The organism is Streptomyces avidinii (assembly GCF_045161815.1).
GTDB classification, from domain to species: Bacteria; Actinomycetota; Actinomycetes; order Streptomycetales; family Streptomycetaceae; genus Streptomyces; species Streptomyces avidinii.
Genome location: NZ_CP108863.1, coordinates 4,009,029 through 4,237,357, shown reverse-complemented (window position 1 = coordinate 4,237,357; position 228,329 = coordinate 4,009,029). Strand labels below are relative to the sequence as shown.

Below are 228,329 nucleotides of genomic sequence, written 5' to 3'. Positions count from 1 at the left end.
CTGCGGGCCCAGTTGGCGGGAGCGCGATCGACGGTGCTGGTGCTGGCCCTGCTGCCGCTGGTGGGTCTGCTGATCGGCACGGGGCTGGGCGCGGACCCGCTGCGGGTGCTGCTGCACACGCCGATGGGGTGGGGGTGCCTGCTGGCGGGCGGCGTGCTGGAGGCGCTGGGACTGCTGTGGTGCCGGCGGATCGTCCGGGCGGGGGAGCGGTGATGGCCGGGTACCTCGTCCACAGGCTGGGGATCGCCGTCTGTCTGGCGGTGGCGGCGCTGTGGACGGTGAGAGCGGCGATGGCGTGGGTCCGGTCGCGGGCGGCCAGGCGCAGGACCGTGGCCTTGCTGGGGGTGGAACCGGGACGGCGGGGGCCGGTGTTCGGCTCCGCGGTGCGCGGCGCGGTGGCGGGGTGGGCCGGGCAGGCCGGGGCGTTGCTGGCGGGCTGGGTGCTCGTCGGCGGGGTGACGGGTGTGGCCGTCGGTGGCCTGGCCGCGCTCGGCGTGCGGCGGTGGCGGTCCAGGGCCCGGCCGCCGGCCGGAGTGGATCCGAAGGAGGCGGAGCGTCAGCTGCCGTTCGCCGCCGATCTGTTGGCCGCGTGCCTGGCGGCCGGGGCGGGCCCGGTGGAGGCCGCCGAGGTGGTCGGGGAGTCGCTGGGCGGCCCGGTGGGGGAGCGGCTGGCGAGGGCCGGGGCGGAGCTGCGGCTCGGCGGCGAACCGGGTTCCGGGTGGGGGAGGTTGGCGGAGATACCCGGCGCCCGCGCTCTCGCGGAATGCCTGGAGCGGGCGGCCCGGACGGGGGCGCCCGCGGCGGAACCGGTCTCACGGCTCGCGTCCGGGCTGCGGGAGGACCGCGCCCGCAGTGCGGGAGCGCGGGCGCAGCGGGCGGCGGTCCTCGTCACGGCGCCGGTGGGGCTGTGTTTTCTCCCCGCTTTTCTCGCGATCGGGGTCGCGCCGGTGGTGATCGGTATGGCCTCGGGACTTCTCTCGAACACCTGAAGTCGCATTGACCACAGACATCAACAGCGGAAATCCACAGGAGGTTGTCATGAGGATCATCTGGTTTCGTGTGCGGCACGTGCTGAGGGGCCGCGGGAGCGATGCGGGGATGTCCACCTCGGAATACGCCATGGGCACGATCGCGGCCTGCGCATTCGCGGCCGTCCTCTACAAGGTGGTGACGAGTGAAGTCGTCGCCACGGCCCTGCAGTCGACCATCGGAAAGGCGCTCGATGTGCCGTTCTGAGGGTGGGTCAGGGGGCGTCCGCGGAAAGTCGGACCGGGGATATGTGACGGCGGAGGCCGCCCTCGTGATCCCGGCGCTGGTGCTGTTCGCGGCGCTGCTGGTGTGGGCGCTGATGGCGGCGGCCGCGCAGATCCGGTGCGTGGACGCGGCCCGGGCCGGTGCCCGGGCGGCGGCCAGGTCGGAACCGGTGGAGGTGGCGGAGGCGGCGGCTCGGGCGGCCGCTCCGGAGGGGGCGCGGGTGGAGCTGGCCCGGGTGGGCGACCTCTGGCGGGTCCGGGTGGTGGCGCCGGCGCCGGGGCCGGGCGGGCTGCCGGTACGGCTCGGCGCGCAGGCGGTGGCCCTGGCGGAGGACAGCGTGGGGCCGCCGCCATGAGCCGGGACCGGGGTTCGGCCACGGTCTGGGCGGCACTGGTGGCGACGGTACTGGGTGCGGTGTTCGGCGGCGTGCTGCTGCTCGGCCAGGCCGTCGTGGCCCGCCACCGTGCGGCGGCGGCCGCCGACCTGGCGGCGCTCGCGGCGGCGGCCACCTGGGCGCACGGGCCGGAGCGGGCGTGCGCGGCGGCCCTGCGGGTGGCCCGGGCGCAGGGCGCGGCGCTCGGCGGGTGCCTGCTCGGGGGCGAGGTCGCCGAGGTCACCGCGCGGGTCGCGGCGGGCCCCTTCACCCCCGCGATCCGGGCCCGGGCGGGCCCGCCCGGGCCGCGGCCGGGCTGAGGCGGCAGGCCGCAGGCCCGCGGCAGCGGACCCCCGGCGGGGGCTACGCCGGGCCCCGGCAGGCCCCGGCGGATCCCGTCAGGCCTCGGGGGCCCCGGCGGGCGGGGATTCGGAGAGGAGGCGGGTCAGGAGGCGGATGGCGCCGCGCTTGTGGAGGGGCTCGTTGCCGTTGCCGCACTTGGGGGACTGGATGCAGGAAGGGCAGCCGGACTCGCACTCGCAGGCGGCGATCGCGTCGCGGGTGGCCGTCAGCCAGGCGCGGGCCGTGCGGAAGGCGCGCTCCGCGAAGCCGGCGCCGCCGGGGTGGCCGTCGTAGACGAAGACCGTGGGGAGGAGGGTGTCGGGATGCAGCGGCACCGAGACGCCGCCGATGTCCCAGCGGTCGCAGGTGGCGAAGAGCGGGAGCATGCCGATGGAGGCGTGTTCGGCGGCGTGCAGGGCGCCGCCGAGGATCTCCGGGTTGATCCGGGCCTCGTCGAGCTGGTCCTCGGTCACGGTCCACCACACGGCCCGGGTGCGCAGGGTGCGGGGCGGCAGGTCGAGCTTGGCCTCGCCCAGCACCTCGCCGGTGATCAGCTTGCGGCGCAGGTAGGAGACGACCTGGTTGGTGACCTCGACGGAGCCGAAGCAGAGCCGGGCCGAGCCCCACGGGATCTCGGTCTCGGTCTCCAGGACGGAGATGGAGGTGGTGTCACGGGCCGTGGTGGAGAAGGGCGGGTCCGCCTGCTCCACGAGGGCCACCGAGTCCTCCAGGTCCAGGTGCTTCACGAGATACGTGCGGCCCTGGTGGAGGTGGACGGCCCCCTCGTGGACGGCGGTGTGGGCCGCCGACTCGTCGACGGTGCCCAGCAGCCGGCCGGTCGTGGCCTCGACGATCTGCACCGGGCGGCCGCCGCCGCCCCGGATGTCGGTCAGGTCCGAGGCCCGTTCCCGGCGGGTCCAGTGCCAGGCGGTCGCCCGGCGGCGCAGCAGCTTCGCCGCTTCGAGCTGGGGAAGGAGCTCCTTGGTCGCCGGGCCGAAGAGTTCCAGGTCCGCGTCGGTCAGCGGTAGCTCGGCCGCCGCCGCGCACAGGTGGGGGGCGAGGACGTACGGGTTGTCGGGGTCCAGGACGGTGGCTTCCACCGGTTGGCGGAACAGCGCCTCCGGGTGGTGGACCAGGTAGGTGTCCAGCGGGTCGTCCCGGGCGATCAGCACGGCCAGGGCGCCCTGGCCCGAGCGTCCGGCGCGGCCGGCCTGCTGCCACAGGGAGGCCCTGGTGCCCGGGTAGCCGGTGATCAGGACGGCGTCCAGGCCCGAGACGTCCACGCCCAGCTCCAGGGCCGTCGTGGCGGCCAGCCCGAGCAGCTCCCCGGAGTGCAGGGCCCGCTCCAGGGCCCGGCGCTCCTCGGGGAGGTAGCCGCCCCGGTAGGCGGCGACCCGGCGGGGCAGCGACCGGTCGATCGACGCGAGCCGTTCCTGGGTGATGACGGAGATCAGCTCGGCGCCGCGCCGGGAGCGGACGAAGGCGACCGTGCGGACCCCCTGGACGACCAGGTCGGTCAGCAGGTCGGCCGTCTCCGCGGTGGCCGTACGGCGTACGGGGGCGCCCTTCTCGCCCCGCAGCTCGGTGAGCAGCGGCGGCTCCCACAGGGCGAAGACCACCTCGCCGCGCGGTGAGGCGTCGTCGGTGATCTCGATCACCCGTACGCCGGTCAGCCGGGACGCGGCCGCCGCCGGGTCGCTCGCGGTGGCGGAGGCCAGCAGGAAGACCGGGTCCGCGCCGTAGCGGGCGCACAGCCGCCGCAGCCGGCGCAGGACCTGTGCCACGTGGGAGCCGAAGACCCCGCGGTAGGTGTGGCACTCGTCGATCACGACGTAGCGCAGGGCCCGCAGGAAGGAGGACCAGCGCGGGTGGGCCGGGAGGATCCCGCGGTGCAGCATGTCGGGGTTGGTCAGGACGTAATTCGCGTACTGGCGCACCCATTCGCGTTCCTCGACGGGCGTGTCCCCGTCGTAGACCGCGGGGCGTACGGCGTTGCCCAGCGGAGCGGCCAGTTCCCGTACGGCGCGCCGCTGGTCGGCCGCCAGGGCCTTGGTGGGGGCCAGGTACAGGGCGGTCGCGCCCCGGCCGTTCGGGGCCTCGGCGCCGTCCGCCAGGGCGGAGAGCACGGGAGCGAGGTAGGCCAGGGACTTGCCCGAGGCGGTTCCGGTGGCCACGACCACGGACGTTCCGTCGAGGGCGAGCTCGGCCGCCGCGGCCTGGTGTTCCCACGGATGGTCGATTCCGGCCGATCGGATCGCGGCTACGACGTCAGTTCGGATGCGGTCGGGCCAGACTGCATGACGACCCGCCCGAGGGGGCAAGTGCTCCGTATGGGTGATGCGCGCAGCACGGGAAGGCCCCCGTGACAGACGGTCCAGGACCGTGTCGGGGGTGGGTCGAGGGTCCGCGGGCGCCGTGGGCCGTCCGGGACCGTGAGTGTCGGCCATCGGAACCGAGTGTGTCACCGGCGTGCGGGACAATGGTCCGAAGGCGTCGTGCGCGCCTGCCGGTAAGTGATTGAATGCCATCGCGGCAGCCATTCCCTCGCCTACCTTCGGGTGAGGGGGCGTCGCTCGATAGCAAGGTGCTGGAGGATCCGTGGACCTGTCCCTGTCGACTCGCACTGTCGGCGACCGTACGGTCGTGGAGGTCGGTGGCGAGATTGATGTGTATACCGCGCCCAAGCTGCGCGAGCAGTTGGTCGAGTTGGTGAACGACGGCAGCTACCACCTGGTTGTCGACATGGAGCGAGTGGACTTCCTCGACTCCACCGGCCTTGGTGTGCTTGTGGGAGGCCTCAAGCGCGTCCGTGCGCACGAGGGCTCGCTCCGTCTGGTGTGCAACCAGGAGCGCATCCTGAAGATCTTCCGCATCACCGGTCTGACCAAGGTGTTTCCGATCCACACCACTGTGGAAGACGCCGTCAACGCCACTGACTGACGGCTCCGGGCGGCTCCCTGCGGCCTTCGGGCGGCAGGGGGCCGACAAGGAGAGCGGGGGTACCGGGCCATGGTTGGCCCGGGCCCCTGTCAAGGCACGCCCGTAGTCCGAGGGGGACGCGCATGGCCACCGTTGAACTGCGCTTCAGCGCCCAGCCCGAACACGTCCGAACGGCCCGCCTCGTCGCGGCCGCCGTGGCGCGCCGGGTCGGCGTGGAGGAAGCCGTCCTCGACGAGGTCCGCCTCGCCGTGGGTGAGGCCTGTTCGCGTGCCGTCGGACTCCATCGGCTCAACGGGCTGACCGGACCTGTCCGGGTCGTGCTGACCGAGGACGAGAAGGTGTTCTCCATCGAGGTCGGCGACGAGGTCCCCGGCCCGTCCGGAGGTGGGTCCGACGCCGTGTCAGGCATGACCGCCGTCCTGGAGTCCGACGGTGAGGCGGAGGACGAGATGGGGCTCGCGGTGATCACCGGGCTCGTCGACGACGTCGAGGTGAGCAGTGGGGAATCGGGCGGAACCATCCGGATGAGCTGGCCCGTCGCCGGCGTCTCCGAGCTGCCCTGAGGTCCACCGCGTTCCACGCGATCCACCGCGCGCGCAATCCCTCGTATCTTCCGATCTTTATCAAGGCCCTGCTGAGCAGGGCCTTTTTCATTTCCCTAGATCAATGATCAGGCGTCAATGCCTTTGCCCCATTACCACTTTCGAGGGTAATGGAGTGACGCGATCTATTGCTGAGGAGCAGGAGCACGCCAATTACGTTTCCTGCGCACTGTTTTGATCGGGGCGAGCTCTCTACAATCCGTCCACATCTTGAGCTCATCACGTCAAGGAGGACGAATGACGGGGCTCTTCACCCCTCTCGCGCCGGATCGCACCACAGATCTGGCATCCGCAGTACTCACCGATGACAATCGGCTCATCGTGATCGTCATTGCGGCCGTGGCACTCGCCGCACTCGTCGTCGCGCAGATCCTGGTCCGCCAGGTCCTCGCCGCCGACGAGGGAACCGACAGCATGAAGAAGATCGCAGCAGCCGTCCAGGAGGGCGCCAACGCCTATCTCGGCCGGCAGTTGCGCACCCTCGGCGTCTTCGCCGTCGTGGTCTTCTTCCTGCTCTTCCTGCTCCCCGCCGACGACTGGTCGCAGCGGAGCGGGCGGTCCGCCTTCTTCCTCGTGGGCGCCATCTTCTCGGCCGCCACCGGCTACATCGGCATGCGTCTGGCGGTCCGCGCCAACGTGCGCGTCGCCGCCGCCGCACGCGAGGCCACCCCGGCCGAGGGAGAGCCCGCCAAGGACCTGACCGAGGTCTCCCACAAGGCGATGAAGATCGCCTTCCGCACCGGCGGCGTCGTCGGCATGTTCACCGTCGGACTCGGCCTGTTCGGCGCCTCCTGCGTCGTGCTGGTCTACGCCGCCGACGCCCCCAAGGTCCTGGAGGGCTTCGGCCTCGGGGCCGCCCTGATCGCGATGTTCATGCGCGTGGGCGGCGGAATCTTCACCAAGGCCGCCGACGTCGGCGCCGACCTGGTCGGCAAGGTCGAGCAGGGCATTCCGGAGGACGACCCGCGCAATGCCGCGACCATCGCCGACAACGTGGGCGACAACGTCGGAGACTGCGCCGGAATGGCGGCCGACCTCTTCGAGTCCTACGCCGTCACCCTGGTGGCCGCACTCATCCTCGGCAAGGCCGCCTTCGGTGACCTGGGCCTCGCCTTCCCGCTGATCGTCCCCGCGATCGGTGTCATCACCGCGATGATCGGCATCTTCGCGGTCTCCCCGCGGCGCTCCGACCGCAGCGGTATGACCGCCATCAACCGCGGCTTCTTCATCTCGGCCGTGATCTCCCTGGTGCTGGTCGCGATCGCCGTCTACGCCTACCTGCCGGCCACCTACAAGGAGCTGGTCGGCGTCGAGAACCCGGCGATCACCAACCACTCCGGTGACCCGCGCGTCCTGGCCGTCGTCGCCGTCGCCATCGGCATCGTGCTCGCGGCCCTGATCCAGCAGCTGACCGGCTACTTCACGGAGACCAACCGGCGCCCCGTCCGGGACATCGGCAAGTCCTCCCTGACCGGCGCGGCCACCGTCATCCTCGCCGGCATCTCCGTCGGTCTGGAGTCCGCCGTCTACACGGCGCTGCTCATCGGCCTCGGCGTCTACGGGGCCTTCCTGCTCGGTGGTACGTCGATCCTGCTCGCGCTCTTCGCGGTGGCCCTGGCCGGCACCGGCCTGCTCACCACCGTCGGCGTCATCGTCGCCATGGACACCTTCGGGCCCGTCTCCGACAACGCCCAGGGCATCGCCGAGATGTCCGGCGACGTCGAGGGCGCCGGTGCGCAGGTCCTGACCGACCTCGATGCCGTGGGCAACACCACCAAGGCCATCACCAAGGGCATCGCCATCGCCACGGCCGTGCTCGCCGCGGCGGCGCTCTTCGGCTCGTACAACGACGCGATCGCCACCGCGGTCAGGGAAGTCGGCGCCAAGGCCGGGGAGATGAACCTCAGCCTCGACATCGCACAGCCCAACAATCTCGTCGGGCTGATCCTGGGCGCGGCCGTCGTGTTCCTGTTCTCCGGCCTCGCCATCAACGCGGTCTCCCGCTCCGCGGGCGCCGTCGTCTACGAGGTGCGCCGCCAGTTCCGCGAGCACCCCGGGATCATGGACTACACCGAGAAGCCCGAGTACGGGCGCGTCGTTGACATCTGCACCAAGGACGCGCTGCGCGAGCTCGCCACGCCGGGCCTGCTCGCCGTGCTCACCCCCATCGCCGTGGGCTTCTCCCTCGGCGTGGGCGCCCTCGGCTCCTTCCTCGCCGGAGCCATCGGCACGGGCACCCTGATGGCGGTCTTCCTCGCCAACTCCGGCGGCGCGTGGGACAACGCGAAGAAGCTCGTCGAGGACGGTCACCACGGCGGCAAGGGCAGTGAGGCCCACGCCGCGGTCGTCATCGGCGACACGGTCGGCGACCCGTTCAAGGACACCGCCGGTCCCGCGATCAACCCGCTGCTCAAGGTCATGAACCTGGTGGCACTGCTGATCGCTCCCGCCGTCGTGCAGTTCAGCTACGGCACGGACAGCAGCCCGACGGTGCGGGCGATCGTCGCGGTCCTCGCGATCGGGGTCATCATCGCCGCGGTGTACATCTCCAAGCGCCGCGGCATCGCCGTCGGCGACGAGACCGAGGGCGGAGCCGCCGAGCGGGTGGCCAAGTCGGCCGACCCCGCGACGGTCTCCTGACCCGAGGTTCGGCCAGCGGGACGGGCAGAGCCGGGCAGGGCCGGCCGGTACGCCCGAACGGCGGACGGGCGGCGCGGACTCACGCGCCGTCTGTCCGCCTTTGTGCGTCCCCGGACGGCAGGCGTGTATCTTCCGGGCCGAGAGCCTTCGAAGGGACCAATCCGGTGAACAAGAAGCTTGCGGCCGCAATGTCGGGCGGTGCGGTGCTGATGCTCGTCCTGTCCGGCTGCGGCGGGGACGAGACCGACGAGAAGGCCAGCGCCTGGGCCAAAAAGGTCTGTGACCAGTGGCAGCCCGAACTCAAGAAGATCGAGACCGCCAACGCCGACATCAAGCGGGTGGCCTCGGAGAGCAGTAAGCCCGAGGACGTCCAGAAGACCGACTCGGCGGCCTTCGGGGCCATGTCCGAGTCCTACAGGACGATGGGGGCCGCCCTGCAGTCGGCGGGCGTTCCGCCCGTCAAGAACGGCGCCGCGACCCAGGCGGCGGCGGCCAAGGGCTTCGAGTCGACGTCCAAGGGCTACGCCGACCTGAAGGCGAAGATGGACGCCCTCGACCCGAAGGACCAGCCGAAGTTCGCCGACGGCCTCAAGGAGGTCGCGGGCGGCCTCCAGGAAGCGACGAAGGGCGGCCAGGACGCGCTCGCCCAGCTCAACGCGGGCGGCCTGGACAAGGCGATCAACAGCCAGAAGGGCTGCCAGGTCGCGACGTCCTCCGCGGCTCCGCAGTAGCGCGGCCCGCCCTCGGGGGCGGCGTTCGGCGCGGTACGTCGATCAGGGCGGCCGGGGTCCCGCAAGGGAGCCGCGGCCGCCCTTTCGTGCCCCCGGGCCCGGTGTGATCGGCAGGACGGGTCCCAGCGGACACAATGGACGCGTGAGTACCACCAGCCTTCCCACGCCCGACCGCGCCGCCGAGCTCCGCGAAGCCCTGCTGGCCGCCGGTTTCACCGCCGACGGGCTGCTCGACCTGCTCGGCGCCCCCGCCTACGCCGCGCTGGCCCGCAGCGAGACCGTCCCGGCCCTGCGCGCCACCCGCGGCCCCGGCGACGGGGCGCTCGCGAGCCTGGTCCGGCTGTTCCTGCTCCAGCAGCCGGAGCCGTACGTGCATGCCGCCGGGGCGCTGCCCGTCGAGGCGGCCCTGGCCGACGGCTGGCTGCGGCTGGAGGGCGACGAGGTGCACGCCACCGTCGACGTACGCCCGTACGGCGGCCCGGACGGCGAGGACTGGTTCATCGTCTCCGACCTCGGCTGCTCCGTCGGCGGGGCCGGCGGGATCGGCAGCCGCGAGGAGGGAGTGGTCCTCGGCGTGGGCGGTGCCTCCACCACCCTGGCCGGGATCACCGTCCGCACCCCGGTCGGCTCGGCCCTCGACGTCGGCACCGGATCCGGGATCCAGGCGCTGCACGCCTCCCGGCACGCGACCCGGGTCACCGCCACGGACGTCAACCCCAGGGCCCTGGAATTCACCCGCCTGACGCTGGCCCTGTCCGGGGCCCCGGAGGCCGAGCTGCTCACCGGGTCGCTCTTCGAGCCGGTCGGCGAGGCGACGTACGACCTGATCGTGTCGAACCCGCCGTTCGTGATCTCCCCCGGCGCCCGGCTGACGTACCGGGACGGCGGCATGGGCGGCGACGACCTGTGCCGGACCCTGGTCCAGGAGGCCGGTGCGCGGCTCAACCAGGGCGGATACGCGCAGTTCCTCGGCAACTGGCAGCACGTGGAGGGCGAGGACTGGCACGACCGGCTCCGCTCCTGGGTACCGCGCGGCTGCGACGCCTGGATCGTGCAGCGTGACGTGCAGGACGTGACGCAGTACGCCGAGCTGTGGCTGCGCGACGCGGGCGACCACCGGAGCGACCCGGCCGAGTACGCGCGCCGGTACGAGGACTGGCTGGAGGAGTTCGAGGCCCGCGGGACCAAGTCCGTCGGCTTCGGATGGATCACCTTGCGCCGGAGGGACGCGGCCGAGCCCTCGATCGTGGTCGAGGAGTGGCCGCACACGGTTGAGCAGCCGCTCGGCGACGCCGTGATGGCCCATTTCGCCCGCCAGGACTACCTGCGCGAGCACGACGACGCGGCCCTGCTGGAGGCCCATTTCGCGCTTGCCGAGGAAGTGGTCCAGGAGCAGGTCGGCGCGCCCGGCGCGGAGGATCCGGAACACGTCGTGCTGCGGCAGAACCGCGGAATGCGCCGCGCGACCAAGGTCGACACGGTCGGCGCCGGGTTCGCCGGAGTGTGTGACGGCTCACTGAGCGCGGGCCGGATCCTGGACGCGATCGCGCAGCTGATGCAGGAGGACCCGATCGTGCTGCGGGACCGCACCCCGGAGGCCATCCGGCTGCTGGTCGAGCAGGGTTTCCTGGACCCCGTGGCGGGCCGCACGCAGTAGGCGCCCCTGGATGTAACCAGGGGTTCGCCCGGCGTATCCCCAGGGCTGTCAGTCTGTCGGTCAGAGGGATCCGGGGGGATCCCCAGGGCGGCCCGGGGGTTACAGGGGAGCGGCGCGGAAAGCGGTCCGGCGATCTTCGCGCGGCCGTGTTCCCGCTGCTCGGGGCGGCTCTGCATGCCTGGGCGGGGCGCGCACTCTTCCACCGTGCACCGTTGGCGGACGGCGCGCGCCCCGTCGCGGTCGTACCGCCGGTCCGGCACTCCGGCGCGGCGCCCGAGGCCCTCGGAGCGGGGCGCCTCGCGCGGCGGTCACAGCGAGATCGAGGGGCCGTGCCGGACCGGGATCACGGCGGGTCGCCGGCACGAAAACACGACGTCGGAGCAGGCGCGGGACCGGGTGCGAAGGCGCGGCCAGACGGCCCCTCGGCCACTCGGCCCGGTGATCGGGAACGCCCCGGCGCGGCATCCGGGCGGCAGAAACGGCACTTGTCGGGTTACCGTTCGAGTGGCCGTTGCGGGCTTCTGTCGTTTGACACGGGGGCGGGTTGTACCGTCACACTCCGCAGCGTCGCCGTACTGCGACCGAGTGCCGACCGGAGAGAAGAGCCAAGTTGTCCCCGACTAGCGAGACCGCAAAGGGCGGCCGCCGACTCGTCATCGTCGAGTCCCCAGCCAAGGCGAAGACGATCAAGGGCTACCTCGGCCCCGGATACGTCGTCGAGGCGAGCGTCGGGCACATCCGCGACCTCCCGAACGGCGCGGCCGAGGTTCCCGACAAGTACACCGGTGAGGTCCGCCGCCTCGGAGTGGACGTCGAGCACGACTTCCAGCCGATCTACGTCGTCAACGCGGACAAGAAGGCGCAGGTCCGCAAGCTCAAGGACCTGCTGGCCGAGTCCGACGAACTCTTCCTCGCCACCGATGAGGACCGCGAGGGCGAAGCCATCGCGTGGCACCTGCAGGAAGTCCTCAAGCCCAAGGTCCCCGTCCACCGGATGGTCTTCCACGAGATCACCAAGGACGCGATCCGCGACGCCGTCGCCAACCCGCGCGAGCTGAACCAGCGCATGGTCGACGCCCAGGAGACCCGCCGCATCCTCGACCGTCTCTACGGCTACGAGGTCTCGCCGGTCCTGTGGAAGAAGGTCATGCCGAAGCTGTCGGCGGGCCGCGTCCAGTCGGTGGCCACCCGCATGGTCGTCGAGCGGGAGCGCGAGCGCATCGCCTTCCGCTCCGCCGAGTACTGGGACCTGACCGGAACCTTCTCCACCGGCCGGGCCGGTGACGCCTCCGACCCCTCGACGCTGGTCGCCCGCCTGAACACGGTGGACGGCAAGCGCGTCGCGCAGGGCCGCGACTTCGGCTCGAACGGGCAGCTCAAGAGCGAGGTGCTGCACCTCGACGAGGGCGGCGCCCGGGCGCTCGCCGCCGCGCTGGCGGACACCTCGTTCGCCGTCCGGTCGGTCGAGTCCAAGCCGTACCGCCGTTCCCCGTACGCCCCCTTCCGCACGACGACGCTCCAGCAGGAGGCCTCGCGCAAGCTGGGCTTCGGTGCGAAGGCGACGATGCAGGTGGCGCAGAAGCTGTACGAGAACGGCTTCATCACCTATATGCGTACCGACTCCACCACGCTGTCCGACACGGCGGTGTCGGCGGCGCGGGCGCAGGTCACCCAGCTCTACGGGGCCGACTACCTGCCGGAGAAGCCGCGCGTCTACGCCGGCAAGGTCAAGAACGCGCAGGAGGCGCACGAGGCGATCCGCCCTTCGGGTGATCGTTTCCGCACCCCCGCCGAGACGGGTCTGACCGGCGACCAGTTCCGCCTGTACGAGCTGATCTGGAAGCGGACCGTCGCCTCCCAGATGAAGGACGCGGTCGGCAACAGCGTCACCGTGAAGATCGGCGGCCGTGCCTCGGACGGGCGCGACGCCGAGTTCACCGCCTCCGGCAAGACGATCACCTTCCACGGCTTCATGAAGGCGTACGTCGAGGGCGCGGACGACCCGAACGCCGAGCTCGACGACCGCGAGAAGCGGCTGCCGCAGGTCGCGGAGGGCGACGCGCTGGCCGCCGAGGAGATCACGGCGGACGGGCACTCGACCAAGCCGCCGGCCCGCTACACCGAGGCCTCGCTGGTCAAGGAGCTCGAGGAGCGTGAGATCGGCCGTCCGTCGACGTACGCGTCGATCATCGGCACGATCCTCGACCGCGGCTACGTCTTCAAGAAGGGCACGGCGCTCGTGCCGTCCTTCCTGTCGTTCGCCGTGGTGAACCTGCTCGAGACGCACTTCGGGCGGCTCGTCGACTACGACTTCACCGCGAAGATGGAGGACGACCTCGACCGCATCGCGCGGGGCGAGGCCCAGTCCGTGCCGTGGCTGAAGCGGTTCTACTTCGGCTCGGAGGACGCGACCGAGGTCGTGCCGGCCGACGGGGACCACCTCGGTGGTCTCAAGGAGCTGGTCACGGACCTCGGCGCGATCGACGCCCGGGAGATCTCCTCCTTCCCGGTCGGCGAGGGCATCGTGCTGCGGGTCGGCCGCTACGGGCCGTACATCGAGCGAGGCGAGAAGAACGCGGAGGGCCACCAGCGGGCCGACGTACCGGACGACATGGCTCCGGACGAGCTGACGATCGAGTACGCGGAGGAGCTGCTCGCCGCGCCGAGCGGCGAGTTCGAGCTCGGCAAGGACCCGGTCAGCGGCAACGAGATCGTCGCGAAACTCGGCCGCTACGGACCGTACGTGACGGAGATCCTCCCCGAGGGCACCCCGAAGACGGGCAAGAACGCGGTCAAGCCTCGGACGGCCTCGCTCTTCAAGTCCATGAGCCTGGACACGGTCACCCTCGACGAGGCGCTGAAGCTGATGTCGCTGCCGCGCGTCGTCGGCGCGGACGCCGAGGGCGTGGAGATCACGGCCCAGAACGGCCGCTACGGCCCGTACCTGAAGAAGGGCACGGACTCGCGGTCGCTGGAGACCGAGGACCAGCTCTTCTCGATCACGCTGGACGAGGCCCTCGCGATCTACGCGCAGCCCAAGCAGCGGGGTCGGGCCGCGGCCAAGCCGCCGCTGAAGGAGCTGGGCACGGACCCGGTCAGCGAGAAGCCGGTAGTGGTCAAGGACGGCCGCTTCGGGCCGTACGTGACGGACGGCGAGACGAACGCGACGCTGCGGCGGGACGACGACGTCGAGACGATCACGCCGGAGCGGGGCTACGAGCTGCTCGCGGAGAAGCGGGCGAAGGGCCCGGCCAAGAAGGTGGCGAAGAAGGCTCCCGCCAAGAAGGCCCCGGCGAAGAAGGCGACGGCGACGAAGACCGCTGCCGCGAAGAAGACGACGGCGGCCAAGAAGACCACCGCCAAGAAGGCGACGGCGAAGAAGACGGCCGCCGCCCCGGCCGCGGACGAGTAGGACTCGTCCGGCCGGGCCGGGTGCTTCGTGCCCCGGCCCGGCCGTTTCGAGCCCCGCCGGCGTTTGAGTCGCGGGGTCCGGGGCAGAGCCCCACAACGGCGCCGGTCCGCTTGCGGAAAAGGTGGGTCCGGGGTCACACCCGGCCTCGTCCACAGGCTTCCGCACCCGCATGGTGCAGCGGATAGGCTGGGCGGATGACGCGAGCCGAGCAGCCGGCGGTCGTTACCGCCCCGGCGAACCCCACCTACGACGAAGCCCTAGCCGCGGATTCCCGCGAGCGTGCGGTGCGCGCACTGCTGCGCACTCCCAGGCTGCGCCGGCTGTGGAGCGCCCAGTTGGTGAGCGGCATCGGTGATGCCCTGGCCCTCCTGGTGCTGGTGCTGCTGGCCCTCCAGGCCGCCGCCTCGGAAGGGGCCTTCGGCGGCGGGTACCGCGGCGCGGCCCTCGCCGTCGCCGCCGTCTTCGGGGTCCGCATCCTCGCCACCCTGCTCTTCGGCGCGGTCCTTCTCGGCCCGCTGGCCGGGCTGCTGGGCGCGGGCGGCAAGCTGGACCGCCGCTGGACCATGATCGGAGCCGACGGGGTCCGCCTCGCGCTCTTCGTCGTCGCCCCGCTGTGGCTCGACTGGATCCCCGCCCATGCGCTCACCGCGCTGCTGGCCACCGTGTTCGTCGCCGGCGCCGCCGAGCGGCTGTGGACCCTGGCCAAGGAGAGCGCGGCGCCCGCCCTGTTGCCCGCGCCGCCGCCGGAGGGGGCCACCGTACGTCCGCTTCCGGACCACCTGGACGCGCTGCGCCGGCTGACCCTGCGTACCGCCTTCGCGGCGCTGCCCGTCGCCGCGGCCGCGCTGCTCGCCGCGACCCTGGTCGGCAAGGCACTCGGCCTCGGCGTCGACTGGTTCGCCGCGAACCAGGCCGCGCTCGGCTCGTACGTGGCCTCCGGCCTCTTCGCCGCCTCCGTCTCGCTGCTGCTGCCGCTGGTGCTGCCCGGCGGGGCGACCCCGCGCCCGCGTTCCCCGCTGGAGGGCCTGCGCGCCCCCAAGGCGGGCGACCGGCCCGACAGGGGCCGTACGGGCGCCATCCCCCTGCTGGTCCTGAGCTGCGCCGCGGTCGCCGGAGCGGTGTCCAGCGCCGTCGCCGTCGCCGTACTGCACGCCTTCGACCTGGGCGGAGGCCCGGCCGCGTTCGCGCTGTTCGTCCTCGCGCTCGTCGGCGGTACCGCCGCCGGTATCCGGGCCACCCAGGCCGGCAAGGTGCTGCCCGCCCTGTCCCGGCGCCGGCTGCTGGCCCTTGCCATAGCGGTGACCGGGCTCGCGCTGCTGCTGACCGGGCTCGTCCCCGACATGGCGACCGTGCTGTTCCTGTCGCTGCTCGCCGGCCTCGCCGCGGGCGTCGCGGCCAACACCGGACACACCCTGCTGGACCAGGAGACCGAGGAGTTCCGCCGGGCCCGGGTCACCGAGCACCTCCAGGCGGCCGTACGGGTGGCCGTGGCGCTCGGCGCCGTCCTCGCCCCCGTCCTGGCCGCGGGGATCGGCCCGCACCGGCTGACCGGTGCCGAGGTCGTCTTCGCGCACGGCGGCGCCGCGTTCACCCTGATGCTGGTCGGCGCCCTGCTGCTGCCCGTCGCCGTGGTGGTGCTCACCAAGGCCGACGACCGCCGGGGCGTGCCCCTGCGGCGGGACCTGCGCGAGGCGCTGCGCGGCGGGGAGCCCGTCCAGGCGGCGTCCGCCGCCGGCTTCTTCATCGCCCTGGAGGGCGGCGACGGGGCCGGCAAGTCCACCCAGGTCGAGGCGCTGGCCACCTGGATACGGGGCAAGGGCCACGAGGTCGTGGTGACCCGCGAGCCCGGGGCGACCCCCGTCGGCAAGCGGCTCCGTTCGATCCTGCTCGACATCTCCTCGGCCGGTCTGTCGAACCGCGCCGAGGCCCTGCTGTACGCCGCCGACCGAGCGGAGCACGTGGACACCGTGGTGCGCCCGGCCCTGGAGCGCGGCGCCGTCGTCATCTCGGACCGCTACATCGACTCCTCGGTCGCCTACCAGGGCGCCGGCCGTGACCTGTCCCCGACGGAGATCGCCCGGATCTCGCGCTGGGCCACCGACGGACTCGTCCCGAACCTGACCGTGCTGCTCGACGTATCGCCGGAGGCGGCGCGCGAGCGGTTCACGGAGGCTCCGGACCGGCTGGAGTCGGAGCCGGCGGAGTTCCACCAGCGGGTGCGGTCCGGGTTCCTGACCCTCGCCGCGTCCGACCCCGGCCGCTACCTCGTGGTCGACGCGGGCCAGGACCCGGATTCGGTGACCACGGTCGTACGACACCGGCTGGACCGGATGCTCCCGCTCTCGGAGGCCGAAGTGGCCGCCCAGGCGGAGGCGCGGCGCCTCGCCGAGGAGGAGGCCCGGCGCAGGGCCGAGGAAGAGGCCGCGCGGAAGGCTGAGGAAGAGCGGCTGCGCGTTGAGGAAGAGGCCCGCAGGGCACGCGAGGCCGAGGAAGCACGGATCAAGGCCGAGGCGGAGGCCGCCCGCCGGGCGCAGGAGGAGCGACTGCGCGCCGAGGAGGAGGCCCGGGCCCGGGCCGAGGCCGAGCGGCTGCGCGCGGAGGCCGAGGAGAAGGCGCGCGCGGCGGAGGCCGAGCGGCTGCGCAGGCAGGCCGAGGAGGAGGCCCGGCTGCGGGCCGAGGCCGAGGAGCGGCGGCTGGAGAAGCAGCGCAGGGCCGAGGAGGCCCTGCTGAAGGCCGAGGAGGCACGCCGGCTGGTGGAGGCCGAGGCGGCGGCCAAGGCGGCGGCTGTTGCGGCGGCCGCGGCTGCGGAGGCCGCTGCGCTCGCGGCGGCGACTCCCGCGCCCGCGCCTGCTCCGGCCCCTGCCCCGTCGTCTGCTCCTGCTTCCGCGCCCAAGGTCGGCATGACCAAGAAGCCGGAGCCGGAGCCGGATTCCCACCCGGACGACGCGGTGACGGTGGAGACCCCGATGGCCGCCCCGCCGGTCAAGCGGGTCGTCCAGCCGGACGATGTCACCCAGACCGTCCCGGTGCCGAAGATCGACCCGGCGTCCGCCGAGGAGACCACGGTGCTGCCGCCGGTCCGCGCGGCGGACGAGACGGCGGTCCTGCCCCCCGTACGCCCGGACGCGCCGCAGGCTCGGCAGGCCCCGCGGGACAGCGGCAGCGGTCACCGCTCCGCCACCCGGCCGACGGCCCGGCGTCCCGAGGAGAACCCGGCCGACCGGGTGCCGTCGGCCATCTTCCGGGACTCCGGCAACGACCGGACCCGGGAGCTCCCCGTCGTCGACGACGAGGGCCGGCCGCGCCGGGCGCGCCCGGACTGGGCCGAGGAGACCCCGCTGGACGATCTGCCGACGCTGGCGGACGAACTGCTGGGCCGCCACCGGGACGACGAGGACGGCGACGAGGGCGAACGCGCGCCGCGCGGCCGCCGCTGAGCCGAGCGGGACGGGGCGGGACGGGATTGTCGGTGGCGCCCGCCACAATGGGTGCACGGAGAGTGAAAGGTGGTGGGCGGGATGCCCGTATGGGACGACCTGGTGGGACAGGAGCGGGTCCAGAAGCAGCTGGCCGCCGCCGCCCGCGACGCCGACGCACTGGTCACGGCCATCACTGACGGGACCGCGCCGCCCCCGGCGTCCAGGATGACCCACGCCTGGCTGTTCACCGGACCGCCCGGATCCGGGCGGTCCACCGCCGCCCGGGCCTTCGCGGCCGCGCTGCAGTGCACCAGCCCCGACCGCGCCCTCGGCGGTGAGCCGGGCTGCGGGTTCTGCGACGGCTGCCACACCACCGTCATCGGTACGCACGCCGACGTGCAGATCGTCCGCACCGACCTGCTGTCGATCGGTGTGAAGGAGACCCGCGACCTGGTCCGCCGGGCCCAGCTCTCCCCGGCGGTCGGCCGCTGGCAGGTCATCGTCCTGGAGGACGCCGACCGGCTCACCGAGGGCGCCGGCAACGTGATCCTCAAGGCCGTGGAGGAGCCCGCTCCGCGGACGGTGTGGCTGCTGTGCGCGCCCTCGCTGGAGGACGTGCTGCCCACCATCCGCTCCCGCTGCCGGCACCTGACACTGCGCACTCCGAGCGTCGACGCCGTCGCCGACGTGCTGGTCCGGCGCGACGGCATCGAGCCCGCCGTCGCCGCGGCCGTCGCCCGGGCGACCCAGGGGCACATCGACCGGGCGCGCCGGCTCGCCACCGACGAGTCCGCCCGGGCCCGCCGCTCCGCCGTGCTGAAGCTCCCGCTGCGCGTCGACGACGTGGGCGGCTGCCTCAAGGCGGCGCAGGAGCTGGTCGACGCCGCCGCCGAGGACGCCAAGCAGGTCGCGGAAGAGGTCGACACCAAGGAGACCGAGGAGCTGCGCGCCGCGCTCGGCGCCGGAGCGGGCGCCGGCAGCCGGATGCCGCGCGGTACGGCGGGCGTGATGAAGGAGCTGGAGGACCGGCAGAAGCGCCGCCGCACCCGAACCCAGCGCGACACCCTCGACCTGGCCCTGACCGATCTCACCGGCTTCTACCGGGACGTGCTGGCCCTGCAGCTCGGCTCCTCCGTGGCCATCGCCAATGAGGAGATACGGCCCGACCTGGACCGCGTCGCCCGCGCCTCGGGCCCCGAACGGACCCTGCGCCGAATCGAGGCGATCATCGCCTGCCGGGACGCCCTCGACCGCAATGTCGCCCCGCTCCTCGCCGTCGAGGCGATGACGATGTCGCTGCGCGCGGGCTGACGGCAGGCTGACTGCGGGCTGATCGCGGGGCCGCGCGGGGCCGGACACGGCCAGCCCGGCCCGGGCCCGGCGGCCGCCGGGCGGTCCACACCCGGTTGACGGGTTCACCCGTACGGGCGGACCGGTCGCCGGGCCGGGCAGCGCCCGGTCCGTGCCCTGCCCGGCGCGGGCCACGGAAGGCGCGGGGCCGTCCGGTCCCGGCGGGCCTGCTGACCTCCTCCGGCAGGACGTAGGCTCCGTGGATGGACACCAGTCGCCTGCTGCGTACCACCGGGACCGTGATCGCAGCCGCCGGGCTGCTGCTCTCCGGGTGCACCTCGGGCGGGTCGGGGGAACCCCGGGCCGCCGCGTCCTCCACACCGGAGTCCGCCCCGCCGTCGGGCCGGTCGTCCCCGGACGAGGCCGCGCTGCGCCCGTACTACGAGCAGAAGCTGACCTGGCGCGAATGCGGTGTCCCCGGATTCGAGTGCTCCACCATGAAGGCCCCGCTGGACTACGCGAACCCCGGCTCGGGCCAGGACGTCGACATCGCCGTGGCGCGGCGCAAGGCCACCGGTCCCGGCAAGCGCCTCGGCTCGCTGCTGGTCAACCCGGGCGGCCCGGGCGGCTCCGGCATCGGCTACCTCCAGGCGTACGCGGGCATCGGCTATCCCGCGGCCGTCCGGGCCCAGTACGACATGGTGTCCTTCGACCCCCGCGGGGTGGAACGCAGCGACCCCGTCGAGTGTCTGGACGGCCCTGCCATGGACAAGTACACGCAGGTGGACCAGACGCCGGACGACGCGGCCGAGCGGGCCGAGCTGGTGGCCGCGTTCAAGGAGTTCGCCGCCGGCTGCCAGAAGAACTCGCAGCGGGTCCTGCCGCACGTCTCCACCGTCGAAGCCGCCCGGGACATGGACCTGCTGCGCGGGGTGCTCGGCGACCCGAAGCTCAACTACGTCGGGGCCTCGTACGGCACCCTGCTCGGGGCGACGTACGCGGACCTCTTCCCGGACCGGGTCGGCCGGCTGGTCCTGGACGGGGCCATGGACCCCGCCCGGCCCGCGCTCGAGCTGAACCGGGACCAGACCGAGGGCTTCGAGACGGCCTTCACCTCCTTCGCCAAGGACTGCGCGAAGCAGCCCGACTGCCCGCTCGGCAAGGGCGACCCGGACGCGGTGGCGGCTCGCCTGAAGGAGTTCTTCCGCAAGGTCGACGCGCAGCCGGTTCCGTCCGGCGATCCGAGCCGCCCGCTGGGCGAGTCGCTGGCGACGACCGGGGTGATCGCGGCGCTGTACGACGAGAGCGCCTGGCCGCAGCTGCGCGAGGCGCTCTCCTCGGCGATGAACGGCGATGGATCGGGCCTGCTGAGCCTGGCCGACAGCTACTACGAGCGCGAGGCGGACGGCAAGTACGCCAACCTGATGTTCGCGAACGCCGCCGTCAACTGCCTCGACCAGCCCCCGGCCTTCAGCGGCCCGGAGGCGGTCGACTCGGCGCTGCCCTCCTTCCAGAAGGCTTCCCCGGTCTTCGGCGCGGGCCTGGCCTGGGCCTCGCTGAACTGCGCCTACTGGCCCGTGAAGGCCACGGGTAAGGCGAAGGAGCTGACCGCGAAGGGCGCCCCGCCGATCGTGGTGGTGGGCACCACCCGCGACCCGGCCACCCCGTACAAGTGGGCCCAGGCCCTGGCCGGCCAGCTCGACTCGGGCACCCTCCTCACCTACGACGGCGACGGCCACACGGCGTACGGCCGCGGCAGCGACTGCATCGACACCGCGATCAACCGCTACCTCCTGGAGGGCAAAGCCCCGGCGGCCGGCAAGAAGTGCTGATCCCGCCGCCCCGCGACCGGCTCGGCAGCGACGCGTGCCGAAAACAACGTAAACGCCCGGTTATGTGACGTGCGTCTCGCCCCGGCGAAACCTGGTTCGGGGCACCCGTCCACACCCTGTAGACTTGGCGCCGCTGCTGATGAGCGCACCTCTTCGAGGGAATACTTGTCTGACCAGCGGTGCCGCCTTAGCTCAGTTGGCCAGAGCAACGCACTCGTAATGCGTAGGTCTCGGGTTCGAATCCCGAAGGCGGCTCGGATTAGCCCCAGGACTCACTCGCCGTGACCTGGGGCTTTTTCATGCCCCGACCGGCGGGCGGCGGAGCTTGTGGGTCCAGCAGACAATGGCCCCTCGCCAGGGTGAGCGTCGTGGTCAGTGCGTCCCCCAGCCTGGTGACGCGTTCCTCCAACCCCTCGATCAGCTCATCTGCATCCTCCTGAAGCACGGCGATGCCCTCTTCCGCGCGCCCCGTGGGGAAAGAGTGACGGGTGATGATCGAGACCAACGCACTCCTCCTTGCTGCAGATCGCTCGAACCTTCCGGACAGGCGAGCCGTGCCTCGGGCGGGGCCGCCACCCGAGACCGCTCAACCGCGGCTGCGTAAACGCCTCTTCCCAACCTGTCAGGTGGGGAATTCGCCGAGCCAGGCCCGGTTCAGGAGCTGGCTAAGCACTGTCCCGTAATTGATCTTTGAGGGGTCGGGACAGGGCCGGCCGACCTCTGGCCGTCCCGCTACGCGGCCTGATTCAGGTTGTGGAGTCGGGCGATGCCGAGCATGGCGTGGTGGACGCCGTCGCCCTTCAGACGGCAGTCGCGAAGGATCTTCCAGGTCTTCATGCGGGCGAAGACGTGCTCGACACGGGCGCGGACCTGTTTGTGCTCGCGGTTGTGCTCGGCCTGCCACTCGGTCAGTTCTCCGCCGCGCGGTCTGCGGTGCGGGATGACCAAGCCGGTGCCCGGGTAGCCGCCGTCGGCGATGGTGGTCGTTCTGCCGACGGCGGCCTTGGCGCCGGACTCCTCCCAAGCCCTGCAGTCGTTGCGGTTGCCCGGGAGAGGTCTGCCGATCACGACGACCAGGCGGGTGTGGGCGTCGATGACGACCTGGTGGTTGGTGGAGTACCTGTAGTTCTTGGACTGCTCGGCAATGGTGTGGTCTCGGGTAGGGACCAGGGTGCCGTCGACGATCAGCACGGCGTCCTTGCGGAACCGCCGCCTCGGCTTGAGCGCAAGGAGCGGGCCGACGTGGTCGATGATCCGGTCGGCCGCCGACTTGGACACCCCGAACAGCGGCGCAAGCTGCCGCAACGTCAGGTTGGTGCGCCAGTAGGCCGCGACCAGCAGTACCCGGTCCTCCAGGGACAGGCCCCACGGCCGCCCGGGCCGCACGGTGTCGGCGCCCTCGCGGCGCAGCGCGGTCAGCAGCTTGCGGAAGTCGCGCGCGCTCAGCCCGGTGAACGGGGCTATCCAGGACGGTTCCGACGCCGTGATCACGCGAGGCATCGCAGGATCATCGCACCTACGGTCGGCAGCCTTGGAGGTCAGCCTGGCCTCAGAGCTCAAACCACAGATCGATGTTCGGGTGGACTTGTTCGCGCAGACAGTCTGAGTGTGAATAGGCCTGCTGCCGCACGGCACCGCCTCGCACCGGGTCAACCGCACCGAGCCTGAGCTCGGTCGCTGCCCCGTCCTGGTCGAGATCGATGACCTGATAGCAGAAGCAGCAGATGGGGTTCGGGTTCAACGATGCCCTCTCATGTCGCCGAGACAACAGCGCCGGCCGCACCGTCTCGCAGACCCTACGTCGAACAGGACGCCGATAACGGGACAGCCCTTAGGGAGGTATTCCGACACCACGTTGATGGGAAATTCGCCGTCGTGGGCGAAGCACGCTATGGCCAGCGGCCCGATCGCCCACAAGCCGGAGACGTCGAAGTCGCGCTCCTCCTGGCTCCAGTACGTCTTGTGCAATTCGAGTGCTTCGACCAGAGCAGCATTGAAGCCGTCATGGTCCCGCTTGACGAAGCAGTAGAAGAGGTTGATCGGCGGGTATGAGATCTGCTGCAACCAGTCCCGCGGGGCGATCCGTGCCACGTCAGGGTGGGACTTCTTGAATGCCAGCGTCAGCTCATCCACCATGTCCGCCTGCCGGTGTGTCCAATACGCCTGCAGGGTGGCGACCCAGTGGTACAGATACTCGTCGTGCATCGCCCCCGACGCTCGTAGCGTCTCCATCGGGACTTCACACAATGCGGTCATTCGCTTCTGGTCGCGGCAGATGACCGCAAACCAGAAGGCGTCCAGCCAGTTCGGACAATTCGCGATCTGCTTGGGTCCGATGGCGGGAAGTCGCCGGATCTCGTGGTGGATACGGCATTCCACGGTTCCCTCGGTGGCCCCCGTAACCTGGAACAGGGCGGAGCCGACCTGGGCGGCGTTGATCACAGCCTCCCAGGTGTTGATGCCCGCACCGTCCGGATCCACGGCGGACCGCGAGGCAACGCTGAGGCGGACAGAATTCCACAGTGCGTCGAGCATTCCAGGGGAATCTTCCAGGGACTTGATCCCCTCGATCGCCGTGGTCGTCATCCGCGCCGCGTAGGCCTCGTCGTCAGGGCCTGCGGCGCCATGCCGGTCAACAGCGGCGGTCACTCGATCTCCCTGATCTGCTTGGTGTAGCCAGTGTACGTGCCGGCGTTGTCCTGTCCCTTGACAACGACGTAGTCAAGGCGCCCCTCCTTGAGGGCGGTGCGGAGTTCGGCAGCCAGATCGCCGTCGCTCTTGAACGTGGGGTTACGGCCTCGTTTTTCCATCTGCTCGATGATGTCGAGGAAATATGTGCGCGAGCCTTGGGAGTAGCGTGCGCCGTTGACCACTCGTTCGCCCAGAGTGGTGTCAACATGGCTCTTCGCCTCAATGACGATATAGGTATCGCCCTGCTTCCAGACCTGGTCGAACTGATCCCGTCCGCTCTTCGGCCCATGCAGCTTGAACTCGGTGGCGCCCGGATACGACTCGAGAATCACGTGTTTGCGTGCAATGCCTTCGCCGTACAGTTCGCTCGCCTTGGTCGCCTTGGTCGCCTTGGTCGCCTTGGCGTGAGGCTCCCGGTGCTGTGCCGCTGCATCGTCGAGTGCGGCCTCCAGATCCATATTGGTGGGATCCTTCTTCAGCGCGCTTCGGGCGTCGCCGTGGGCATCGTGGAACGGCTTGTCGGCGGCAATGGGGTCGTGACGTTTCTTGGCGAGGTCGTTGAGCTCGGCGACGGCCTGTGGCGTGGCCTTCTTGTGGCTGCTCTCGATGGGGTCGTCGAGGTAGTCGGGCTTCAGTGGTGGTGCGAGAGCGGACTTGGCCTGGAGTGTCCCGTCGGCCAACTCGACGAGCTGTGGCGGCACCAGCTCGGACTCGTCCGCAATCTCGGTGTTAAGCCGGTAACCGTTCTTGCGGTAGTAGTCGGTGAGATACCCCGGCTCGTTGTTGGCCCGCCAGACCTGGTGCTCCAGGAGAACGGAGTCCCCGTGGGGATGAAGCACTACCCCGCCGAGTTCAAGGCGGACGCGGTCGCGTTGTACCGGTCGAGGCCGGGAGCGACGATCAAGTCAGTCGCCGGTGATCTCGGGGTGAACACCGAGACGCGGCGGAACTGGATCCGGGCCGCCGACGGGCGCCGCCCCGGCGCCCACTCCGCGCCGCCGGCAGCTGCCCAGACCGGTGTCGACGACGTTCAGGCGGAGCTGGCCGCCGCCCGGAAGCGGATCCGTGAGCTGGAGGCAGAGCGCGACATCCTCCGCAAGGCAGCCCGGTATTTCGCGACGGAGACGCGCTGGTGAACCGCTTCCAGTTCGTCGCTGACCACCAGCGTCGTCACGGCGTGAAGCGGCTCTGCGACATTCTCGGCCTCTCCCGGTCGAGCTTCTACTACTGGCGCCGCACTGCGGCCGCGCGCACGACCCGGCAGACCGTCGAGGCCGGGCTCGCAGCCCGGATACGCAAGGTCCACCAGGAATCCGACGGCACCTACGGAGCCCCCAGGATCACCGCCGAACTCCGCGATCAGGGCAAACAGATCAATCACAAGCGCGTCGCAAGGATCATGCGGCCATCGGGCTCGAGGGACTTTGTCTGCGCCGCCGGCACCGCACCACCGTCACAAATCCGGCAACGGCGAAGGCACCAGATCTGATCGGCCGTGACTTCACGGCGGCCGCGGTGAACACGAAGTACGTCGGCGACATCACGTATCTGCCGGTCAGCGGCTCGAAGCCGCTCTACCTCGCGACCGTCATCGATCTCGCCTCACGCCGGCTGGCCGGGTGGGCGATCGCCGATCACATGCGAACCGAGCTCGTCATCGACGCCCTCGCGACAACCGAGCGGACCTGCGGGAGCCTGGCCGGAGCGGTGATGCACACCGATCGACGGCTCGCAATATACGAGTAGGGCCTTCGCTGAAATCTGCAGGTCAGCAGGGGTCCGGCAGAGCATGGGCGCGGTCGGGTCCAGCGCGGACAATGCCGCAGCGGAGAGCTTCAACGCCGCCTTCAAGAGGGAGACGCTCAAAGGCCGCAAAGGCTGGTCGAGCGAGCGTGAAGCGCGACTCGACGCCTTCCGCTGGCTGACCCGATACAACACCCGACGCCGGCACTCCCGCCTCGGTCAACGGTCTCCGATCGCCTACGAGAACGACCTCCAAACAACAGCAACTACCCTGGCCCGAGCCGCATACACGTGTTCAAAATGCGGGGTCAAGGCCCTGTCGGCTGACACCGTCATGCTGCGGCCCAGAACCTCTGAGGGGGACCTCCGCTCAGGAGCGGACCTCCTCGTCCAGGACGCCGCCGAGGCCCGCTCCCGCACGTCGAGGCGGGCCGTCTTCCGGTGGATCGGCGCCCGTAGAAGTACCGCGGACCACGCTCCGCTGTCCGTCCGTCCGAGCTTCCTGGCTCTGGTTAGGTCGGGAACTCGCCCACCCAGTCGCGGGTGAGGAGATGGTGGGGAAGGTATCCCGATTCCACGTTGATGGGTATTCCGCCATCGTGTGCGTGGCAGGCGAGGGCCAGAGGGGCCAGAGCGAGGTGTCCGTCGGGCTTCTCTGCTCGCTTTTCGTCGACGGTCCAGTAGGCCTTGTGGAGTTCGAGTGACTGTACGAGGAACTCGTTGAAGCCATCGGGGTTGTTGGTAATCAGCAGGTAGAAGAGGTTGATGGGCGGTGTCAGCACGGTCTGGAGCAGGCCGTGCGGGGTGAGGGTGGCGGCGTCGGGCTGTGACATCTCGACGGCGAGGGTGAGTTTCTCCACCAAGTCGGGGCCCTGAAGCCAGTAGGTCTGGAGAGCGTCCACCCAATGCCAGACGAAGATGTCGTAGCCGCTGGATGCGATGCGGTTGAGGGGAACCTCCGCAAGTGCGTTCAGCCGTTCCCGATCGCGGCAGACCATGGCGATCCAGAAGGTGGTCAGCCAGGTGCCCAGGTCGGCGAAGCTTGCCGGGCCTTCGGCCGGCAGTGTGCGCATCTCACGGTTGATCCGACACTCCACGGTGGCTTCATCCGCGCACACGGTGGCGAATACGGCAGACCCGAGCTGCAGCGTGTTGACCCGGGCCTCCCATGTCTCCAGCCGCTCCGCGCTGGGATCCACGGTGCAGCGCGCCCCGAGGTGCAGGAGCGCGTCGTTGAACACCATGGGGAGTGAATTCGGGTACTCCTCCAGCTCGTCGATGTCCCGAGCCAGACTCGCCCAGAGACGCTCGACCCATTCCTCTTCCGTGGCACCTGGGGTGAAATGCCGACTCACGGTGACGGTCACGGAAGACTCCCCTTGCTGATGCCGAATCGCCGGCCCGGGCGGGCCGCTACGCGTCGAACTCGCCGCGCCAGCCGAAGTCGAGGAGGGCCTGCGGTAGGTAGTCCGTCTCGACCTCGACCGGGATGCCGTTGGCCTTGGCCAGGCAGGCGATCGCCAGTGGGGCGAGGGCCACGATGCCCAGGATGTTCTGGGCGCGGTCCTCGTCGGCGGTCCAGTACTCCTTGTGCCAGCGAACGGCGTCGGCCAGGGCCTCGGTGAAGCCGGCGGGATCCTTGCGCAGAAAGCGGTAGAGCATCATGATCGGCGGGTACCGGAGCTTGCTCATCTCCTCCGCGTCGACAACGCGGGCCTGCTCGGGAGCGCTCAGGTCCACGGCGCGCACCAGGTGCGTGCGCAGGTCGTCACGGCGGAGCCAGAAGCTCTGGAGGGTTTCCACCCAGGCGTAGGTGTACTCGTCGAGGGTTCCGCCGAAGTCGCGCAGCAGGGACACCGGGATCCGGGCCAGCATGTCGAGGCGGGCTGCCTCACGGCAGATGACCGCGAGGTAGAAGGCGTCGAGCCAGGTGTCCGCGGTGAGGTAGGTCTGCGGGCCGGTGGTGGCGAGGTGGCGCTCCTCCTGGCGGATCTTGCAGGTGACCGTTTCCCGGTCGGGATCGGCGGCTGCGAAGACGGCCGAGTGCACCTGCATGGCCAGCAGCCAGGACTCCCAGGTCTCCAGCATGACGGAGCGGGGGTCCCCGACCGTGCGGACGAGGGCGACGTTCAGCGACTCCATGAGGGCATCCGCCCTGGAGCGGTGCGAGGTCTCGATCTCCTCCAGCGATTCGGAGAGTGACTCCTCGATGACGGGAACCACCCCTGCCATCTTGTCCTTCTGGGTCATGTGTGCCTTACGTGGGGAACTCGCCGCACCAGTTGCGCGTCACCAGGACGGCGGGCAGGTACTCGGATTCCACTTCGATCGTGATGCCGGCGTCGTGGGCGATGCAGGCCATGGCGAGCGGGGCGAGGGCGACGAGGCCAGCGGCGTCGATGGCACGGAACTCCTCGCTGCTCCAGTAGTCCTTGTGCCACTGCAGGGCCGTGGCAAGGGCCTGGTTGAAGCCGGCCTGGTCGTTGCGCAGGATCCGGTGGAACATCTCCATCGGCGGGTACGCAAGCCGTCCGGCCGTCTCGGGGTCGCGGGCGACCTCCGGTGCGGTGCCGTCCACAGCCGCCACAAGCCTATGGCTGAGTTCCGGACCGCCGGTCCAATAGGTCTGCAGGGTGTCGATCCAGGCGAAGACGTGGTCGTCGGCGCGACCGTTCTCCCGCAGCAGGGACAGGGGCACCTCGCACAGGGCGGTGATCCTGTCCCGCTCGCGGCACACCAACGCCAGGTAGAAGGCATCGAGCCAGGTACCCGGAGCCGTGTACCACTGCGGGCCTGTGGTCTGGAGCGTGCGGTCCTTGTGTGCGATGCGGCACTGGACGGTTTCCCCGGGGGGAGCCGCTGTGGCGAACACCGCGGAGCCGACCTGCATCGCTTTGACCCATGCATCCCATGTGGGGAAGATCGCGGCTCGTGGGTCCAGCAGACAATGGCCCCTCGCCAGGGTGAGCGTAGTGGTCAGTGCGTCACCCAGCCTGGTGACGCGTTCCTCCAACCCCTCGATCAGCTCATCTGCATCCTCCTGAAGCACGGCGATGCCCTCTTCCGCGTGCCCCGTGGGAAAGGGGTGGCGGGTGATGACCGATATCAACTTGCTTCTCCTCAGAGGGATTTCGTGCGGCATCCGTTGACGGGGCGCTCCCGTCCGCATTCGCATCACGTATCGAACGGGCGCGTACGAGCCAGTGGCCTTGCGCTCGCGGGAGCTGCAGGACCACGACCACCCCGCAGCACGTGTCGGCTGACACCGTCATGCTGCGGCCCAGAACCTCTGAGGGGGACCTCCGCTCAGGAGCGGACCTCCTCGTCCAGGACGCCGCCGAGGCCCGCTCCCGCACGTCGAGGCGGGCCGTCTTCCGGTGGATCGGCGCCCGTAGAAGTACCGCGGACCACGCTCCGCTGTCCGTCCGTCCGAGCTTCCTGGCTCTGGTTATGTCGGGAACTCGCCCACCCAGTCGCGGGTGAGGAGATGGTGGGGAAGGTATCCCGATTCCACGTTGATGGGTATTCCGCCATCGTGTGCGTGGCAGGCGAGGGCCAGAGGGGCCAGAGCGAGGTGTCCGTCGGGCTTCTCTGCTCGCTTTTCGTCGACGGTCCAGTAGGCCTTGTGGAGTTCGAGTGACTGTACGAGGAACTCGTTGAAGCCATCGGGGTTGTTGGTAATCAGCAGGTAGAAGAGGTTGATGGGCGGTGTCAGCACGGTCTGGAGCAGGCCGTGCGGGGTGAGGGTGGCGGCGTCGGGCTGTGACATCTCGACGGCGAGGGTGAGTTTCTCCACCAAGTCGGGGCCCTGAAGCCAGTAGGTCTGGAGAGCGTCCACCCAATGCCAGACGAAGATGTCGTAGCCGCTGGATGCGATGCGGTTGAGGGGAACCTCCGCAAGTGCGTTCAGCCGTTCCCGATCGCGGCAGACCATGGCGATCCAGAAGGTGGTCAGCCAGGTGCCCAGGTCGGCGAAGCTTGCCGGGCCTTCGGCCGGCAGTGTGCGCATCTCACGGTTGATCCGACACTCCACGGTGGCTTCATCCGCGCACACGGTGGCGAATACGGCAGACCCGAGCTGCAGCGTGTTGACCCGGGCCTCCCATGTCTCCAGCCGCTCCGCGCTCGGTTCCACGGTGCAGCGCGCCCCGAGGTGCAGGAGCGCGTCGTTGAACACCATGGGGAGTGAATTCGGGTACTCCTCCAGCTCGTCGATGTCCCGAGCCAGACTCGCCCAGAGACGCTCGGCCCATTCCTCTTCCGTGGCACCTGGGGTGAAATGCCGACTCACGGTGACGGTCACGGAAGAGTCCCTTGCTGATGTCGAATCGCCGGTACGGGCAGCGGCCTGGCTCCGGAGCATCCGGGATCTCGTGGCAGGGCGAGTGCACGGGTGGAGCAAGGCCGGCCGGGCGGGCCGCTACGCGTCGAACTCGCCGCGCCAGCCGAAGTCGAGGAGGGCCTGCGGTAGGTAGTCGGTCTCGACCTCGACCGGGATGCCGTTGGCCTTCGCCAGGCAGGCCACCGCCAGCGGGGCGATGGCAACGACGCCGTGGATGTTCTGCATCCGGTCCTCGTCGGCCGTCCAGTACTCCTTGTGCCAACGGACGGCGTCGGCCAGGGCCTCGTTGAAGCCGGCGGGATCCTTGCGCAGAAAGCGGTAGAGCATCATGATCGGCGGATACTGGAGCTTGCTCATCTCCTCCCCGTCGAGGACGCGGGCGTGCTCGGGAGTACTCAGGTCCACGGCGCGCACCAGGTGGGTGCGCAGGTCGTCACGGCGGAGCCAGAAGCTCTGGAGGGTTTCCACCCAGGCATACGCGTAGTCATCGGCCACGCCACCGCAGTCGCGCAGCAAAGACACCGGCACCCGCGCCAGCATGTCGAGTCGGTCCGTTTCCCGGCAGATCACAGCGAGACAGAACGCGTCGACCCACGTGCCGGGGTTCAGATAGAACTGCGGCCCGGTGGAATCCAGTTGCCGCTCTTCCTGGCGGATCTTGCACGTGACGGATCCCTGGTCGGTGGATGCCGCTGCGAAGACCGCCGAATGCACCTGCATGGCCAGCAGCCAGGATTCCCAGGTTTCGAGGAGCACGGCCTCCGGGTCGCCGACACAGCGAATGCGCGCAACGTTGAGGGAGGTCATCAGCGCGGATGCTCTGGCGCGGTGGGACGTCTCGATCGTCTCCAGCGATCCGGACAGTGACCGCTCCATCACGGGAACCACCGCCGCCATCGCATCCTTCGGGTATTCCTGGCGCGCTACCAACACGGACAACGAACTCCCTTGTCAGATCTTGAAAAATTCGAGTACAGCCCCAGCGTACGAAGTCTTGCCGTCGGCGGCTCTCACCAGGGCGTACTCCACCTGCCCCTTGTCCAGGGCAGTGGTCAGCTCGGTAGCCAGATCGGCGTTGGTCCACACCTTGCCTGCCTGGTCGGTCACGGAGAGTGCCGGACGGGCCTCCATCTCGGCGATGATGGTGCGCAGGTACGGCTCGGTGCCCTGCTTCACCATGAAATCCTTGGCCGAGCCTTGCCCTCTGCGCCACAGCAGGCTGGAAGAGGGCGCCTTCGCCTCGATGATCACCAGCTTGCCGTCGGGGCGACGGTACAGCTGGTCGAACATGTTGGCGCCGTTGGGCGTCTTGGGCAGTGGCTGTTCCACAGCGCCCTCGAACTTTTCGGGAACCACGTGGCTCCGCGCGGCTTCCTCGCCCAAGAGTTCCGAGAAGGAGGTGTTGTTCTTCATCTTCTCGCCGAATCGCTCGATCATCCGGTCGTCGAAGACCTTCTGCTTCAGCTCGAGGTCCGCCAGGGTTTTGTCCGTGGGGTTGGCCTTGTGCGCGCGCTCGGCGTTGGCGAGGTCCACTGAGGCCCGTCGGTCCTTTGCGACATCGTCGAGGTGGTCGATCTTGTCGACTGGGGCATCGCCGCGGGCGAGTTCCACACGACCGAACTTGACCTCGGAAGGAGCGGACGGCAGGGAGTTCTTTGAAATCCAGGAACCGTCGCTGTCCTTGGCCAGGATCGGCAGCTCGACGTCGTCGATCGTGGTCTTGATGCTGTGGCGGTGCCCGTCCGATCGGTAGTACTGGTCGAACCAGGACGGGTCGCTGTTCGCCAGCCGGATGAACTCATCCTGCCGCGCCTTGACGTACTCGGCTGTGTGCGGCTGTCCTCCGGCCGGGTGTGCAGGCTGACCGTCGTGACCTCCCGGCATCGCCGGATCATCTCCGGTTCGCGCCAGATCATCGCCGTGACCGGCCAGGTCGTCGAGATCCCCGAAGCTGCCGGCGAGCGGGTCGTGGGCGGCCCCGGCGCCCGTGCCGCCGGGGCCGTCGGCGTGGCTACCCGTGCCGCCGGGGCCGTCCGGGCGGGTGGCTCCGGAGCCCGGGGTGTCCGGGTGGGTGCCGCCGCCGCCCGGGCCGTCTGCGTGGGTGCCCGCTGTGGACGGGGTGTCCGGGTGGCCCGTCGGGGACGGGGTGTCGCCGGTGCGCGGGTTGTTCAGGTCGGCTCGGGGGCCGTTGTCCGGGGCGTGGCCGCCCGGGGTGTGGTCGGGGCCGTGCGGGCCGTGGGCGCCGTTGTCGATGGCGTGGACGGGGCTGGAGATGTCGGAGCCGAGGTGGATGGCGTTGTCGCCGCCGCGGGCGGCGACGCCGGCGAGTTCGGGGACCTTGACCGTGGCGGGGGAGTCGACCTTCGGGGCCTCGGTCCGCGGTACGTCCGCGCCCGCCTCCGGTGAGGGTTCCTGCCTGGCGGCCGCTCCGCTCTGGTCGAGGGACCCGTCGGCCTTGTAGATGTTGCCCTCGATGTCCATGAACCGCGAGGTGCCGTCCGGCAGTTTGACCGTGCCGGGTGGGAACGTCGTCGTGCCCTCGGGGAGCTTGACGGTGCCGTCGGAGAGCTTGATCGCCCCGTCCGGGACAGCGGTGCCGGAGGGGAGGTGGATGACACCGTCGGGAAGCATGACCGCGCCGTCGGGGAGGGCGATCGCTCCGTCCAGGTTGATGCTCGGGGCCTCGAACTTGCCCATGCCCCTGAGACCGGCCATCACATCGCCGATCTTGGAGAAGCCGGCGCCCGCACCCTTGAAGATGTACGTCATCGGGTCGATCGCCCGGCCGGCCCTGCCCGCGAACGACAGGGTCTTGGCGACCGCACCGGCCTTGCCCGCACCCGAGGCCGCGCCACCCGCACCACCGGTGAACACCGTGGTCACGACGTTGAAGGTGACGGCGCCCGCCGCACGACCCGGGTTCGAACCCCACTGGTCCCACGCGAGGAGCGCCTTGCCCGTCTCCTTCATCGCGGTACGGGAGTCACGCAGCCACGAGGGCAGCTTGTCGTCCGGGGCCGCCATGAACAGGGGACCCACACCCGGGATCATCGCGATGCCCAGGCCGGTGCCCAGCTTGGCAAGTCCCGTCCAGGACTGCTTGAACACGTCCCAGCCCTGCAGGCCGACCAGACCGCCCAGGCCCTTGAGGGTTCCCCAGATGCCGTCGACGACGATGCCCTTGCCGAACTCCCAGGCATGCTCCCAGATCTGCCACCCGGGTATGGATTCCTCCACCGCGTCACCCCACGGCAGGGACTTCGCCTGCTTCAACGCCTCCGCGTCGTACCCGTACATGTCCGGGGCGTTCGAGCCGTCGTTCACCCGCAACGGCTTGCCGTTGACGAGTGCGACGATCTTCGCGTGAGCGGCCCGTTCCACCTCGTGGAACTCCTCCCACACCTCGGCGACCTTGTTGCGGCGCTCGAGGTTCTCGTCGATCAGATCGCCGTCCTCAGCCCACTTGTCCTCCTTCTCGGTCTTCTCACGGAAGGCCTGCGCCTCCGCCCGCAGACTCTCCAGCTTCTTGATGATCGGGGCCGCGTCACGCGAGTAGGTGCCCAGAGCGCCCGCGATCGTGCACATGTCGGAACTGAGCTTCAGCCCCAGGTCCTGGACCGGCTTCGTCGTCGCGAACAGTTGGTCCGCCTCCGGCGCCTGATAGAACGCCTGCAGCCCACCGAAACTCGTGTGGACGTCGGAAGCCTTCGTCGAGACGGTGGCACCGCCCGACGAGATCAGCTTCACCTTCTCGTCCAGCACGGCCAGATCACCTGTGAAGACCGGTATCTCAGCCGGATCGACCGGCGCGCCCCCGCTCACTTCTTCTCCCCCGTCCTCTCACGCAGCAGATCCAGGTTCACCGACCGCGCAGCGTCCTGCGCCTCCTTGGCCTGGTCGAGATCACCCTGCAGGTACTCGTTCGTCGCCAGCACCGCACCACGGATACACGCCTCGATCCGCTCCGCCATCGACTTGAACTCGGGCTTCCGCGCAGTCAGATACTCACCCAGCGCAGCAGCCACCGGCCCCATCGCCTTCTGCGGCGCCAAAAAAGCCGAACCCGGAGCCGGCCCCGCACCCGGAGCCAGCGGACCCTGCGGAGTCATCCCCGACTGCGAACCCGGAACAGCCGTCCCCGCCGCCTGAGCCGCCTCCGACATGGCCGTCAGCAGCGCGTTCAGGGCCGTCTCGAGCTCGCCGGCGTTCCCGCCGACGGTCTTCAAGTGGCCCTGCACGCCTTGCGGCTTGATGTCCCATGACGTCATGGACGACCCACCCCCGTGTAACCGACTGTCCTACTGCCCCGCTGAAACGATCCTGCTCAGCCGATGTTGTTGACCGCGGTCCGCGCCCGCTGCAACGTCTGCTGCGCCGTCGCGTCGTTCTTCTCCAGCGTCGTGTTCAGCAGCTGGATGATGTTCTTGACCTCCTGCGAGGCGTTCTTCCACCGCTGCTCCTTGGCGTGGTAGTCGTCCGCCACGCCCTCCGCCGTGAAGTCCGACATCGCCGCCGCCACCTGCGCCTCACGCGCGGCGATGACCATGTCCAGCTGACCGATCACACCCTTGATCCCGCCCTGTACCTCCGTCGAGGCAGCCACGTCGTACGCACGACGGTCCGTCCCACCCGACATCACAACCACACTCCCCGTGAAGAAGAAGACTCAGAAGTAATACCTGCGGACTCAGCGGCCGCGGAAACGGGCCGCGTCGAAGTTCGCCGCGCCCTGCTGCTGCCGCGCGTTCTCGCCCTGCTCCTGGTCACCCGAACCGAACGCCTGCTCCATGCCCGACTGACCGCCCAGGATCGCCGCCAGCGAGGCGTTCAGCTCCTTCGCGATGTCGTCCGCACGCAGCTTGAACGAGTCGAACGCGACCTTGCCCTGACCCTGGAACTTGCCCTCCAGCGGCTGGGCCGCGGCCACGAGCTGCTTGATCAGCGATCCCAGATCCGTATTGGAGTTCCGCGACCCCGACATCAGGTTCGTCAGAACCGTGGTCCCCATGTCGAACTTCATCCCACTCCCCCGCACGCTCGAACGGCAGTAAATATGTTCATCTTCATCAACTTACATCGCTCTTGCAATCAGCAACGACCCGGTTGTGACGCGCTTATGACAAACCGCCGGACAACCTTCACACACCCTTCAAGTGGCTCATGAGCCGCTCGAAGTCCGCCCAGCCCGACAGGTCCGACGGATCCCCCGGCAGCGGGTAGTAGTAGGCGGGCCGCGCCTTCGGCCCCAGCCGCACCGGCTGTTGGGCGAGCGGTGTCCGCCGGGCCCGGTCGTCCGGCATCGCCCGGACCTCTTCCGAGCCCAGGGCGAAGGCCAGCGGCACGCCCGGACCCTCGAAGCGCGGCGGGACCAGCAGATCGCGGCGCGCTTTGCGGAGTTGTACGAGCATCGATTGCAGGTGGTGGCGGGTGGCGAGGGCTTCCGCCGTACGCGGCAGGGCGTCCAGCGGCGGTTCCTCGCCGGCGCCGTAGCCGAGCGCCAGCGTCACGGTTTCCTCGACGCCCGCTTTCGTACGGCTGATCCGCACCGTGGCGAGGCCGGGCCGCTCCGGGCTTCCCACCACCACGAACCAGGTCGGCTCGGGGGCCCGCGAGAACGCCACGTCCGTCAGCCTGCCCGGTGACCAGGGCAGGTTGGCCGGTTCGGCCGTGCCCCAGCCCGCCGGGGGCCGGCCGGTCAGCTCGCGCCACACCGTCTCCAGGGCTCCGCCCAGGACGAGCCGGTCGTCCGCGGGGTGGACGGTGCGGAAGGTGATGGCCAGCTGGCGCTCGGGGGTCTCGGTGACCTCCTTGTACGTGGCGGCCACCGGGGTCCGCGGATCGTCCTCGGTGGCGTCCTCGGACACCACGGTGGCGAACATGCCCTCCTGCCAGCGCAGCACCGCACCCGAGAGCCCGTCGTAGTAGCCCTCCCGTGCGTCCTGGACGACCCAACGCGAGGGCCATTCCGGCATGTTCGCCAGAACTGCCGGGGACAGCAGGGTTCCGGGCGGGGTGACGATCTGCAGGCCCCGCTCGGCCGCCGCGGCGGCCCGGAAGGCGTCGGAGAGCCAGGCCGTCATGGCGACGACCGGGCGGTCCATGATGACCACGGCGACGTTGGGGGTCAGCACGTCGACGGCCGGCTGCGCCGCGGCGGGCGTGGGAGCGACGCTGACCCCGTCGGTGCGCACGACCTCCAGCGACCGTGCAGCGTCCGGGGGCCAGGCCGTTCCCCCGGCCAGGGAGGCGAGGCGGGCGGCGAAGGTCCCGGCCAGGCGCTCGGCGTCCGGGACACCGGTGGTGGCGCGGGCCTCCGTCCACCAGTAGGGAACGCGCGGCGGGGTGGCCCCGAGCAGCCGCTCGGCCTCGCCCTCGATCTGTACCAGCAGCGGCGCCTCGACCGATACCAACGGCCGGCCCTGCTCGTCGCAGAGCTGTATGACCGCTCCCTCGCCCGCCGCGTTCACCAGCTTGTCCGGACCCCCGGCGAGGAGCCCGGCGAGCACCGCCCACGGTTCGGGCATCCGTGGGGTGAGGGCTATGACGTCCTTGGTCATGTGGTCGTGCGGTCCTTCGCAGGTCGTCGGTTCGGCGGGCGCTATTCGGGCGTGTACACGGTCTGGATCAGGCGGTTGGACTGGCCCCGGCGGACGAGCACACCGCGCCCGGCCGGCTGCTGGGAGGCGTACACCCCCGGGAAGAGCTGTCCCTCGCTCCGGTCGCCCGCCATGACGATCGCCGAGGCCCCGGACTCGCGCAGGCCCTGCACCAGCGGCTCGTACATGCCGCGCGAGGCGCCCGCGACGCGGCGCGTCAGGACGAAGTGCAGGCCGATGTCCATCGCGGACGGGATGTACGGAACGAACGGGGCGAGGGGTGACTGTCCCGCGGTGGTGAGCACGTCGTAGTCGTCGACAAGGACCACGATCCGTGGTCCGCCGCCCCAACTGCCGGGCTCCAGGTCCTCCAGGGGGGCGCTGTCGTCGGGCAGGCGCCGTTCCAGCTCCGTGGCGATGCCCGCGGCCAGCCCGGCGCACATCTTGGTGTTGTAGGCGTAGCCGCCGTTGAACTCCTCCGGGACCACACCGCGCAGGCTGCGCCTGGGGTCCATGACGGCGAAGACCAGCTCGTCCTCGCCGTAGCGCTCGATGAGACCGCCGGCGATCGTCTTCAGCAGGCTGGTCTTGCCGCACTCGCTGTCGCCCATGATCAGCAGGTGCTGGTCGTGCTGGAACAGGTCGAGGAGCACGGGCGCCAGCGCGCCCTGGTCGAGGCCGATCGGCACCCGCTCGGGTTCGGCGACCGGGCCCGGCAGCAGGTGCGGCTCCAGCAGGTGCGGCAGCACCCGTACCGGCTGGGCCGCCTCACCGCTCCAGGTGGCGCGGATCGTACGGACGGTGCGCTCCAGCACCGATCCCAGTTCGGAGGTGTCGCGCAGGCCGTCGGTACGGGGCAGCGCCACCTGCGCGAAGAGCTTGCCGTCGGTGAGGACGCGGCCGGGCTCGTCGGGCGACAGGGTCTCGGCGAGCTTGCGCTGGATGCTGGACTCGCTGGGGTCGTTGAGGCGCAGCTCGACGCGCGTGCCGAAGTTCGACTGGGTGGCGATGCGGACGTCGTTCCAGCGGAGCATGCCCGCGACGACGTGGATGCCGTAGCCGCCACCGCGCTTGAGGATGTCGACGACGGCGTCGTCGAGCTCCTCGAAGTCGTCGCGCAGCGCGCCGAAGCCGTCGATGACGAGGACGATCTCGGCCGAGGCCAGCATGGGAAGCCGGCCGGCCGCGTGCAGGGTGCGCAGCTGCTCGACGGAGTCGATGCCGTACTCGCGGAAGACGTCCTCGCGGAGGGCGAGCATGGTGCGTACTTCCTCGACGGTACGGGCCGCACGCTCGCGGTCGGCCCGTCCCGCGATACCGCCCACGTGCGGCAGGCCCGACAGTGCCTGGAGGCCGCCGCCGACCAGGTCGAGCCCGTAGACGCCGACCTCCTGCGGGGTGTGGGTCAGTGCGAGCGAGAGGACCAGGGTGCGCAGCAGGGTGGTCTTGCCCGACTGCGGGCCGCCGATGACGGCGGCGTGGCCGCCCGCGACGGTGAGGTCGAGGAACCACTCGCCCTGCCACTGCTTCGTCGGATCGTCGAGCAGGCCGAGCGGCACCATGAGCCGTCCGCGCCGCTTGGAGAGCTGCATTCCGCGGGCGCCCACGTCGAGGGGGCCGGCGACCGTGTCCAGGGCGATCGCGTCGGGCAGCGGGGGCAGCCAGATCCGGCGTACCGGACCTGCGGCGTTCTGCAGCTGCTCGACGATGACGCCCATCTCGGTCGGGCCGGTCTCGCGGCGTCGCGCGGAGGGCCCCTGGTCGCCCTGTCGCTCCGGCTTGGAGAGGGTGTTGAAGGCCTCGTACTCCAGGGCGAGGGGGCCGCTGTCCTCGTCCTCGGCCCGCTGTACGGGTCCCCGGTAGGCGCCGGAGACGTAGCTCGCCTTGAACCGCTCGTAGTGGCTGGTGTCGACCTTGAGGTAGCCGAAGCCGGGCAGCGGCGGCAGGTGGAAGGCGTCGGTGGTGTCCAGGACCGTACGGGATTCGTCGGCGGAGAAGGTCCGCAGGCCCAGGCGGTACGAGAGGTAGGTGTCCAGGCCCTTGAGCTTGCCGCCCTCGATGCGCTGGCTGGACAGCAGCAGGTGCACGCCGATGGAGCGGCCGATGCGGCCGATGGACAGGAACAGGTCGATGAAGTCGGGCTTCGCGGTGAGCAGTTCGCCGAACTCGTCGATGACGACGAACAGGTGGGGGAGCGGGTCCAGGTCGGGCCGCCGTTCGGCGCGCAGCGCGGCGTAGTCGCCGATGTCCGCGATGTTGCCCGCGTCCTTGAGGACCTGCTGGCGGCGCTTGACCTCGCCGGCGAGCGAGGCGTGGACGCGCTCGACGAGACCGGCCTGGTTCTCCAGGTTGGTGATGACGCCGGCGACGTGCGGCAGGTCGGCGAACGGCGCGAAGGTGGCGCCGCCCTTGTAGTCGACCAGGACCAGGGACAGGTCCTCCGGCGGGTGTGTCGCGACCAGGGCGAGGACGAGGGTGCGGAGCAGTTCGGACTTGCCGGAACCGGTGGCGCCGACGCACAGGCCGTGCGGGCCCATGCCCAGTTCGGAGGACTCCTTCAGGTCCAGCAGTACGGGCTCGTGGGAGTCGCTGATGCCGATGGGCACGCGCAGGAAGGCGCGTTCGCCGCGGGGGGCCCACAGGCTCGGCAGGTCGAGGCGGGCCACGTCGTCGATGCCGAGCAGGTCGGCGAAGTCGACGGGGCCGGACAGCGGGGCGTCGACGAGGGATTCGGCGGACAGCCGCAGCGGGGCGAGCATCCGGGCCAGGCCCTCGGCGAAGGGGAGCCCGATCTCGTCCACGGTGCCGTGGGCCTGGATGGGCTCGTCCTGGCGGAGATCCTCGATGAGTATCCGGTCGCCGTCGACGGTGATCCGCACGCCGACGTGACCGGGCTCCTGGACCCGCTGTTCGAGCAGGTGGAGGACGGTGATGCCCATCTCGCGCAGGCCGACCGCGTCATCGGGGCGCGGCAGTTCGACGGCGTCCTCACCGTGGCCGTCGGTCACGACGAGCAGCCGGGACGTCATGCCGAGGGCGTCCTTGCCGGAGAGCCCGCGGCGCACCTCGGCGGCGTAGGAGGCGCGGCGGCGCAGCTCCGGGCCGACCTGGCGGGCGAGCTGGGCGGTGGAGGGGGCGATGCGGCGGGCGGCGACGGGGCCGTCGAGCTGCTCGGTGTCGAGCAGGTGCGGCATCCACTTGGCCCACTCCCAGTCGGGGAGCCGGTCGCCGGGGACGGCGAGCGCGACCGCGACGTCGTCGGGGGCGTGCAGGGCGGCGGTCTGGACCAGCAGGGCGCGCGCGACGCGCAGGCAGTCCTCGCGGGGGCCGATGACGCTGATGTTGCCGACCCGGTCGAGCGGGACGGTGAGCGGGAGCTCGGTGCCGTTGCCGAAACGGGCCGTCAGCGCCGATGCCTCGTTGAGCATGAAGAGGTCGGGCGGGGTCAGGACGGAGGAGCCCTGCTGGCCGATCTGCAGGTCGCGCACGGGCATCTCACCGGTGCCGACGCGCACGCGCAGGAAGTCGCCGTCGACGCGGCGGCGCTCCCACAGCCGGGCCGGGTCGCGGACGATGTCGTACAGGGCGTGCGGCGGCGGATTGAGCACGGAGGCGTGCTCGCCGCGGTCGCGTTCCTCGTCGGCCAGCTCCTCGCGCAGTTCCTCCAGGTAGGCGAGGTAGGCCTCGCGCTGGGTACGGCGGGTGCGCTGGGCCTTGCCGCGCTGCGAGAAGACGAGCGCGAGGGAGCCGATGATGGTGACCACGAGGATCAGTGCGCCGAGAGCGGCGAACTGGCTGTTGCGGACGACCGTCATCATCACGACGGAGGACATGACTCCGGCCACGGGCAGCAGCGACATCGCGATGTTGCCCGCCTTGCCCTCGGGGAGGTTGGGCGGAGCCTCGATCGTGCGTGCCGCGGGGGCGGCCGGGGGCCTGACGGTCCTGGCCGGGCGGTGGATCAGTCGGGTACTCACGTCAGTGGCGCTTCTGGGAGAGCTGGAAGACGTCCGCGGCGAGTGCGGCGGCGGTCTGTCTGGTCGAGTGGGCGAGCAGTTCGGTACGGATGTGGCCGCCGTCCGCCAGGTGGCCGTCGTACGGCAGGACGTGGACGCTCGGCCCTGCGGCCTCGAGGGTGCGGATCGCCGCGGCGAGGTCGATTCCCGAGCGCGGTGCCTGCTCGGTGAGCACGACGACCGTGCTCGCCATCACGCGCGGGGGCAGGCCCTGCATCCACTGGAGGACGGCGTGGGTGCTGGTGATGCCGTCCAGGGTGGCCGGGGTGGCCAGGACGAGGGCCTGGGAGGCGGAGAGCGCGACGCGGGCGACCTCGGCGGGCAGCGTCTCGCAGTCGACGACGGTCACGCCGAAGTAGCGGCGGAGCGCGACCATGGCCCGCTCGTACGACCGGGCGTCGAGCATCGCGCCGATCTGGCCCTGGCTGCCGGGCAGCAGCCAGGCATTGTCGCGGAGCTGGACCAGGTAGCCCGTGATGTCGAGCAGCGACATCTGGGGCTCGACGATGTCCGCGACGTCACCGGTGGTCCAGCGCAGGCTCTCGGCGCCGAGCCGGATCGGCAGCGAACCGAGGGCCGGGTCGGCCTCGACGAGGAGGACGGGGTCCTGCCGGTAGTGCGCGTAGGTGGTACCGAGCAGCGCGGCGATCGTGGACTTGCCGGCGCCGCCGCGGATGGAGGTGACGGCTATCTGGCGGCCGGTGGTGACGGGCTGCTGGAGCAGCTCGGCAGCGCGGGTGGCCGCGGCGACCTCGCGGGCGGCGGACGAGGAAACGGTTCTGCGTATCGCGCGCACGGCGCGGGCGGTGAAGGGCTCACCGCGCCGGGCCGTCCGGCCGACCGCGGTGAGGCTCCCGTCCACCGCAGGCCGGGACTCGGGGGTACGGGGCGCCTGCCCGCTGCCTCCGGAGGCGTACGGGGCCTGCTGCCGCGGCTGCGGCGGCGGGCGGTGGCCCTGGGGTGCGGCGGGAGCCGGGTCCGCCGCCGCGGCCGGGTCCTGGTGCGGGTACCCGTACGCGGGACCCGCGGCGGCCGGGGCGGGTACCTGCCCGCCGGCAGCCGGGGGCGGTGCACCCGCGCCGGAACCCGCCATCGGCTGTTGCGGCCCCCCGGGACCCGGGGTCGCGGGCTGCGCTCCGCCCCTGAGGTCGCGCAGGACGTCGCCCTGCCAGTTCTCTCCGTTCGGCATTGTCTGCCCCTGCCCCTTTTCTCAGAACTTGTTGAGCAGCTGCCCGTATACGCCGAACACGCCGACGGCGAGCGGGAATAGCCCCACCATGCCCACCGATTCGATGAGGTCGGCCGTGCGCCGTAGCCGGACCTGCACGTGCTCCGCGGGCTGCACCGCGAGGGCGAGCAGCGGCAGCAGGGCCGTCGCGCCCAGGACGGCGAGCGGTCCGGCGCCCCCGCCGTGCTCGCCCCACAGCATCACCAGCCGTACGAGGAGCAGCGCCGCCGCGGCGATCAGTGCCACGACCTCGGCGACCAGCGGGAAGGCCCGGGCCCTCGACAGCAGCACGACGGCGACGAGGGCGGGCAGCGTCACCGTCCATACGGACGGGTCCTCGGCCAGCGTCATCAGCCAGCCGGCGCCGGCCGTCGAGACCGCGGTGACGACCGTCGCGAGGGCGAGCCCGCGATGGGTGGCGGCGAGTGCGTTGCCCACCTCGTGGCGGCTGACGGAGGTGCCGCCCGAGCGCCGGTCGTCCAGGGCCGTGAGCCCCGAAGCCATCAGGGCGAGGCGCGGCAGCAGCCCGAGCACCACCACGGAGAACAGCGCCATGACCGCGCCGAGCCGGGACGGGTCGCCCTGGACGGCGGCGACGGCCTCCCACACGGCGGTGAGCACCGCGGTGGCCACGGCGCCGATCAGCCCACCGCGGCCGAGCGGCGAGAAGTACCCGAGCAGAACCAGCGTCAGGACGAGCGCGACCGCGACGGCTGCGAGCCGCGCGGCGCCCGACCAGTGGTAGGCGTCCGCGGCGGTCCATGCGGTGAGCGCGCCCAGCCCGCCGGAGGCGAACAGGAGGGCCGTCGCCAGTCCCCGATTGCCCTGCCCGATCCGGGAGGCGACGGCGCCGGCGGCCATCAGGAGGAGCGTGAGCGCGGTCAGGGCGCCGGCCAGTGATTCGAGGGCGAACTCGCGGCGGGCGAGCAGCGCGGCGGTCACCGTGAGGGCGACGGTCGCGACGCCCGCGCTGCCCCGCCGGGCGGTGGGACGCCAGCGCCAGGCCCGCAGGTCGAGGTCGTCGGCCACCAGATCGGTGACGTCGTGGACCACGGGGGCGGGAGGTGCGGAGTGGCTCCTGACGAGGCGCAGGACGGCTCCGTCGGCCACACCGGCCGTCGCGAGCGTGCTGTCGTGCGGCAGCGCCGAACCGTCCGATGTGATCAGTTGACGGGTCAACGGACGGGACGCGGTCCGGTCGTCGAGCAACTGCAATATGTCCGGCAGCAATTGCCCGATGGGGGTGTCGGAGGGCAGGACCATGTCGGCCCGGCGCCGCTCGCCGACCAGGGTCACCCGACTCAGTTGCGACCGGGAAGTCGTTGCTGTGCTCACCACTTACGGGAACCTATCATCGCGGGAGTGCGACCTTTCGGGCCAAGGGGGACATGCGGTTGCTGCGGAGCCGTGAACTCTCCCGGATCCACACGTCTCTGTTTCTTCCTCTACGACTTCGTCGGCGTGGGCGACTTGGCCGGGTGCGAGGGCGTGGGGGACGACGCCTTCGGTGATTTCGGCGCCTTCGACGGGGACGGCCCGCCCGTGCTGCCCGCCGGTGCGCCCGCCGGGCCGGACGGCTGCTGCGACGCGGCGGGCTGCCCGAGCGGCTGAGGCTTCCCCTGTTGCAGCTGTTGTTGCTGTTGCTGCTTCTGCTGTTGCTCGGCCTTCTGCTTCGAGAGGGTGTGCTGGACGAAGGACCACCCGACGCAACCCGCGCACAGGACGGCCGCGATGGCGATGCCCGCGAACAGCTTCCCGAGCCGCTCGTCCGCCGTGCGCCGAGCCCGCTGCGCGCCGAAGAGCAGCGCGTCCCTCATCCTGCGGCGGCGTACCGCCACCGACTCCAGAAGCTGGCTGTCGTAGTCCCGTGCCATCCGTCGTCCGTTGCCCCAGTCTCGGATCGTCCCCTGCCAACCACCGCTCCGGGGCGCGGTTTCTGCCACTGCGCCGTACGGAGCCCCGGTGTTTTGCCTCTGCAACATAGAGCATCCATCGGCGCCGGGCACGTCCGGACCGGTGGGTGAGCGGCCCCGCGGCCCCTCACGGCCCGGGAGCGGGTCAGGGCTCCTTCGGGTCGCCCGCCAGGCGGACCGTGCTCAGGACGCGCATGATCAGGGCGTCGTCGACGGCGCCGGGGACGCCCGTGCGGCCGTAGAAGTCCCAGGAGACGAGGTCGCCGCGGGAGTTCTTGAAGCCGAAGACGACCGCCTGGCCGTCGCCCGCGCAGTGGTTGGTGCGGGGGACGCCCGTGGAACGGGCTCTGACGTAGCTCCCCCTGACCCCCGACCGCGTCGTGTACGCCACCGGCTTGTCCGTCTTGACCACGCTCTTGTCCGGCTGGGTGTAGGCGGCGTAGACCCAGGTCGGCGCCTCCTTCTCGGCGATCTCGGCGGGGTTCTTGGCGCCGGCGGCACCCTTGGTGCCGACGTTGGCGAGCCGGACGTCCGAGACCTGGCCGTCGCCGTCCCCGTCGATGCTGCACCACTTGGACTTGTAGAAGGCCGGGGCCGTGTGTCCGATGAGGACCTTGTCCCGGTCCTTGTTGTCCGTGTGGCCGCTGAAGACCGTGGGTTCGAGGACCTCCCACTGCGGCGGCACGTCGAACGCGGTGCCGTGCTTGGGGTTGACCACGGCCTTCCAGCCCGCGACCTGCGGCTTCGTCGGGTCCGCCGCGGATGCCGGAGGGACGGCGCGGTCGCGCGCGCGGTTCTCGCGGACGCCGAGAACGACCCCGGTCGCGGCAGCGGTGACCGCCAGGGCGGTCAGGGCGCCGATCGCGGCCACGACCTTCTTCCGGCTCCTCCTTCCCCCTTCGCCGCCGGGTTCCTGCGGCGGGCGGAACGGCGGCGGCCGGTACAGGTCGCCGGGCCGGTCCGGCTGTTGGTACGGGTTCTGCATGGTGCCCCCCTACTTGCCGAACGACATGATCGAGCGGCTCGCCTTCCGCGGCTCCGGGCTGTAGACCCTGCCGTTGAGCAGGAACAGCCGTCCGCCCGCCCACGCGGTGCGCAGGCCGTGGGTGTAGAAGACGCCCTGGGCGCCGGCGGCCGCGGCCGGGCTCTGCAGGAGGGGCTGCGCCGCCCCGTCGGCCGGGGCGAGGGAGACGACCGCCCCCGCCTCGCCGCTGCCGCCGGAGGACACGTACACGACGACCCGGCCGCCCTCCACCGCGAGCGGCCACATGGTGCGCCCCTTGGGCTGCTCGGCGGTGCGCCACCGCTCCTTGCCGGTGTTCAGGTCCACGGCGACGACCTGGTTGGTGTCGTCGATGCCGAGGCTGCTGCCGGGCTTGCCCGCACCGAGGTAGAGGGTGTCGGCGTCGGCCGCGGCGGCGTAACACTCCTGGAAACCGCTGGCGTTGCCGAAGCCGTTGCACCGGCCGCTCACCCCGAAGCCCGGATCGGTCCGTGAGCGGACCGTGCCGTCGGCGGCGAAGGCCGTGATGTTCCAGGTCTTCTTGTCCTTGTGGTGCGCGGCGATCACCAGGGGGTCGATGGACAGCACCCGGCCGACGGTCCAGTCCCGGTCGTACTTGTGGCTCCAGCGCGCGCCGCCGGTGGCCGGATCCAGTTCCTCGACCATCGCCTGGCCGGAGGCGAGGGCGCCGTTCGGGTCGGGGCAGTGGCGGATGCCGATCAGCCGCGAGCCCCCGGCGAAGGCGGACGGGTAGCAGCCGTTGGTCTTCGAGGTGCCGAAGAGCTTGCGGCCGTCGGTGACCGAGAAGCCGCTCATGACGGCGGGCCGGGCGACGGCCACGGTGTCACCGCTGATCGCCAATTCGAACTGCACCGTGCTGTCGTGCTCGTTCTCGGGCGGTACCGGAACCTTCCAGCCCGCCTTGCCCGTGGCGAGGTCGATCTGCTGGAGGTGGGTGCACCGCGAGGTGTCGGAGGCGCTCTCCTTCACCGCCACGACGAGTACGCCGGTCGCGGACGGGGCCGGTGGGACCCCGCACAGCGGCGTCTGGAGCGGAAGCTTCCACTTTTCCTGGCCGTCGGCCACCGCGTACGCGGTGAGCCCGCTGGAGATCGCGCGGACCACCGCGTCGCCCACCCGCCACGGGCCGTACTGGGAGGTCCCCGACCCGGCCACCTCGGCCTGGTTGTCGCGCAGCCAGACCCGGGCCTCACCCGGCCGGATGCCCGCGTTGGGGTCGTAGGCGCCGGGGGTCCCACCGGGACCCTTGCCGTCGCCCTGGTCGACCGAGGGGGAACCGGAGGGTCCGGCCGCGGGCGGGTCGGGGACGCCGGCGCCGGTGCGGACCGTCAGGTGGTACGAGCCGCCGCCGATCAGGAGCAGGGCGGCGGCCACCGCCGCGACGGCGACGGCGGGTCGCGGCCGCGACCGCGAAGGGGGGCGAGGGGCGGGGGGAGGCGGGCCGAACGGTGCGGGCGGCGGCCCGAAGCCGGCGGGCTCCTGCGCGTCGGGTTCCGGCCGTGCGCCGGGAGTGCGACCGGTCATGGGGGAAGTCTGGCCGCTGCGGCGGCATTTCTAGAATAGATTTTTAGACTTCTTCGCCGCCTACCGCACCGCCCGCCGCCCCCTCCCGTCTCCCGGTCGCCCGCCCGGGTGCACAGGTCTAGCGTGGAGTGAAGGTCCGTGGCTTGGCGGGCGAGGAGGCCGGGCATGACGACACGTTGGCGCAGTGCGGCCGTGGCCGCGGCGGCGGTCGGACTCGTGGTGGCGCCCGTGGGTACGGGGGCGGGGGCGGTGTACGCGTGGGACGCGGCGGCGGCGCACACGCAGACCACGACGGCCCCGGCCGCAGCCCCGACACCCGCGACCGAGCCGACGCCGACGCCGGCTCCCACGTCCGCCTCCGACGAGTTCGCGCAGCTGACCCCCGCCGTGGCCCGGCAGTTGGACGACTCCATCCGGAAGGTCCTGGCCGAGGCGAAGATCCCGGGCGTGATCGTGGCCGTGTCGGCGCCCGGCAAGGGTGAGTACGTACGGTCCTTCGGCGTCGCGGACAAGGCCACGGGCGCGCCGATGACCCCGAACCTGAACATGCGGATCGGCAGCGTGACGAAGACCTTCACCGTCACCGCCCTCCTGGAACTGGTCGACGACGGCAAGGTCGGGCTGGACGACCCCATAGCCAAGTACGTCGACGGGGTGCCGAACGGCGACCGGATCACCCTGCGCGAGCTGGCCGGGATGCGCAGCGGGCTCTTCAACTACTCGGCGGACGAGGACTTCTACAAGGCGTTCACCAGCAATCCCGACCGGCCCTTCACCCCGCAGGAACTGCTCGACTACTCGTTCAAGCACCCGGTGCTGTTCGAGCCGAACGCGAAGTTCTACTACTGCAACACCAACCTGATCCTCCTCGGGCTGGTGGTGGAGAAGGTCAGCGGCACGCCGCTGGACCGGTTCATCGACCGGGAGGTCGTCGAACCGGCCGGGCTGAAGGACACGCTCTTCCCCACGGGCCCGGAGTTCCCCGAGCCGCACGCCCAGGGCTACACGAACCAGACGGCCTCCGGGAAGGTGGAGAACTCCACCGACTGGAATCCCTCCTGGGGCTGGGCGGCCGGCGCGATGATCTCCGACCTTTCCGACCTGCGCAGCTGGGCGAAGACCCTGGCGACCGGGACCCTGCTGACCCCCGCCACCCAGGCCCAGCGGCTGGACGTGGTCGACGCGATCCCGGGCGCGGGATACGGACTGGGCATCTTCAACGTCCAGGGCTGGATCGGGCACAACGGCTCACTGCCGGGCTACGGCTCGCTCGTCCTCTACCTGCCGGAGGCAAAGGCCACGCTGGTCGTGCTGCTCAACACGGACATCTCGTACGAGAACCAGGAGCCCAGCACCCTCTTCGGAGAGGCGATCACCGAGATCGTGACTCCCGACCGGGTCTACTCGCTCCCCGCCCAGCCCCCGTCGTGAGCGGGCGGGACGGCCGAGTGCCCCATGTGTGCGGCGGGCCCCGGGACTTCGGTCCCGGGGTCGGCGGCGTCGTGTGCGCGGCCGGTCCTTCGCGGCGGCCGACTCCGGCCGTAGCGTAGGGAGTCGAGAGTCCGGGCGACCGGTCGCCCGCGCACAATGGTCCGCGGCGCGCGCGAAACACCCCTGAGGGAGACGTACATGAACGGTCAGGCACAGGCGGCGGCACAGCAGGACGTCCCGTCCCCGACGGAGGACTCGGCGCCGGCATCCGCACCCGCCGCGCCCGCCCCCGCCCCCGCCCCCGCCCCCGAGGTCTCGGTCCGCGCCGCCGGCGAGGCGGACGTCGAGGCGGCGGCCGTGCTGTTCCGCGGCTACCTCGACTTCTACGAGGTGGACATCGAGGACCCGGACGCCCCGCGGGCCTTCCTGGCGGAGCGGATCGCCAAGGACGAGTCCCTGGTCCTGCTCGCCGACGTCCCGGACGCGGGCACGGTCGGCTTCGCGCAGGTCTACCGCGGGTTCTCCTCGCTCTCCCTGCGGACCGCATGGGTCCTCAACGACCTGTACGTGGCCCCGGAGGGCCGCCGCACCGGGGCCGGCCGGGCGCTGCTGCGCGAGGTGCTGCGCCGGGCCCGCGAGGCCGGGGTGTCCGGGGTGCAGCTGGAGACCGCGTACGACAACACCGTCGCGCAGGGGCTGTACGAGGCGGAGGGCTTCGTCCGCGAGGAGTTCCACGTGTACTTCCACGACCTGGGCTGACCGGCTTCCGGGGCAGGGCACGGTCTTCCCGGCGGACCCCGGGGGAATGCTCCCGGGAAGACTCCCGGCGGGCGATGAAACATTTCCGCACCGCCGACGCGTCAGTGTGGTGTGACGGACGCGAGGGGGAGCAGATGCGGCACGGTCGCGGGAGCGGATTCCGTGAGTTCGCGGCGGGCCGGTCGGGGCACCTGTACCGGTCGGCGTGCCTGCTGGCGAGCGGGGACACCCACCTCGCGGAGGACCTGGTGCAGGAGACCCTGGGGCGGATGTACCTGCGCTGGGGGCGGATCTCCCGTATCGACAATCCGGCGGCGTACGCGCAGACGGTGCTGGTACGGGCCTTCCTCACGCACCAGCGCCGCCGCTCGGCGGGGGAACGGCCGGTCGGTGAGCTGCCCGACCCGGGCGCGCCCGCGACCGGCGGCGAGGATCCGGCGCTGCGGCTGACGCTGCTGGAGGCGCTGGGGCGGCTCGCGCCCAAGGACCGGGCGGTACTGGTGCTCCGCTACTGGGAGGACCGCAGCGTCGAGGAGACCGCCGACGCGATGAACACCAGCTCGGCGGCGGTCCGTACGCGGACCTCGCGGGCGCTCGCCCGGCTGCGCGAGCAGCTGGGCGGCAGCCTCTCCGCCTTCGTGGATCTCTGAGACCGGCGCGAACCGCTCGGCTCCGGTCCCCCCGGGTTCGCTCGGTCCCCTCCGGTCACTCCCTCGCCCCACCCCACCCTGCAAACGGAAGGTCTGGTTCCACATGCCCTTTGAAGACGAACTCGGCGAAGCCCTGCGGCGTGCGGGGGAGGGCTTCACGACCGACCGGCACGCCCTCGCGGAAGCGGGAGAGCAGCGCGGCCGACGGCTGGTGGCGCGCCGCCGGGCCGCCGTGGTCGGGGGCTCCGCGCTGGCCCTGACCGTGATCGCGACGGCGGGCGCCTACACCGGCGGCCTGTTCGACGGCCCGGGCGCCGTGGACCGGGTCGACGTCGCGGCGCCGCCGACCGGTCCCGGCGGCAGCGGGAAGCAGCCGCGGAGCGGCACCGGCGTGGTGACAGCCGAGCAGCTGATCGCGAACCTGACGGCCCTCCTGCCGGGCGGAGCGCTCACCAAGGCCGAGGCGCGGGGCACCAGCGACGAGCTGGGCCCGTGGGTCTCCGGCGTGTACGACGACGGGAAGGGGAAGTCCGCCGTCTCCGTCCGCCTCCAGCGGGTCGATCCGAAGGGCAGCCTGGCTCGCGAGCAGACCGAGTGCGGGGACAAGAGCCTGCAGGGCTACGACGACTGCCGGACCGAGTATCTGGCCGACGGTTCCAGGCTGATGCTCCACAAGGGCTACGAGTACCCCGACCGCCGGGTGGACACCAAGGTCTGGTCGGCGACGCTCGTCACCCCGCAGGGCTTCCTGGTCGGCGCGTCCGAGTGGAACGCGGCGGCCGAGAAGGGCGCCCCCGTCTCCCGGACCGATCCGCCGCTGGCCACGGAGGAATTGAAGACCCTGGTCACCTCACCGGCATGGCAGCCGGCGCTGAACGACCTGCCGACGGTCGAGCCCGAGGTCCCCCAGGTGCAGGAGCCGACCGCACTGCGGGACCGGAACGCCGGGGCGGCTCTGGAGCACCTGATCAACGGACTCGGAGTCGCGGCGCCTGTCGTCGCCAGGGGCGGCGAGGGCGAGTACGGGTATGTCGTCCTCGACGACGGCAGTGGAAGGTCCCTGGTCCAGATCAACGTCCAGAAGGGCGAGGGCAACATCGGTTTCACGGACGCCGATGCCACCGTGCGGCCCGACGGGACAAGGGTGAAGCCCATGGTGGGGCGCGCCACGCAGGGCAAGGACGTGATGCAGTGGAGCGTGGACACCCTGCGCAAGGACGGTCTGCGCGTGCTGGTCTCCTCCTTCAACGCGGCCGATCCGAACGGCACGCCCACGCGCGACTCGCCCATGCTGACGATGGAGCAGCTGCACGAGATCGCGCTCGCCCCGGGGTGGAACCGGACCCGCAACTAGTGCTGTGACCGGAAAGGTCCACCGGGTCGCGACGCCCGGCACGGCACCTCGCCGCGTTGTCGGACCACGGAAGTACGTCCAGTACGGCCCGTGGCCCTCCGCCTTGCGATGCACCGCACCGGACGCCGCGACCCGGCAAACCTTTCCGGTCACAGCACTAGAAACCGGCGTGAGCGGGTTCATTTGGCGTCCGCGTAGCACTCCACGACCGCCGTCGTGAACGGGAACCGGACCGGGGTGTCGCCGAAGGCGATCCGGCCGGCCCGGTCGCCGGCGGCGCGGATCGCCGCCACCACGGCCTCGGCCTCCTCGGCCGGGCAGTGCACGATCACCTCGTCGTGCTGGAAGAACACCAGCTCGGCCCGCATGCCGGCGGTCGCCTGCCGCAGGGCCGCGAGCAGCAGCAGCGCCCAGTCGGCCGCGCTGCCCTGGACCACGAAGTTACGGGTGAACCGGCCGCGGGCCCGGGTATTGGTGGAGGCGTAGCTCGGGGTCCAGCCGTCCTCCCGGTCCTGCGGGGTGCCCGACTCGCCCTCGCCGTACCCCTCGCCGGGGTCGATGCCGCCGTCGCCGGCCTCGTCGCCGTCGCCGGAGCCGGCGGGGGGCGGGCAGGTACGGCCCAGCCAGGTCCGTACGAGCCGGCCCTCCTCCCCGGCCTTCGCGGCGTCGTCCACGTACGCGACCGCCAGGGGGAAGCGGCGGCGGAGCGCGGCCAGGTTCTTCAGGCCGTCCCCGGAGGTCTGCCCGTAGACGGCGCCGAGCACGGCGAGCTTGGCCTTGTCCCGGTCGCCGGAGAAGCCCCGGCGGGAGACGGCGGTGTAGAGGTCCGAGGCCTCCCCGGCGACCTCCATGAAGGCCGGGTCCCGGGAGATGGCGGCGAGTACGCGCGGTTCCATCTGGTCGGCGTCGGCGACGACGAGCCGCCAGCCCGGGTCGGCGACGACCGCCCGGCGGATCACCTTGGGGATCTGCAGGGCGCCGCCGCCGTTGGTGACCCAGCGGCCGGTCAGGGTGCCGCCGGGGATGAACTCCGGGCGGAAGCGGCCGTCGCGGACCCAGTCCGCGAGCCAGGACCAGCCGTGGGCGGTGTAGATCCGGTACAGCTTCTTGTACTCGATCAACGGCTCGACGGCGGGATGGTCCAGCTCCTGGATCTCCCAGCGGCGGGTGGACCTGAGCTTGATCCCGGCTCCGGCGAAGGCCTTGATGACGTCGGCGGGCAGATCGGGGCGCACACGCCTGCCGAATGCGGCGGACACGCGGTCCGCCAGCTCGGCGAGGCGCCGGGGCTCCCCGCCGCCCGCGTACCGCTCGCCGAGCAGCTCGGTCAGCAGGGCGCGGTGCACGTCGGCCCGCCAGGGCAGACCGGCACGGTTCATCTCGGCGGCGACGAGGAAGGCCGCCGACTCGGCGGCGACGAGCAGCCGCATCCGGTCGGGGCGGTCGGTGGCGTCGAGCCGTTTCGCCTGGTCGGCGTGGATGGCGAGCAGGGCGTCCAGGGGGACGGGGACGGGCTGCGGGTCGAAGAGGGAGTCCTGGGCGCGGGGCTCGGCGGCGCGCGGGCGTGGATCCGGCGGTACGGGGGTGTGGGTGAGCCGGGCCCAGGCGGCCGCCGCGGAGCGGGGCTCGCCGGAGCGGCCCTCGTGGCCGAGGAGCAGCAGCTCGGCGGCCTCGATGTCGTGGCACCGCTCGACGCGGGTGCCTGCGGCGAGCAGGCGGGGGTAGACGGCGGCGGTGGACCGCCAGACCCAGCGGGTGCCGGGCGGGGCGGAGCGGATCGCTTCCGCGGGGTCGCGGACGCGGAGCCGGACTCCGTCCGTGGGGGGTACGGGCGCGGCGTGCCACCACCCGTCGCCGTCCTCGGCGAGGGCCCAGCGGGCGGTGCGGTCGCTCATGGGTGCGAGTGTCCCACCGGGGTCTGACAGGGGGGCTTCGGCGTGCCGGTGCGCTGGGCCGCTGGGCCGTGCCGGGTGCTGTGCCGGGTGCGGCGCCGTTCCCGGGGCTCCGCCCCGGACCCCGCGCCTCAAACGCCGGCGGGGCTGGAACGGCCGGGGCCGGAAGGGACGGCGGAGCTGGAGCTGCGGGCGGGCTGGAAGACTGGAGGGGTGAGAGACCTTGCCGAGACCGTCGATCGAGCCTTCGCTGCCGCCCTCTACGCCCAGGACGATGCCGGGCTGGACACCGGGGCCTCGTTGCTCGTCGCCGATCAGGGCGGCTGGGCCGCGGTCGGGCGGGAGCTGCTCGCGCGCGGGGAGGCGTACGTGCGCCAGGGCTGGGAGCGGGGCTGGCAGCCGGCGGACGTGCTGCGGCTGGTCCGGCGGGACCTCGACGAGCGGCACCTGCGCATCACCGGGGACCTGATCGCCGCCGAGGCGCGCCGCTACGCGCGACTGCCGGCGCGCTGGGGTGCCGGTGAGGTGTGGTGGGCGCGCGACGAGGAGTACGCCGACCGGCTCGCACAGCGGGAAAGGGCCGACCGGTTCACGCTGGCCACGGCCTTCCTGGAGGTGCTGCGGCTGCTGATACGGCTGCCCTCGATCGAGCCCGTGGGGCCGCTGCCCGGTGACCCGGCCGACGCCCTCGCCGAGCACGCCCACATAGAGCCGCGCATGCTGGGCCGGATCCGGGCGCTGCTCGCCAAGGCCGAGGCGACCACCTTCCCGGAGGAGGCGGAGGCGCTCAGCGCCAAGGCCCAGGAGCTGATGGCCCGGCACACCGTGGACGAGGCGCTGCTGGCCGCCCGCGGCGGCGGCCCGGCGCAGGTCCCGGGGGCCTGCCGGATCGGAGTCGAGCCGCCGTACGAGGAGGCGAAGGCGGTGCTGCTCGACGCGGTGGCCACCGCCAACCGCTGCCGGGCGGTGTGGAACAGCGGCTTCGGGTTCTCCACGGTGGTCGGCTTCGAGAGCGACCTGGAGGCGGTGGAGCTGCTCCACACCTCGCTGCTCGTCCAGGGCACGGCGGCGATGACCCGCGCGGAGGCCGCGCAGCGCTCCGGCGGGCGCAAGCGGACGAAGACCTTCAGGCAGTCCTTCCTGCTCGCCTACGCCAGCCGGCTCGGCCACCGGCTGGCCGAGACCGCCGAGCACGCGGCGACGGAGGCCCCCGACAACCTGCCGGCCCTGGTGGCCCGGGACGTGGCGGTCACCTCGCGCGCGGACGAGATGTTCCCGCGGACCACCACGACCCGGCTGCGCGGCGCGACCGACCACGCGGGCTGGGAGGACGGCACGGCGGCCGCCGACCGCGCCCACATGGGCGGCCGGCGCAGGCCGCTGCCCCGCTAGACAACACACCAGTACGCCGATCCGGCCGGAGCCCGGCGGGCCGATGTGCGCGAGGCCCTGCTGGCGGCGCGCGACGCCCGCATCGCCTGGCAGGAGTCCGTGGACCGGGCCGCCGGGGAGCCGGTGCGCCACCGCGGGCCGTCCCACGCGGCCGCCGACGGCGCGGGGGACGCCCTGGCCGCGCTGGGCCGGTGCACCATGCTGCTGGAGGCCCGTCTCCCGGACCGCGGGCAGGCCCCGGTGCCCGGCGCCGCCGACCTGGCCGGGGCGCTGCGCAGCGCCGGCGAGGCGGGCGCCGAGGCGGTGCGGGAGCGCCGGGTGCCGCAGTGGGGCGAGGTCAGGGCGGTGCCGGCGGACCGGCGCGGGCCCGAGCAGGGGGTCCTGCGGGGGGCCGCGGCGCAGCTCCTGGACTCGCTGGACGAGGTGTCCGAGTCCCTTCGCCCCTGAGCACCAACCTCTGAGTGATCAACGGACCACCCCGCGTGCACGTGCATCTGCCCATGCAGCAGCTCATGAACACAGCTATGATCCGGAGGAGTTGACATCTGCACTATCGGGGGCTTCCTGTGGACCACGCGTACAACGGGATGGCAGCTGCAGAACTCGCTTCCTTGTTTGAGCTGACGTGGCAGAAGAGCAGACACAGCAACTCGCAGGGTTCCTGCGTGGAGTTCGCGCGGCTGCCGGGAGGCGACGTCGCCATGCGCAACTCGCGCTTCCCGGACGGACCGGCACTGGTCTACACGCCGGCGGAGATCGAGGCCCTGCTCCTGGGCGTCAAGGACGGCGAGTTCGATCATCTGATCGCCTGACGGAACAGCGCACCCAATCAAGCCATGCACGTGCACTGGCCGGGACTGATCGCAATGATCAATCCCGGCCAGTTGTCCTGTGTGTGCCCCTGCTCGGCGGCTGTCGGCCGTTCAGTCCTGGAGCAGGAAGAGCGCCCAGACGACCTTGCCGGTCAGCCGTCCCGCGAGCGGGTGCCAGCCCCAGCTGTCGCTGTACGCGTCCACCAGGAACAGCCCGCGCCCGGACTCCAGGTCGCAGTTCTCCGAGGTCCGCTCCGGTGAGAACGCCCCGCCGGGCCGGTCCTCGCTGGGGTCCCGCACCGCACACACCAGCCGTGTGCTCCACCGCATCAGGTGCAGCCGTACCGGCGGCTCCGGCTCGGCGTCCGGACCGCGCCTGTCCTCGGGCAGGGCATGGCGCAGCGCGTTCGTGACGAGTTCGGAGACGACCAGGGCCACGTCGTCGAAACGGTCGTCGAGCCCCCACTGGGACAGGGTCGACCGGGTGAAGGTGCGGGCGCCGCGCACCGCGTCGAAGCGTGCGGGAAGGGCGCATGAGGCGGACCCGGAGACAGCCGTGGGGTCGACCGGGGGCAGCCCCTGCCGTAACGGCTCGAGCATGGTCGATCCATTCGTCCCCATGCGAGGCACTCCCGGGATTCGCGGGCGGAGCGGTCAACTCCGTCCAGAAAGAACTGCGGGGTGGGTCCGGCGCCGGCGCGAACAGCACGCAGGTGCGCGGGGACCATCGTTCCGAATGCCGGAGCCGGATGCAAGGGCAGATGCACGTGCACGCGCCGGACCTGTCCACTCCCGTGACGGTTCTGACTCATTTCTTCCTACGCATACTTACGGACTTCTTTTCCCGGAGACGGGATTCCGTTACAGAACGAGTACGGGCCGATGCGTTTTGGTGGCAGACTGCGGCCCCTGGGGTACGGGGGCCCCGAGACGCTCGCGCACACCACGCGCACGCCAATGCGATGGGGAGGGCAGTACTAGTGACCGCAGAAGCAAGCGGTTCTGTGGTGCGCCGCATCCTCCTGGGCTCCCAGCTCAGGCGACTCCGAGAATCCCGCGGCATCACCCGTGAGGCGGCCGGCTACTCGATCCGCGCATCCGAATCGAAGATCAGCCGCTTGGAGTTGGGAAGGGTGAGCTTCAAGGCCAGAGACGTCGAGGACCTCCTCACGCTCTACGGAGTCACGGACAGCACCGAGCGCGAGTCGCTGCTCGGACTGGTCCGCGAGGCCAACGCGACCGGCTGGTGGCACAGTTACGGCGACGTGCTGCCCGGGTGGTTCCAGACGTACATCGGTCTGGAGGGCGCCGCCTCCCTCATCCGCATCTACGAAGTGCAGTTCGTCCACGGGCTGTTGCAGACCGAGGCCTACGCCCACGCCGTCGTCAGCCGCGGCATGCCCGGCGCCACCGGCGCCGAGATCGACCGCCGCGTCGCCCTGCGCCTGGAGCGGCAGAAGGTCCTCGTCTCCGAGAACGCCCCGGTCTTCCACGCCGTCCTCGACGAGGCCGCGCTGCGCCGCCCGTACGGCGACCGCGAGGTCATGCGCGGACAGCTGGAGCACCTCATCGAGGTCTCCCAGCGCCCCAACGTGCAGCTCCAGGTGATGCCCTTCTCGTTCGGCGGCCACGCGGGCGAGAGCGGAGCCTTCACCCTGCTGCGCTTCCCCGAGTCCGACCTCCAGGACATCGTCTATCTGGAACAGCTCACCAGTGCCCTCTACCTGGACAAGGACGAGGAAGTGGGGCAGTACGGGCGCGCGATGGAACGGCTCCAGGCCGACTGCCCCGACCCCGACCGGACCAGGGATCTTCTTCGCGGCCTGCTCCAACTGTCTTGATTCGCACGTAGTATGACGTCTGATCAGTGCATGATGACCGATCGGTCTCCGGTGCAGCGCACGGGTGCGCGCTCGCAGTAAGGGATGGCATGTCCATATTCAGCGACCTGGCTCACCAGTACATCGACGGCGAATGGCTGGCCGGTACCGGTTCGTGGGACATCATCGACGTCAACCCGTACAACGGGGAGAAGCTCGCGGCCATCACCGTGGCCACCGTCGAGCAGGTGGACCAGGCCTACCGCGGCGCCGAGCGCGCCCAGCGGGAGTGGGCCGCCACCAGCCCGTACATCAGACGCGCGGTCCTGGAGCGCGCCCTGCGGATCACCGAGGAGCGCGAGAAGGAAATCGTCGAGGCGATGATCGACGAGCTCGGCGGGACCCGTCCCAAGGCCGAGTACGAGGTCCACCTCGCGATGGAGTTCATCCGCGAGTCGCTCCAGCTGGCCGTCCGCCCCGAGGGCCGGATCCTGCCCTCGCCGGTGGAGGGCAAGGAGAACCGGATCCAGCGGCTGCCCGTGGGCGTCATCACCGTGATCAGCCCCTTCAACTTCCCGTTCCTGGTGACCCTGAAGTCGGTCGCCCCGGCCCTGGCGCTGGGCAACGCGGTCGTCATCAAGCCCAACCAGAACGCCCCGGTCGTCGGCGGCGGCGTGATCGCCAAGATCTTCGAGGACGCCGGGCTGCCGGCCGGCCTGCTGAACGTCCTCGTCACCGACATCGCGGAGATAGGCGACGCGCTCCTGACCCACCCCGTGCCCAAGGTCATCTCGTTCGCGGGATCGGACCGGGTCGGCCGGCACGTCGGGGCGATCGCCGCCCGCCACTTCAAGCGCACGGTCCTGGAGCTCAGCGGCAACAGCGCGCTCGTCGTCCTCGACGACGCCGACCTCGACTACGCGGTGGACGCGGCCGTCTTCAGCCGCTTCGTCTACCAGGGCCAGGTCTGCATGGCCGCCAACCGCATCCTCGTCGACGCCTCGGTCGCCGAGGAGTTCACGGAGAAGTTCATCGCCCGCGTGCGCGGCCTGAAGACGGGCGACCCGCACGAGGCCGACACCCACATCGGCCCGCTGATCAACTCCTTCCAGGCCGACGCGCTGACCGCGCTCGTGGACCAGGCCGTGGAATCGGGCGCGCAGGCGCTCGTACGGGGTTCTACGCGCGGCAACCTGGTCGAACCCACGGTGCTCGCCGGGATCCCCGAGGACTCCCCGCTGCTGGGCCAGGAGATCTTCGGGCCGGTGGCCCTGCTGGTGGTCTTCGACGGCGAGGACGAGGCCGTCCGGCTGACCAACGCGACCCCCTACGGGCTCAGCGGCGCGGTGCACACCCGGGACGTGGAGCGGGGCGTCCGCTTCGCGCAGCGGATCGAGACGGGCATGATCCACGTCAACGACTCCACGATCGGGGACGAGCCGCTGGCCGCGTTCGGCGGCGAGAAGGCCTCGGGTCTGGGCCGGCTGAACGGCGAGGCCACGATCGAGGCCTTCACCACCCAGAAGTGGATCTCCGTGCAGCACGGCCGGACGACCTTCCCGTTCTAGGTCCCGCCCGGCGTCCCCCTAGACTCGGCCGGGCGTAGGCAGCCGCCCGGGGGAGAACGAGTTGAGCAACATACCGGAGACCGGCCGGACCCCTCGGGTCCAGAACCGGCTCGTCGTCATCCAGATCGTGGTCTTCTCGCTGTTGCTCACGCTGGGCGGACGCCTCTGGTACCTCCAGATCCGCAATGGTTCGGAGTACACGGACGAGGCGAAGAACAACCACGTCCAGCAGGTGGTCCAGCCCGCCGTGCGCGGCTCGATCCTGGACTCCCGCGGGATTCCGCTCGCCGACAACGCGACCCACCTCGTGGTCTCCGCCAGCCGCACCGAGCTGCTGACCATGAAGGACAAGGGCAGGTCCGTGCTGACCCGGCTCGCCGGGGTGCTGGGCCTGGACGCCCAGGAGGTCGTCGACAAGGTCCGGCTCTGCGACGCCAAGACCAAGCAGCCCTGCTGGAACGGGTCCCCCTACCAGCCCATCCCGGTCAGCGACGAGGCCACCACCGAGCAGGCGCTGCAGATCCGCGAGCACCCCGAGGACTTCCCGGGCATCACGGCCGAGGCGACGGCCCTGCGCCGCTACGCCGCCCCGGACCAGGCCAACACCTCCCAGGTGCTCGGCTACCTCTCGCCGGTCACCGACGAGGAGATCGCCAAGGCGAAGAAGTCGGACTCGCCGTACCTGCGCTCCGACCAGGTCGGCCGCTCCGGCCTGGAGCGCACGTACGACAAGGAGCTGCGCGGCAAGGCGGGCATCACCCGCTACGAGGTGGACAACCTCGGCCGGGTCATCGGGCAGGGCGAGACCGACCCGGCGCGGCCCGGCTCGAACATCGTGACCTCGATCGACTCCCGCGTGCAGGCGGTCGCCGAGCGCGAGTTGAACAACGCGATGATCGACGCCCGCAAGGTCTACGACAAGAACACCCGCCGCAACTACGAGGCCGACTCCGGCTCCGTGGTGGTGATGGAGACCAAGACCGGCCGGGTCGTGGCGATGGCCTCGAACCCGACCTACGACCCCAACGCGTGGGTGGGCGGCATCTCCGCCAAGGACTACGCCGGCCTCACCGACAAGGAGTCGAACTACCCGCTGCTGAACCGGGCCATCCAGGCCCAGGCGGCGCCTGGCTCCATCTTCAAGGTGGTCACCTCGACCGCCGCGGTCAATGCCGGGTACCCGTTCAACAACCGCTACCCCTGCCCCAGCTCGTACTCGGTGGGCAGCCAGACCTTCACGAACTTCGAGTCGCAGGGCCACGGCGACATCACCATCGGCCGGGCCCTGGAGGTCTCCTGCGACACCGTCTACTACGCCCTCGCGGACCAGGAGTGGAAGAAGGACGGCGGAATCAACCCGAAGAAGAACCCGAACGACTGGTTCCTCAAGACCGCCCACGAGTTCGGGCTGGGCAAGCGCACCGGCATCGACCTGCCGAACGAGGTCCCCGGCCGCGTCCCCGACCGGAAGTGGAAGCAGGACTTCTTCGAGGCGAACAAGGACGCCTGGTGCCGGGACGGCAAGAAGAACGGCTCCTTCGCCGAGAAGATCGCCTACGAGAACTGCCGCCAGGGCAACCAGCTGCGCGAGGGCGACGCCATCAACTACTCCATCGGGCAGGGCGACACGCTCGTCACCCCGATCCAGATGGCCTCCGTCTACTCGGCGATCGCCAACGGCGGCACGCTCCACCAGCCCAGCATCGGCAAGGCGATCGTCAGCGCCGACGGGAAGTCGGTCCAGGAGATCGCGCCGAAGGAGCAGGGCAAGCTGCCGATGGACGCGAAGACCCGCGACAACATCGACGAGGCGCTCGCCGGCGTGGCCACCGACGGCAGCGCCGCCTGGCGCTTCGGCGGCTGGCCGCAGAAGCAGATCCCGATGCACGCCAAGACGGGCACGGCCGAGGTCCAGGGCAAGCAGACCACCTCGTGGTTCGCCTCGTACACCGACGACTACGCGATCGTGATGACGATCTCGCAGGGCGGCACCGGCTCGGGCGCGTCGGGACCGGCGGTCCGCAAGATCTACGAGTCGATGTACGGGCTCGACCCGACGGGCAAGCAGGACCTCTCCAAGGCACTGCTCCCGCAGCCCGCCACGGCGCTGCCGGCGGTCCGCCCGGACGGGGAGATCGAGGGCAACTGAGCCGCGATTGCGGACAGGAGCTGACCGCAAGGCTCCGTAGCGTATGGGGTGTCGGAGGGAAGAGCCCCCGGCACCCCATCCCACACCCAAGGCGGTCGGTCATGGCTCAGCTTTCCACCGAAGTCCTCGGCGACGAGCGCGGCACCCTCCTCGCCTTCGTCGAGGCCCAGCGCGCGGCGATCCGCGAATCCCTCCTCGGACTCGGCGAGGAGCAGGCCGCGAGCCGCCCGAGCGTGAGCGAGCTCAGCCTGTCCGGGGTGCTCAAGCACGTGGCCGAGTGCGAACTGGGCTGGCTGCGTCTGGCGCAGCAGCGGCCGAACGAGCGGGAGCGCAACGAGGAGACCTACGGCGAGATGTTCCGGCTCGTCGAGGGCGAGTCCGTGGAGTCGGTGCTGGCCTTCTGGGACGGGGTCAGGCAGGAGACGGAGGCCTTCGTCGCCGCCGCCGCGAGTCTGGACATCACCTTCCCCCTGCCGCAGGCGCCCTGGTTCCCCGAGGACGGCAAGGTCTCGATCCGCTGGATGCTCCTGCACCTGGTCGAGGAGTTCGCCCGGCACGCGGGCCACGCGGACATCGTCCGGGAGTCCCTGGACGGCACCCGCGCCATGGGGTGAGCGGGGGTGAGTAGCCTGGCCCCATGTCAGCGATCCGGCTTCTTGTCCTCGGTGCGGTCCGCCAGCACGGGCGGGCCCACGGGTACCAGGTACGCAACGACCTCGAGTACTGGGGCGCCCACGAGTGGTCGAACACCAAGCCCGGATCGATCTACCACGCGCTCAAGCAGATGGCGAAGCAGGGCGTCCTGCACGCGCACGAGGTGGCGCCGAGCGCGGCGGGCGGGCCGCCGCGCACCGAGTACGAGGTGACGGACGCCGGCCGTGAGGAGTACTTCCGGCTGCTGCGCGAGGCCCTCGCGGCGTACGACCAGAAGACGGACGTGCTGTCGGCGGCGATCGGCTTCATGGTCGATCTGCCGCGGGCGGAGGTGCTCGCGCTGCTCCGGGAGCGGATGGCGAAGCTGGCGCTCTGGCGGTCGTCGGTGACGGAGTACTACACGCCGGAGGGCGGCCCGGAGGCGCTCGGGCACATCGGCGAGATCATGCACATGTGGGTCCACTCCGCGGACGCCGAGGCGGAGTGGACGCGGGGCCTGATCGCCCGGATCGAGGGGGGCGCGTACTCCTTCGCGGGCGAGGGCGGCGATCCGTTCGTGGGGGTCCTCGCGGACGGCCAGGAGAATCCGTACGCCGCGCGACAGGATGCGTAATCAAGTTTGACTAGCCGAAGGGTGGGCATTACCTTGAGCGGCCCAGCTACTCAAATTTGACTAATGGAGAGCGGTTTTGGCGATCTTCATCGAAGGCGTGCACAAGCGGTACGGGGACAGGTCCGCGCTGGCGGGGCTCGACCTGGAGGTGAGGCCCGGGACGGTGCAGGCCGTGCTCGGCCCCAACGGAGCCGGGAAGACCACGGCCGTGCGCATCATGAGCACCCTGCTGCGGCACGACGAGGGCGTGGTCCGGGTCGCGGGCCACGACGTACGCACCCAGGCGCCCGCCGTCCGGGCCCGGATCGGGCTGCTCGGCCAGCACGCGGCGCTCGACGAGGGCCTGGGCGGGCGGCAGAACCTGGAGATGTTCGGCCGCCTGAACCACCTCGGCGCGCGACGGGCCGGGCTGCGGGCCGACGAACTGCTGGACCGCTTCGGCCTCGCGGACACCGGCAGCAAGCCCGTGCAGCGGTACAGCGGCGGTATGCGGCGCCGGCTCGACCTCGCGGCGTCCCTGATCACCGAGCCGGAGGTGCTCTTCCTCGACGAGCCCACCACCGGGCTCGACCCCCGCGGCCGCGCCGAGGTGTGGAGCGCGGTCCGCTCGCTGGTGGGCGGCGGCACGACCGTCCTGCTGACCACGCAGTACCTGGAGGAGGCCGACCGGCTGGCCGACCGCATCACGCTGATCGACGCGGGGCGGGTGGCGGCCGAGGGCACGGCCGACGAGCTGAAGTCCCTCGTCGGGGCCGACCGGATCGTCGTCGTCCTGCGCGACGCGGGGCGGCTCGCGCAGGCGGCGCGGCTGCTGCCGGACCCGGCCGTGGACCCGGACTCCCTCACCCTGAGCTTCCCGGTGGAGGACCGGATGGCGGGCCTGGCCCTGACCCTGCGCGTGCTGGAGGAGGCGGGCATCGAGGCGGTCGACCTCGCGGTCCGCCGCCCCACGCTCGACGAGGTCTTCCTGCACCTGACCGACCGTACGGATGCCGCGGAGGTGGCCGCATGAGCGCGAGCACGAGCGTGACCACGGGTCCGTCGGCGGGCCCGGGCCTGCCCTGGGTGGTCGTGGACTCCTGGACGATGACCCGCCGCGAGCTCGCGCACTGGGCGCGGCAGCCGGTCCGGGTGGTCGTCGGCCTGGTCTTCCCGGTGATGCTGCTGCTGATGTTCGGCTTCCTGGTCGGCGGCGGGCGCGGGATCGACGGCGAGTACGTCGAGTTCCTGGTGCCCGGGATGCTCGCACTGACCATGGCCTTCGGACTGGAGGCGACCATGACCGCGGTCACCCAGGACCTGGGGAAGGGGGTGATCGACCGGTTCCGCGCCATGCCGATGTCCTCGGCGGCGGTGCTGGTCGGCCGCAGCGCGGCCGACATGCTCCAGTCTGCGGTGGGCCTGGCCGTCCTCGCGGGCGTCGGCCTGCTGCTGGGCTGGCGCTGGCACGGCTCGCCGGCGGCCGCGCTGCTGGCCTTCGCGCTGCTCCTGCTGCTGCGCTTCGCGATGCTGTGGATCGGCATCCACCTGGGCATGGTGGCGGGCCGTCCGGAGCTGGTGCAGGCGGTGCAGATCCTGGTGTGGCCGGTGGGCTTCCTCTCCAACGCGTTCGCCACTCCCGAGGCGATGCCGGGCTGGCTGGGGGCGGTGGTGGAATGGAACCCGATGTCGGCGACGGCGACCGCGGTCCGCGACCTGTTCGGCAATCCGGCCGCGGCCGGGGAATCGTGGGCCGGTGACCATGCCGCGCTGCTGGCCGTCGGCTGGCCGGTGCTGCTGCTGGCGGTCTTCTTCCCGCTGGCGGTGGCCAGGTTCCGCGGCCTGGACCAGTAGCCGCCGCGGGCGGAGGGACTTGCACCTCACGCCGCGTGAGGGACCACAGTGAAGGGCGTACCCAACCAGAGGGCGGAAGAGATGAGCTACTCCGTGGGCCAGGTCGCCGGATTCGCCGGAGTCACGGTGCGCACCCTGCACCACTACGACGAGATCGGCCTGCTCTCTCCGAGCGGCCGCAGCAACGCGGGACACCGGCGGTACGACGACGCCGACCTGGACCGGCTGCAGCGGATCCTGTTCTACCGGGAGCTCGGCTTCCCCCTCGACGAGGTCGCGGTCCTGCTGGACGACCCGGAAACGGATCCGCGGGAGCATCTGCGCCGGCAGCATGCCCTGCTGACCGACCGGATCGACCGGCTCCAGCAGATGGCCCAGGCCGTTGAGCACGCCATGGAGGCGAAGAAGATGGGCATCAACCTCACGCCCGAGGAGAAGTTCGAGGTCTTCGGGGACTTCGATCCCGATCAGTACGCCGCGGAGGCCGAGCAGCGCTGGGGCGGCACGGACGCCTACGCCGAGTCGCAGCGCCGGGCCGCCGCCTGCACCAAGGAGGACTGGCAGCGGATCCTGGCCGAGGCCGACGGCATCAACCGGCGGCTGGCCGCGCTGATGGACACGGGAGCGGCCGCGGAGTCCGAGGAGGCCATGGACCTGGCCGAGGAGCACCGCGGCTGGATCGACGGGAACTGCTACACCTGCTCGTACGAGATGCACACCAACCTGGGTGAGATGTACGTGGCGGACGAGCGGTTCACGGCCACCTACGACGCCGTCCGGCCGGGGCTGGCCGTGTTCCTGCGGGACGCGATCATGGCCAACGCCGTACGCAAGGTGTAGGCGCGGACGTCACGCATCCGACCCCCTCCGGTCCCTGGAACCGGGCGGGGGTCGTGTGCGTTGATAATTGAAACCGCTCCTTCCGCAATACGCCCCCCGATCCAGGAGAGCCCGGAAACCCGTGTATACGCTTGCGCTCGGCCCTCAGTGGCTGTCCCCGGACTATCTGATCTCGCACTTCGGTCTGATCGGCATCCTGGTCATCGTCTTCGCCGAGTCGGGACTGTTCGCGTTCCTCCCCGGCGACTCCCTGCTCTTCACGGCGGGCCTGCTGGTCGCGGACGGCCAGTACATCAAGCAGCCGCTGTGGCTGGTCTGCACCCTGATCGTGGCCGCCGCGATCATCGGTGACCAGGTCGGTTACATGATCGGCAAGTTCTTCGGGCCGAAGCTCTTCAACCGGCCGAAGTCCAAGCTCTTCAAGCGCGAGAACCTGGACAAGGCGCACGAGTTCATGGACAAGCACGGCCCCAAGGCCATCGTGCTCGCCCGCTTCGTGCCGATCATCCGCACCTTCGCCCCGATGGTCGCGGGCGCCGGCACGATGAAGTACCGCACGTTCCTGACCTACAACGTCATCGGTGGCATCGGTTGGGGAGCGGGCGTCACGATCGCCGGCTACTGGCTCGGGCAGATCGAGTTCATCAAGACGAACGTCGAGCCGATCCTGGTGGGCATCGTCCTGCTGTCGGTCATCCCGGTGGTCTTCGAGGTGCTGAAGGCCCGCAAGGAGAACAAGGCGAACGCCGGCGCCGACGCGGCCGCCGTGCCCGCCGCCGACGGCTCCGGCCCGCAGGCCCCCGGCGCGCGCGGCCGGCACGCCAAGCGCTGAGCCGCACCCGTACGCACTCGTACGCACGCAGCACGCCCCGTACCGCCCCGGAGGCCCGTGAGAGGCCCCCGGGGCGTACGTGTGCCCGCACGGGGCCCGCGTACGGGGCCTGCGGGCGCCCGCCCCCGGTGCGCAGCGCTCAGAAGCCGCGGGTCCGCTTCGCCGCGCGGCGCTTGGCGGCGCTCGCGGCGCCCGGGATGCGCATGAACAGCCGTGAGGCCTCCGACCCGAGGTTGACGCCGATCGCGATGGCCAGCGCGATGGCCGCGGCGTTCACCAGCGAGCCCAGGCCCTCGTTCAGCCGGTTCTCGGCGATCAGCAGCAGCCCGTAGTACGTGGCCGAGCCGGGCAGCAGCGGGCCGATGGCGGCCGTCACGTACGGCAGGGCGGACGCGAAGCGGTAGCGGGAGAAGAGCTGCCCGAAGAGGCCCACCAGCCCGGCGGCGATGGCCGTGGACGGTACGGGCGGGATGCCCCCCGCGTAGTGCAGGGCCCCGAAGGTGACCCAGGCGACCGCGCCGTTGAGCGTCACGATCCACACGGTGGAGCGCTCCTGCTGGAGCAGGATCGCGAAGGTGAACACCAGCACCATCGAGGCGGCGATCTGGATCAGCGGCCGCTGCTGGATCTGGAGGACCTCCTCCGGCCGCGGCGAGGCGTCGAACTGCAGCCCGACGTAGAGCACCACCAGCACGCCCATGATGATGCCGATGAAGAGGTACATGACCTCCAGCAGCCGGGCCGACGCGGTGATGTAGTAGCCGGTCAGGCCGTCCTGCACGGCCGCGACCAGGGCCCGTCCCGGCAGCAGCGCGAACAGCCCACCGGTGATCACGGCGGAGGCCTTGACGTCGATGCCGGTCATGTTCAGCGCCACCCCGATGGCGGCGGGCGGCATCGCGGCGACCACGAACTGGTAGAACTCGGGCAGTCCGCGCCCGGCGCACAGCCACGCCAGGCGGTCGCCGAGGATCGCACCGATCACTGCGGCGAAGAAGACGAGGACCCCACCGCCGACCAGGGTGGAGGCGGCGCCGGCGAGCAGTCCGGCGGAGGCGGTGAGCATCCAGCCGGGGTACGGGTGCCGGTTGCGGCGGATCTCGGCGAGGCGCCGGTAGGCCTCCTCCAGCGACACGTCGATCTCGTGCGCGCTGATGTCGTCCACGAGCCGGAACACGGCGGCGAGCCGGTTGTAGTCGGTGCCGCGGCGGCGCACGGTCCGGCTGGCCGAGACCGGATCGCCCACCAGCGAGGGATGGTGGGTGATCGACAGCATGGTGAAGGTGACGGTCGGCTCGCAGCGGTCCAGCCCGTAGGAGCGGGCCACGGCGAACATCGCGGCCTCCACGTCCTCGGCGCCCTCACCGCCCGCGAGCAGCAGCTCGCCGATGCGCAGGGTCAGGTCGAGCACGCGGCCCACGGCGGGGCCCGTCTCGCTCAGCTTCTGGACCGGCTCCGGCACCGGCCGGATGTCGACCGGCATGCGCAGCATCGTGCGCATCCGGTCCTGCCAGGGCGATTCCTTCAGCAGCACGACGGGGAAGCCCTGGCCGGGGGTGTAGGCGGGCGGGGACTGCGCGGCCCGGTAGGTGGCCGGGGCGGCGAAGGCCGATCCCTCGGGTTCGGGCTGCACCGGATCGGCGCCCGCCGGACGGGCGAATTCCGAGGTGGGCTGGTCCTCCTCGGAAACCTCCGGCTCCATCCCCGGCGGCGGCGTGAAGGCGCTGTGCGCCTCGTCGGACTGGGGCTTCCTGTCCTCTGCCCCGTCGGCCTCCGCCACGCGTCCTCCAGTCCGTGATCACCCTGGGCATCAGTATGCGGAATCGTTTCCTCCCGCCGCACGCCCGCGAACGCGACAGCGGGCGGCATCCCCGAGGGGATACCGCCCGCCATGTCACCAGGGGCGCGGGGGAGTCCCCCGGCCCGTTACCGCCGAGCGCGAGCTCAGTGGTGGCCGCCCTGCGCCTCGAGGCGCTTGTACGAGGCCTCGATCTCGGCCTCGGCCTCGGTGCGGCCGACCCAGTTCGCGCCCTCGACGGACTTGCCCGGCTCCAGGTCCTTGTAGACCTCGAAGAAGTGCTGGATCTCCAGGCGGTCGAACTCGGAGACGTGGTGGATGTCGCGCAGGTGCTCGACACGCGGGTCGGAGGCCGGCACGCAGAGCAGCTTGTCGTCGCCGCCCGCCTCGTCCGTCATGCGGAACATGCCGATGGCGCGGCACTTGATCAGGCAGCCCGGGAAGGTCGGCTCGTCAAGGATGACCAGCGCGTCCAGCGGGTCGCCGTCCTCGCCGAGGGTGTTCTCGACGAAGCCGTAGTCGGCCGGGTAGCTGGTCGAGGTGAAGAGGCGACGGTCCAGACGGATCCGGCCGGTCTCGTGGTCCACCTCGTACTTGTTCCGCGAACCCTTGGGGATCTCGATGGTGACGTCGAACTCCACGTCCTGCTCCTCCATGATCAGCTGCATTGCTTCGAGACTGCGTTGATTGCACCGCGTGCGCGTCCGGCCCAGCCCTGCCGGGTGGGGTGCCATGCTCGCGGCAAGACGCAGTGGTTAAGTGTCCCTCACGCATATGTGTGATCGCGAAAGGGGCTGGTCCGAGGTGCCATTGGACAAGACGTGGCAGCTCATCGCGGGTTCGGCCGTCGCCGGCCTGGCCCTGTCGGTGGCAGCGGTGGCCGCCGCCGGTCCTTGGGACTCCGGCCAGCGTAAGGCCGAGCGGGACAGCGCCGCCTCCTGGGGCCGTACGGGTGGCGCAGATCACGGTGACGGGCCCGGTTCCGAAGGCCTGCCGCAGGCCGCGCCCAGCGCTCCCGGCGTGCTCGGCGGCATCGGCCCCGGGGTGCCGCGCGCACAGTCGGCGCCCGCCGCGCCCGCCTCCGCCGGGGGCCTGGCCGCCGCGCTGAAGCCGCTGCTCGCCGATCCCGCGCTCGGCACCGCCCGCACCGCGTCCGTGGTCGACACCGCCACCGGGCAGGTCCTCTACGAGTCCGGGGCGCGGGACGCCATGACCCCCGCCTCCACCGTCAAGATCGCCACCGCGGCGGCCGTGCTGGCCGCCCTGGGGCCCGAGCACCGGATCAGGACCACGGTCGCGCCCGGCGCCGCCCCCGGGCAGATCGTCCTCGTCGGCGGCGGCGACCCCTCGCTCACCGCGAAGAAGAAGAGCCCCGCGGGCTCCGGCGGCAGCCTCGTCGCCCTCGCCGCCGACACCGCGCAGGCCCTCAAGGCCGCCGGCACCGCCTCGGTGACCCTGGGATACGACGACAGCCTCTACGCCGGCCCCGCCCGCCACCCGATCGGCGTCAACCCCAACATCGCTCCGGTGACCGCCCTGGCGGCCGACGAGGGCCGCCCCGACGACTCCACCTCCGGACCCGTGGACCGGGCCGAGGACCCCTCCCGGGACGCGGCGCGCGCCTTCCGCACCCTGCTGGCCGAACGCGGCATCGAGGTCACAGGCGAACCGGCCCGGGCCAAGGCCGCCCCCGGCGTCCAGCCGCTGGCCGTCACCCTGTCCACCCCGATCGCCGGGCTGGTCGAGCGGATGCTGACCAACAGCGACAACGACATCGCCGAGGCCCTCGCCCGGCAGACCGCCCTCGCCTCCGGCCGGCCCGCGAGCTTCGAGGGCGCCGAGAAGGCCGTCACCGACCGGCTCACCGCCCTCGGCGTCGACACCGCCGGCTCCCGCTTCGCCGACGGCAGCGGCCTGAACCGCGCCGACAGGATCAGCGCCGGCCTGCTCACCGGGCTCCTCGTCAAGGCCGCCGACCCGCAGCGCCCGGAGCTGCGGCCGGTCCTCACCGGACTGCCCGTCGCCGGATTCACCGGAACCCTCAAGGCCCGCAACGCCGGCAGCTCACCGGCCGCCGGCCTGCTCCGGGCCAAGACCGGCACCCTGACCGGGGTGAACTCCCTCTCCGGCACTGTCGTCGACGCCTCCGGCCGACTGCTCGCCTTCGCCTTCCTGACGGCGAACAGCCCCGGCCCCGAGGGCGCCGAGAAGGCCCTCGACAAGCTGGCCGCCGCCGTCGCGACCGCTTCGTAGGGGGTCCGCCGGAGGGCCGGTCCACGTACGGTTGACGCATGACGAGCATCAGTGGTGCGGAGATGGTCGACTGGAACCTCGCGGTGGCGACCGCGACCCGGCTGGTACGACCCGGCCCGGAGGTCACCCGGGACGAGGCGCGGGCCGTCGTGGCGGAGCTGCGGCGGCACGCCAGGACCTCGGAACGGCACGTGCGCGAGTTCACCCGGATGATCCCGGAGGGGGCGGCCGTCCCCGACACGCCCGTCCTGGTCGTCGACCGGGCCGGCTGGGCCAAGGCCAACGTCGCGGGCTTCCGCGAGCTGCTCCAGCCGCTTCTCGGCAAGATGCAGGAACGCCGCGCGGGCGCCCCCGGCGGAGCCGTGCTCGGCGCGGTCGGCGGCAAGGTCACCGGCGTCGAGCTGGGCATGCTGCTCAGCTTCCTGGCCTCCCGGGTCCTGGGCCAGTACGAGACCTTCGCGCCGGTCTCCCGGGACCTGCCGGCCTCGGCCGCGGGCGGCCGGCTGCTGCTCGTCGCGCCCAACATCGTGCACGTCGAGCGCGAGCTGGAGGTGCACCCGCACGACTTCCGGCTGTGGGTCTGCCTGCACGAGGAGACGCACCGTACACAGTTCACGGCCGTCCCATGGCTGCGCGCCCACCTCGAAGGCGAAATCCAGACTTTCCTCGGCGCCACCGACGTGGACCCGGGCACCGTCCTGGAACGCATCCGCGAGGCCGCCCAGTCCTTCGCCGGCGCCCGCCCGGACGCCGAGGCCGGAGACGAGGGCCGCTCGCTCGTGGAGCTCGTACAGACCCCCGAGCAGCGCGAGATCCTGGCCCGCCTCACCGCCGTCATGTCCCTGCTGGAGGGCCACGCCGACTTCGTCATGGACGGGGTCGGCCCCCAGGTGGTGCCCTCGGTCGCCGAGATCCGGGAGAAGTTCCAGCAGCGCAGGGCCAGCGGGGCCGGCCGGCTCGACGCCGCCCTGCGCAAGCTGCTGGGCCTCGACGCCAAGCTGCGCCAGTACCGCGACGGCGAGCGGTTCGTGCGCGCCGTCGTCGGCCAGGTCGGCATGGACGGCTTCAACCGCGTGTGGACCTCCCCGAACACGTTGCCGACCAAGGCCGAGATCGCCAGGCCCGCCGACTGGGTCTCCCGGGTGCACAGCAAGGGGAGCGAACAGAGCGAAGCGGAGTGACACAGGGGGCGTAAACATGTCTCACTGGGGGAAGCAGCGTCACCCGTCCGAGGGACCGTGGGCCGTGGAAGGGCGTGCGATGCTCGGGGAACGGCTCGGTTCTGTCACCATCGACGCACTCTGAGTGACATCCTCCCGTTCCGCGGGGGCAGCCGGGCAGCAGCACCCCAGCACACCACCCCAACGCCTCCGAGGCATCCGAACTCCATCGAAGGGCACCGGACATGGGTCCCCATCCTGCGGTCGCGGCGATACGCCTGGCGGTCCGCCGCGTACTCCACGACGTCCTCACCGACCTCACCGATCACCCGGGCAGTCCCCCCGCCCCCCGCACCCCCGGGGGCTCCCTGCCGCTCGTCCTCGTCGCCTGCTCCGGCGGCGCCGACTCCATGGCCCTCGCCTCGGCCCTCGCCTTCGAGGCCCCCAAGCTCGGCATCCGCGCCGGCGGCATCACCGTCGACCACGGCCTCCAGCCCGGCTCCGACCTGCGCGCCGCCGAGGTCGTCACCCGCATGACCGCACTCCGCCTCGACCCGGTGGAGTCCGTCGCCGTGCGCGTCGGCCGTGACGGTGGACCCGAGGCCGCCGCCCGCGACGCCCGCTACGGGGCCCTGGACGAGGCCGCGGACCGGCTCGGCGCCGCCGCCGTGCTGCTCGGCCACACCCGGGACGATCAAGCCGAAACCGTCCTGCTGGGCCTGGCCCGCGGCTCCGGCATCCGCTCGCTGTCCGGCATGCCCGAGGTCTCCGGCGGTCCCGGCACCGCCGGCCGCACGAACCGCTACCGCCGGCCCTTCCTCCAGGTCGACCGCCAGACCGCCCGCAAGGCCTGCATGGTCCAGTCCCTCCCCGTCTGGGACGACCCGCACAACATGGACCCCGCCTACACCCGCTCCCGGCTGCGCCACGAGGGACTGCCCGCCCTCGAGAAGGCGCTCGGCAAGGGAGTCGTCGAGGCACTCGCCCGCACCGCGCAGCTCTCCCGGGACGACGCCGACGCCCTGGACGCCTGGGCCGCCGAGGCGGAGACCGGCGTACGCGACGCGGACGGGCGCCTGGAGTGCGCCAAGCTCTACGCCCTGCCCCCGGCCGTCCGGCGCCGTGTGCTGCGCAGGGCCGTGGTCGCCGCCGGGTCCCCCGCGGGCTCCCTCTTCGCCCGCCACATCGAAGAAGTCGACCGTCTCATCACCGGATGGCGCGGTCAGGGCGCCATCAACCTGCCCGGCCGGGTCGAGGCCCAGCGGCAGGGTGGCAGACTTGTCATTCGGCAGGGCTGATTGGTGCTGAAACACGGCTGAGTCCTCCGGGGTCGTCCCCCGGAGCCCCGGCCGACAACGAAAGTGATGCGGGTGGACGAGAAGGACATGGGCAGCGACCTCCAGTCGGTGCTCATCACCAAGGAAGAGATCGACGCGAAGCTGGCCGAGCTGGCCGCGAAGATCGACGCGGAGTACGCGGGCAAGGACCTGCTCATCGTCGGTGTGCTCAAGGGCGCGGTGATGGTGATGGCGGACCTGGCGCGTGCCTTGTCCACCCCCCTCACCATGGACTGGATGGCGGTGTCCTCGTACGGCGCCGGGACCCAGTCCTCGGGCGTGGTGCGGATCCTCAAGGACCTGGACACCGACATCAAGGACAAGCACGTCCTGATCGTCGAGGACATCATCGACTCGGGTCTGACGCTGTCCTGGCTGCTGTCGAACCTGGGCTCGCGCCAGCCGGCCTCCCTGGAGGTCGTCACGCTGCTGCGCAAGCCGGAGGCCGCGAAGGTCGCGATCGACGTGAAGTGGGTCGGCTTCGACATCCCGAACGAGTTCGTCGTGGGCTACGGCCTCGACTACGCGGAGAAGTACCGCAACCTGCCGTTCGTCGGCACCCTCGCCCCGCACGTCTACGGCGGCTGATCCCGCTCCCGTCCCCGGGAACCCCGGCAGGCCCGCGGGGAACCTGGGGGCGATTCCCGCCGTTGGAGCAGGGGAAGGCGGGTCTGTCAGCCGTCCCATGAGGCCGCGGGTGACAATACAGGGGTACATTCCGAAGAACAGTCTTTACTCACAGCAGCATTTACCTACGGGCAGGAGGGACGGGGCGCCTGGCGCCCCGTATGGATGGACGTGAAGCGATACTTCCGTGGGCCGGTCATGTGGATCGTGCTGGCCGTCCTCGCCGTGGTCGTGTTGATGAATGTCGTCGGCTCCGGCGGCGGCTACAAGACGGTGGACACCAGCGAGGTCATCAAGGCGATCAACAGCGGCCAGGTGCAGAGCGCCGAGCTCACCACCGGCGACAGCCAGATGATCAAGGTCGAGCTGAAGAAGGACCAGAAGCTCGGCGACAACTCCGGCACCAAGTTCCAGGCCAACTACATCGGAGACCAGGGCGTTCAGCTCGCGGACAATCTCCAGAAGAAGTACGAAGCCGGTCAGATCCCCGACGGCTACAAGGTCGCGCCGGACAAGACCAGCCCGTTCCTGAGCGTGCTGCTCTCTCTCCTGCCCTTCGTCCTCATCGTCGTTGTCTTCCTGTTCCTGATGAACCAGATGCAGGGTGGCGGCTCCCGGGTCATGAACTTCGGGAAGTCCAAGGCCAAGCTCATCACCAAGGACACCCCGAAGACGACGTTCGCCGATGTCGCGGGCGCGGACGAGGCCGTCGAGGAACTCCACGAGATCAAGGAGTTCCTCCAGGAGCCGGCGAAGTTCCAGGCCGTCGGCGCCAAGATCCCCAAGGGCGTGCTGCTGTACGGCCCGCCCGGCACCGGTAAGACCCTGCTCGCGCGCGCCGTCGCGGGCGAGGCCGGTGTCCCCTTCTACTCGATCTCCGGATCCGACTTCGTCGAGATGTTCGTCGGTGTCGGTGCCTCGCGTGTCCGTGACCTGTTCGAGCAGGCCAAGGCCAACGCCCCGGCGATCGTCTTCGTCGACGAGATCGACGCCGTCGGCCGGCACCGCGGTGCGGGTCTCGGCGGCGGTCACGACGAGCGTGAGCAGACCCTCAACCAGCTGCTGGTCGAGATGGACGGCTTCGACGTGAAGGGCGGGGTCATCCTGATCGCCGCCACGAACCGTCCGGACATCCTCGACCCGGCACTGCTGCGCCCCGGCCGCTTCGACCGGCAGATCGCGGTCGACCGTCCGGACATGCAGGGCCGTCTGGAGATCCTCAAGGTCCACCAGAAGGGCAAGCCGGTCGCCCCGGACGTCGACCTGGGCGCCGTTGCCCGTCGTACGCCCGGCTTCACCGGTGCCGATCTCTCCAACGTCCTGAACGAGGCCGCGCTGCTCACGGCCCGCTCGGACAAGAAGCTGGTCGACAACCACGCGCTGGACGAGGCGATCGACCGTGTCGTGGCGGGCCCGCAGAAGCGGACCCGGATCATGTCGGACCGGGAAAAGAAGATCACCGCGTACCACGAGGGCGGACACGCCCTGGTCGCGGCGGCCTCCCCGAACTCCGACCCGGTCCACAAGATCACGATCCTGTCCCGCGGCCGGGCCCTGGGTTACACCATGGTCCTGCCCGACGAGGACAAGTACTCGACCACGCGCAACGAGATGCTCGACCAGCTGGCGTACATGCTGGGCGGGCGCGCGGCCGAGGAGCTGGTCTTCCACGACCCGACCACCGGCGCGGCGAACGACATCGAGAAGGCCACCGCCACGGCGCGGGCCATGGTCACGCAGTACGGCATGACCGAGCGTCTCGGTGCGATCAAGTTCGGCGGCGACAACACCGAGCCGTTCCTGGGCCGCGAGATGTCGCACCCGCGGGACTACTCGGAAGAGGTCGCGGCGCTGGTCGACGAAGAGGTCAAGAAGCTCATCGAGACCGCGCACAACGAGGCCTGGGAGATCCTCGTCGAGAACCGTGACGTCCTCGACAACCTGGTCCTCGCGCTGCTGGAGAAGGAGACGCTGAACAAGGAGCAGATCGCCGAGATCTTCTCGACGATCGTGAAGCGTCCGGCCCGCCCCGCGTGGACCGGCTCCTCCCGCCGCACCCCCTCCACCCGTCCGCCGGTGCTCTCTCCCAAGGAGCTCCAGCTGACGAACTCGGCGAACGGCACGTCGGCCGTGTCGGTGGAGAAGGCCCCCGAGGCCTCCCCGGAGGAGCTCACGGACTAGTCCGCGAGCCCGTCCACCCGGAATGGAAGCCGCGCCCCCCAGGTTCTAGCCTGGGGGGCGCGGCACTTTCATTTCACGTGCCCGCGAGTGCGAGTGCACAGGCACACAGGAACGAGGAAGCAATGACGGACCCAGTGACCCTGACCGGCGACGAGGGCACGATCGGCGTGTTCGACGAGAAGCGCGCCGAGGCGGCGGTCCGTGAGCTGCTGATCGCGGTCGGCGAGGACCCGGACCGCGAGGGCCTGCTGGAGACCCCGGCGCGCGTGGCGCGGTCGTACCGGGAGATATTCGCCGGCCTCTACCAGAAGCCCGAAGAGGTCCTGACCACGACGTTCGACCTCGGTCACGACGAGATGGTCCTGGTGAAGGACATCGAGGTCATGTCGAACTGCGAACATCACCTGGTTCCCTTCCACGGCGTGGCCCACGTCGGCTACATCCCGTCCACCGACGGCAAGATCACCGGCCTGTCCAAGCTCGCCCGCCTCGTGGACGTGTTCGCCCGCCGCCCGCAGGTGCAGGAGCGGCTGACCACGCAGATAGCGGACTCCCTGATGGAGATCCTGGAGCCGCGCGGGGTCATCGTGGTCATCGAGTGCGAGCACATGTGCATGACGATGCGCGGGGTCCGCAAGCCCGGCGCGAAGACGATCACCTCGGCGGTCCGCGGCCAGCTCCGCGACCCCGCCACCCGCAACGAGGCCATGAGCCTGATCATGGCCCGCTGAGCCGGTGCCTGCACACAGCGTGTAGGCGCCCGTGGCCCGTGGGCCCGTACGCCCCGGACCGGCGCCGTCAGGCGTGAGCGGCCGGGGCTTCCGGGGTTTCGTCGTCCTCGGGGAGCTTGAGGACGTGTTCCAGGAAGAGGGCCGCGGCGATGACCGCGACGCCCGCCAGGACCGAGAAGCCGGCGTACCAGGCCTGGTCGCGGCGGGCCGGGACGTCGAGGGCGTCGGTCAGCAGGAAGACGCCCACGCCGCCGTACATGCCCGCGACCAGGGCCGCCACCAGGGCGCTGGCCTGGGCGAAGACCACCGCGCGGGCCGCCATCAGCGGCTCCACGCCCTTGGCGCCCGGGCGGCGCTCGCGCTGGGCCTTGAGGCGGGACCTCAGCGACAGGGCGGTGGCCAGCAGCACCACCGCGATGACGCCCAGGACGATCGGCGCGGCCAGCGGAACGCCCGGCAGGATGCCGTAGGCGTTCCACAGGCGTGCGCCGGCCCAGGACAGGACCCCGGCGACCACGAAGATGCCTGCCAGGACCGCCGGCCTCAGTTGCTTCACTTGCCTGTTCCCCACTTTCAGCGAATAGCCGTGAACAGGCTAACGACTATTCGGGGAGGTGGAGTTCCAGGTCGAGGCGCGGCGTCACGCCGACCAGACCGATCTCGGCCAGCAGCGCGGCGACCTCTCCGCGGCCCGGGATCCGGGCTTCCGGGTCGATGTCGTGCCAGGGGGCCAGCACGAAGGCGCGCTGGTGGGCGCGCGGGTGCGGGAGGGTGAGGACCGGGTCGTCGGAGACGCGGTCGGCGTACGCGACGATGTCCACGTCGATGGTGCGCGGGCCCCAGCGCTCCTCGCGGACGCGGTCGAAGGCCTCCTCGACGGCGTGCGCGCGCTCCAGGAGCGAGGACGGCGGCAGGGTGGTCTTCACGGCGACGACGGCGTTCAGGTACGAGGGCTGCGAGCCGGGCTCGACGCCCCACGGCTCGGTCTCGTAGACGGGGGAGACGGCCTTGACCCGCATGCCCGGGGTGTCGCCGAGGGCGTCGATGGCGCCCTGCAAGGTCTCCAGCCGGTTGCCGAGGTTCGCGCCGAGCGCGATGACGGCCCATTTGGGGTTGGACAGGGTGACGTCCGCCGCGTCGACCGCCTCCACGACGGAGGCGGGGACCGGCTGGACGGTGGGGTCGCTCTGAGCGTTCAGTCCGTTGTTCATGCGCGGCTCCGGGTGATCGTGATGGTCACGTCGTCGAAGGGGACGGTGATGGGCGCGTCCGGCTTGTGGACGACGACCTCCACCTGCGCCACCGCTTCGTGCTTGAGGCACTGCTGGGCGATTCGCTCGGCCAGGGTTTCGATCAGGTCGACGGGCTCACCCTGGACCACGTCGACGACCTCTTCGGCGACGACCCCGTAGTGCACGGTCTTCGCCAGGTCGTCTCCGGCCGCAGCGGGACGGGTGTCGAGGTGCAGCACGAGGTCGACGATGAAGGTCTGGCCTTCCTCGCGCTCCCGGGGGAAGACGCCGTGGTGCCCGCGAGCCTTGAGGCCGCGCAGCGCGACACGATCCACGCGAATCACTCCTGCTTTCGTAGGTGCTTCCGGTCCCGGGGCTCCCCGGGGCCATGGGCCTGCGCCGAGTGCGGTCGGCGTCGTCCGTCTTCGAATTTACCTGCGAAATACTCCGGGTCCCGCCGGAGGGGTCAGGAGGCGTCCTCATCCTCGTCGTCGTCGGACTCCGTGAGGACGGGAGAACCGTGGTGGGACCACAGTCGCCAGCCCTCGGATGTGCGTCGGAACACATTCGTGGCGACGACCAGCTGACCGACGAGCGGGCCGAGTTCCCCGCCGTCCTCGGCGGGGCCGCCGCTGAGGATGTTCTCCGTACAGGTGACCAGGGCGGTATCACCTATTACGGCCACTTTGGTGTCGGTCAGGAAGAACTGGATGTAGTCGGTGTGCGACATGATGAGCGCGTACGAGCGCAGGACCTCGCCGCGGCCCGACAGCACCGGCCAGCCGGGGTGCACGCAGGAGATCTCGTCCTCCAGCCAGAGCGCCGACAGTGAGTCGAAGTCCCCCCGCTCCATTGCCTCGTAGAAGGCCGTGTTGACCTCTTCGACCGCCTCGATGTCGGTTCTGCTCACGGTGCTCCTTGTCGGTGGGTGACGATCAGAGTGCCCCTTCGACGGCCCGCGCAACCCGAACGGCGTCCGCGGTCGCCCGTACCTCGTGGACGCGTACGGCCCAGGCGCCCTGGTGGGCGGCGATCGCGGAGACGGCGGCCGTGGCGGCGTCGCGCTCGCGGGCGGGCGGCGGGGCCGCGTCGGCCGCGCCTGCCAGGACCCGGCCGAGGAAACGCTTCCTCGACGCGGCGACCAGCAGCGGGAAGCCCAGCGCGCGCAGCTCGGGGAGGTGGGCGACCAGGGCCAGGTCGTGTTCGGCGTTCTTCGCGAAGCCGAGACCGGGGTCGACCAGGAGACGCTCGGGGGCGATACCGCCGGCCACGACCGCGTCGATGCGGGCCCGCAGCTCGGCGGTCACCTCGGCGACCACGTCCTCGTAGACGGCGAGGCTGTTCATGCCGGCGCTGAAGCCGCGCCAGTGCATCACGACGAAGGGCACCTCGGCGGCAGCGACGGCCGGGATCATCCCGGGGTCGGCCAGGCCGCCGCTGACGTCGTTGACCAGCATCGCGCCGGCCTCGACGGCCCGGGCGGCGACGGTCGCGCGCATGGTGTCGACGGAGACGGTGACGCCCTCGGAGGCCAGGCCGCGCACCACGGGGACGACCCGGCGCAGCTCCTCCTCCTCGTCGACGCGGGAGGCTCCGGGGCGGGTGGACTCGCCGCCGACGTCGACGAGGTCGGCGCCGTGCTCGACGAGGTCGAGGCCGCGCTTGACCGCGGCCGTGGTGTCGAACCAGCGACCGCCGTCGGAGAAGGAGTCGGGGGTGACGTTGACCACGCCCATGACCCCGCAGCGGTCCCAGTCCGGCAGACCTGCGACCCGGCCCCTGCCGGTGGCTCCGCGCATCGTGTTCATAGGTCCAAGGGTAGGGCTGACCTGGATACAGCAGGGCCCCGGCGGCTCGTGGCCGCCGGGGCCCCGGCCGGGCGGGCGTACGGGGACTGCGTACGGGCTCTGCGTACGGGGACTGCCCCGGATCTGCGTCCGGCTTCCCCGGATGCGGGCTCGGGCCCGGATCCCGGGCCCGACGCGGGAGGCCCCGCCGCGTGCGGGGCCGCGGGTCCCGCACGCCCGGCGGGGGCTACGCCGCCTGGACCTCGCGCTCGGTCTGCTTGGGCACCGTCGTCATGTGGGTGTGCGTGCAGGTGCGCACCGGCTTGGGCCGCCGGCGGCTGGCGAACAGCCGGGGCAGGGCCAGCGTCACGAAGCCCTCGGCCTGCATCGCGGCGAAGCCGATGCGGGGCAGGTCGCGGGTGGTGCGGAAGACCACGAAGCGGGGCTCCCAGCGGGGGCGGAACTTCGCGTTGAACTTGTACAGCGACTCGATCTGGAACCAGCGGGACAGGAAGACCAGCAGGCCCCGCCACATCCGCAGGACCGGGCCGGCGCCGATCTTCTCGCCGCGGGCGAGGGCCGAGCGGAACATCGCGAAGTTCAGCGAGACCTTCTCGATCTTCAGACCGGGGGCGGCCTCCAGGGAGGCGACGATCAGCAGCTCGTTCATGCCGGGGTCGGCGGCGCGGTCGCGGCGCATCAGCTCCAGCGACATGCCGTCGGCGCCCCACGGGACGAAGTGCAGGACGGCCTTCAGGTCGCCGAAGGGGCTGGTGTCGCCCTCCTCGACGCGGTGGGCGGTGGCGATGAAGCAGTCGCCGTCGCCCGGGTCGCCGACCCGGCCCAGCGCCATCGAGAAGCCGCGCTCGGTGTCGGTGCCGCGCCAGGCCTCGGCGGCGCCGCGCACCTGCTCCAGCTCCGCCTCGGTGAGCTCGCTGACCCGGCGGACCTTGGTGGTGTAGCCGTTGCGCTCGATGCGCTTCACCATCTGGCGGACATTGCGCATGGCGCGGCCCGAGAGGGAGAAGTCTTTGACATCGACAATCGCCTCGTCACCCAGCTCCAGGGCGTCGAGACCGGTCTCGCGGGTCCAGACCTCGCCGCCGGTCTCGCTGCAGCCCATGACGGCCGGGGTCCAGGAGTGGGCCTTGGCCTCTTCCATGAACCGCTCGATCGCGCCGGGCCAGGCCTCGACGTCACCGATGGGGTCGCCGGAGGCGAGCATCACGCCGGAGACGACGCGGTAGGTGACGGCGGCCTTGCCGCTGGGGGAGAAGACGACGGCCTTGTCGCGGCGGAGCGCGAAGTGGCCGAGCGAGTCGCGGCCGCCGTGCTTGGCGAGCAGCTCGCGCAGCTTGCCCTCGTCGTCGGCGGTGAGCCGGGCGGCCGGGTGCTCGGGGCGGAAGGCGAGGTACATGGTGGTGAGGGCGGTCAGCATGCCGAGCGCGCCGAGGGAGTAGCCGACGGTCCAGGAGACCTGGCCGGCGTAGTCGACGGGGCCCTCGAAGCCGAAGAGGCCGTAGACGACGTGCGTGATCTGCTCGTACAGGCCCGGGTTGCCGACGACCTTGTTCGGGTGGACGTTGACGATGAGCAGGCCGAGTCCGATGGAGCCGGCGCTCATCAGCACGAAGTTCGCGAGCGCCTTCCAGCGGCTGCGCGGGTCGGGCAGCGCCTTGAATTCACCCTGGTGGCGCAGCAGCAGCGCGAAGAGCACCGCCGCGATCACCACACCGGGGATCGAGTGCCGGTAGAGGAACTGCGCCACGGCGCCGGCCGGCAGCAGGACCATCGCCGCCCGCCAGGCCCGGCGCTTGCGGCGCTTGAGGCCGTGCGCGAGCAGCAGGAGCAGTACGCCCGCGCTGATGGCGAGGGCTGCCGCGAACGGGCCGAAGACCGGCAGCACCTCCGCCACCGCGTGGATCCGGCTGTGCCGGAAGCGGGGGAACACCCCTGCCGCGATGTCCAGAAGGCCGACGATCATGACGGCCGTACCTACCAGGCCGGGCACCGACTCCGGCTGTGGTCCTCGGAGGATTCGGCGGACCCTGCTCGGAACCTGTCCCGACTTATCGCCATCTATCCTGCTAGACATCGCTTCCCGTTGCTCCGCGAGAGATCAAGTGGCCGAAGGCCGCAACAGCCTCCGGTGTGTGGTGCGTCCCTTAGGACGACATCGACGAGGAGCGGGTTCACTCTTTCGTCGGAAAAAAACAGTCCTGCCACCAGAAAGTCGACTGACTGCTCATGGGTCTCACCAGTAATACGGTTCTGGCGCTGGCCATCTTCGCCGGTGTGCTGCTCTTCGCAGCCACGGTCTGGTTCTGGCCGAAGCTCTCGAACCGCACCTGGCGCGCGTTCGCCGGCCGCATCGGGCTGCTGCTGGCGACCCAGCTGGCGCTGTTCTCGGCTGTGGGGCTCGCGGCTAACAAGTCGTTCCTCTTCTACGGTTCCTGGGCCGACCTGCTCGGCCAGGAGACGTCCATGGGCAAGGTCGTCGACCACTCGATGAGCAGCAAGGACATCAAGGTCGTCGACAAGCAGAAGCTGGACGTACCCGGCGGCGCCAAGCCCCAGGTCGGTGGTCAGATCCTGAAGGTTGCCATAACCGGGCAGAAGTCGAAGATAACGAGCCCCGGCTACGTCTGGCTCCCGCCGGAGTACTTCCAGCCGCAGCACAAGGACCAGAACTTCCCCGCGTCCATCGTCCTGACGGGCTACCCGGGCACCGCCGAGAACCTGATCAAAGGGCTCGACTACCCGATGAAGGCCTTCAGCCTGTCCAAGTCGGGCAAGATGAAGCCGATGATCCTCGTCATGCTGCGCCCGACCATCGCGCCGCCGCGTGACACCGAGTGCGTCGATATACCCGGCGGACCGCAGACCGAGACCTTCTTCGGCGAGGACCTCCCGCAGGCCATCAAGGACACCTTCCGGGTCGGCAAGAAGCCCCAGAACATGGGCTTCATCGGTAACTCCACGGGCGGTTACTGCGCTCTGAAGATCGCCGCGCACTACCCGGAGACCTTCGGTGCCGCCGCGGGTCTGTCCGCGTACTACGACGCCCCGGACGACCCGACGACCGGTGACCTGTTCCACGGGGACGAGAAGCTGAAGAAGCGCGCGGACGTGCTGCACAGCATCGCGAACAAGAAGCCGACCGGTACGTCCTTCCTCGTCACCAGCAGCGAGAAGGGCGAGCCGAACCTCGGCGACACCAAGAAGTTCATCAAGAAGGTGCAGGGCCCGGACCGGGTCTCCTCCATCATCCTCGACAGCGGTGGCCACAACTTCAACACGTGGCGACGGGAGATCCCGCCGATGCTCACGTGGATGAGCAATCGCCTGGAGGCCTGAACCGCCCCGCGCCGACCCGGCGCCGACGTACCTGTGACCGGCCTCCCGAGGCCGGTCACAGCCGTTTCCGGGACTGTCCGGGGGCCGGCCCCGGGGCTGTCCCGGGGCCGGTTCCTCGGCTACGCCTCCTGCAGCTGGGCCCGCCGCAGCGCCCGGTGGACCGCCTCCGGGGTCAGGACGCCGGCCAGTGCGCCGGTCTGCGGGTCGGTGACCCCGATCCGCCCCGAGTCCTCCTGCAGCAGAGCCGCGAGCGCCTCGCGCAGCGTCGCCCCCAGCGCCACCGTCGCGGCCGGGGCCTTCCCCTCCGCCGCCGCCAGGTCGGCCGCCTCGACCGCGGTCACCGCGAGCCGCTTGAGCCCCCGGTCGGCGCCGACGAAGGAGGCCACGTACTCGGTGGCCGGCGCCCCGAGCACCGCCGCCGGGCGGGCGAACTGCTCGATGGTGCCCGTCCCGTAGACCGCGATGCGGTCGCCGAGCCGGATCGCCTCCTCCAGGTCGTGGGTGACCAGCAGGATCGTCTTGCGCACCGTCCGCTGGAGCGTCAGGAACTCGTTCTGCAGCCGCTCGCGCACCACCGGGTCGACGGCGCCGAACGGCTCGTCCATCAGCAGCACCGGCGGATCGGCGGCGAGCGCGCGGGCCACGCCGACGCGCTGGCGCTGCCCGCCCGACAGCTGCTCCGGGTACCGGCCCCCGTACACGGCCGGGTCCAGGCCCACCAGTTCGAGCAGTTCGGCCGCCCGGGCGCGGGCCTGCGCCTTGGGGGTGCCGATCAGCTGCGGCACGGTCGCCGTGTTCTCCAGCACCGTCTTGTGCGGGAACAGCCCGACCTGCTGGATGACGTACCCGATCCGGCGGCGCAGCTCGACCGGGTCGGCGGCCGCAATGTCCTCGCCGTTCAGCAGGATCCGGCCGGAGGTCGGGTCGATCAGCCGGTTGACCATCTTCATCGTGGTGGTCTTGCCGCAGCCGGACGGGCCCACGAGCGTGACGAGCTCACCCTCCGCCACCTCGAAGGACAGGTCCTCGACGGCTGTCGTCCCGTCGGGGTAGCGCTTGGTCACATGCTCGAATCGGATCACAAGCTCATCTTTCCGCACGCGTGCCGCTGATTTGTGAAGGGCGTGTTGCCCCAGTGCGAAGGATTCCGGCCATTGTGGGTCGTGGGGGTTAGGGTCGCTGTGACGGGTGATCGTGAAGACGTACGTTCGAATGATGGGGGGTGGGGGCATGGCCGGGCAGAACTGCCTCGTGGCGAACGACTGGATCTGCTGGGACTACGTCACCTCCCGCTCCCAGGAACTCACCGACGCCACCCTCGAACACATATGGATCACGGCCGTATCCGTCCTGATCGGCATCGCCGTGTCCGTGCCGCTCGCCCTGCTGGCCCGCCGCGGCCGCCACTGGGCGGCGCCCGTCCTGGGCCTGACCACCCTGCTCTACACGATCCCCTCGCTGGCCATGTTCTCCCTGCTGCTGCCCGTCTTCGGGCTCTCGGCGGCGCTGGTGGTGACCGGGCTGGTGCTGTACTCGCTGACGATCCTGGTCCGTAACGTGCTGGCCGGCCTGGAGGCCGTCCCCGAGGACGTACGGGAGGCCGCGCGCGGCATGGGATACGGCCCCGGGCGCCTGCTGTGGCAGGTCGAACTGCCGCTCGCGCTGCCCGCGCTGCTCGCCGGCGTACGGATCGCCACCGTCTCGACGGTCGCGCTGACCACCGTCGGCTCCATCGTCGGCAAGGGCGGCCTCGGCAACCTCATCGCCCCGGCCGTGAACAGCTCCTTCAAGGCCCAGGTGCTCACCGCCTCCGTGCTGTGCGTGCTGCTCGCGCTCGTGGCCGACCTGCTGCTGCTCGGTGCACAGCGCCTGCTCACCCCGTGGACCCGGGCCGGCGGCGGTGGCCGGGCCGCGGCCCGTGCGAAGGATCCGGCCCGTACCGCGGCGCAGGCTCCCGCTCCCGCTCCCGCTCCGGCGAAGGGGGCCTGAAGCCGTGGACGTCATCACAGGGGCCTGGGACTGGCTGGCGAACGGCGCCAACTGGGTGGGGGAGAGCGGTGTCTGGCACCGGCTCGGCGAGCACGTCTACGTCAGCGCGGTCGCGCTCGCGCTCGCCTGCGCCGTGGCGCTGCCGATCGGCCTGTTCCTCGGCCACCTCGGCAAGGGCGGCACCCTCGCGATCAACATCTCCAACATCGGCCGGGCCGTCCCCGTCTTCGCGGTCCTGGCGCTGTTCATGGTCTCCCCGCTGCGCAACGCGGGCTACCTGCCGACCATCGCCGCACTCGTGCTGTTCGCCGTTCCGCCGCTGCTGACCAACGCGTACGTCGGCATGCGCGAGGTGGACCGCTCGGTGGTGGAGGCCGCCCGGGGCATGGGCATGTCCGGGACCCAGCTCTTCCTGCGCGTCGAGCTGCCGCTCGCCCGCGGCCTGGTGATGACCGGGCTGCGCTCGGGCGCCGTGCAGGTCATCGCCACGGCCACGATCGCCGCCATGGTCGGCCAGGGCGGCCTCGGCCGGATCATCACCGCCGGATTCAACACGTACAACACCCCACAGGTCGTCGCGGGCGCCCTGCTGGTGGCCGCCCTCGCCCTGCTGGTGGAGGGCGCGCTGGTGGCGGCCGACCGGCTGCTGCCCGGGACCGCGGCCTCCCGCTGAACCCTGTCCATCGCCTCGAACGGAGTACCTCCATGACCAAGACCACGCGCGTCCTCGGCGCGTCCCTGGGCGCCCTGGCGCTGACGGTGTCGCTGGCCGCGTGCGGCGGCGACAGCCTGGAGAAGAGCAAGGACGGCGGCGCGGCCTCCGACGGCTCCTCCTCGTCCGCGGGCGGCGGCAAGGGCAGCCTGGTGATCGGCGCGGCCGGGTTCACCGAGTCGAACGTGCTCGCCGAGCTGTACGCGCAGGTCCTGAAGGACGCGGGCTACAGCACGTCGGTCAAGACGGTCAACAACCGCGAGCTGTACGAGCCGTCGCTGGAGAAAGGCGAGATCGACGTCGTCCCGGAGTACGCGGCCACGCTCGCGGAGTTCCTCAACGCCAAGGTGAACGGCCCGAAGGCGCCCGAGGAGAAGCCGGTCGCCTCCAGCGACGTCGCGGCGACGGTGGCGGGCCTGGAGAAGCTCGCGGCCCCGCTCGGCCTGAAGGCGCTCGCCGCGGGTGAGGCGGTCGACCAGAACGCATTCGCGGTGACCAAGGAATTCGCCCAGAAGAACAACCTGAAGACCCTTTCCGATCTTGGTAAGTCCGGGCTCAAGGTGAAGATCGCGGCGGGCGACGAATGCAGCGTCCGGCCCTTCTGCGCACCGGGGTTGACGAAGACGTACGGAATTCAGGTTTCCGGCATCGACCCGAAGGGCGTCGGCACCCCCCAGGCCAAGCAGGCGGTCAAGGACGGCGCCGACCAGCTCGTCCTCACCACGACCACCGACGCCACCCTCGACAGCTTCGGCCTGGTCCTGCTGGACGACGACAAGAAGCTCCAGAACGCCGACAACGTCCTGCCGGTGGTCAACGCCAAGGACGCCGGTGCGCCGGAGGTCGCGGCCGTGCTCGACAAGCTGACCAAGGTGCTCACGACGGCCGATCTCGTCGACCTGAACCGGAAGGTGGACGCCGAGCGCGCCAAGCCGGCCGATGTCGCGAAGGCCTACCTGGAGTCCAAGGGCCTGCTGAAGAAGTAGCGCGCACGGGGTTGATGGAGAAATGTGGGGTAACTGCCCGGGAAGAGTTTGCCGGGCGGGTATCCCACTCGACCCCCATGCCCTGTAAATTTCGGGCCATGCCCCGTGGACGCCACCGCAATCCCGAACCCCTGCACCGGCTGCTCACGCCGACGACCGTGGCCGGCGTGTCCGTCGCCAGTGCGGGCGCGGCCTGGTTGCTGGCGGAACCGATGGCGCTGCGGCTGCTCGTGGCCGTCACGGCGGCCGCCGGGGTCGCCGGCGCCGTCGTCATGCGCGCCTGGGACCGCTCGGCGGGCCGCCGCGTCGCCGAGCTCGCGCGAGAGCGGGTCAAGGACGAGTGGCGGACGGACGAGCGGATAGCCGAGCTCGAATCCGACCTCGAAGAGGCCCGGGTGCTGCGGGCCCGGCTCGACGCCAAGCTGCGGGCCAAGCGGGTCGAACTGGCCGGCCTGCGCGGCGAGCACGCGGCGCTGCTGCGCCGGTACGCCACCGCCGAGACCGAGCGGGCCAGCGCCCTGGAGGGCCGCCGACTGCTGGCCATCGAGGCCTCCGCGGCTCCGGCCGCGGCCCCCAAGGAACTTCCTGCCGTCACCGAGGAGCGCACCTCGGCGGGCGCGCCCACCGCGGTCGGCTACGCCCGGGCCTTCGCGGCCCTGGGCGCGCTGGCCCGCAAGCGGCAGACGCGCGAGCTGACCGCGGCCCCGTCCGCCGCGTCCGCCCCGTCGCTCCCGGAGCCCGACCCCACTCCCGGCCCCGGCCGCGCTCCCGCCGGCGCGCCCTCGGTACCCGCGCGTCGCCCGGCGGCCGCGGTGGCCCCGTACGCGGCCCAGCGGCGCACGGCCTCCCGCGTCGAGGGCGGCTTCGACTTCTTCGGCACCAAGAACGCGGCGCAGGCCCGGGCGGTGATCGAGGCGGTCCAGAACGAGGACCTGGCCGATGTGGTCGGCGCCGAGGCCCTCGCCGTGCACAAGGCGGAGTCCGCCCGGGCCGTCGCGGAGCCGGAGTTCAAGCCGGCGACCGACGAGACCCGCGCGGTGGGCCAGGTCATCGACCTGACGGCCCACGACGAGACCGAGCCGATCGACGTGGTCCGTCTGCGCACCGCGATCTCTTAGGCCGTTGCCCTGCGGGGTGCGGCTCGCGCTGTGTCCCGGGCTCTGCCCGGACCCGCGCGGGTTGCCCTGCGGGCGGCTCGGCGGTGTCCAGCGTGTTCCGGTGCGGCGGGGTCGGTGGGGGTCGGTGCGTGGGGCCGAGCCGAGGAGACCCTCGTGCGGGGCACCGACCCACACCAGGACACGGCCGGCCGCACACCGCCGAGCACCCCGCAGGGGCACCGGCCGAGGAGACCCTCGTGCGGGGCACCGACCCACACCAGGACACCGCCGAGCACCCCGCAGGGGTACGGGTCGAGGAGACCGTGCGGGGCCCCGACCCACACCCCGAGCCGCCCGCAGGGCACCCCGTGCCGGGCCGTACACCGCCGAGCAACCCCGCAGGGGCAGGGCACGGTTTCAGAACAGTGGTAGCTGGCCCGGGTGTTCCGGGAGGGTGAAGCCGTCCAGGGTCGGGGCCGAGGCGCCGAGTACCACTCGGGCCCGGGAGCCGGGGCAGGACACCAGATCGCCGCGCCCCCGCCCCGAGGGCGGGTCGTGGCGGGCGATCCGGCCGGCGGTGACGGCGCAGTCGCGGCCGCAGGCGGGGCAGGCCCGGCGGGGGGAGTGGGACATGCCGCCCAGTCTGCCCTGCCGTACCGACATCAGTCCTGCTGGGAGGCGAGCCACGCCTCGTGCGCCCGCTCGATCCGGGCCCACAGCGCCGCCCGGTCCGCCGCCGTCAGGTCGTCGAGCTCGCGCCCGAAGACCGTGGACATGGCCTCGAAGAGCTCCTCCGGGCCCGCGAGTTCGCGCTTGTCGCGTCCGCCCGACGGGTCGAGCGTCAGCAGGATCCTGCCGTGCAGCCGGTTCATGACCCCGGCGTTCCGCCGCAGCATGAAGAAGGACTGCAGGAAGGGGGAGTCCTCGGCGGTGGAGAGCCGCAGGTGCTCGTCCGCGAAGTCGGCCATCGTGGCCGGGGCCGAGCGGAAGTTCATCGTGGGGAAGGGCGAGTCCTCGTTGAGGAAGGTCCAGCCCGCGCCGGCCCCGTCCGCCCCGTCCGCCCCGTCCGCGCCCTCCAGCGGCCGCAGACCGTACCGGAATCCCCGCTCGTAGCGGCCCTCGCGCAGGGGCAGCGGCTCGGGGGGCCCGTCGCCCAGGCCGACGTCCACGAAGTAGGCCTCCCCGTCGATCCGTACGGTCAGGGTGAGGTGGTCGCCGCTCACCTCCGTGGACTCCGGATCCGCGGACATGCCCCCGACGTGGCGGGTCACGTCGTAGCCGAGCTGCTCCAGCAGCGCCGCGAAGGCCCCGTTCAGGTGGAAGCAGTAGCCGCCGCGTCCGGCGCCGATGCGGCGCACGGACAGCTCCGGGTCGATGCCCGGCGGCCGGCCCAGCTGGATTTCGGTGTTCTCGAACGGGATCCGCTCCAGATGGGCCCGCGTGAGCGCGAACAGCCCTTCCACGGAGGGGGAGCCGGGGTCCGTGATACCGATCCGGGCCAGGTAGTCGGTGTATATGCCAGTGATCATGTGGACAGCCTAGATCCGGACATGTCCACGGGACGGGCTATTTGTCGATGTCGCCGACCACGAAGAAGAGCGAGCCCAGGATCGCCACCATGTCGGCGACCAACTGCCCCGGCAGCAGCACCGCCAGCGCCTGGATGTTGTTGTACGAGGCGCTGCGCAGCTTCAGCCGGTACGGGGTCTTCTCGCCCTTGGAGACGAGGTAGTAGCCGTTGATGCCGAGCGGGTTCTCGGTCCAGGCGTACGTGTGCCCCTCGGGCGCCTTCAGGACCTTGGGCAGCCGCTGGTTGACCGGGCCCGGCGGGAGGGCGTCCATCCGGTCCAGGCAGGCCACCGCCAGGTCGAGCGCGTTGTGGGTCTGGTCGAGCAGGCACTCGAAGCGGGCCAGGCAGTCGCCCTCGGTACGGGTGATCACCTTCAGGACGTCCTGGAGCTCGCCGTAGGCCAGGTACGGCTCGTCGCGGCGCAGGTCGAAGTCGACGCCGGAGGCGCGGGCGATCGGGCCGGAGACCCCGTACGCGTGCACCGCCTCGGCGGACAGGACGCCGACGCCGCGCGTACGGGCGCGGAAGATCTCGTTCCCGTGCACCAGCTTGTCGTAGACGTCCATCCGGGTGCGGACGTCGGCGATCGCGGCGCGGGCCCGGCCGAGCCAGCCGGCCGGGAGGTCCTCCTTGAGGCCGCCGACGCGGTTGAACATGTAGTGCATGCGGCCGCCGGAGATCTCCTCCATGACGGCCTGGAGCTCCTCGCGCTCGCGGAACGCGTGGAAGATCGGGGTGATACCGCCCAGTTCGAGCGGGTACGAGCCGAGGAACATCAGGTGATTCAGCACCCGGTTCAGCTCGGCCAGCAGCGTCCGCATCCACACGGCCCGCTCGGGGACCTCCATGCCGAGCATCCGCTCGACCGCCATGACCACGCCCAGCTCGTTCGAGAAGGCGGACAGCCAGTCGTGGCGGTTCGCCAGCATCACGATCTGGCGGTAGTCGCGGGCCTCGAAGAGTTTCTCGGCACCGCGGTGCATATAGCCGACCACCGGTTCGGCACTGACGATCCGCTCGCCGTCCAGGACGAGGCGCAGGCGCAGCACGCCGTGCGTGGAAGGGTGCTGGGGGCCGATGTTGAGCACCATGTCGGTGCTCTCCGCCGCTCCGCCGATACCGACCGTGGTCTCCGTCATGCGGGCATTGTCTCAGCCCTAGGGTGGACGCATGGAAACGGGGACAATGGGCGAGACGGGCGGGCCCGCGTGGGTCGGGCTGCCGGGCGGGCTGCTCACTCTGCGGCGGACGCTGCTGGTGATATGGACGGTGCTGCTCGCCGTCGTGACCGCCGTCGTACCGGGGCTGATGCTCGGCCCGGTGTGGGCGGTCCTCGCGGTGTTCTGGCTGCTGGTCCTGGCCTGGGGCTGGGTGTTCCTCGGCCGGAACTGGCGCTCCTGGCGGTACGCCGAGCGCGCGGACGACCTGCTGATCAGCCGGGGCGTGCTCTGGCGGGAGGAGACCGTGGTCCCGTACGGGCGGATGCAACTGGTCGAGGTCACCTCGGGCCCGCTGGAACGCCGCTTCGGCCTGGCCTCCGTACAGCTCCACACCGCCGCGGCCGCCAGCGACGCCAAGATCCCCGGGCTGGTGCCGGCCGAGGCGGAGCGGCTGCGCGACCGGCTCACGGCCCTCGGCGAGGCAAGGTCGGCCGGCCTGTGAGCCCCGGCCCGGAGGGCTCGGACCCCCGCCCCGAGGCACCCGACGCGCAGGCCCGCCCCGCGCCGCCGGCCGCCGGCAAGCCCGTATGTGTGGAGCCCGCCGCTGCCGGGCCCGCCGCAGGCGGACCGGTGGAGCGGCGGCTGCACCCCTTCACCCCGCTGCGCCGCGCCTGGGTACCGATCGCCGCGACCGTCGGCGTGCTCGCCCAGCAGGGCGACCAGGCCGGGCGATGGGTGGCCGACCTGTCCGCCCTCCTGCGGGTGGCGGCGCTGGCCGGCCTGGTCATGGTCTTCGGCGCGTACGGCTTCCTCAGCTGGTGGTTCACCCACTACGCCATCACCGACACCGAACTGCGCATCCGCAGCGGGCTCCTCTTCCGGCGTACCGCGCACATCCGCCTCGACCGGCTCCAGGCCGTGGACGTCACCCGCCCCCTCCTGGCCCGGCTGACCGGCGTCGCCAGCCTGCGGCTCGACGTCATCGGCACCGAGGAGAAGGACCAGCTGTCCTTCCTCAGCGAGAAGGAGGCCGTCGCCCTGCGCGCCGAGCTCCTCGCCCGCGCGGCCGGCTTCGCCCCCGAGGAGGCCGTACGCCTGGGCGAGGCCCCCGAACGCGAACTGCTGCGGGTGAGCCCGCGCGAGCTCGTCGTGTCGCTGCTGCTCAACCTGGGCATCTGGGCCCTGCTGGTCCCGGGGCTGACCGTGCCGGCCGTCGTGTGGTGGGTCAGCTCCAGCCCGTGGGCGGCCCTCGTCTCCGTGCTCCCGATGCTCGGCGCGGTCTGGGCGGGCACCGCCGGCCGCTTCATGACCGAGTACGACTGGCGGGTCGCCGAGTCCCCGGACGGGCTGCGGCTGGACCACGGCCTGCTGGACCGGGCCCACGAGACCGTGCCGCCGGGGCGCGTGCAGAACGTACGGATCGTGGAGCCGCTGCTGTGGCGGCGCCGGGGCCTGGTCCGCGTCGAGCTGAAGGTCGCGGGCTCGAACAACACGGTCCTGGTCCCGGTGGCCTCGCGGGACGCCGCCTCCGCCGTGATCGCCCGGGTGCTGCCCGGGGTGGACCTGGCGGCCCTGTCCTTCTCCGGCTCCCCGCGGACCGGGTCCCGCTGGGTGGTTCCGGTGTGGTGGAAGGGCTACGCCCTGGCCGTCTCCCCGGAGGTGTTCGCCGCCCGGCACGGCCGCCTGTGCCGGCGTACGGAGATCGTCCCGCACGCCAAGGTGCAGAGCGTCCGCTTCACGCAGGGGCCGTGGGCCCGCGCCCGCGGCGTGGCCGACGTCCACGTGGACACCGGCGCGAACTGCACCGTCACGGCCCGGCTCCGCCCGGAGCCGGAGGCCGCGACCCTGCTGCACGCCCAGGCCGCCCGCTCCCGCACCTCCCGGGCCTCGGCCCGCCCGGACCGCTGGATGACGGCCCGGCCACCGGCTCCGGAGCCGGGCGCGTAGGAGGGTGGGGCTAGGCCGTCTCTTCCGGATCCTGCCGGGCCCGCGACGTCCGGCACCGCACCTCGCTGCGTTGTCGGGCCCGCCCCGGTACGTCCGGTACAAGGACGATCCTCCGCCTTGCGATGCTTCCCCTCGGCCCCTGCGGGCCTGGGGAGACCCCATGGCACCGGACGCCGCGGGCTCGGCCGACAAGATCCGAAAGAGACGGCCTAGCCGGCTCCGCCGCCCGCGCGGACCAGGCCCGTCTCGTACGCCAGGACCACCACCTGGACCCGGTCGCGGAGCCCCAGCTTGGTCAGGATGCGGCCCACGTGGGTCTTGACCGTCGCCTCGGAGAGGACCAGCCGGGCCGCGATCTCGCCGTTCGACAGGCCCTGCGCCACCAGCAGCATGACCTCGCGCTCGCGCTCCGTCAGCCGCTCGATCTCCTTGTTCTGCGGCTCCTGCGTGGTCGTCGGCAGCATCGGCGCGAAGCGGTCCAGCAGGCGCCGCGTCGTGGACGGGGCCACCACCGCGTCCCCGCTGTGCACCGAGCGGATGGCCGCGAGCAGCTCGCCCGGCGGGACGTCCTTCAGCATGAATCCGCTCGCGCCCGCCTTCAGGCCCGAGAAGGCGTACTCGTCCAGGTCGAAGGTGGTCAGGATGATCACCTTCGGGTGTTCCTCCGGCTCGCAGATCCGCCGCGTCGCCTCGACCCCGTCCAGCCGGGGCATGCGGACGTCCATCAGCACCACGTCCACCTTCGTGGCCCGCAGCACCTCCAGCGCCTCCAGGCCGTCTCCCGCCTCGGCGACGACCTCCATGTCCGGCTGGGCGGCGAGCACCATACGGAAACCGGTGCGCAGCAGCACCTGGTCGTCGACCAGCATCACGCGGATGGACATCAGTTACCTCGTCCTCGTCATCTCTTCTTCAGGGGAAGCAGTGCGCTGATCCGGAAACCGCCACCGGGCCGCGGCCCCGCGTCCAGGGTTCCGCCGACCATACCGATGCGCTCGCGCATGCCGATCAGCCCGTGCCCGGCGCCGTCGGCGCCGCCGTCCTCGTACAGCTCGTGGGCCGCGCCCCGGCCGTCGTCCTCGACCAGCAGGCCCAGCCCGTCGTCGAAGTAGACCAGCCGGACGCTGGCACTCGCGTCCGGGCCGCCGTGTTTGCGGGTGTTGGTCAGGGCCTCCTGCACGATCCGGTACGCCGTCAGCTCGACCCCGCTGGGCAGCCGGCGCGGGGCGCCCTCGACCTCGAAGTCCACCGCGAGCCCTGCCGCCCGTACCTGCTCGACCAGGACCTCGATCTGTTCGACGTCGGGCTGGGGCACGTAGTCCTCGGACTCCTGCGGCTCGCCGGTGCGCAGTACGCCCAGCAGCCGCCGCATCTCCGCCAGTGCCTGACGGCCGGTGCCGGAGATGGTCTGGAGGGCTTCCTTGGCCTGTTCGGGGGCCACGTCCATGACGTACGCCGCTCCGTCCGCCTGGACCACCATCACCGAGACGTTGTGCGCGACGACGTCGTGCAGCTCGCGGGCGATCCGGGCGCGCTCGGCGGCCACCGCCACCTTGGCCTGGGCCTCGCGCTGGTTCTCCAGGCGCTGGTTCCGCTCGACGAGCTGGGCGTAGTAGGCCCGGCGGGTGCGCAGGGAGTCGCCGAGCACCCAGGCGAGGGCGAACGGGACGATCGCGAAGAGCACGAAGAAGAAGTTGTCGCGCAAGTTGCCCTTGTCCACCGCGAAGCGCACGGCGTACAGGGGCGAGGCGAGGAATCCGATGGCGAACGCGGTACGGGACATCCGGCGCGAGATGTCGGCGGAGGCGGCCACCGTGTACAGGATGATCAGCATCGCGAGGTCGGCGTTGTTCACGTCGGTATGGGTGATCAGCTTGTAGACGCCGGTGCCGACGGCCAGCCAGAACATCGCCAGCGTCCACTTGCGGCGCAGGGCCACCACGACGCCCATCGCCACCACCGCTGGGACGGCGAGCAGCCGTGCGGTGGTGCTGCTGAAACTGTCGTCGGCGACTTGCAGCATCCCGATCCCGAAGAGGAGGACAGCCCAGAAGCTGTCGACGCCCGTCGGGTGTCTGCGGAGGAAGTCGTAGAGGCGCTGCACGTAACCCAGAGTAGGGAACGCGGATAGGTGCTGGAGTCAACCAGAGGTCCGAACCTGACCTCGGGCGAGTACTCCCCAAGGTGGACGGAAGCATAGCCTTTGTCCGGTGAGCTCTCAGGGTGAAGGTGTGGACCGGGTCCGGTGGCGCGCGGCGATGGACGTCGCGCTGTACGGGCCCGAGGGCTTCTACGTGCGGCCGGGCGGGCCGGGGCCCGCCGGGCACTTCCGTACCTCCGTGCACGCCTCGCCGCTGTACGCGGGGGCCGTGGCCCGGCTGCTGGAGTGGGTGGACGGCGAGCTCGGGCATCCGGCGGAGCTGGACCTGGTGGACATGGGGGCCGGCCGGGGGGAGCTGCTGGCCGGGGTGCTCGCCGCGCTGGAGCCGGGGACGGCCGCGCGGGTGCGCCCGTACGCCGTGGAACGGGCCGGGCGGCCGGCCGGGCTCGACCCGCGGATCCGCTGGGTCGCGGCCCCGCCGGACCGGGCGACGGGGCTGCTCTTCGCCAACGAGTGGCTGGACAACGTGCCCCTGGAGATCGCCGAGGACGGGCGCTACGTCCTGGTCGCCCCGGACGGTACGGAGAGTCCGGGCGGCCCGCTGGACGGCGCGGACCGGGCCTGGCTGGAGCGGTGGTGGCCGGGCGGCGGCCGCGCGGAGATCGGCCGGGCCCGCGACGAGGCCTGGGCGGCGGCCGCGGGGACCCTGGAGCGGGGCCTGGCGGTGGCGGTGGACTACGTCCACACCCGGGACGCGCGGCCCCCGTACGGCACCCTGACGGGCTTTCGCGCCGGGCGGGAGGTCCCTCCGGTCCCGGACGGCAGCTGCGATGTCACCGCCCACGTGGCGCTGGACTCCTGCGCGGGGCCGGGTGCGCTCCTGCTGACCCAGCGCGAGGCGCTGGCCGCGCTCGGTGTCTCGGGTGCCAGGCCCCCGCTGGCCCTGGCCGGGGCGGACCCGGTGGCCTACGTACGGGCCCTGTCCGCGGCCGGCGAGGCCGCCGAGCTGACGGACCGCGCCGGGCTGGGGGCCTTCGGCTGGCTGGTACAGCCGGTCGGCATCCCGGCCCCCGCGTGGCCGGGGGGGCGGACTCGGCGGGATGCCGGCGCACCCGGACGGGGAGGACGCCGCCTAGTGCTGTGACCGGAAAGGTTTGCCGTGCCGGGCGTCGCGACCCGGTGGACCTTTCCGGTCACAGCACTAGAGCCGCTTCGCGCTGCGCAGCGTCGTCGCGTAGTAGCCGTTGCCGTCGAGGCGCGAGGTACCGCCCTTGTCGCCGATGGTCGGGCCGTTGGCCTCCTCCCGGCTGGAGATGAAGATCTTGTGGCCGTCGGTGTCCGTGCCCAGGTAGATGCCCGTGTGGTCGAGGCGGTCCTTGGTGCGCGCGTCGAGCTTGAAGAACAGCAGGTCGCCCGGCTGGATCACGTCGATGTTGACGGGCCGGTCCTGCGGGCCGACGCCCTTGAGGGGGAGGACGTCCGCGCCCAGGGATGCGCGGGCCATGCCGTTCGCGGTCCGGGGCAGGCCGGAGCCGGGCTTGTCATCGGGCAGGAGCGGGTAGCGCGCCCGGTAGCCGAAGACGGTGCGGACGAAGCCGGAGCAGTCCATGGACCGGTACCGGGCCGCCTGGGCCTGCTTCTTGGTGCCGTTGCGGAAGGTGTACGGCGTGCCGAGGTAGTCGTAGAAGTCCGACTGCTCCAGGCGCAGGTCGTTGCCGGCAGAGCCGTCGGGGTTGAGCGGGCCGAAGGAGGCGTCACCCGCGTAGGAGGTGCCCTGCGCGTCCTTCTTCACCGGGGCCTGGTCGCCGTACTGGAAGGCTGTCGCGAAGATGTCGTCCTCCTGGCTCCCGAAGTACTTCTTGAACCACTCCTTGAACCACCGCTCGTTCTCCGCGCCCGGCTTCCACGGTTCCGGCATGAGGCGGACCCAGTTCTCGGTCACGACCCGGGTCGTGGTGTTGGCCGGCTCGGTGAAGGTGCGGCTGGGACCGGTGAGGCCGGCCGTGCGGGCGCCGTCCGTGAAGGTGGCCAGCACCTGCCCGGTGCCGTCACGCATCACCGACCGGTCGGGGCTCGAGAGCCGCTCCCACTTCTGGGCACCCGACTCGCCCGCGCCGGCGCCGGCCGCGATGTTCGTGTCGACCACCTGGACGGCGGGAGCCTTGGCCTGCTCCTCCGCGCGCAGCGTGTACGTGAGGTAGGCGCTGCCCGCGAGCAGTGCGAGCAGGGTGGCCGCGTGCAGTGCGGAACGTGTGCGGCTCTTCGACTTGGCGGTCATGCGGGGGGCTCCGGAGCGGTTGAGGAGGGGCGCGGCGCGGGCGCGGATTCTTCGGGGGCTACGCGGCCGGCATAACGCCGAGCAGGATGCCGGCGGTCAGCACGACGTACGTCATGAGCGTGGTGCTGCCGGTGGCGAGCAGGGTGGCCCCCTTCGGCTGGCGGACCAGCTGGTAGGCGATCAGGCCGGGCACGATGAAGCCGAGGGTCTGGTTCGCGTAGAGGAGCGGGAACTTCATCTGGAGCACGATCACCACGGTGGCCTGGAGCAGGACGCCGAGCAGCACGACGGCCGCGAACAGCCGCTTGCCGTAGAGGATCACGAAGCGCTGCACGAGCAGCGTCAGCACGTAGGTCGTGACGGTCACGCCGACCACGAGGGCGGCTCGCTGGAGGTCCTCCAGGAGGGTCAGTGCCAGCCAGCCGGGGGTGATCATTCCGCCGGGTGAGAGGTTGGTCGTGAGGTAGCAGACGAGCGAGAACAGCAGACCCAGGGCAATGCCGATCGCGGCGATCTCGGGGGTGAGGACGGCGGGGATCAACGGGTCTCTCCAGGCTTGTGCCCTTGCCCCTGCGGGGGGCCCGGGTGGATCTGCGGCGGCTGCGGGTGCGGCGGTTGCTGCTGCGGCCAGGGCGGTACGGGCGTGGCGGCGCGGATGCCGTACGGGTCGGAGGGGCGGACCTCGGGCGGATCCGCCCGCAGCGCCTGCGCGTAGCCGCCGGGCCCCTGCGGGGCCGGAGCGCGGGGGACGTGACCGTTCGGGCCCTGCCGACCGGGACCCTGGGTGTACGGGCCGTGGTCATGCGGGGCCTGCTCGTACGGGCCCTGCGGGTGCGGGCCCTGCGGGTGCGGGCCCTGCGCGTACGGGCCCTGCGGGTGCGGGCCGTGCTCGTACGGGCCCTGCGCGTACGGGCCCTGCGGGTACGGGCCCTGCGCGTGCGGGACCGGGGCGTCGGGGCCCTGACCGTTCGGGCTCCGGCCGTAGTGGGCCCGCGGGTGCGGGATCCGGTCGTTCGGGAGCTGTGCATACGGGTCCCCGCCGTACGGGAGCTGCGCGTACGGGTCCTGTCCGTACGGGGCGTCCGTGTACGGGCCCGAGGGCTGGGCGGACCGGAACGCCGCGTCGGGCTCCCGCACATGGTCGCCCTCCTCGGAGTCGACCGTCTCGTCCGCCGGCAGCTCCGCGAGGTGCTCCAGCAGCACCTCGCCCTGTCCGTGGATGTTGCCGATGGCGACGAGCGAGGAGCTGGGGCCGAGGTGTCCCAGCAGCTCCTGCATGAACGCCTCGCCGTCGCGGTGGTCGCCGCCCAGGTCGACGGCGCGGTCGCGCCACTCGGCCGGGATCGCGTCGATGGCGCTCTTGGCGGGGTGTCCGATCACGAAGACCTTGTCCGGCCGCAGTTCGGGGATGATCGCGCCCATCTGGCCGTTGCGCTCGACCCGGTCGGGCCGGCAGTTGATCACCACGCTCAGGGGGCGGTCGACCGCACCCAGGTCCAGCAGCTGGTTGATGTTCATCAGCGTCGACTCGGGGTCGTTCGCCGCGAACACGTTGGCGAACCGCAGCCGTTTCCCGCCGGGGGCCAGGTACCGCTCGACCGAGAGCACACCCGGGTCCGGCGGGGCCTCGTACATTCCGCGCAGGGCGGTGTCCCGGTCGACGCCGAGGAGCTCGGCGACGAGGAGCGCGATGGCGACGTTCTCCTTGAAGGTGAACCAGCTGAAGCCGCGCAGCTCGTCGTCGCTGACCGTGTCGGGGTCGGCGTAGAGCAGTTGGCAGTCGCGGGCGTCAGCCTCTTCCTGGAGGACGTCGAAGCGTTCCTTCTCGGCCGTGACGCAGATCCCGCCGTACGGCATCGACCGGGAGAGGGAGCGCGCGATGTCGTCGAGGGTCGGGCCCATCTCGGCGACGTGGTCCTCGCGGACGTTGCACAGGACGCCGATGGTCGACTGGATCAGCTTGGACTGGTTGATCTCCTGGAGCGCCGGCATGACCGCCATGCACTCCATGACGAGCGCGTCCGGACGGTAGGCGGAGGCGCGCCGCACGATGCCGATCTGCTCCACGACATTGGCGATGCCGAACTTGCGGTAGACGGGTTCCTCGGTGGCGTCCGGGTGGATGAACCGGGCTGCCGTGCCGGTGGTCTTGGCGACCGTGGTCAGACCGCCGCCGCGCAGCGCCCCCGCGCACAGCCGGGTGATGGAGCTCTTGCCGCGGATGCCGTTGACCAGCACCCGGTTCGGTATCCGGTGCAGGCTGGCGAAGTGCCGCCGCTGCTCCACGATGCCTGCGACGAGCATGATCGTGCAGCAGACGAGCAGCACGCAGTAGAGGAAGAGCACGGAGATCAGTTCCTTCCGGCCGGTGCGGACGGTCGCACGCCGGCCTGCTTGCGCTGCTGCTGGAGCTGCTGGCGGATGATCTCCAGGCTGCGCGTCACAGCGCCCACCTCGTCGTGGTGGCGCGGGTACAGCACCGTGCGCCGGTCGCCGTCGGCGAGGGCCTCGGCGCGCCGGGCGAGTTCGCGCAGCGGGGCGATCACGATGATCTGGAGCCAGCCCAGGCAGGCCGCGCCGACCGCGAAGCCGAGCAGTCCGGCGAGGACGGTGCGGTTCTGCAGGTTGTACTCGTGGATGGCCAGGCCCTTGGCGGACTGCCAGCTGACCACGGTCCAGTCCAGGGGCTTGGCGGCGCCACCGCCCACGAAGGGCGCGGCTGCCGCGATGAGGTGGTCGCCGCCGCTGCGGTAGAGGATGCTGCCCGGCCGCGGGGACATGCCGACCTTGAGGGCGGACCCCTCGACGAGGGCATCGAGCCGCTCGTCGCCGAGCTTCTCGAAGGCTCGGTAGCCGCCGTTGGAGGCGATGATGCGGTGCTGGGAGTCGACCACCCGGATCTCCCCCAGGCCCGGCCGCCTGAGCAGCGAGTTGAGGAAGTCGATGCGGATCTCGCCGACGACCGCCGAGCCGCCTTGGCCCGGGAGTTGGGCCGACGCGACGATGACCGGCTCCTTGCCGCCGTCGTGGAGGGCGATCGGCTCCTTGCGGGGTCCCTTGCCACCGGTGGCCTGCGGTGCGCCGCCGGCCTGGGCGAGGACCTTCCCGGTGGCATCGAGTACGTACAGGGACTCGTAGCGCAAGTGCTCCCGGGCGGTGCGTTCCAGGACGGTGGTCATGTGCTGCGAGGTCGTGTCGTCGCCCATCAGCGAGGCGACGGACAGCAGGTCGGCATGGCCCTCGTTGAGGGCGCGCCGGATCCGGTCGTTGAGGGTGTCGGTGCGCTCCCGCTGGTCGTTGACCAGCTGCTGCGGTACGACGACGTCCGCGCCGGCCCGGTTGACGAGCAGGCCCAGCGGCACGCACCAGGCCAGGAGCAGGACCCCGCACAGGGCGAGGAGCACCCGGGCGCCCGTGCGGCGCTTGCGCTTGCCGCGCGGGACGTGCGCCGGGTCCGTGTCGTTCAGCAGTTGGCCGCGCAGGCGCTCCAGGGCGGTCCCGATCCGGGCGGCCTCGGCCCCGCGGGGGACGGACACCGGGCGGGTCAGGTGGCCGCGGGTCAGCCGCCGGCTCTCCAGGAACAGGGTGATCAGCGGGCGCTGCACGGTGGCGAGGAGCAGCGCGACGACCAGGGCGGCGACCAGCAGCAGGGCGGCGGCCAGCACAAGGCCGGCGAAGGCGTCGGAGGTGCGCGCGGGGTTCTGCGCGACGTTGACCATGGCGACGACGGTCAGTTCCAGGCTGGTGGCGCTGGTGCCGACGCCCGGTTCGGGTCCGGTGAGCCGTGCATAGCCCGCGGCGGCGCGTTCACCGCCCCATTCGCCTCCGGTCAGGCTGCCGCTGACACCGAGGAAGCCGCCGGAGCCGGGCTCCTTCGCCGTCAGGGGGTTGGCCCTGGTCCGCTCGGCCGCGGTCCTGGCGAAGGCGCGGAGCTGCTTCGTGTCGCGTTTGACGTCGGCGCGCTGGAGGTCGGTGAGGACCATCTCGGGCTCGGGGATGCCGTCGTTGCTGAGCACCGTGCCGTCGGAGCCGACCACGGCGATGGCGCGAAAGTTGCCGAGGCTGATGCCGGGGAAGCGCAGGCTGCTGGAGGCGACCAGCAACTGCTGGGGCTGGTCCTTCCATGACAGCAGGGAGAGGGTGAGCAGCCGGATCTCTCCGTTGGCCAGTTTGACCATGCGGGGGGCCAGGCCGCCTTCGCCGGCGAGCCGGGTACGGTCGATCGCGGTCAGGGGGAGGTTCTCGCCACGGGCTGCCAGCAGCCGGCCCGAGCCGATCTCGACGACCGCGGTGCCGCGCCACTTCTGGTAGACGCTGCCTATCTTGTCGAGCACGGCGTCCGGGGCGACGGGCTTCCCGGTGGAGAACAGGGCCGCGGCCCTGTCGAGGTCGGTGACGCTCTCGTCCAGCGAGGCGCGCAGTGCGATCGCGCCGTCCTCGGCGAAGTGCTGCTGGGAGGTGAGCACGGCCGCGGGCAGTCGGCCCTCGTGGACGCTGCCCAGGCTCAGCGCGGTGAACCCCGCCAGGGCGAGCAGCAGCACCGACAGCACGGTGATCGGCGGCCTGATGCCGCCGAGCAGTGACATGTCGGCCCTGCGGCCGGCCTTGCGCCGCTTGCTGCGGGTTGCGGCCACGGCGGGGTGTCCTTCCTGGTGCGGACCGGAGAGTCGGGAGGTGGTGCGTACGCGGGCCGGTGGGCGGGGTGGGGTCACCCGGGCAGCCCTTGCAGGGGTCGCAGTCCGTCCTTGCCGGCGCCGCGGTTGAGCATGGTGCCCTGGGTGCGCTCGAAGGCCAGGCGGTAGCGGGCGCGCTGTTCCGGAAGCAGGTTCTTGTCGTTGCGGAGGGCCTCCACGACATCGACCAGGCGGTGGTCGCGCACCGGCTGGGTGTTCGTGCCGGGCAGGTCCGATCCCGGGGTGCTCTCGGGGTCCGGGGGGATGTCGGTGAAGGTGGGCACGAAGCGGGCCTGGACGTCCCACGTGCCGTTCTTCTTGCTGAACTCGAACCAGCCGATGGCGCCCTCCTCGGTCAGACCGCTGGGCACGTCGTGGCGGGCGAGCTGGTTGCCGAGCCCGTACGCGATCCACGTGCCGTCGACCTTCTCCATCGGCTGCACGACGTGGGCGTGGTGGCCGATGACCAGGTTGATCCCGGTTTCTCTGGCGATGCGGCGGGCCAGTTCCAGTTGCGGGTTGCTCGGGTTCGGCTGGTGCTCGCGGCCCCAGTGGATGGAGAGGATCACCACCTCGGCGCCGGCCGCGCGGGCCTTCTTCTCGGCCGCGGCGATGGCCTTGAAGCTGATGAGGTTGGCCAGCCAGGGCTTGTCCTCGGGGACCTCGCGCCCGTTGAAGCCGAAGGCGAATGAGATCTGCCCGACCTTGACGCCCTTGACGTCCAGGATCAGAGGCGTGTCGTCCTCTTCCTTGTTCCGGGCGGATCCGGTGTGCTTGAGGCCCTCCCGGTCCAGGGTGTCCAGGGTGCGGAACACGCCCTCCGGGCCGTGGTCGAGGGTGTGGTTCGAGGCCGTCGAGCACGTGTCGTAGCCGACGTTCTTGATCGTCGTGGCGATCTGCGGCGGGACGAGGAAGTCGGGGTAGGTCTGGAAGGGGCCGTTCGGCCGGCCCAGGACCGGCTCCATGTGGCAGATGCCGAGGTCGGCCTTGCTGATGACGGGTTTGACTCCCGCCATGATCCGGTCGAAGTCGTACCCCGTGTGCCCGGCGGTCCTCGCGTCCCGGGCCGCCTGGTCGGTCAGCTGCGGGTGGATGAGGATGTCACCCGCGGCTGCGACGGTGAAGGAGCGGCTCGTGCCGCCGGCGGCTGCGCCCGCCGCATCGCTTGCCGACGGCCCCGGATTCTCCTGCCGGCCGCCGAGGAGGCCGCATCCCGCGAGCGTGAGGCTCAGCGGGAGGATGAGGAGCGCGGCGCGGGTCGGGGCGGAGACCGGGCGGGCAGGAGCGATTTTCACTCAGCTATTTTCAGCCAGTGAAGACTGCGAGGCTCACAAGGGGCATAACGATTGGTGCGACCATCTGCGGTGTGATCATGTCGCTGGCGGTGTACGTCACCTTCGATCCAGCCAATTCGTCCGAAAAGGGAGCGGTTCCCCTTCCTTCGCATGTGGCGGAGGACATAGATCTACTCGGCCGGGTCACCCGCTTTGCCGGGGAGTTCGGCGTGACCGGCGGCTATCGCGCGCCCACGCAGGCCCAGAAGGCCATCATTGTCGATGGTGTTTCTGCCCTTTTCGATGGGAATGTCGATACGGCGCGCACACGACTGGCCGAGGTGGACTACAGGCTCGATACCTTCACCGACACGGTCGGCGGACGCCGCTTCGCGGAGGTCTCCGATGCGGCGGGCCGGTCCGGATCCGCCAACCGGGGCTGGGGCCGCGTCTACGTCGACCTCGACGCGCCCCCGCGCTGGTCGGTCCAGGTCCCGCACCCCGTGGCCGACCAGGGCACCGAGCGGCTCGGGGCCAGGGTGCTGCGCGGCGCGCCCGGCGGGGTCATGGTCATGGCGGGCGCCCACCGCACGGCGGGGTCGGACACGGGCCCCGGTGCGGCGGGACCGGGTGACGAGGCGGACGGCGGGGGTGAGGGGAACCCGGCCGACATGGCGCACCGCACCGACTCGGTCTTCCATGCCGTGATCGCCGAGCTCACCCGGCGCGGCCTGCCGGGCGTCCAGCTGCACGGTTTCGCCGACGACTCCGTCCCCGGCGCCGACGCGGTCGTCTCCACCGGCGCGGGGAGCCGGGCGGTCGAAGACGCCGGACGGCTCGCCGAGGAGCTGGCCGGCCAGGGCGTCGACGTGTGCCGGGCGTGGTCCGCCACCTGCAAGCTGTCGGGCCGGACCAATGAACAGGGCAGGCTCGCCGCCGAGCACGGGACCCGCTTCCTGCACGTGGAACTGAGCAGGACCGTCCGCTCCGGCTCGCATCGGCCGGACGAGACCGCCCGGGCGATCACCTCCGTCACCACGAGGTGGTCGCGGGGCACCCCGTAGGAGACGGCGAAGGGGCCGGGACCCCGTGAGCGGGATCCCGGCCCCTTCGGCCGAGGTGTGATTACTGCTGGACCTCGTCGTGGCCCTGGTGCAGGCCGCCGCCGCTGCCCGAGCCGCCCGTGGGCTGCGAGACGACCGGCTTCGACAGCGGGGCCAGGTCGTGCGCGTAGTGGCCGACCGCGTCCGCGATGACGTCGACGTTGATGTCGAGCGCCTTCTGGTCGATGTTGGTGATGTCGTCACCCTTGCCGTGGTAGTTCACGTCGTAGGCGACGCCCGCCTGGCCGCCGAACTTCGCGGCCTGCTCCGGGGTCTTGATGCCCTCGGCGCCGGTGAAGGTGCCGCCGGAGGGGATGCCCACTTCGATGAACGGGCCGTAGTCCGAGCGGCCCGAGAAGTCGGTGCCCTCGTGCGGGATCTTCTTCGAGTCGAGGAAGTCGGTGATCCCCTTCTCCAGCTGGGCGGAGCCCGCCGGGCCGGGGCCCGCGCCCGTCGCGTCCGAGTCGTCGCCGTCGTAGACGAAGTACGCGGCGTTCGGCGAGGCGATCATGTCGAAGTTCAGGTAGAGCTTGATCTGCTTCTTCTGCGCGTCCGTCAGTCCGGCGACGTACGCCTCGGAGCCGAGCAGGCCGAACTCCTCCGCCGACCACCAGGCGAACTTGACCTTGTTCTTGACCTTCTTCTGCTCGCTCGCGAGCCGCTGGGCGACCTGGAGGATGCCCGCCGAGCCGGAGCCGTTGTCGTTGATGCCCGGGCCGGCCGCGACCGAGTCGAGGTGCGCGCCGAGGAAGACGGTGTTGTTCTCGTCGCCGCCCTTGGTCTCGGCGATGACGTTGAACGTCTTGCGGTTCTCGCGCAGCTCGCGGATGTCGAGGGTGACCTCGACCGGACCGGCGGCGGCCTCGGCAGCCAGCTTCTCGCCGTCCTCCTGCGTGATGCCGCCCGTCGGGACCTTGCCCAGCGTCGGGTCGCCGAGGGTGCCGTTCAGGGCGCCCGCGGTGTTGTTGTAGATGACCGCGCCGACCGCGCCGGCGGCCGCCGCGTTCTGCTGCTTCACCGCGAAGGTGCAGCCGCCGCGCTTGACCAGGGCGATCTTGCCGGTGAAGGTGCCGGAGGCGAAGTCGCCGGGCTCGCAGCCGTTCGTCCCGTCCGCGTCGACCGGGGCGACGGCGACCGGGGCCGTCACACCGCCCTCCGGGGAGTTCGCCGTGTAGGTCATCAGGTGGATCGGTACGTCGCGTTCGTTCGCGCCGCCCACCGTGAGCTTTTCCTCGATGGTCTCGACGTAGACGAAGTCGAACTCGTTGCGGGTGACCTGGTATCCGGCCGCCTTCATCACGGCCTCGATGTACTTGGCCGACTGCTCGTGGCCCTTGGAACCGGCCGCGCGGTTGCCGTTGTTGTAGTCGGCGAGCGACTGCAGCACCTTGAGGTGGTTGTAGGCGCCCTTGCCGGTCGCCTCCTTGACCAGCTTCTTGGCGAGCGCGTCGCCGCGGGCGGCGTCGCTCTGCGGGCTCCCGGTCGCGCCGGCGGGTCCGGCCAGCAGCAGGGGAGAGACGAGGGCCGCGGCTGCCAGGGCGGCGGTTGCTGCGGCTATACGGCGTGAGGGCATGAAGGTCCTTCCACGACAAAGACGAGCAGGGCAGGGCGGAGCAGGCACAGCAAGGCGGAGCATGGCGGATCGGGGTGGTGCAGGTACGCAGAAGTGGTGCGCGTTACGTGGGGGATCGGTGGACGCACGTTAGACAGCAAGTGGCCACCATGGCCAGAGTTTTCGCTGATTCCGGTTTATGAATTCCGCATATCGGTGAATACGGGCCGTCTGATTCCGGCCAACCGCCCGCCGTCCCGAACCCCCGCTCCGGAGCTAGCGGAGGATGCCCTCGATGAAGTCCGATCCGATCCGGGCGACCGCCGTCAGGTCCAACTGGTGCTGGGCGTAGCGTCCCTGGCGCCGCGTGTGCATCAGGCCGGCCTTCCTCAGGACGGCCAGATGCCGCGACACCTCCGGCGCGGTGATCCCGTATACGGTCGCCAGCTCGCTCGTCGTGTACGGGGCCCGGGCCAGGCTCCGGCACAGCAGCATCCGCATGGGATGCGCCAGCGCCTCCATCCGCAGCTGGAGCAGTTCCACCGAGCCCGGCGCGGAGGCCAGTTCGGGGGAGCCGAGCGGATAGTGGACCACCGGGCGCCAGCCCGGAGCGTGCAGCACCAGCAGATGCGGCCAGCCGAAGTTGGTCGGCACGAACACCAGGCCGGTGCCTATTCGGTGATCGGTGGCCGTGGTCGATCCGTGGACCATCTTGTCGGCGGTGATCGTGGTGCCGCGCTCGTCGATGCTCAGGGCCGCCGAGACCTCCTTCAGCGCGGTCGACAGCCCCTTGCGGCGCAGCACCTCGGTCTTGTGCCGGGCGTCGGCGCTCTGGCCGGGCTCGACGCGCTTCCACGTCTCGGCGAAGAAGGCCTCGTCGCAGTCCTCCAGCAGGCGCCGCATCCACACCCGTACCGCGGCGGTGTCGTCGAGCAGCCGCACCGAGAACTCCAGCTGGCGCGGGCCGCGGGCGGCGGCCGTCTCCAGCGCCTTGGCCCGCGCCGCCGGGTTCGCCAGCGGGGAGGTGGCGGGGCCGCCGTCGTTGTAGAGCGCCAGCCAGCAGTGCTCCATGGCGGCATGCACGAACCGCTCGTCGTCCAGCCGGTCGAGTACGTCCAGCTCCTCGGCCAGCGTGGCCGCGGGCTGCCCGGTACCGCCGGTGATCCCGGCGAAGGCCATGAAGATGTCGGAGAAGGAGCTCCGCCACATGAAGTCGGCCTCCAGCAGCCGGTCCGCGAGGCACGGATCGAGCGAGGCGGCGGTGGCGGTGGTCCAGGAGGTCAGCCCGGGGTGGTGCGCGGGCTGGGAGAGCGCGTGCAGGGACATGCAGAGCTCCGCGAGCGGGGAGGGCGCGAAAGTGATCCGCTCGGTGGGCAGGCCTGCGATGTCGATGGTGACGCTCATCAGGCCATTCTGACGGTCCGCGCAGGTCGGGGACGTCGGGGAGGTCCGCGCGGGGCCGCCGTACGAGTGATCGTCAGCGGCCCGGCGCGGCGGCCGGACGAGTGATCATCCGCCACCCGGGGGCGCATTCGCGCCGTGGATTGACGGGGAACGTCAACTGTCGTGCGGGATGCCGCCGACGGGGTGAGGCTTGAGCCATGACCGCCATCGAGCAGTACCTCATCGACACCTACCGGGCCTCCCAGCAGGGCGCCCCGATGCCCCCGCCGCCCGGCCGCGACGACGTCGCCGTCCTGCGCTCGGCCCGCACCTACGCGCAGGCCCGCGCCGTCATGGACGGCGGCTCGGGCCGCCACCCCTGGCGTGCGGCCCTGCGCCGGATACTGGTCCGCCCGCGGCCGTGCTGACCCGGCGCGGGCCGCGGGCCGGACCCGGCCCGGGAACCCACCGCCCGGCCCGTCCTGCCCGACGTACGCACCCGGCCCGTCCTGCCCGGTGCCGGCCTACTCGAAGTTGGGCGCGTTGCGCTGGTACACCAGCCGCAGCCCGATCAGCGTCAGCCACGGCTCGTGGTCGTCGATCACCGAGGACTCGCCCAGCACCATCGGAGCCAGTCCGCCGGTGGCGATGACCCGGACGTCGTCCGGGTCGCCGTGCGGTCCGGCCAGCTCCTTCGCCATCCGGGTCACGACCCCGTCGACCTGCCCCGCGAAGCCGTAGACCACGCCCGACTGCATCGCCTCGACCGTGGACTTCCCGATCACGTTCCGCGGCCGCGCCAGCTCGATCTTCCGCAGCTGGGCACCCCGTACGCCGAGCGCCTCCATCGAGATCTCGATGCCCGGGGAGATCACCCCGCCCACGTACTCGCCCTTCGCGGACACCGCGTCGAAGGTGGTCGCCGTACCGAAGTCGACCACGATCGCCGGGCCCCCGTAGAGCTCGACCGCCGCGACCGCGTTGATGATGCGGTCCGCGCCGACCTCCTTCGGGTTGTCCATGAGGATCGGCACGCCCGTCTTGATCCCGGGCTCCACCAGCACCGCCGGCACGTCGCCGTAGTAGCGCCGGGTGACCTCGCGCAGCTCGTGCAGCACCGACGGCACCGTCGAGCAGATCGCGATGCCGTGGATCCCGTCGCCCAGCTCGCTGCCGAGCATCGGGTGCATGCCCATGAGGCCCTGCATCAGCACGGCCATCTCGTCGGCCGTGCGCCGCGGGTCGGTCGAGATGCGCCAGTGCTCGACGATCTCGTCACCGTCGAACAGGCCCAGGACCGTGTGGGTGTTGCCTACGTCGATGGTGAGGAGCACGGGTTACACCACCTCGCGCAGATCGAGCCCGATGTCCAGGATCGGCGAGGAGTGCGTCAGCGCGCCGACGGCCAGGTAGTCCACACCGGTCTCCGCGTACGCGCGCGCCGTGTCCAGGGTGAGGCGGCCCGAGGACTCCAGCACCGCACGGCCGGCGACCAGGGCCACGGCCTGCGCGGTCTGCTCGACGGTGAAGTTGTCGAGCAGGATCAGGTCGGCGCCGGCCTCCAGGACCTCGCCGATCTGCTCCAGCGTGTCGACCTCGACCTCGATGGGGACCTCCGGGAAGGCCTCGCGCACGGCCTTGAAGGCCTGCGCGACACCGCCCGCCGCCACCACGTGGTTGTCCTTGACCAGCGCCGCGTCCGACAGCGACATCCGGTGGTTGACGCCGCCGCCGCAGCGCACCGCGTACTTCTCCAGCGAGCGCAGGCCCGGCGTGGTCTTGCGGGTGTCGCGGACCTTCGCCGCGGTGCCCTCCAGCACGTCGGCCCAGCGGCGGGTGGCCGTCGCGATGCCCGACAGCCGGCACATGATGTTCAGCGCGCTGCGCTCCGCCGTGAGCAGGTCACGGGTGCGCGAACGCACGGACAGCAGCAGCTGACCGGCCGTGACGGCGTCGCCGTCCTCCGCGTGCCGCTCCACCTCGAAGGCCTCCGTGCAGACCACGGAGAACACGGCCTCGGCGATGCGCAGACCGGCCACGACGCCGTCCTCGCGCGCGACGAAGTCGGCGACGGCCTCGGCCTCCTCCGGCACGGTCGCGACGGTCGTCACGTCCACGCCGCCGTCCAGGTCCTCGGACAGCGCCATGTGAGCGATGTCCTCGACCTCGATCGGGTCCAGGCCGGCGTCCGCCAGCAGCTGGGCGAGCGCCGGGTCGAGGCCGCTCTCCTCGCCGTCGCCGCAGGCGCAGTCGTCGCCGCAGCCGCCGTCGTTCTGGTCGATCAGGGGAAGTTCGGGGGTGCTCACGGTCACTGCTCCAGGCTCGGGGTGCTCAGGGGGTGCACGGACGGGAAGTCCGCGGAGTCGGTGGGTACGACGACCAGGGCGCGCTTCTCGGTCGCGGAGAGCCGGACGACGAGGTGGCGGCGCCAGTGCGCATCGTCCCGCTCGGGGTGGTCCTCGCGCCAGTGGCAGCCGCGGGTCTCCACGCGCCGCTGCGCCGCGGCGACCAGGACCCGTGCCACGCACAGCAGGTTCGTGGCCTCCCAGGTGTCCACGCCCGGCTCGGCGGTCTTGCCGTGCGCTTCGAGATCGTTCAGGGCGGTGGCGTACAGCGCTTCGAGGGCCTCGGCGGCCGCGTTCAGCGACGCTGCGGAGCGGAGCACGCCCGCGCCGTCCGTCATGATCCGCTGGACCTCGTACCGGGCCCCGGCGGGCTGCAGCGGGCCGGTCGCGGGGACCGGTACGCCCGGGCCGCTGCCGGCGGGCCGCTCGGCGACGATGTCCTCGGCGATCCGCTCGGCGAAGACCAGGCCTTCCAGCAGCGAGTTGGAGGCCAGCCGGTTCGCGCCGTGCACACCGGTGCAGGCGACCTCGCCGCAGGCGTACAGACCGGGGACGGTGGTCCGCCCCTGCAGGTCGGTGCGGACGCCGCCGGACGCGTAGTGCGCGGCGGGCGCGACCGGGATCGGCTCGGTCACCGGGTCGATGCCGTGTGAGCGGCAGGCGGCCAGGATGGTCGGGAAGCGCTGCTCCCACATCTGCGCGCCGAAGTGCCGGGCGTCGAGGTACATGTGCTGCGCGCCCTGCTCCTGCATGCGGCGCATGATGCCCTTGGCGACGATGTCACGGGGCGCCAGCTCGGCGAGCTCGTGCTGCCCCTGCATGAAGCGCACGCCGTCCGCGTCGACGAGGTACGCACCCTCGCCGCGGACCGCCTCCGACACCAGCGGCTGCTGCCCCTCGGCGTCCGGGCCGAGGAAGAGCACCGTCGGGTGGAACTGCACGAATTCGAGGTCGGAGACCTCGGCGCCGGCCCGCAGCGCCAGCGCCACGCCGTCGCCGGTGGACACCGACGGGTTGGTGGTCGCGGAGAAGACCTGGCCCATGCCGCCGGTCGCGAGGATCACGGCGGGCGCGTGGACGGCGCCGACCCCGTCGTGCTGGCCCTCGCCCATGACGTGCAGGGTGACACCGGCCGTACGGCCCTGCGCGTCCTGCAGGAGGTCCAGTACGAGGGCGTTCTCGACGGTCTCGATGCCCGCGGCCTGGACGGCCTCGACGAGCGCCCGGGAGATCTCGGCGCCGGTGGCGTCGCCGCCCGCGTGCGCGATCCGGCGGCGGTGGTGGCCACCCTCGCGGGTCAGTTCTATCTCGCCGGTCTCCGTGGAGGTGTCGAAGACGGCGCCGGTGGCCATCAGCCGCCGTACGGCGTCCGGGCCCTCGGTGACGAGCAGCCGTACGGCCTCCTCGTCGCACAGGCCCGCGCCCGCGACCAGGGTGTCGTCGAGGTGCTGTTCCGGGGTGTCGCCCTCGCCGAGGGCCGCGGCGATACCGCCCTGGGCCCAGCGGGTGGAGCCGTCGTCCAGCCGGGCCTTGGTGACCACGACGGTACGGCGGCCCCCGGCGGCGCAGCGCAGCGCCGCGGTCAGGCCCGCCACGCCGGAACCGACGACCACGACATCGGCGTCGAGGGACCAGCCGGGGGCCGGCGCGTGCAGCCGTATACCGGTGCCCGCGGCCGTGTCTGCGCCGCCGCTGCCGGCGCTGCCTGCGGGGCCTCTGCCTGGGGTGCTCACGAGTGTGCTCCGAATTCCAATGGGATGTTGTCGATCAGCCGGGTCGAGCCCACCTTCGCGGCGACGGCCAGCACGGCCCGCCCGGTGAAGTCCTGACCGGTCTCGGTGAAGTCCGCCGGGTCCACCAGCGCCAGGTAGTCCAGCACGAGCGGCGGCTCGTGGCGGCCCGCCTCCTCCAGGATGTGGAGCGCGGCGGCCCGTACGGCGTCCGGCAGTCCGGCGCCCGCCGCCGAGACGGCGTGCGCGTCGGCGGAGGCTCGGATCTCGCCCAGCCGGGCCAGGGCGGTGGCCCGTTCGTCGCTGGCCGGGGCGGCCTCGGCGCGGGCGCGCAGGGCCGCCTGCGCGGCGAGCCGGTCGCGGCCGGCGAACAGGGCGCGGGACAGGGCCAGGGCGGTGTGCCGCTCGGCGGCCGACAGGTAGCGGTTGCGGGACGACAGCGCGAGCCCGTCCTCCTCGCGGACGGTCGGTACGCCGACCACCTCGACGGGGAAGTTCAGGTCGGTCACCATCCGCCGGATCAGGGCCAGTTGCTGCGCGTCCTTCTGGCCGAAGAGGGCCAGGTCGGGGCGGGTGAGGTGGAGCAGCTTGGCGACGACGGTCAGCATCCCGTCGAAGTGCCCGGGGCGGGTGGCCCCTTCGAGGCGCTCGCCCATCGGGCCTGCGGTGATCCGCACCTGCGGGTCGCCGCCCGGGTAGACCTCGTCGACGGCGGGGGCGAACACCGCGTCGGCGCCCGCCCCTTCGGCGATCCGCAGGTCGGCGTCGAGGGTGCGGGGGTAGCGGTCGAGGTCCTCGCCCGCCCCGAACTGCAGCGGGTTGACGAAGACGGTGACGACGACCTGGCCGCCCGGCCCGGCCTGCTCGCGGGCCGTGCGGATCAAGGTGGCGTGCCCCTCGTGGAGGGCGCCCATGGTCATCACCACGGCACGGCGGCCGGTGCGCGGCAGCTTGTGCAGCTCCTCGGCGGTGTGCAGCAGCAGGTCGGTCACTGGTCGCCCCCGTCGGACTCCGTGTCGGCGAGCACACCGAGCAGGTCCTCGGCGAGTTCGGGCTTGAGCAGACCGTGCGCGAGGGCCCGGTCCGCGGTGGCGCGGGCCATCGCCAGGTATCCGGCGACGGTGCCGGGCGCGTGCCGGCGCAGCTCCGAGACGTGCGCGGCGACCGTCCCGGCGTCGCCGCGGGCCACCGGCCCGGTCAGGGCGGCGTCGCCGGAGCGCAGGGCGTTGTCGAGGGCCGCGCCGAGCAGCGGGCCGAGCATCCGGTCGGGGTGTTCCACCCCGGCCTCGGCCAGCAGTTCCATCGACTGGGCGACCAGCGTGACCAGGTGGTTCGCGCCGAGGGCGAGGGCCGCGTGGTAGAGCGGCCGGTTCTCCTCCGCGATCCACTCGGGCTCCCCGCCCATCTCGATGACCAGGGCCTCGGCTGCCAGGCGCAGCTCGTCGGGAGCGGTGACGCCGAAGGAGCAGCCGGCGAGCCGCTGCACGTCGACCTCGGTGCCGGTGAAGGTCATCGCCGGGTGCAGGGCCAGCGGCAGGGCGCCCGCGCGGCGCGCCGGGTCGAGCACGGAGGTCCCGTACCGGCCGGAGGTGTGCACGAGGAGCTGTCCGGGCCGGACCGCGCCGGTCTCGGCGAGGCCCTCCACGAGGGACGGCAGCGTGTCGTCGGGGACGGTGAGCAGCACCAGGTCGGCCAGCTCCAGCACCTGCGCGGGCGGCACGAGCGGTACGTCGGGCAGCATCCGGGCGGCCCGTCGCACGGAGGTGTCGGAGACACCGGAGACGGCGACCGGCCGGTGTCCGGCCTGCTGGAGCGCGCGCGCCAGGGCGGGACCGACGCGGCCGGCTCCGACGACGCCGACGGCGAGCCGGGCAGGGCGTGGCGGCTGTGATGGATTCACGCGGGGAGGGCCCTTCCGTTCCAGTCCGCGGGGGGTACCGGACGATACGCCGCCATGCTAGCTCCTGGGGCTGCTGGCCGGTCGGCGGCGACGGGGGCGAGGATCTGTCCTCATGAGTGACAAAAGCGAGGACACCGAACGTACGAAGCGGCTGGTCGCGGCCTGGCGAGGGGCGGGCCGGCGGCTGTCCCGCAGCCTGCTGGAGCCCACGGTGGGGGAGCTGCTCGGCTCCCTCGCCGAGGCCCCCTACGACCTCGACGGCCCGGCCGACGTCTACGGCGACGGGGTCGTCGCCGCGCTGGAGCGCAGGGTCGCGGAGCTGCTGGGGACGCAGGACGCGGCGTTCTTCCCCAGCGGGACGATGGCGCAGCAGATCGCGCTGCGGTGCTGGGCGGCCCGGACCGGGAACCCGGTGGTGGCGCTGCACCCGATGAGCCATCCGGAGCGCTGGGAGGGGGACGCCCTGTCGGCGGTCTCCGGACTGCGGGTGGCGCACCCGACGACGGAGGCGCGCCAGCCGTCGGCCGAGGAGGTCGCCTCGATGGGGGAGCCCTTCGGCACGCTGATGGTGGAGCTGCCGCTGCGGGACGCGGGCTTCCTGCTGCCCACCTGGGAGGAGCTGGAGGCGCTGACGGACGCGGCCCGGGAGCGGGACGCGGTCGTCCACTTCGACGGGGCCCGGCTGTGGGAGTCCACCGTCCACTTCGGGCGCACGCTGCCGGAGATCGCGGGCCTCGCGGACTCGGTCTACGTCTCGTTCTACAAGTCACTCGGCGGGCTGAGCGGGGCGGCGCTGGCGGGGCCGCGGGAGTTCGTGGAGGAGACCCGGGTCTGGCGCCACCGCTACGGCGGCCAGATCTTCCGGCAGTTCCCGCAGGCCCTGTCCGCGCTGGCCGGACTGGAACGGGAACTGCCGAGGCTGCCGTCGTACGTAGCCCAGGCGCGGATGGTGGCCGGGGCGCTGCGGTCGGCGTTCGCGGACTCGGGGGTCCCGTGGGCCCGGATCAATCCGGAGGAGCCGCACACGCACCAGTTCCAGGTGTGGCTCCCGTACGAGGCGGACCGGCTGACGGAGGCGGGCCTGCGCCAGGCGGAGGAGACGGGCACGGTCCTCTTCCGCCGCTGGTCCGCGGAGGGGCCGCCGGGCCTGGCGGTGACGGAACTCGACATCACGGAGCCGGGCCTGTCCTGGACGGAATCCGACGTCCACGAAGCGGTCTCGGCCTTCGTGGCCCGGATCTGACGCAGCCGGGCGGGCCGCCGCTGCCCGGGCCGCTGCTGCACGGCCCGCCGCGGGGCGGCCCGCACCCCGGGAGCGAAGTGCCCGGGAAACACCTAATTCCGGAAAGTCACCAGCGAGGACCGGCCACGGCGCTACCGTCCCTTCACGGCAATGACCGGCTACCGCGCCCGGAGGAGACACCATGACCACTCGGCCCGCGTGGCGGAAGTCCTCGTTCTGCAGCGAGGGCGACGCCTGCGTATACGTCGCCACCGCCCCCGGGGCCCTCGTCAAGGTCGCCGACCGCGCCGACCCCGCCCACCTCGTGCTCGCCACCACCCAGGCCGCCTGGGCCGATTTCCTGCGCGCGATCAAAGAGACCGGCTGAGAGACCGGCCGAGAGACCGGCTGAGAGACCGGCCGAGGGGCCGGCCGAGGGACCCGCCGCGCCGCGCCGTGCCCACGATCAGGGGATTTTGTCCGATTAGCGCGTATCTTCGGCCCCATGCCCACGCCCTACGGATCCCGCGGCGGCATGGCGTTCAGCGCCGCTGAGCTGCACCTGCTCAGGCGTCTTCTCGCCCACGCCCTTCAGTCCTCCTCGGCCCCCCTGGCGGCCGAGGAGGTCCAGGACTGCCTGCGCCTCGCGCAATCGGTGGACGACGCGGTCCTGGAGGCGGGCCGGCTCAGAGCGTTCCTCCTCGAGGACCTCGTGCGCTACCGAGGCGCCCTGCCCGGCAGTCTGTCCGGCTACCTGGATCTGTTGCAGGACGCCCTGGCCGCCGGGTACGAACCGGAGCCCGACGACCTCGCCGCCCTGCGCGCGCTCCGCGCCAATCCGGTCGCCGCGGCACTGCTGGAGCGGGTCCGGGCCGTCGCGGAGCGCTCCGTACGCCGGCGGCTGTCGACCGCCCCGGCGCCCCGGACCCGGCTGCTGGCGCTGGCCGGCGGCAAGGAGACCGGAGGCAAGGGCGCCGGCGGCAAGGAGAAGGACGAGCAGCCGCCGCGCCCCGCACCGCACCCCGAGGAGCAGCCGCGCCCCGAGCGGCCGATCCCCACGCCCGGTGAGGTGTTCCCGCCGCGCCGCAAGCCCGCCCCGCCCCCGGCGGCCGGGCGGGCCGCCGGGTAGCTACGCTGTGGGGCATGGACTACGTCTCCGCGCTCGTGCCCCCCTTCGTGATGGCCGCGTTCTTCATCGCTCTCGTCGTGACGATCGTGAAGAGCCAGGGCGGCGCCAACAAGGCCAAGGAGGACGCGGCGGTCGACGCCGTGCTCGCCCGGGCCGAGGCCACCCAGCAGCAGAAGTAACCCCTCAGGGCGCGCGGCCGCATCGGCCGTGCGCCCGATTTCGTGGCGCGTTGCCGAGCGAATAGTCGGGCAATTCCATACAAGCCGCACTATCGTGCTGTTGTGCCTCGCCCACTGGGAGATCTCGAAGACGCCGTCATGACACGGGTGTGGCAGTGGAACCGCCCGGTCACCGTCCGAGAAGTACTGGAAGACCTCCAGCAGGAACGGTCCATCGCGTACACCACGGTGATGACCGTTATGGACAATCTCCATCAGAAGGGCTGGGTCCGGCGGGAAGCCGAAGGCCGCGCCTATCGATATACGGCGGTCTCCACCCGCGCCGCCTACTCGGCCGCGCTGATGAACGAAGCCTGGTCCACGAGCGACAGCCCGGCGGCCGCCCTCGTCGCCTTCTTCGGCATGATGTCCGCGGAACAGCGCGAAGCTCTCCGTGACGCCGTGCGCGTCGTGCAGCACGACGACGAGTCCGGCGCGGACGCCGTCGCCGAACCTCCCGCTCCGCCCGTGGCCGAAGGGGACTCCGCCGAGCGCCCGGAGCCACCGGGGCGATAGCGTCCGCAGCCATGGGAGAGTTTTCCACTGCACATGCAGAAACAGTGACGATCCGCCGTGCCCGCACGCGTGATGTTCCCGCGTTGCGCCGCCTCCTCGACCAGTACGTGCAGCAGCGGATCCTGCTCGACAAAGCACCGGTCGTCCTTTACGAGGACATCCAGGAGTTCTGGGTCGCGGAACGCGAGTCCGACGGCCAGGTCGTCGGCTGCGGCGCTCTCCACGTGATGTGGGAAGACCTTGCCGAAGTACGCACTCTCGCCGTCGACCGCGACCTGAAGGGCGGCGGAGTCGGGCATCAGGTGCTGGAGCAGTTGTTGCGCACCGCCCGTACGCTCGGGGTGAGCCGGGTTTTCTGCCTGACCTTCGAAGTCGAGTTCTTCGCGAAGCACGGCTTCGTCGAGATCGGCGAGACCCCGGTCAAGACCGATGTGTACATGGAGCTCCTGCGTTCCTATGACGAGGGTGTCGCCGAGTTCCTCGGTCTCGAACGAGTGAAGCCGAACACCTTGGGCAACAGTCGGATGCTTCTGCACCTCTGATCGATGGCCTCAGCTTTTCCGGCGCTCTGCGCACCTGTGGCCTATGTCCGAATCGCGCACGTTTCCCGCCCTGTTGCGGTCTCGAACCTCTCCCCGGGGGTTTGTGTTTTCCAGGCAAAAGCGGTTTCCTTTCCGCGTACTGCTTTTCGATGAAAGGAAATCCCGGTGGCACAGAAGGTTCAGGTCCTTCTTGTCGACGACCTCGACGGTGGCGAGGCGGACGAGACGGTGACGTTCGCTCTGGATGGCAAGACCTACGAGATCGACCTCACCACCGCCAACGCTGAAAAGCTCCGCGGTCTGCTCGACCCGTACACCAAGGGCGGCCGCCGCACCGGTGGCCGTGCCACCGCCGCCCGCGCCAAGGGCCGCGGCTCGGTGGCGACCGGTCACCCGGACACCGCGGAGATCCGCGCGTGGGCCAAGGAGAACAACTACAACGTGAACGACCGCGGTCGCGTCCCGGCCGAGATCCGCGAGGCCTACGAGAAGGCCAAGGGCTGACGGACCCCCGTCGTACGCCGCCCCAGGCGCGCCCGGTGGCATTCCGTCGCCGCCGCCGCCACCAGGCGTACGAGGTCGGGCCCGCGAGCGGGTCCGGCGGCCCGCCCGGGACCGGGCAGGGTCGGCAGCAGTGCCTCACACCCCTGCTCGGGGGGTCGCAGCCACACGGCGGCCCCCCGAGGGCTTTCTCCCGGGGGCAGCCCCGGGGGAGCCGGGGCGGTGATCCGGCCACCCGCACCCAGGGCGGTCAGATCGAGGGCGACCCCGCCCCATTCCAGCCAGTCGAGCAGCCCCTCCAGCTCCTCTGCGCTGCCCGCGGAGACCAGGAACCGCATCCGGCGCCCCATCAGCGCCACCGGGCCCGTGGCGACCGGCCTGCGCAGCAGTGCCGCTCCCGCGTCGGACGGCAGCTCCAGCACGTCGAACCGGATCCCGGTCGCGAGCAGGGCGGGCGGCCCGCCCGTGACGGTCCAGCCGAGCGTCCTTGCGTACCAGGAGGCGTACGCGTCCTCCTCGGGCGCGGTGCGGGGCGGCGGCACGAGCGACGGGGCGAACGGCGGGAGGGTTACGGCCATGTCCGGAGCAACTTCCGAAACGCCCCGGGGTTACGCTCAATGTGACAGACCGCACGCATCACCATGCGGAACGTAAACGTCCATGATGGCCGGAGTCCCGCATTCGGGACGCAACTGTGTTCGCCCTTAGCGGAGGGAACCGGTGCCACCGGCATGGAGTGTCAGTCCTTACGGGTAAGACATTCCTAGTGGATCGGGGCGACACGCTGATTTGACGGGCCTCCGTTCGCCGTCGGCGTACACGCATGACGGGTATCTGCCTGGCCTGCGGGAACATCGTCTCGCACCATCGAGTTGGAGCAGTTGTCGGCTCTTCAAGCCGGTTTTCCCGCTGATGCAGGGGTGAGCCGTGGACGGATGTCGGCAGTTGGAATGAGCTGTCCCGCCCCGCGGGACTAGCATGCGGAAGGACAGGGCGGGGACCGACCCCGAACTGCCCGACCGCTCTGAGGAGCGATAAACGATGTTCGAGAGGTTCACCGACCGCGCGCGGCGGGTTGTCGTCCTGGCTCAGGAAGAAGCCCGGATGCTCAACCACAACTACATCGGCACCGAGCACATCCTCCTGGGCTTGATCCACGAGGGTGAGGGTGTCGCCGCTAAGGCCCTGGAGAGCCTCGGGATTTCGCTCGAGGCTGTTCGCCAGCAGGTTGAGGAGATCATCGGTCAGGGGCAGCAGGCCCCGTCCGGCCACATCCCCTTCACCCCGCGGGCGAAGAAGGTCCTGGAGCTTTCGCTCCGAGAGGCCCTCCAGCTCGGCCACAACTACATCGGCACCGAGCACATCCTGCTCGGCCTGATCCGCGAGGGCGAGGGCGTCGCCGCCCAGGTCCTCGTGAAGCTGGGTGCCGATCTCAACCGAGTCCGGCAGCAGGTCATCCAGCTGCTCTCCGGCTACACCGGTGGAGGCAAGGAGTCGGCCACGGCCGGCGGGCCGGCCGAGGGCACGCCCTCGACCTCGCTCGTCCTGGACCAGTTCGGCCGCAACCTCACCCAGGCGGCCCGCGAATCCAAGCTCGACCCGGTCATCGGGCGCGAGAAGGAGATCGAGCGGGTCATGCAGGTGCTGTCCCGCCGTACGAAGAACAACCCGGTCCTCATCGGCGAGCCCGGCGTCGGCAAGACCGCCGTCGTCGAGGGCCTGGCCCAGGCGATCGTCAAGGGCGAGGTTCCCGAGACGCTGAAGGACAAGCACCTCTACACGCTTGACCTCGGCGCCCTGGTCGCGGGTTCCCGCTACCGCGGTGACTTCGAGGAGCGCCTGAAGAAGGTGCTCAAGGAGATCCGCACCCGCGGCGACATCATCCTGTTCATCGACGAGCTCCACACCCTCGTGGGTGCGGGTGCCGCCGAGGGCGCGATCGACGCCGCCAGCATTCTCAAGCCCATGCTGGCCCGTGGTGAGCTCCAGACCATCGGTGCCACGACGCTCGACGAGTACCGCAAGCACCTCGAGAAGGACGCGGCTCTTGAGCGCCGCTTCCAGCCGATCCAGGTGGCGGAGCCTTCCCTCCCCCACACGATCGAGATCCTCAAGGGCCTGCGCGACCGCTACGAGGCCCACCACCGCGTCTCCATCACGGACGAGGCCCTCGTCCAGGCGGCGACGCTGGCGGATCGGTACATCTCGGACCGCTTCCTCCCGGACAAGGCGATCGACCTGATCGACGAGGCCGGCTCCAGGATGCGCATCCGCCGGATGACCGCGCCGCCGGACCTCCGCGAGTTCGACGAGAAGATCGCGGGCGTGCGCCGCGACAAGGAGTCGGCCATCGACTCCCAGGACTTCGAGAAGGCAGCCTCTCTCCGCGACAAGGAGAAGCAGCTGCTGGCAGCGAAGACCAAGCGCGAGAAGGAATGGAAGGCCGGCGACATGGACGTCGTCGCCGAGGTCGACGGCGAGCTCATCGCCGAAGTCCTCGCGACCGCGACCGGCATTCCCGTCTTCAAGCTCACCGAGGAGGAGTCCTCGCGACTGCTCCGCATGGAGGACGAGCTCCACCGTCGGGTCATCGGCCAGAAGGACGCCATCAAGGCGCTCTCCCAGGCGATCCGCCGTACCCGTGCGGGTCTGAAGGACCCGAAGCGCCCGGGTGGCTCGTTCATCTTCGCCGGTCCGTCCGGTGTCGGTAAGACCGAGCTCTCCAAGACGCTCGCCGAATTCCTCTTCGGCGACGAGGACGCGCTGATCTCCCTCGACATGTCGGAGTTCAGCGAGAAGCACACGGTTTCGCGTCTCTTCGGTTCGCCCCCCGGCTACGTGGGCTACGAAGAGGGCGGCCAGCTCACCGAGAAGGTGCGCCGGAAGCCGTTCTCCGTCGTCCTCTTCGACGAGGTCGAGAAGGCCCACCCGGATATCTTCAATTCCCTTCTCCAGATCCTGGAGGACGGTCGTCTGACCGACTCCCAGGGCCGGGTCGTGGACTTCAAGAACACGGTCATCATCATGACGACCAACCTGGGTACCCGGGACATCTCGAAGGGCTTCAACCTGGGCTTCGCGGCCCAGGGCGACACCAAGACCGGATACGACCGGATGAAGGCGAAGGTCAACGAAGAGCTCAAGCAGCACTTCCGGCCCGAGTTCCTCAACCGTGTCGACGACACGGTCGTCTTCCACCAGCTCACCGAGGAAGACATCGTCCAGATCGTCGACCTGATGATCGCCAAGGTGGACGAGCGCCTGAAGGACCGCGACATGGGCATCGAGCTGAGCGGCGACGCGAAGCTCCTGCTCGCCAAGCGCGGCTACGACCCGATCATGGGTGCCCGGCCGCTGCGCCGGACCATCCAGCGCGAGATCGAGGACATCCTGTCGGAGAAGATCCTCTTCGGCGAGCTGCGTCCCGGTCACATCGTGGTCGTCGGCAAGGAGGGTGAGGGCGAGGAAGCCAAGTTCACCTTCCGCGGCGAGGAGAAGGCGGCCCTGCCGGACCTTCCCCCGATCGAGGCCACGGGCTCCGGCCCGGACCTGTCGAAGGGCGCGTAAGCGCGGCCGAGCGCCAAAGGGGCGGCCCCGGAACCGAAGGGTTCCGGGGCCGCCCCTTTTTCCGTGGGCGGTCCCTACGAGTGGGTCACGCCGATGTGCGGGGCAGGTGGAGCTCCGCGTGGCCGGTCGGCTCGCCGACGCCGCCCTCGTCCAGGGCCGCCAGGGCCCCCGGGGAAGTCCTGGAAGGCGCGGTGGACGAACTCGACGGCGCCCTCCGTCGGGGCCCGCAGCAGGCCGGTGCGCTCCAGGCAGTGCGCGAGCCGCTGGAGCCCAGTGACGTGGGCCTCAATCGGCTCTGGTTTCGGTGGGGCCGGGGTTCCGGGTGCGGTGACAAGCCGCACAGAACAAATCGGACGTACTAGGTGGATTCGTAGATCAAATGGACCCCGGGGAGGGACCTTCGTCCCTGGAAAACCGCCGTCAACAGGTCGGAGAGCCCGGACTTCGCTACGAGTTCGAGTAGTAATGGGGAGGTTTGGGGAAGTACGGGGGCTCGGGTTACCAAGGATGAGCCAAGCCCGGCACGCGCTTCATCGTGCCGGGTCACTTCATGCCTCTTACAGGCGTGAAACCCCCCTTGTCCCCGGCCCCGGAGGTCTGCACATGTTCGCGAAGCGCGTCAACACCCGTCGTACCCGTATCGCTGTCGGCACCACCGCTCTCGGTGCGGTGCTGGCCCTCGGGGCGGGCACGACCGCCGCGTTCGCAGACGCCCCGCAGACCGCCGTCTCCGCCAAGGCGGCCGGCTCGGCCGGTGCCGCGGGCGCCTCGAAGACCGGTCTCTGGGACAAGCCGCTGGAGAAGTACACGCTGTCCGCCACCTTCGGCAAGGGCGGCAACATGTGGTCCCACAAGCACTCCGGCCAGGACTTCGCCGTCCCGGTCGGCACCCCGGTCAAGGCCGCGGCCGCCGGCGTCATCGTCAAGGCCGGCCCGAACGGCGGCGGCGACGGTCCCGCGTACGGCAACGCCATCGTGGTCAAGCACGCCAACAACACGTACTCGCAGTACGCGCACCTCTCGAAGATCCAGGTCAAGGTCGGCCAGAAGGTCAAGGCCTCGCAGCGCATCGCCCTGTCCGGCAACACCGGCAACTCCAGCGGCCCGCACCTGCACTTCGAGATCCGCACCACCCCGAACTACGGCTCCGCCGTCAACCCGGTGGCCTTCCTGCGCACCAACGGCGTCACCGTCTGACGCGTCCGACGCGCCCCACAGTCAGGCCTGCCTGACCCTTCTCGACCGCCGCCCCCGCGGCGCACGTCGTACCGGCCGACCCGCCCTGCTCACCGATCAGGTGAGCAGCCAGGCATGGGTCGGCTTCGGCGCTGGTGCGAGCTTCCCCTCCTTGTACCCGGCCGCCTGCTCCGCCGTGAAGGCCATGTTGTAGACCTTGATGTTGTGCAGGGCGCCCTGCCACGGACCGGTCCAGATGTTGTGGTGCTTGGACCGGCCGAGCTGGAACGGACCGGGGGCCTGCCAGATGGGCGGCACCGGGGTCTCGCCGGCCTTCTTGCCGTCCACGTAGAGGGCGATGGCTTTTTTCTCGGCGTCGTAGGTGGCCATCAGCAGCGTGGGGGTCTTCACCATGTTGAGCCCCTCGGCGGTGACGGTCCGCGTGGTGGCCGCGGCGCCCTTGTCGCCCGTCTGCACGCGGAAGATCCAGGCCTGCTTGCCGTTGACCTCGTTCACGCCGAGCTCGAAGGAGAACGACTCCCCGTCGCCCTGGCTCATGACGATCCGCGAGCCCTTGGCGGCGGAGTTGTAGGCCCGCGCCGTCAGGGTGAAGCTCTTCGTCACGTCCACGACCGGCTCCGCGGACTGCGCCCACGAGTTCGCGTTGCCCCGGCCCACGACCTGGAACCGCTTGCCCAGCGGGCCGACCTTGAGATCGGGGCCGAGCCGCATGCCCATGCTGCCGTAGCTGTCGCGCAGCAGGGTGTCGTCACCCGCGACGGTGGCGGTGTAGGCGCCCGGCGACTTCGAGTCCTCCGGCTCGGGCGAGGCGGAGGTCGTGGGCTGGGCGTCCGGCTGGCCCCCGTCGTCGCCGCCCAGCAGGAAGAACGTTCCGCCGCCGGCCAGCAGCGCGAGGACGGTTATGCCGCCGCCGAGCATCCACAGCCGCTTCTTGCGCCGCTCGGCCGCGGAGCGGTCGGCCATGGCATCCCAGTCGACCTGCTCGGACGCGCCGGGCAGGTCCGGACCGGCCAGCCTCGTGAAGCCCGGCTGGGCCGGAGCCGGAGACCACTGCTGACCGCCGCCCGCGTCCTGCTGCTGGTACGGGTCCTGCTGGTACGCGTCCTGCTGGTAGGGGTCCTGCTGCTGGTACGGGTTCGGCTGCTGCCCGGCCGGTGGGTAGCCGTAGCTTCCGGCGGAGGACGGGTAGCCGTAGCCGCCCTGTGCGGGCGGTCCCGGCGGGAACCCGTATCCGCCGCTCCCGTGGGCGGGCTCGGGCTGCGGGTGGCTCGGGGGATTCGTACCGTCGGTCATGCCACGGATGCTAAGTCACGGACCCCCGGGCGGGCACGGCCCGGGGTCGGTCCCGTCCGACCCGCCCCGGTTCAGCCCTGCGCCGGCCCCAGGACCGGGAAGCTGCCCGTCGCCGTCGGCGCGTGCTCCGGCAGCCACAGCACCGCCACCGCACCGGCCGCCGCGCCCTCGCGCTCCACGCCGCCGCGGGCGGCCACGTTACGGAACGTCAGCCGGGCGCCCAGCACCCGTGCCTGGCCCTCCGCGATGGTCAGCCCCAGCCCGTGCCCCACGCCCGCACGGTCCGTCGACCCGGTGCGGAAGCGGCTCGGCCCCTCGCGCAGCAGCGCCTCCGGGAAGCCCGGCCCGTGGTCCCGGACCCGTACGACCCGGCCCTCGACGTCGACCTGGATCGGCGGCTGTCCGTAGCGCGCCGCGTTGGCCAGCAGGTTGCCCAGGATCCGCTCCAGGCGCCGCGGGTCGGTGCTGACGATCTCGTCCGCGACGACCCGTACGGTCGCCTCCGGCATCAGCGACGCGACCCGGCGGCTCACGAACTCGCCCAGCGCCACGTCCTGGAGCTCCGCCCGCTCCGACGCGCTGTCCAGCCGGGCCACTTCCAGTACGTCCTCGACCAGCGCGCGCAGCGCCTGTACCCGGTCCCGCACCAGCTCGGTCGGCCGCCCCGGGGGCAGCAGTTCCGCCGCCGTGAGCAGGCCGGTGACCGGAGTCCGCAGCTCGTGCGCGATGTCCGCGGTCACCCGCCGCTCGGCCTCCAGCCGCTGCTGGAGGGCGTCGGCCATGGCGTCCACGGCCCGCGCGAGGTCGTCCGTCTCGTCGCGGACGACGCCACCGACCGCGTCCCGGACGCGTACGTCGGGATCGCCGTGCGCCACCCGCTGCGCGGCGGCCGCGGCCTTGCGCAGCCTGCGCGAGATCTGTCCGCCGATGAGTACGCCGAGCGCCGAGCCGGCCATCACGGCGGACAGGCCGCCGATGACCAGGGCCCGGTCCAGGTCGGGGAGCAGATTGACGCTCTCCCGGAACGGTGTGTGCAGCGACAGCACCTGCCCGTTGCCGAGCGGTACGGCGGCCCAGACCTCGGGCAGCCCCCCGTGCGGCCGTTCCTGGATGTAGGTCCCGCGCCGGCCCGACTGCGCCTTGTGCCGCAGCTCGGAGGGCAGTTCGGGATCGTTGAGCTTGGCGCCCATGGGCGGTTTGCGCCCGGCCTCGGCATTGCGGGAGATGAACTGCACGCGCTCCAGCTGCACCTCGCGCGCGCTCTCCAGCATCGACACGCGGGCAGCGCTGTGCACCACCAGACTCAGCGCGACCGTGACGAGGGCACCCACGGCCGCGATGGCGAGTGTGATCTTCCAGCGGATCCCCGTGCGGAGGGTGAACCGTCTCATGCCTTGAGTTTGTATCCGAAGCCCCGGACCGTTTCGATCCGGTCCTGGCCGATCTTGGTGCGCAGGCGCTGGACGTGAACGTCCACGACGCGGGTGTCGCCGCCCCAGTCGTAGTCCCAGACCCGCTCCAGCAGGCGGTCGCGCGACAGGACGGTGCCGGGCGCGGAGGAGAACTCCAGCAGCAGCCGCATCTCGGTCGGCGTCAGTGCGACGGCGGCGCCCGCCCGGCGGACCTCCATGCCCTCGGTGTCCACCTCCAGGTCGCCGAAGGAGAGCACGCCGCGCTCGCCGTCCGAGCCGTTGTCCGCCCCGTTCGGGCCGCCGTTCTGCGGGCCGCCCGAGTGGTCGAAGCGGCGCAGCACGGCGCGGATCCGGGCGACGAGGACGGATCCGTCGAAGGGCTTGGTGACGTAGTCGTCGGCGCCCGCCTCCAGGCCCAGCACCACGTCGATGGAATCGGCGCGCGCGGAGAGCATGATCACCGGAACGGTGGACTCGTCGCGGATGCGGCGGCACAGGCTGACGCCGTCCATGCCCGGGACCATCACGTCCAGCAGCGCGATGTCGGGCCGGTTCGCACGGAAGGACTCCAGGCCGGACAGGCCGTCGGGCATGGCCGTGACCACGAACCCGTCGCGTTCCAGCGCCAGGGTCGTGGCCTCACGGATGACGTCGTCGTCCTCCACGAACAGGACATGGGTCTCGGCCATGCGGGAGCCTCGCCTCGGTTCTTCTGTGCTCAGTTCTTCTGACTCGTGACCGGGGCGGGCTGGACTCCGCCGTCGACCACGTTGCTGTACTCCGAGTGAACTCGGTCCTGCTCGGTGAACTTCTCCCCGTTCCAGCGGTACGTGATCACGTCCTCGCCCGACGGATAGGCGAGCGCGTCGCTCTTTCCGTAGACCTGCTTCGTGACGACCAGGTCGCCCCGGTCGATCTCCGCGTAGACGGGTGGCTGTTCGTCCGAGAACACATTCTCGTACGTGCTGCCGTCCGCCCGGTACACGTAGGTTCCGCGCCCCAGGGCATCGGCGCAGGACAGGACGTTGATGACGATGTCCGCGACGGGGCCGCCGGTGACCTTCCCGTAGCTCACGTCCACGGGGTACTCCTTGCCCGAGCACGGCTTGAGGTCGCGTTTGACCTCGGTGCCGACCTTGGGGTCCTTCATCAGCAGCGCGACGGGGTCGACCTTCTTCAGCGCCTGCCCCGACGAGGCGGCCGAGGCCGCGGAGGAGTCCTCGGGGGAGGCCCCCGAGGGGGTGGTTCTGGACACGGCCTCGGTGCGGGCCGGGCCGCCGTCGCGCAGGCCGGTGCCGCCGGTGGCGCACCCGACCGCGAACACGGCTGTGCCGACGAGGACGACCGTCCCCGCCGACATCAGCACCAAAGAACTTCCGGACAAGCCTTGGCCGTTCAGGCCGCGCACCGCTCACGCCCCTCGTACTGCATGGTGTGGTCACCGCGCTCCAGCGCACGCATGTCCAGGTCCCGGCTCTCCAGCTCCTGCCGGAGGCGGGCCAGCGCGCGGTGCAGAGTGCTCTTCACGGTTCCCGCCGACATTCCGAGCGCCGCGGCCGTTTCCTCGGTGCTCATCTGCTCCCAGTGTCGCAGCACGACCACGCTGCGCTGCTTGGGCGCGAGAACCTTGAGGATGTCCATGAGCAGGGCGCGGTCGGCGCGCTGGTCGGAGCCGTCCTCGACGGAGGCGTCGGGGAGCTGGTCGGTGGGGACCTCGTCGAGCTTGCGGGCGCGCCACCACTCGGTGCGGGTGTTGATCATGACGCGGCGCAGGTAGGCGTCGGCCAGGGACTTGTCGGCGATGCCGTCCCAGCGGCCGTAGGTGCGCACGAGCGCGGTCTGCAGGAGGTCCTGGGCGTCGGTCGGGTCCGGGACCAGACGCCGGGCGCTGCGCAGCAGTGCGTCCTGCCGGGTGCGTACGTACTCTTCGAATTCGAGTACCTCACCGTGCGCCATCTGAGACCGCCTCCGCTGCCGTCCACCCGCTCATCCGCTGCCTTACGGATTCGAAGGTACGGAGGGGTTGTCACGGGCCTGTGCGAGCCAGCCTTCGGTGGACGCACGGACACCCATAGGTTGTGTAACAACCCCCGTGAGCTGCGCTTTCACGGCAGGAAGCGGAATCTTCGAGTCAGCTTCGATCGGGTCCGGCGGCGGGCGGCGGGGCTGCCTGCGGGCCTGCCCCGGGAGCCGTCTGCGGGGCGGTCTGTGGGGCCGTCTGCGGGAGCCGGTAGAGGCCTCCGTCCAGGGGTTCCACCAGCCCGTCGGAGACCAGCCCGTCCAGCGCCCGGGCCCGCTGCACCGGCTCGTCCCAGACCGTGTCGAGCACGGCCTGCGGAACGGCGCCCACCGCCTCCCGGAGCACGGCGAGGAGCTTCCCGCGCACCTGCCGGTCGGTCCCGGCGTACGTCTGCCCGCGCCGTGGCGGACCCTCGTGCGCGGGCTTCCCCGCGAGGCGCCACGCGCACAGCCCGGCCACCGGGCAGCGCGCGCAGTCGGGGCTCTTGGCGGTGCACACCAGTGCGCCGAGCTCCATGGAGGCCGCCGCCCAGCGGGCCGCGGTGTCCTCGTCCTCGGGCAGCAGGGCCCGGGCCAGGCGCCGCTCGGCGGCGGTCGTCGCGTTCGGCGGGTACTCGACCCCGGTCGCGGTGCGGGCGAAGACCCGCCGGACGTTGGTGTCGAGGACGGCGTGCCGCTGCCCGTACGCGAAGGAGGCCACGGCCGCCGCCGTGTACTCGCCGATCCCGGGCAGCGCCAGCAGCTGCGCGTGCTCCCGCGGTACGTCGCCCCCGTGCCGCTCCGTTATGGCGACGGCCGCGCCGTGCAGCCGCAGCGCGCGGCGCGGGTAGCCGAGCCGCCCCCAGGCCCGTACGGCCTCGCCGGGGGACTCTGCGGCCAGGTCGGCGGGGCGGGGCCACCGGGCGAGCCACTGCTCGTAGACCGGCAGGACCCGGCTGACGGGCGTCTGCTGGAGCATGAACTCGCTGACCATGACCCCCCAGGGGCCGGCCTCGGGGCGGCGCCAGGGCAGGTCGCGGGCGTGCTCGTCGAACCACGCGATGACGGGGGAGTGCAGCGCGTGGGAGGAGTCGGGGGATACGGCCGTGGAGGAAGCGGGAGATGCAGTCATGGCAGACGGCATCCTGGCACGTTTCACATGCCTCGGCGCGCCGGACCGGGACCGGGGAACCGGACGACGGCCGGAACTGCCCATGCCTACCGAACGTACTCAAAGCGGCTCACTCTCCGCGTCAGCCCTTTGGCCGGATCTCGATGCCGGCGGTTGCGCCCGCAGGATGATCATCGGCAAATCGAGTGCACCGCGCGGCATGTGGGGCACTGATCGGGTCGCGGACTCTCGTAAAGTTCCGTCCGTGGGATCTCTGCGCAATCCGGTCGGGCCGCTCCCCTCCTCCATCTACTGGCGACGGAGGGCTGTGCTGGCTTCCGTTGTCGCGCTCCTCGCGCTCCTCGCCGTATGGACCGTCAGTTCCGGTGGGGGGAGGACGAGTACGAACGGAAAGGGCCAGGGCGGCCCCGACCCGGCCGCCTCGATCACCCCGGGTCCGGCCGGCACCGGCCCCGCGATCAGCGCGGCCCCCGGCGGGCGCCCGGAGTCGGGCAGTGGCGGAACCACCGGCTCCGAGGGCGGCTCCACGGGCGGCGCGGGCAAGAACGGCGAACCGGGCAGCGGCACGGCCTCGAACGGTGGCTCCGGTTCCGGCGGCGCCGCGGGCGGCCCCGCCCAGGTCCCGGCGGACTCCCCGCTGCCCACCTGTGCGCCGGGTGCGCTGCAGTGGGAGGTCAAGAGCGCGAAGAACGAGTACGAGGCGAACGAGAAGCCCCGCCTCGAACTGGTCGCCCGCAACACCTCCGGAACCACCTGCAAGATCGACCTCGGCCCGAAGCAGGCCGTTCTGACGATTCTTCAGGCGAGCAGCAGCAAGGCGGTGTGGTCCTCGGCGGACTGCCCGGCGGGCGCGGGCAACGCCTTCTTCCGCCTCCCGGCGCAGGGCGAGACCAAGCAGTCGCTGGACTGGGACCGCCGGTTCAGCGCGGCCGACCAGTGCCAGACGCCTCCGGCGGGGTCCGCGGCTCCCGACACCTACGTGGTCGAGGTCAAGGCCCCGGGCATGCCGGTGGCCCGGACCTCGTTCGTCCTGAAGCAGGACTAGAGGATTCCGGCCCCGCCGCTGGTTGGGCGCGGGGTCCGGAGGCGGCGCGGGCCGGGCAGTGGTCCGGTCCGGCTCGGCGGCGCGTCCTAGACGTACCGCTCCAGGATGGACGACTCGGCCAGGCGGGACAGGCCCTCGCGGACGCTGCGGGCACGGGCCTCGCCCACGCCGTCCACGGCCTGCAGGTCGTCGACGCTCGCGGCGAGCAGCTTCTGCAGCCCGCCGAAGTGCTCCACGAGCCGCTCGATGATCGCCCCCGGCAGCCTCGGCACCTTCGCCAGCAGCCGGTAGCCGCGCGGCGACACCGCCGAGTCCAGGGTCTCCGGAGAACCGGTGTACCCGAGCGCCCGCGCCACGATCGCCAGTTCCAGCAGCTCCGGATGGGTCAGCGCGTCCAGCTCCGCCAGCGCCTCGTCCACCGTGCGGGAACGCTTCGCCGTCGGCTCCGGCACGTAGTCGCGGATGACCAGCTCCCGCTCCTGCTCGATCCCGACCGTCAGCTCGTCCAGCTGCAGGGACAGCAGTCGCCCGTCCGTGCCCAGTTCGACCACGTACTCGGCGATCTCGGTGGCGATCCGGCGGACCATTTCCAGCCGCTGCGCGACCGCGGTCACGTCGCGGACCGTGACCAGGTCCTCGATCTCCAGCGCCGACAGCGTGCCCGCGACCTCGTCGAGGCGCAGCTTGTACCGCTCCAGCGTGGCCAGTGCCTGGTTCGCCCGGGACAGGATCGCCCCGGACTCCTCCAGGACCCGCCGCTCCCCGTCCACGTACAGCGCGATCAGCCGCATCGACTGCGACACCGAAACCACCGGGAAGCCGCACTGCTTGGAGACGCGGTCCGCCGTGCGGTGGCGCGTGCCCGTCTCCTCCGTCGGGATCGACGCGTCGGGCACCAGCTGCACACCGGCCCGGAGGATCTTGGTGATGTCCTTGTCGAGGATGAGCGCGCCGTCGAGCTTGCACAGCTCGCGCAGCCGGGTCGCGGTGAACTCCACGTCCAGGACGAAGCCGCCGGTGCACATCGCCTCGACGCTCTTGTCCATACCGAGGACGATGAGCCCGCCGGTGTTGCCGCGGACGATCCGTTCCAAGCCGTCACGCAGCGGCTGACCAGGTGCGACCGCGCTCAGCGAGGCGCGCATCATGGCCTCCTGCTTGGAGCTCGCGCCCGACTTGCCGGATGCTGCTGCCCCGTCCTTGGCTGCCACTGCACTCCTCCGGTCGCGGGTCGTACCGCCCTGCGCCGCGGGCACGAGGACGTGCGTACGGCCGGGCGGACCATCCAGAAGTCTACCGGCGCGCGCCGCGGCCCCGCCGTGGCTTGTCCGGGTACGGCGCGCGAGGGCCTCGTACGGACCCCCTGACCAGCGGATCGCTCTCCCCGGGGACGGCCCGGGGCGGCCTCGGGCCGTCCCCGGGGGCGGTTACTCCCCGGACCGCTCCCTGGCCGACGTACGGGACCGGCCGCGCGGCAACACCCGTAGCGCGTCGCCCATGTCGGCCACCTCGATGACCTTCATCCCGGCCGGCACCTTGCCCGGATCCGCCGGGACCAGCGCGTGGGTGAACCCCAGCCGGTGCGCCTCCGTGAGCCGCCGCTGCACGCCGGTCACCCGCCGCACCTCGCCGGCCAGGCCGACCTCACCGATCGCCACGAGGTTCTTCGGCAGCGGGACGTCACTGGCGGCGGAGGCCAGCGCGAGCGCGATCGCCAGGTCGGCGGCCGGCTCGGTGAGCTTCACCCCGCCCACCGTGGCGCTGTAGATGTCGCGCTTGCCGAGCGCCGTGATCCGGCCGCGCTGCTCCAGCACCGCCAGCATCATCGAGACGCGCGAGGTCTCCAGACCGGAGGTGGTGCGCCGGGGGGAGGGGATCTGCGAGTCCACGGTCAGCGCCTGCACCTCGGCGACCAGCGGGCGCTTCCCCTCCAGCGTCACGGTCAGGCAGGTGCCGGGCACGGCCTCGGCCCGCCGGGTCAGGAACAGCCCGCTCGGATCGGCGAGGCCGGTGATCCCCTCGTCGTGCAGCTCGAAGCAGCCGACCTCGTCGGTGGCCCCGTACCGGTTCTTGATGCCGCGCACCAGCCGCAGCCGGGCGTGCCGGTCGCCCTCGAAGCTCAGTACGACGTCGACGAGGTGCTCCAGCAGACGGGGACCGGCGATGGCCCCGTCCTTGGTCACGTGCCCGACGAGGAGGGTGGACATCCCGCGTTCCTTGGAGGCGCGGATCAGCGCGCCGGCCACCTCGCGCACCTGGGCCATGCCGCCGGGCGCGCCGTCGATCTCGGGGGAGGCGACGGTCTGTACGGAGTCCAGGATCAGCAGGGAGGGCTTCACGGCGTCGAGGTGCCCGAGCACGGCGGACAGGTCCGTCTCGGCGGCCAGGTAGAGGTGATCGCTGAGGGCGTTGATCCGGTCGGCCCGCAGCCGCACCTGGCTCGCCGACTCCTCGCCCGTCACGTACAGCGTGCGGTGCTCGTCGCTGGCCGCCTTCGCCGCGACGTCCAGCAGCAGCGTCGACTTGCCGACACCGGGCTCACCGGCGAGCAGGACGACGGCTCCGGGCACGAGCCCGCCGCCGAGGACGCGGTCCAGCTCGTCCACGCCGGTGCTGCGGGCGGTCGCCGTCCGGCCGTCGACCTGGGCGATCGGCAGGGCGGCGGTGGAGACCCGGCCGGCCGCGGTGGTCCGCACGGCGGGCGCGCCCATCTCCTCGACGGTGCCCCAGGCCTGGCACTCGGGACAGCGGCCGAGCCACTTCGCGGTCGTCCAGCCGCAATCGGTGCAGCGGTAGGACGGCCGGTCCTTGGCGGATGAACGAGCGGTGCGGGCAGCCATGGCGCTCACGGTAGCCGCCCCCACCGACAAGCCGGACCGCGGTGGCGGTCGCACGGTCCCCGGGGGCTTCCGGCGGGCCGTGGGCGTACCGCGTCAGGGCCCGCGTCAGCGCCTCACCGATCTGTTCACCCGTAAGGGCTAAATGTGGTGAAGGCTTCCAGGGCGTCACCGGCGTGCCGCCTACGGTCGCCAGGTGAACAGCAGCAACCAGGCACACTCCTCAGCGCGCACCGGCGCACACCGGGCGCACGGGCGCACGCCCCACGAGGGCGAGCAGCCGCCGCCGTTCCGGCACGAGCCCTACCTGGACGGCCTGTTCACGTACTGCCTGTCGGTCCTGTGCGACCACGACAGCGCGACCGACGTGCTCGGGGACGTCCTCGCCGTCGCCGAGCGGCACCCGGGCCGCTGCCCCGACGAGGGGGACCGGCGCGCCTGGCTCTACGCGCTCGCCCGCTGGGGCTGCCTGCACCGGCTGGCGGAGCAGCGGCGCGCACGACAGGGAGCGCATTCCGCCCGGCGTGCGCCGGAGCACACCCAGCGCGACCGTGCGCCGGGTGGCGACACCGGCCCCGAACGCGGCGCGGAGGCCCGCCGGCCGCTTGACGTCAGCGCCTACCGCCGCACCGAGCTGGCCCGGCTCGCCTGGCCCGAAGCCGCCGGCACCACACCCGAGCAGCGCGAGGCCCTCGAACTCGCCGTCCGCCACCGTCTCGGCGTCCCCGAACTCGCCGCCGTCCTCGGCACCCCCGCCGCCACCGCCCGCGAGCTGCTCTCCGGCGCGGCCTGCGAGGTGGAGCGCACCCGCGCCGCCCTCGCCGTCGTGGAGACCGGAAACTGCCCCGGCGTCTCCCGGCTGACCGGTGACGACGGCGACGGCGGCGACGGCAACGTACTGCTCTCCAGCACCCTGCGCGCCGAGCTCGTCCGCCACGTCGACGACTGCCCCCGGTGCCGCCGCGTTGCCGAACGCGTGGGAGCCGCCGGCCCCTGGCCCGGCTCCGGCGGCCTCGACACGGCCGCCCTTCCCCTGGTACCCGCCCCCCGTACCGCCGTCCACGCCGCGATGCTCCGCTCCGGCCGGGGCCGCGGCCGCGGCGGAGCCGCCCCGCGCTTCGACCGCACCGGCTTCCCCATGGATCCCAAGGACCGCGCCGCCCGCCGCGACCGGCTGCGCGCCCGGGTGGTGACCACCACCGTGGTCGCCACCGTCGTCGCGGCCCCCGTCCTGGCCCTGTGGGCCGCGTACCGGGGCGGCCCGGAGACGGGCGAGCCCGGCGGCGATGCCACCGGTATCTCCGCCAGCGAGTCCGAGCTCCCGACCGCCCGGACCGACGGCCGCCCGCTCACCGCCTACGAGAACGCCGGGAACGCCGCCACCACGACCGGCGGCCCGGGCTTCGCCCAGACCGACACCGCCTCCGACGTCTCCGTCGAGGTGATCAGCAGCGGCCCGCCGGCCACCCCCGACCAGCCCGGCGGCGCCGGCCGCCTCGCCGTGGCCGCGTCCTCGCAGGGCTCCGTCACCCTGCTCACCCTCACCGCCTCCGGCGGCGCCCCGGTCGACTGGCGGCTCTGGTCCGACGCGCCCTGGCTGCGCGCGAGCCGGACCGCGGGCACGCTGGCCCCAGGAGAATCGGTCACCCTGCGCATCGTCGTGGACCCCGAGGCCCAGCCCGTCGGCGCCTGGACGGCCCGGGTCGGGGTCGACCCCAGCGGCGCGGTGGTGGCCATCCAGGGCCGGGGCCGCCCGGCGCCCGCGCCCACCCGGAACCCGACGCAGCCCGCGACCCCGGAGCCCTCTCCGGACCCGACGCAGCCGGCCACGCCGAACCCGTCCCCGACGGAGCCGACGATCCCGCCGCCGTCCCCGACACCCGCGCCGTCCGCGACGGAGGGCACAGGCGGAACGGTTTCCCCGGCCCCGGACCCGGCCCCGTCGGGGTCATCGGGCCCCTGAGGCAGCCGGCCGGGTCAGGAGCCGGCCTGGTCAGGCGGGATCCGCGGGATCCGCGGGGTGCGGGGCCATCGGCAGCAGCGAGGCGAGCCGCGCCTCGCACAGCTCCACGAGCGCGTCGTACCCCTCCTTGCCCATCAGCTCCGTCAGCTCGGGGCGGTACGACACGTACACCGGCTGCCCGGCACCGTGCGCCGAGGTGGCCGAGGTGCACCACCAGTGCAGGTCGTGGCCGCCAGGGCCCCAGCCGCGGCGGTCGTACTCACCGATCGACACCTGCAGCACGCGGGTGTCGTCGGGCCGGTCGATCCACTCGTAGGTGCGCCGGATCGGCAGCTGCCAGCAGACGTCGGGCTTGGTCTCCAGCGGCTCCTGGCCACTTTTGAGCGCCAGGATGTGGAGGGAACAGCCGGCGCCGGCGGGGAAGCCCGGCCGGTTCAGGAAGATGCACGCGCCGTCCCAGCGGCGGGTCTGCTTCTCCCCGTCGTCGTCGTGCTGCGTCCACCCGCTCTCGCTGCCGACGTCGTGGAACTGCCACAGCTCGGGTGTCAGCCGGGCCACGTGCTCCGCGACGCGCTTCTCGTCGTCCTCGTCGGAGAAGTGCGCGCCGAGCGTGCAGCAGCCGTCGTCCGCCCGGCCCGCCTGGATGCCCTGGCAGCCGCTGCCGAAGATGCAGGTCCAGCGGGAGGTGAGCCAGGTCAGGTCACAGCGGAAGATCTGCTCGTCGTCGGCGGGGTCGGGGAATTCCACCCAGGCCCGGGGGAAGTCGAGCCCTTTCTCGTCGGCCACGACCACGACCTTTTCCTTGCCGCCCTTGGCCTTGGCCCTGGCGCCGTCCTTGGCGCGGGCCCCGGTCCTGTCCTTGACGGTGTCCTTGCCCGTGTCCTTCTGCGACCGGGTCTTGTTGGCCTTCTTCGTATTTGGCACAAACCCAAGCCTATGCGCCCCTTACTCAACCCCCGAGTCTTCCTCGCAGTAGCGTTTCCCCCTATGAGACTCGGTGTGCTGGATGTGGGTTCGAATACGGTCCATCTGCTGGTGGTGGACGCGCACCCCGGCGCGCGCCCGCAGCCGGCGCACTCGCACAAGGTGGAGATGCGGCTGGCGCAGCTGCTCGACGAGGCGGGCGCCGTCACGCCAGACGGCGTCGAGCGTCTCGTCTCGGTGATCGGCGACGCGGTGCAGGCCGCCGAGGACAAGGGGTGCGAGGACGTCCTGCCCTTCGCGACCAGCGCCGTACGCGAGGCCACGAACGCGGACGAGGTCCTCGCGCGGATCAAGGCCGAGACCGGCGTCGACCTGCCGGTGCTGAGCGGCGAGGACGAAGCCCGGCTCACCTTCCTCGCGGCCCGCCGCTGGTTCGGCTGGTCCGCCGGGAAGCTGCTGGTCCTGGACATCGGCGGCGGCTCGCTGGAGATCGCGTACGGGATCGACGAGGACCCGGACGCGGCCGTCTCCCTCCCGCTGGGCGCGGGCCGCCTCACCTCGGGCTGGCTCCCGGGCGACCCGCCGGACCCGCTGGACATCCGGGCGCTGCGACGGCACGTGCGGGCGGAGATCGCCCGCACGGTCGGCGAGTTCCGCCGCTTCGGCGCCCCGGACCACGTGGTGGCGACCTCGAAGACCTTCAAGCAGCTGGCCCGCATCGCGGGCGCGGCGCGCTCGGCGGACGGCCTGTACGTGCAGCGGGACCTGAGCCGCAAGTCCCTGGAGGAGTGGGTCCCGCGCCTGGCGGCGATGACGACGGCCCAGCGCGCGGCCCTCCCGGGCGTCTCGGAGGGCCGGTCGAACCAGCTCCTGGCGGGTGCGCTGGTGGCGGAGGCCACGATGGACCTCTTCGGCGTGGAGGAACTGGAGATCTGCCCGTGGGCCCTGCGCGAGGGCGTGATCCTGCGCCGCCTGGACCACATGCCGGCGCCGGGGGTGTGACCCGGCCGAGGGCGCAACCGGAGCTCCGGCGGACGCGTCGCACAGATCATGGGACGCGAATGGCTTTTCTCCCTCATACCCCTGACGATCGGCGTCGCCTGCCTCGGCATCGGCACGTACGGCCTGCGCCGTGCCGCTCTGCTGCGGCGCAACGGCGTCAGCGCGGTCGGCCGGATCGTGCGCCACGAAGTGATCAGGAGCGATGAGGGCGCCACGTTCCACCACCCGGTCGCGGCCTGGACCTCGCCGGACGGGCGCGCCCACGAGTACGCGTCCAGGTTCGGCCGCGGATCGGTCGGACACGCCTATCGGGTGGGAGCGAACGTCACGGTCCGCTACGACCCGGAGCAGCCGCGCCGTTTCGAGGTCGTGGGCTGGGACGCGAGGACCGTCGATCTGGTGTTCACCGTGCTCGGGTCGGTCTTCACGGCGGGCACGGTGATCGTGCTGCTCGTCCGACTGCTCACCCTGTGACGGACCGCCCCGCGTGGCCGCCGTCACGGTCGGCGGCCGCCGTGGGCCCGTACCCTGTCCCCGTGGCAGAACCAGTCCGTGTCCCGACCGCGAAAGTCGCCCTCTCCACGGCCTCCGTCTATCCGGAGTCGACGGCGACCGCCTTCGAGATCGCCGCGCGCCTGGGGTACGACGGCGTCGAGGTCATGGTCTGGACGGACCCGGTCAGTCAGGACGTCGACGCCCTGCGCCGCCTCTCGGACCACCACGGGGTGCCGATCCTGGCCGTGCACGCGCCGTGTCTCCTGATCACCCAGCGGGTCTGGTCCACCGATCCGTGGATCAAGCTGCAGCGCGCCCGGGCGGCGGCCGAGCGGCTCGGGGCGGGCACCGTGGTGGTGCATCCGCCGTTCCGCTGGCAGCGCCAGTACGCGCGGGACTTCGTCTCCGGCATCTGGCGTATGGCCGACGAGACCGACGTCCGGTTCGCCGTGGAGAACATGTACCCCTGGCGCTACCGCGACCGCGAGATGCTCGCGTACGCCCCCGAGTGGGACGTGACCAAGGACGACTACCGGCACTTCACGGTCGACCTGTCGCACACCGCGACCGCCCGCACCGACGCCACCGCGATGATCGACCGGATGGGCGACCGGCTCGCGCACGTCCACCTGGCCGACGGGAACGGATCGGCCAAGGACGAGCACCTCGTCCCGGGCCGCGGTACGCAGCCCTGCGCCGAGCTCCTGGAGCGCCTCGCGCGGACCTCGTTCGACGGGCACGTCGTGATCGAGGTGAACACCCGCCGGGCGATGTCCTCCGCCGAGCGCGAGGCCGATCTCGCCGAGGCGCTGGCCTTCACCCGCCTGCACCTCGCCACCGCAACCGCAACCGCCACCGAGCCCGAGCGCGACGGGGCCCACCGCCCATGACGGCCGACTCCGAGCCCGACGCACCGAAGCCCCGCCGCCGCGGCCCCGGCCGCCCCCGGCAGGACGAGGCCGACGAGGGCCCCGGCACCCAGGAGCGCATCCGGCTCGCCGCCCGCGAGGTGTTCGCGGAGCGCGGGTACGACAAGACGTCCGTGCGCGGCATCGCGAAGGTCGCCGGCGTCGACCCGGCGCTCGTCCACCACTACTTCGGCAGCAAGGACGATCTCTTCGCCGCCGCCATCGAGGTCAGCATCGAGCCCGCCCTGGTGGTCCCCGCGATCATCGGCAAGGGGCCGGACGGCATCGGCGAGCGCCTCGCCCGCTACTTCCTCGGTGTCTGGGAGAACCCGGTCACCCGGGTCCCGCTGCTCGCGGTGATCCGCTCCGCGCTCACGCACGAGGCCGCCGCGAAGGTGCTGCGCCAGCTGGTGCTGCGGCGGGTCCTGGAGCGCGTCGCCGCCGACCTCGACGTCCCCGACCCGACGTTCCGTGCCGAGCTCGCCGCCTCCCACATGGTCGGCATCGCGATCCTGCGCTACGTGGTCCAGGTGGAGCCCCTGGCGTCCGCCGACCCGGAGAAGATCGTGGCTCTGGTCGCGCCCACGCTCCAGCGGTACCTGACCGAGGACTGAGCCCTCCGTCCCGGCATCCGGACGTGGTGTCCGGATCGCGGGCGGTGGGCGTAGCCTCGTATCTGAGCCATATCCGCAGTCGCGGCTGACCGTACAGCCGCACTCATGGGGAGTGAAACCGCATGCCCGAGCTGAGGTCCCGCACCGTCACCCACGGCCGCAACATGGCAGGCGCGCGTGCGCTGATGCGCGCGTCGGGCGTAGCGAGCGCGGACATCGGCAAGCCGATCGTCGCGGTCGCCAACTCCTTCACCGAGTTCGTCCCCGGTCACACCCACCTGGCCCCCGTCGGCCGGATCGTCTCCGACGCCATCCGCGCCGCCGGTGCGATCCCGCGCGAGTTCAACACCATCGCGGTCGACGACGGCATCGCCATGGGCCACGGCGGCATGCTGTACTCCCTCCCCTCCCGCGACCTGATCGCGGACTCGGTCGAGTACATGGTCGAGGCGCACTGCGCCGACGCGCTGATCTGCATCTCCAACTGCGACAAGATCACGCCCGGGATGCTGATGGCCGCGATGCGGCTGAACATCCCGGTCGTCTTCGTCTCCGGCGGCCCGATGGAGGCCGGCCAGGCCGTCCTCGTCGACGGCACCGTCCGCAAGCTCGACCTGATCGACGCCATGGTCGACGCCTCCAACGAGAACGTCTCGGACGAGGACGTCCTGCGGATCGAGGAGAACGCCTGTCCGACCTGCGGGTCGTGTTCGGGCATGTTCACCGCCAACTCGATGAACTGCCTCGCCGAGGCCATCGGTCTCGCCCTCCCGGGCAACGGCTCGGTCCTCGCCACGCACACCGCCCGCCGCGCCCTGTACGAGGACGCCGGCCGCACGGTCGTGGAGATCACCAAGCGCTACTACGAGGACGGCGACGAGTCCGTCCTGCCGCGCAGCATCGCCACCCGCGAGGCCTTCGAGAACGCCATGGCCCTCGACATCGCGATGGGCGGCTCCACGAACACGATCCTGCACCTGCTGGCCGCCGCCCAGGAAGCGGGCCTGGAGTACGACCTCACCGACATCGACGCCGTCTCGCGCCGCGTCCCGTGCCTGTCCAAGGTCGCGCCGAACGTGGCGCCCGGCGGCACGTACTACATGGAGGACATCCACCGGGCCGGCGGCATCCCCGCCATCCTCGGCGAGCTGCACCGCGGCGGTCTCCTCAACAAGGACATCACCACCGTCCACTCCGACGGCCTGGAGGACTGGCTCGCGAAGTGGGACGCCCGCTCCGGGACGGCCACCGACACGGCCATGGAGCTGTGGCACGCGGCCCCCGGCTGCGAGCGCTCCGCCACCGCCTTCTCCCAGTCCAAGCGCTGGGAGACCCTCGACCTCGACGCCGAGGGCGGCTGCATCCGCTCGGTGCAGCACGCGTACTCCAAGGACGGCGGACTGGCCGTGCTGCGCGGCAACATCGCCGTCGACGGCTGTGTCGTGAAGACCGCCGGCGTCGACGAGTCGATCTGGACCTTCGAGGGCCCGGCCGTGGTCTGCGAGTCCCAGGACGAGGCCGTCGACAAGATCCTCCGCAAGGAGATCAAGGCGGGGGACGTCGTCGTCATCCGCTACGAGGGCCCGCGCGGCGGCCCCGGCATGCAGGAGATGCTCTACCCGACCTCCTTCCTCAAGGGCCGCGGCCTCGGCAAGGTCTGCGCCCTGGTCACGGACGGCCGCTTCTCCGGCGGCACCTCGGGCCTGTCCATCGGCCACGCTTCCCCGGAGGCGGCCTCGGGCGGCACCATCGCGGTCGTCGAGGACGGTGACCGGATCCGCATCGACATCCCGAACCGGTCCATCGAGGTCCTGGTCGACGAGGCCACCCTCGCCGCCCGCCACGAGGCCCTCGGCGGCGTCTACGCCCCGAAGAACCGCGAGCGCAAGGTCTCCGCGGCCCTGCGCGCCTATGCCGCCATGGCCACCAGCGCCGACAAGGGCGCGGTCCGCGACGTCAGCCTCCTCGGCTGACCCCGTAATTTCGGCAACGGCCGCAGGCGCCCCCGCACCCTCCGGTGCGGGGGCGCCGCCACGTCACCGTGTCACCAGGCGGCGGGTGCGCCCGCGGCCACCGCGAACACCGTCCCGTCGGGCGCACTGCCGAACAGCCGCCCGTCCCCGACCACCGGCGCGGGCAGGGTCGAGGTGTAGCCGCCCGGCCCGCCCCCGATCCGGGGCTTCGTCTGGCCCAGCAGCCGCCCGCCGCCGTCCACCGCCAGCGTCCGCCCGTCGGACGCCGTCAGGTGGATCCGCCCGTCGTGGACCACCGGCCGCGAGCCCACGGCCACGCCCGTCTCCAGCCGCCAGTCCTCGCGCTCCGCACCGACCGCGGCCAGGGCGCCGCCCGTCCCGAAGGCGTACACCCGCCCGTCCGGGCCGACCGCGGCCTGCGCGTCGAGCAGCGGTGCGGCCAGCGCGGTCCGGCGTACGGCACGGGTCGCGAGGTCCACCCGTACGACCGCCCTGCTCACCGCCCCGGACGCGGACCGCGAGTCGCCCTCCAGCAGGTACAGCCCGCCGGCCGCCGTACCGACCGGTTCCAGCAGTGAGGGGCTGCGGACCTGCCAGCGCACCGTGCCGTTCGCCGGATCGACCGCGCTGATCTGCGTGGACTTCCCGTCCGCCGCCTGGGTGGACACGTACGGGACGGGGCCGCCGCTCTGGTCCGGGCCGGCGAACCAGACGGAGCCGGGCCCGCCGAGCCGGTGGGTCCAGCGCGCCGCGCCGGTGGCCGCGTCCAGCATCGTGACGTTCCCGTCCGGGCCCGTCACCAGCAGCAGCTCGCCCACGGGCACCACCTGCGCCCCCTGCTGCAGGCTCCGCTTCCAGCGCTGCGCACCGGCCGCCGGATCCAGCGCCCGGAGCGTCTTCCCGCCGTCGTCCACCGCGAGCACCAGCCCGGCGGCGTGCAGCGGGGCCGGATTCGGTGTCATCCGCGATTCGGGTGCCGCGCCGCGTACGGACCAGAGCACCGAGCCGCTCGCGGCGTCGAGGCGGGTGGCGGCCAGCCCGGGCCCGGAGCAGTACAGGGCCCCGGCCGACCAGGAGCAGGCCGGGAAGGGGTTGCCCTGCCCCCGCTCACCGACCGGTACGGCCCACGACGTCACGGCGCCCGCCCCGGTGGCCCGGGCGTGCACGGCGGACGGGTCCGACGCGTCCGGGGCGCCCGCGTCCGCACCGAGGGCCAGGTACCCGCCGAGCGCCCCGGCGGTCACCAGCAGCAGGATCCCGACCGCCGTGAACAGCCGCGCCCGCCGCCGGGGCCGGGCAGCGGGCGCGGGTGCGGGCGCGGGTGCGGCGACGATCCGGTCCCGCCGGTGGGTGCTCTCCTCCACCCGCTGCGGTCGCCGCGGGTTCGGGATGAAGGCCCGGGTGTCCTCCGACGTGGGATAGGCCAGCGCCCGCAGCTCACTGATCAGTGCGTCGGGCGTGGGGCGTTCGGCCGGGTCCTTCGCGAGGCAGCGCTCGACGATCGGCATCAGCTCCGCCGGCAGCCCGGTCAGGTCGGGGTCGTGGTGGACGACCTGGTACGCCACCAGGTAGGGGCTGTCGGAGTCGAAGGGGCCGCGCCCGGTCGCCGCGTGCACGAGGACGGCGCCCATCGCGAACAGGTCCGCCGCCGGCCCCACTTCCCGCGGCCGCTGGAACTGCTCGGGTGCCATGAAGGGCGGTGTCCCGATCAGCTTCCCGGTCTCGGTGCGCAGATCGCTGTCCGTCGGCCGGGAGATCCCGAAGTCGATGACCCGCACCCCGTCGGGCGCCATCAGGACGTTGCTCGGCTTCAGGTCCCGGTGCACCACGCCGGCCCGGTGGATGTCGCGCAGCGCCTCGGCCAGTCCGGCGCCGAGCCGGGCCAGTTCGACGGGCTCCAGCACCCGCTCCCGTACCCGCTCGGAGAGCGTCGGCGCGTCGATGAACAGCGTGGCCATCCACGGCCGTTCGGCATCGGGGTCGGCGTCCACGACGGGCGCGGTGAACGCGCCGCTCACCTTGCGCGCGGCGACGACCTCCTGCCGGAACCGGGCCCGGAACTCCGGGTCCACGGCGTGCTCGGGATGCACGATCTTGACGGCGAGTTTCAGCCCCGAGGCGGAGGTGGCGAGGTGGACGACCCCCATGCCGCCCGAACCCAGGACGGATTCCAGCCGGTACTGCCCGGCGTACTCCGGAAAGCCCGCCCGATCCCTGCGCAGCGACTGCACCGCTGACCACCCCCGCCGGAGCCTAGTCGATGCCCCCTGAGGATCTCCAAGGTCCTGCTACCCTGCGCGAGTTGCGAAGGGCAACGCTCAGGGGGGAGATTTCGCATGTCCGAAAAGAGTGAGTCCGGCCAGGTCCAGAGCCTCGCCGCCGAGTCCGGTTTCCAGACGTTCCCGGTGGCGCCCGGCTACCGGGTGAACGTCCGCAGCGGCCCGGGCACCAGCTACTCCATCGTCAAGGTCCTGCCCTACGACTCGTACGTCTCGATCCGCTGCCAGGGCCCGGGTACGACGGTCTCCGGTCCGTACGGCACGACCGACATCTGGGACTGCATCGGCAACGGACAGTTCGTCTCCGACGCCTACGTCAGGACGGGCAGCGACGGCTACGTCGCCACCCGCTGCTGAGTTCCGCGCCGCGTTCCGTGCCGCTTTCCGTGCAGAGTTCCGTGGGGGGACGGGGACCGGCCACGACCACGACACGCGTCGGACCCGTCTGACACGTGAGACACACCCGGCCCGACCGGCCCGGCGGGGGATAATCGCTGACGTGAGCGACGACCAGCGAGACCAGACCCCCGCCGAGCCGGCCCAGGCCGCGGTGCCCGCCGGCCCGCAGCCCGAGCCGATCCGGTTCTTCGGCACCACGTGGGTCGACCACGACGGCGGCTACGCCCTGCGCCGCGTCGGCCTCGCCATCGGCTCGCTGGCCACCGCCGTCTCCGCCGCCGTCCTGCTCCGCCTGGCCTACGAGGGCCTGGAGATCGGCAATGTCGGCCCCTTCCTCAGCATCTCGGTCGTCGTCCTCTTCGCGATCGCCAGCTCCATCGCATTCACCAAGACCTGGGCCTCCTTCAGCCGTCGCCCCGCTCCGTCCTCCGACGAGGCCGCCCTCAAGGGCCTGAAGACGATCGGTTTCATCGGCTCCCTGATCGCGTACTTCCTGCGCTGCCTCGGTGAGGCCCCGGGCGAGAAGCTCCACCGCGCCGAGTACGAGAGCGCCCGCGCCGAGTACGCCCGCCGCCGCAGCACCCGTACGGGCAACCCGGCCACGCGCCGCCCCAAGCGCAAGAAGTAGTCCGCATCCTCCCGGCGATTGACGGCACGGCACCGCCAGGAGCATTATTCATCACATGATGAATAAGCAGCCCGAGGGAGACCCGGCCGCCGTCCACGCCCATGACCTGAGCGTCCGCCGCGGCACCGGCCGCACCCTGCGCACCGTCCTCGACTCCCTCGCCTTCGACGTCCCCCGCGGCCGCATCACGGGCCTCCTCGGCCCCTCCGGCTGCGGAAAGTCCACGCTCATGCGCGCCGTCGTCGGTACCCAGGCCCACGTCACCGGCACCCTCGACGTCCTCGGCGAGCCCGCGGGCCACCCCCGGCTCCGCTCCCGCATCGGCTACGTCACCCAGGCGCCCAGCGTCTACGACGACCTCACCGTCCGGCAGAACCTCGAATACTTCGCCGCCGTCCTCGACCCCGGCCGGGCCGCCGCCGACCGCCGCGCCGCCGCCGTCACCCGCGCCATCACCGACGTCGACCTCACCAGCCGGGCCGGCGCCCTCGCCGGCAACCTCTCCGGCGGCCAGCGCAGCCGCGTCTCCCTCGCGGTCGCCCTGCTCGGCACCCCCGAGCTCCTGGTCCTCGACGAACCCACCGTCGGCCTCGACCCCGTCCTGCGTCGCGACCTGTGGAACCTCTTCCACGACATCACCACCACCCGCGGCGCGACGATCCTCGTCTCCTCCCACGTCATGGACGAGGCCGAGCGCTGCCACGACCTGCTCCTCATGCGCGAGGGCCGCATCCTCGCCCAGGACACCCCCGACGCACTGCGCACCCGTACCCACTCCACCACCGTCGAAGAGGGCTTCCTGCGCCTCGTCGACGAAGCCGACGCGAACGCCGCCGACGCCGCCGCCCTCACCCCGGAGCAGAGCCGATGACCGCCACGACCGCCATGAGCGGCGCCCGCACCGCCGCCACCGCCGCCCGCGTGCTGCGCCAGCTCCGCCACGACCCGCGCTCCATCGCGCTGATGCTGCTGGTCCCCGTACTGATGCTCACCCTGCTGCGCTTCGTCTTCGACGGCAGTCCCAGGACCTTCGACGGCATCGGAGCGTCCCTCCTCGGGATCTTCCCGCTCATCACCATGTTCCTGGTGACCTCCATCGCCACCCTGCGCGAACGCACCTCAGGAACCCTGGAACGCCTCCTCGCCATGCCGCTCGGCAAGGGCGACCTCATCGCCGGCTACGCCCTCGCCTTCGGCGCCGTCGCCGTCCTCCAGTCCGTCCTCGCCACCGGCCTCGCCCTCTGGGTCCTCGGCCTCGACGTCGTCGGATCCCCCTGGCTGCTCCTCCTCGTGGCGCTGCTCGACGCCCTCCTCGGCACCGCCCTCGGCCTCTTCGTCTCCGCCTTCGCGGCCTCCGAGTTCCAGGCCGTCCAGTTCATGCCGGCGGTGATCTTCCCGCAGCTCCTCCTCTGCGGCCTCTTCGCGGCCCGCGACACCATGCACCCGGTCCTCGAAGGCCTGTCCGACGTACTGCCCATGTCCTACGCCGTCGACGGCATGACCCAGGTCCTCACCCACACCGACATGACCGCCGCATTCGTCCGCGACGCCGTGATCGTCGCCGCCTGCGCCCTGCTCGTCCTCGCCCTCGGCGCGGTCACCCTCCGCCGCCGCACCCCCTGACCGGACCCCTGACCGCACTGCGGACAGCCCCGCCCCCGCCGGCCGCCCGGGTGCAAGGATGAGGACGTATAGGTAGCTCACGCGCAAGAACAGTTCGGCGAGGTGGATCGGGCATGACCCAGACAGTCGCAGTCCTCGGTACCGGCAAGATCGGCGAGGCCCTGCTCAGCGGAATGATCCGCGGCGGCTGGCCCGCCTCGAAGCTCCTCGTCACCGCCCGCCGCGCCGAACGGGCCGAGGAACTCCGCACCCGCTACGGGGTCGAGGCCGTCTCCAACGCCGAGGCCGCCAAGCGCGCCGACATCCTCATCCTCACCGTCAAGCCCCAGGACATGGCCAAGCTCCTCGACGAGCTCGCCCCGCACGTACCGGCGGACCGCCTGGTCATCAGTGGCGCCGCCGGCGTCCCCACCGCCTTCTTCGAGGAACGCCTCGGCCCCGGCACCCCCGTCGTCCGCGTCATGACGAACACCCCGGCCCTCGTCGACGAGGCCATGTCCGTCATCTCCGCCGGCAGCCACGCCACCGCGGCCCACCTCGCCCACACCGAGGAGATCTTCGGCAGCGTCGGCAAGACCCTGCGCGTCCCCGAGTCCCAGCAGGACGCGGCCACCGCCCTCTCCGGCTCCGGCCCCGCCTACTTCTACTTCCTCGTCGAGGCCATGACCGACGCCGGCATCCTCCTGGGCCTGCCCCGCGCCCAGGCCCACGACCTGATCGTCCAGGCCGCCATCGGCGCCGCCGTGATGCTCCGCGACAGCGGCGAACACCCGGTCAAGCTCCGCGAGGCCGTCACCTCCCCGGCCGGTACGACGATCAACGCGATCGTCGAACTGGAGCGGCACGGCGTACGCGCCGCCCTCATCGCCGCCCTGGAAGCGGCCCGCGACCGCAGCCGCGAGCTCGCCTCCGGCAACAGCTGAGACTCCGGTACCGGTGGGGGGCCCGCGGAACGCGGGCCCCCCACCCGTCACGGCTCCAGCAACCCGATCGCCCGGTACGCCCGGTCCACCACCGGCCGCGCCAGCTCCCTGGCCCGCCCGGCCCCCTCCCGCAGCACCTTCTCCACCTGGGCGGGATCGCCGGCCAGCTCCGCGTGCCGCTCCTGGACCGGCCGCAGCAGCTCGACCACGGCGTCGGCGACATCCCGCTTCAGCGCGCCGTAGCCGGTGTACGTGTCGGCGAGCCCGGCCGGATCGCCCCCGGTGCACGCCGCCAGGATGTCCAGCAGGTTCGCGACTCCCGGCCGCGTCCGACGGTCGTAGACCACGCCGCCGTCCCCGCTGTCGGTGACCGCCCGCATCACCTTCTTGCGCACGACCCCCGGCTCGTCGAGCAGGTAGACGATCCCCGCCCCGCTGTCGTGCGACTTGCCCATCTTCGACGTCGGGTCCTGCAGATCCATGACCCGTGCGGCCACTGCCGGAAGCGTGGCCCGCGGCACGGTGAAGGTGTGCCCGTAGCGCTGGTTGAACCGCACCGCGATATCCCGGGTCAGCTCGACGTGCTGCTGCTGGTCCTCACCGACCGGCACCTCCTGGGCCTCGTACGCCAGGATGTCGGCGGCCATCAGCACGGGATAGGTGAGGAGCGACAGCCGTACGCCCTCCCCGGAGCCCTGGGCCTTCGCCGCCTTCTCCTTGTACTGGATCATCCGCCGCAGCTCCCCGTCGGTGGCGGTGCACTCCAGCAGATAGGCCAGCCGGGTGTGCTCGTCGACATGGCTCTGCACGAAGAGGGTGCACCGCGCCGGATCCAGTCCGGCGGCCAGCAACAGCGTCCCCGCCTGCCGACTCAGCCTCCGTACGCGCGCCGGCTCGTGCTCGACGGTGAGTGCGTGCAGATCGACGACACAGAACAGCGCGGACTCCGGGTCGTACTCGGCGGAGACCCACTGCCGGACGGCCCCCAGGTAGTTCCCCAGCGTCAGGTGTCCGGTGGGCTTGATGCCGCTGAAGATCCTCGTCGTCGCCATGTCCCTGTTCTCCCTCTGTTGTGCGTGAGTGGTGTCGGCGCCACCGCGTCGGGCGACCGAGCCACTCCCGGGAGGGAGAAACAGAAACGGCCGCCGTAGCGGCGGCCGTGAGCGCATGCGTGCTCGCGTGGAAGGTCGGCCGCCGTCAGGCGGCCCACCAGCGAAGGCTGAGCGCATGCGTAGTCATGGACCCAGCGTAGACGGAGGGGGACGAAGGCGCGGGGTGTTTCGGGCACCCCGCGCGGCGGGGTCGGCGGGGGTTGACACAGGTGTGCCCGGTCCGTAAGGTTCTTCGAGTTGTCCGAAGTGAGCGCCGACCCCGGTCGGTCCCCGGACAGCTCATCCCGCACCACACATTCGAACGAACGGCGTATTTCGTCGTCTCGTTTTCATGCGTATTTGCGAATGAGGAATCCGCGTTCCAGGACGCAGTCGCCGATTAGGTTCGGGGGCAAGGAATCCGCTACTGTCTCACTCGTCGAAAGGGCCCAACAGCCCGGCAGACAAACCCCGCTGACCGGGGATCAGGACCGAAAGGATCTGATAGAGTCGGAACCGCCGGAAAGGGAAACGCGAAAGCGAAAACCTGGAAAGCGGAGCGGGACTGGCTCTGATAGAGTCGGAAACGCAAGAACAGAACGAAAGCCCGGAGGAAAGCCCGAGAGGGTGAGTACAAAGGAAGCGTCCGTTCCTTGAGAACTCAACAGCGTGCCAAAAATCAACGCCAGAAGTTGATACCCCGTCCACTTCGGTGGATGAGGTTCCTTTGAAAAAGACCTGTCGGGCCTTCGGGCACTGGCAGGCAACAAACACAGCGAGGACGTTGTGGCGCGTCGGTCTTATTCCGACATGACGTGCCCGCTCTAAGTGATGTGTGCACCCGATTACGGGTAAACATTCATGGAGAGTTTGATCCTGGCTCAGGACGAACGCTGGCGGCGTGCTTAACACATGCAAGTCGAACGATGAAGCCCTTCGGGGTGGATTAGTGGCGAACGGGTGAGTAACACGTGGGCAATCTGCCCTTCACTCTGGGACAAGCCCTGGAAACGGGGTCTAATACCGGATACCACTCCTGCCTGCATGGGCGGGGGTTGAAAGCTCCGGCGGTGAAGGATGAGCCCGCGGCCTATCAGCTTGTTGGTGGGGTAATGGCCCACCAAGGCGACGACGGGTAGCCGGCCTGAGAGGGCGACCGGCCACACTGGGACTGAGACACGGCCCAGACTCCTACGGGAGGCAGCAGTGGGGAATATTGCACAATGGGCGAAAGCCTGATGCAGCGACGCCGCGTGAGGGATGACGGCCTTCGGGTTGTAAACCTCTTTCAGCAGGGAAGAAGCGAAAGTGACGGTACCTGCAGAAGAAGCGCCGGCTAACTACGTGCCAGCAGCCGCGGTAATACGTAGGGCGCAAGCGTTGTCCGGAATTATTGGGCGTAAAGAGCTCGTAGGCGGCTTGTCACGTCGGATGTGAAAGCCCGAGGCTTAACCTCGGGTCTGCATTCGATACGGGCTAGCTAGAGTGTGGTAGGGGAGATCGGAATTCCTGGTGTAGCGGTGAAATGCGCAGATATCAGGAGGAACACCGGTGGCGAAGGCGGATCTCTGGGCCATTACTGACGCTGAGGAGCGAAAGCGTGGGGAGCGAACAGGATTAGATACCCTGGTAGTCCACGCCGTAAACGTTGGGAACTAGGTGTTGGCGACATTCCACGTCGTCGGTGCCGCAGCTAACGCATTAAGTTCCCCGCCTGGGGAGTACGGCCGCAAGGCTAAAACTCAAAGGAATTGACGGGGGCCCGCACAAGCAGCGGAGCATGTGGCTTAATTCGACGCAACGCGAAGAACCTTACCAAGGCTTGACATATACCGGAAAGCATTAGAGATAGTGCCCCCTTGTGGTCGGTATACAGGTGGTGCATGGCTGTCGTCAGCTCGTGTCGTGAGATGTTGGGTTAAGTCCCGCAACGAGCGCAACCCTTGTCCTGTGTTGCCAGCATGCCCTTCGGGGTGATGGGGACTCACAGGAGACCGCCGGGGTCAACTCGGAGGAAGGTGGGGACGACGTCAAGTCATCATGCCCCTTATGTCTTGGGCTGCACACGTGCTACAATGGCCGGTACAATGAGCTGCGATACCGCAAGGTGGAGCGAATCTCAAAAAGCCGGTCTCAGTTCGGATTGGGGTCTGCAACTCGACCCCATGAAGTCGGAGTTGCTAGTAATCGCAGATCAGCATTGCTGCGGTGAATACGTTCCCGGGCCTTGTACACACCGCCCGTCACGTCACGAAAGTCGGTAACACCCGAAGCCGGTGGCCCAACCCGTAAGGGAGGGAGCTGTCGAAGGTGGGACTGGCGATTGGGACGAAGTCGTAACAAGGTAGCCGTACCGGAAGGTGCGGCTGGATCACCTCCTTTCTAAGGAGCACAGTACCGATTGCAGACAAATGTTCTGCACGGTCAGCTCATGGGTGGAACGTTGATTAGTTGGCACGGTTTCCGGATCTCTCTGTAAGTACTGCTTCGGCGTGGAACACAGTGAAGTGAAGGTGATCGTGCTTGGCACGTTGTTGGGTCCTGAAGGTACGGCCGTAAGGTTGCGATCTTCAGTGCCGGCCCCAGTGAACTCGCCAGCTTGTCTGGTGGGGTGATGGGTGGCTGGTCGTTGTTTGAGAACTACACAGTGGACGCGAGCATCTGTGGCCAAGTTTTTAAGGGCGCACGGTGGATGCCTTGGCACCAGGAACCGATGAAGGACGTGAGAGGCCGCGATAGGCCCCGGGGAGCTGCCAACTGAGCTTTGATCCGGGGGTGTCCGAATGGGGAAACCCGGCAGTCGTCATGGGCTGTCACCCACTGCTGAACACATAGGCAGTGTGGAGGGAACGAGGGGAAGTGAAACATCTCAGTACCCTCAGGAAGAGAAAACAACCGTGATTCCGGGAGTAGTGGCGAGCGAAACCGGATGAGGCCAAACCGTATGCGTGTGATACCCGGCAGGGGTTGCGCATGCGGGGTTGTGGGAATTCTTTTGATCGGTCTGCCGGCCGGTCGGCGAGTCAGAAACCGTTGATGTAGTCGAAGGACATGCGAAAGGTCCGGCGTAGAGGGTAAGACCCCCGTAGACGAAACATCAGCGGCTTGCTTAAGAATCTCCCAAGTAGCACGGGGCCCGAGAAATCCCGTGTGAATCTGGCGGGACCACCCGCTAAGCCTAAATATTCCCTGGTGACCGATAGCGGATAGTACCGTGAGGGAATGGTGAAAAGTACCGCGGGAGCGGAGTGAAATAGTACCTGAAACCGTGTGCCTACAAGCCGTGGGAGCGTCGCCGTTGTTCTTCGGAACAACGGTCGTGACTGCGTGCCTTTTGAAGAATGAGCCTGCGAGTTAGCGGTGTGTAGCGAGGTTAACCCGTGTGGGGAAGCCGTAGCGAAAGCGAGTCCGAATAGGGCGATTGAGTTGCACGCTCTAGACCCGAAGCGGAGTGATCTAGCCATGGGCAGGTTGAAGCGGAGGTAAGACTTCGTGGAGGACCGAACCCACCAGGGTTGAAAACCTGGGGGATGACCTGTGGTTAGGGGTGAAAGGCCAATCAAACTCCGTGATAGCTGGTTCTCCCCGAAATGCATTTAGGTGCAGCGTCGTGTGTTTCTTGCCGGAGGTAGAGCACTGGATAGGCGATGGGCCCTACCGGGTTACTGACCTTAGCCAAACTCCGAATGCCGGTAAGTGAGAGCACGGCAGTGAGACTGTGGGGGATAAGCTCCATGGTCGAGAGGGAAACAGCCCAGAGCATCGACTAAGGCCCCTAAGCGTACGCTAAGTGGGAAAGGATGTGGAGTCGCAGAGACAACCAGGAGGTTGGCTTAGAAGCAGCCACCCTTGAAAGAGTGCGTAATAGCTCACTGGTCAAGTGATTCCGCGCCGACAATGTAGCGGGGCTCAAGCGTACCGCCGAAGTCGTGTCATTGCAGCAATAGGGCCAACGCCCGCTGTGATGGGTAGGGGAGCGTCGTGTGCCGGGTGAAGCAGCAGCGGAAGCTAGTTGTGGACGGTTCACGAGTGAGAATGCAGGCATGAGTAGCGATACACACGTGAGAAACGTGTGCGCCGATTGACTAAGGGTTCCTGGGTCAAGCTGATCTGCCCAGGGTAAGTCGGGACCTAAGGCGAGGCCGACAGGCGTAGTCGATGGACAACCGGTTGATATTCCGGTACCCGCTTTGAAACGCCCAATATCGAATCAGGCGATGCTAAGTCCGTGAAGCCGTTCCGGACCCTTCGGGGAAAGGAAAGTGGTGGAGCCGACGAACCAGACTTGTAGTAGGTAAGCGATGGGGTGACGCAGGAAGGTAGTCCAGCCCGGGCGGTGGTAGTCCCGGGGTAAGGGTGTAGGCCGAGGGGTAGGCAAATCCGTCCCTCATTAAGGCTGAGACCTGATGCCGAGCCGATTGTGGTGAAGTGGATGATCCTATGCTGTCGAGAAAAGCCTCTAGCGAGTTTCATGGCGGCCCGTACCCTAAACCGACTCAGGTGGTCAGGTAGAGAATACCGAGGCGTTCGGGTGAACTATGGTTAAGGAACTCGGCAAAATGCCCCCGTAACTTCGGGAGAAGGGGGGCCATCACTGGTGATAGCACTTGCTGTTTGAGCTGGGGGTGGCCGCAGAGACCAGCGAGAAGCGACTGTTTACTAAAAACACAGGTCCGTGCGAAGCCGTAAGGCGATGTATACGGACTGACGCCTGCCCGGTGCTGGAACGTTAAGGGGACCGGTTAGTGACCTTTCGGGGTTGCGAAGCTGAGAACTTAAGCGCCAGTAAACGGCGGTGGTAACTATAACCATCCTAAGGTAGCGAAATTCCTTGTCGGGTAAGTTCCGACCTGCACGAATGGCGTAACGACTTCTCGACTGTCTCAACCATAGGCCCGGTGAAATTGCACTACGAGTAAAGATGCTCGTTTCGCGCAGCAGGACGGAAAGACCCCGGGACCTTTACTATAGTTTGATATTGGTGTTCGGTTCGGCTTGTGTAGGATAGGTGGGAGACTTTGAAGCAGCCACGCCAGTGGTTGTGGAGTCGCCGTTGAAATACCACTCTGGTCGTGCTGGATGTCTAACCTCGGTCCGTGATCCGGATCAGGGACAGTGTCTGATGGGTAGTTTAACTGGGGCGGTTGCCTCCCAAAGGGTAACGGAGGCGCCCAAAGGTTCCCTCAGCCTGGTTGGCAATCAGGTGTTGAGTGTAAGTGCACAAGGGAGCTTGACTGTGAGACCGACGGGTCGAGCAGGGACGAAAGTCGGGACTAGTGATCCGGCGGTGGCTTGTGGAAGCGCCGTCGCTCAACGGATAAAAGGTACCCCGGGGATAACAGGCTGATCTTCCCCAAGAGTCCATATCGACGGGATGGTTTGGCACCTCGATGTCGGCTCGTCGCATCCTGGGGCTGGAGTCGGTCCCAAGGGTTGGGCTGTTCGCCCATTAAAGCGGTACGCGAGCTGGGTTTAGAACGTCGTGAGACAGTTCGGTCCCTATCCGCTGTGCGCGTAGGAATATTGAGAAGGGCTGTCCCTAGTACGAGAGGACCGGGACGGACGAACCTCTGGTGTGCCAGTTGTCCTGCCAAGGGCATGGCTGGTTGGCTACGTTCGGGAGGGATAACCGCTGAAAGCATCTAAGCGGGAAGCCTGCTTCAAGATGAGTATTCCCACCTCCTTGAGAGGGTAAGGCTCCCAGTAGACGACTGGGTTGATAGGCCAGATGTGGAAGCCCGGTAACGGGTGAAGCTGACTGGTACTAATAGGCCGAGGGCTTGTCCTCAGTTGCTCGCGTCCACTGTGTTAGTTCTGAAATAACGAACAGCTGTGTCCATGCCAGCGTTCAAATTTCATAGTGTTTCGGTGGTCATAGCGTTAGGGAAACGCCCGGTTACATTCCGAACCCGGAAGCTAAGCCTTTCAGCGCCGATGGTACTGCAGGGGGGACCCTGTGGGAGAGTAGGACGCCGCCGAACAATCATTGTGGGAAAGCCCCGCACCAGCCCTTACGGGTTCGGTGCGGGGCTTTTCTGCGTTTCAGGGCCCGATCGGGCCGGCGGTCGCTCTGTCGTCCGAATGGCCGCAGCAGTCCGGTGATGCGTCGTCGGCGGCCCGGCGAGACGGGCTCTACGTCCGTTTAGTTCGTAGTGTGGGGGTATGGGCTACGACCTCGTCATCTTCGACAACGACGGCGTGCTGGTGGACAGCGAGCCGCTCGCCAACAGCATCCTCGCCGGGTACCTGACCGAGCTGGGGCACCCGACCACCTACGAGGAGTCGGTCCGCGACTACATGGGGTCCGCCGTGCACCGGGTGCACGACCTCGTCGTGGAGCGGACCGGGGAGCAGCTGCCGGCCGACTTCGACGAGACGCTGCACGCGCGGACCGTCGCCGCGTTCGAGCAGGAGCTGAAGCCCGTCCCCGGCGTGGAGGAGGTGCTGGGGGCGCTGACCGCTCAGGGGGTCGGGTACTGCCTCGCGTCCTCCGGGAGTCACGAGCGGATCCGGGCCGGGCACCGGGTGGCCGGGCTCGACGGTTGGTTCGAGGAGGAGTGGATCTTCAGCGCGCAGGACGTCGCCCAGGGGAAGCCGGCTCCGGACCTGTACGTGCACGCGGCGCGGCAGATGGGCGTGGAGCCGGCCCGTTGTGTGGTCATCGAGGACAGTCCCCTCGGCGTCCGGGCGGCCGTCGCCGCGGGCATGGACGTGTACGCGTTCACGGCGATGCTGCCCGCCGACCAGCTCCCCGGAGCCACCAAGCATTTCGGTGACATGAAGCAGCTCACCGGTCTGCTCGGGCTGGAGGCCGGACTGGGTATGTGATCTCTCTACCCACGGGTAGCCCGTGGCCCTACGCTGACCCGCCATGACGGATGATGTGCGGCTGCGGCGTGGCCGCGGCGCTCTGGGGTTCAGTTTCTTCGTGCAAGGCGTCGCCTTCGCGCTGCTCGTGACGCGGATCCCGGCCATCCAGGAGCGGTACGGGATATCCGACGGCCTGCTGCCCGCCTTCCTCGCGGCCGTGCCGGTCCTCGCGGGGGCGTCGAGCGTGGCCACCGAGCACCTGGTGAAGCGGGTCGCGCCCAGCGTCGTACTGCGGTGGGCGCAGCCGCTGGTGCTGCTGTCGCTGCTGGGCGTCGCAGCCGGCAGCCGCATGTGGCACGTGGCGGTGGCCCTGGGGGCGTTCGGTCTGTCGGTGGGGGCGCTGGACGCCTCGATGAACATGCTCGGGGTCAGCCTGCAGCGGGCGTACGGGCGGAGCATCATGCTCGGCTTCCACGCCGCCTACAGCCTCGGCGGGATCCTGGGGGCTTCGGCCGCGTGGGCGGGGGCGCACTGGGAGCTGAACCTGTTCGTCAGCTATCTGCCGGCCGTGGCCGTGCTGTTGCCGTCGGCGCTGCTGGGGAGCCGGCGCTACGTCGACGGGACGGGGCCGAACGGGTCGGGGCCCGGCGGGACGGGGCCGGGAGACACCTCCGGGAAGGGGCTGGGGGCCGGTGGGTTCAAGCTGCTGCTGCCGCTGTGCCTGGTGATGGCGTGCGCGTACATCGGGGACTCCACGGTGGCGAACTGGAGTGCCAAGTACCTCCAGGACGTACTCGGGAGCTCGGAGCAGATGGCGACCGTCCCCTACAACGTCTACATGGTGACCACCCTCGTGGGGCGGGCCCTCGGGGACCTGGGCGTGCGGCGCTTCGGGGCGGCGGCCGTGGTGCGGGCCGGGACGCTGGTGGCGGCCGCCGGGTTCGCGGTGGTGGCGGCGGCGCCGGGGGCGTGGGTGGGGATGCTCGGCTTCACCCTGCTGGGGATCGGCCTGTGCGTGATCGTGCCGCAGACCTTCGCCGCCGCGGGGCGGCTCTTCCCGGGGGCGTCCGACACGGCCGTCGCGCGGCTCAACATCTTCAACTACGTCGGTTTCCTGATCGGGTCTCCGCTCGTCGGGGCGGTCGGTGACGCCTGGAGCTACCGGGGGGCGATGCTGGTGCCGATGGCGCTGGTCCTGGTGACCTTGTTCCAAGCCCGCTCGTTCGGCTCCGAGCCCGCCCGATACGGTGTCCGGCATGAGCGGCGAGCCGGTGACCGGGCTGTTGATGTGGGACGAGGCGGTAACGAGGTATGACTTCGGACCGAGCCATCCGATGGACCCGGTGCGCCTGGCGCTGACCATGGGCCTGGTGCGCGCCTTCGGGCTGGACCGGGCCATGGAGGTGCGGGCGGCCCCGGTGGCGGGGGACTCGACGCTGCGGCTGGTGCACCGGGAGGACTACGTCGCCGCGGTGCGCGAGGTGTCCGAGGACCCGGGGGTCGCGGACGGTTCGTACGGGCTGGGGACCATCGACGATCCCGCCTTCCACGGGATGCACGAGGCGTCCGCGCTGATCGCCGGGCAGTCCGTGGCGGGCGCGGAGGCGCTGTGGAGCGGTGAGGCCGAGCACGCGGTGAACTTCGCCGGCGGGCTGCACCACGCCATGCCGGGCGGGGCGGCCGGTTTCTGCGTGTACAACGACGCGTCGCTGGCGGTGGCGCGGCTGCTGGAGCTGGGGGCCGAGCGGGTCGCGTACGTGGATGTGGACGTTCACCACGGGGACGGGGTGCAGGCGGCCTTCTGGGACGATCCGCGGGTGCTGACCGTCTCGATGCACGAGCATCCGCGGACACTGTTCCCGCAGACGGGCTGGCCGGAGGAGACCGGTGGCCCGGGGGCGGAGGGGTCGGCGGTGAACATCGCGCTGCCCGCCGGGACCGGGGACGAGGGGTGGCTGCGGGCCTTCCACGCGGTGGTGCCGGAGCTGCTGGCGGACTTCCGGCCGCAGGTGCTGGTGACCCAGCACGGGGCCGATACGCACTTCGAGGACCCGCTCGCGCACCTGGCGGTGTCGCTGGACGCCCAGCGGGCCGTCCAGGAGTCCTGTCACCGGCTCGCGCACGAGTACGCGGACGGGCGGTGGCTGGCGCTGGGCGGCGGCGGGTACGCGGTGGTGGACGTCGTGCCGCGGTCGTGGACGCACCTGGTGGGGATCGCCGCGCACCGGCCTGTGGATCCGCAGGCGGCGGTGCCCGCCTCGTGGCGGGACGAGGTGTACGCGCGGACGCGGCAGTTGGCGCCGGCCCGGATGACGGACGGGCGGACTCCGGCGTGGTCGGAGTGGGAAGCGGGCTACGACCCGGCGGACCGGACGGATCAGGCCGTTCTGGCGACGCGCCGGGCGGTCTTCCCGTTGCGCGGGATGCTGACCTGACCGCTCGGACTCCCACTCGGACGGCCGCTCGGGTGGTTGCGAAGCATCGTTACGCCAACTGTGGGGCTGTTCGCCGGAATTGATGACCCGCCAGATGTGTTGGGGGAGCATCGGAGGGTGTTGAGCACCGGCGCGTTGCGTGCCCATCTGCTGGCCGCCCGGTTGGCCGGGACCGTCGCGACCTCCCGGGAGCAGAGCCTGCGCAGTTACCGGCTGTTCGCCGCCCGGGATCCGCGGGTGATGCTGGGGCTGGATCCGGAGTGGGGCTGGGGCGAGGGTGACCTGCTGAGGCTGATGGCGGACAAGTGCGGGGTCTCGGCGGATCCGGCGCATGTCAGTGGGCCGGACGTGATCGACCCGGAGCGAACGGTGGCCGCGCTGGAGGCCTTCGCGGGGCGGCTGTGCGAGGCGGCGCGGGCGCGGTCGCCCGTGCTGTTCGGGACGGGGCACCCGCATCGGCTCCTGGGCTTCTACGCCGGTTTGGCCGAGGCGCTGTCGGCGGCGGGATGTGTTGTCCTCACCCCGGCGCAGGGGGTGCGTGTCGACATGGCGACCCGGTTCGGCGTACGCACGCACAGCATCGAATACGTACGGGGGGTCGCACTGGTGCGGGAACCCGGCGTGCGGGTGCCGGGGAGTGCGACCGGCGTGCACACCCATTCGCCGCTGCCGGTCCGGATGGCGCTGGGGGCTCTCGCGGAGGCCGGCGGGCCGCTGCCGGAGCTGGTGGTGGGGGACCACGGGTGGGTCTGCGGCGCAGGTCAGCTCGGTGTGGAGGCGATCGGGCTGGCGGACACGGATGATCCGGCGCTGTTCGTAGGGGAGGCCGAGGGGCGGGTCTCGGTGGCCGTCCCGCTCGATGACGCGGTGCGAGCGGACTACTACCGACCGCTTACGCGCTATGTGCTCGGTCGCGCAAGTCTGACGGGGCGGCAGGAGTAGCCGTAGCTCCTCTTCCCCACTCGTATCACGCGCCCCTACTCTGGGGAGTGAGCGTGCGACGACGAGGAGTAACCGGAGGGGAAGCCGGTGCCCGTCATGCGCGGAAGGTCAAGGTGTGTCATGGCTGCTGGCGAGAGGCCTCTCAGTGAGGTTCAGTTCCTGACCGTGGCGGAGGTCGCCTCGGTGATGCGAGTGTCGAAGATGACCGTGTACCGGCTGGTGCACAACGGTCATCTGCCCGCAATCCGGGTGGGCCGGTCCTTCCGGGTCCCCGAGAACGCGGTCCACGAGTACCTCCGAGAGTCCTATGTGGGGGTGGAGTCGGCCTGAGACTGAGGCTCGGGAAGCCCCTGGCTACAACGCGGAAGCGCTCGGATTACAAGCTCAGAGCTCGGGCGGGTAGGCTAGGCCGACGTAGGTCGTGTGGGCCCAGACGCCCCGCACCAGTGAAGAGAAGTGAGCGAGGGTAGTCGTGGGCTCTGTTATCAAGAAGCGGCGCAAGCGGATGGCTAAGAAGAAGCACCGCAAGCTGCTCAAGCGCACCCGCGTCCAGCGCCGTAACAAGAAGTAAACGGCAGCTGTACGTGTTCTCCGCAGCCCCTCCACCATCCTGGTGGAGGGGCTGCGGTGCAGCCGGGGGACTTCTTCGAGGGAGGCGCTGAGCTCGTGGGGAAGGTCGTACTCGTCACCGGGGCAGCCCGGCAGTTGGGCGGCCGCTTCGTGCGCCGGATCCAGCGTGACCCGGATGTCGAGCGGGTGATCGCGGTGGACGCGGTGACACCGCCGCACCGGCTCGGATCGGCGGAGTTCGTCCGTACGGACATCAGGCAGTCGGCGATCGCCAGGGTGCTGGCCGAGCATGCCGTGGACACGGTGGTCCATCTGGCGGTCACCGGGGGCAGCGCGGGCACGGGCGGCGCGCACAGCACCGTCAAGGAAACGAACGTCATCGGGACCATGCAGCTCCTCGGGGCCTGCCAGAAGTCGCCGACGGTCCGACGGCTCGTGGTGAAGTCCAGTACCAGTGTGTACGGGGGCACCTCCCGGGATCCCGCCGTCTTCACCGAGACCACGGAGCCGAAATCGCTGCCGGCGGGCGGCTTCGCGAAGGACGCCGCCGAGGTCGAGGGCTACGTACGGGGCTTCGCGCGCAGACGGCCGGACGTCGCGGTGTGCGTGCTGCGGTTCGCGAACATCCTGGGGCCCTACGCGGACTCGGCGCTCGCAGAGTACTTCTCGATCCCGGTGATGCCGACCGTGCTGGGCTACGACCCGCGGCTGCAGTTCGTGCACGAGGACGACGTCCTCGAAGTGCTGCGGCTGGCGGCGGGGGAGCCGAGGCGCGGGACATTGAACAGCGGGACCTTCAACATCGCGGGCGACGGCGTGCTGCTGCTGTCGCAGTGCTCGCGTCGGCTCGGGCGGCCCACGCTGCCGCTGCTGCTGCCCGCGTTGAACTGGGTGGGCTCCGCACTGCGTGCGGTCGGAGCCACCGATTTCTCGCCGGAGCAGATAAGGCTGCTCACCCACGGCCGGGTCGTGGAGACCACGCAGATGCGCGAGGTCCTCGGCTTCGAACCGCTCTACACGACCGCGGAGACCTTCGCGGACTTCGCCCGGAGCCGGGGGAGCGGGCTGCTGCCGCCGGAGCGGGTCGGACGGGCCGTGGACCGGGTGGCGGCCATGCTGGACGCAGACGGGCTCGACGGGCTCAAGGACGACGCCTACGCGGCTGAAGGAGCGAAGCGATAGTGGCGGACGCCAAGGTCATTCCGTTCGACGAGGACCGGCCCCGGCGGCGGATCCCCCGCCGGGTGCGGGCGGTGCCCGCAGCCGAGCCGGTGGTGGAGCCGCCGGCGGCTCCCGAGCCGGCGCCGGCGGCGCCCGGCGACAGCTGGGACCGGCGGATCGCCGGCGGGCTGGCGTTCCTGCGGCGACGGGTCACCGGGGACTACGAGGTCGACGACTTCGGCTACGACAAGGAACTGACGGACCAGGTCCTGATGTCCCTGATGCGGCCGCTGTACGACAAGTACTTCCGGGTCGAGGTCAAGGGCATCGAGAACATCCCGGCGGAGGGCGGCGCGCTGATCGTGGCGAACCACTCCGGGACGCTGCCGCTCGACGGGCTGATGCTCCAGGTCGCCGTGCACGACCACCACCCGGCGGAGCGGCACCTGCGACTGCTGGCGGCGGACCTGGTGTTCATGCTGCCCGTGGTCAACGAGCTGGCCCGCAAGGCGGGGCACACCCTGGCGTGCGCGGAGGACGCGCAGCGGCTGCTGGAGGCCGGAGAGCTGGTCGGTGTGATGCCGGAGGGCTTCAAGGGGATAGGGAAGCCGTTCGGGGACCGGTACAAGCTGCAGCGGTTCGGGCGGGGCGGGTTCGTGTCGACGGCGCTGCGGGCGGGGACGCCGATCGTGCCGTGCTCGATCGTGGGGGCGGAGGAGATCTACCCCATGGTCGGCAACGCGAAGACGCTGGCGCGGCTGCTGGGGGTCCCGTACTTCCCGATCACGCCGACGTTCCCGTGGCTGGGGCCGCTCGGGGCGCTGCCGTTGCCGACGAAGTGGACGATCCAGTTCGGCGAGCCGATCCCGACGGACGGGTATGCCGCGGAGGCCGCGGAGGACCCGATGCTGATGTTCAACCTCACGGACCAGGTGCGGGAGCAGATCCAGCACACGCTGTACAAGCTGCTGGTGCAGCGGCGGTCCGTGTTCTTCTGAGGCGTGCCAGAGCGGCGCCCGGGCCGGGGCCGGGGCAGGCCGGAGTCGGCGGGCGAGGCGAAGGGAAAGGGCGGGGCCGCCTGGGCGGCCCCGCCCTTCCTCCTACTCGGCGTCCTCCGTGCCCAGGCCCAGGCCCGGGAGGAGACCCGGGATCAGGGGCGGGATGGTGATGTCCGGATTGGGGACGTCCGGATTGCCCGAGGCGGGCGGGGCCGACTGTCCCGCGGGCGGGTTGAGCAGCTCGCCCGTACCGCCCAGGAGGCCACCGGCGGGAGGCCGGGAGCTGCCCGAGGGGGACGGCGCCGTGGGACTGCCGGAGGGCGTTCCGGCGGCGGGAGCGGACTGCTGCGTGCCGCTCGGGGTGCCCGGCCTGGCGGACGAGCCGGGGGTGCCTCCGGTGCCGCGGGACTGCTCCGGAGGCTTGGGGAGCAGGTTCTGGAGCGGCGCCACGTCTTCGTCTATGGCCTGGAAGACCGACTCCACCTCTCCGCCGACGTCGGTGAGCTGCGCCGGGAGCTTCTCCCGGAGCTTGCCCCACGCGTCGCGGTGCGAGCGGGAGAACGACGACAGCTTCTGGATCGGGCCGAGCGAGCCGTCCCGTTCGTACGCGGCCTGGAGGAGGCGGTGGCCTGCCTCCGCGTCGTGCTTCACGCCCGCCAGCGCCCGCCGGATCGCGCCCAGGGACTCGTGGTCCAGGTCGCCCAGCCGGCCTCGTTCCATCAGCCGCCGGGCTTCCGACAGGCGACTGGATGCCTGGTCGAGATAGAGCTCGCCCCGGTCCGCGTCGTCGTCGGCCATCCCCAGCTTCAGGTCCTCCATGCCCCGCTTCACGGGGTAGAGGTGGTCACCGGGCAGGGCGTCGGAACTGGCAGCGGCCACTCCGCTGAAGGCCCCTGCGGCCACACCCACGGTGAGGCCGCCCGCTGCGATGCCCTTGGACCAGCGGGAGCGGGGCCGCAATTTCCGGAGCGGGGTCGCCCGGTGGGCGCCGCGGCCGGTCCGCTGTTCGGGCACCAGAGGGTCCGAGGCGGCACCGCCCCCGGCCCTCTCCTCCAGCACCATGGCCTCCATGGCGGCAATGAGCTGGGCTCGTTGCACCACTTTGACCTCGGGGTCCAGCACTGGGCGCGGCATTCTTTCGCCGAGCACGCTCGCCAGGGCCAACAACCGGTCGTGGTCGGCAGGTTCGGCAGGTGCCTCGGACTGCTCGGCCGCCGAGTCCGGTTCCGGAAGGTCGGACGGGGTCCGATCCTCCAGGGCCTGGGCGAAGGCGTTCGCCCGCCGGTGCGGGGTCACGTTCGCGATCACTGGCGGCACCTCCTCTCGTCATGACGATCGACTCCCCAAGGTGTCCGGAAGGTTGCCTTCCTTGAGCGCGTCCACACTTTCGAGTGAGCGGCTTCGGGCAAAGCGTGTCCACAGGGAGCCTGCATTCCGCACAACGAGCGTCGCGGCACTTGGGTTACGGACGAAGGATGATCTGACCACAGCGTCATCGAGGGGTCACCGAATGTGAGGTTGTCTGGTGTCGGAGGGTCAGCGGGCGTCTTCGGGGAGGAGGCGGGCCAGGGTGCGGACCGCCCGGTACTGGAGCGTCTTGATGGCGCCCTCGTTCTTCCCCATCACCCGGGCCGTCTCGGCGACCGAGAGGCCCTGCAGGAAGCGCAGGGTCACGCACTCCTGCTGCTGCGGATTGAGCTTGCGCACGGCTTCCAGCAGGGCCGCGTTGGACAGGGACTCCAGGACCGAGTCCTCGGGGCTGCGCTCGACCTCGTTCGCGTCGAGCATCTCGCCGGTGGTGACCTCCAGCCGGAAGCGGCTGGACTTGAAGTGGTCCGCCACCAGGTTCCGGGCGATCGTCACGAGCCAGGCGCCGAAGTCGCGGCCCTGCCAGGTGAAGGTGGAGATCCGGCGCAGGGCGCGCAGGAACGTCTCGCTGGTGAGGTCCTCCGCGGTCGCCTTGCCGCCGACGCGGTAGTAGATGTACCGGTAGACCGTGTCGCTGTACTGGTCGTACAGGCGGCCGAAGGCATCCGCCTCGCCCGCCTGGGCGCGTTCGACCAGGTCCATCATGCGGGCCTGGTCGCTGTCCGCCGTGGGGCGGCGGTGGGTGGCCTGGGTGGCGGTGCCGGCGGCGTTCGAGCCGCCGGCGGCGCGACCTCGTCTGCCCACCGTCGCGCCGCCGTCGGTCAGGGCATAGCAAGGACCGGCCGGGCCGAAGCCGGCAGGGACCGCGGCGGCGAAGGCGGGGACGGCGTACGCGGTGGGGACGAAGCCGCGCAGGTGGTCGAGGACCGTTGTGCGCAGCTGAGCCAGGCCCGAGGCGTCAACCCCGACAGGTGGGTACACGGGACTCCCAGAGGCAGAGCTTCCATCACGTGCAGTGCGGGACCGTTCACCCGTCGTGGCGACAGATGACCGGGGGCATGCGTTTGAGGAGAATAACGCTTCGTACAGGCAGCGCTACACCCAGTTGCTCAAATCACCGGTTCCGACACTTCTGTTGCGTGTCGAGGGCATATTCAGTCGCAGATGGTGATCGATTCTTGATCGCTTGGATGCGCGGAATGGACGCTTCCACGGGGGCCCGCGACCGAGTCGGGCATGCCGGAGTGCCGCGGCGGGGGCGCGGGTGGAGGTGAGCGAATGTCCGTGGCAGGGCCGTGCCTGCGGCGGGCCCGGGACTCACGGGCCCCGGGCCTGGTGTTGTTACTTGCGGCGGCGGTGCAGGGCGATGGCGGCGGCCGCGCCGCCCGCGATCGCGCCGACGCCGGCGGCCGCCGGGACGCCGACCTTCACGGCCTTGCGACCGGTCCGATAGTCGCGCAGTCGCCAGTCGTTGGTCCGGGCATGCTTGCGAAGTTTTGTGTCGGGATTGATCGCGTACGGATGTCCGACCAGCGACAGCATCGGGATGTCGTTGTGCGAATCGCTGTACGCCGCGCAGCGTTCGAGATCGAGCCCCTCGGCGGCGGCCAGGGCGCGGACCGCCTCGGCCTTGGCGGGGCCGTGCAGCGGCTCGCCGACCAGGCGGCCGGTGTAGACCCCGTCGACGGACTCGGCGACGGTGCCGAGGGCCCCGGTGAGGCCGAGGCGGCGGGCGATGATCGTGGCGGTCTCCACGGGGGCGGCCGTGACCAGCCACACCTTCTGGCCGGCGTCGAGGTGGGCCTGGGCCAGGGCGCGGGTGCCGGGCCAGATCCGCTCGGCCATGTACTCGTCGTAGATCTCCTCGCCGATCGACATCAGCTCGGAGACCTTGTGGCCCTTGACGATGGACAGGGCGCTGTCGCGGGCGTCCTGCATGTGCTCGGGGTCCTCGACGCCGGCCAGCCGGAACCAGGCCTGCTGCCAGGCGAAGCGGGCGAGTTCGCGGCGCCGGAAGAACTCGCGCTTGTAGAGGCCGCGGCCGAAGTGGAAGATCGCGGCGCCCTGCATGACGGTGTTGTCGAGGTCGAAGAAGGCGGCGGCGAGATCGTCGCCGGCGACCGGGAAGACGGGCTCCTCCGGGGTCGGTTCGGGGCCCTCCTCGGTGCGGGTTCCCGGTTCCGTTTCGGGCCCGGTGAGCGGTGGGGCCTCGGTCAGAGCGGTCTTGCGGGCGGCCTCGGCCGAGGCCTCGCCCGCCAGCACGCTGCGTGCGGTGGCGGAGCGCCGACGAGGGGGGAGCCATCCGAGAGCGGCCATGACGCGAGCATAGCCACTGTGTTCGGGAGTTCCCGAACCGATGGGATGCGGAGGCGTGAACTCTTCGAGGCGCTCCTGTTACGCGAGGGCGCGGGAGAATGGCCGCATGAGCCCTTTGTTGCGCCGTAAGGAAAAGAAGCGTCCCGGGGAGCGGATGGTCACGCTCATCGGGAAGCCGGGGTGCCACCTGTGCGACGAGGCGGAGGAGGTGGTCGCCCAGGTGTGCGCCGAGACCGGTGCGCAATGGGAGAAGAAGGACATCTCGCAGGACGAGGAGCTCCACCGGCTGCACTGGGAGCAGATTCCGGTGGTGCTCGTGGACGGCGAGCAGCACACCTTCTGGAGGGTGAACCCCGAGCGGCTCCGGCGGGCGTTGGGGGCCTGACCCTCTTCCCGGTTACCATCATGGGCGATTTATGGGGTCTCGGGGGCGTATCTGTGAGGAGTGTGCACCGCTTTGCCCCCTTTGGGATTTGAACGGGTTCGGCGTGCCGCTGGTTCCGGCTTTGTCTGCCGAACTCGCGTGACCCCGGTCACTTTGGTCGGACAAAGCGGACACAATCTTTGTGCACGCGTTCACAAAGGCATAGCCTGCTGTCGACGGGGCGGTCCTGGGACAAGTGGCCGCCTGCAGCCCCGCTCATCCCGCAGGAGCATCGTGGCAACTGGCCGAACTCACCGACCGGCGACCCGCAGCCGAGGTATTCCCGAGGCCACTGTCGCCCGGCTTCCGCTGTACTTGCGTGCCCTCACCGCGCTCTCCGAGCGATCGGTGCCCACGGTGTCCTCCGAGGAGCTCGCGGCCGCCGCCGGAGTCAATTCCGCGAAGCTGCGCAAGGACTTCTCGTACCTGGGTTCCTACGGGACCCGCGGCGTCGGCTACGACGTCGAGTACCTCGTCTACCAGATCTCCCGCGAGCTCGGCCTGACCCAGGACTGGCCGGTCGTCATCGTCGGGATCGGTAACCTCGGCGCCGCGCTCGCCAACTACGGCGGGTTCTCCGCGCGCGGCTTCCGTGTCGCGGCCCTCATCGACGCCGACCCGGCGATGGCCGGCAAGCCGGTCGCCGGCATGTCCGTGCAGCACACCGATGATCTGGAGAAGATCATCGAGGAGAACGGCGTCTCGATCGGCGTGATCGCGACCCCCGCGGGTGCGGCGCAGCAGGTCAGCGAGCGGCTGATCGCGGCCGGCGTCACCTCCATCCTGAACTTCGCGCCCACCGTGCTGTCCGTGCCCGAGGGCGTGGACGTGCGCAAGGTCGACCTTTCCATCGAGCTCCAGATCCTCGCCTTCCACGAGCAGCGCAAGGCCGGTGAGGAAGCGGCCGCCGCTGCCGCCGGCGGCTCCTCCGTGGGCGGCGCCGCCCCCGCCGCGGCCGTGGTGCCGCCGGCCGGGCGCAGCGCCGCCGAGACGCGCAAGGGCGGGCCCGAGGGTGACGTGCCGGCGGTGATGCCGGCATGAGTCTGCTCGTCGTAGGGCTGAGCCACCGCAGCGCGCCCGTGAGCGTGCTGGAGCGGGCTTCGCTGGCCGCCGATGCCAAGGTGAAGCTGCTGCACGACACCCTCGCCGCCGAACCGGCGACCGAGGCGACCGTGCTCGCCACCTGCAACCGGATCGAGCTGTACGCGGACGTGGACAAGTTCCACGCCGGCGTCGCGGAGCTGTCCACGCTGCTCGCGCAGCACAGCGGGGTCGGGCTGGAGGAGCTCACCCCGTACCTGTACGTGCACTACGAGGACCGGGCGGTGCACCACCTGTTCTCGGTGGCGTGCGGACTGGACTCGATGGTCGTGGGCGAGGGGCAGATCCTCGGCCAGATCAAGGACGCGCTGGCGCTGGGGCAGGAGCTGCACACCGCCGGCCGGCTGATCAACGACCTGTTCCAGCAGGCGCTGCGGGTCGGCAAGCGGGCGCACTCCGAGACCGGGATCGACCGGGCGGGCCAGTCGCTGGTGACCTTCGGGCTGGAGCAGCTGGCCGTGCACGTGCCGGTGGGCGAGTGGGCCGCCGGCAAGCGGGCGCTGGTGATCGGGGCCGGGTCGATGTCCTCGCTGGCCGCGGCGACGCTGGCGCGGGTCGGCGTGGCCGAGATCGTCGTGGCGAACCGGACCGCCGACCGGGCGGAGCGGCTTGCGGAGATTCTGGTTGCCTCGGGCACCGGGGTCTCGGCCGTGGCCGTGCCGATGGCTCGCGTCGCCGACGAACTGACACGAGTCGACCTCGTGGTGTCCTGCACCGGTGCGACGGGGTTGGTGCTGACCGCCGACGACGTGCTGGCCGCCGTGTCCTGGGGCGCCGCCCCGGACCCCGCGCCTCAAACGCCGGCGGGGCTGGAGGAACGGGGCGCCGCCCCGGACCCCGCGCCTCAAACTCCCCCAGCTACCGCTGGGAGGTACCCCCTGGCGGGGCTGGAGTTGGCCGATGTCGTGGCTCGTCTTGCGGCCGCTGCCGAAGGCGGGAGGCGGCTGGCCGATGCCGGGGCGGCTCGGACCATCAGCGCTCCCGTGGAGGCCGACGGGTGTCCCGTCGGGCCGGACGGGCGCTCCGCGCTGACCGGGGTCGACGCCAACTCCCTCGAACTGCACGGGACCTGGGCCGACCAGGGCGAGGCCGCCGCGCAGCGGCAGCCCCGCAGGAGCACCCGTACGCAGGCCCGGCCCACCGCCGTCCGGCTCGCGCTGCTCGACCTGGCCATGCCCAGGGACATCGACGCGGCCGTGCACCGGATCCCGGGCGTACGGCTCGTGGACATCGAGTCGCTCGCCGAGGCGTCCGCCGACGCCCCGATGGCGGCCGACGTCGACGCCGTGCGCGGGATAGTCGCCCAGGAAGTGGCGGCCTTCGGGGCGGCGCAGCGGGCCGCGCACATCACGCCCACCGTCGTCGCCCTGCGGGCCATGGCGGCCGAGGTCGTGGCCATGGAAGTGGCGCGCCTCGACGGGCGGGTGCCCGACCTCGACGAACGGCAGCGTGCCGAGGTCACCCAGACCGTGCGCCGCGTCGTGGACAAGCTCCTCCACGCGCCGACCGTGCGCGTCAAGCAGCTCGCGAGCGAGCCCGGCGGCGCCGGGTACGCGGAAGCGCTGCGCGAACTCTTCGACCTCGACCCTCAGACGGTTGCTTCCGTCAGCCGGGCGGACGCGGCCGATCCGATGAACGACGACGACCCAGGACGGGCATCATGAACACACGTCCCGACCAGCCGCTGCGGCTCGGTACGCGGCGGAGCAAGCTGGCCATGTCCCAGTCGGGGCACGTCGCCGACGCGGTACGGGCCGTCACCGGCCGGGCCGTCGAGCTCGTGGAGATCACGACCTACGGCGACGTCTCGCGCGAGCACCTCTCGCAGATCGGCGGGACGGGCGTGTTCGTCACGGCCCTGCGCGACGCGCTGCTGCGCGGTGAGGTCGACTTCGCCGTGCACTCGCTGAAGGACCTGCCGACGGCGCAGCCCGACGACCTCGTGATCGCGGCCATGCCGCGCCGCGAGGACGCGCGGGACGCGCTCGTCGCCCGGGACGGTCTGACCTTCGAGCAGCTGCCCGACGGTGCCCGGATCGGTACCGGGTCGCCGCGGCGCACCGCCCAGCTCAACCACCTGGCGCTGTCGCTCGGCAAGCGGATCGAGACGGTGCCGATCCGCGGCAACGTCGATACCCGGATCGGTTTCGTCCGTGACGGCGAGCTCGACGCCGTCGTGCTGGCGGCCGCCGGGCTGAACCGGATCGGTCGCGGTGACGAAGCGACCGACCTGCTGTCCGTCGACAGCGTCCTGCCGGCTCCCGGCCAGGGCGCCCTGGCCGTGGAGTGCCTCGCGTCCGACACGGACCTCGTCGCCGCGCTCGGCGAACTCGACGACCCGCACACCCGGGCCGCCGTGACCGCCGAGCGTTCCCTGCTCGCCGCCCTGGAGGCAGGCTGCAGCGCACCCGTGGGCGCGTTCGCCGACCTTCTGGCGGACGGGGAGATTGTCAATGAAATGCGCCTGCGCGGCGTCGTCGGAACCCTCGACGGCACGACGCTGGTGCAGCTGTCCACCACCGGTCCCGTGCCCCAGTCGTACGACGAGGCCATGGCGCTCGGCCGCGAACTCGCGGACGAGATGCTGGCCAAGGGCGCGGCCGGTCTGATGGGGGAGCGATCGCTTTGAACCCCTCAATTCCGACCACCTCCGCCTATCCGGCCGTCGCCGCCCACGGCCGCGTCACCTTCCTCGGTGCCGGCCCGGGCGACCCGGGTCTGCTGACGCTGCGCGCCGTCGAGGCGCTCGCCGCCGCGGACGTACTGATCGCGGAGCCCGAGGTGCTCGAGGTCGTACGGACGCATGCGCGCGCGAATGTCGACACGCCGCAGCTGACGATTGCTGACGAAGTGTCAGCAGCCGCCGGGGTCCCGGTTATCCGGGACGCGGCCAATCTTGTCATGGAGGCCGCACGCTCCGGCAGGCGGGTCGTACGTGCCGTCACGGGCGACCCCGGCCTCGACGGGAACGCCGCCGAGGAGATGCTCGTCTGCGCCACCGCGGGCATCCCCTTCGAGGTGGTGCCCGGTGTCGCCACCGCGGTGGGCGTACCCGCGTACGCCGGTGTCCCGCTGCGCGACAAGCAGGGCGCGGACGTGCGGTTCGTCGACGCGCGGACGGCCTCGGCGCGCTGCTGGAGCGAGGTGGGCGCGAGCGACGGCATCCTCGTCGTGTCCGCGACGCTGGAGACGGTCTCGGCGGCAGCAGCCGAGCTGGTGAGCGCCGGGCGCAAGCCCGACACCCCGCTGACCGTGACCGTCGCCGGTACCACCACGCGGCAGCGGACCTGGTGCGCGACGCTGGGCACGATCGCCCAGGTGTTCAAGCAGGGCAAGGTGCTCCCCTCGCCCGAGGGCGCCCGGCCCGTCATAGCCGTGGTCGGTGAGCACAGCGCCGTCGCGCGGCGCGAGGACCTGTCCTGGTTCGAGTCGAAGCCGCTGTTCGGCTGGCGGGTGCTCGTACCTCGCACCAAGGAGCAGGCCGCTTCGCTCTCCGACCAGCTGCGTTCGTACGGCGCGGTGCCCCACGAGGTGCCGACCATCGCCGTGGAGCCGCCGCGCACCCCGCAGCAGATGGAGCGCGCGGTGAAGGGCCTGGTGACGGGCCGCTACGAGTGGATCGCCTTCACCTCGGTCAACGCCGTGAAGGCCGTCCGCGAGAAGTTCGAGGAGTACGGGCTCGACGCGCGCGCCTTCGCGGGCATCAAGGTCGCCGCGGTGGGCGAGCAGACCGCCGCCGCGCTCGTGGAGTTCGGCGTGAAGCCGGACCTGGTGCCCAGTGGCGAGCAGTCCGCGGCCGGACTGCTGGAGGACTGGCCGCCCTACGACCCGGTCTTCGACCCGATCGACCGGGTGTTCCTGCCGCGCGCCGACATCGCGACCGAGACGCTGGTCGCCGGGCTGATCGAGCTCGGATGGGAGGTCGACGACGTCACCGCCTACCGGACGGTGCGCGCGTCGCCGCCGCCGGCGGACACGCGTGAGGCGATCAAGGGCGGCGGTTTCGACGCCGTGCTCTTCACGTCCTCCTCCACGGTCCGCAACCTGGTCGGGATCGCCGGGAAGCCGCACAACGTGACCGTCATCGCCTGTATCGGGCCGGCGACGGCCAAGACGGCTGAGGAGCACGGGCTGCGCGTGGACGTACTGTCCCCGGAGCCGTCGGTGTCGAAGCTGGCGGAGGCCCTCGCCGAGTACGGCGCGGCGCGCCGCGAGGCGGCCAAGGAGGCCGGTGAGACGGTGTTCCGGCCGAGCGAGCGACGGCCGGGGGCGCGCAGGCGCCGTACGACCTGACGGTCGGTGTACAGCTGAGGGCCCGGGTGCGGTGCGCACCCGGGCCCTTTGCGTTTCCGGTCGCCGTCAGGCGGGGTTCGCGCTGCGGAAGGCGCGGCGGTAGCTGTCGGGCGGGACTCCGACGACCCGTTTGAACTGGCGCCGCAGGGTGGTGGCGGTGCCCATGCCGGTGGCGACGGCGACTGCCTCGATCGTTTCGTCGGTGGCTTCGAGCAGCTCCTGGGCGCGGCGCACGCGCTGGGTCAGCAGCCATTGCAGCGGGGTCTGGCCGGTGACCGCCCGGAACCGGCGTCCCAGATGGCGCGGGCTCGTACTGGCCCGGCGCGCCATGTCGGTGACGGTCAGCGGCCGGTCGAGGCGCTGCCGGGCCCAGGCGAGCAGGTCGGCGAGCCGGTGGTCGCCGCCGCCCGATTCCTGGACCGGGGTGGAGACGAACTGGGCCTGACCGCCGGGCCGGTGCGGCGCCATGACGAGGCGGCGGGCGATGGAGTTGGCGACGGCTGCGCCGTGGTCGAGGTGGATCAGGTGCAGGCACAGGTCCACGGCGGCGGCCTTGCCCGCGGCCGTGAGCACGCTGCCGTTGTCCGTGTAGAGGACGTCCGCGTCGACCTCGGCCAGTGGGTGACGTGCGCTCAGCTCCGCGGCGTGCGCCCAGTGGGTGGTGGCCCGCCGGCCGTCGAGCAGGCCCGCGGCGCCGAGGACGAAGGCCCCGGTGCACAGGGAGGCGACCCGAGCGCCGGCCGCGTGGGCCGTTCGTACGGCCTCGACCAGCTCGGGCGGCGGCGGTTCGTCGACGTCGGCGCAGGCGGGCACGATCACGGTGTCGGCCCGGGCCAGGTGCTCCAGCCCGTGCTCGGGTTCGACGGTGAAGGGGCCGACGCGCACGGGGCCGGGGCCGCAGAGCAGGACGTCGTACCAGCCCTGCGGGGCGTCGAGCGGGGGATTGCCGAAGATCTCGTAGGCCACCGCCAGCTCGAAGTGCAGCAGGTGACCGGCGGCCGCCAGGGCGACTGTGGGCATGTCCGAAAGTGTACGGGTGATGTCGTTCCGGACCATCACGGTGCGGGCCCGCCCGCCCCGAGACTGGGTTCATCGAGCCGCAGAGGGCACAGCGGGCACAGTGGGCACAGGGGACGGGGAACGCGATGAGCACGAGCAGGGTGGGTACGACGGGCGCGACGGGCGCCGTGGTGGTCTACGGGGCGACGGGACACACCGGCCGCTTCATCGTCGGCGAGCTGCGCAGGCGCGGTATCGCCACCGTCGTCTCCGGCCGCAACGCCGACCGGTTGGCGGCGCTGGCCGCCGAGGGAGCAGGGGACGTGCTCGTCCGCCCGGCCGCCGTGGACGACCCGGCCTCGCTGGACCGGGCGCTCGCCGGAGCGGCGGCCGTGATCAACGCCGCCGGACCGTTCGCGACGACGGGGGGCCCGGTCGTGGAGGCGGCCCTGCGCGCGGGGATCCCGTACGTCGACGTCGCGGCGGAGATCGAGGCGAACGCGGCGATGTTCGCCGACCGCGCGGAGGCCGCCCGCACGGCGGCGGTGCCCGTGGTGCCGGCCATGGCCTTCTACGGGGGCCTGGGTGACCTGCTGGTCGCCGCGGCCATGGGCGAGTGGACGGCGGCGGACGAGGTGCACGTCGCGTACGGGCTGAGCAGCTGGCAGCCCACGGCGGGCACCCGGGAGGCCGGCGAGGTGTCCCACGAGCGCCGCGGCGGCCGCCGGGTGCGGTTCGCGGACGGCGCGCTGCAGTACCACGGGGACGAGCTGTCGGAGCAGGAGTGGCTCTTCCCGGAGCCGCTGGGCCGGCGGACGGTGATCGCGGAGTTCACCATGGCCGATGTCGTCACCGTGCCCAGCCACGTGGCCGTGCCCGAGGTGCGTACGTACATGGCGGTGGAGGCCGCGCGGGACCTCGCCGGGGCGGACACGCCGGCGCCGGAGGCGGTCGACGACCTCGGCCGGTCGGACCAGACCTTCGTCGTGGACGTCCTGGTCCGCGCGGGCGGCGCCGAGCGCCGCGCCACGGCCCGGGGCCGGGACATCTACGCGGTCACGGCGCCGCTGGCGGTGGAGGCGGTGGAGCGCCTGCTGTCCGGGCGCACCCGGACGACGGGGGTGGCCTCGGCCGCCGCGATGTTCGACGCGCCGGACTTCCTGCGGGCGCTGGCCCCGTACCTGTCGGTCGAGCTCTCGCACTGACCACCGGGCGGGCGGCCGTCCGGGGAGCCGGTCGGTCGGCCGGTCGGTCCGGGGACGGGTGGAGCCCGGGTGCGGGGGGCCCGGGCTCTACCCTTGTCCGGACTGCTGTCGATGCTCGAAGAGGCGACTGAAGATGAGCGCGTACGGATCCTTCCCCGGTTCGCGGCCCCGCCGGCTGCGCACCACCCCGGCGATGCGGCGGATGGTCGCGGAGAACCGGCTGCACCCCTCGGACCTGATCCTCCCGGCGTTCGTCCGGGAGGGCATCAGCGAGCCCCTGGCGATCTCCGCGATGCCGGGGGTCGTGCAGCACACCCGGGACACGCTGCGGAAGGCCGCCGTGGAGGCGGTCGAGGCGGGGGTCGCCGGGATCATGCTGTTCGGTGTTCCGGCCGACGAGAACAAGGACGCGCTGGGCACGGCGGGCACCGAGCCGGACGGGATCCTGCAGGTCGCGATCCGTGATGTGAAGGCGGAGGTCGGGGACGACCTGGTGATCATGTCGGACCTGTGCCTGGACGAGTACACGGACCACGGTCACTGCGGCGTGCTGGACGAGCACGGGCGCGTCGACAACGACGCGACGCTGGAGCGGTACGCCGAGATGGCGCAGGTCCAGGCGGACGCGGGCGTCCATGTGGTCGGGCCCAGCGGCATGATGGACGGTCAGGTCGGCGTCATCCGTGACGCGCTGGACGAGACCGGGCACGAGGACGTCTCGATCCTCGCCTACACGGCGAAGTACACCTCCGCCTTCTACGGCCCCTTCCGCGAGGCCGTCGCCTCCTCGCTGCAGGGCGACCGCAAGACGTACCAGCAGGACCCGGCGAACGCCCGGGAGTCCCTGCGGGAGCTCGCCCTCGACCTGGAGGAGGGCGCGGACATGGTGATGGTCAAGCCGGCCGGTCCCTACCTCGACATCCTGTACCGGGTCGCGCAGGCGGTGGACGTACCGGTGGCGGCGTACCAGATCAGCGGCGAGTTCGCGATGATCGAGGCGGCGGCGGAGAAGGGCTGGATCGAGCGCGACCGGGCCATGCTGGAGACCCTGCTGGGCATCAAGCGGGCGGGCGCCGACACGATCCTCACCTACTGGGCGACCGAGGTCGCGGGCTGGCTGCGCGAGGCCCGCTGACGCCCGGCCGTTGCCACGGCGCCGGCGTTGCGGCGGTGGGGCGGAATGCCGACGGGCGGCGCACTCCGACCGTGGTGTCGGGGCACGCCGCCCTGGGGCGGAACGGGTCGTGCTGTCATGGCGGTTACTTCGGGTCGCGGTTGAACGAGGCGGTCGACCAGCGGTAGCCGAGGGCGGCCAGGGCGATGGACCAGGCGACCGCGAGCCAGCCGTTGTATCCGATCTCGGTGCCGAGGAGCAGGCCGCGCAGGGTCTCGATGGCCGGGGTGAAGGGCTGGTACTCGGCGATCGGCTGGAACCATCCCGGCATCGCGTCGATCGGGGTGAACGCGCTGGAGATGAGCGGCAGCAGGATCAGCGGCATCGCGCTGTTGCTGGCGGCCTCGGCATTGGGGCTGACCATGCCCATCCCGACGGCGATCCAGGTGAGTGCGAGGGCGAAGAGCGCGAGCAGTCCGAACGCCGCCAGCCACTCCAGGGCGGTGGCGTCCGTGGAGCGGAAGCCGATGGCGACGGCGACGGCGCCGACGAGGACCACGCTGGCGATCGACTGCAGGACGCTGCCGACGACGTGCCCGATGAGCACGGAGCCGCGGAAGATCGCCATCGTACGGAAGCGGGCGATGATGCCCTCGGACATGTCGGTGGAGACGGACACCGCGGCCCCGATGACGGTGCTGCCGATGGTCATCAGCAGGATCCCGGGGACGACGTACGCGATGTACTCGGAGCGGTCGGCGCCGCCGCCGCCCATGCCCGCGCTCATCACGTCTCCGAAGATGTAGACGAAGAGCAGGAGCAGCATGACCGGGGTGAGCAGCAGGTTCAGGGTCAGCGACGGGTAGCGCCGGGCGTGCAGGAGGTTGCGGCGGAGCATGGTGGAGCAGTCGCGGACGGCGAGGGAGAAGTTGCTCATCGGACGTTCTCCTTGGTCTGACCGGGCTGACCGGGCTGGCCGGACTGGCCGGGCTGGTCGGGGATGCGGGTGCCGCCGCCGGTGAGGGCGAAGAACACGTCGTCGAGGTCGGGGGTGTGCACGGTGAGTTCGTCGGCCTCGATGCCGGCGTTCTCCAGCCGGTCGAGGAGGGTGCGCAGCTCGCGCTGGCTGCCGTCGCTCGGGATCTGCAGGGCCAGTGCCTCGTCGTCACGGGTGACTCGGGGCAGGGCGAGGGCGGCGGACCGGTAGGCGGCCGGGTCGGTGAAGCGGAGCCGGACGTGTCCGCCGGGGATCATCCGCTTCAGCTCTCCGGCGGTGCCCTCGGCGGCGATCCTGCCGTCGTTGAGGACGGCGATGCGGTCGGCGAGCTGGTCGGCCTCCTCCAGGTACTGGGTGGTGAGGAAGACCGTCACCCCGTCGGAGACGAGCTCGCGGATGATCTGCCACATGTTGTGGCGGCTGCGCGGGTCGAGTCCGGTGGTCGGCTCGTCGAGGAAGATGATCCGCGGGCTGCCGACCAGGGTCATCGCGATGTCGAGGCGGCGCTTCATGCCGCCGGAGTAGGTGGATGCGGGCTTGGATGCGGCTTCGACCAGGTCGAAGCGCTCCAGGAGTTCGGCGGTGACCCGCCGCCCCTCGCGGCGGGACAGGCGGTGCAGGTCGGCCAGGAGGAGCATGTTCTCCTCGCCGGTGATCAGGCCGTCGACGGCGGAGAACTGGCCGGTGACACCGATCGCGGCGCGGACGGCCTGCGGGTGGGTGGCGAGGTCGTGGCCGGCGACGCGCAGGTCGCCGGCGTCGGGGGTGACGAGGGTGGAGAGGATCTTGACGGCGGTGGTCTTGCCGGCACCGTTCGGGCCGAGCAGGGAGAACACCGTTCCTTCGGGGACGGCCAGGTCGATGCCGTCGAGGACGGTCTTGTCTCCGTAGGACTTGCGCAGCCCGTTCGCCGCGATCGCCAGGTTGGTCATGAGGGGTTCTCCTTAGAGGCTGCGGGCGGTGATGTCGCCGTAGGCGGTGGTCGCGTGGATGGTGAGGTCGGCGGCGCCGTTGTTCCGGAGCGAGTTGTGGATGCGGCCGTAGCTCGTGCCGGCGTCGAGGGAGGCGGAGACGCCGCGGGCGGCGCCGACGGTGATGTCACCGGCCTGGGTGGAGAGTTCGACCGCGCCGTGCTGGGCCTCGGCGATGCTCAGGTCGCCCTTCTGGGTGCTGATCCGTGCGGGGCCGCCGAGTCGGCCGACCGTGATGTCGCCGGCGAGGAGGGTGAGGTGGGCGCCGGCGGTCTCGTCGACCTTGACCGTGCCCTGGGCCCCCTCGAAGGCGAGGTCTCCCAGGCGCCCGACGCCGCGGAACTCGGCGGCGGCCGTCTTCGCCTCGACGCGGGAGCCGGCCGGCAGTTGGACGGTGACCTCGACGGATCCGGAGTTTCCGAGGATCCGGTTCTTCGGGGCCGGTGCCTCGATCCGCAGGACGCCGTCGCGGTATCCGATCCGGATCTCCTTCGCCGCCTTCACGTCGCGGCTCTTGCCGGCGTCGGCGGGGAGGACCTCGACGGTGGTGTCGGCGCGGTCGGCGGCGATGAGGCGGATGCGTCCGGCGGGGATGTCCAGGACGGCGGTGACGGGGGAGGTGGTGGCGAACTTCTGCATGGTGCTTCTCCTTCTTCCGCAGCGGGCGCCCGGTGCGCCCTGCTGTTTCTGATGAATGAAAAGCTACGTTGCGTTCGCTGCTCTGGCAACAGACTCGTTGCGCGCAATCAGCATTCGTGCAGGTCAAGCGTTGTATTTCATTGCAATGGTTTCGCGCTTAATGCAACAGTGCACCCGCTGTTCGTTGCAATGAAATGGAAGTGAACGCTATAGTGGGAGACACCACGGACCCACCACGAAGGAGATCGCGATGCCGGGAGGCAGGCTCACCCAGCAGGAACGCCAGCAGATCGCGCTGGGACTGGCCGACGACCTCGCCTATGCCGAGATCGCCAGGCGCCTGGACCGTCCGACCTCGACGATCTCGCGCGAGGTCATGCGCAACGGCGGCCCGGGCGCCTACCGCGCCGAGCTGGCGCACCGCGCCACCGAACGCCGCGCGCACCGCAGGCAGTCCGTGCCCCGCGGCGCCGAGGCGCCCCCGCAGGCCCACGGGCGCGACCCCGAGGCGGTGCGCGAGTACGAGGAGGCCTTCACGGACGTCCTCGTCCAGGCGGGGACGCCCAGGATGATGGCCCGGGTGATGGCCTGCCTCTACATCACCGACACGGGCAGCCTCACCGCGGCCGAACTCGTCCAGCGCCTCCAGGTCAGTCCGGCGTCCATCTCCAAGGCGATCACGTTCCTCGAAGGCCAGGGCCTCGTCCGCAGGGAACGCGACGAGCGCCGCCGCGAGCGCTACTTCGTGGACGACGACGTCTGGTACCAGGCGACGATCGCCTCCGCCCGCGTCAACGCCCAGATCATCGCGACCGCCCGCCAGGGCGTGAGCATCCTCGGCCCCGACACCCCGGCCGCCAACCGCCTGGAGAACATCGCCCGCTTCATGGACTTCGTCTCCGAGGGCATCACCCGCGCCGCGGAACAGGCCCGCGCGGTCCTCCACGCGAAGCCGGCGACGCCCCCGGACGACCCGGCCTGATCCCGAACGTGAGTACGCGCACTCAGGCGCGCGGCCCGCTGAACTGCGAACCTCATAGGCGTACATGCGTATTTGGCGCGGCAGTGCCACAGAGGGGCGGACATGCAGGACGGCGATCTCAAGGTCTCCAAGGTGTCTTGGGAAGCGGCGGTGCGGCACCTGTACGAGGACGCGTTCACGTTCAGCGCCACCGGTCCGCGGGGGCACGAGGACTGGTCTGCCGACGTGCTCGCCGTCATGGAGCGCGCCGTCCCCGACCCGCGCGGCTGGGCGGGGCTCGACGACACCGCGAACGAGCGCTCTCAGGAACACCCCGCCTTCCCGTTCTGCCGCCCGTCCTTCAGGGCCGATCCGTCCCGTCCGCTCACCCCGGCCGACGTCAGGGAACGGCTGTACGAGATCGACCGTGCGAGCGCCGAGAATCTCCTTCTCGCACTCACCGACGACGGCTGCACCCTGCGGAACCTCGAAAGGTTCACCGAGAGCTTCGAAGAGCTTCAGGGCCGGGCCCGCACCATCCTCGCCCGCTACGGGGACGCGTTCACCTGTCACACCAACGTCAGCTCTATCGGGCACGTCGGCACGCTGGACTTCGGGAAGCCCATGGGCTGGTTGCCTATGACCTTCTACGGGGAGGACTGCGGCCTGGTCGTCGTCTCCGAGACCGAGGTCGGGCTGTTCTGGGCATTCGGCGACATCTGAGCCCTGACAGGAGGAGTCCATGCCGACCCGATCCACCGAGGCCGCCACCTGGGAAGCCGCGCTGCTACGGCTCCCGGAGGACGTCTACACCTTCGCTCGCAGCGGCCCCCGGCGCATTGAGACGACGCCCCGCCACCCCACCCCGGCCCGAAGGCCGCCCGGCTCGCGTCGTGTCCGCCGCGGGCGCACTCTGGAGGGAAGGGTGACCCCCTGGAGGTGATGCACCATGGCCACGCTCGTCGGGTGGCATGTGGAGCTCGAATTCACCGAGGAGGGCCACCGCACCAGTGCGGCGGCCCTGGTAAGGCTCGGGGACGGCTCCGAGATCAAGGCGCGGGGCTATGCCTTGCGTCACCCCTCCGACCCGGAGCAGTTGAGGGTCGGGGAAGAGATCGCGGGCGCTCGCGCGCTCATGGATATCGCGTCGCAGATGCTGCAGAAGGCCCACTCGGAGATCGACGAGGCGACGGGCCGTACTTCCTACCCGCTGGGCGGCTGAGCGAGCGGTCGCACCATCGACCCGTTGAGGGGCTCCGACAGGGGTCCCTCAACGGGTCCTGTTGCGGAAGAGCGCGCCCGCGAGGGTCACCGCGACGACCGTGATGCCCGCGCACCAGGTCAGTGCGATCCACGGCGCGTCACCGGCGGGCTGCGCCAGGAGCAGGGCGCGCAGGGATTCGATCACCGGGGTCAGCGGCTGGTGGTCGGCGAAGCCGTGGAGCCAGCCGGGCATGGTCTCGATGGGGACGAAGGCGCTGGAGGGGTACGGCAGGAACATCATCAGGAAGGTGAACCCGCCCGCTGCCTCGGGCGACTTGGCGAGCAGCCCGAGTACGGCGGCCAGCCACGAGATCGCCGTGATGTACGCGAGGAGCAGCCCGGCGGCGGCGAGGAACGCGGCCGGGCCGGCCTGGGGCCGGAAGCCGATGGCGAGGGCGACGGCGAGGACGAGGGTGGTGGAGATCAGGTTCCGCACCACCGAGGCCGCGACATGCCCGGCGAGGATCGGGACGGCGCCCATGTCGAGGGACCGGAAGCGGTCGATGACGCCGTTCGTCATGTCCTCGGAGACGCTGACGGCGGTGGAGGCCGCGCCGAAGCCCGCGCAGAGCAGCATCGCGCCGGGGACCACGTACGTCACGTACGCCGTTCCGGTGTCGATGGCCCCGCCGAAGAAGTAGACGAAGATCAGCATCAGCATGACGGGCAGCATCAGGGCGGCGATCAGCGCGTCGGGCCGGCGGCTGCTGATGCGCAGGCTGCGGCCCGCCAGGGCGAAGGCGCTCACGGGCACGGCGGTCATCGGTCGGCTCCCGTCAGGGCGAGAAAGACGTCGTCGAGGGTGGCACTGCGCAGGGTGAAGCGGTCGATGTCGGTGCGGTCCGGGTCGAGTTCGTCGAGCAGGGCCCGGACGTGGGCGGCGGTGCCGTCCGTGGGCAGGCCGAGGGTGAGCTCGTCGGGGGCGAGGTGGACGGCGCGCGGGGCGAGGGCCTCGTAGGCGGCGCCGGTGGTGAGGGTCAGGTCCAGGCGGTGTCCGGCGACGCGGGACTTCAGTTCGGCCGGGGTGCCCTCGGCGGCGATGCGGCCGTCGGCGAGGACCGCGACCCGGTCGGCGAGCCGGTCCGCCTCCTCCAGGTACTGGGTGGTGAGCAGGACGGTCGTGCCGTCGGTGCGCAGTTCCCGTACGAGCTCCCACAGGTCCTGGCGGCTGCGCGGGTCGAGTCCGGTGGTCGGCTCGTCGAGGAAGAGCACCTCGGGCCGGGAGACGAGGCTCGCGGCGAGGTCGAGGCGCCGCCGCATACCGCCCGAGTACGTCTTCGCGGTGCGGCCTGCCGCTTCGGTGAGCCCGAACCGGGTCAGCAGCTCGTCGGCGCGGGCGCGGGCGGCGCGCGGGGAGAGCCCGGTCAGCCGCCCCATCATGCGCAGGGTCTCGGTGCCGGTCAGGAGTTCGTCGACGGCGGCGAACTGCCCGGTGAGCGCGATGAGTTCACGCACCCGGGAGCGTTCGGTGACCGTGTCGAGCCCGGCGATGCGGGCGGTTCCGGAGTCGGCGGCGGTGAGGGTCGCGAGGATCCGGACGGTGGTGGTCTTGCCGGCGCCGTTGGGGCCGAGGAGGGCGAGGACGCTGCCGCGCGGGACGGCCAGGTCGATGCCGTCGAGGACGCGGAGGTCGCCGTAGGACTTGGTCAGGCCGGCGGCGTGGATGCCGAGGTCGCCTGAGGCGTGCGTGGTCATGGGGGACGGTGCTCCCTTCGCCGTTCTGCGTATGCCTTACGCTCTTCTGTGTAAGTAATACACAGAACTAGGATGGGGGTCAATCGAGGAGTGGGCGGTCATGGCGGACGAGGACAGCGGGACCGGACTCCCGGCGAGTCTGGAAATGGCCTGGGGTCTGCGCGAACGCCCCGGAAAGGGGCCGCGCCCCACGCTCACGCTGCCGAAGATCGTGGAGGCGGCCGTGACGCTGGCCGCGGGTGAGGGGATGGACGCCGTCTCCATGGGCCGCGTGGCCAAGGAGCTGGGCGTCTCGACGATGTCCCTCTACCGGTACGTCGCCGCCAAGGAGGAGCTGTACGTCCTCATGTCGGACGCGGGGGTGGGCACCCCACCGCCGTTGCCGCCGGAGGCGGAGGGGTGGGGGTGGCGCGAGCTGCTGACGAACTGGGCGTACGCGCAGCGGGCCGTACTGATGGCCAACTCCTGGATCCTGCGCATCCCGATCACGGCCCCGCCCGCGACCCCGAACCAGCTGGCCTGGATGGACCGGGGGCTCGGAGCGATGGCCGGTACGGGCCTGAAGGAGGGCGAGAAGCTCTCCACGATCATCCTGATCGGCGGCCTGGTGCGGAACGAGGCCACCATGGCCGCGGACATGATCGACGCCATCGTGAAGTCCGGCGTCGCCCCTGAGCAGGCCCTGGCCCAGTACGTCCGCACGCTGCGGCTGCTCGCCGGCCCGGACAGCCACCCGGCGGTGACGCGGCTGCTGGACTCCGACGCGTTCAGCGGCGCCGGCGAGCCGGACTTCCAGTTCCGCTTCGGCCTGGACCGCATCCTGGACGGCCTTGCCCCGCTGGTCGCCGAGCGAGGAGACGCTACCGGCTGACCCACCCGGTCAGCTGTGCCCAGCTCGCCGGGGCGAGGTCCAGGACGGGGCCGCCTGTGACCTTTGAGTCCCGGACGTGGACCGTGTCGGTGCAGGTGGCAACCTCGACGCACTGACCGCCGTCGCTGCCGCTGTATGAGGACTTGTGCCAGGCCACGGCGACTTCCAGGCAGGCGCCGCCTTCATCGCCGCTGTAGCTGGACTTGAACCACTTCAGTGCAGGCGTGGCGCTCATGTCTCTCCTAGCAGGCGGTCCAACAGGCCCCGTGTCTGCTCGGTGTTGAGGGCCTGAGTCCGCAGCATTGCATACCTGCGCGCCATGATGCTGACCTCATTGGGGTCCGAGATCAGATGGCTGCCACGTTGGGTCTCGGTGTAGCCGAGGTGCTGGTGGGCCTGGGTCTCCACGATGGTGAACGGACCGTCGAGAGCGGCGTGAGAGGTCCCGCCCAGCGGCATCACCTGGAGGCTCACGTCCGGTAGGTCGGCGCAGGCGCGGAGATGGCGCAGCTGTTCCGTGTACACCTCGTCCCCGCCGAGCCGGTCGCGGAGCACGGCCTCCCCGATCACGAAACTCAGGGTCGGCGGCGTGCTGCGGCGCAGAATCCCCTGGCGTGCCATGCGGCGGGCGGTCAGCGCCTCGATCTCTGCCTCAGGGTGGGCCGGGACGCGGCACCTGAAGACGGCCCGGGCGTAGTTCTCCGTCTGGAGCAGGCCCGGCACCACCTGGTTGTCGAACCAGGAAAGCGCGATCGCGCTGGCTTCGAGGTCCATGTACTCCTCGGCCCACGGCGGAGTCGCGTCCATGGTCGGCATCCCGTGGGCCGCCACGGTCAGCAGGCCCGGCAGCCCCAGGGCTTGGTCCATCAGCTCGGCGACGTTCGGCATCAGGGCGCGGCGGCCCTGTTCGATGGAGGCGATGGTCTCGGCGTCCAGCCGGACCAGCTCTCCGAGCTGCTTCTGGGTCAGGTTCTTGGCGATGCGGGCGGCGGCCACCATCGCGCCGACCATCTTCATGGTCGTCGCGTTCGGCCGTACTCGTTTCCTCGGTGGCATGACAGCGAACTCCCCACCCACGCAAGCGGAATACCCCGTGCCGACCCGTACTCATCAAGGAGTACGGGTCGGCGCTCAGCCACACGCTAGTCACGCAACGCGACGATCGTCCGGTGAATCCAACTATTCAGGCGGCGCTCGTGCGCGAGCGTCTCTACCTGCGCTCGCCCCGAACCGTCGCAGCTGCGCGGCAGTTCACACGTGACACCTTGCGGGCGTGGGGCGTGCACGAACGCCGCGAGGACATGTTGCTCTGCGTGAGCGAGCTGGCGACCAACGCGCTGCGGTACGGCGTCCCGTCCGGCCGCGGGTACCTGCTGCGGCTGTTCGGCTTCGAGGACACGACCATCCGCATCGAGGTCCACGACAGCGGGCCCGGGTTCTCCCGGATCACCGGGAAGCCGCACGGTCAGGGGCTGACCCTCGTCGCCGCGCTCGCCGACGAATGGGGGGTGCTTCCCCGGGCACCCGGGAAGGTCGTCTGGTGCGAGTTCCGCTGAGCGGCGAGGCGGGCCGCGGCCCAGGCCGCAGCCAGGCAGAGCGGGGTGTAGAGCGCCAGGTTGAGGGCGTGGAAGGGGCTGTCGGGCGGGCTCGGCAGGAGGCCGGCGGCCCAGCCGAGGCCCGCGAGGCCCCGTACGGCCAGGCCGGCCGCCACCGCGGCGGTGACCGCGCGGCTCGCCCGGCCGCCGCGGCCGCGGGTGCGGGCGAGGACGGCGGTGGCTCCGGTCAGCAGCACGGCGGCCAGCGGGAGCACCGCGCCCGGCCCGAAGGACGTCTCGATGCCGAGGACGGCCAGTGAGAGCGCCCGTTCGTCGGCGGCGGGCCAGGTCGCGCCGGTGGCCCAGTACAGGTGCGCCAGTCCGTCGGCCGCCAGCAGTCCGGCGACAGCCGTTCCCGTGCGCTTGTTCCTCATGATGTGAGCCCCCTTCGTGGTGAACGAACCGTCACCGGGAAGGAGGGGGCGCACAGGGCGAACATTCCCTGTGCGCCGGGTCACATCAGGCGGTCGGCTCCGGCATGGTCGCCGTGATCACCGCGAAGGGTCCGCCCTGCGGGTCGGTCAGGACGGCCATGCGGCCCGCCACCATGTCGAAGGCGGGGGCGAGGACGTTGCCCCCGGCCCGTTCGGCGGCGGCCTGGATCTCGTCGACGTTGTCGACCTGGAAGTACGGCAGCCAGTTCGGGGGAGTGCCGGGCGGTGCCTTGTCCAGGTTCATCATTCCGCCCACCACGCGGCCGGCGACCTTGAACTCCGTGTACCCCTCGGCGCCCGGCATGTGGGAGGCGGCGGTGGTGATCGGCAGGACGGCGGAGTAGAACGCGGCGGCGGCGGGGACGTCGCTGGTGCTCAGCTCGTTCCAGATGAGGGCGCCGTGCTCGTTGACGATGCCGGCGCCGTCGAAGGTGCCCGGCTGCCAGAAGCCGACGACCGCACCGGTCGGGTCGGCGATGACGGCCATCCGGCCGAGGTCCATGACGTCCATCGGGCCGACCATGACCGTGCCGTGGGCGTCGGTGACGGCCTTGAGGGTGGAGTCGATGGCGTCGGTGGACAGGTACGTGGTCCACACGGTCGGCGGCATCGGGTCCGGGACGGTGCCGTCCGGGTTCATCGCCTTCATGATGCCGGCGACGGGCTGCCCCTTGAGCGTGCAGACGGAGTAGCCGCCCTGCTCGGCCGGGCCGACCTCGCCCTGCCAACCGAACAGGTCGCAGTAGAAGTCGAGGGCGGCCTGCTGATCGGGAACCATCAGGTCGATCCAGCACGGGGTGCCGGGCTTGTAGGGGCCGTTCATGTCGGGCACGGATGCCTCCGGTGGCGGATGGGGGAAGGACGGGCCGTCCCCTACCCGGCCCGTACGGCCCGAATCGAGCCGTACGGGTGAACAGTTGGACCGCTCTGCCCGCTCCTACTGCCAGAAGATCTCCTCGACCACGATCTGTGGCTCGGCCACCCTGGGGAGGAAGGTGAATCGGATCCACCCGCGGAAGCCGTCGAAGTACGCGATGTGAGGGCCCCGGGGGACGGTGGACCGCGCGGGTTCCACGTTCTCCCCGCGGTACGGTGTGCGACGTGCGCAGCTCGAAGAGGACGTCCCAGAGCGCCTCGCGGGCAGTCTCGGGCAGACCGAGCCGATATTTCTCGGCGTCCTGGGTACAGTCCACGGCCCACGGAGGCCCGGTGAACTCTTCGCTCACTCGCCGGGCTCCCGCTTGCGCAGCTCGTGGCGGATGCGAGACGCCTCGTCGAGGAGTTTGCGGGCCGCTTCGGCGTCCGTGGCTTCGGCCGCCCGCTTTTCGAGATCGTTGACGTGGCGGTCCAGCCCAGGGTCGCGTGCGAGGGCGTACTCGCCCCACCAGCGGGCCATGAACGCGGGCACCGGCGCGATGTCGTAGGCGTCGGCGATCTGCTGCCGCCAGGCGCTGTCGAAGTCGGGCAGCAGCGCCGGAGCGTGGGCGGCTATGGCGGCGCGCAACGCCTTCGGCGTGTACTCCGGCATCGGCGGCACGGATCCGCCGGGCTCAGGTGTCGCGGTCGTCATTTCCGGTTCCTCCTCGGATCGGACACGTCCACCCTAGCCGTCGGGGCCCGGCCGCGGCCGGGGAACGCGACGGCCCCGGGGCGGATGCGCCGGGGGCCATCGGGTGGGACCTTGGTGCGACCGACGCGCCATTGATATCCTTTTCTTGAATTGTATATACGGCGATGATCCGGAGGCGGCCATGTCCAGAACGGTGATCGACCTCGACGACGACGCGCTCGCCGAAGCCGCGCAGCTCCTCGGTACCACCACGAAGAAGGACACCGTCAACGCCGCCCTCCGCGAGGTCGCGGACCGCAGGCGCCGGGCGGCGGCCGTCGAGCGGATGCGGCAGATGGTCGACGAGGGCGAGATCGACTTCGGGGCGATCGGGCACGGTTACGTCGACGGTCCGGCGGATGGCAAGGAGCAGCCGGCAGCGTGAGCGAGGACTTCCTCATCGATACGAGCGCGCTCGTGCGGTTCTACCGGCGTCAGGCCGGATCCGAGTGGGACCGACTGGTCGAGTCCGGCCGGGTGGGACTGTGCGAGCCGGTCCGGCAGGAGTTCCTGCGCGCGGTCGGCGGTCGGCCCGCCTACTACGAGGCGGACGGCCTGCTCCGGGACGTGTTCCCCTACTGGACCGCACGTGACTCCGTGTGGGCGGAGACGGAAGCCCTGCAGCGGCGGCTGGCGGACGCCGGTGCCCACCAGTGCGCGAGCCCCGTCGACCTGCTGGTGGCGGTCATCGCGCAGCAGCACGGGCTGACCGTCCTTCACCAGGACGCCGACTTCGAGACGGTCGCCCGGGTCACGGGACAGCCGGTACGGCGCATTCTCGGCTGATCGAAACGGCGCCGCCCCGGCCCGAAGGCCGGGGCGGCGCCCATCCGTCAGCGGTAACGGCAGGTCAGAGCTTCTCGGGGGTGCGGATGCCGAGGAGGGACATGCCCTTCGTCAGCGTGCGGGCCGTCAGGTCGCACAGGAAGAGGCGGTTCTCGCCCACCACCAACTCCGGCTCCGGCTTCACGACGGGGCACTGGTCGTAGAACGTCGTGAACAGCGAGGACAGCTGGTAGAGGTACGCCGCCACCTTGTGCGGGGCGTGGTCCGCGGCCGCCTCGGCGATCAGCTCGCCGAAGTGGTCCAGGTGCAGACCCAGCGCGCGCTCGGCCGGGGCCAGCTCCAGCTCCGGGTGCGCGACCGGCTTGCGGTCGCCGGCCCGGCGCAGGATCGACTTGATACGGGCGTACGCGTACTGGAGGTACACCGAGGTGTCGCCGTTCAGCGAGACCATCTGGTCCAGGTCGAACTTGTAGTCGCGTGCCGCCGAAGTCGACAGGTCGGCGTACTTCACCGCGCCGATGCCGACGTACTGGCCGTTCTCGACGATCTCCGCCTCGGTCAGGCCCACCTTCTCGGCCTTCTCGCGCACGACGGCCGTCGCCCGCTCGACGGCCTCGTCCAGCAGGTCCACCAGCCGGACCGTCTCGCCCTCACGGGTCTTGAACGGCTTGCCGTCCTTGCCGAGCACCGTGCCGAAGGCCAGCTGCACGGCCTTGACCTCGTCGTTCAGCCAGCCCGCCCGGCGCGCCGTCTCGAAGACCATCTTGAAGTGCAGGGACTGCCGCGCGTCGACCACGTAGATGAGCTCGGTCGCGCCGAGGTTGCCCACCCGGTCGCGGATCGCCGACAGGTCGGTCGCCGCGTAGCCGAAGCCGCCGTCCGACTTCTGCACGATCAGGGGGGTCGGGTTGCCGTCCGGGCCCTTGACGTCGTCGAAGAAGACGCAGAGCGCGCCGTTGGAGCGGACGGCGACGCCCGACTCCTCCAGCAGCTTGCAGGTCTCCACCAGCATGTCGTTGTAGCCGGACTCGCCGACCACGTCGGGGTCCTGGATGTCCATGTCCAGCTTGTTGAAGACCGAGTAGAAGTAGATCTTCGACTCGTCGACGAACCGCTGCCAGAGGGAAAGGGTCTCGGGGTCGCCCGCCTGGAGGTCCACCACCCGGGCCCGGGCCCGCGTCTTGAACTCCTCGTCGGAGTCGAAGAGCGCGCGCGAGGCCTTGTAGAGGCGGTTCAGGTTGGACATGGCCTCCTCGCCGGAGACCTCCTCGTCCGACTTGTGGTCCAGCTCGTGCGGGTGCTCCAGCAGGTACTGGATGAGCATGCCGAACTGGGTGCCCCAGTCGCCGATGTGGTGGCGGCGGACCACCTTCTCGCCCGTGAACTCCAGGATCTCCACCATCGCCGCGCCGATGACGGCGGAGCGCAGGTGCCCGACGTGCATCTCCTTGGCGACGTTCGGCTGCGCGTAGTCGATCACCGTGGTGCCCGGGTTCGCCGCGAGCGGGACGCCGAGGCGGTCGTCGCCGGCCCGTGCGGCGAGGGTCTCGATGATCGCCCGGTCGGTGATGGTGATGTTCAGGAAGCCGGGGCCCGAGACCTCGATCTCCCGGATCAGGTCACCGGTCGGGATGCCCTCGACCACGGTCGTCGCCAGCTCGCGCGGGTTGGCCTTGGCCTTCTTCGCGAGCGCCAGGATGCCGTTGGCCTGGAAGTCGGCCCGGTCGCTTCGTCGCAGCAGCGGGTCGGTGGCACCGGCCTCCGGCAGCGCGGAGGCGAGGGCGTCCGCGACGCGCTGATTGACGGAAGAAGCGAGGGAAGGGACCGAGGCCATGAGCTGCCGTTCCTGTGAGGTTGTGCCGGTGGGTGCACTTGGTTGTTCCGACAAGTGCCGAGTATCCCACGCGGCCGCTGCCGGTTCTTCTGGATATGGGGCCGTGGAGCAACCCCGGAGCGGCCCGATCCGTCTGGGAGAATGGCTGAAGCCAGCATTCGAGTAGAAGGACGTGTCGTGGCTCAGAGCAGCACCGAGACCGACTGGGTCTCCCGTTTCGCGGACGAGGTCATCGCCGAGGCGGAGCGCCGAGCACCCGGCAAACCTGTCGTCGTCGCGTCCGGAATCTCGCCTTCCGGCCCGATCCACCTGGGCAACCTCCGCGAGGTCATGACCCCGCACCTGGTCGCGGACGAGATCCGCCGCCGGGGCATCGAGGTCAGGCACCTGATCTCCTGGGACGACTACGACCGCTACCGGAAGGTGCCCCAGGGCATCCCCGGCGTGGACGAGGAGACCTACGGCCAGTACATCGGCCGCCCCCTGACCTCCGTCCCCGCTCCGGCCGGATCCCCGTACGCCACCTGGGCCGAGCACTTCAAGGCCGCCCTGATCGGCGCCCTGGACGAGCTGGGCGTCGAGTACGACCCGATCAGCCAGACCGAGCAGTACACCTCCGGCGTGTACCGCGAGCAGGTGCTGCACGCCATGAAGCACCGCGGCGACATCGACGCCGTCCTCGACCAGTACCGCACCAAGCAGAAGCCGGGCGGCAAGAAGCCCCAGCAGAAGCAGGCCGACGAGGCCGAGCTGGAGGCCGCCGAGGGCTCCGGCGCGGCCGCCGAGGACGACGGCAGCACCGGCGAGGGCGGCTACTTCCCGTACAAGCCGTACTGCGGCGAGTGCGGCAAGGACTTCACCAAGGTCACCTCGTACGACGACGAGACCACCGAGATGACCTACGTCTGCACCGAGGACGAGTTCACCGAGACGGTCAAGCTCAGCGAGTTCAACCGCGGCAAGCTGGTCTGGAAGGTCGACTGGCCGATGCGCTGGGCCTACGAGGGCGTGATCTTCGAGCCCTCCGGTGTCGACCACTCCTCGCCCGGCTCGTCCTTCCAGGTCGGCGGGCAGATCGTGCACATCTTCGGCGGCGAGCAGCCGATCGGACCGATGTACGCGTTCGTCGGCATCAGCGGCATGGCGAAGATGTCCTCCAGCAAGGGCGGGGTCCCCACCCCGGCCGACGCGCTGAAGATCATGGAGCCGCAGCTGCTGCGCTGGCTGTACGCGCGCCGCCGCCCCAACCAGTCCTTCAAGATCGCCTTCGACCAGGAGATCCAGCGGCTCTACGACGAGTGGGACAAGCTGGAGGCCAAGGTCGCCGACGGCTCCGTCCTGCCCGCCGACGCCGCCGCGCACACCCGCGCCGTGCGCACCGCGGCCGCCGAGCTGCCGCGCACCCCGCGGCCGCTGCCGTACCGGACGCTCGCGTCCGTCGTCGACATCACCGCCGGCCACGACGAGCAGACCCTGCGGATCCTGACGGACCTCGACCCGACGCAGCCGCTCACCTCCCTCGACGAGGTACGGCCGCGCCTGGACCGCGCCGAGAACTGGATCACCACCCAGGTCCCGGCCGACCAGCGGACCCTCGTGCGCGAGGACGCCGACGCCGAGCTGCTGTCGTCCCTGGACGACGAGGGCCGCGAGTCGCTGCGGCTGCTGCTCGAAGGGCTCGACTCGCACTGGTCCCTGGACGGGCTGACCACGCTCGTCTACGGCGTTCCGAAGGTCATGGCCGGACTGGAGCCCGACGCCAAGCCGACGCCGGAACTCAAGGTCGCGCAGCGGACGTTCTTCGCGCTGCTGTACCGCCTCCTCGTGACCCGCGAGACCGGTCCGCGACTGCCCACGCTGCTGCTGGCGGTGGGCGCGGACCGCGTGCGCAAGCTGCTCGCCGTCTGAGCCCGTAGGAAGCATGCGGAAGGGCCCGCACCCCTCGGGGTGCGGGCCCTTCCGCATGGCGGTACGTCGGGACGGGGCCTGCCGCTACGCGGGCTCGGCCTCCCGGTCCTTGTGGTGCTGCTGCCGGAACGACGGGATCATCCGGCGCAGGAGCGAACCGCTGCGCGGGTGCGTCACGCCGAAGCGGTCCGACAGCGTGATGTCGAGAGCCTCGGCGGACGGGTAGTCCTGCGTCTCCTGGACCAGCGCGCAGAACACCTTGTACGCCGCCTCGGCGAACTCGGCCTCGTCCGGGGTCTCGGGGCCGTCCTCCTCGCGCGGGGCCGGAATCAGGACCTCCTGCTGCGTCGGCCGCTCCTCGTCCGGGCCCATCGGGGGCAGGACCGGGGTCGGCTCCAGGCCCTCCACGTACTGGGGGTTGTAGCCGCCCTCGTACGCCGCCTGCGGGGCCAGCGGCGCGGCGAACCAGGCGCTGTTGTGGGCCGCGGGCATGGCCGTCGGGTCCACCGCGAACGGCGGCGGGGCCTGCTGCACGGCGCCGGCCTGGTTCTGCGGCTGCGGCTGCGGCTGTTGAGCCTGGGGCTGTTGGCCCTGGGGCTGCTGGGCCTGGGCCTGGGGCTGCTCGGCCAACTGCCCGGGCGCGGCCGCCAGGGCGGCCGGGGCCTGCTGCTGGCCGAGCTGCTGCTCCACCGGCGGCAGCACCGCCGGCTCGATGCCCGTCGCCGCCAGCGCGTCCGGGGTGGTCTGCGCGAGCGGCACGCCGATCTTCGCCAGCTTCAGCGGCATCAGCGCTTCCACGGGAGCCTTCCGCCGCCATGAACGCCCGTACCGCGCCTGCAGGCGCGCCTGGTAGATCAGCCGGTCCTGTTCCATGCCGACCGCCTGCTCGTAGGAGCGCAGCTCCCACAGCTTCATCCGGCGCCACAGCTTGAAGGTGGGTATCGGCGACAGCAGCCACCGAGTGATGCGCACACCCTCCATGTGCCGGTCCGCGGTGATGTCCGCGATCCGGCCCACCGCGTGCCGGGCGGCCTCCACCGTCACCACGAACAGTATCGGGATCACGGCGTGCATCCCGACACCCAGCGGGTCCGGCCAGGAGGCCGCGCCGTTGAAGGCGATCGTCGCGGCCGTCAGCAGCCAGGCCGTCTGACGCAGGAGCGGGAAGGGGATCCGGAGCCACGTCAGCAGCAGGTCCAGCGCGAGCAGGACGCAGATGCCCGCGTCGATACCGATCGGGAACACCAGCGAGAAGCTGCCGAACCCCTTCTGCAGGGCGAGGGCACGCACCGCGGAATACGAGCCCGCGAACCCGATCCCCGCGATGACCACGGCGCCCGCGACCACGACGCCTATGAGTATCCGGTGCGTACGAGTCAGTTGCATCGCGGCCACCCGCGATCCCCTCCCCTTGTCGAGCACATACCGAGCGCAGAGTGCTGGTGCTGCGTGCGGGGCACTTACCGCGCCTTTACCGAGCTGCAGCAGGCACAGCGTACGGGTGACCGGATGCCGGCGCCCAAGGAGCCCCGCCCCGCGACCGCTCCTACTGGGGCTGCGGGGACGCCGGCTGCTCCGCCGGAGCCTTGTTCGCGGTGTCCACCGAGGCCACGGCCTCCTTGGCCGCGGTGATCGCGTCCTGGAGCAGCTTCGCGTGGTCCGGCGCACCGGCCCCCTCGTACGCGGCGCCGTTGTAGTCGAGCGTGACCACCACGTTCTGGACGCGCGCCACGACCGTCGTGTTGAAGGAGTCGACGTCCTTCTTCACCGTGTAGACGACCGACGTCGCCTGCTCGCCGACCCCGTCGGCGGCCGCGACCTTCGGGTCCTGCGCGCCCTCGGTGGCCTTCGCCGTCTCGACCTGCTTGTTGTACTGCTCCTCGGCGCGCTTGTTGGCGTCGCCGAGCGTGGCGTCCGAGTCGGAGCGGGAGTAGGAGAGCGAGAGCCAGCGGTACTGCGAGCCCTTCAGACCGTCCTCGTCCAGACCGTTCCAGGAGCAGCCGGCACGGCTCTTCAGGTCGTTCGACTTGGCCGCGAGTCCGTTCTTGTCCTTAACCTCCGGGACGAGCGTGTCTATCGTCGCCGGCTGGAGGGCCTTGCACGGGTCCGGGAGCGTGGCGAAGGTTGCCTTCGCCAGGGTCTTGGACGCCTTCGGGTTGGGCTTGGCCGAGGAGGACGAACCGGACTTCTTGTTGCCGTTCGAGCCCGACTCCTTGCCCGAGTCGGACGAACATCCGGCGACGGTGAGGATCACCGGGACGGCTGCGCAGGCGAGAACGCGGGTGAGGCGCGAGGCTGATCGGTGCATGGTTCCTTCAGTACGTTTGTCGGTCGTTCTTCGGACGCGGGACCCGGGCAACGGTAGCCCGACCGGGTGGCAGGCTGCTGTGCGCGCCGTCACCCCGGGGCGTGGCGCGCACCACTCACTCGCTGAAACGCTCGGCCAGGGCCTGGGCCAACTGCCGTGTCCTGTCCTGGGTTTCGGTGCTCGGCGGGATCGTGCCGGGCAGTGCGGGCTGCACGCTGTACTCGATGGTGACGAGGACATTCGAGGTGCGGAACACAATCCGCACGGTGCGCGACTGTGCGGCGCTGGCCCCGGCGGGGCTGAGCTTGTCCTCCAGGAAGGCGTCGCTGCCGGGGCCCTCCAGGACGCGGGATCCGAGCTCGACCGGGGCGGAGGGGCTCGCGCCGGGGGACGACGGCGCCCCGGAGGCGGGCGTGGGCGAGGCCGGGGGAGCGGGGGTGGGGGCCGCCGGGGTCGGGCTCGCGGCCGGGCTGCCGGTCGGGCCGGGGAAGGGCAGCTTCGCGTCGGTGAGCCGACGTACGTAGACCTGCTTGGCCTTGTCGTCGTCGCTGGTGGCGGACCGGTCGTAGGAGACCACGCGCTCGAAGCGGACCGACAGCAGCCGGGTCTCCTCGGGGCTCTGCCCGGTCCAGCGGCAGCCGACGTGCCGGTCGCCGTCGTACGAGGCGTCCGCGACGCCGGTGTACATCTGGTCGCGCTGCTCCGGGGTGAGGCTGTCCCCGGCCGGGAGCATGCCCTTGAGCTTCTTGCTGTCGGCGACGGCCTTGCAGGGCGCGGGCAGACTGCGGTACTTCCCCGGTTGGGCGGGCGCGGCGGAGCTCCCGCCGGCCTTGGAGTCGCTGGTGCCCCCGCCGCCGCTCCCGCCGGTGCACCCGGTCAGGCCGGCCGCTCCGGCCGCGAGCGCGGTGAGCATCGCGATGCCCGGCAGGACTCGCCGCCGTACCGCCTTGAGCTGCACGTCCACTGGCTCCCTTCGACCGGCGGGCCCCCCGACGGTCAGGAAAATGCGTTGCCGTGACTCGGGCACGGCTGGACACAATGTCTATCGCACACGCTGGTGCCGGCGCCGGTCCTCTGTCGTATTTGGGATCAAGAGCGAGGCTTTTGCGCTTTCTGACTTTTCTGTGGTTTTCGGGGGATTGATTTCTTATGTCGTACGTAGAGGTGCCCGGGGCGAAGGTCCCGATCCGGATGTGGACCGACCCGGCGTCGGTCGAGGACGGCGCGATGCAGCAGCTGCGCAACGTCGCCACCCTGCCCTGGATCAAGGGCCTGGCCGTCATGCCCGACGTCCACTACGGCAAGGGCGCCACCGTCGGCTCGGTGATCGCCATGAAGGACGCGGTCTGCCCGGCGGCGGTGGGCGTGGACATCGGCTGCGGCATGTCGGCGGTGAAGACGTCCCTGACGGCGAACGACCTGCCGGGGGACCTGTCGGGGCTGCGGTCGAAGATCGAGCGGGCGATTCCGGTGGGGACGGGCCTGCACAAGGAGGCCGTGGACCCGTCGCGGCTGTACGGCTTCTCGGTGGAGGGGTACGAGGACCTCTGGAGCCGGTTCGACTACCTCACCGACTCGGTCAAGTTCCGTCACGAGCGCGCCATGAAGCAGATCGGAACGCTCGGAAGCGGCAATCACTTCATCGAGTTCTGTCTCGATGAGTCGGGTTCGGTCTGGCTCATGCTGCACTCCGGCTCCCGGAACATCGGCAACGAGCTCGCGGCACACCACATCGAGGTGGCCCGGGGGCTCGACCACAACCAGAACCTGGTCGACCGGGACCTCGCGGTCTTCCTCGCGGCCACGCCCGAGATGGCGGCGTACCGCAACGACCTCTTCTGGGCCCAGGAGTACGCGAAGTACAACCGCGCGGCCATGATGAGCCTGTTCAAGGAGGTCGTCCGCAAGGAGTTCCGCAAGGCGAAGGTCTCCTTCGACCGCGAGATCAGCTGCCACCACAACTACGTGGCGGAGGAGCGGTACGACGGCATGGACCTGCTGGTCACCCGCAAGGGCGCGATCCGGGCCGGCAGCGGTGACTACGGGATCATCCCGGGATCCATGGGCACGGGCTCGTACATCGTGAAGGGGCTCGGCAACGAGAAGTCCTTCAACTCGGCCTCGCACGGCGCGGGCCGGAAGATGAGCCGGACGGCGGCGAAGAAGCGGTTCTCGGCGCGGGACCTGGCGGAGCAGACCAAGGGCGTGGAGTGCCGCAAGGACTCGGGCGTCGTGGACGAGATCCCGGGTGCGTACAAGTCCATCGAGCAGGTCATCGACCAGCAGACCGACCTGGTGGAGGTCGTGGCCAAGCTCAAGCAGGTCATCTGCGTCAAGGGCTGAGGCCCGCGCACGGACGTACGTACGCACGCGTGCCGTGCCCGGAAGGTTCCGGGCACGGCACGGGCGTGGGATTCGGGTGGGGTCAGGGCCGCTCGGAGCTCTTCGAGAGGCCCTTGTCGACCGGGGCCGCACCGGTACCGGGCTTCAGCATCAGGCTGCCGTGCTTGCGCATGAGCGCCCCGGGCTGCGGGTTGGCGGGTGTCCAGACGACGGGGTCGGGGCAGTCCAGCAGGTCCGGCTCACCCCGGACCACGGGACACTCGGTCTCCCAGACCGCTCCGGCCGTGGTGAGCACCTCGACGATCACCCTGTTCGCGGTCTCGGCGATCGTGATGCCGCACGGGTTGGCGGGATAGTCCGTCGCACCGGTGGTGAGGTCGTACCAGGTGTAGGCCGGCGCGACCGGGTTGATCGCGTTGAAGTCGTAGACGCCCGCATAGGCGATGCCGTTCGGGGCGAGGACGGCCTTGTACTTGACCTCCTCCTCGTCCCACGAGGTGGAGATGTCGACGCACGGGCCGGTGGCGCCCGTCGCTCCGGTCGCCCCCGTGGCGCCGGTCGCTCCCGTGGCTCCCGTTGCGCCGGTCGCTCCCGTCGCGCCGGTGCCGGTGGCTCCGGTGGCTCCCGTCGCCCCGGTCGCCCCGGTCGCCCCGGTGGCACCCGTCGGTCCCGTCGGTCCCGTCGGGCCGGTGGCTCCGGTCGCACCCTTGCACTTGTCCTCGTGGCCCCCGCCGAAGCCCTGGACGTCGGGACCCTCGTCGTGCCGGCCGTGGTCCGCCTTGCACTTGTCCCCGTCCATCGCGGCGGCCGGACCGGCGCCGGACGGTTGAGGTCTTTCGGCGACCGCCAGTGCGGGAGTCGCATAGCCGAGCATCACGACGGCCAGGGATGCCACCGCGCTGCCGACCCGCCACTTGCCCTGCCGGGGCAGCGGGCCCAGACGGGACGGCGACCAATTCTCGGGACTCATTGCATTGCTCCTCGTGGAACCGATGGGGGTTGATCCTGCACCGGCAGCATTCGGGCAGCGCCCCGGTATCCCGAGGCAGGCGCGCAGACGTATCAACACATTGGCCCATGGGTTGTGGCCCGATCGGGGTGCGGGGCTGATCAGGCGAAAGGGTCCGCTGTCCGTTCGTGGCGACCCGGCTGCGCCCCCGTGTCGCAGCTATCACTGTCTGCGTGACGACTCTTATCCGACCGGCGCAGGACACGGAGACCGGGCCGGGGACAGCGAGGCGACAGCTCCCCGGAGCGTCTTTCGGCCTGTGGCTGTGGCCGGCGCTGGCCGCTCTGGCGTGCACGCTCACCGGGATCCGGACTCCGCTGCTGGGCACCGACGAGATCGTGACCTGGGACGTCGCCGAACGGAGCACGGACCGGATTCTGGCGATGCTGCACCACGTCGACGCGGTGCACGGCACGTACTACCTGTTGATGCACGGGTGGACGGCCGTCTTCGGGGACTCGCACACGAGCCTGCGGATGCCTTCGGCGCTGGCCATGGGCGCCACGGCCGCGGTTGTCGCCCTGATCGGCCGGCGGCTCTTCGGCGAGCGGGCCGGCCTGTGCGGGGGAATGCTCTTCGCCGTCGTCCCCGTGGTGAGCCGCTACGGCCAGGAAGCCCGCGGCTACGCCCTCGTGGTCCTGGCCGCCACCGTGGCCACGCTCCTGCTGCTCCGGGCGTTCGACAGGCCCCTGAGCCCGGGCCGCTGGGCCGGGTACGGCGCGTGCCTGGCCGTCGTCGGCCTGCTGCACCTCGTGGCGCTCACGGTCGTGGCGGGCCACCTGGTGGCGGTGCTCCTGCGCGCGCGCCGCGAACGCCGGGTCCTGTGGTGCTTCCTGCCGTCGGCCGCGGCCGGCGCCGCCTGCGCCCTGCCGGTGATGCTGCTCGGCCGGTCGCAGGCGTCCCGCCAGCTCTTCTGGGTTCCGCAGCCGGACCTGTGGGCCCTCGTCGGCATCTGGCCCCAGGTGTTCGCGTCGGGCCTGTGCGCCGGAGCCGTGGTCGCGCTGGCCGCACTCGCGGGGAGGGAGCGCCGCGAGGTCCTGCTGCCGTGCGTCGCACTGGTCGTGGTGCCCCCGCTGGTGCTGTGGGCGGCCTCGCACGGCGAGGTCTCCTACTTCCGCTTCCAGTACGTCATGTTCACCGTGCCGTGCTGGGCGGTACTGGCGGGGGCCGGGCTCGCCGCAGCCGCCCGGTCCTGGCGCGTCGCCGCCGTGGTCCTGGCGGTGCTCTCGCTGCTCCTCCTGCCCGACCAGCGCAGGATGCGGGAGCCGTTCGAGCACGACGTCCCGCACGGTGCGGACTACGCGGGGGCGGCGCGGACCATCGCGAAGTACCACCGGCCGGGCGACGGGGTGGTGTACGTCCGGGGAGCGCCGTGGATGCTCGACCGGGGGGTCCGCTACTACCTGCGCGATCTGGAGCTGAGGGAGGTCTTCCTCGCCAGGTCGGCAGCCGAGAACGACGAGTTGTACCCGGTGCACTGCACGCAGCCGGCCCGGTGCCTGCGGGGCGAGAGCCGCATCTGGGTGGTCGTTCCCGGAACCGGTCCGGATCCCCTGGAGCCGGTCCCCGCGGAGCAGGCCCGGGCTCTGCGCGCGCAGTACACGACCTACGGGACGGAGCGGCTGAGCGGGCTGACCGTCGCGCTCCTGCAGCGCAAACCGTAGGCCGCCTCTCCCCTGTCGGTACTCACCTCGGTTGGACGGGCTGTGAAATCAAAGGTCTGCCTGAACATGATCGTCAAGGACGAGGCGCCGGTCATCCGCCGCTGTCTCGAATCCGTGCGGCCGCTGATCGACCGCTGGGTCATCCTGGACACCGGCTCGACGGACGGCACCCAGGACGTGATCCGGGAGGTCCTGGGCGATCTGCCCGGCACCCTGCACGAGAGCCCGTTCCGGGGCTTCGACAAGAGCCGCAGCGAGGCGATCGACCTCGCCCGCGCGGACGCGGACTACCTGCTCTTCATCGACGCCGACGACCTGATGGAGGTCGAGCCGGGCTTCCGCATGCCGGAGCTGACCGAGGACGCCTACCGGGTGGCGCTGCACGACGGCCCGATCGTCCACTGGCGTCCGGCCCTGGTCTCCACGCGGCTTCCCTGGCGCTACGTCGGCGTCCTGCACGAGTACATCGACTGCGGGGGCCCCTACGGCCTGGGGACGCTCACCGGCGCCCACATCCTCTCGGTGGGCGGCGGCGCCCGTCTCGTGCGGGACGGTCAGCGGAAGAAGTACCTGCACGACGCGGCGGTCCTCGAAGCGGGTCTGGCCGAGGAACCCGACAACGCCCGCTACGTCTTCTATCTCGCCCAGAGCTGGCGCGACGCGGGAGAGCCGGAGAAGGCCCTGGCCGCCTACGACCGCCGGGCGGGCATGGGCGGCTTCGCCGAGGAGGTCTTCTGCGCCCGCCTCTACGCCGCACGGCTCGCGGCGAGCCTCGGCCGGCCGGCCGCCGAGGTGATGGACCGCTACCTGGGTGCGCACGAGAGCCGCCCCGAGCGTGCGGAAGCCCTGGGCGACCTCGCACGCCTGTGCCGGGTCGAGGGACAACGCTGGCCGCTGGCGCACCTGTTCGCGCGGGCAGCGGCGCGGATCCCGTACCCGAGCGACATCCTGTTCGTCGAGTTCGACTGGTACGACTGGCGCGCCCTGGACGAACTGGCCGTCGCCGCCTACTGGGTCGGGGCGTACGAGGAGTCGGCGCAGTGCGCGGAACGGCTGCTCGCGGGGGACAAGCTGCCCCCGGCGGAGCGGGACCGGGTGGTCCGCAACCTCGGCTTCGCCCGGGACAAGCTCGGTGTGAAGGACCTCGTGGACGCCTGACGCCCGGGGAGCGGCTCCAGGGCGCCCCGGGCGGACGCCGAAGCTGCTGCGGCCGCCGTACGGGGCGGTGAACGACGACGCGGCGAGGGCCGCCGGCCGGAGCCGGCGGCCCTCGTGCCGCACCTGAAGGCGACGGCCTAGAGCTCGCGGTGGACCTTGGTGTTGGAGGCCTGGGCGCGGGGGCGGACCACCAGGAGGTCGATGTTGACGTGGCTGGGGCGGGTGACCGCCCAGGTGATGGTGTCGGCCACGTCGTCGGCGGACAGGGGCTCCGCGACGCCCGCGTAGACCTTCTCCGCCTTCTCCGCGTCGCCGCGGAACCGGGTCTTCGCGAACTCCTCGGTCTTGACCATGCCCGGGGCGATCTCGATGACGCGGACGGGCTGGCCGACGATCTCCAGGCGCAGGGTCTCCGCGAGGACGCGGGCGCCGTTCTTGGCGGCGACGTAGCCGGCTCCGCCCTCGTACGTGGAGTGGCCGGCGGTGGACGACAGGACCACGACCGTGCCGTCGCCGGAGGCGGTGAGGGCGGGGAGCAGGGCCTGGGTGACGTGGAGCGTGCCGATGACGTTGACCTCGTACATCGTGCGCCAGTCGGCGGGGTCGCCGGTGGCGACCGGCTCGGCTCCGATCGCGCCGCCCGCGTTGTTGACGAGGACGTCACAGCGGTCGAGGGAGGCCGCGAAGGCGTCGACGGCGGTGCGGTCGGTGACGTCGAGGGCGTACGCGGTGGCCCGGTGACCGGCCTCGGTCAGCTCTGCGGCGAGGGCCTCGATGCGGTCCTTGCGGCGGGCGGTGAGGACGACGTGGTAGCCGGCTGCGGCGAGCTGCCGGGCGGTGGCCGCGCCGATGCCGCTGCTCGCGCCGGTGACTACGGCGGTTCGGGTGGCGGCCGTGCTCATGTGCGGGCTCCTCGGTCGTTCGTACGGGCGATTACCCGCCAGCATAGGCGGGGCTCGGGAGCCGCGCGGGGCGTGCGGATCCGGGCCCGGCCCGGTGCGGGCGTGGCGCGAAGGCGCGCACGCCAGATGGGGGTGGGCGCGCCCTCGTTCGTGTGATGGTCCGACCGGCCCGGGGCGCGGCTGGCTAGCCTCCGCGCGAGGAGGTGGTGTCGGTGCGCCGTGGTGCCGTACGAAGTGTGGTGGTGGCGGGTTTGCTGGCGCTCGGCGCGGGTGTCCCCGGGTCGGCGCAGGCATCGACGGGGGACGGCCCGGAGGCCGATGTGGCCTACCACGGCCGGGTGGCCCTGTCCGGGGCGCGGCTGCGGATCTGGCTGGTCCCGGAGAACGACGGGCCCGCCGCGGTGCCGAACGCGACGCTGCGGGTGCGGCTGTCGGCCGAGCTCGCGGACCGGCAGCAGCTGTCGGAGGGCTGCGCGCGGGCGGGCTCGCGCGAGGTGGTGTGCGAGACGGGGTCGCTGCCGCTGCACGGGCGGGGCCGGCACATCGCGCTGCTGCTGGAGCTGCGGGAGCCGGCCCCGGAGGTGGCGGTGCGGGTCGACACGTGGTGGGACGGCGGTGCGCTCGACCGGAACCACACCAACAACGAGCACGTGGTGCTGGCGCTGGACACGGGCGACACGTACGCCTTCTAGAACCGTCCGGAACCTTCCGGAACCTTCCAGGGCCTTCCCGGCCCTCCCGGCCCTCCCGGCCTTCTGGGCCCTTCCCGGTCACAGCACTAGGCGGTGCCGAACTCCACGAGGGCCTCGTCGACGATCCGCTCCAGGCGGGCGTGGTGGGCGCCGCGCCAGTAGACGCGCTCGCACGCCGAGCACTGCGCGAAGACGTCGTAGGAGCGGTGCGTGCCCTGTTCCAGGCGGTCGCCGACGCTCTCCTTGTCGGCCTCGCGGAGCGGGCCGTTGCAGGCGGTGCAGCGCGTCCACGGGGCGAGGGCGGGCGCGAACCGGCCCAGTACGTCGCGCAGTTGCTCGTCCGGGTTGTCGCTGTAGACGTACGCGCCGGCGAACAGCTCGCGGCGGCGCAGCAGGCCGCGGTCGCGGGAGAGCAGGACGCGCCGCTCGGCGGCGGAGCGGGTGGCGAGGGCGGGGTCGCCGATGTCCTCGTTCTCGTAGGCGGCGTCGACGCCGAGCAGGCGCAGGCGGCGGGCGAGGGTGCCGAGGTGCACGTCGAGGAGGAAGCGGAGCGGGGCGCCCGGGACCTGCTGGGGCCGCTCTACGCCGAACACCTCGACGTTCTGGCCGTCCTGGGGAACGTAGGAGACGGGTACCTCGTGGCCGTCGACGAGGAGACGGCCGACCTCGGTGAGCGGGACGCCGGCCGATTCGACGACGTGGCCGAGGCTGGAGGCGCCGTCGGTCGCGGTCGGTACGCGGTCGGCGCGCCGGCTGGGCGGGGCGAAGAGGCGCAGTTCAGGGGCGAGGGTGAGCTGAATGCCGGGTCCGTTCACCCTGTCAGCATGCCATTGCCGGGGCGTCGGTCGCGGCTGAATTTACGAGGTCGCGGTGGCCCGGTCGTAGGTGTCGCGATGGGTGCTGACCTCGTCGAAGTGGTTCTCGGCCCAGAGCTTCACGGAGGACAGGAGGCAGCCGAGGCTGCTGCCGAGGTCGGTGAGCCGGTAGTCGACGCGGGCGGGGACGGTGGGGGTGACGGTGCGGGTGACGAGGCCGTCGCGTTCGAGGGAGCGGAGGGTCTGGGTGAGCATCTTCTGGCTGACGCCGGGGATCTTGCGGCCGAGGTCGCTGTAGCGCATGGAGCGGTCCTCGGCCTGGCCGAGGGCGCTGACGATGAGGCCGACCCACTTGTCGCTGATGCGGGCCAGGAGCTGGCTCGTGGGGCACTCCTTCAGGAACGCGTCGTAGGCGGCTCGGGCTTCCTCGCGGCGGGCCGCGGCGGTGCTGGTGGCCATGGGTGCCCCACTTCCGGGTCGGGTACGCACCTTGGAGTGCGTACTTACGAAAAGAGAGTAACTCTCCCTAGGTTAGTGCTCACCAGGAACGAGCGAACAGACGTACACACGAACACTCGAACGGGAGAGACGAAAATGAGCGAGCAGACGATGCCGGCGGCCGTGGTGAGCGAGTTCGGCGGTCCGGAGCAGGTCGCACTGGCCGAGGTCCCCGCCCCGCGCCCCGCCGCCGGACAGCTCCGCGTCAGGGTCGCCGCCGCCGGGCTGAACCCGGTGGACGGCGCGGTCCGCGCCGGGGTCTTCGGCGGCGCAGGACAGCGGCTCGGCCTCGGCTGGGAGGTGGCCGGCGAGATCGACGAGGTCGGCGCCGGCGTGACGGGCTGGAAGGTCGGCGACCGGGTCGTGGGCCTGCACCACGGGGCGGTGAAGCCGCTCGGCACGCACGCCCGGTACGTGGTGCTCGACGCCACCGCCGTGGCGGCCGCGCCGACCACCGTGGACGCCGTGGCCGCGGCCGGGCTCCCGCTGGGCGGCCTCACCGCCGCCCGCGCGGTGGACCTGCTGGGGCTCGCCCCCGGCTCCTCGGTGCTGATCACCGGAGCCGCGGGCGTCGTCGGCGGCCTGGCCGTCCAGCTCGCCGCGCGGGCCGGCCTGGTGGTGACGGCCCTGGCGGGCGAGGAGGACGAGGAGCTCGTACGGTCCCTGGGCGCGGCCGGCTTCGTCCCGCGCGGCGCGGCTCCGGCCGGGCCCGTGGACGGGGTCCTGGACGCGGCCGTACTGGGCGCGGCCGCGCTGGGCTTCGTACGCGACGGCGGGGTCTACGTCGGCCTGATCCCGAACCACGCCCCGGCCGCGGAGCGCGGCATCCGGGTCGAGGAGCAGGAGGTCGCGGCGGACGGGGCCCATCTGGCCCGCCTGGTGGCCCTGGTCGACGCGGGCGGCCTGACCCTGCGGGTCGCGCAGACCTTCCCGCTCGCGGAGGTCGCGAAGGCCCACGCGTACCTGGGGACCCCGGGGGTCCGCGGCCGGATCATCCTGACGGTGTGACCGGATCGACCGGAGTGACCGCAGTGACCGGGTCCTGCGGCCGCCCCACCCGGTAGCGCCAGTCGCAGCTCGGGTGGGGCACCCCGGGCGGGTACTCGAAGTCGACATCGCCCAGGTACTCGAACCCGGCACGCCGGCACACCGCGTTGGACGCCGGGTGGTCGGTGCCGGGGAAGGCGTGGACGCTGTCGCGGGAGCCGTGGACGCGGACGTGGGCCAGGAGCCCGTTCAGCGCGACCACGGCCAGGCCGTGGCCCCGGAACTCGGGCAGGATGCCCCAGCCGGCCTCGTAGACCTGCTCGCCCCGCCACTCCCGCTCCCAGAAGCCGACGGACCCGACGCTCTCGCCGCGTTCGGTCCACACGACGCGGAACATCCGCCCGGCAGCGGGCTCCCGCGCGCTCAGGGCCTCGTAGCGCCGCTGCCGGTCGAGGAGTTTCGCGGCCGGCTCGGGACCGCCCAGGAACTCGGTCATGACGGGCTCGTTCTCGCGCTCCAGCAGCCAGAAGTCCCCGGCGGACCAGGGCTCCAGCCGTACGTGCGTCTCCATCCGGACACGCTACTGCGGCGCGGCCCCGCCCGGGGTCCGTCAGCTCCGCTGGAAGAACTCCACCTCCGCCAGGGCGAGATGGCGCTCCGATGCGGCCCCGGCGGGTGCGTCCAGGGTCAGCCGGACCGCGGTGACATCGCTGATGCCGGTGGGGAAGGTCTGGGGACCGGGCTTGTCGCTGAGGGCGAGCTTCTTGTGGATCTTCCGGCCGTCCTTCGACGTCACCTCCATGTCGATCTGGAGCGCCCGTGCCTGCCGCGCGTACTCCTCGGGCGCCGACGAGGCGCCATTGGTGATGATCACGGCGACCAGGCGGAACGGCTTGGCGAAGGTGTACGTCACCGAGGCGCCGGGGCCGGGCGCGCCCCAGTAGCGGTTGCTGAGCCCGTCCGTGCTGTCGCCCACCGGATGCCCGGGCACCTCGGCGCTCGCCTCGACGCGGGTGGCGGTCACCGCCTTGGCCTTGCCGAGCTTGTCGCGGGTGTCCTCGATCAGGTGGCGTCCGGCCGGCAGCAGCAGGAAGCCGCCCGCGCAGAGGGCCAGTACGACGGCCAGGACCACCAGGAAGCGCGCCGCCCGGCCGGAACCCGCGCGCGTGCGGCGGCGGAACGGCCATATCGTCCGCCACCACGGCAGGGGGGCCGGTGCGGTGGTGGGCGTCAGCGGGGCCGCGCAGCGGCGGCAGAACCGGCGGTCCGGCGGATTGGGCGTGCCGCAGGCGGGGCACGGCACGCCGGACACGTCGTCGCTCACCGCGGCGGTACGCACGACCGGGCGCGGCCGGGCCGCCTTCGCGGGCCGCACGGGCTGCGGCGACGCCGGTGCCTGCGGCGCGACGGCCCGGGGAGCGGCGGGCGGCCGCGCGGCAGTCGGAGCGGCGGGCGGCCGCGCCGGGGGTGCCGGGGGTGCCGGGGGTGCGGGCGGTGTCGGCGGCACGCTCGTGGGCGCGGACGCCCCACGGCCGGACCGGTCCTCCCGGCCCTGCGGCGGGGCGGGGGCCGCAGCCGCGGCCGGTTCCGCGGCGGTGGGTCCGGCCGGACCGGACTCCGCCACGGCGGGCGCGGCGGAGTCCGGCCCGGGCCGATCGGCGGCGGCCGGCGTGGACCGGGCCGGTTCCGCACCCGGGGCCGCGGGCGGGCCGGACCCGGCCGCGGCCCCGGGTGCGGGCGGGGCAGAGCGTCGGCGCTGCCAGGGCAGCCGCCGATCCGCGCCGGCGGGCGCGGCGGGGTCGGGCTCCGCCCCGGCGGGTGCGGCGGGGCGGAGCACGTGCTGCCGATCCGCTTCGGCCGTCGTGGGCGGCGCCGGCTCCGCCCCGGAGGGCGCAGGCCGGGCCGAGCCGCTTCCGGCGGGCGCAGCCGCCGGCTCCGCCGCGGGTGCTGCGGAGGGGGTCGACTCGGCACGGGAGGGAGCAGCCGGGGCCGACCCGGCCGCGGCGGGCGCAGGTGGGGCCGAGCCGGTCGTGGCGCGCGCAGGAGCCGACTCCGCCGCGGGTCCTGCGTCGTCGGCCGGGTCGGGGGCGCCGGCCTCCGGAGCGGCCGGGCTCCGCGCCGGGGCGGAGCCCGACCAGCCCAGGTAGGCACCGCAGTTGCCGCAGAAGTCGTCCGTCGCGCCGTTGGACGACCCGCACACGGGACACGCACGCACCGCTGTCACTTCCCTTCGCCCGCGGGCGGTCCGGACAGGACCTCGATCCGGCAGACCGTGTGGACGGGGCACAGGGTGCGCACGAGCGCGCGGACCCGGTCCGCATCCACCGCCGCCCCGCGGTACGGCCACACCCTGATCAGGACCTCGCCGGCCGGAGCGGCGGGCAGTTCGGCACCGGCCGTACGGGACCAGGCGGCCCCGCCGTCCCCGCTGACCTCGGCGGACACCCCCAGCACCAGGCGCAGGGCCTCGGTCAGGCCGCGCCGGGTACCGCGCCAGCGGTGCAGTTCCACCGCCCGCGCCACCGCCTCGCGCCGCAATTCGGTGGGCCACCCGGCGTCGTCGATGCCGCCCACCCAGGAGGCCAGCCAGGGCAGGAAGTCGGCCGGGGCCAGCCGGGGGTCGAAGTAGGAGGGCAGGTTGTCGAGGGTCGAGAACACCGGGGCGAGGACGGTGTCCAGCCCCGCCGTGAACCGCTGCGCGAAGTCGTCCTCGGCGTACAGCGCGGGCAGTTGCCCGCCGATCGGATGCCGGCTCGGGAGGCCGGGGACGGCGGCCCGGCTCATCCGTGCACCCCCGTCTCCGGCTCCGTCACGACCACCTGGTGCTGGTAGGAGAAGACCAGCGCGCCCGCTCCGATGTCGATCCGGTCGACGGGGGCGCCGCGCCGCCCGGTGATCGGGTCGGCGGCGAACATCCGGATCTCCTCCACCAGGACGTCTCCGACGGCGCGTTGCAGTACGCCGAACACCTCGCCGTACTGGACGGGCCGCCCGAACGGCCAGCCGGCGCCGTCGGGCCCGCCGCTCAGGGGGTTGAGGTGGCGGAACAGCGCGGCGAGTGCCGCCTCGCGCACCCGGTCGGCGTCCGCAGCGGGTGCCGACAGCCGGACGACCACGGTGACGCCCTGGTAGACGGGTGGCTCCACGACGAGGCGCGTGCCGATCAGCCGCCGTTCGTCGAGGGTGCCGGTGATCGCGGCGAGCACCTGGTCGGAGGGGATCAGCTGCTCGAAGCGGAGCCGGTCGTCGCCTTCGTCGGCCACGGCGTCCGGAACCACGAGGACGCGTACCGCGCCCGGGCCCGCTCCGCCGTCCCGGTCGGGCAGGCAGCGGACCCGGCGCACCGAGGGCGCTGCCTGGCGGGCGATGATCTCGTAGTCCTCGGCGGTCACCGCGCGCTCCTGCATGCGCAGCGTTTCCGGCGCCCGCAGCTTGGCGTTGTCGATCGTCTCCCCGGCCACGCCGCCGCGGGCCGCCTCCCGGTTGGTGACCCGGGCGACGTAGGGGACGGAGCTGCGCAGTACGGAGATCGCGCCGCGCGAGACGTTGCCCGCGGGGCCGCCCCCGGTGCGGTAGCGGGCCACACGGATCTGGGAGCCCTTGGGCGGCACTGCGCCGCACGGCCGCAGGGTGCCGTCGGCCTCGCGCAGTACCGGCGGGAACGTGAACTCGCCGGTGGTGGCGTTCACGCGGACGTGCCGGTCGTCGGGACCCGAGCGGCCGAAGTGCTCCACCACCTCCCAGCGCTGCCATCCGTCGGCCGAGGACACCTCCACCGCCGGCGGTTCCCCGTCGAGCAGCACGGGCGGGCGGCCGAGCCGGAAGGTCTGCCCCGCCACCCCCTCCGACGCGCCGAGCGGTACGTCGGTCACGCGCTCGGCGTGCTCCACGGCCATCGTGCCGCCGACGGTGAAGACGGCGGCCTCGCGCACGGTCGGGGACTCCGAGTAGAACGGCTGGCCGGGCTCCGGCTCGGTGACCCGGCAGCGCAGCCAGCCCGCGCGGGTGCCGCTCAGCAGCGACGCGGTGTGCCCGGCCGGTACGTACACGATGACCTCACCGGGCCGGTTGAGACCGCCGGTGCTGTCGGAGTCGGTCTCGCAGCGCTGCCAGCGGCCGCCGTCCCAGGCCTCCCAGACCAGCGGGGGCTGGCGCGGGTCGACACCGACGCCCTCGACGCGGCTGTCGAGACGGACCGCGACCACGCAGCGCGGTACCGCCGTCGGCAGACCGAACAGCAGGGCGTCGCCGGGCTCGGGCGTCGCCCGGAAGCACGGTATGTCGCGGCCCTCGGCGAGCGCGCCGGTCCGGTCGGTCATGTCGCCGCTGCGGGGCGCGGTGACCAGGCGCATCAACTCGCTGGGCACGATGCGCAGATCGCCGGTGGTCGCGAACACCACGGCTTCCTCGCTCTCGCCGGCGGCGGTCGTCACCTCGGTGCCCGCGGGCAGCGTCACCGTGTCGGGCTGCGGGGCCGACAGCCAGAAGTCGACGTCGGCGACGGCCGCCGACGGCGGGTACAGCTGGATGTCCAACAGGTCCAGGAACGCCAGGTAGTTCTTGTCCGGGACCCGGTTCAGCCGGTACAGCAGCTGGTCCACGAGGTAGGCGAACGTCTCGATCAGGGTGACGCCCGGGTCGGAGACGTTGTGGTCGGTCCACTCCGGCGCGCGCTGCTGCACGTACCGCTTCGCCTCGTCGACGAGTTGCTGGAACCGCCGGTCGTCCAGGTTGGGGGAGGGCAGGGCCATCAGTCCGCGACCATTTCCTCGGCCCCCTCCTCGGAGGGGATCGTGTAGAAGGGGAAGACCAGGTTGCGCCGGTCGTTGGTGGTGCGCACCGTGTAGTGCACATCGATGTAGAGGGTGCCCGCCTCCACGGCGTCGAAGGCCACGACGACCTCGTCCACCGCGATCCTGGGCTCCCAGCGCTCCAGGGCCTCGCGCACCTGCTGGGCGACCCGCCCGGCGGTGTCGCCGTCGCCGGGGGCGAAGACGTACTCGTGGATGCCGCAGCCGAATTCGGGCCGCATCGGCCGCTCGCCCGGAGCGGTGCCCAGGACCAGCCGGATGGCTTCTTCGAGTTCCCGTTCCCGCTCGACCATGGCGATGCCGCCGGTCGGCCCGACCCGCAGGGGGAACGCCCAGCCGCGCCCGATGAACCGTTCGCTCATCACACACCGCCGATCAGGACGTTCGGAGCGCCGGTCAGGACCATCGCGCCGCATGCGGTCTGGTCGCGCGCCCGCGCGGCGGGCAGTCCGCCGATGAGCACCGTGCCCGCGGCGAGGGCGGCCGGGTTGGGCATGATCACGTTGGCCGGTCCCATGGCCGCGTGCGGCGGGACCACGCAGACGTGCAGGCTGCCCACGACGGCGGCGGGGAGGCCGCCGATCAGCACCGTCGCCACCGCCGCGGCGGCGCCGGGCGGCGGCGTGGCGAGCCGGCCACCGTGGTTGGTGGGGTCGCCGGTACGGGCTGCGGCTGGCATCGGGTTCTCCTCGGGGAAGGCGGTCGTGGTGCGGGGTCGCGGTGCGGGGACGGGATACGGGATCGGGGCACGGGGACGTGGTACGGGAGCCGGGGGAGCTTCAGTTGATCCGGATGAGCCGGGCCTTGAGGACGGCGAGCAGGCCGCCGTTGACGGTGACGTCCGCGGTGCCGTTCACCTTCACCGACCGGCCGCCGATGCTGACCCCGGCGGTGCCGTCGATGTCCACCTGGCGGCCGGACACCTTCACGGTGCCCTGCCGGGCGTCCAGCGTGATGCCGTTCTTGTCCAGCAGGACCGAGGTCAGCGGGCGGCCCCGCCCCGCGTACACGGTGAGCTCGATGCGGTCCCGGCGGTCGTCCATGCGTACTTCCAGCCGCTCGTCCCCGGTGACCAGGCGCAGCCCGGAGGGCCCGGGCGCCGCCGCGTCCAGCAGTTCCACGCGGTGGCCCGAACGTGACACCACCGAGCGGCGGTTGACCTTTCCGCTGGTCTTGTCGATCAGCGGCACGTCGTGCGGTGAGGGCTGGTCCACGCCGTTGTAGAGCCCGCCGATGACGTACGGGCTGTCGAGCAGGCCCTGCTCGAACCCGACGAGCACCTCGTCGTTGACCTCGGGGCTCACCACACCGCCGCCGCCCTTGCCGCCCCACTGGACGGTGCGCACCCAGTCGGTGACGTAGGTGTCGTCCAGCCAGGGGAACTTCAGCCGCACCGCGCCGCGTTCGGAGCCGTTCGGCTCGCGCACGTCCGTCACCACGCCGATCGCGAGCCCCGGGATGCGCGGGCCGCGCCCCGGCGCGTTGGCACCGGTCACCAGGCCGGCGAGGGAGCGGTCCGGGCTGGAGCTGACCCACACGGTGGTGCGGTAGCCGCCGTGCGGCTCCAGCACGTGTTGGACCGCCGTCGCCGTGTACCGGCCGGAGAACGCCTGTCCCACGTTGCCGAGCGCCACCGCCTTGCCCGCCCGCAGCAGCGGGTTCCCCTCGGCCACCGCCTCCAGCTCGCCGAAACCGGAGCTGATCCGGTCGGCCGCCGCCTTGGCGACCGCCGTGGTCTCGGCCTGCGTACGGTACGGAGTGTCGGTGACGGCCACGGCAGACTTGCCGAAGCGCGCGGCGAGCGCGGGGCTGAGGCCCGGCACCACCGTGTCGCTGACGACCGACGGCTGCTGGGCGACCAGTGGCCGCTTGGTGGTCACGTCCCAGCCGCGCACCTGCACGGTCGAGGAGCCGTCGGCGGCCGACAGCGCGGCCCGCAGGGCGAGGAGGTTCCTCCCGTACTCCAGGACCATCGGATTGCGCACGGCCGACGTCGACGGGGCGGGCGCCCCGGACGCCTTCACGGGCCGGGTGAACTGGAGCAGCCCCTGGTCGTCGACGCGTACCTGTGCGCCGCTCTCGCCCGCGAGGTACTGCAGGAAGTCCCAGTCGGAGACGTTCGCCTGGGACAGCTGCTTGTACGTCACCGGCGCGGCCTCCACCTTCCCGACGGCGAGGCCCGCTCCGGCGGCCACCTTGCGGACGATGGCGGCGGCCGTCATGTTCCGGTACGCCACGACCTTGCGGCCGCGCTGGAGGCGGTGCGCCTTGGAGTAGGCGCGGACGACCGTGAACGATCCCGTGCGGTCCCGGTCGATCTCCAGGGCCGTGACCTCGCCGTTGAACAGCCGCTCCCGGGCCTGCCCCTTCACGGTCGTCACCGACACCCGCAGCGGGGAGCCGATGGTGATGCCGGTGGCGCGCAGGAACTCGTGGTCGGGGTCGCGGTAGGTGAGGACCGCCGTGTCCGGCAGGCCCACGTTCTCGTCCACCACGCAGCTCACCAGTTGTGCCGCCCAGATCGGCGGCAGTTCGCCGGGGGCCTCCACGATCGGGTCGGCCGCGAACGACCGGCCTCCGGACTCGGACCCGCTCACCGCTGCTCCTCCTCGCCGTGCTGGTCCTGCGTGCCCGGCACCACGATCTCGGTGCCGGGGACGAGTGCCATGGGGTCGTCTATGCCGTTGGCCTCCGCGATGACCCGCCAGGCCGTCGCGTCGCCGTACTCGCGCCAGGCGAGCATCGCCAGGCTGTCGCCCGCCACCACGATGTGCGTGCTGCGGGCCGTGCGTGAGCCGGAGGTCGGGTTCTGGCCCGGCGGGTCGACGCTGGCCTCCTCGATGGACAGCGAGCAGGTGGCCCGCAGCGGTTTGCCGTCCACGTCGAAGAGCGTGTACGACACCGAGAGGTTCGACAGGACCCCGTCGAACGACGTCGTCCGCGCGCTGCCCCACTCGAAGCGCACCCAGGGGCTCGCCGGCTTCTTGCGGCCGAGACTGGCCGGGGTAGGGACGCACGCCTTCATCAGTTTCTCCACCGCCTGCTCCACCGAGTTGTCGTGGGTGGCGGTCGCGTCCAGGAACACTTCCAGGCTCAGGGTGCGCGGACCGCTGCCCACGAACTCGGGCAGCGCGGACTGCCCGGCCATCCGGGACGGGGAGCGCCGCCACTCGGTGGTCTTGCCCAGCTGCAGGGTCGACGGGTTGAACTGGAGATCGAGCTTCGCGAGCACCCCGCCGGGCTTGGCCCCGACCGAGGTCGGGGGCTCCTTGAGGGTGAGCTGGGCCCGGGCGCGGCTGGCGCGTGCCGATGAGGCCATGGCGTGGTTCCCTTCGGGAGCGGAGCGGGAGCGGGGGTGGCGCAGGAGGACGGGTACGGGCGGGACGCCGGGTGGTCAGGTGGGCAGCAGCCCCTGGTGCGCGATCTCCAACGTCTCCACCGCGGCCGCGGAGTTGGCGGGGTCGAAGGACGGCCCCTGCCATCGGACCGGGACGATCCCGAAGACCTGCCAGCTGATGATCCGGCTCAGGTCGGGCCGTAGCGCCACGATCTCCCCGTCCTTGGGCTCGACCCGCCGCAGCGTCTCGTCCAGCCAGCGGCCGATCTTCGCCGTGTCCGCGGTGACGGGCCGGGTCAGGGTGATGTTCGACCAGGTCACGCGGCCCGGCAGCTGCCAGGTGAAGCCGTTGTTGCCGCCCTCGGCGTAGCTCTCCATCTCGACCTCGGCGCCCATGCCGGAGCAGGTGTGGAAGGCGCCCAGGTCGTTGCCGCCGATGGCCAGCCGGAAGAACACGCTGGTCGCGAAGATGTTGTCCGTCATGGGTCCGTCGTCCGTTTCTCGTGCGTACGCGTTCTCAGCGGCGGCCGTCGAAGGGCCGGCCCGCGCGTTCCCGGCCGCGCCGCAACTCGGTGCGCAGCAGGCGGGAGACCGGGTCCAGCAGGCGGCGTGCCAGATCGTCCAGATCGGAGTCGGGGACCTGCGGTGCCGGTGCCGGTGTTGCGTGCCGGTCGGCCGGGGCGGGCCGGGTGCCGCCGGCCGCGGCGCGCTGCACCGGCGCCGGTTGCGCGGGACCGGTGGCTCCCGGGGTACCGGCCCCGGGGGTGCCGGTCGGGGCCGGTGTCCTGGGGCGGACGACGGGTACGGGCTGCGCCGACGAGGTGACCGGCGCCGGCTGGACCACGAGCGGCGGTGCGTGCGGGCCGGTCACGGGGAGAGGCGTCGCCGCGGAACGGGTGGGGGCCTGCGCGGGCGGCGCGGGGCGCACGGCACGTACGGCATGCACCGCGTGCGGGGTCGCTGCGCGCGGCCCGCCCGCCGCGGCTCGCTGGACCTGCTGCGGCGCGGCGGCCGAGGCGGTCGGAGCGGGCCAGCGCGCCGGGACCACGGGACGGCTCGCCGGGCGGGCGGCGGGGGCGGCGGCGCTCCCCATGTCACGGGTGCCGAGGGGCAGGGGCAGGGGCCGGGCCGCCAGGAGCTGGAGGGTGCGGCTCGCCACGGGGTGCGGGGCCGCGCCCGGGCCGGAGACCGGTCGGGCGACGACCGGCGGAGGCGGGTGGGCGGCCCCGGGGGGTGCACCGGGGCCGCCGGTCCGGGGTGCGCGCGGGGCGGCAGAGCCTGCCCCGAGCACGGGTGCATGACCCGTCGGCGTCGACGGCGCACCGGGCGCAGCTGCGCGCTGTACGGCGGCGGGGGAGGCGGGCCGAGCCGCTCGGGCCCGGGACGAGGCGGAAGCGGGCGGCGCGGCGCTCGGCGGCAGCGCGGGCAGCGGCGCCCCCAGGCCGCTACGGACCCGCGGCGTGGACCCACGGGTCGTCCCGGGCCCGGCGCTGTCGGCCGTGGGCTCCGTCCGGCGCTGGACGACGGGCATTGCGGGGTCGGTCGTGGGAGCGGCTGCGGGGTGGCCCGACGGTGTGGCCGTGGCGGGCAGTTCGGTGAGGGGCGCCCCGAGGGGTGCGCGGGTCCGTGCCCGCTGTGCGGGTGCCTCGGGGCGGGCGGTGGGCTTCGGTCCGCTGCTGTGGGGAGCGGCGCCGCCCGCGGCCGTGGGCTCTGCCTGGCGCTGGACGACGGGCATTGCGGGGTCGGTCGTGGGAGCGGCTGCGGGGTGGCCCGACGGGACGGCCGTGGCGGGCAGTTCGGTGAGGGGCGCCCCGAGGGGTGCGCGGGTCCGTGCCCGCTGTGCGGGTGCCTCGGGGCGGGCGGTGGGCTTCGGTCCGCTGCTGTGGGGAGCGGCGCCGCCCGCGGCCGTGGGCTCTGCCTGGCGCTGGACGACGGGCATTGCGGGGTCGGTCGTGGGAGCGGCTGCGGGGTGGCCCGACGGGACGGCCGTGGCGGGCAGTTCGGTGAGGGGCGCCCCGAGGGGTGCGCGGGTCCGTGCCCGCTGTGCGGGTGCCTCGGGGCGGGCGGTGGGCTTCGGTCCGCTGCTGTGGGGAGCGGCGCCGCCCGCGGCCGTGGGCTCTGCCTGGCGCTGGACGACGGGCATTGCGGGGTCGGTCGTGGGAGCGGCTGCGGGGTGGCCCGACGGGACGGCCGTGGCGGGCAGTTCGGTGAGGGGCGCCCCGAGGGGTGCGCGGGTCCGTGCCCGCTGTGCGGGTGCCTCGGGGCGGGCGGTGGGCTTCGGTCCGCTGCTGTGGGGAGCGGCGCCGCCCGCGGCCGTGGGCTCTGCCTGGCGCTGGACGACGGGCATTGCGGGGTCGGTCGTGGGAGCGGCTGCGGGGTGGCCCGACGGGACGGCCGTGGCAGGCAGTTCGGTGAGGGGCGCCCCGAGCGGTGGGCGGCTTCCCGCACGCTGCACAGGCGTTTCCGGGCCGGCGGCGCCATCGGCCGCCGGCTCTGCCCGGCGCTGGACGATGGGCATCGCCGGGGCGGGTGCGGGGGCCGTTGCCGGGTGGTCCGACGGCGGCGCCGTGGGCGGCAGTTCGGTGAGGCCGGCGCCGAGCGGTGGACGAACCTCCGCACGCTGCACGGGTGCCACGGCGCCCGCGGCGGGCTTCTCCGTGCCGCGCTGCGGGCCTCCGCTGTCGGGGGTGGTCGCACCCTCGGCCGAGGGCTCCGCCCGGCGCTGGACCACGGGCGTCACGGGTACGGGAGCTGCTGCGGAGCGGCCCGACGGGCCGGCGGCGCCATCGGCCGCCGGCTCTGCCCGGCGCTGGACGATGGGCATGGCCGGGGTGGGCGCGGGGGCCGTTGCGGGGTGGTCCGACGGCGGGGTCGCGGGCGGCAGCCCGGTGACGGGCGTGCCGAGCGGTGCGCGACCGTCCGCGCGCTGTACGGGCGTTCCCGACTCGGCCGCGGCCGGTGCCGTCCGCACCGGTGCGGGGCGCACGACGGACACGCGGCGCCCGGGCGTGGCGGGGACCCGCGCGACGGTCAGCGTGCGGCCGACGGAGCGCGGGCGGACCACGGAAGCGGACTCGGTGGAGCCGGCCGGGCCGGCCGCGGCCCGCTGGACGGGCGGACCGGACGGGGACGGGGTGGCACTCCCGGCGGACGCTCCCCGGCTCGCCGAGGCGTCGGGGACCACCGCGATCCGGCGGACCAGCGGGAACCGCGCAGGCGTCGGCGCACGGCCGGGCGCGGCAGGGGCCACTGCGGCGCCGCTGCCCGCGGCCCCGGCCCGCTGTACGGCGGGAGCCGGCGTGCCGAGGGCGGCTGCGGGGTGCGTGGCCGCACCGCCACGGGCGACGACAACCCCCGGAGCGCCGCCGCGCGACGGCGACGCGGAGTTCGGCACGGGCGCGCCCGGTCCGGACACCACCGGATCGGCGGCCCGGCCGCGGGCGCCCGGGCTGCCCGGACGGGACGGACGGGACGGCGTGGCGCCGGACGTGGAGTCGGGAGCGGCGGGGGACGCGGTGGCCCCGGCCCGCTGTACGGAGGGGCCGGGTGTGCCGCGTACGGGGGCGGAGTGCGTGGACGCGCCGCCGCGGGCGGTGGAACGGGTGACGACCGGGTCGGGGCCGGCTGTCGCCGGGCCGCTCGTGGCCGAGCCGCCCGGACGGGACGACGGGGTGCCGGGCCGGACCCGGCGCGAGATCTGCGGGGCGCCGGCCGTCGGCGACGTGCCCGGCGCAGGGGCCGCCTCCGCCTCGTCCGGCTGCCGCAGTGCCCGCAGCAGCAGCGGGCCGCCGCCCCCGGGGCCGCTGCGGGGACCGGCGGGGCGGGTGACCCCGCGCACGAGGCCCGCCGGGGCGGACGGCAGCACGGCGTGGGCGAGCCCGGTGTCGAACGACGGGTCGCGCCACGCGGCCAGGCCGGCCCGGAAGGCGAGCCCGTCGCTGACGCCGATGGCCGCGCGGGACACGGTCAGTGCGGGCGGCGCCGTCATGCGCCAGCCGCCGTCCCAGTCGCCGGGCACGGCACCGTCCCGCACGGCGGCCGTGCCCCGCGCAGCCTCCGGCGCCGCTGTCGGGGCCGCGTCCGCGGCCTCCGGCACGGCCGTGGCGGCGCGCCGACGCAGCCTGTCCCGCCATGCCATGCGTTCAACCGCCTTCGTTCACACGGGTGTTCATTCGAGCTATCTCGGTGACCCACTCCTGGCGCTCGCCGTGGGTCAGGTCGAGGATCTCGTCGCGTTGCCAGTGGAAGTGGTAGGCGATGTACGCGATCTCCTCCCTGAGCCGGGGGAGGGCGTACGTCACGATTCCCCCAGGCGCCCACCGGAGAGGTCGACCTCGAAACCGCCTTCGCAGTGCGGGCAGGTGACGGCCGCGCGGGTGTGCCCCTCGCTGTTGACGCGCCGGTAGAAGTCCTGGAGGAACGCGACGTCGGTCGCGTACATCCGTTCCACGATCCCGGCGTGCACGTCGGTGATGGTGCCGAGCCGGGTGATCACCTGGCTGAGCAGCACCACGCTCAGGTACGCCGGGTTCTCCTTGACCCGCAGGTCGATCTGGGGGCGCAGTTCGTCGCGGGCGGTGGCCAGGCGCATCGAGCCGTGCCGGTGCACCGTGCCTGCTTCGTCGACGTACCCGCGCGGCAGCTCGAACTCGAACTCCGTCCGCAGGCCGTGGTCCTCGCGCCCCGCCGGAGCGGCGGCGGCCGGGGGTGCGGCCGCCGGCTCCGGGGCCGTCGCGGGCGCTGTGACCTGGAGGATCTCCTCCAGGTTGCCCGCCGTCACCGTACGGCGCCTCATTCGACGATGATCTCCTCGAACACGATGGTCACGGACTCGGTGGCTGCGGCGGACTCGCCGGCCTTGAGGGAGGGGCCCTCCCACTTGGAGGCCCAGCCCTGCATCAGCTGGATGCGGCGGACGGTCGCACCCGTGGAGTCCTTGATCTCGATGGTGAGGTTCTGCCGCGCGGTGTCGACGGCACCGTTGTTCAAGGTCTCCTTGATCCACTTGGTGAACTCGCTGCTCTTGTCGAGTCCCCGGGTGATCGTGACCTCGCCCGCCTGGCGCGCGCCGGGCTGCTTGCGGATGATCTGCTTGCCCTCCGCGCTGACCTGGCGGACCTCGACGACCTCTTCCTCGACGGTCAGGCCGCTGATCTCCTGGATCGATTCGACCAGGTAGCCGCCGAGCTGTACGCCGAAGATATGGGTGGAAAGAGCATCGCCCTCTGCCATGACTGTCCTTCACCTTTCCTTGCTGCCCCGGAGGGTCACTCGTCGATGAGGCTGGTGCTGTCGGAGAACTGGGCCAGCCGGAACACCACGAACTCGGCGGGCTTGACGGGCGACACACCGATCTCGCAGACCACGCGGCCCTGGTCGATCGATTCCTGAGGGTTGTTGTCCCGGTCGCACTTGACGTAGAACGCCTCCGCCGCCGTGCGGCCGAACAGCGCGCCGCGGCGCCATTCCTCGGTGAGGAACGCGGTGACGTTGCGCCGGATGCTCGACCAGAGCCGGTCGTCGTTCGGCTCGAAGACCACCCACTGGGTACCCAGGAGGATGGATTCCTCCAGGTAGTTGAAGAGGCGGCGCACGTTCAGGTAGCGCCAGGCCGGGTCCGAGGAGAGGGTGCGGGCGCCCCAGATCCGGATGCCCCGGCCGGGGAAGGCCCGTACGCAGTTCACGCCGATCGGGTTGAGCAGGTCCTGCTCGCCCTTGCTCAGGCGCAGTTCCAGGTCCACCGCGCCGCGGATCACCTCGTTGGCGGGGGCCTTGTGCACACCGCGCTCGGCGTCGCTGCGCGCCCATACGCCGGCGACGTGGCCGCTCGGCGGGACGGTCGTGTTGCGCCCGGCGGCCGGGTCGAAGACCCGCACCCACGGGTAGTACAGGGTGGCGTAGCGGGAGTCGTAGCCCGCCTCGTCGTTGCGCCAGGTGCGCACCTGCTGTGCGGAGAGACCGGGCGGGGTGTCCAGGACGGCCACCCGGTCGCCCATCTGCTCGCAGTGCGAGATCACCGCGAGCTGCACGGTGCGTACGCCCTCGGAGTCGATGTCGCCGCGCTGGTAGGCGCTCATCAGGTCCGGCACCGCGACCATGGTGATCTCGTCGATGGTCTCCAGACCGGCGAACCCGGTGCGGGCGGCGGAGTCGCCGACGTACTCGGCCGGGTCGAGCCGGGCCACACCGGCGCCGCCGGCCGGAGCGGGCGACGCGGCGGAGGCGTCGGGCACGACGACGGTCTGCCCGGCGGGCCGGGTCTGGGTCGCTCCCCGCTGCTCGGTGACCTCGATCAGCTTCGAGGCGCGGGCCTGGGTGACGAGGTAGCCCTTGACGTTCTTGCGGGCGGACACCTCGTAGGTCTCGGCCACCTGCTCGCCCTGGCGGACCAGGATCTTGAAGCGGTCCTCGGGCGGGTTCTCGCCCTCCGCGGCGGCGATCTCCACGGACACTCCGGTGACGCCCGGCCGGGCCGCGATCAGGAAGCCGCCGAGCTCGACGGGTTCCGCGGCGCGGGGCTGGGGGACCGAGCCGGCGACGGCCGGTGCGGAGGCGTCCTGGGCCTGCCCGCCGATGCGGACGACGTACGCGGCGCCGCCGCCGTTGGCGAAGTATCCGTAGACGGCGTGCGGCAGGTAGGTGCCCTCGGTGAAGCCGCCGAACCGCTGGGAGTACTGGTCCCAGCTGGTGACCAGAGTCGGCTCGTGGAACGGGCCGGTCTGGGCGAAGCCCACGAACGCGGCGACGGCGGTGCCGACCCCTTCGATCGGGCGAGCACCGGACTGCACCTCCTCCACGTACACGCCCGGGGTGAGGTACGTCGGCATGCTCGCTCCTTCGGGTTACAGCTTCGATATCAGGTCTGACCACAGCCTTTCCGCCGGCCGCCGCCCCGGACAAGGGCGTTCGGACCTGGCCGGGGGCAAGTGCGGTGCCCTCCCGGTCGCCCCCGCCGGGCCGGCCAGGCACCGGGATCCGCCCGACGGCCGGCGCCCGGGCTCAGACTCCGGTGACCTGGCTCAGGTACGGCCCGAACTCGCCCTCCAGGACGAGGCGGCCGAGCTTGCGGTACTCCTGGGCGACCGCCGTCACCACCTGGCTCATGGTCAGAGGTTCGCCCGACGCGGCCGCGAAGTAGGCGGCCGTCACGGCGCACGCCCGGATCGAGCCTCCGGCCAGTTCGAACCGGTCGGCGCAGAAGCCGAGGTCGAGGTCGCCGGCCCGGGGCAGCCGCTCGCCCAGGCACCGTTCCCACAGGGCCAGGCGCTGGGCGGCGTCGGGCACCGGGAAGTCCGCGACCACGTCCAGGCGGCGGGTGAAGGCCTCGTCGAGGTTGGCGCGCAGATTGGTGGTGAGGACGGCGATGCCGTCGAAGGACTCCATCCGCTGGAGCAGGTAGGCCGACTCCATGTTGGCGTGCTTGTCGTGGGAGTCCTTCACCTCCGAGCGTTTGCCGAAGATCGCGTCGGCCTCGTCGAACAGCAGCACCGCGTTGACGGCCGAGGCCTCGGTGAAGATCCGCTCCAGGTTCTTCTCGGTCTCGCCGACGTACTTGTCGACGACCGTGGACAGGTCCACCACGTACAGGTCCATGCCCAGGTCGGCCGCGACCACCTCGGCGGACATGGTCTTGCCGGTGCCGGAGGACCCGGCGAACAGCGCGATCACCCCGCGTCCGCGCCCGCCGCCGGGCCGCATGCCCCACTGCCCGAGCACCTGGTCGCGGTGGCGGGCGCGTACGGCGAGTTCCCGCAGCCGGCGGTGGGTGGGGGCGGGCAGCACCAGGTCGTCCCAGCCGACCGCGGGCTCCACCCGGCGGGCGAGGCGGGCGAGCCCCGCGCCGTTCTGGGCCCGTACGGCGGTGCGCAGGCCCTCGGGGGAGAGCGGGCGGCCGTCGAGCGCGGCGCTGCGCACCGCGGTGTCGGCGGCGCGCCGCAGCTGCCCGGCGTCCAGGCGGTGCGCGGACACGGACCGGGCGAGCGCGTGGATGTCCCCGTCCGCGCCGCGTCCTGCGGCGGCTCCCTCCAGCGCGTGCCGCCAGCGGGTGACGTGCCGGTCGGGGGTGGCAGCGGCCACCGTCACGGTGACGGGGGTGTCGGCCGCCCAGGCGGGTTCCCAGCCGCTCGTTCCGTAGGTGAACAGGGGGATGCCGCGCAGCGCGGTGCACAGCGTGCGCAGGATGCGGGCCCGTTCGTCGGGCTTGTCGGGCAGTTCCTCCAGCGGTCCCAGCAGCACACCGGCGCCCGTCAGGCGGGCCTCGCGGGCGGTGGCGCGGGCGAGTTCGGGCACGGCGCCGGTGTGCACGGCCAGTGCCGCCGTGTCCAGGGCCAGGGGAGCCGCCCCGCACGCGTGCAGCGCGGCGGCGGCCAGGCCTTCCGGATCGCCGCCGCGGGCCCGCAGGTGGACGTGGCGGGTGCCGCTGCCGGCCGCTGCGACGGCCCGCCGCAGCTCGGCCGGGTGGACGGCCGGGTCGTCGTGGGCGGGGCCGAGCATCTCGGCCAGCCGCGGGTCGGGCGAGGCGTCGCCGAGCAGGTGGGCGGTGACCCGGTCCGGGACGGCCAGCACCCGTGACAGGGGCGGCCGTTCCGGCTCGGTGACCTCCAGCAGACCGCCCGACACGAGCGGTGCGGCGGGGGAGAGGCGGAACCGCGCGGCTGCCGACCCGGTGCGGCCGCACAGTTCGAGGGCGAGGCCGACGGTGGGCCGACGGCGCGTCAGGTCGTCGTTGAGGTAGCCGTAGAGCCGCTCGAAGCGGGCATCCAGGTCCGGCGCCACGGCCACCAGGAGCAGGTCCAGGTCGAGCGGCTCCAGCGCGAAGCGCGTGGCGAGGACGTCGAGCGGCGAGCCGGACGGCGGGGCGGCCGGTGCGGGCGCGGGCAGGACGGGGCCGTGCGGTGCGTCCAGGATGCGGGCGACCGCCTCGGGCGTGAGGTACTGGCCCCGGTAGGGGTCGTCCGGGTCGGGGTCGACGGCCCGCCGGAGCTCCACCGCCCGGCGCACCCGCTCCTCGACGAGCCGGAGCCGTGTCCACAGGTACGGGGTGGTGTCGGCCGAGGCCGTAGGCGTGGCCGGCGGCGCGGCGGTGTCTGCCGAGGCCGCGGGCGCGGCCGGCGGCGCGGCGGTGTGCGTCACGGCTGCCGTTCCCCCCGTCGGCGGCGCGCGGGAACGCCCGGCCGTTCACGGGATCCGCCGAAGCCCTCGGGCCCCGGCTCGCCCAGCTCGGTGTAGCGCAGCCGGCGCGCACCTCCGTCCCCGTCGGGTGCGTCCTGCGGTACGGAGTGCACGACGAGCCCTTCGGTGACCGGCGGGGCCGCGACCCTGCTGATGCCCGCCAGCGGTGCCTTCACGCGCAGCCCGAGGGAGGGCTTGAGCTCGCCGCCGAGCGCCGACCACACGTCGGAGGCGGCCGGTGCGTCCATGCCGGTGCCGCCCGCGTCCACGTCGACGAGCAGGCCGAGTTCGGCGAGCGTGCCGGTGAGCATGCGCGGGGGCAGCGTGTCGGTGGTCACGAGGCAGGACAGCACCTGGGAGAGCAGCCGGTGCTCGTCCTGCGGCCGGTTCGCCCACGCGGTGACCAGGTACGTCAGCTCGAACCAGCGCGGCGGGGTGCGGCGCGCGACGACGAACCCGTCGGCGTCGTACACCTCGCCGGCGCCGCTGCCGCGCCGGGTGGAGTCCTCGCGGATGTCGTACAGGAACACGCAGACCGTGGGCGCGCTGCGGCGCGCCGCCCAGTCGCTCGTCGGGGCGTCGAAGACCACCTCGACGCCCGACGCCTCCAGGCCGGACTCCGCCAGCAGCCGGCGCAGCCCCTCGTCGACTTCGTGGATCACCGGCGGGTCACCTCGTCGGGCGGCTGCACCGAGCCGTTGACCACGAGGAAGTCGGTCTGCACCGGCGAGAAGCCGGGGCCGTTCGCGGTGATGATCCGGGGGCCCGTCTGGTCCTTGGCCAGGATCAGCAGCTGGCCGATGAACGTGCCGTCGCGCCGGGGGAGGGTCGGTGCCGCCGCTGCCGTGATGCCCGGCTTCCACGTGAACCGCACCGGCACGCCGGGCGGGAAGTCCTCGCCGCGTACGGAGGTGACGAAGCCGGGCTTGCCGATCGGCGGCACGGCCACGATGCGCGGCTGGAGGATGCGCAGTTGCTGCTGGGCGGTGTTGTCACGGGGGTCGGCGTCCGTACCGGTCGTGGTCAGGTTGCCCGTCACCAGGCCGGTGAGCGCCTTGTCCGGGTTGAGGACGACCCGCAGGACGGTCCGGGCGCCCGGCGCCAGGTCCGGCAGGACGCACTCCCACTTCGTGTCGCAGCCCGGCGGCGGCCCGCCGGCCGGTACGCCCTGCGGGAGGCCGATGCGCAGCCGCAGGCCGGTGGCCAGGGCGTTGCGGCCGTTGCGGACGGTGTACGTGACGACGACGCGGCCGCCCACGTAGCCGGGGTTCGGCTGCGCCGTGATGCTCAGCCCGGGGCCGGCCGGCGGCGCGGGCGGCTCCGGCTGCGGGGCGGGCGGGGTCGTCGGTGGGGCCGGAGTGGGCGGCACCGGGGTCGGCGTCGGCGGCGTGGGGGTCGGCTTCGGGGGTACGGGTGCCTCGCGCACGGGCACCACGGTCCGGCCGGAGTTGTCGCTGGGGCGGGGGTCGATCACGGTGCCGGTGACCGACCAGTCCACCGGCTGGTCCCCGGGGGTGACGCCGGTGAGGGTGACGGTCACCGGGACGGTGGTGCCGGGGGGCACCACGCCCAGCGTGCAGGTAAGCGCCGCCGCGTCGCACGTGGCGCCGGGTGCGGTGAGCGCGGTGACGTTCACGCCGAGCGGGGGCGCGACGGTCAGCCGGGTACCGGGCGAGGCCGCCGGGCCCTGGTTGACGACGTCCACCCGGACGGTGGCGGAGTCCCCGACGGTGAGCGGCGGGGCCTTCTCGGGTGCCCGTACCGCGAGGTCCACGGACTGCTGCACGCCGGGCTCCTTCTGGCGGCCCGGCAGGCCCGTGACGAGGAGGGTGTGGCTGCCGGTGGCCACGTCCACCAGCTTCAGCTTCTCCGGGCTGTTGGGGGCCCGTGAGCCGCGGGCACTGAGCACCAGGCTCTTGCCGTCGGCGGTCCATGCGGCGTCGCGGGGCTGGAACGGCCCCTTGGCCGGGGGTTCGGGCAGTTCGCGGCCGCAGGCCCCCGGGAGGTCGCGGGCGGCGTCGGGCAGCAGGACCCGGCAGACACCGCCGCCGGCCGCGGAGGCGAGCAGGATGCCGCTGCGCTCGTCGACGCGGCCGCCGCCGTTCTTGCGGTTGAAGGCGATGGTGGCGCCGTCCGGTGAGAACGCGGGGCTGTCGTCGATGACTTCGCAGGCACCGGGACAGAGGGTGGCGCTCAGGTCGCGCTGCCGGTCCAGGTGGTCCACGGGCACGGTCCAGATGTGCTTGTTGCCGCCGCGGCCGTTGATCACGAGGTTCCTGGTGAAGGCCAGGGTCGTGCCGTCGGAGGACCAGGTGGGCTGGGCATCGCCGAGCCGGTCCTGGCCGGCGGGCGGGGTGATCTCGCCGCGGATCGCCCCGGTGGCCGCGTCGGCGATCAGGATGCGGGCGAGGCCCGTGTCACCGCCGCCGCCACCGGGCGAGGTCCGGGTGAAGGCCAGGAACCGGCCGTCGGGGGAGAACGCCGGGTCGGTGTCCCAGTCCCTGGGGCCGCGGCCCGCGAGCGGCAGGGCCGCCTCGTTGGACCCGTCGGCGTCCGTCATCCAGATCCGCTGGATCCGGCTGCCGGGCTTGCCCTCGAAGCGGGTCACCACGATCCGGCGCCCGTCGGGCGTGTAGTTCTGCCGCTCCGTCCACGGGTCGAAGTCGGGGCCGGGCCGGAACAGCGGGTCCTTGGCCGGGTCGGTGTTGGTGTCGGCCGCCGGGTCCTCGTCGAGGATGGTCAGATTGAGGTCGCGGGGGTCGGAGCCGTCCATCCGGGCGTCCTGCAGGGTCACCACGTGCGGCCCGGCCGCCGAGGTCCGCTCGACCACGACACCGCCGCCCTGCAGCGGACCGAGCCACGTGGGCGGGCCGACCTCGCGGTCCTCGCTGAGTACGAGCTCGGGGGTTCCCGCCGAGTGCGCGGGCACCCGGAAGACGTGGTTCCAGTCGCCCTTGCAGTCGCAGGTGCGGTCCGGGCTGAGGAAGAGCACACCGTTCCCGTCGGGCAGCCATGCTGCCCCGTGGGTACGCCAGTTCGCCTGGGCGCCCGCCAGCAGCGGACCGCCGCCGCGCCCGTCGGTCCAGCGCAGGCGGGGCCCGGCCGTGCCGGTGGCGGTGTAGGCGATCACGTCCCGGTTCGCCGTGTCGTCCACCGGGTTCCACACCGGCTCGGTCGACGTGCCGTTGCCGGGGTCGGTGACGCGGGTGGCGGCGCCGCCGCGCAGGGGGCGTACGTAGACCTGCCGCCCGGCGGCCGGGTCGCTGTCGGAGGAGTACGCCAGGCGTCCGCCCTCGGGCGAGACCGTGGGGTGCTCCTCGTTCGCGGGAGAGTCGGTCAGCCGGGTGAGGCCGGTGCCGTCGGTGCGCACCAGGTACAGGTCGCGCTGGGGGCCGCCGGACCCGGAGGACTGGGCGGAGTCGAAGACGACCGACCGGCCGTCCGGTGTCAGCCGTGGGTTCGCCACGTCCAGGCCGCTGGTCAGGCGGCGCACCGAGCCGTCCGCGGAGCGCAGGTAGACCTGCGGGGTCCGCTCGTCGCGGCGGCCGGCGAAGACCAACTGGTCGCCCAGCGCGGCGGGCTGGGTGTCCATGTGGACCGGGCCCTCGCCGAACAGGGGGGTGCTGGACGTGCCGGTCGCCACCCGGCCCAGACTGCGGTGGCGCGTACCGGCGTACACGACCCGGCCGTCACCGGCGTCGGCCGCCAGGGGGCGCGCCTCGGCGTCGCCCGGGCCGGTGGCCGCCGTCACCGCGAGCAGGGGGACCAGCAGCAGCAGCGGTGCGCCGGCCCTCCCCCAGCGGCGTCGACGACTGCCGGAGCCACCCGTGCCCATCACGGTCCACCTCACAGTCCGGTACAGCATTCACGTATGACCCCGCCACGGTGCGGCCCGGCAGGTGCGGCCGGCAGGGCCGCGGGGCCGCACCCGGGGGAAGCGACCGGTGCGCTTTCGGGCAGTGGGGGTGCGGGCCGCCGGGGCCGCCGGGGCCGGCGGGGCCGGCGGGCCGCGTGGTCGGGGCGCCGGCTCCCGCCGCCGGCTTCCTCCGCCGGCTTCCTCCGCTTCCTTCGCACGGTCAGATCAGCCCGTTGCGCAGGGCGTAGCCGACCGCGTGCGTGCGGTTGCGCAGGTGCAGCCGCGTGATGATCTCGCTCAGCACGTTCTTGACGGTCCGTTCGGAGTACGAGGTCTTGCGCGCGATCTCCGCGGTGTCCAGGCCCTCCGAGACCAGGCGCAGCATGTCTGCCTCGCGCGCGGTCAGGGTGGACAGGGACACGGCGTGCGGGTCGAGGGGGGAGCGTTGCAGGCTGCCCACGTGATCGAGGAGCTTCGCGAGCAGGTCGCCGGGCAGCACCCCCTCGCCGTTGGCTATCGCCAGGACCAGGCGCAGCAGCCGGTCCTGGTCGGCCTCGCTGCGTCGCAGCACCGCGGTGACCCCGCATTCGATGGCCCGCTGCAAGGCGTCCCCGGATTCGAAGGTGCCGACCACGAGACCGGTGCGCGTGCTGGAGTCGTGCCGGAGCCGGTACAGCAGGGCGGCCGTCTCGTCGTCCACGCTGTCCACGGCGACGAGCGACACCTGCGCGCCGTCGGCGACGTCGACGAGTTCGATCTCGGGGCGCTGGCGCAACTGGTGGACGACCCCGACGTGCAGGATCGGGTCCGGTGCGTAGACGGCCACGGTGACCCGTTCGCCGGCGCCGGCCGAGGTGACGGATCCGTTGTTCTGGGACTGGGTCATGTGTCGTACCTGTTCCATGATGCGTATGTGGGGTTACGGATGGAGAGGAATGATCAACAGGAGGTTGGGCACTCGTAATTGAGGAGAGTCCTTGGGGGCATGCGGGTTGCCCGGGGCGTTGCCCTCGTGTACGTGGAGGAGGCGTGGGCTGCGCCATAGCGTCGTGGTGTGACATCCCCAGCAGCCTCTTCAAGCCCTGGCGCGCCCGGACTCGACATCCCGCCGGTATCGGTGACGCCGGGCGGCACCGCATCCACCACCCTGACCGTCCGCAACGACAGCGACATCGTCGAGGCGTACCGCTTGGAAGTCGTCGGCGACTGCGCTGCCTGGACCACGGTGGAACCCGAGCGGGTCTCGCTCTACCCGGGCACCTCGGAAACGGTGACGATCCGTCTGGCACCGCCCCGTTCATCGCAGGTACGGGCGGGGGACGTGCCGCTCGCCGTACGCGTGCTGCCCACCGAGCAGCCCGAGGCGGTCCGGGTCCCCGAAACCACCGTGCACGTCGAGGAATTCCGGGAGTTGCGGGCTGAGAGCGCTCCCAGGCGGCGCCGCGGCTGGCTGCGCGGACGCTATCGACTGGCGGTGCGCAACGAGGGCAACTGCCCCGTGCGGCTGGGCTTCACGCCCGCGCAGCCCGGCGAGGAGCTGAAGTTCGCCTTCACTCCCACGGAGCTGAAGCTGGAACCGGGGGAGTCGGCGGAGGTGGGACTGCGGGTCCGCACCGGCCGGCCGGTGTGGTTCGGGACCCCGGTGACCTGGCCGTTCACCGTAGCCGTGGCCGAACTCGAAGCCGGAGCCGGCGACGGTGGCGGTGACGGCGGTGACGGCGGTGACGGCGGTGAGGGCAAGGACGGCAAGGACGCCAGGGACGCGAGGGAGCGGCCGGAGCAGGACCCCGTCCGGGCGCCGCTGGATGTGGAGTTCGTCCAGATCCCGATCTTCCCGACGTGGCTGCTCGCGGTACTGGCCGCGCTGCTCGCGCTGCTGCTCGCCTGGTTCCTGCTGGTGCGTCCGGCCGTGCGCAGTACGGCCAAGGAGGCCGCCGACGAGGCGGTCAAGAAGCCGGCGCCCAGTGCGGACCTGAACGGGCAGACCCCGGTGACCGGCGACGGCAAGCAGCCGGGCGGCGGCAAGGGCACCCAGCCCGGTGCGGGCGGAGCCGGCCCGGGCGGCGGTACCGGCGGTGGTGGCGGAGGTGGCGGAGGTGGCGGTACCGGGACCGGAGGAGCGCAGAGCTCGGCCACCATCGACCTGCAGACGGGCGGTGGGCAGACCAAGACCGGTACCTACACGGTGCCCGCGGGCAAGGCCTTCGGGATCACGGACATCGTTGTCGCGAACTTCCAGGGCGACGAAGGAGTGGTGACCATCGACTTCGGTGACCGCAAGATCACGACGATCGCGCTGGAGACGTTCCGCAACCAGGACTACCACTGGGTCACCCCCATCAGCATCACCGAGAGCCAGACTGTGACCGTTCAGGTGACCTGTGCAAAGCCAGGTACCCCGGCCACCGGCCGTCAGGCGCAGGAGTGTCACGAGGTGCTCAACGTGAGCGGTGTGCTGAGCGACCTCCGGTGACCCGAGCGGCACGGCCATAGTGGGTCAGGTTGTACGCCAGGGCAAAGAGGGCCTTTGCCCTGGCGTCCGGAAATCAGCACTCCTGAGGATCGATCGGGCGTTCCCATCGCAACCGCCCGCTTTCGTTTCGACAGTGCCTGGAACGGTTAACCCCGGTACGCACGACACCGGTTGATGAAGCGCCAAACATGGCCTGAATTGGTCTCTCACTTCGGGCCCGGTCGGTGCGTGAGGACTCCCACCCGCCGCCGGAGTCACGGGGCGGGCGGCGTGCTGCCGCTCGCACCCCCGGGACCGGCAGACTGATCACGGCGTTCCCGTCCCCGCTGGACCGCGTTGGCCAGGAGCCGGGCCGCCACGCCGAGCAGCAGCAGATTCAGCGTGATCTGCCCCGTGGTCAGCAGCCGGGCGGTCTCGCTGCGCGCGGTGATGTCGCCGAACCCGACCGTGCTGAACACGGTCATCGCGAAGTACAGCCCGTCGGTGCGCGACAGGGGTTCGCTGAAGCTGCCCGGCGTGCTGTTCTCCAGCAGGAAGCAGGCCGTGGCGTAGAGCAGGATGAACAGCGGCACGGTGATCGCCATGGCCTCCATGGCCTTCAGCCCGGGCCACGGCGACAGGGTGATCCTCCGGATCTGCCAGGACAGGAGCACCACCACGGCCGCGATGCCACCGGTGAGCGCGAGGACGGTGGTGGCCGTGAAGGCCGAATCCATGGGCAGCAGGTAGTAGGCGGTCACGAGGAGTGCCGCCGTCACCAGCGAACGCACCGAGGCGAGCAGTACCTGCCGACGGTGAAGACCCGAGTTCCCGTTCACGACTCCACCCCCGCCGCAGTGCATGACCTGCCCCCAACCTCCCCGGTGGCCGGGGCGCCGCGCGGCAGGCGCACCAGCAGGTCACCGGCATGGCCGCCCCGCAGCAGGGCTTCGCGCCGCCCCCCGCCCGCCTCCAGCCTCCACCGGAGGGGCCGGATCGCTCGGTTTCGGCGGTCCGCGTCACTCCTGCCCGCTACAGGACTGGGGCGGGTACGTTGCCCCTATGGCTGACTTCTTGATCGTGATCACGACCGTGGACCATCGGGACGCCGCGCGGAAGCTGTCGCGTTCGGCCGTGGAGGCCGGTCTGGCTGCCTCCGGGCAGGTGACCGGACCCATCGAGACGACGTACCGGCACCTCGGCGAGGTGTCCGAGGGAACGGAATACCAGGTGGCATTCCGAACGGCCGGTGACCGGCGCGAGGCCCTGGAGAAGCACCTGGCCGACAACCACCCTTACGACTCGCCGGAGGTCATCGCGTTCACGATCGACGCAGGCCGTGCCGAGTACCTGGACTGGATCACCCGAGCCACCCGCTAGCCCCTCGCACGTTCCAGCAGCGCTCCGACCGGGGCGAGTGACCGGTGGGGCTCGAGCCGCTCGACCATCATGCGCACTCGCCCCATCGGTCTGACCGACGCGAGCCCCTCGGAGAGGTCGAATACCCGGCTCGTGATCGTGGTCGCCTGCTCGACCTCTCCCGCGTCCAGATATGCCGCCGCCAGCCATGACAGGTACAGCGCCTTGTCCCGGGCCCGGGTGTCGTCGTACCTGTTCAGGGCGTCTTCCAAGGCGGGGATCGCCCTCAGCGGCCGGTGCAGTTCCGCCCAGCATCGGCCCGTCATGATCGCGATCTCGTCGGAGTCCACCCAGTACGCCCAGTCGGGCCCCGGCTCGTCCCAGGGCTCGTGCATGGCCTGTTCGGCGACCCCCAGGGCGTAGTCCGCCTCCCTGGCGTTGCCCGAGGTTGCGTGCTGCCACGCCAGTCGGTCCGCCAGCAGTGCCCGCACCACGGGCGCTGCGCCCGAGCCGAGTGCCTCGTACGCGGCCGTGGCGAACTTGACGCCGGAGCCACCGCCGACCGTCCACTCCAGGTACGCCAGGAAGGCCAACCTCCCCACCGCCTGCCGCATGATCGCCAACGCGTGTGAGGCGTACGCGGACCACGTCGAAACGGCCTCGAAGCGCATCCCCGAAGAGTAGAACCGCATCTTGGGCGACCCCTTGCTCCCCTGGGACCGCCCCCTCTTTGGAGGCGACGGTCACGACGGCGGGCTGCACGAGCTGGTCTCGGGCGACATGCGCATAGCGAGCCTGGGCAGGATCCCGCCCGCCATGGACAGCTCCCAGGCCCGCGTCCCCATGCCGCAGCCCGACGGAGGCGGCTTCCTGCCTTCGCTGCCGCCCTTCCTGGCGCCCTTCACCCGTGTACCCCTGCTGGTCCCGGTGGCGTACCGCCCCGCGAACGGGCCGCGGGTCCAGCCGATAGCGCCACCGACGCCACCCAGCCCGCGATTCCCTCCCCTGACGGCGTCGCAGCAGCAGAACTTCCAGACCTGGCTGAACTCGCTGCGCGCGGGCGACGTCTCAGGCGGCAGGCCCGCCGAGGTTGCGTACCAACTGCGCGTTGCCGGCTATCCCGAGTACGAAGTCCCCATCGCCCCCGGCACGGGCAAGGGCACCACGCTGATGGTGGACGGCTTCCGCGACAGCGACGGCATGGCCGTCGAGGCCAAGTACGTCAACAACCCCGGCAAGAAGTGCTACCGATCGCTCGAAGAGCTCCGTGCGAACCACCAGACGGGAAAGAAGGAGTTCCTCTTCGACCCCGACCGGAACGAGCTGCAGAAGTATGCCGCCGCACTGAACGACCCCCGCAACACTGAAATGCGGGGTGTGGAAACGGTCACCAACAATCCCGACTCCGTCGCCTACTGGCGAGTGATGATGGCGGCATATGGCGTCAAGGGCTATGCCCGCTATGTCCCCTGACCCACCCTGCACCGCCAAGGAGTACACCCGTGGACGCGTCCCAGCTCGCCGAACTGCGCACCATGTACGTCTTTACCCCCATAGAGGGGCAGACCTGGGGGCTGACCTACGACAGCTTGAAGGCCAGGCTCCTGGAGCGTGATCCGGACGAGTTCATCCGGATCCAGGAAGGCGGGCAGATCCGCGGCTCGGCCATGCACTACGGCATCACCCTCGACAGCGAAGAGCTCGAAGGCTACGCACGCGTCCGGCCGGAAGGCATCTCGATCCTCGATGCAACCGCCCAGGCGGCTGCCGACTTCGCCGGCTGGCTCCGGGAGCACATCGTCCCGGAGGGCGTGGTGATGACCTTCAACACCGCATGGGGGCTGGAAGAGGACCTGCCGGATGCCCCGGTCCCCGAAGTGACGCGTCCCCGGCTGATCGCGGCCTTCCTCGCCCACCTCGAAGCCACCGGCCTGGAGTGAGTGCACCGAGGCGGTCGCCGCTGCCCTCGCGATGGCCCTGGCCGCCCGACGGGCGGGTTCCGGGTCGGGCCGGTCAGGCCCCGTAAGGGGCGCCCGCGGAGACCGGAAGGCCGGTCAGGGCCAGACGAGGCAGTACGGCTGGTGGCCGGCTTCGTGCAGGCGGTGCGAGAAGTCCTGCCACTCGTGGAGCAGCTGGTAGACGTTGAAGGCGTCGCTCGGGCCGCCGCGGTCCGGGACCGTGGACCAGATGAAGGCCGCCGCGCCCACCGACTCCTCGCCGATCCCGCGCAGCGGGTCGACCACCGTCATCGGGAGCTTGACCACCGCGTAGTCGGGGTGGAGGACGACCAGCTCCAGCGGGGGCACCTTGTGGAGGGGTATGCCTTCGATGCCGGTCAGGACCATCGCGGCCACCGTCTCCGGCTTGATCTTGGTGAAGAGGCCGCCCATGCCGAGCTCGTCGCCGCCGAGCTCCTCCGGCCGCATCGTGACCGGGACCCGGGCCGCCGTGGCGCCGTCGGGGGCGCCGAAGTACTTGTACGTCACTCCCATGCCGCGGCCCTTGGGAAGGTCGTCCGACGAGGTCGTGGGCACGGGGACGGCGTCGGCCGCCTCCGTTCCGCGGCGGCGGTGCTTGCCCCGGCGGCGGGCCTCGCGGGCGCGCTGCGGATCGAGGCCGTCCGTTCCCTCGCCCGGTCCACCACCGCGTTGCATATCTCCACCCGACTGGTCTTGCTTGCCCCGGCCCCGCGGCCCCCGCCACGCAGCCTGATCATCATGGCAGTGACCTCCCCCGCGGCGGCGCGGTGAAACGCCCGTCCGCAAGTCTGTCGCGGCCTCTGAGACCATGGCTGGTGTGAGCTACCCGTACCCGTATGAAGCCCCAGTTTCGCAGACGCTCTTCGAGCGCGCCTCCCTCGTGACCCCCGGCGGCGTGAACTCTCCCGTCCGCGCCTTCCGCGCCGTGGGCGGTACGCCCCGGTTCATGGTGTCCGGGACCGGTCCGTACCTCACCGATGCCGACGGTCGTGAGTACGTCGACCTCGTGTGCTCGTGGGGACCGATGATCCTCGGCCATTCGCACCCCGAGGTGATGGAGGCCGTACATGCGGCCGTCACCCGTGGTACGTCCTTCGGCACGCCCGGCGAGGGCGAGGTCGCGCTGGCCGAGGAGATCGTCGCGCGCATCGCGCCGGTGGAGCAGGTCCGCCTGGTCTCCTCCGGCACCGAGGCGACCATGTCGGCGATCCGGCTGGCGCGCGGCTTCACCGGTCGCGCCAAGGTCGTGAAGTTCGCCGGCTGCTACCACGGTCACGTGGACGCGCTGCTGGCCGCCGCCGGTTCCGGTCTGGCGACCTTCGCCCTGCCGGACACCCCCGGCGTGACGGGTGCGCAGGCCGGCGACACGATCGTCCTCCCCTACAACGACCTCGAAGCGGTACGTGCGGCCTTCGCCGCCCACCCCGGTGAGATCGCGTGCGTGATCACCGAGGCCGCGCCCGGCAACATGGGCGTGGTCACCCCGGCCGAGGGCTTCAATCAGGGCCTCGCGGACCTCTGCCGCGAGAACGGCGCGCTCTACATCTCCGACGAGGTCATGACGGGCTTCCGGACCTCCCGCGCCGGCTGGTACGGCGTCGACGGGGTGCGGCCCGACCTGATGACCTTCGGCAAGGTCATGGGCGGCGGCTTCCCCGCCGCGGCCTTCGGCGGCCGCGCCGACGTCATGGGCCACCTGGCCCCGGCCGGTCCCGTCTACCAGGCCGGCACGCTCTCCGGTAACCCCATCGCCACCGCCGCCGGTCTCGCGCAGCTGCGCCTGCTCGACGGGGCCGCGTACGAGAAGGTCGACGCGGTCTCGAAGGAGATCCAGGGCCTGGTCACCGGCGCCCTCGCCAAGGAGGGCGTGGCGCACCGGCTGCAGACCGCGTCCAACATGTTCTCCGTCTTCTTCACCGAGGACGAGGTGCGCAATTACGACGACGCGAAGAAGCAGGAGAGCTTCCGCTTCAACGGGTTCTTCCACTCGATGCTGGCGCAGGGCGTCTACCTGCCGCCGTCCGCCTTCGAGTCCTGGTTCGTGTCCACCGCCCACGACGAGAAGGCGATCGAGCGCATCGCGGCGGCACTGCCGGCCGCCGCCCGAGCCGCCGCGGAGGCCACCGCATGAGCAGCAGCACCACGCCCCCCACGCCCGCCACCCCCGACCTCACCGTCGTGCACCTGGTGCGCCACGGCGAGGTGCACAACCCCGACGGTGTGCTCTACGGGCGTCGTGACGGCTACCACCTCTCCGAGCTGGGCCGGCAGATGGCGGACCGCGTCGCCGAGCACCTCAAGGGCCGGGACATCGCCTACGTGGTGTCCTCCCCGCTGGAGCGGGCGCAGGAGACGGCGGAGCCGATCGCCAAGGTGCACGGCCTGGACCTGGCGACCGACGCGCGGCTGCTGGAGGCGGAGAACGTCTTCGAGGGCAAGACCTTCGGTGTCGGCGACGGCGCGCTGCGCAAGCCCGGCAACTGGAAGCACCTGACGAACCCGTTCAAGCCGTCCTGGGGCGAGCCGTACGTCGAGCAGGTGGTCCGGATGATGAGCGCGCTGGAGGCGGCGCGCGACGCGGCCCGCGGCCGTGAGGCGGTGGCGGTCAGCCACCAGCTGCCGATCTGGATCGTGCGCAGCTTCGCCGAGAAGCGCCGGCTGTGGCACGACCCGCGGCGCCGGCAGTGCACGCTCGCCTCGATGACGTCCTTCACCTTCCAGGGCGACAAGCTCGTGTCGGTGGGCTACAGCGAGCCGGCCCGGGACCTGGTCCCGGCCCATCTGCTGGCCGGAGCCAAGCCGGTGAAGGGCAAGTCCAAGGCGTTCGGGGCCTAGCCCGGGCCGGCCCCGGGCCCGATCCGAGCCCGGCCCCGGGCCCGATCCGGGCCGCCCCTCGCCCGCATCCCCGCATGATCGAGGGACTGTTACAGGCCGTTACGGTTCTCCCCAACTAAATAACAAGACGCGCGGGAATCACCGTGTCAGCTCGCATGTCCGATCCGATTGTTCGTTTATATGGACATTGGGTCGGTATGGGTGGTCGACAGTGGGGACGGTGACATGCGCGACATCAGGGGAGTCAGTCGGAGGGGGCTGCTGGGACTGGGACTCGGTGCGGCCGCCGCGATGGGTGTCGCGGGCTGCGGCTCATCGGGCGAACCGGGTCCCGGCGCTCCCGGCTCCGCCGAGCACCCGAACGGCCCGAAGCCCGGTCAGGAGCCGCTGTCCCGGCCCATCGGCGACGGCTCCACCGCCGACACCGGCCCACAGCCGCACCAGCCGGACGCGCCCGTGCCGCTCCAGCCGGGCGAGACCCCACCGCAGTTCGTCGTCTTCAGCTGGGACGGCGCGGGCGAGATCGGCAACGGTCTCTTCCCGCGCTTCCTCAAGCTCGCCAAGGACCACGGCGCGGCCATGACCTTCTTCCTCTCCGGCATCTACCTGCTGCCCGAGTCGAAGCGGCACCTCTACCTGCCGCCGAACAACCCCGCCGGGGCCTCGGACATCGGATACCTCAAGGACGAGAACATCCGCTCCACCCTGAAGTGCATCCGGGAGGCCTGGCTCGACGGGCACGAGATAGGGACCCACTTCAACGGCCACTTCTGCGCCGGTTCCGGCTCGGTGGGCCGGTGGACCCCGGAGGACTGGCAGACCGAGATCGACCAGGCCGTGTCGTTCGTCACCAACTGGCGCACGAACACCGGGTTCACCGACCTCGAACCCCTGCCCTTCGACTACGGCAAGGAGCTGAAGGGGGCCCGCACCCCCTGCCTGCTCGGCCGGGACAACCTGCTGCCGACGGCCCAGCGGCTGGGCTGGCGCTA

General features: G+C 71.6%; 207 protein-coding genes, 1 tRNA gene, 3 rRNA genes and 2 pseudogenes (2 of these 213 cut by a window edge). 108 read left to right on the top strand and 105 right to left on the bottom strand.

The annotated features are described in order from the left end of the window. The 5 genes in view from OG373_RS18730 to OG373_RS18710 are tightly spaced (at most 49 nt apart) and all read left to right on the top strand, a layout consistent with a single transcriptional unit that may run on beyond the window. A protein-coding gene (locus tag OG373_RS18730; protein WP_405439313.1) for a type II secretion system F family protein crosses the window boundary here: on the top strand, positions 1-213 show its 3' end. 672 nt of this gene lie to the left of the window's left edge; the window shows 213 of its 885 coding nt (coding positions 673-885); the start codon falls outside the window, past its left edge; it ends in the stop codon at positions 211-213. Then, positions 213-989 (top strand): type II secretion system F family protein, encoded by a 777-nt coding sequence (locus OG373_RS18725; protein WP_405439312.1) that lies wholly within the window; start codon positions 213-215, stop codon positions 987-989. Before OG373_RS18730 ends, OG373_RS18725 begins: the two co-directional genes overlap by 1 nt. A 49-nt stretch (positions 990-1,038) precedes the next feature. After that, complete coding sequence (locus OG373_RS18720) at positions 1,039-1,236, top strand: DUF4244 domain-containing protein (RefSeq protein ID WP_405439311.1); 198 nt, start codon at positions 1,039-1,041, stop codon at positions 1,234-1,236. Further along, positions 1,223-1,609 carry a TadE family type IV pilus minor pilin gene (locus OG373_RS18715; RefSeq protein WP_405439310.1) on the top strand — a complete coding sequence of 129 codons (387 nt, stop codon included), beginning with the start codon at positions 1,223-1,225 and terminating at the stop codon, positions 1,607-1,609. Before OG373_RS18720 ends, OG373_RS18715 begins: the two co-directional genes overlap by 14 nt. Next, positions 1,606-1,947 (top strand): Rv3654c family TadE-like protein, encoded by a 342-nt coding sequence (locus OG373_RS18710; RefSeq protein WP_397732841.1) that lies wholly within the window; start codon positions 1,606-1,608, stop codon positions 1,945-1,947. The genes OG373_RS18715 and OG373_RS18710 overlap by 4 nt, the downstream gene beginning before the upstream one ends. Positions 1,948-2,025: 78 nt before the next feature. Here OG373_RS18710 and OG373_RS18705 read toward each other — a convergent pair whose 3' ends face one another. Then, positions 2,026-4,497: a DEAD/DEAH box helicase gene (locus OG373_RS18705; protein ID WP_405439309.1), complete on the bottom strand. Its 2,472-nt coding sequence runs from the start codon at positions 4,495-4,497 to the stop codon at positions 2,026-2,028. A gap of 70 nt (positions 4,498-4,567) precedes the next feature. Here OG373_RS18705 and bldG point away from each other — a divergent pair, with 70 nt between their 5' ends. From bldG to OG373_RS18655, 10 genes are all read left to right on the top strand, one after another. Beyond that, positions 4,568-4,909, top strand: coding sequence for an anti-sigma factor antagonist BldG (gene bldG / locus OG373_RS18700; protein WP_008743037.1), 342 nt, complete (start codon positions 4,568-4,570; stop codon positions 4,907-4,909). Between the two features lie 122 nt (positions 4,910-5,031). After that, the gene (locus OG373_RS18695) at positions 5,032-5,472 is read left to right on the top strand and encodes an ATP-binding protein (RefSeq protein ID WP_397732839.1); all 441 of its coding nucleotides are present in this window, start codon (positions 5,032-5,034) and stop codon (positions 5,470-5,472) included. Between the two features lie 276 nt (positions 5,473-5,748). Further along, on the top strand, positions 5,749-8,151 hold the full coding sequence (locus OG373_RS18690; RefSeq protein ID WP_405439308.1) for a sodium-translocating pyrophosphatase: 2,403 nt from the start codon (positions 5,749-5,751) through the stop codon (positions 8,149-8,151). A gap of 164 nt (positions 8,152-8,315) precedes the next feature. Continuing rightward, positions 8,316-8,882, top strand: a complete 567-nt coding sequence (locus tag OG373_RS18685) for a small secreted protein (protein WP_397732837.1) — start codon at positions 8,316-8,318, stop codon at positions 8,880-8,882. 142 nt (positions 8,883-9,024) lie between these two features. Further along, on the top strand, positions 9,025-10,539 hold the full coding sequence (locus OG373_RS18680) for a methyltransferase (RefSeq protein ID WP_405439307.1): 1,515 nt from the start codon (positions 9,025-9,027) through the stop codon (positions 10,537-10,539). A 610-nt stretch (positions 10,540-11,149) separates the two neighbouring features. Further along, the gene (topA, locus tag OG373_RS18675; protein WP_405439306.1) at positions 11,150-13,951 is read left to right on the top strand and encodes a type I DNA topoisomerase; all 2,802 of its coding nucleotides are present in this window, start codon (positions 11,150-11,152) and stop codon (positions 13,949-13,951) included. Positions 13,952-14,145: 194 nt separating this feature from the next. After that, positions 14,146-17,388, top strand: coding sequence for a dTMP kinase (gene tmk, locus OG373_RS18670; RefSeq protein WP_405439305.1), 3,243 nt, complete (start codon positions 14,146-14,148; stop codon positions 17,386-17,388). Between the two features lie 81 nt (positions 17,389-17,469). Next, positions 17,470-18,681 carry a DNA polymerase III subunit delta' gene (locus OG373_RS18665; protein ID WP_405439304.1) on the top strand — a complete coding sequence of 404 codons (1,212 nt, stop codon included), beginning with the start codon at positions 17,470-17,472 and terminating at the stop codon, positions 18,679-18,681. 242 nt (positions 18,682-18,923) lie between these two features. Further along, positions 18,924-20,492 carry an alpha/beta hydrolase gene (locus OG373_RS18660; protein WP_405439303.1) on the top strand — a complete coding sequence of 523 codons (1,569 nt, stop codon included), beginning with the start codon at positions 18,924-18,926 and terminating at the stop codon, positions 20,490-20,492. 181 nt (positions 20,493-20,673) lie between these two features. Then, positions 20,674-20,747 (top strand) — tRNA-Thr (locus OG373_RS18655). A gap of 4 nt (positions 20,748-20,751) precedes the next feature. On the opposite strand, the gene OG373_RS18650 is transcribed toward OG373_RS18655, so the two are convergent. The 4 genes from OG373_RS18650 to OG373_RS18635 all read right to left on the bottom strand — a co-directional run bounded on the left by OG373_RS18650 (position 20,752) and on the right by OG373_RS18635 (position 24,022). Beyond that, positions 20,752-20,997 carry a hypothetical protein gene (locus OG373_RS18650; protein WP_405439302.1) on the bottom strand — a complete coding sequence of 82 codons (246 nt, stop codon included), beginning with the start codon at positions 20,995-20,997 and terminating at the stop codon, positions 20,752-20,754. 227 nt (positions 20,998-21,224) lie between these two features. Then, positions 21,225-21,992 carry a transposase gene (locus OG373_RS18645; protein WP_405436533.1) on the bottom strand — a complete coding sequence of 256 codons (768 nt, stop codon included), beginning with the start codon at positions 21,990-21,992 and terminating at the stop codon, positions 21,225-21,227. A gap of 237 nt (positions 21,993-22,229) precedes the next feature. Beyond that, entirely contained in the window at positions 22,230-23,141 is a 912-nt protein-coding gene (locus tag OG373_RS18640) for an immunity 49 family protein (RefSeq protein ID WP_405439301.1), read from the bottom strand. Then, positions 23,138-24,022 carry a hypothetical protein gene (locus OG373_RS18635; RefSeq protein WP_405439300.1) on the bottom strand — a complete coding sequence of 295 codons (885 nt, stop codon included), beginning with the start codon at positions 24,020-24,022 and terminating at the stop codon, positions 23,138-23,140. Before OG373_RS18635 ends, OG373_RS18640 begins: the two co-directional genes overlap by 4 nt. Here OG373_RS18635 and OG373_RS18630 point away from each other — a divergent pair. Continuing rightward, positions 24,008-25,200, top strand: a pseudogene (locus OG373_RS18630) (IS3 family transposase); the annotation flags it as partial. The gene OG373_RS18635 and the pseudogene OG373_RS18630 sit on opposite strands and share 15 nt — an antisense overlap. A 238-nt stretch (positions 25,201-25,438) precedes the next feature. Here OG373_RS18630 and OG373_RS18625 read toward each other — a convergent pair. The 16 genes from OG373_RS18625 to OG373_RS18550 all read right to left on the bottom strand — a co-directional run bounded on the left by OG373_RS18625 (position 25,439) and on the right by OG373_RS18550 (position 45,569). After that, positions 25,439-26,293, bottom strand: a complete 855-nt coding sequence (locus tag OG373_RS18625; RefSeq protein WP_405439299.1) for an immunity 49 family protein — start codon at positions 26,291-26,293, stop codon at positions 25,439-25,441. 46 nt (positions 26,294-26,339) lie between these two features. Beyond that, complete coding sequence (locus OG373_RS18620) at positions 26,340-27,176, bottom strand: immunity 49 family protein (RefSeq protein ID WP_405439298.1); 837 nt, start codon at positions 27,174-27,176, stop codon at positions 26,340-26,342. A 7-nt stretch (positions 27,177-27,183) separates the two neighbouring features. After that, the gene (locus OG373_RS18615) at positions 27,184-27,939 is read right to left on the bottom strand and encodes an immunity 49 family protein (RefSeq protein WP_405444116.1); all 756 of its coding nucleotides are present in this window, start codon (positions 27,937-27,939) and stop codon (positions 27,184-27,186) included. A 435-nt stretch (positions 27,940-28,374) separates the two neighbouring features. Continuing rightward, positions 28,375-29,229 (bottom strand): immunity 49 family protein, encoded by an 855-nt coding sequence (locus OG373_RS18610; RefSeq protein WP_405439297.1) that lies wholly within the window; start codon positions 29,227-29,229, stop codon positions 28,375-28,377. Between the two features lie 117 nt (positions 29,230-29,346). Beyond that, positions 29,347-30,201, bottom strand: a complete 855-nt coding sequence (locus OG373_RS18605; RefSeq protein WP_405439296.1) for an immunity 49 family protein — start codon at positions 30,199-30,201, stop codon at positions 29,347-29,349. Between the two features lie 18 nt (positions 30,202-30,219). Next, complete coding sequence (locus tag OG373_RS18600) at positions 30,220-33,090, bottom strand: hypothetical protein (protein ID WP_405439295.1); 2,871 nt, start codon at positions 33,088-33,090, stop codon at positions 30,220-30,222. Then, entirely contained in the window at positions 33,087-33,536 is a 450-nt protein-coding gene (locus tag OG373_RS18595; RefSeq protein ID WP_405439294.1) for a DUF6507 family protein, read from the bottom strand. The genes OG373_RS18600 and OG373_RS18595 overlap by 4 nt, the downstream gene beginning before the upstream one ends. A 56-nt stretch (positions 33,537-33,592) precedes the next feature. Continuing rightward, positions 33,593-33,904, bottom strand: a complete 312-nt coding sequence (locus tag OG373_RS18590) for a pore-forming ESAT-6 family protein (RefSeq protein ID WP_405439293.1) — start codon at positions 33,902-33,904, stop codon at positions 33,593-33,595. A 51-nt stretch (positions 33,905-33,955) separates the two neighbouring features. Beyond that, positions 33,956-34,288 (bottom strand): hypothetical protein, encoded by a 333-nt coding sequence (locus tag OG373_RS18585; RefSeq protein ID WP_405439292.1) that lies wholly within the window; start codon positions 34,286-34,288, stop codon positions 33,956-33,958. Between the two features lie 118 nt (positions 34,289-34,406). Continuing rightward, the gene (locus tag OG373_RS18580; protein ID WP_405439291.1) at positions 34,407-35,825 is read right to left on the bottom strand and encodes a DUF6177 family protein; all 1,419 of its coding nucleotides are present in this window, start codon (positions 35,823-35,825) and stop codon (positions 34,407-34,409) included. A 41-nt stretch (positions 35,826-35,866) separates the two neighbouring features. Beyond that, complete coding sequence (eccCa, locus tag OG373_RS18575; RefSeq protein WP_405439290.1) at positions 35,867-39,841, bottom strand: type VII secretion protein EccCa; 3,975 nt, start codon at positions 39,839-39,841, stop codon at positions 35,867-35,869. A gap of 1 nt (position 39,842) precedes the next feature. Beyond that, positions 39,843-41,069, bottom strand: coding sequence for a MinD/ParA family protein (locus tag OG373_RS18570; protein ID WP_405439289.1), 1,227 nt, complete (start codon positions 41,067-41,069; stop codon positions 39,843-39,845). Between the two features lie 21 nt (positions 41,070-41,090). Continuing rightward, positions 41,091-42,446: a type VII secretion integral membrane protein EccD gene (gene eccD, locus OG373_RS18565; RefSeq protein WP_405439288.1), complete on the bottom strand. Its 1,356-nt coding sequence runs from the start codon at positions 42,444-42,446 to the stop codon at positions 41,091-41,093. A 107-nt stretch (positions 42,447-42,553) separates the two neighbouring features. Next, a complete protein-coding gene (locus OG373_RS18560) occupies positions 42,554-42,982 on the bottom strand; it encodes a hypothetical protein (protein WP_405439287.1) in 429 nt (142 codons plus the stop codon). 184 nt (positions 42,983-43,166) lie between these two features. Next, complete coding sequence (locus OG373_RS18555) at positions 43,167-44,006, bottom strand: hypothetical protein (protein ID WP_405439286.1); 840 nt, start codon at positions 44,004-44,006, stop codon at positions 43,167-43,169. Positions 44,007-44,015: 9 nt separating this feature from the next. Further along, positions 44,016-45,569, bottom strand: coding sequence for a PQQ-binding-like beta-propeller repeat protein (locus OG373_RS18550; protein ID WP_405439285.1), 1,554 nt, complete (start codon positions 45,567-45,569; stop codon positions 44,016-44,018). 165 nt (positions 45,570-45,734) lie between these two features. On the opposite strand from OG373_RS18550, the gene OG373_RS18545 reads away from it, so the two are divergent. From OG373_RS18545 to OG373_RS18530, 4 genes are all read left to right on the top strand, one after another. Continuing rightward, positions 45,735-47,000, top strand: coding sequence for a serine hydrolase domain-containing protein (locus OG373_RS18545; protein WP_405439284.1), 1,266 nt, complete (start codon positions 45,735-45,737; stop codon positions 46,998-47,000). Positions 47,001-47,198: 198 nt separating this feature from the next. After that, positions 47,199-47,759, top strand: coding sequence for a GNAT family N-acetyltransferase (locus tag OG373_RS18540; protein ID WP_405439283.1), 561 nt, complete (start codon positions 47,199-47,201; stop codon positions 47,757-47,759). Positions 47,760-47,893: 134 nt separating this feature from the next. Next, the gene (locus OG373_RS18535) at positions 47,894-48,409 is read left to right on the top strand and encodes a SigE family RNA polymerase sigma factor (protein ID WP_397732829.1); all 516 of its coding nucleotides are present in this window, start codon (positions 47,894-47,896) and stop codon (positions 48,407-48,409) included. Positions 48,410-48,512: 103 nt separating this feature from the next. Continuing rightward, positions 48,513-49,763 carry a hypothetical protein gene (locus OG373_RS18530; RefSeq protein ID WP_405439282.1) on the top strand — a complete coding sequence of 417 codons (1,251 nt, stop codon included), beginning with the start codon at positions 48,513-48,515 and terminating at the stop codon, positions 49,761-49,763. A gap of 179 nt (positions 49,764-49,942) precedes the next feature. Here the strand turns inward: OG373_RS18530 and OG373_RS18525 are convergent, their stop codons facing one another. Then, a complete protein-coding gene (locus OG373_RS18525) occupies positions 49,943-51,658 on the bottom strand; it encodes a bifunctional 3'-5' exonuclease/DNA polymerase (RefSeq protein WP_405439281.1) in 1,716 nt (571 codons plus the stop codon). 210 nt (positions 51,659-51,868) lie between these two features. On the opposite strand from OG373_RS18525, the gene OG373_RS18520 reads away from it, so the two are divergent. From OG373_RS18520 to OG373_RS18510, 3 genes are all read left to right on the top strand, one after another. After that, on the top strand, positions 51,869-53,047 hold the full coding sequence (locus OG373_RS18520) for a DUF2786 domain-containing protein (RefSeq protein WP_405439280.1): 1,179 nt from the start codon (positions 51,869-51,871) through the stop codon (positions 53,045-53,047). 45 nt (positions 53,048-53,092) lie between these two features. Further along, the gene (locus OG373_RS18515) at positions 53,093-53,494 is read left to right on the top strand and encodes a hypothetical protein (RefSeq protein ID WP_405439279.1); all 402 of its coding nucleotides are present in this window, start codon (positions 53,093-53,095) and stop codon (positions 53,492-53,494) included. Between the two features lie 119 nt (positions 53,495-53,613). Beyond that, positions 53,614-53,859, top strand: coding sequence for a DUF397 domain-containing protein (locus OG373_RS18510; RefSeq protein ID WP_393849762.1), 246 nt, complete (start codon positions 53,614-53,616; stop codon positions 53,857-53,859). Positions 53,860-53,970: 111 nt separating this feature from the next. Here OG373_RS18510 and OG373_RS18505 read toward each other — a convergent pair whose 3' ends face one another. Beyond that, positions 53,971-54,459 (bottom strand): ATP-binding protein, encoded by a 489-nt coding sequence (locus OG373_RS18505; RefSeq protein ID WP_372453121.1) that lies wholly within the window; start codon positions 54,457-54,459, stop codon positions 53,971-53,973. A 362-nt stretch (positions 54,460-54,821) separates the two neighbouring features. On the opposite strand from OG373_RS18505, the gene OG373_RS18500 reads away from it, so the two are divergent. The 9 genes and pseudogenes from OG373_RS18500 to OG373_RS18460 all read left to right on the top strand — a co-directional run bounded on the left by OG373_RS18500 (position 54,822) and on the right by OG373_RS18460 (position 64,168). After that, positions 54,822-55,700, top strand: a complete 879-nt coding sequence (locus OG373_RS18500; RefSeq protein ID WP_398674758.1) for a helix-turn-helix domain-containing protein — start codon at positions 54,822-54,824, stop codon at positions 55,698-55,700. A gap of 89 nt (positions 55,701-55,789) precedes the next feature. Further along, positions 55,790-57,247: an aldehyde dehydrogenase family protein gene (locus OG373_RS18495; RefSeq protein ID WP_397732824.1), complete on the top strand. Its 1,458-nt coding sequence runs from the start codon at positions 55,790-55,792 to the stop codon at positions 57,245-57,247. Positions 57,248-57,308: 61 nt separating this feature from the next. Continuing rightward, positions 57,309-59,387: pseudogene (mrdA, locus tag OG373_RS18490) on the top strand (penicillin-binding protein 2); the annotation flags it as partial. 110 nt (positions 59,388-59,497) lie between these two features. Beyond that, positions 59,498-60,010 (top strand): DinB family protein, encoded by a 513-nt coding sequence (locus OG373_RS18485; protein WP_405439278.1) that lies wholly within the window; start codon positions 59,498-59,500, stop codon positions 60,008-60,010. 23 nt (positions 60,011-60,033) lie between these two features. Further along, complete coding sequence (locus OG373_RS18480; protein ID WP_405439277.1) at positions 60,034-60,663, top strand: PadR family transcriptional regulator; 630 nt, start codon at positions 60,034-60,036, stop codon at positions 60,661-60,663. A gap of 76 nt (positions 60,664-60,739) precedes the next feature. After that, on the top strand, positions 60,740-61,675 hold the full coding sequence (locus OG373_RS18475; RefSeq protein WP_397732821.1) for an ATP-binding cassette domain-containing protein: 936 nt from the start codon (positions 60,740-60,742) through the stop codon (positions 61,673-61,675). After that, the gene (locus OG373_RS18470; RefSeq protein WP_405439276.1) at positions 61,672-62,496 is read left to right on the top strand and encodes an ABC transporter permease; all 825 of its coding nucleotides are present in this window, start codon (positions 61,672-61,674) and stop codon (positions 62,494-62,496) included. The genes OG373_RS18475 and OG373_RS18470 overlap by 4 nt, the downstream gene beginning before the upstream one ends. An 81-nt stretch (positions 62,497-62,577) precedes the next feature. Next, a complete protein-coding gene (locus OG373_RS18465; RefSeq protein ID WP_405439275.1) occupies positions 62,578-63,336 on the top strand; it encodes a MerR family transcriptional regulator in 759 nt (252 codons plus the stop codon). Between the two features lie 121 nt (positions 63,337-63,457). Then, on the top strand, positions 63,458-64,168 hold the full coding sequence (locus OG373_RS18460) for a DedA family protein (protein WP_405439274.1): 711 nt from the start codon (positions 63,458-63,460) through the stop codon (positions 64,166-64,168). 139 nt (positions 64,169-64,307) lie between these two features. Here the strand turns inward: OG373_RS18460 and OG373_RS18455 are convergent, their stop codons facing one another. Both OG373_RS18455 and OG373_RS18450 read right to left on the bottom strand, forming a co-directional pair. After that, positions 64,308-65,948, bottom strand: coding sequence for a threonine/serine exporter ThrE family protein (locus tag OG373_RS18455; RefSeq protein ID WP_405439273.1), 1,641 nt, complete (start codon positions 65,946-65,948; stop codon positions 64,308-64,310). 164 nt (positions 65,949-66,112) lie between these two features. Beyond that, complete coding sequence (locus OG373_RS18450; protein ID WP_008742522.1) at positions 66,113-66,607, bottom strand: inorganic diphosphatase; 495 nt, start codon at positions 66,605-66,607, stop codon at positions 66,113-66,115. 163 nt (positions 66,608-66,770) lie between these two features. On the opposite strand from OG373_RS18450, the gene dacB reads away from it, so the two are divergent. The 6 genes from dacB (at position 66,771) to folE (ending at position 74,255) form a co-directional block, all read left to right on the top strand. Continuing rightward, a complete protein-coding gene (gene dacB, locus OG373_RS18445) occupies positions 66,771-68,219 on the top strand; it encodes a D-alanyl-D-alanine carboxypeptidase/D-alanyl-D-alanine-endopeptidase (protein ID WP_405439272.1) in 1,449 nt (482 codons plus the stop codon). Positions 68,220-68,257: 38 nt separating this feature from the next. Continuing rightward, positions 68,258-69,400, top strand: a complete 1,143-nt coding sequence (locus OG373_RS18440; RefSeq protein ID WP_405439271.1) for a zinc-dependent metalloprotease — start codon at positions 68,258-68,260, stop codon at positions 69,398-69,400. Positions 69,401-69,624: 224 nt separating this feature from the next. Beyond that, complete coding sequence (tilS, locus tag OG373_RS18435) at positions 69,625-70,677, top strand: tRNA lysidine(34) synthetase TilS (protein ID WP_397732814.1); 1,053 nt, start codon at positions 69,625-69,627, stop codon at positions 70,675-70,677. Positions 70,678-70,743: 66 nt separating this feature from the next. Continuing rightward, the gene (gene hpt, locus OG373_RS18430) at positions 70,744-71,304 is read left to right on the top strand and encodes a hypoxanthine phosphoribosyltransferase (RefSeq protein WP_030228417.1); all 561 of its coding nucleotides are present in this window, start codon (positions 70,744-70,746) and stop codon (positions 71,302-71,304) included. Between the two features lie 204 nt (positions 71,305-71,508). Beyond that, entirely contained in the window at positions 71,509-73,524 is a 2,016-nt protein-coding gene (gene ftsH, locus OG373_RS18425) for an ATP-dependent zinc metalloprotease FtsH (RefSeq protein WP_189972089.1), read from the top strand. 122 nt (positions 73,525-73,646) lie between these two features. Beyond that, the gene (gene folE, locus OG373_RS18420) at positions 73,647-74,255 is read left to right on the top strand and encodes a GTP cyclohydrolase I FolE (RefSeq protein WP_405439270.1); all 609 of its coding nucleotides are present in this window, start codon (positions 73,647-73,649) and stop codon (positions 74,253-74,255) included. A 67-nt stretch (positions 74,256-74,322) separates the two neighbouring features. Here folE and OG373_RS18415 read toward each other — a convergent pair whose 3' ends face one another. From OG373_RS18415 to OG373_RS18390, 6 genes are all read right to left on the bottom strand, one after another. After that, positions 74,323-74,811: a DUF3180 domain-containing protein gene (locus OG373_RS18415; RefSeq protein ID WP_405439269.1), complete on the bottom strand. Its 489-nt coding sequence runs from the start codon at positions 74,809-74,811 to the stop codon at positions 74,323-74,325. Positions 74,812-74,857: 46 nt separating this feature from the next. Next, positions 74,858-75,466 carry a 2-amino-4-hydroxy-6-hydroxymethyldihydropteridine diphosphokinase gene (gene folK / locus OG373_RS18410; RefSeq protein WP_405439268.1) on the bottom strand — a complete coding sequence of 203 codons (609 nt, stop codon included), beginning with the start codon at positions 75,464-75,466 and terminating at the stop codon, positions 74,858-74,860. Next, positions 75,463-75,822 carry a dihydroneopterin aldolase gene (gene folB, locus OG373_RS18405; protein WP_030010912.1) on the bottom strand — a complete coding sequence of 120 codons (360 nt, stop codon included), beginning with the start codon at positions 75,820-75,822 and terminating at the stop codon, positions 75,463-75,465. The genes folK and folB overlap by 4 nt, the downstream gene beginning before the upstream one ends. A gap of 131 nt (positions 75,823-75,953) precedes the next feature. After that, complete coding sequence (locus OG373_RS18400; RefSeq protein ID WP_266483259.1) at positions 75,954-76,397, bottom strand: nuclear transport factor 2 family protein; 444 nt, start codon at positions 76,395-76,397, stop codon at positions 75,954-75,956. Positions 76,398-76,422: 25 nt separating this feature from the next. After that, positions 76,423-77,286, bottom strand: coding sequence for a dihydropteroate synthase (gene folP, locus OG373_RS18395; protein ID WP_405444114.1), 864 nt, complete (start codon positions 77,284-77,286; stop codon positions 76,423-76,425). A 235-nt stretch (positions 77,287-77,521) separates the two neighbouring features. Further along, positions 77,522-79,369, bottom strand: coding sequence for a phosphatidylglycerol lysyltransferase domain-containing protein (locus tag OG373_RS18390; protein WP_397732811.1), 1,848 nt, complete (start codon positions 79,367-79,369; stop codon positions 77,522-77,524). A 152-nt stretch (positions 79,370-79,521) separates the two neighbouring features. On the opposite strand from OG373_RS18390, the gene OG373_RS18385 reads away from it, so the two are divergent. Further along, positions 79,522-80,631 (top strand): alpha/beta hydrolase, encoded by a 1,110-nt coding sequence (locus OG373_RS18385; RefSeq protein WP_405439267.1) that lies wholly within the window; start codon positions 79,522-79,524, stop codon positions 80,629-80,631. 119 nt (positions 80,632-80,750) lie between these two features. Here the strand turns inward: OG373_RS18385 and OG373_RS18380 are convergent, their stop codons facing one another. Next, positions 80,751-81,713 (bottom strand): ABC transporter ATP-binding protein, encoded by a 963-nt coding sequence (locus tag OG373_RS18380; protein WP_405439266.1) that lies wholly within the window; start codon positions 81,711-81,713, stop codon positions 80,751-80,753. Positions 81,714-81,861: 148 nt separating this feature from the next. Between OG373_RS18380 and OG373_RS18375 the strand changes: the two genes are divergently transcribed. From OG373_RS18375 to OG373_RS18360, 4 genes are all read left to right on the top strand, one after another. Beyond that, entirely contained in the window at positions 81,862-82,620 is a 759-nt protein-coding gene (locus OG373_RS18375; protein WP_405439265.1) for an ABC transporter permease, read from the top strand. 4 nt (positions 82,621-82,624) lie between these two features. Further along, positions 82,625-83,293: an ABC transporter permease gene (locus OG373_RS18370; RefSeq protein ID WP_405439264.1), complete on the top strand. Its 669-nt coding sequence runs from the start codon at positions 82,625-82,627 to the stop codon at positions 83,291-83,293. A gap of 32 nt (positions 83,294-83,325) precedes the next feature. After that, a complete protein-coding gene (locus OG373_RS18365; RefSeq protein ID WP_405439263.1) occupies positions 83,326-84,318 on the top strand; it encodes an ABC transporter substrate-binding protein in 993 nt (330 codons plus the stop codon). A 98-nt stretch (positions 84,319-84,416) separates the two neighbouring features. After that, positions 84,417-85,436: a hypothetical protein gene (locus OG373_RS18360; protein WP_405439262.1), complete on the top strand. Its 1,020-nt coding sequence runs from the start codon at positions 84,417-84,419 to the stop codon at positions 85,434-85,436. A 396-nt stretch (positions 85,437-85,832) separates the two neighbouring features. On the opposite strand, the gene OG373_RS18355 is transcribed toward OG373_RS18360, so the two are convergent. From OG373_RS18355 to OG373_RS18345, 3 genes are read right to left on the bottom strand one after another with little or no spacing between them, the layout of a single operon-like run. Continuing rightward, positions 85,833-86,048, bottom strand: coding sequence for a hypothetical protein (locus OG373_RS18355; RefSeq protein ID WP_053175704.1), 216 nt, complete (start codon positions 86,046-86,048; stop codon positions 85,833-85,835). Between the two features lie 29 nt (positions 86,049-86,077). Then, a complete protein-coding gene (locus OG373_RS18350; RefSeq protein ID WP_405439261.1) occupies positions 86,078-86,944 on the bottom strand; it encodes an arylamine N-acetyltransferase in 867 nt (288 codons plus the stop codon). Between the two features lie 37 nt (positions 86,945-86,981). Further along, on the bottom strand, positions 86,982-88,124 hold the full coding sequence (locus OG373_RS18345) for an NADH-quinone oxidoreductase subunit D (protein ID WP_405439260.1): 1,143 nt from the start codon (positions 88,122-88,124) through the stop codon (positions 86,982-86,984). 31 nt (positions 88,125-88,155) lie between these two features. Between OG373_RS18345 and OG373_RS18340 the strand changes: the two genes are divergently transcribed. Beyond that, the gene (locus OG373_RS18340; RefSeq protein WP_405439259.1) at positions 88,156-88,647 is read left to right on the top strand and encodes a PH domain-containing protein; all 492 of its coding nucleotides are present in this window, start codon (positions 88,156-88,158) and stop codon (positions 88,645-88,647) included. Beyond that, positions 88,644-90,092 carry a PH domain-containing protein gene (locus OG373_RS18335; protein WP_405439258.1) on the top strand — a complete coding sequence of 483 codons (1,449 nt, stop codon included), beginning with the start codon at positions 88,644-88,646 and terminating at the stop codon, positions 90,090-90,092. Before OG373_RS18340 ends, OG373_RS18335 begins: the two co-directional genes overlap by 4 nt. Before the next feature lie 209 nt (positions 90,093-90,301). Here OG373_RS18335 and OG373_RS18330 read toward each other — a convergent pair whose 3' ends face one another. Continuing rightward, positions 90,302-90,976 (bottom strand): response regulator, encoded by a 675-nt coding sequence (locus tag OG373_RS18330; protein WP_376565253.1) that lies wholly within the window; start codon positions 90,974-90,976, stop codon positions 90,302-90,304. Between the two features lie 17 nt (positions 90,977-90,993). After that, positions 90,994-92,196: a sensor histidine kinase gene (locus tag OG373_RS18325; protein WP_405439257.1), complete on the bottom strand. Its 1,203-nt coding sequence runs from the start codon at positions 92,194-92,196 to the stop codon at positions 90,994-90,996. Between the two features lie 154 nt (positions 92,197-92,350). Here OG373_RS18325 and OG373_RS18320 point away from each other — a divergent pair, with 154 nt between their 5' ends. Continuing rightward, positions 92,351-93,337: an SAM-dependent methyltransferase gene (locus tag OG373_RS18320; RefSeq protein ID WP_405444112.1), complete on the top strand. Its 987-nt coding sequence runs from the start codon at positions 92,351-92,353 to the stop codon at positions 93,335-93,337. 57 nt (positions 93,338-93,394) lie between these two features. On the opposite strand, the gene OG373_RS18315 is transcribed toward OG373_RS18320, so the two are convergent. From OG373_RS18315 to OG373_RS18295, 5 genes are all read right to left on the bottom strand, one after another. After that, positions 93,395-94,471 carry a C40 family peptidase gene (locus OG373_RS18315; RefSeq protein ID WP_405439256.1) on the bottom strand — a complete coding sequence of 359 codons (1,077 nt, stop codon included), beginning with the start codon at positions 94,469-94,471 and terminating at the stop codon, positions 93,395-93,397. A gap of 58 nt (positions 94,472-94,529) precedes the next feature. Then, a complete protein-coding gene (locus OG373_RS18310) occupies positions 94,530-95,012 on the bottom strand; it encodes a poly-gamma-glutamate biosynthesis protein PgsC/CapC (RefSeq protein WP_397739042.1) in 483 nt (160 codons plus the stop codon). Further along, positions 95,009-96,817 carry a poly-gamma-glutamate synthase PgsB gene (pgsB, locus tag OG373_RS18305; protein WP_405439255.1) on the bottom strand — a complete coding sequence of 603 codons (1,809 nt, stop codon included), beginning with the start codon at positions 96,815-96,817 and terminating at the stop codon, positions 95,009-95,011. The genes OG373_RS18310 and pgsB overlap by 4 nt, the downstream gene beginning before the upstream one ends. 5 nt (positions 96,818-96,822) lie before the next feature. After that, positions 96,823-99,057 carry a cache and HAMP domain-containing protein gene (locus OG373_RS18300; protein WP_405444110.1) on the bottom strand — a complete coding sequence of 745 codons (2,235 nt, stop codon included), beginning with the start codon at positions 99,055-99,057 and terminating at the stop codon, positions 96,823-96,825. A gap of 122 nt (positions 99,058-99,179) precedes the next feature. Continuing rightward, positions 99,180-100,433 carry a CapA family protein gene (locus tag OG373_RS18295; protein WP_405444108.1) on the bottom strand — a complete coding sequence of 418 codons (1,254 nt, stop codon included), beginning with the start codon at positions 100,431-100,433 and terminating at the stop codon, positions 99,180-99,182. 326 nt (positions 100,434-100,759) lie between these two features. On the opposite strand from OG373_RS18295, the gene OG373_RS18290 reads away from it, so the two are divergent. After that, positions 100,760-101,482: a hypothetical protein gene (locus OG373_RS18290; RefSeq protein ID WP_405439254.1), complete on the top strand. Its 723-nt coding sequence runs from the start codon at positions 100,760-100,762 to the stop codon at positions 101,480-101,482. Positions 101,483-101,543: 61 nt separating this feature from the next. Here OG373_RS18290 and OG373_RS18285 read toward each other — a convergent pair whose 3' ends face one another. After that, the gene (locus tag OG373_RS18285) at positions 101,544-103,094 is read right to left on the bottom strand and encodes a M28 family metallopeptidase (protein WP_405439253.1); all 1,551 of its coding nucleotides are present in this window, start codon (positions 103,092-103,094) and stop codon (positions 101,544-101,546) included. A gap of 255 nt (positions 103,095-103,349) precedes the next feature. After that, positions 103,350-104,477, bottom strand: coding sequence for a DUF5937 family protein (locus tag OG373_RS18280; RefSeq protein ID WP_405439252.1), 1,128 nt, complete (start codon positions 104,475-104,477; stop codon positions 103,350-103,352). Between the two features lie 197 nt (positions 104,478-104,674). On the opposite strand from OG373_RS18280, the gene OG373_RS18275 reads away from it, so the two are divergent. Further along, positions 104,675-104,884 (top strand): hypothetical protein, encoded by a 210-nt coding sequence (locus tag OG373_RS18275; protein WP_397739052.1) that lies wholly within the window; start codon positions 104,675-104,677, stop codon positions 104,882-104,884. A gap of 96 nt (positions 104,885-104,980) precedes the next feature. Here the strand turns inward: OG373_RS18275 and OG373_RS18270 are convergent, their stop codons facing one another. From OG373_RS18270 to OG373_RS18250, 5 genes are all read right to left on the bottom strand, one after another. Continuing rightward, on the bottom strand, positions 104,981-105,790 hold the full coding sequence (locus OG373_RS18270) for a type III pantothenate kinase (protein ID WP_052876528.1): 810 nt from the start codon (positions 105,788-105,790) through the stop codon (positions 104,981-104,983). 3 nt (positions 105,791-105,793) lie between these two features. Next, the gene (gene nadC, locus OG373_RS18265) at positions 105,794-106,762 is read right to left on the bottom strand and encodes a carboxylating nicotinate-nucleotide diphosphorylase (RefSeq protein WP_405439251.1); all 969 of its coding nucleotides are present in this window, start codon (positions 106,760-106,762) and stop codon (positions 105,794-105,796) included. A gap of 2 nt (positions 106,763-106,764) precedes the next feature. Then, positions 106,765-108,462: an L-aspartate oxidase gene (locus OG373_RS18260; RefSeq protein ID WP_397739117.1), complete on the bottom strand. Its 1,698-nt coding sequence runs from the start codon at positions 108,460-108,462 to the stop codon at positions 106,765-106,767. A 68-nt stretch (positions 108,463-108,530) separates the two neighbouring features. Beyond that, the gene (panC, locus tag OG373_RS18255; RefSeq protein WP_405439250.1) at positions 108,531-109,523 is read right to left on the bottom strand and encodes a pantoate--beta-alanine ligase; all 993 of its coding nucleotides are present in this window, start codon (positions 109,521-109,523) and stop codon (positions 108,531-108,533) included. Next, positions 109,520-110,431 (bottom strand): Rossmann-like and DUF2520 domain-containing protein, encoded by a 912-nt coding sequence (locus tag OG373_RS18250; RefSeq protein ID WP_397739056.1) that lies wholly within the window; start codon positions 110,429-110,431, stop codon positions 109,520-109,522. Before OG373_RS18250 ends, panC begins: the two co-directional genes overlap by 4 nt. Positions 110,432-110,543: 112 nt before the next feature. Here OG373_RS18250 and OG373_RS18245 point away from each other — a divergent pair, with 112 nt between their 5' ends. From OG373_RS18245 to OG373_RS18215, 7 genes are all read left to right on the top strand, one after another. Beyond that, positions 110,544-111,674, top strand: a complete 1,131-nt coding sequence (locus OG373_RS18245; protein WP_405439249.1) for a threonine aldolase family protein — start codon at positions 110,544-110,546, stop codon at positions 111,672-111,674. Positions 111,675-111,855: 181 nt separating this feature from the next. After that, entirely contained in the window at positions 111,856-112,041 is a 186-nt protein-coding gene (locus OG373_RS18240; protein WP_405439248.1) for a DUF397 domain-containing protein, read from the top strand. Between the two features lie 117 nt (positions 112,042-112,158). Continuing rightward, on the top strand, positions 112,159-112,782 hold the full coding sequence (locus OG373_RS18235) for a hypothetical protein (protein ID WP_405439247.1): 624 nt from the start codon (positions 112,159-112,161) through the stop codon (positions 112,780-112,782). A 14-nt stretch (positions 112,783-112,796) separates the two neighbouring features. After that, on the top strand, positions 112,797-112,961 hold the full coding sequence (locus OG373_RS18230) for a hypothetical protein (protein ID WP_184791606.1): 165 nt from the start codon (positions 112,797-112,799) through the stop codon (positions 112,959-112,961). A gap of 102 nt (positions 112,962-113,063) precedes the next feature. Beyond that, complete coding sequence (locus OG373_RS18225) at positions 113,064-113,516, top strand: BlaI/MecI/CopY family transcriptional regulator (RefSeq protein ID WP_405439246.1); 453 nt, start codon at positions 113,064-113,066, stop codon at positions 113,514-113,516. Between the two features lie 11 nt (positions 113,517-113,527). Next, positions 113,528-114,058 carry an amino-acid N-acetyltransferase gene (locus OG373_RS18220; protein ID WP_397739065.1) on the top strand — a complete coding sequence of 177 codons (531 nt, stop codon included), beginning with the start codon at positions 113,528-113,530 and terminating at the stop codon, positions 114,056-114,058. A 165-nt stretch (positions 114,059-114,223) separates the two neighbouring features. Further along, a complete protein-coding gene (locus tag OG373_RS18215; protein ID WP_053175663.1) occupies positions 114,224-114,562 on the top strand; it encodes an Lsr2 family protein in 339 nt (112 codons plus the stop codon). On the opposite strand, the gene OG373_RS18210 is transcribed toward OG373_RS18215, so the two are convergent. Further along, complete coding sequence (locus OG373_RS18210; protein WP_405439245.1) at positions 114,541-115,137, bottom strand: SCO3374 family protein; 597 nt, start codon at positions 115,135-115,137, stop codon at positions 114,541-114,543. The two genes, OG373_RS18215 and OG373_RS18210, sit on opposite strands and share 22 nt — an antisense overlap. 463 nt (positions 115,138-115,600) lie before the next feature. Between OG373_RS18210 and OG373_RS18205 the strand changes: the two genes are divergently transcribed. Then, a complete protein-coding gene (locus OG373_RS18205) occupies positions 115,601-118,126 on the top strand; it encodes an ATP-dependent Clp protease ATP-binding subunit (protein ID WP_405439244.1) in 2,526 nt (841 codons plus the stop codon). A gap of 603 nt (positions 118,127-118,729) precedes the next feature. Continuing rightward, positions 118,730-119,323 (top strand): M23 family metallopeptidase, encoded by a 594-nt coding sequence (locus OG373_RS18200; protein WP_405439243.1) that lies wholly within the window; start codon positions 118,730-118,732, stop codon positions 119,321-119,323. Positions 119,324-119,419: 96 nt separating this feature from the next. Here OG373_RS18200 and OG373_RS18195 read toward each other — a convergent pair whose 3' ends face one another. From OG373_RS18195 to OG373_RS18170, 6 genes are all read right to left on the bottom strand, one after another. After that, positions 119,420-120,616 (bottom strand): LamG-like jellyroll fold domain-containing protein, encoded by a 1,197-nt coding sequence (locus OG373_RS18195; protein ID WP_405439242.1) that lies wholly within the window; start codon positions 120,614-120,616, stop codon positions 119,420-119,422. A gap of 71 nt (positions 120,617-120,687) precedes the next feature. Further along, entirely contained in the window at positions 120,688-122,007 is a 1,320-nt protein-coding gene (cseC, locus tag OG373_RS18190; RefSeq protein ID WP_397739072.1) for a two-component system sensor histidine kinase CseC, read from the bottom strand. Continuing rightward, positions 122,004-122,717 (bottom strand): two-component system response regulator CseB, encoded by a 714-nt coding sequence (cseB, locus tag OG373_RS18185; protein WP_189974098.1) that lies wholly within the window; start codon positions 122,715-122,717, stop codon positions 122,004-122,006. Before cseB ends, cseC begins: the two co-directional genes overlap by 4 nt. Positions 122,718-122,746: 29 nt before the next feature. Next, positions 122,747-123,388, bottom strand: a complete 642-nt coding sequence (locus OG373_RS18180; RefSeq protein ID WP_405439241.1) for a hypothetical protein — start codon at positions 123,386-123,388, stop codon at positions 122,747-122,749. A 35-nt stretch (positions 123,389-123,423) separates the two neighbouring features. Continuing rightward, on the bottom strand, positions 123,424-123,984 hold the full coding sequence (locus OG373_RS18175) for a SigE family RNA polymerase sigma factor (protein ID WP_397739077.1): 561 nt from the start codon (positions 123,982-123,984) through the stop codon (positions 123,424-123,426). Positions 123,985-124,159: 175 nt separating this feature from the next. Further along, the gene (locus tag OG373_RS18170; protein ID WP_405439240.1) at positions 124,160-125,158 is read right to left on the bottom strand and encodes an A/G-specific adenine glycosylase; all 999 of its coding nucleotides are present in this window, start codon (positions 125,156-125,158) and stop codon (positions 124,160-124,162) included. A gap of 307 nt (positions 125,159-125,465) precedes the next feature. On the opposite strand from OG373_RS18170, the gene OG373_RS18165 reads away from it, so the two are divergent. Next, positions 125,466-126,203, top strand: coding sequence for a hypothetical protein (locus OG373_RS18165; protein WP_405439239.1), 738 nt, complete (start codon positions 125,466-125,468; stop codon positions 126,201-126,203). A gap of 86 nt (positions 126,204-126,289) precedes the next feature. Here OG373_RS18165 and disA read toward each other — a convergent pair whose 3' ends face one another. Next, positions 126,290-127,414, bottom strand: coding sequence for a DNA integrity scanning diadenylate cyclase DisA (gene disA / locus OG373_RS18160; RefSeq protein ID WP_030727101.1), 1,125 nt, complete (start codon positions 127,412-127,414; stop codon positions 126,290-126,292). Between the two features lie 216 nt (positions 127,415-127,630). Further along, the gene (gene radA / locus OG373_RS18155) at positions 127,631-129,043 is read right to left on the bottom strand and encodes a DNA repair protein RadA (RefSeq protein ID WP_405439238.1); all 1,413 of its coding nucleotides are present in this window, start codon (positions 129,041-129,043) and stop codon (positions 127,631-127,633) included. Between radA and OG373_RS18150 the strand changes: the two genes are divergently transcribed. Further along, positions 129,042-129,185 (top strand): hypothetical protein, encoded by a 144-nt coding sequence (locus OG373_RS18150; protein WP_405439237.1) that lies wholly within the window; start codon positions 129,042-129,044, stop codon positions 129,183-129,185. The two genes, radA and OG373_RS18150, sit on opposite strands and share 2 nt — an antisense overlap. Before the next feature lie 51 nt (positions 129,186-129,236). After that, entirely contained in the window at positions 129,237-131,003 is a 1,767-nt protein-coding gene (locus tag OG373_RS18145) for a BACON domain-containing protein (RefSeq protein WP_405439236.1), read from the top strand. A 30-nt stretch (positions 131,004-131,033) separates the two neighbouring features. Here the strand turns inward: OG373_RS18145 and OG373_RS18140 are convergent, their stop codons facing one another. Then, on the bottom strand, positions 131,034-131,795 hold the full coding sequence (locus tag OG373_RS18140; RefSeq protein ID WP_405444106.1) for a hypothetical protein: 762 nt from the start codon (positions 131,793-131,795) through the stop codon (positions 131,034-131,036). Between the two features lie 195 nt (positions 131,796-131,990). On the opposite strand from OG373_RS18140, the gene OG373_RS18135 reads away from it, so the two are divergent. The 5 genes from OG373_RS18135 (at position 131,991) to ilvD (ending at position 136,919) form a co-directional block, all read left to right on the top strand. After that, a complete protein-coding gene (locus tag OG373_RS18135) occupies positions 131,991-132,929 on the top strand; it encodes a Ppx/GppA family phosphatase (RefSeq protein ID WP_405439235.1) in 939 nt (312 codons plus the stop codon). Positions 132,930-132,977: 48 nt separating this feature from the next. Beyond that, entirely contained in the window at positions 132,978-133,403 is a 426-nt protein-coding gene (locus tag OG373_RS18130) for a DUF3592 domain-containing protein (protein WP_405439234.1), read from the top strand. Between the two features lie 62 nt (positions 133,404-133,465). Beyond that, positions 133,466-134,314, top strand: a complete 849-nt coding sequence (locus OG373_RS18125) for a sugar phosphate isomerase/epimerase family protein (protein WP_405439233.1) — start codon at positions 133,466-133,468, stop codon at positions 134,312-134,314. Further along, positions 134,311-134,946 (top strand): TetR family transcriptional regulator, encoded by a 636-nt coding sequence (locus OG373_RS18120; RefSeq protein WP_405439232.1) that lies wholly within the window; start codon positions 134,311-134,313, stop codon positions 134,944-134,946. The genes OG373_RS18125 and OG373_RS18120 overlap by 4 nt, the downstream gene beginning before the upstream one ends. Before the next feature lie 122 nt (positions 134,947-135,068). After that, positions 135,069-136,919, top strand: coding sequence for a dihydroxy-acid dehydratase (ilvD, locus tag OG373_RS18115; protein WP_390796552.1), 1,851 nt, complete (start codon positions 135,069-135,071; stop codon positions 136,917-136,919). A 71-nt stretch (positions 136,920-136,990) separates the two neighbouring features. Here the strand turns inward: ilvD and OG373_RS18110 are convergent, their stop codons facing one another. Next, on the bottom strand, positions 136,991-139,150 hold the full coding sequence (locus OG373_RS18110) for a serine/threonine-protein kinase (protein WP_405439231.1): 2,160 nt from the start codon (positions 139,148-139,150) through the stop codon (positions 136,991-136,993). A gap of 105 nt (positions 139,151-139,255) precedes the next feature. Between OG373_RS18110 and OG373_RS18105 the strand changes: the two genes are divergently transcribed. The 5 genes from OG373_RS18105 (at position 139,256) to proC (ending at position 142,771) form a co-directional block, all read left to right on the top strand. Beyond that, positions 139,256-139,555, top strand: coding sequence for a peptidase (locus tag OG373_RS18105; protein ID WP_397739099.1), 300 nt, complete (start codon positions 139,256-139,258; stop codon positions 139,553-139,555). A 142-nt stretch (positions 139,556-139,697) separates the two neighbouring features. Then, entirely contained in the window at positions 139,698-140,225 is a 528-nt protein-coding gene (locus tag OG373_RS18100; protein ID WP_405439230.1) for a hypothetical protein, read from the top strand. 55 nt (positions 140,226-140,280) lie between these two features. Then, positions 140,281-141,096, top strand: coding sequence for an ABC transporter ATP-binding protein (locus OG373_RS18095; RefSeq protein WP_405439229.1), 816 nt, complete (start codon positions 140,281-140,283; stop codon positions 141,094-141,096). Next, the gene (locus OG373_RS18090; RefSeq protein WP_397739105.1) at positions 141,093-141,848 is read left to right on the top strand and encodes an ABC transporter permease; all 756 of its coding nucleotides are present in this window, start codon (positions 141,093-141,095) and stop codon (positions 141,846-141,848) included. Before OG373_RS18095 ends, OG373_RS18090 begins: the two co-directional genes overlap by 4 nt. A gap of 113 nt (positions 141,849-141,961) precedes the next feature. Beyond that, complete coding sequence (gene proC / locus OG373_RS18085) at positions 141,962-142,771, top strand: pyrroline-5-carboxylate reductase (protein ID WP_405439228.1); 810 nt, start codon at positions 141,962-141,964, stop codon at positions 142,769-142,771. Positions 142,772-142,818: 47 nt separating this feature from the next. On the opposite strand, the gene trpS is transcribed toward proC, so the two are convergent. Continuing rightward, the gene (gene trpS / locus OG373_RS18080; RefSeq protein ID WP_405439227.1) at positions 142,819-143,823 is read right to left on the bottom strand and encodes a tryptophan--tRNA ligase; all 1,005 of its coding nucleotides are present in this window, start codon (positions 143,821-143,823) and stop codon (positions 142,819-142,821) included. Between the two features lie 897 nt (positions 143,824-144,720). On the opposite strand from trpS, the gene OG373_RS18075 reads away from it, so the two are divergent. The 11 genes from OG373_RS18075 to OG373_RS18025 all read left to right on the top strand — a co-directional run bounded on the left by OG373_RS18075 (position 144,721) and on the right by OG373_RS18025 (position 156,778). Further along, positions 144,721-146,244: ribosomal RNA gene (locus OG373_RS18075) — 16S ribosomal RNA — on the top strand. Between the two features lie 283 nt (positions 146,245-146,527). Next, positions 146,528-149,650: ribosomal RNA gene (locus tag OG373_RS18070) — 23S ribosomal RNA — on the top strand. A gap of 76 nt (positions 149,651-149,726) precedes the next feature. Then, positions 149,727-149,843, top strand: a 5S ribosomal RNA gene (gene rrf / locus OG373_RS18065). Together the 16S, 23S and 5S rRNA genes form the textbook arrangement of a ribosomal RNA operon. A 181-nt stretch (positions 149,844-150,024) precedes the next feature. Further along, complete coding sequence (locus OG373_RS18060) at positions 150,025-150,690, top strand: HAD family hydrolase (RefSeq protein WP_405439226.1); 666 nt, start codon at positions 150,025-150,027, stop codon at positions 150,688-150,690. 43 nt (positions 150,691-150,733) lie between these two features. After that, a complete protein-coding gene (locus OG373_RS18055; protein WP_405439225.1) occupies positions 150,734-151,987 on the top strand; it encodes an MFS transporter in 1,254 nt (417 codons plus the stop codon). Beyond that, complete coding sequence (locus OG373_RS18050; protein ID WP_405444104.1) at positions 151,959-153,107, top strand: acetoin utilization protein AcuC; 1,149 nt, start codon at positions 151,959-151,961, stop codon at positions 153,105-153,107. The genes OG373_RS18055 and OG373_RS18050 overlap by 29 nt, the downstream gene beginning before the upstream one ends. 117 nt (positions 153,108-153,224) lie before the next feature. Continuing rightward, positions 153,225-154,049: a phosphatase gene (locus tag OG373_RS18045; RefSeq protein WP_405444103.1), complete on the top strand. Its 825-nt coding sequence runs from the start codon at positions 153,225-153,227 to the stop codon at positions 154,047-154,049. A 120-nt stretch (positions 154,050-154,169) separates the two neighbouring features. After that, entirely contained in the window at positions 154,170-154,379 is a 210-nt protein-coding gene (locus tag OG373_RS18040; RefSeq protein WP_008738568.1) for a helix-turn-helix domain-containing protein, read from the top strand. Positions 154,380-154,521: 142 nt separating this feature from the next. Continuing rightward, positions 154,522-154,620, top strand: a complete 99-nt coding sequence (locus OG373_RS18035; RefSeq protein WP_003948845.1) for a 30S ribosomal protein bS22 — start codon at positions 154,522-154,524, stop codon at positions 154,618-154,620. 95 nt (positions 154,621-154,715) lie between these two features. Continuing rightward, a complete protein-coding gene (locus tag OG373_RS18030) occupies positions 154,716-155,801 on the top strand; it encodes an NAD-dependent epimerase/dehydratase family protein (protein ID WP_405439224.1) in 1,086 nt (361 codons plus the stop codon). Then, complete coding sequence (locus OG373_RS18025; RefSeq protein WP_405439223.1) at positions 155,801-156,778, top strand: lysophospholipid acyltransferase family protein; 978 nt, start codon at positions 155,801-155,803, stop codon at positions 156,776-156,778. Before OG373_RS18030 ends, OG373_RS18025 begins: the two co-directional genes overlap by 1 nt. Positions 156,779-156,880: 102 nt before the next feature. On the opposite strand, the gene OG373_RS18020 is transcribed toward OG373_RS18025, so the two are convergent. The 3 genes from OG373_RS18020 to OG373_RS18010 all read right to left on the bottom strand — a co-directional run bounded on the left by OG373_RS18020 (position 156,881) and on the right by OG373_RS18010 (position 160,462). Then, positions 156,881-158,086 carry a DUF5667 domain-containing protein gene (locus tag OG373_RS18020; protein WP_405439222.1) on the bottom strand — a complete coding sequence of 402 codons (1,206 nt, stop codon included), beginning with the start codon at positions 158,084-158,086 and terminating at the stop codon, positions 156,881-156,883. A gap of 228 nt (positions 158,087-158,314) precedes the next feature. After that, on the bottom strand, positions 158,315-159,127 hold the full coding sequence (locus OG373_RS18015; protein ID WP_397735036.1) for an ECF subfamily RNA polymerase sigma factor, BldN family: 813 nt from the start codon (positions 159,125-159,127) through the stop codon (positions 158,315-158,317). Positions 159,128-159,487: 360 nt separating this feature from the next. Continuing rightward, positions 159,488-160,462: an HAD family hydrolase gene (locus OG373_RS18010; RefSeq protein ID WP_397735034.1), complete on the bottom strand. Its 975-nt coding sequence runs from the start codon at positions 160,460-160,462 to the stop codon at positions 159,488-159,490. Positions 160,463-160,568: 106 nt separating this feature from the next. Between OG373_RS18010 and OG373_RS18005 the strand changes: the two genes are divergently transcribed. From OG373_RS18005 to OG373_RS17985, 5 genes are all read left to right on the top strand, one after another. Then, positions 160,569-160,847, top strand: a complete 279-nt coding sequence (locus OG373_RS18005) for a glutaredoxin family protein (protein ID WP_405439221.1) — start codon at positions 160,569-160,571, stop codon at positions 160,845-160,847. Positions 160,848-161,120: 273 nt separating this feature from the next. Beyond that, positions 161,121-161,927: a redox-sensing transcriptional repressor Rex gene (locus tag OG373_RS18000; RefSeq protein WP_189970950.1), complete on the top strand. Its 807-nt coding sequence runs from the start codon at positions 161,121-161,123 to the stop codon at positions 161,925-161,927. Then, positions 161,924-163,651 carry a glutamyl-tRNA reductase gene (locus OG373_RS17995; protein WP_405439220.1) on the top strand — a complete coding sequence of 576 codons (1,728 nt, stop codon included), beginning with the start codon at positions 161,924-161,926 and terminating at the stop codon, positions 163,649-163,651. The genes OG373_RS18000 and OG373_RS17995 overlap by 4 nt, the downstream gene beginning before the upstream one ends. Next, on the top strand, positions 163,648-164,616 hold the full coding sequence (gene hemC / locus OG373_RS17990) for a hydroxymethylbilane synthase (protein WP_397735028.1): 969 nt from the start codon (positions 163,648-163,650) through the stop codon (positions 164,614-164,616). Before OG373_RS17995 ends, hemC begins: the two co-directional genes overlap by 4 nt. Then, complete coding sequence (locus tag OG373_RS17985) at positions 164,613-166,280, top strand: uroporphyrinogen-III synthase (protein ID WP_397735026.1); 1,668 nt, start codon at positions 164,613-164,615, stop codon at positions 166,278-166,280. Before hemC ends, OG373_RS17985 begins: the two co-directional genes overlap by 4 nt. Positions 166,281-166,346: 66 nt before the next feature. Here the strand turns inward: OG373_RS17985 and OG373_RS17980 are convergent, their stop codons facing one another. Further along, positions 166,347-167,300 carry a helix-turn-helix domain-containing protein gene (locus OG373_RS17980; protein ID WP_405439219.1) on the bottom strand — a complete coding sequence of 318 codons (954 nt, stop codon included), beginning with the start codon at positions 167,298-167,300 and terminating at the stop codon, positions 166,347-166,349. A 125-nt stretch (positions 167,301-167,425) separates the two neighbouring features. Between OG373_RS17980 and OG373_RS17975 the strand changes: the two genes are divergently transcribed. Next, positions 167,426-168,484: a saccharopine dehydrogenase NADP-binding domain-containing protein gene (locus OG373_RS17975; RefSeq protein ID WP_405439218.1), complete on the top strand. Its 1,059-nt coding sequence runs from the start codon at positions 167,426-167,428 to the stop codon at positions 168,482-168,484. 133 nt (positions 168,485-168,617) lie between these two features. Next, on the top strand, positions 168,618-169,619 hold the full coding sequence (hemB, locus tag OG373_RS17970; RefSeq protein ID WP_405439217.1) for a porphobilinogen synthase: 1,002 nt from the start codon (positions 168,618-168,620) through the stop codon (positions 169,617-169,619). Positions 169,620-169,743: 124 nt separating this feature from the next. On the opposite strand, the gene OG373_RS17965 is transcribed toward hemB, so the two are convergent. Genes OG373_RS17965 through OG373_RS17955 form a run of 3 tightly spaced genes read right to left on the bottom strand, consistent with a single transcriptional unit; the run spans position 169,744 to position 172,205 of the window. Then, on the bottom strand, positions 169,744-170,535 hold the full coding sequence (locus OG373_RS17965) for an ABC transporter permease (protein WP_405439216.1): 792 nt from the start codon (positions 170,533-170,535) through the stop codon (positions 169,744-169,746). Beyond that, positions 170,532-171,527, bottom strand: a complete 996-nt coding sequence (locus tag OG373_RS17960; protein WP_405439215.1) for an ATP-binding cassette domain-containing protein — start codon at positions 171,525-171,527, stop codon at positions 170,532-170,534. Before OG373_RS17960 ends, OG373_RS17965 begins: the two co-directional genes overlap by 4 nt. Before the next feature lie 12 nt (positions 171,528-171,539). After that, a complete protein-coding gene (locus OG373_RS17955) occupies positions 171,540-172,205 on the bottom strand; it encodes a DUF4097 family beta strand repeat-containing protein (protein WP_397735013.1) in 666 nt (221 codons plus the stop codon). 250 nt (positions 172,206-172,455) lie between these two features. On the opposite strand from OG373_RS17955, the gene OG373_RS17950 reads away from it, so the two are divergent. The 3 genes from OG373_RS17950 (at position 172,456) to OG373_RS17940 (ending at position 174,388) form a co-directional block, all read left to right on the top strand. Next, on the top strand, positions 172,456-173,187 hold the full coding sequence (locus tag OG373_RS17950; RefSeq protein WP_405439214.1) for a helix-turn-helix domain-containing protein: 732 nt from the start codon (positions 172,456-172,458) through the stop codon (positions 173,185-173,187). A gap of 102 nt (positions 173,188-173,289) precedes the next feature. After that, the gene (locus OG373_RS17945) at positions 173,290-173,889 is read left to right on the top strand and encodes a hypothetical protein (RefSeq protein ID WP_405439213.1); all 600 of its coding nucleotides are present in this window, start codon (positions 173,290-173,292) and stop codon (positions 173,887-173,889) included. A 226-nt stretch (positions 173,890-174,115) separates the two neighbouring features. Further along, positions 174,116-174,388 carry a DUF1876 domain-containing protein gene (locus tag OG373_RS17940; RefSeq protein ID WP_189970925.1) on the top strand — a complete coding sequence of 91 codons (273 nt, stop codon included), beginning with the start codon at positions 174,116-174,118 and terminating at the stop codon, positions 174,386-174,388. Between the two features lie 48 nt (positions 174,389-174,436). Here OG373_RS17940 and OG373_RS17935 read toward each other — a convergent pair whose 3' ends face one another. After that, positions 174,437-175,192, bottom strand: coding sequence for an ABC transporter permease (locus tag OG373_RS17935; RefSeq protein WP_405439212.1), 756 nt, complete (start codon positions 175,190-175,192; stop codon positions 174,437-174,439). Further along, complete coding sequence (locus OG373_RS17930; protein ID WP_405439211.1) at positions 175,189-176,124, bottom strand: ATP-binding cassette domain-containing protein; 936 nt, start codon at positions 176,122-176,124, stop codon at positions 175,189-175,191. The genes OG373_RS17935 and OG373_RS17930 overlap by 4 nt, the downstream gene beginning before the upstream one ends. A 100-nt stretch (positions 176,125-176,224) precedes the next feature. Here OG373_RS17930 and OG373_RS17925 point away from each other — a divergent pair, with 100 nt between their 5' ends. Beyond that, on the top strand, positions 176,225-176,995 hold the full coding sequence (locus OG373_RS17925) for a TetR/AcrR family transcriptional regulator (RefSeq protein WP_405439210.1): 771 nt from the start codon (positions 176,225-176,227) through the stop codon (positions 176,993-176,995). On the opposite strand, the gene OG373_RS17920 is transcribed toward OG373_RS17925, so the two are convergent. After that, on the bottom strand, positions 176,985-177,230 hold the full coding sequence (locus OG373_RS17920; protein WP_405439209.1) for a DUF397 domain-containing protein: 246 nt from the start codon (positions 177,228-177,230) through the stop codon (positions 176,985-176,987). The genes OG373_RS17925 and OG373_RS17920 overlap by 11 nt on opposite strands. Beyond that, positions 177,227-178,051: a helix-turn-helix domain-containing protein gene (locus OG373_RS17915; RefSeq protein ID WP_405439208.1), complete on the bottom strand. Its 825-nt coding sequence runs from the start codon at positions 178,049-178,051 to the stop codon at positions 177,227-177,229. Before OG373_RS17915 ends, OG373_RS17920 begins: the two co-directional genes overlap by 4 nt. A gap of 113 nt (positions 178,052-178,164) precedes the next feature. Between OG373_RS17915 and OG373_RS17910 the strand changes: the two genes are divergently transcribed. Next, entirely contained in the window at positions 178,165-178,551 is a 387-nt protein-coding gene (locus tag OG373_RS17910; RefSeq protein WP_397734995.1) for an ATP-binding protein, read from the top strand. On the opposite strand, the gene OG373_RS17905 is transcribed toward OG373_RS17910, so the two are convergent. The 4 genes from OG373_RS17905 to OG373_RS17890 form a co-directional block, all read right to left on the bottom strand. Beyond that, on the bottom strand, positions 178,461-178,964 hold the full coding sequence (locus OG373_RS17905) for a DUF3995 domain-containing protein (RefSeq protein ID WP_405439207.1): 504 nt from the start codon (positions 178,962-178,964) through the stop codon (positions 178,461-178,463). The two genes, OG373_RS17910 and OG373_RS17905, sit on opposite strands and share 91 nt — an antisense overlap. Positions 178,965-179,049: 85 nt before the next feature. Further along, the gene (locus OG373_RS17900) at positions 179,050-179,847 is read right to left on the bottom strand and encodes a VOC family protein (protein ID WP_405444101.1); all 798 of its coding nucleotides are present in this window, start codon (positions 179,845-179,847) and stop codon (positions 179,050-179,052) included. A 114-nt stretch (positions 179,848-179,961) separates the two neighbouring features. Beyond that, positions 179,962-180,099, bottom strand: coding sequence for a hypothetical protein (locus OG373_RS17895; protein WP_405439206.1), 138 nt, complete (start codon positions 180,097-180,099; stop codon positions 179,962-179,964). Positions 180,100-180,246: 147 nt separating this feature from the next. Next, entirely contained in the window at positions 180,247-180,594 is a 348-nt protein-coding gene (locus tag OG373_RS17890) for a DUF6247 family protein (protein ID WP_398668376.1), read from the bottom strand. Between the two features lie 181 nt (positions 180,595-180,775). Between OG373_RS17890 and OG373_RS17885 the strand changes: the two genes are divergently transcribed. Then, positions 180,776-181,018 carry a type II toxin-antitoxin system VapB family antitoxin gene (locus tag OG373_RS17885; protein ID WP_405439205.1) on the top strand — a complete coding sequence of 81 codons (243 nt, stop codon included), beginning with the start codon at positions 180,776-180,778 and terminating at the stop codon, positions 181,016-181,018. Then, positions 181,015-181,419, top strand: coding sequence for a PIN domain nuclease (locus OG373_RS17880; protein ID WP_405439204.1), 405 nt, complete (start codon positions 181,015-181,017; stop codon positions 181,417-181,419). The genes OG373_RS17885 and OG373_RS17880 overlap by 4 nt, the downstream gene beginning before the upstream one ends. 64 nt (positions 181,420-181,483) lie before the next feature. Here OG373_RS17880 and argS read toward each other — a convergent pair whose 3' ends face one another. Further along, on the bottom strand, positions 181,484-183,253 hold the full coding sequence (gene argS, locus OG373_RS17875; RefSeq protein WP_405439203.1) for an arginine--tRNA ligase: 1,770 nt from the start codon (positions 183,251-183,253) through the stop codon (positions 181,484-181,486). 177 nt (positions 183,254-183,430) lie between these two features. Here argS and lysS point away from each other — a divergent pair, with 177 nt between their 5' ends. Next, positions 183,431-185,161: a lysine--tRNA ligase gene (lysS, locus tag OG373_RS17870; protein WP_397734989.1), complete on the top strand. Its 1,731-nt coding sequence runs from the start codon at positions 183,431-183,433 to the stop codon at positions 185,159-185,161. Positions 185,162-185,245: 84 nt separating this feature from the next. Here lysS and OG373_RS17865 read toward each other — a convergent pair whose 3' ends face one another. The 3 genes from OG373_RS17865 to OG373_RS17855 all read right to left on the bottom strand — a co-directional run bounded on the left by OG373_RS17865 (position 185,246) and on the right by OG373_RS17855 (position 188,427). Next, a complete protein-coding gene (locus OG373_RS17865) occupies positions 185,246-186,556 on the bottom strand; it encodes a DUF2637 domain-containing protein (protein ID WP_405439202.1) in 1,311 nt (436 codons plus the stop codon). Between the two features lie 151 nt (positions 186,557-186,707). Then, positions 186,708-187,469 carry a DUF3558 family protein gene (locus tag OG373_RS17860; RefSeq protein ID WP_405439201.1) on the bottom strand — a complete coding sequence of 254 codons (762 nt, stop codon included), beginning with the start codon at positions 187,467-187,469 and terminating at the stop codon, positions 186,708-186,710. Positions 187,470-187,584: 115 nt separating this feature from the next. After that, positions 187,585-188,427, bottom strand: coding sequence for a DUF3558 domain-containing protein (locus OG373_RS17855; RefSeq protein ID WP_405439200.1), 843 nt, complete (start codon positions 188,425-188,427; stop codon positions 187,585-187,587). A 191-nt stretch (positions 188,428-188,618) separates the two neighbouring features. Between OG373_RS17855 and OG373_RS17850 the strand changes: the two genes are divergently transcribed. Beyond that, entirely contained in the window at positions 188,619-189,812 is a 1,194-nt protein-coding gene (locus tag OG373_RS17850) for an RtcB family protein (RefSeq protein WP_405439199.1), read from the top strand. An 82-nt stretch (positions 189,813-189,894) separates the two neighbouring features. Here the strand turns inward: OG373_RS17850 and OG373_RS17845 are convergent, their stop codons facing one another. Next, positions 189,895-190,782: a hypothetical protein gene (locus OG373_RS17845; protein WP_405439198.1), complete on the bottom strand. Its 888-nt coding sequence runs from the start codon at positions 190,780-190,782 to the stop codon at positions 189,895-189,897. 212 nt (positions 190,783-190,994) lie between these two features. Between OG373_RS17845 and OG373_RS17840 the strand changes: the two genes are divergently transcribed. Next, positions 190,995-192,485, top strand: a complete 1,491-nt coding sequence (locus OG373_RS17840) for a glycosyltransferase family 39 protein (RefSeq protein ID WP_405439197.1) — start codon at positions 190,995-190,997, stop codon at positions 192,483-192,485. Between the two features lie 66 nt (positions 192,486-192,551). Beyond that, positions 192,552-193,643: a glycosyltransferase gene (locus tag OG373_RS17835; RefSeq protein WP_405439196.1), complete on the top strand. Its 1,092-nt coding sequence runs from the start codon at positions 192,552-192,554 to the stop codon at positions 193,641-193,643. Between the two features lie 137 nt (positions 193,644-193,780). Here the strand turns inward: OG373_RS17835 and OG373_RS17830 are convergent, their stop codons facing one another. Then, positions 193,781-194,545, bottom strand: a complete 765-nt coding sequence (locus tag OG373_RS17830) for an SDR family NAD(P)-dependent oxidoreductase (protein ID WP_397734973.1) — start codon at positions 194,543-194,545, stop codon at positions 193,781-193,783. Positions 194,546-194,787: 242 nt separating this feature from the next. Between OG373_RS17830 and OG373_RS17825 the strand changes: the two genes are divergently transcribed. Continuing rightward, a complete protein-coding gene (locus OG373_RS17825) occupies positions 194,788-195,237 on the top strand; it encodes a hypothetical protein (protein ID WP_405439195.1) in 450 nt (149 codons plus the stop codon). 86 nt (positions 195,238-195,323) lie between these two features. Here OG373_RS17825 and OG373_RS17820 read toward each other — a convergent pair whose 3' ends face one another. Both OG373_RS17820 and OG373_RS17815 read right to left on the bottom strand, forming a co-directional pair. Then, complete coding sequence (locus tag OG373_RS17820) at positions 195,324-196,052, bottom strand: Mut7-C RNAse domain-containing protein (protein WP_405439194.1); 729 nt, start codon at positions 196,050-196,052, stop codon at positions 195,324-195,326. A gap of 42 nt (positions 196,053-196,094) precedes the next feature. Continuing rightward, the gene (locus tag OG373_RS17815; RefSeq protein ID WP_397734965.1) at positions 196,095-196,511 is read right to left on the bottom strand and encodes a winged helix-turn-helix transcriptional regulator; all 417 of its coding nucleotides are present in this window, start codon (positions 196,509-196,511) and stop codon (positions 196,095-196,097) included. A gap of 150 nt (positions 196,512-196,661) precedes the next feature. On the opposite strand from OG373_RS17815, the gene OG373_RS17810 reads away from it, so the two are divergent. Continuing rightward, the gene (locus OG373_RS17810) at positions 196,662-197,558 is read left to right on the top strand and encodes an NADP-dependent oxidoreductase (RefSeq protein ID WP_405444099.1); all 897 of its coding nucleotides are present in this window, start codon (positions 196,662-196,664) and stop codon (positions 197,556-197,558) included. On the opposite strand, the gene OG373_RS17805 is transcribed toward OG373_RS17810, so the two are convergent. The 18 genes from OG373_RS17805 to OG373_RS17720 all read right to left on the bottom strand — a co-directional run bounded on the left by OG373_RS17805 (position 197,542) and on the right by OG373_RS17720 (position 219,598). After that, complete coding sequence (locus tag OG373_RS17805; protein WP_405439193.1) at positions 197,542-198,108, bottom strand: GNAT family N-acetyltransferase; 567 nt, start codon at positions 198,106-198,108, stop codon at positions 197,542-197,544. The genes OG373_RS17810 and OG373_RS17805 overlap by 17 nt on opposite strands. A 39-nt stretch (positions 198,109-198,147) precedes the next feature. Next, entirely contained in the window at positions 198,148-199,752 is a 1,605-nt protein-coding gene (locus OG373_RS17800) for an NADase-type glycan-binding domain-containing protein (RefSeq protein WP_405439192.1), read from the bottom strand. A gap of 5 nt (positions 199,753-199,757) precedes the next feature. Beyond that, the gene (locus OG373_RS17795) at positions 199,758-200,321 is read right to left on the bottom strand and encodes a phage tail protein (RefSeq protein ID WP_405439191.1); all 564 of its coding nucleotides are present in this window, start codon (positions 200,319-200,321) and stop codon (positions 199,758-199,760) included. Continuing rightward, entirely contained in the window at positions 200,318-202,288 is a 1,971-nt protein-coding gene (locus OG373_RS17790) for a putative baseplate assembly protein (RefSeq protein ID WP_405439190.1), read from the bottom strand. Before OG373_RS17790 ends, OG373_RS17795 begins: the two co-directional genes overlap by 4 nt. Continuing rightward, on the bottom strand, positions 202,288-202,710 hold the full coding sequence (locus tag OG373_RS17785) for a GPW/gp25 family protein (RefSeq protein WP_190184825.1): 423 nt from the start codon (positions 202,708-202,710) through the stop codon (positions 202,288-202,290). The genes OG373_RS17790 and OG373_RS17785 overlap by 1 nt, the downstream gene beginning before the upstream one ends. After that, the gene (locus tag OG373_RS17780) at positions 202,710-203,027 is read right to left on the bottom strand and encodes a PAAR domain-containing protein (RefSeq protein WP_405439189.1); all 318 of its coding nucleotides are present in this window, start codon (positions 203,025-203,027) and stop codon (positions 202,710-202,712) included. The genes OG373_RS17785 and OG373_RS17780 overlap by 1 nt, the downstream gene beginning before the upstream one ends. Positions 203,028-203,127: 100 nt before the next feature. After that, the gene (locus tag OG373_RS17775; RefSeq protein ID WP_405439188.1) at positions 203,128-204,945 is read right to left on the bottom strand and encodes a VgrG-related protein; all 1,818 of its coding nucleotides are present in this window, start codon (positions 204,943-204,945) and stop codon (positions 203,128-203,130) included. Further along, positions 204,942-205,667: a LysM peptidoglycan-binding domain-containing protein gene (locus tag OG373_RS17770; protein ID WP_189970867.1), complete on the bottom strand. Its 726-nt coding sequence runs from the start codon at positions 205,665-205,667 to the stop codon at positions 204,942-204,944. Before OG373_RS17770 ends, OG373_RS17775 begins: the two co-directional genes overlap by 4 nt. Positions 205,668-205,742: 75 nt before the next feature. Then, positions 205,743-206,168 (bottom strand): phage tail protein, encoded by a 426-nt coding sequence (locus OG373_RS17765; protein WP_189970865.1) that lies wholly within the window; start codon positions 206,166-206,168, stop codon positions 205,743-205,745. A gap of 34 nt (positions 206,169-206,202) precedes the next feature. Continuing rightward, positions 206,203-209,823 (bottom strand): hypothetical protein, encoded by a 3,621-nt coding sequence (locus OG373_RS17760; protein WP_405439187.1) that lies wholly within the window; start codon positions 209,821-209,823, stop codon positions 206,203-206,205. 4 nt (positions 209,824-209,827) lie between these two features. Then, positions 209,828-209,986 (bottom strand): DUF6760 family protein, encoded by a 159-nt coding sequence (locus OG373_RS17755; RefSeq protein ID WP_397734950.1) that lies wholly within the window; start codon positions 209,984-209,986, stop codon positions 209,828-209,830. Beyond that, positions 209,983-210,480, bottom strand: coding sequence for a hypothetical protein (locus OG373_RS17750; RefSeq protein ID WP_403472982.1), 498 nt, complete (start codon positions 210,478-210,480; stop codon positions 209,983-209,985). Before OG373_RS17750 ends, OG373_RS17755 begins: the two co-directional genes overlap by 4 nt. Further along, entirely contained in the window at positions 210,477-210,917 is a 441-nt protein-coding gene (locus tag OG373_RS17745) for a phage tail protein (protein ID WP_030388073.1), read from the bottom strand. Before OG373_RS17745 ends, OG373_RS17750 begins: the two co-directional genes overlap by 4 nt. 35 nt (positions 210,918-210,952) lie before the next feature. Continuing rightward, positions 210,953-212,512, bottom strand: coding sequence for a phage tail sheath family protein (locus OG373_RS17740; RefSeq protein WP_397734946.1), 1,560 nt, complete (start codon positions 212,510-212,512; stop codon positions 210,953-210,955). 172 nt (positions 212,513-212,684) lie between these two features. Continuing rightward, positions 212,685-214,817, bottom strand: a complete 2,133-nt coding sequence (locus tag OG373_RS17735; protein WP_405439186.1) for an ATP-binding protein — start codon at positions 214,815-214,817, stop codon at positions 212,685-212,687. After that, positions 214,814-215,518 (bottom strand): DUF4255 domain-containing protein, encoded by a 705-nt coding sequence (locus OG373_RS17730; RefSeq protein WP_405439185.1) that lies wholly within the window; start codon positions 215,516-215,518, stop codon positions 214,814-214,816. Before OG373_RS17730 ends, OG373_RS17735 begins: the two co-directional genes overlap by 4 nt. Further along, positions 215,515-218,691, bottom strand: a complete 3,177-nt coding sequence (locus tag OG373_RS17725) for a TolB family protein (RefSeq protein ID WP_405439184.1) — start codon at positions 218,689-218,691, stop codon at positions 215,515-215,517. Before OG373_RS17725 ends, OG373_RS17730 begins: the two co-directional genes overlap by 4 nt. Positions 218,692-218,932: 241 nt before the next feature. Beyond that, a complete protein-coding gene (locus tag OG373_RS17720) occupies positions 218,933-219,598 on the bottom strand; it encodes a response regulator transcription factor (RefSeq protein WP_405439183.1) in 666 nt (221 codons plus the stop codon). A 168-nt stretch (positions 219,599-219,766) separates the two neighbouring features. Between OG373_RS17720 and OG373_RS17715 the strand changes: the two genes are divergently transcribed. Further along, the gene (locus tag OG373_RS17715) at positions 219,767-221,185 is read left to right on the top strand and encodes a hydrolytic protein (RefSeq protein WP_405439182.1); all 1,419 of its coding nucleotides are present in this window, start codon (positions 219,767-219,769) and stop codon (positions 221,183-221,185) included. Positions 221,186-221,439: 254 nt separating this feature from the next. On the opposite strand, the gene OG373_RS17710 is transcribed toward OG373_RS17715, so the two are convergent. Continuing rightward, a complete protein-coding gene (locus tag OG373_RS17710) occupies positions 221,440-222,003 on the bottom strand; it encodes a potassium channel family protein (protein ID WP_405439181.1) in 564 nt (187 codons plus the stop codon). Positions 222,004-222,226: 223 nt separating this feature from the next. On the opposite strand from OG373_RS17710, the gene cutA reads away from it, so the two are divergent. Beyond that, entirely contained in the window at positions 222,227-222,544 is a 318-nt protein-coding gene (gene cutA / locus OG373_RS17705) for a divalent-cation tolerance protein CutA (RefSeq protein ID WP_405439180.1), read from the top strand. Here the strand turns inward: cutA and OG373_RS17700 are convergent. Next, a complete protein-coding gene (locus tag OG373_RS17700) occupies positions 222,541-223,194 on the bottom strand; it encodes a hypothetical protein (protein ID WP_405439179.1) in 654 nt (217 codons plus the stop codon). The two genes, cutA and OG373_RS17700, sit on opposite strands and share 4 nt — an antisense overlap. 22 nt (positions 223,195-223,216) lie before the next feature. On the opposite strand from OG373_RS17700, the gene OG373_RS17695 reads away from it, so the two are divergent. Beyond that, the gene (locus OG373_RS17695) at positions 223,217-223,996 is read left to right on the top strand and encodes a restriction endonuclease fold toxin-2 domain-containing protein (protein WP_405439178.1); all 780 of its coding nucleotides are present in this window, start codon (positions 223,217-223,219) and stop codon (positions 223,994-223,996) included. A gap of 29 nt (positions 223,997-224,025) precedes the next feature. Beyond that, entirely contained in the window at positions 224,026-224,463 is a 438-nt protein-coding gene (locus tag OG373_RS17690; RefSeq protein WP_405439177.1) for a hypothetical protein, read from the top strand. Positions 224,464-224,577: 114 nt separating this feature from the next. Here the strand turns inward: OG373_RS17690 and OG373_RS17685 are convergent, their stop codons facing one another. Further along, a complete protein-coding gene (locus OG373_RS17685) occupies positions 224,578-225,177 on the bottom strand; it encodes a hypothetical protein (RefSeq protein WP_405439176.1) in 600 nt (199 codons plus the stop codon). Positions 225,178-225,310: 133 nt separating this feature from the next. On the opposite strand from OG373_RS17685, the gene hemL reads away from it, so the two are divergent. The 3 genes from hemL to OG373_RS17670 all read left to right on the top strand — a co-directional run. After that, entirely contained in the window at positions 225,311-226,633 is a 1,323-nt protein-coding gene (hemL, locus tag OG373_RS17680) for a glutamate-1-semialdehyde 2,1-aminomutase (RefSeq protein ID WP_405439175.1), read from the top strand. Then, positions 226,630-227,337 carry a histidine phosphatase family protein gene (locus OG373_RS17675; RefSeq protein WP_189970838.1) on the top strand — a complete coding sequence of 236 codons (708 nt, stop codon included), beginning with the start codon at positions 226,630-226,632 and terminating at the stop codon, positions 227,335-227,337. Before hemL ends, OG373_RS17675 begins: the two co-directional genes overlap by 4 nt. A 234-nt stretch (positions 227,338-227,571) precedes the next feature. Continuing rightward, positions 227,572-228,329, top strand: partial view of a hypothetical protein gene (locus OG373_RS17670; protein WP_405444097.1) — the 5' portion only. The gene runs 478 nt beyond the window's last position; the window shows 758 of its 1,236 coding nt (coding positions 1-758); the start codon lies at positions 227,572-227,574; the stop codon falls past the right edge of the window.

Excerpts from the sequence above, each read along its gene's own strand:
- OG373_RS18725 (WP_405439312.1), top strand. The coding sequence starts at position 213 with ATGGCCGGGTACCTCGTCCACAGGCTGGGGATCGCCGTCTGTCTGGCG.
- OG373_RS18720 (WP_405439311.1), top strand. The coding sequence starts at position 1,039 with ATGAGGATCATCTGGTTTCGTGTGCGGCACGTGCTGAGGGGCCGCGGG.
- OG373_RS18715 (WP_405439310.1), top strand. The coding sequence starts at position 1,223 with ATGTGCCGTTCTGAGGGTGGGTCAGGGGGCGTCCGCGGAAAGTCGGAC.
- OG373_RS18710 (WP_397732841.1), top strand. The coding sequence starts at position 1,606 with ATGAGCCGGGACCGGGGTTCGGCCACGGTCTGGGCGGCACTGGTGGCG.
- OG373_RS18705 (WP_405439309.1), bottom strand. The coding sequence starts at position 4,497 with ATGGCATTCAATCACTTACCGGCAGGCGCGCACGACGCCTTCGGACCA.
- OG373_RS18695 (WP_397732839.1), top strand. The coding sequence starts at position 5,032 with ATGGCCACCGTTGAACTGCGCTTCAGCGCCCAGCCCGAACACGTCCGA.
- OG373_RS18690 (WP_405439308.1), top strand. The coding sequence starts at position 5,749 with ATGACGGGGCTCTTCACCCCTCTCGCGCCGGATCGCACCACAGATCTG.
- tmk (WP_405439305.1), top strand. The coding sequence starts at position 14,146 with ATGACGCGAGCCGAGCAGCCGGCGGTCGTTACCGCCCCGGCGAACCCC.
- OG373_RS18665 (WP_405439304.1), top strand. The coding sequence starts at position 17,470 with ATGCCCGTATGGGACGACCTGGTGGGACAGGAGCGGGTCCAGAAGCAG.
- OG373_RS18660 (WP_405439303.1), top strand. The coding sequence starts at position 18,924 with ATGGACACCAGTCGCCTGCTGCGTACCACCGGGACCGTGATCGCAGCC.
- OG373_RS18645 (WP_405436533.1), bottom strand. The coding sequence starts at position 21,992 with ATGCCTCGCGTGATCACGGCGTCGGAACCGTCCTGGATAGCCCCGTTC.
- OG373_RS18620 (WP_405439298.1), bottom strand. The coding sequence starts at position 27,176 with ATGACCCAGAAGGACAAGATGGCAGGGGTGGTTCCCGTCATCGAGGAG.
- OG373_RS18595 (WP_405439294.1), bottom strand. The coding sequence starts at position 33,536 with ATGACGTCATGGGACATCAAGCCGCAAGGCGTGCAGGGCCACTTGAAG.
- OG373_RS18590 (WP_405439293.1), bottom strand. The coding sequence starts at position 33,904 with ATGTCGGGTGGGACGGACCGTCGTGCGTACGACGTGGCTGCCTCGACG.
- OG373_RS18585 (WP_405439292.1), bottom strand. The coding sequence starts at position 34,288 with ATGAAGTTCGACATGGGGACCACGGTTCTGACGAACCTGATGTCGGGG.
- OG373_RS18580 (WP_405439291.1), bottom strand. The coding sequence starts at position 35,825 with ATGACCAAGGACGTCATAGCCCTCACCCCACGGATGCCCGAACCGTGG.
- OG373_RS18570 (WP_405439289.1), bottom strand. The coding sequence starts at position 41,069 with ATGCCGAACGGAGAGAACTGGCAGGGCGACGTCCTGCGCGACCTCAGG.
- OG373_RS18560 (WP_405439287.1), bottom strand. The coding sequence starts at position 42,982 with ATGGCACGGGACTACGACAGCCAGCTTCTGGAGTCGGTGGCGGTACGC.
- OG373_RS18555 (WP_405439286.1), bottom strand. The coding sequence starts at position 44,006 with ATGCAGAACCCGTACCAACAGCCGGACCGGCCCGGCGACCTGTACCGG.
- OG373_RS18550 (WP_405439285.1), bottom strand. The coding sequence starts at position 45,569 with ATGACCGGTCGCACTCCCGGCGCACGGCCGGAACCCGACGCGCAGGAG.
- OG373_RS18545 (WP_405439284.1), top strand. The coding sequence starts at position 45,735 with ATGACGACACGTTGGCGCAGTGCGGCCGTGGCCGCGGCGGCGGTCGGA.
- OG373_RS18540 (WP_405439283.1), top strand. The coding sequence starts at position 47,199 with ATGAACGGTCAGGCACAGGCGGCGGCACAGCAGGACGTCCCGTCCCCG.
- OG373_RS18535 (WP_397732829.1), top strand. The coding sequence starts at position 47,894 with ATGCGGCACGGTCGCGGGAGCGGATTCCGTGAGTTCGCGGCGGGCCGG.
- OG373_RS18530 (WP_405439282.1), top strand. The coding sequence starts at position 48,513 with ATGCCCTTTGAAGACGAACTCGGCGAAGCCCTGCGGCGTGCGGGGGAG.
- OG373_RS18525 (WP_405439281.1), bottom strand. The coding sequence starts at position 51,658 with ATGAGCGACCGCACCGCCCGCTGGGCCCTCGCCGAGGACGGCGACGGG.
- OG373_RS18505 (WP_372453121.1), bottom strand. The coding sequence starts at position 54,459 with ATGCTCGAGCCGTTACGGCAGGGGCTGCCCCCGGTCGACCCCACGGCT.
- OG373_RS18500 (WP_398674758.1), top strand. The coding sequence starts at position 54,822 with ATGGGGAGGGCAGTACTAGTGACCGCAGAAGCAAGCGGTTCTGTGGTG.
- OG373_RS18495 (WP_397732824.1), top strand. The coding sequence starts at position 55,790 with ATGTCCATATTCAGCGACCTGGCTCACCAGTACATCGACGGCGAATGG.
- OG373_RS18485 (WP_405439278.1), top strand. The coding sequence starts at position 59,498 with ATGGCTCAGCTTTCCACCGAAGTCCTCGGCGACGAGCGCGGCACCCTC.
- OG373_RS18480 (WP_405439277.1), top strand. The coding sequence starts at position 60,034 with ATGTCAGCGATCCGGCTTCTTGTCCTCGGTGCGGTCCGCCAGCACGGG.
- OG373_RS18470 (WP_405439276.1), top strand. The coding sequence starts at position 61,672 with ATGAGCGCGAGCACGAGCGTGACCACGGGTCCGTCGGCGGGCCCGGGC.
- OG373_RS18465 (WP_405439275.1), top strand. The coding sequence starts at position 62,578 with ATGAGCTACTCCGTGGGCCAGGTCGCCGGATTCGCCGGAGTCACGGTG.
- OG373_RS18440 (WP_405439271.1), top strand. The coding sequence starts at position 68,258 with ATGACGAGCATCAGTGGTGCGGAGATGGTCGACTGGAACCTCGCGGTG.
- tilS (WP_397732814.1), top strand. The coding sequence starts at position 69,625 with ATGGGTCCCCATCCTGCGGTCGCGGCGATACGCCTGGCGGTCCGCCGC.
- hpt (WP_030228417.1), top strand. The coding sequence starts at position 70,744 with ATGCGGGTGGACGAGAAGGACATGGGCAGCGACCTCCAGTCGGTGCTC.
- ftsH (WP_189972089.1), top strand. The coding sequence starts at position 71,509 with ATGGACGTGAAGCGATACTTCCGTGGGCCGGTCATGTGGATCGTGCTG.
- folE (WP_405439270.1), top strand. The coding sequence starts at position 73,647 with ATGACGGACCCAGTGACCCTGACCGGCGACGAGGGCACGATCGGCGTG.
- folK (WP_405439268.1), bottom strand. The coding sequence starts at position 75,466 with ATGAACAACGGACTGAACGCTCAGAGCGACCCCACCGTCCAGCCGGTC.
- folP (WP_405444114.1), bottom strand. The coding sequence starts at position 77,286 with ATGCGCGGAGCCACCGGCAGGGGCCGGGTCGCAGGTCTGCCGGACTGG.
- OG373_RS18390 (WP_397732811.1), bottom strand. The coding sequence starts at position 79,369 with ATGTCTAGCAGGATAGATGGCGATAAGTCGGGACAGGTTCCGAGCAGG.
- OG373_RS18385 (WP_405439267.1), top strand. The coding sequence starts at position 79,522 with ATGGGTCTCACCAGTAATACGGTTCTGGCGCTGGCCATCTTCGCCGGT.
- OG373_RS18375 (WP_405439265.1), top strand. The coding sequence starts at position 81,862 with ATGGCCGGGCAGAACTGCCTCGTGGCGAACGACTGGATCTGCTGGGAC.
- OG373_RS18365 (WP_405439263.1), top strand. The coding sequence starts at position 83,326 with ATGACCAAGACCACGCGCGTCCTCGGCGCGTCCCTGGGCGCCCTGGCG.
- OG373_RS18360 (WP_405439262.1), top strand. The coding sequence starts at position 84,417 with ATGCCCCGTGGACGCCACCGCAATCCCGAACCCCTGCACCGGCTGCTC.
- OG373_RS18355 (WP_053175704.1), bottom strand. The coding sequence starts at position 86,048 with ATGTCCCACTCCCCCCGCCGGGCCTGCCCCGCCTGCGGCCGCGACTGC.
- OG373_RS18350 (WP_405439261.1), bottom strand. The coding sequence starts at position 86,944 with ATGATCACTGGCATATACACCGACTACCTGGCCCGGATCGGTATCACG.
- OG373_RS18345 (WP_405439260.1), bottom strand. The coding sequence starts at position 88,124 with ATGACGGAGACCACGGTCGGTATCGGCGGAGCGGCGGAGAGCACCGAC.
- OG373_RS18340 (WP_405439259.1), top strand. The coding sequence starts at position 88,156 with ATGGAAACGGGGACAATGGGCGAGACGGGCGGGCCCGCGTGGGTCGGG.
- OG373_RS18330 (WP_376565253.1), bottom strand. The coding sequence starts at position 90,976 with ATGTCCATCCGCGTGATGCTGGTCGACGACCAGGTGCTGCTGCGCACC.
- OG373_RS18320 (WP_405444112.1), top strand. The coding sequence starts at position 92,351 with ATGGACGTCGCGCTGTACGGGCCCGAGGGCTTCTACGTGCGGCCGGGC.
- OG373_RS18315 (WP_405439256.1), bottom strand. The coding sequence starts at position 94,471 with ATGACCGCCAAGTCGAAGAGCCGCACACGTTCCGCACTGCACGCGGCC.
- OG373_RS18300 (WP_405444110.1), bottom strand. The coding sequence starts at position 99,057 with ATGTCACTGCTCGGCGGCATCAGGCCGCCGATCACCGTGCTGTCGGTG.
- OG373_RS18285 (WP_405439253.1), bottom strand. The coding sequence starts at position 103,094 with ATGCCCTCACGCCGTATAGCCGCAGCAACCGCCGCCCTGGCAGCCGCG.
- OG373_RS18280 (WP_405439252.1), bottom strand. The coding sequence starts at position 104,477 with ATGAGCGTCACCATCGACATCGCAGGCCTGCCCACCGAGCGGATCACT.
- OG373_RS18275 (WP_397739052.1), top strand. The coding sequence starts at position 104,675 with ATGACCGCCATCGAGCAGTACCTCATCGACACCTACCGGGCCTCCCAG.
- OG373_RS18245 (WP_405439249.1), top strand. The coding sequence starts at position 110,544 with ATGAGTGACAAAAGCGAGGACACCGAACGTACGAAGCGGCTGGTCGCG.
- OG373_RS18240 (WP_405439248.1), top strand. The coding sequence starts at position 111,856 with ATGACCACTCGGCCCGCGTGGCGGAAGTCCTCGTTCTGCAGCGAGGGC.
- OG373_RS18235 (WP_405439247.1), top strand. The coding sequence starts at position 112,159 with ATGCCCACGCCCTACGGATCCCGCGGCGGCATGGCGTTCAGCGCCGCT.
- OG373_RS18230 (WP_184791606.1), top strand. The coding sequence starts at position 112,797 with ATGGACTACGTCTCCGCGCTCGTGCCCCCCTTCGTGATGGCCGCGTTC.
- OG373_RS18220 (WP_397739065.1), top strand. The coding sequence starts at position 113,528 with ATGGGAGAGTTTTCCACTGCACATGCAGAAACAGTGACGATCCGCCGT.
- OG373_RS18210 (WP_405439245.1), bottom strand. The coding sequence starts at position 115,137 with ATGGCCGTAACCCTCCCGCCGTTCGCCCCGTCGCTCGTGCCGCCGCCC.
- OG373_RS18205 (WP_405439244.1), top strand. The coding sequence starts at position 115,601 with ATGTTCGAGAGGTTCACCGACCGCGCGCGGCGGGTTGTCGTCCTGGCT.
- OG373_RS18200 (WP_405439243.1), top strand. The coding sequence starts at position 118,730 with ATGTTCGCGAAGCGCGTCAACACCCGTCGTACCCGTATCGCTGTCGGC.
- OG373_RS18195 (WP_405439242.1), bottom strand. The coding sequence starts at position 120,616 with ATGACCGACGGTACGAATCCCCCGAGCCACCCGCAGCCCGAGCCCGCC.
- cseC (WP_397739072.1), bottom strand. The coding sequence starts at position 122,007 with ATGAGACGGTTCACCCTCCGCACGGGGATCCGCTGGAAGATCACACTC.
- cseB (WP_189974098.1), bottom strand. The coding sequence starts at position 122,717 with ATGGCCGAGACCCATGTCCTGTTCGTGGAGGACGACGACGTCATCCGT.
- OG373_RS18180 (WP_405439241.1), bottom strand. The coding sequence starts at position 123,388 with ATGTCGGCGGGGACGGTCGTCCTCGTCGGCACAGCCGTGTTCGCGGTC.
- OG373_RS18175 (WP_397739077.1), bottom strand. The coding sequence starts at position 123,984 with ATGGCGCACGGTGAGGTACTCGAATTCGAAGAGTACGTACGCACCCGG.
- OG373_RS18170 (WP_405439240.1), bottom strand. The coding sequence starts at position 125,158 with ATGACTGCATCTCCCGCTTCCTCCACGGCCGTATCCCCCGACTCCTCC.
- OG373_RS18150 (WP_405439237.1), top strand. The coding sequence starts at position 129,042 with ATGGCGCTCACGGTAGCCGCCCCCACCGACAAGCCGGACCGCGGTGGC.
- radA (WP_405439238.1), bottom strand. The coding sequence starts at position 129,043 with ATGGCTGCCCGCACCGCTCGTTCATCCGCCAAGGACCGGCCGTCCTAC.
- OG373_RS18135 (WP_405439235.1), top strand. The coding sequence starts at position 131,991 with ATGAGACTCGGTGTGCTGGATGTGGGTTCGAATACGGTCCATCTGCTG.
- OG373_RS18130 (WP_405439234.1), top strand. The coding sequence starts at position 132,978 with ATGGGACGCGAATGGCTTTTCTCCCTCATACCCCTGACGATCGGCGTC.
- OG373_RS18120 (WP_405439232.1), top strand. The coding sequence starts at position 134,311 with ATGACGGCCGACTCCGAGCCCGACGCACCGAAGCCCCGCCGCCGCGGC.
- ilvD (WP_390796552.1), top strand. The coding sequence starts at position 135,069 with ATGCCCGAGCTGAGGTCCCGCACCGTCACCCACGGCCGCAACATGGCA.
- OG373_RS18105 (WP_397739099.1), top strand. The coding sequence starts at position 139,256 with ATGTCCGAAAAGAGTGAGTCCGGCCAGGTCCAGAGCCTCGCCGCCGAG.
- OG373_RS18095 (WP_405439229.1), top strand. The coding sequence starts at position 140,281 with ATGATGAATAAGCAGCCCGAGGGAGACCCGGCCGCCGTCCACGCCCAT.
- OG373_RS18090 (WP_397739105.1), top strand. The coding sequence starts at position 141,093 with ATGACCGCCACGACCGCCATGAGCGGCGCCCGCACCGCCGCCACCGCC.
- proC (WP_405439228.1), top strand. The coding sequence starts at position 141,962 with ATGACCCAGACAGTCGCAGTCCTCGGTACCGGCAAGATCGGCGAGGCC.
- trpS (WP_405439227.1), bottom strand. The coding sequence starts at position 143,823 with ATGGCGACGACGAGGATCTTCAGCGGCATCAAGCCCACCGGACACCTG.
- OG373_RS18060 (WP_405439226.1), top strand. The coding sequence starts at position 150,025 with ATGGGCTACGACCTCGTCATCTTCGACAACGACGGCGTGCTGGTGGAC.
- OG373_RS18055 (WP_405439225.1), top strand. The coding sequence starts at position 150,734 with ATGACGGATGATGTGCGGCTGCGGCGTGGCCGCGGCGCTCTGGGGTTC.
- OG373_RS18050 (WP_405444104.1), top strand. The coding sequence starts at position 151,959 with ATGTGGGACGAGGCGGTAACGAGGTATGACTTCGGACCGAGCCATCCG.
- OG373_RS18040 (WP_008738568.1), top strand. The coding sequence starts at position 154,170 with ATGGCTGCTGGCGAGAGGCCTCTCAGTGAGGTTCAGTTCCTGACCGTG.
- OG373_RS18010 (WP_397735034.1), bottom strand. The coding sequence starts at position 160,462 with ATGGCCGCTCTCGGATGGCTCCCCCCTCGTCGGCGCTCCGCCACCGCA.
- OG373_RS18005 (WP_405439221.1), top strand. The coding sequence starts at position 160,569 with ATGAGCCCTTTGTTGCGCCGTAAGGAAAAGAAGCGTCCCGGGGAGCGG.
- OG373_RS17995 (WP_405439220.1), top strand. The coding sequence starts at position 161,924 with ATGAGTCTGCTCGTCGTAGGGCTGAGCCACCGCAGCGCGCCCGTGAGC.
- hemC (WP_397735028.1), top strand. The coding sequence starts at position 163,648 with ATGAACACACGTCCCGACCAGCCGCTGCGGCTCGGTACGCGGCGGAGC.
- OG373_RS17980 (WP_405439219.1), bottom strand. The coding sequence starts at position 167,300 with ATGCCCACAGTCGCCCTGGCGGCCGCCGGTCACCTGCTGCACTTCGAG.
- OG373_RS17975 (WP_405439218.1), top strand. The coding sequence starts at position 167,426 with ATGAGCACGAGCAGGGTGGGTACGACGGGCGCGACGGGCGCCGTGGTG.
- hemB (WP_405439217.1), top strand. The coding sequence starts at position 168,618 with ATGAGCGCGTACGGATCCTTCCCCGGTTCGCGGCCCCGCCGGCTGCGC.
- OG373_RS17965 (WP_405439216.1), bottom strand. The coding sequence starts at position 170,535 with ATGAGCAACTTCTCCCTCGCCGTCCGCGACTGCTCCACCATGCTCCGC.
- OG373_RS17960 (WP_405439215.1), bottom strand. The coding sequence starts at position 171,527 with ATGACCAACCTGGCGATCGCGGCGAACGGGCTGCGCAAGTCCTACGGA.
- OG373_RS17955 (WP_397735013.1), bottom strand. The coding sequence starts at position 172,205 with ATGCAGAAGTTCGCCACCACCTCCCCCGTCACCGCCGTCCTGGACATC.
- OG373_RS17950 (WP_405439214.1), top strand. The coding sequence starts at position 172,456 with ATGCCGGGAGGCAGGCTCACCCAGCAGGAACGCCAGCAGATCGCGCTG.
- OG373_RS17945 (WP_405439213.1), top strand. The coding sequence starts at position 173,290 with ATGCAGGACGGCGATCTCAAGGTCTCCAAGGTGTCTTGGGAAGCGGCG.
- OG373_RS17940 (WP_189970925.1), top strand. The coding sequence starts at position 174,116 with ATGGCCACGCTCGTCGGGTGGCATGTGGAGCTCGAATTCACCGAGGAG.
- OG373_RS17935 (WP_405439212.1), bottom strand. The coding sequence starts at position 175,192 with ATGACCGCCGTGCCCGTGAGCGCCTTCGCCCTGGCGGGCCGCAGCCTG.
- OG373_RS17930 (WP_405439211.1), bottom strand. The coding sequence starts at position 176,124 with ATGACCACGCACGCCTCAGGCGACCTCGGCATCCACGCCGCCGGCCTG.
- OG373_RS17925 (WP_405439210.1), top strand. The coding sequence starts at position 176,225 with ATGGCGGACGAGGACAGCGGGACCGGACTCCCGGCGAGTCTGGAAATG.
- OG373_RS17920 (WP_405439209.1), bottom strand. The coding sequence starts at position 177,230 with ATGAGCGCCACGCCTGCACTGAAGTGGTTCAAGTCCAGCTACAGCGGC.
- OG373_RS17915 (WP_405439208.1), bottom strand. The coding sequence starts at position 178,051 with ATGCCACCGAGGAAACGAGTACGGCCGAACGCGACGACCATGAAGATG.
- OG373_RS17905 (WP_405439207.1), bottom strand. The coding sequence starts at position 178,964 with ATGAGGAACAAGCGCACGGGAACGGCTGTCGCCGGACTGCTGGCGGCC.
- OG373_RS17900 (WP_405444101.1), bottom strand. The coding sequence starts at position 179,847 with ATGAACGGCCCCTACAAGCCCGGCACCCCGTGCTGGATCGACCTGATG.
- OG373_RS17890 (WP_398668376.1), bottom strand. The coding sequence starts at position 180,594 with ATGACGACCGCGACACCTGAGCCCGGCGGATCCGTGCCGCCGATGCCG.
- OG373_RS17885 (WP_405439205.1), top strand. The coding sequence starts at position 180,776 with ATGTCCAGAACGGTGATCGACCTCGACGACGACGCGCTCGCCGAAGCC.
- argS (WP_405439203.1), bottom strand. The coding sequence starts at position 183,253 with ATGGCCTCGGTCCCTTCCCTCGCTTCTTCCGTCAATCAGCGCGTCGCG.
- OG373_RS17860 (WP_405439201.1), bottom strand. The coding sequence starts at position 187,469 with ATGCACCGATCAGCCTCGCGCCTCACCCGCGTTCTCGCCTGCGCAGCC.
- OG373_RS17850 (WP_405439199.1), top strand. The coding sequence starts at position 188,619 with ATGTCGTACGTAGAGGTGCCCGGGGCGAAGGTCCCGATCCGGATGTGG.
- OG373_RS17845 (WP_405439198.1), bottom strand. The coding sequence starts at position 190,782 with ATGAGTCCCGAGAATTGGTCGCCGTCCCGTCTGGGCCCGCTGCCCCGG.
- OG373_RS17835 (WP_405439196.1), top strand. The coding sequence starts at position 192,552 with ATGATCGTCAAGGACGAGGCGCCGGTCATCCGCCGCTGTCTCGAATCC.
- OG373_RS17830 (WP_397734973.1), bottom strand. The coding sequence starts at position 194,545 with ATGAGCACGGCCGCCACCCGAACCGCCGTAGTCACCGGCGCGAGCAGC.
- OG373_RS17815 (WP_397734965.1), bottom strand. The coding sequence starts at position 196,511 with ATGGCCACCAGCACCGCCGCGGCCCGCCGCGAGGAAGCCCGAGCCGCC.
- OG373_RS17810 (WP_405444099.1), top strand. The coding sequence starts at position 196,662 with ATGCCGGCGGCCGTGGTGAGCGAGTTCGGCGGTCCGGAGCAGGTCGCA.
- OG373_RS17805 (WP_405439193.1), bottom strand. The coding sequence starts at position 198,108 with ATGGAGACGCACGTACGGCTGGAGCCCTGGTCCGCCGGGGACTTCTGG.
- OG373_RS17795 (WP_405439191.1), bottom strand. The coding sequence starts at position 200,321 with ATGAGCCGGGCCGCCGTCCCCGGCCTCCCGAGCCGGCATCCGATCGGC.
- OG373_RS17790 (WP_405439190.1), bottom strand. The coding sequence starts at position 202,288 with ATGGCCCTGCCCTCCCCCAACCTGGACGACCGGCGGTTCCAGCAACTC.
- OG373_RS17785 (WP_190184825.1), bottom strand. The coding sequence starts at position 202,710 with ATGAGCGAACGGTTCATCGGGCGCGGCTGGGCGTTCCCCCTGCGGGTC.
- OG373_RS17780 (WP_405439189.1), bottom strand. The coding sequence starts at position 203,027 with ATGCCAGCCGCAGCCCGTACCGGCGACCCCACCAACCACGGTGGCCGG.
- OG373_RS17770 (WP_189970867.1), bottom strand. The coding sequence starts at position 205,667 with ATGGCCTCATCGGCACGCGCCAGCCGCGCCCGGGCCCAGCTCACCCTC.
- OG373_RS17765 (WP_189970865.1), bottom strand. The coding sequence starts at position 206,168 with ATGACGGACAACATCTTCGCGACCAGCGTGTTCTTCCGGCTGGCCATC.
- OG373_RS17760 (WP_405439187.1), bottom strand. The coding sequence starts at position 209,823 with ATGGCATGGCGGGACAGGCTGCGTCGGCGCGCCGCCACGGCCGTGCCG.
- OG373_RS17750 (WP_403472982.1), bottom strand. The coding sequence starts at position 210,480 with ATGAGGCGCCGTACGGTGACGGCGGGCAACCTGGAGGAGATCCTCCAG.
- OG373_RS17745 (WP_030388073.1), bottom strand. The coding sequence starts at position 210,917 with ATGGCAGAGGGCGATGCTCTTTCCACCCATATCTTCGGCGTACAGCTC.
- OG373_RS17740 (WP_397734946.1), bottom strand. The coding sequence starts at position 212,512 with ATGCCGACGTACCTCACCCCGGGCGTGTACGTGGAGGAGGTGCAGTCC.
- OG373_RS17725 (WP_405439184.1), bottom strand. The coding sequence starts at position 218,691 with ATGGGCACGGGTGGCTCCGGCAGTCGTCGACGCCGCTGGGGGAGGGCC.
- OG373_RS17720 (WP_405439183.1), bottom strand. The coding sequence starts at position 219,598 with ATGACCCAGTCCCAGAACAACGGATCCGTCACCTCGGCCGGCGCCGGC.
- cutA (WP_405439180.1), top strand. The coding sequence starts at position 222,227 with ATGGCTGACTTCTTGATCGTGATCACGACCGTGGACCATCGGGACGCC.
- OG373_RS17700 (WP_405439179.1), bottom strand. The coding sequence starts at position 223,194 with ATGCGCTTCGAGGCCGTTTCGACGTGGTCCGCGTACGCCTCACACGCG.
- OG373_RS17685 (WP_405439176.1), bottom strand. The coding sequence starts at position 225,177 with ATGCAACGCGGTGGTGGACCGGGCGAGGGAACGGACGGCCTCGATCCG.
- hemL (WP_405439175.1), top strand. The coding sequence starts at position 225,311 with ATGGCTGGTGTGAGCTACCCGTACCCGTATGAAGCCCCAGTTTCGCAG.
- OG373_RS17675 (WP_189970838.1), top strand. The coding sequence starts at position 226,630 with ATGAGCAGCAGCACCACGCCCCCCACGCCCGCCACCCCCGACCTCACC.